Here is a 227,534-nt window from a genome sequence, read left to right as displayed (position 1 = left end):
TGATAGCGTCCTCTTTTTTGCTTATTGGCTGCAATCGCAGTCATATATAGGGAGTCATACCATGTATCAGTTTCTAAAGGCATTGCCATTGGCAATTCTTATTCTATTTGTTTCAGCATGCAGTAGCGTTAAATTAGATGATGCTAATAATGTAGCCACTGTCAACGCTAATAGCTCTTCCTCTTATGATCCGATTAGCGATCCTAAGTCTAGCGTGTATGGCAAGCGTTCAATTTATTTTGAGTTTGATAGCTATACCGTTGATCCGAAGTACGTTTCTACTATCTCTGCTCACGCTTCATATTTAAAGTCTTCGCCCAAGCAAAAAATATCGATGATTATTCAAGGCAATACCGATGATCGCGGGACGGCCGAGTACAACTTGGCTTTAGGTCAGAAACGCTCAGAGGCTGTTAAGAAGGCATTGTTAGCCCAAGGGGTGAGTGAGCTTCAAATTGAGGCAGTCAGCTTTGGGAAAGAAAAGCCAGTCAATTCAGCGCAAACCGAAGCGGCTTTTAAAGAAAATCGCCGCGCTGATTTTGTCTATCAATAAATGAATCGGTTAAAACTATGAAAAATATATTTAAATTAAGCCTATTGTTTATTACCCTCTTGGGTGGTTGTGCCGCAAATAATGCCCCCCTAAACTCCGTACAAGTTGTCAATGGATCTGCGCTAATTTCAAAAGGAGTCCCAGTGCATTCTGCGGATGTAGCAAAGCGACTAAACGACTGTATTATTAAAAGCAACCAAAGTGCAGATGCTTTATTGGTTGATAGTCAGATCATATCTGTTACTAGAAATAATCCCTACGCAAAAGCACTCTTTAGTTCGACTGATAAGTTGACAGATCAGCAGGCCAAGGCATTAGCGAATTATTTGTCTGAAGCTAATGCATGTCGTCCTATTGCGCTAGAGGGGTTAACGCCTGAAATGACATCCCTTTATAACGAATTTTTCAAGAAAATTGACGCCGTCTATGCAGACCTCATTGCTAAAAAGATCTCAATAGGGGTAGCCAATCAAGAAAGGCAGCTACTCATCCAAGATGCTCACATGAGACGTTTAGCCCTTCAGTCTAAAAAGAGCTAAAAGCCATGGCTAGGTATAAATTTCAATGCCGCTCTTGCAAGTTTGAATGCATTAGCGGCATCGGTAGAGAGCTTGGACTACATTCGTCTAGAGTGGCCATGGTCTGTAAATCTTGTGCGACTATCGATACATATACGGTAGCCTACTCAGGCAGTATCAATACTGAAATCAGTATGCCGCCAATTTGCACTTCGTGCCACTCAAGCAGCCACTTGTCAGAATGGGACGGACTTACTTGCCCACATTGCCAAATGAAGATGAGGGCTTTGGGTGGGGATGTTGATGCTGAGAGACCCTTTAAATATTGGTAAAGGAGAATTTAATGACTAGAGATAACAGAACTATAGAAGAGTTATTTGAACAGTTAGGACTCTCGTCTCAAAAAATTCACATTGAGCGATTTATAGAAAGACATCAACTAAAACCTGGGTCTGTTTTATCGGATGCCATCTATTGGGCTCCAGAACAAAAGGCATTTCTAATTGAGGCCAAAGAAGAGGATTCAGAATGGTCTGAGCTTGTTGATCAATTGGCCAATAAGCTTATTAGAAAACCAATCTAACCATCATTTTATTTTCGAACCACTGGACTGGGTTCTGAATAGGTGGGTTCGCCGGAACGATTTTTAGTTAAAACGGCTCTGATGGAAAAAATAAGGGGTATGGAATAGAGAGCCTCCCTTGATGAAATAGTTGTTTCTTTATTTCAAAGTAGTGATTTAGGTGTTTTCCTGGGACTTTTTTTTGCCTCATTCTTTGAGGGCCCATGAAATGTAGATGTTCGTATGATCTAAATCAAATGCATTTTAGTTATTTAGCCTAATAATGATCCTGAGGTAATGGCTTATTTGAGGATCTTTTATACGGGGGTAATGCAAATGAAATGCAATGTCGGCGGGATTGATCGTGTATTACGTATTGCAGTCGGCTTGGTCCTAATAGGATTGGCGGCGAGCAATATTATTGGATTATGGGGCTGGATTGGAATCATTCCATTGGCTACAGGACTATTTAGATTCTGCCCTTTGTATCCCATTCTGGGAATTAATTCCTGCAGTACTGGTTGTAGCGGTGGCGGATGCTGCAAATAAGTTTCTCGTCAATAGGGAGGTACAAATGAAGAAAAAGCCTAGGCCACCTTCTTAAATACTAATTTAAAGCTATTAACTTGCTTCTCTGAATCTTCGTGGGTCATTGATTGGTCTAAGCGGCATAATGTGAATTTTGCCGCTATCAATTTCTAGGTGGGCAATCTCACCTACCTGTAATGACAAGCGCTTTACTTCAGCAGCGGATGCTTCCCAAACCACAGGATGTCGACCCTCAAGGGTGCGCAACTGAATAACGGCAATTTGCCCTAGGGCGCTCATTTGTTCAACTATGACCTCTACCGAGAGTGCGCTCTTATCGGCATGCAGACTCAATCCCTCTGCAGTAATCACCCAGGCTACAGGAGTGTTTGGTGGGATTTTACCTTTATCGACAACATTAAAAATCTGCTGAGAACCATTCCAGGTAAGCTTGCCTGCCGTAAATATGCCTTCAAACTTATTGTTAATGCCAACGAGCTCTGCGACGCGGGAGTTACGAGGACGCTCAAATAAGACTTGTGGCGGTGCAGTTTGTAGACCAACGCCTTGATCGATCACAGTAATTTTGTCGGCCAATAAATCCGCTTCACGCAGATCATGCGTGACTAGCAGAATCGGAATATTTAAATCTTTCCGTAACTCCGCCAGTGTTTTGTAAAGACTTTGACGTGTTGGCGCATCAATCGCCGAGAAGGGTTCATCAAGCAATAGTATTTTCGGGGAGCGTGCCAATGCTCTTGCTAAAGCAACCCGTTGCTGTTGACCACCAGAGAGTTGGTTGGGCATTCGATTGGCGAGTTCGCCGATACCCATGCGCTCCAACCACTGTTGAGCTAGCTTCTTACGCTCAGAAACTTCTAGTAGAGAGTTATACAAAGGAATGCAGACATTCTCAAGTGCAGTTAAGTGTGGAAATAGCGCGTATTGCTGAAATAAAAATCCACAGGAGCGCTCGGCAGGGCTCAGTGATGCGCTAACTCCACCAATCTCGTTTGCTTCAAACCATAACTGTCCATCGCATTCAATTTTGCCAGTATGAGCATTGTTTAAGCCGGCAATCGTACGCAAGGCGGTTGTCTTGCCGCTACCTGAGGGGCCGACTAAAGCGTGCAACTCTCCTGGAGCGCACCCAATATTGAGCTGCAAGGGATTGGGGATCATCTGAGAAATCTTGACCTTAAGCATTAGCCCTCCCATCTCTTGGGGGGTGAAGGATGGCGCCCAAAGACACCATAAGAAAGGGCAATAGCTACTAGCGATGTTCCAAGCAATATTAAGGACAGTAGACCAGCACCAGCAGTATCAAAACTTTGCACCTTGTCATAGATTGCTATCGATACCGTTTTAGTTTCTCCCGGGATGGCACCCCCAACCATGAGAATCACACCGAATTCACCAAGGGTATGTGCAAAGGTGAGAACAGCTGCACTAGTGATGCCGCGCCACGCCAACGGCAATTCAATGAGGCGAAAGATTTGCCAATTAGACAGCCCACTGACTTGTGCTGACTCTAGGATTTCAGGCTGAATTGACTCAAACGCTCTTTGTATTGGCTGAATGGCAAAAGGCAAGTTAACAATGAGGGAGGCTATTAGTATTCCGGTAAAAGAGAATGCTAGTGGAATTCCAAAGAAGCTCTTTCCACCGAAGCCTATTAGAAGGTAGTAACCCAAGACGGTTGGGGGTAGAACCAGGGGAAGTGCAAGCAAGCCCTCAATCCAAGATCTGCCTTTGCGCATCCTTTGAAGTGTGTGGGCTACCCACATCCCAAATGGAATAATGAGGACTAGGGTCCATAGTGCTAGCTTTAGAGATAGAAAAAGGGCATCGATATCAATCACAATTGCATTGTATTGCTATTATTAGATGCCAATATATCCTTAGAGTCCCGCCTAATTAGAAGCGCATGAAAACTATAGAAATCAAAAAAGCCTGGAATGGCAATAGTAATTGCGAAGCATGCTCTATTAGGAGTTCTGCTTTATTTGCCGAGCTCAATGAGGAAGACTTTTCTAAGATTCATAGCCCAATAGATGATTTGAGCTTTGAAGCTCATGCAAATATATATGCTCAAGGAGACTCAGCCCAATCCTTATATACCTTACGTGAGGGATACATTAAATTACTTCACGTTAATTCAGATGGATCAAGTCGAATAATTCGGGTGGTGCTACCTGGAAACTTGTTCGGAATGGAGGCTCTATTGGGTGAGCGTTACGAGCATTCTGCAGTTGCCCTTACGAATGTGCATTTATGCCAAATCCCCAAATCCATCATCTCTTCATTGGGTGAAGAGTCTCCAAGACTTCATCGACAAATAGTTAAGAAATGGGGGGAGGCCTTATCTCAATCTGAGTCATGGTTCTCTGAAATAAATACTGGAAGAATTGAGGTCCGGCTAGCTCGCTTCCTATTGAAGCTTGCTAGAGAGTCTGGGTCCTTTGCTGTTGCTCCCTTATTTAGGCGTGAAGATATGGGACTTATGATGGATGTTAAATTTGAAACGATTAGCAGGGCACTGGCATCCATGTCCGAGCAAGGCCTTATCTCAAATGTTAGCAAGCTTTCTGTCCAAATTCCGAGCATTGATGCGCTGCGTACTTTTTCGGAACGTGGCCTTTAGTTGCCTCTAAAAAGAAAGGCTGCCGAAGCAGCCTTAGCATTTAAAACGAGCTAAATTACGCTTTTTTAGCATAAGCAGAGCACCAACCTTTAGCGGATACTTGCTTGCCAGCAAACAATGGGCAACCACCAGCGGCAGCATCAGATTTGCCCTGGAATAATGCGCAGTTACTGCACTGTTGACCAGCAGCGTACTTGGCATACTTTGCTTTATCTACCTTGGTGGCATCAGACTTATATCCCAATCCAGCAGCTTGTGGATCAGTTTCAGCAACTATTGCTTGAGCTTGTACTTTACCGTTCAAGGCTAAGGTGCAGGCGCCAGCAGCAGACAAAATCATAAATTGACGACGGGTTGGTTTCATATATTTCTCCGGATTAAGTAAAGCATTTATAAATAAGACTGAGTGCAACTAAAAATGTAAAGATAGAAAAAATTTGCTGAATTCTTGGGCCGCTAATCTTTTTTTCAAGAACTTTGCCAATTAACAAACCTACAAGTGAGCCGATAGCAAAGGGGAGTGCAATCGACAAATCTAATATGCCCGTAGCTAAAGATACAAATGCGCCTCCAGCTGAGACTATGGCAAGAACGCCTAATGATGTTGCAACTATCGCCTTCATCGGTAGATCGGTAAATTTTTTAAGCGAAGGAACGATAATGAAGCCTCCCCCGACTCCTAACAATCCAGATAAGAATCCTGCGCATGCGCCAGCAAACATAAGGGATCTAGCGCAGGGGACAGTCCAGATTAATTTACCGATTGACATGTCTAATTGACATGGAGGCGGTTTTCTCAAAAAAGGTGTAGTTCCAGCAATCATTTGCATTGCTTGTATAAACATTCTTGTAGAAACATAAATCAGCACCGCGCTAAACATCAATAGCATTGGCGTATTGGGCGCACGTTGCGCAACCCATAATCCAAGAGGGGAAAGAATCAGGCCAAATACGGCCATAAACATTGCTGCTTTATAGCGCAATACCTTTTCTTTTAAGCCAATCAGGGCTCCGACGCCCGCTGACAGGGCAATCGCACTGAGAGCAATTGGCCCTGCTTCAGAAATTGGCATATGAAAAGCAAATACCAGCAATGGAACAGAAAGTATTCCACCGCCTGCGCCGGTTAACCCCATCAAGACACCAATAAAAATGCCTAAGGCTGGTGCGAGAAAAAAATGCTCCATCACTTAGTTTTCAAATGGTCTTGCTAACCATTCTCTACCCTTGAGCATGGCATTCCAGTAGAGCCAAGGAAGCACATCTTTTTTCAAGATCCACGCAAGCTTGGTCGCCTTTAAAGGATTTATTAACCATGGGAAGGTAGGCAAAAGTTTGCCTCCAAAGCCGAATTCCGCAAGCACAATTTTTCCTCTCTCAACAGTGAGGGGGCAGGAGCCATAACCGTCATATTTGAGAGGCATTGCTAGTTGATTTTTGTGGGCTAATAAGTTTTCGGCAACTACAACAACTTGTTTTCGAGCAGCGGCAGCTGTTTTTGAATTAGGTGATGAGCAGCAATCACCTAGGCCAAATACATTCGGATAGCGAGTGTGTTGTAGTGTAAATTGATCAACCTCAACCCAACCTGATGAGTCGGCTATTGGGCTTCCCTTGACGCAGTCTTGTGGCCCCTGTGGCGGAACTACATGAAGCATATCGAATGATTTTTCTACTTGTGTGGAATTTCCCTCAGCATCTTTTACCGCAAATGTTGCCTTCTTGTTTGGCCCATCAACTGAGATGAGATTGCAATTGAAATTCAATGTGGCGTTATATTTTTTAACGTACTCCATCAGCGGCGGTACAAAATCTACTACACCAAATAAAGCTGCACCAGCATTATTGAGTTCAACTTCTATATTTTTGAGATTGCCTTGTTGTTCCCACTCATAGCAAGATAGATACATTGCTTTTTGTGGTGCACCCGGACATTTAATTGGCATTGGTGGTTGAGTAAAGATTGCTTTGCCAGATTTCATGTTCTTGACTAGCTCCCATGTATAGGGAGAGTAGTCATAACTGTAGTTTGATGTCACACCATTTTTTCCAATAGTGTCTATCAAGCCAGGGATAGCATCCCAATTTGTTTTCAATCCAGTTGCTACAGCGAGATATTTGTATTTGACGGGCTCGCCACGTGCAACATTTACTTCATTAGCATCTGGATTAAAGCCAGTGATTTTGTCCTTAATCCAGGTGACGCCTTTGGGTATAACGTCTTTAGTATTTCTCTTGCTATCTTTGACATTAAATGCGCCCCCACCGACCAAGGTCCAGGACGGCTGATAGTAGTGAACTTCAGATGGCTCTATGACGCCGATTTTTAGCGCTTGATCACGATTTTTCAAGCTTGCAGCAAGCCCTAATCCTGCCGCTCCGCCTCCAGCGATCAGGACATCAAAGACTGCATTCTGTGGCTGATGACTCATCTTTTCTCTCTTTCTATTCAATGGTTATATAGCTGACTTTTCTATATAACTAAAAGTAATACACATATAAGGGTTAGTAATAAGTGTATTTTTACCAGCATTATTAAATAATTGCACCTAGAAAAATTACTTAGGTGAATGAGAGATGAACCCAGTCGTAAAAGGCTTTTTTGATCCAGATACTTGGACGGTTACTTACGTTGTTTACGAGAAAGCGGGTTCTAAATGCATCATCATCGATTCTGTATTGAGCTATGACCCCAAGTCAGGGCGAACCCATACCAAGATGGCGGATCAGGTCGTTGAGTTTGTAAAACAGAATGATCTAAAAACCGAGTGGATTCTAGAAACTCATGCTCATGCAGATCACGTTACTGCGGCGCCTTATCTAAAAACTAATTTAGGTGGCAAAGTTGCCATTGGCGACCACATTTCATTAGTGCAGGGCGTTTTCAAGAGTATTTTCAACTTAGAAAACGCATTTCCAACAGATGGATCTCAATTTGATCATCTTCTCAAAGATGGCGAGGAGGTTCATTTTGGCAATTTGAGTTTCAAGGCGATCTTTGTGCCCGGCCACACCCCAGCCTGTATGGCATATCAAGTCGGCGATGCAATTTTTGTGGGTGACACAATGTTTATGCCAGACGTCGGAACAGCACGCTGTGATTTCCCTGGCGGTGATGCCCATGTCCTCTACCAATCGATGAAGAAAATTTTGAGTTTTCCGTCGCAAACTCGTTTATTCATGTGCCACGACTATCCTCCCAATAATCGTCCCGTTCAATTTGAAACTACCGTTGCGGAACAGAAAAAATCCAACATTCATATGCACGATGGAATTACTGAAGAGCAATTCATCGAAATGCGCACAAAACGTGATGCCACCTTAGAAATGCCCGTTCTGATTCTTCCTGCGATTCAGGTCAATATTCGCGCTGGTGAGTTTCCGCCAAAAGAAGAAAACGGAATTGCATATCTGAAGATCCCGGTGAATGCAGTTTAAGAATTTAAGCAAGAATTCAATTGAAGGAGTGTCGTTGTAATGGCAGATCAAAAACGTAGAGGTCAAATTAAGCAAGCGCCTGAGAACTTTGTTTCTCATGATCTCATTGCTGACCTTAATCAAAATGGTATGGATGATACCCGGCGTGGCTTTATGCGCTCAGGCTTTATGGCTGCAATTGGTGGGGCAGTTGGTTTGGGTTCATCTCTAAATGTATTGGCTGCTGGTGAGGGAGACCCTGCCATTTTAGAGAAGCAAGTATGGCAAACAACACTCGGAAAAAATGTCGCTACGATGCCCTATGGAACGCCATCGATCTATGAGGCAAATTTAATTCGCCGCGAATCTCCTGGTCTCACAAGGGTATCGGCGGCATCTGTTGCGTTCACGCCATTGCAGGGCTTATTCGGAATCATTACACCTAATGGGCTACATTTTGAAAGACAGCATCAGGGCTGGTACAACATTGATCCTGAAAAGCATCGCTTAATGGTGAATGGTTTAGTTAAACACAACCGCGTTTTCACTATGAATGATTTAATGCGCTTGCCATCGGTGTCGCGCATTCACTTTATTGAGTGCGGTGCTAACACAGGTTTGGAGTGGGGTAACGTTGCAGTCCCAACCGTGCAATACACCCATGGCATGCTATCTTGCTGCGAATTTACCGGTGTGCCTTTAGCGGTCCTTTTGGAGGAGTGTGGCGCCGACCTCAAAAAAGGTAAATATCTCTTGGCAGAGGGTGGCGACGGTTCAGGCATGACTCGCACGATTAATCTAGAAGATGTCTTAAATGAAGCGATCGTTGCTTGGGGCATGAACGGTGAGATGTTGCGCCCCGAAAATGGCTTCCCATTACGTTTGGTTGTTCCAGGAGTACAGGGCGTTAGCTGGGTTAAATGGCTCCGTCGCCTAGAGGTCGGTGACATGCCATATGCAACAAAGGATGAGGCTGTGCACTATAACGATTTGATGCCAGATGGTATGGCGCGTCAGTACACATCAATTCAGGAATGCAAATCAGTTATTACAACTCCATCTGGCGGTCAGCAATTACTCGACAAAGGTTTTTATAACGTTAGCGGATTAGCTTGGTCAGGAAGAGGGAAGATTAAGCGAGTTGATGTCTCATTTGATGGGGGCAATAATTGGAAAACTGCTCGTCTTGAAACTCCTGTTTTAAGCAAAGCACTTACTCGATTCAATATGGATTGGGTGTGGGACGGCTCGCCAGCTATTTTGCAGTCGCGTGCTATCGATGACACGGGATATGTTCAGCCGCCTATTAAGATGCTCAGAGATGTTCGTGGCACTCGATCCATTTATCACAATAATGCTATCCAATCATGGAAAGTGGGCGCAAACGGGGAGGTTAGCAATGTTCAAGTTGGCTAAATTTGCAAACTCTGCCTTGTTAGTAGGCGCAACGTTTTTAGTGGTTGGTTCTGTGTGCGCGCAAAATTCAAGCGCACGCTTTCCTGGCATTGGAAGAGATGCAACACCTGCAGAGGTTGCAGCTTGGGATATCGATGTTCGGCCAGACTTTAAAGGTTTGCCTAAAGGCTCTGGTTCGGTAGAAAAAGGTCAGCAAATATGGGAAGCAAAATGTTCAGTTTGTCATGGAACATTTGGTGAGTCTAATGAGATCTTTACTCCGATCATCGGCGGCACAACAGCTGACGATATTAAAACTGGAAGAGTGGCCTCCTTATCGGATAGAAAGCAGCCTCAAAGAACTACTATTATGAAGGTGGCTACGGTATCTTCATTGTGGGATTACATTTACCGAGCAATGCCATGGAATGCTCCTCGTTCGCTCACACCGGACGATACATTTGCGCTGGTAGCTTATTTACTCAGTATGGCTGAGGTCGTGCCTGATGATTTTGTTCTGAGCAATACCAATATTGCGGAAGTACAAAAACGTATGCCAAATCGAAACGGCATGACTTTAAAGCATGGAATGTGGAGTGCAAAGGGCGCCCCAGATGTGCATGCAACCGCTTGTATGAATAATTGCGTCCAATTTGTGCAAATTGGCTCTGAGTTGCCGGACTATGCCCGTAATGCTCACGGGAATATTGCTGAACAAAATCGTCAATATGGCCCATTCCGAGGATCTGACTCCACAAAACCGCCCCTGACTAAGCTGCCCGGTGCTTCTGGTGAAGGCTTAGCCCATGCATCTGAGACGCATGCTGCAAATTCTAAAGGGCCGGAGGCTCTGTTTAAGAATGAAAACTGCTCAGCATGTCACGCACAAAATGCGAAGCTTGTTGGACCATCCATTACCGATATTGCAGCTAAATACCAAGGGCAAAGTGGCGCCTTGGATAAGCTAATGACTAAGGTGAAAAACGGGGGGTCTGGTGTTTGGGGGGCTATACCAATGCCTGCACAAACTCAGTTGTCGGATGAGGACCGTAAGACATTGGTTACTTGGGTGCTTTCCGGAGGTAAATAGGTCTCTCAATTTAAAGTTAATGAGTTATCAGAAAGTAGATAATATATTCACGTAGAAAGCTTAATAAAGGAGTTTTTATGAATCAACAGCGACGTAGTTTATTGAAATATTCAGCCGTCTTTGGATTGATGGCGTCAGCAGGGCTTATTAGCGTTGCGCAAGCGCAAGAGTGGAATAAGGCTGCTTTCGAAGGAAAAGGCTTGGATGATGTATTTAAAATCTTGGGAGCTGGCAGTCCAGATAAGTCAAGCGCTGTTACTTTAAACGCACCTGATATTGCGGAAAATGGTGCTGTGGTTCCCGTTGGAATCACGACGACCTTAAAGGCTGAGCAAATGGCGATCTTAGTCGAAAAGAATCCAAGCTCTCTCGCTGCTCAATTTTTTATTCCCGCCGGAACAGAGCCATTTGTGACTACACGTATCAAGATGGGTCAAACCTCAAATGTTTATGCGCTGGTGAAGGCTGACGGAAAGTGGAGTATGGCCGTCAAAGAAGTTAAAGTCACTTTAGGTGGTTGCGGCGGTTAAGCGCAAATAGCCCGAACGAATCAATTTATTAGTCACTAGATTACAAGAGGAAAATATGTCTGATCCAATGCGCGTTAGAGCAGCTGAAAACGGTGGAATTGTTGATGTAAAAATTTTGATGAAGCACGATATGGAGTCGGGTCAGCGTAAAGACGCCTCAGGGAAAGTTGTTCCTGCATGGCACATTACGACAATCAATGTCAAAGCCAATGGCAAAGATGTTTTGAATGGTCAATTTGGTCCAGCGGTCTCAAAGGATCCGTTTTTGAATTTCAAATACAAAGGTGCAAAGGGTGACAAGATCGTTGTTAGCTGGGTAGATAACAAAGGCGATAAACGCACTGATGAAGCGACCGCTTCTTAATTATCGTTATCAATCAATGCCTTATTGTTCTGAAAGGAAAGCAAATGCAGCGTAAATTCACCTATGGCCTGGCCTTGGGAGTATTGGTGGCAAGTCTGTCAATGTCATCCTCTTTGTTTGCTCAAACAGCAACAGATGAAATTGCAAAATATCGCGAAATGATTGCAGATGGAAACCCTTCAGAGCTTTATGAGGCAGCAGGTGAGGACCTTTGGAAAAAACCAGCGGGCCCAAAAAATGCTACGTTAGAGAAGTGCGATTTAGGTCTTGGTCCAGGGGTGGTGAAGGGCGCAGCAGCCCAATTGCCACGTTACTTTAAGGATACAAACAAGGTTCAGGATCTTGAATCACGCTTAATGACTTGCATGCAAACTTTGCAAGGTCGAAACTCAAAAGAGATGATAGATGCTCCATTTCAGGTTGGGCCAAAGAAAGACATGGAGGCAATTGTTGCTTACGTAGTAACTGCATCCAAGGGTGAGAAGATTAAAGTCAGCACAAATCATCCAAAAGAGAAAGAGATGTATGAGCTTGGTAAGCGGGCGTTTTATTTCCAGGGTGGTCCAATGGATTTCTCATGCGCTTCCTGCCATGGTGAGGATGGCAAGCGTATTCGTTTGCAAGATTTGCCGAACATCACCACTCAAAAGGGTGCCGCATTGGGTTGGGGGTACTGGCCTGCGTATCGTGTTTCTAGCGGTCAATTTTGGACCATGCAGCAACGTCTCAACGATTGTTATCGTCAACAGCGCTTTCCTTTTCCCATATATGCATCTGACTTAACTATTGCTTTATCTATGTATATGGCAAAGAATGCCAATGGCGGCACCGTCGAGACTCCTGGATTAAAGCGCTAATAGATAAGAGACAGAGAAAATGAAAATCAAGAACATTAATTCCCTCTTAGCCTGCACAGGTCTGATGTTGGTATTTGCTCTACCTGTTGGTAGCGCTGTTGCACAACAACAAAATGATCCTAAGTTTAATAAGATGATGAAGGACGGTTTTAGAGCAGAAGGTATTGCTGGTTTAGATCGTATTCAACAAGATGAAACACAAAAGTTTTGCTCGGACCCGGTATTTGCAGGCAGTGTTAAAGGGCAGGCAATGCGTGAAAAGATACAAAAAATCAATATGGATAGCATTAAGCAGCCTTCTGATGGCAAATACATTGGCGACTGGAAGAAGGGTGAAGCAATTGCTCAAAGTGGCCGTGGAGCAACCTGGACCGATAAGGCTGACACCCCAATTGGCGGTGGATGTTACAACTGTCACCAAATTGATAAGAAAGAAATCTCTTATGGAACTATTGGCCCCTCACTATGGAATTACGGAAAGATGCGCGGCAACTCCCAAGAGTTGATTGTGTACACCTGGAACCGAATTAATAACTCTAAGGCTTATAACGCCTGCAGCAATATGCCTCGATTTGCTCACTTCAAACTCTTGAACGAGCAGCAAATTCAAGATCTGATGGCGTTGTTATTAGATCCAGCCTCGCCAGTTAATCAATAAATGAAAGACGGGCCGACAGGCCTGTTTTCACAAGGGGAATCTTTATGTCTTTAAGTCGTCGTGATTTTTTGCAGGCGCTTGCTTTTGCTTCAGCTGGCGGCATGGCTTTACAATCTAATTTTGCAGGCGCACAAGTTGCCGCCCAAAAGTTTTATGATTTACCAAAGTTTGGTAATGTGCATCTCTTGCATTTTACTGACTGTCATGCTCAATTGTTGCCAATTTATTTCCGAGAGCCTAATGTAAATTTGGGTATTGGCGCACAAGAGGGAAAGACTCCTCACTTGGTTGGTGAATATTTCCTCAAGGCAAATGGTATAGCGCCGGGCAGTCGCGATGCTCACGCTTTTACCTATTTAGATTATGTAGCCGCAGCTCAGAACTACGGCAAGATGGGCGGATTTGCTCATATGGCAACGCTAATAAAGCAATTAAAGGCCGGGCGTCCAGGCGCACAACTGCTAGATGGGGGAGACACTTGGCAGGGTTCTGGTACCGCACTATGGACCAATGGTCAAGATATGGTTGATGCAGCATTGACTTTAGGTGTTGATGTCATGACGCCTCACTGGGAGATGACTCTTGGTGAAAAGCGTGTTATGGAAATTGTGAATGGTGACTTTAAGGGCAAGGTTTCATTTATTGCTCAGAATATTAAAACTTCAGATTTCGGGGATATGGTTTTTAACCCCTATGTGATGAAGAATATGAATGGCGTACAAGTTGCCATCATTGGTCAAGCTTTCCCATATACACCGATTGCCAATCCTCGTTACTTCACCCCGGATTGGACCTTTGGAATTCAGGAAGAAAATCTTCAAAAGACCATTGATGAAGTGAAGACTAAGGGTGCCAAAGTGGTGGTACTTTTATCACATAATGGTATGGATGTGGATTTGAAGATGGCATCACGTGTCAGTGGTTTGCATGCTATTTTAGGTGGCCATACCCATGACGGCGTTCCAGTTCCCGTACAAGTGAAGAACCGCGGTGGCATGACCTTGGTAACCAATGCGGGTTCAAACGGCAAATTTTTGGGCGTTTTAGACTTCGATGTAAAAGGCGGAAAGCCAGTCGACTTCCGTTATAAGCTCTTGCCAATTTTCTCGAATATGATTCCCGCTGATCCAACGATGTCAAAGTTGATCGCTAAGGTACGTGCTCCATACGAGGCAAAGTTAAATGAAAAATTAGCCACTACTGATGGCTTGCTTTATCGCCGAGGCAATTTCAACGGTAGCTTTGATCAATTAATTTTAGATGGGCTAATGTCTCAAAAGAATGCTGAGATTGCCTTTTCGCCAGGCTTCCGCTGGGGGACAAGTTTGCTGCCAGGTCAAGCCATTACTCGCGAAAATTTGCTTGATCAGACAGCAATTACCTATCCTTACACTACCGTGACTAGTATGACGGGTGAGACTATCAAAACCATATTAGAAGACGTCGCAGATAATTTATTTAATCCCGATCCTTATTATCAGCAAGGTGGTGACATGGTCCGTGTAGGTGGTATGCAATACACCATTGATCCTGTTCAGGGCGCTGGTAATCGCATTTCTGATATGCGCTTAAATGGTAAATCGATTGAAGCTAGCAAGACTTACAAGGTGGCGGGATGGGCGCCCGTTAGTGAGGAGGCCAAGAATGCTGGTGGTGAACCTATATGGGATGTGATTGAACGTCATCTCAAAGATGTAAAGGTTGTGAAAGCCGTCAAACTAAATGAGCCGGTGATAAAAGGCGTGTCCAATAACCCTGGTATGGCGCCAATCTAAATCTTTAATAGAAAGTGATTGAGATGAAAAGAGTCCTTAGCTTAATATTTGTAACTTTGCTTGCCATCGGCTTTAGTTCGGGTGTTCTTGCGCAAAAATCGGGGGCAACAAAAGTTGTTTATCACATCGATGATGCTGAAACTCAAGGTCTCAAGGGATTGCGTAATATTCGTAATCACTTAGATACCTCGCCCGATACAACGATCATCGTTGTCACTCATGCCAATGGCGTTGATATGCTGATGGAAGGTAGTAGGGATAAAAAAAATAATGTTGAGTATGCTCCATTAATTGGAGCATTAAAGTCTCGTGGCGTAAAGTTTGAGGTATGTGAAATTACTCTGAAGAATCGCAACCTCAAGAAAGATCAATTCATTCTAGATGCGGACTTTACGCCATCAGGCGTAGTTCGGGTGGCTGATCTTCAATATAAAGATGGCTTTGCCTATATCAAGCCATAGCGATTGATTGAAATGATTCGTTTTGTGAGAAATTTTCTGGGGATCCTTATGGGGTCCCTTATCTTTTCGGGCATCAGCTATTCTCAGGCAGCTTCATTACCTGACAATGTTCTTATAAAGCCAGTTCAAGTAGCGCCGCATACTTATTTTGTTCAAGGTCGTCCAGAAATGGGGAGTAGCGCCAACCAAAACTTCATTTCCAATGCAGGTTTTGTCGTTACTTCTGGTGGTGTGGTTCTAGTTGATGCGTTAGGGTCGCCTATTCTTGCGCAAAAACTAATTTCTGAAATTAAGAAAATTACAAATCAAAAGATTGTTGCGGTAATTGTGAGTCACTATCACGCAGATCATGTTTATGGACTGCAAGAGTTTAAGAAGATTGGCGCTAAGATTTACGCACAAGGTGAGGGCAGAAATTACCTATCATCAGAAACTGCTAAACAGCGATTGATAGCCTCCCGTGTAGATTTTGCCCCTTGGGTTAATGAAGAAACCAAGTTGATTCCTGCAGACGTTTGGATTGACCAAAAAAGTAAACTCAATATAGGGGGTGTAGAGTTTTTAATTAATCGCGTAGGCCCTGCCCATGCCCCAGAGGATTTAATGGTTTATGTGCCCTCGGAAAAGGTATTGTTTGCGGGTGATTTAGTTTTTAGGGGGCGCATCCCCTTTGTAGGTAACGCAGACAGTAAGGGGTGGTTGCTTGCCTTGGATGAAATTGAGAAACTCAATCCTAGTGTTGTGATTCCTGGTCATGGAGCATATTCGGCAAAGCCAACTGAAGATATAACCTTTACTAGAGCCTATCTCAAATATTTACGCGAATCCATGTCAGCTGCGGCGCTCAATATGGACCCCTTTGAGGATGCGTATCAGCATACAGACTGGTCTGAATATGAGGGAATGCCTTTATTCAGAGCTGCTAATCGCATGAATGCCTACAATGTCTACCTATCGATTCAGGCTGAATAGGGGCGAAATTAGTAACTTGGCTCTAAAATGGTGGTTTATGTCTTAAAGCACTGATTTGCAATGAAATTCGCCGCATTGATTCGTAAACCTCTTGCCTTGGCCATTTTTGGCTTAAGCGCAAACGTTTTTGCGAGTCTAAATCTCGAAAATGGTAAAGACATTGACCAGACTAAGTGTTATTCCTGCCACGCAAAGAAATCAGGGTTTGGTAATGGCGACATGATTTATACCCGTGGCGATAGCAAGGTGAGGTCAATGGCTAATTTGAAGAAAATGGTTGGGCTTTGCAACACTGAACTGCGTTTAGATCTTTTCCCAGAAGATGAGGTCGATGTTGCAGCCTATCTTAATCATCAGTTTTATAAATTCAAACCTTAATTATTGGATATGGGCCCCATGGAAGTCGTTGATATTCACTCGTTAGGTAGGTCCGTCCTTTGGGCCACTTTTGCCATTACTTTTACTCTTGGCGCGGTGATGCAGAAAACTGGATTTTGTAGCATGGGCGCCATATCTGATGTATTCATTGTTTCCAGCTGGAATCGATTAAGGCAGTGGTTTTTGGCAATTGGAGTGGCTATTTTAGGGTTTACATTCCTGTCTCATTTTGGGTTAATTGATTCTCTTAAGACCATCTATACCAGCAATAAGTTTCTTTGGCTCTCTACTTTGGTTGGTAGCATCATGTTTGGTTTTGGAATGGTGCTGGCATCAGGCTGTGGCAGTAAGACCTTGGTTCGTATTGGTGGTGGAAATTTAAAGTCTGTCATTGTCTTTATGGTCTTGGGTTTAACAGCTTATATGACCTTGCGCGGATTTTTAGGGGTTATTCGCATCAACACTCTAGACACAGTATTTATTACATTTGCTACATCACAAGACCTGCCAAGTTTGCTGGCCACTCCTCTTGGGATTGAAAGGGCAAATCTGCATTTAATCCTTGGTCTGATTATTGGTTGTGCGTTCATCGCTTATGCTGTTTCCAGTAAAACTTTTAGAACTGCAGAAAATCTTTTCGCTGGCATTGCCGTTGGCTTAGCAATTACTGCTGTTTGGTGGGTATCTGGCAGCCTTGGTCATGTGGCGGAGGATCCTAATACGCTTGAAGAAGTATTTCTATTAACAAATTCTGGCAAGATGGAAAGCCTTTCTTTTGTTGCGCCATATGCTTACTCATTAGATTGGTTAATGATGTACAGCGATACTTCTAAGGTTCTGACGATTGGTATTGTTGCGTTAGTGGGAATGATTTTGGGATCCGCAACAGTCTCTCTCCTTACCAAAACTTTTCGTTGGGAGTCATTTCGTAATACCGAAGATACGGCTAACCACTTGTTGGGTGCTGCGCTCATGGGTTTTGGTGGTGTTACTGCCTTGGGTTGCACTGTAGGGCAGGGGCTCAGTGGCATATCCACCCTTGCTCTTGGCTCCATATTGGCTTTGCCTGGTTTTATATTGGGTGGATACCTTGGTGTTCGCTACCTTCAACTGCGCTTAGCTCCTAACCCCTGTGCTTGATAACTCTGGAATAACTCATGCAAATTGACTGGCTCTCATTTACTCCCATTCCTTCTTTATTAGGTGGAATGATTTTAGGTGTTGCAGCCGCTCTTTATGTGCTATTGCATGGACGTATTTTAGGTATCAGCGGAATTGTTTCTGGCTTGCTCAAACCCCAGCAAGGTGATCGAGCTTGGCGAAGTGCTCTTGTCTTAGGTCTTCTCTCTGGGCCAGTCATCGCCGCTTTGTTCTTTGATATCCGCCCCATTATTGAAGTAGATGCTGATTGGTTTGCAATTTTAGTTGCTGGGTTTTTGGTAGGTTTAGGCGCTCAGTATGGATCGGGTTGCACAAGTGGCCATGGAATTTGTGGTTTATCTAGGCTATCACCACGCTCACTGATAGCAACGCTGTCATTTATGGGTGCTGGATTTCTGACTGTATATGTCTTGCGTCATGTGATCGGGGCATAAGATGAGAAAACATTTTGGCCTCTTGAGTCAGTATGCAATTGGCGTACTTTTTGCCTGGGGATTGATTATTTCTGGGATGACAAATCCCCAGAAGATTTTGGGATTCCTTGATCTAGCAGGTCTTTGGGATCCATCCCTGATATTTGTCATGGTCGGCGCGGTCATTGTTGGTCTCGCTGGCTTTTATGTTGTCAGCAAAAGAACAGAGACCTTTTTTGGTGGTGCTTTGCACATACCTAGGCGACGTGACATCACTAAACCTCTGGTGATTGGCAGTCTTATATTCGGTGCTGGCTGGGGTATTGCTGGCTTTTGCCCAGGCCCGGCGATTGTTGCTTTGGGTGCAGGACAGCTCAAGGCGCTGGTATTTCTGATTGCCATGTTGGCTGGCATGGAGTTCTGCGACCGCTTCTTAAGTGCGCATAAAAATACTGCCTAGTTCGGCCTGATTTAGAATCAAACCTAAATTTTGATTAATTCCTAGCTGAAGAGGGTGCAATGAGTCTTCCTATTACTTGTCATAACGATCATTTCGGCACTCTTGGCCAGATTGATCCCAGTCATTTAGCTGAAATTGCTCAGCAGGGCTATAAAAGCGTTATTAATAATCGTCCCGATGGTGAGGGTGGCCCCGATCAACCAAGCAGTGCCAGCATTCAAGCTGAGGCAGAGAAGTTAGGTTTGAACTATGCCTATTTACCAGTTGTGCCTAGTGCTATGACAGTTGAGCAGGTACGAGAAATGGCGCGTTTATTAAAAACGATGCCTGGTCCAGTGCTGGCATTTTGTCGCTCTGGTGCGCGCTCAAGCAATCTGTATCAACTTGCATTGCAAGTGAAATAAAGCACCAGCACTCAATCGTAATGCGCATCACCATTCCTGAAGAACGTAAGCTAGTTCATGAAATGATCATGCCAATTCGTTGGGGTGATATGGATGCATACTGTCATGTCAATAACACCGTGTACTTTCGGTATATGGAGCAAGCGCGTGTTGAATGGATTACCTCTATGGGTTATGACGTAGCTCCCGGTCGTGAATCCATGTTGATGATGAATGGCTTCTGCAATTTCTATAAACAGCTCCCTTATCCTGGAGAGTTGATTCTGAAAACCTCGATTGGTGTTATTGGTAGAACCAGTATGGATGTCTACACCAGCATGGCTTTGGTGGCTACGCCTGATGAAGAGGTGGCAATTGGTGGTGCAACTATGGTGTGGGTAGATCTGACTACCAATAAATCCGCACCTTGGCCCGAGCATATTTTGCAGAAGATTGTCTAACCCTGCGGTATGCAACCTAGCAATCCACACATTCTTAAGCTAGATCAATTTCTATCAGAGTTAGATCGCTTTGATCTCATTATTGATGTGAGGTCTCCTGCTGAGTTCGCTCTAGACCATATACCGGGTGCAGTGAATTTCCCCGTTCTCGATAATGAAGAGCGCGCGAAGATCGGCACACTATACAAACAAGTTTCACCATTTGCTGCAAAGAAATTAGGCGCTGCTTTGGTTTCTCGTAACATTGCGAACCATCTTGAAAATAATTTTCTCGAGCTGCCGCGTGAATGGCGACCTCTCATTTATTGCTGGCGTGGTGGCGAGCGAAGCGGGGCGTTTACACACATCCTCAACCGCATTGGCTGGAAAGCCATGCAACTAGAAGGTGGTTACCAAGGATTCAGGCGCACTGTGATTGATGGTCTTGAGGAGGCTGCTCAGCAGTTTTCCTTCCAGGTAGTTTGCGGCATGACCGGAAGTGGCAAAACCAGAATTCTTCAAGAGGCCCAAAAGCTAGGCGCCCAAGTCTTGGATTTAGAGGCTTTAGCCATTCACCGTGGTTCCGTGTTGGGTAATGAGCCTAACATCGAACAACCTTCGCAAAAAGGTTTTGAGACTGAGCTTTGGAATACTCTGCGCTCTTTGGATCCCTCTAAGCCTGTACTCGTGGAGTCAGAAAGTAAGAAGGTAGGCGGTGTTCATATCCCCGATGCCTTGATGGAAAAGATTCGCAATGGCGCTTGTATTGAGTTGAGGTCAAGCACTCAAACGCGAGTGTCATGGCTCATGCGTGAATATCATCACTTCTTGAGCGATGCTGATAACTTTAAAAGCAAGCTTGCTTTGCTAACAGCGCATTATGGAAAAGTCCAAATTGCCAAATGGAATGATGCCATTGATGCAGGTAGGTTTCCAGAACTAGTGGAAGAGTTATTGGTCAAGCACTATGACCCATCCTACCAGTCTTCGATTGTGCGTAATTTTCCTCAATACAAGATTGAGCACTTTGTCCTGCTAGAGGATGATAGTGACAACGCCTTTGCCAAGGCGGCAAAGGCTATTGTCGATAAGCTAAAAGCTTAATCAGCTAAAAGCCTGTATTCCTGTTTGTGCACGACCCAAAATCAGGGCGTGAATATCATGAGTGCCCTCGTAGGTGTTTACAACCTCTAAGTTCATCATGTGCCGAACGACACCATACTCGTCAGAGATGCCGTTGCCGCCGTGCATATCACGCGCCATACGGGCAATGTCTAAAGATTTTCCGCAAGAATTACGTTTCATGATGGAGGTAATTTCAGGAGCAGCAATGCCTTCATCTTTCATGCGACCTAAGCGCAGGCATCCTTGCAATGCCATGGTGATCTCAGTTTGCATATCAGCTAACTTCTTTTGAATGAGTTGATTGGCGGCTAATGGCCTACCAAACTGTTTACGATCTAAGGTGTATTGACGTGCTGCATGCCAGCACCACTCAGCAGCACCTAATGTGCCCCATGAAATTCCGTAGCGAGCAGAGTTCAAACAAGTGAACGGACCCTTTAAGCCGGAAACTTCGGGGAATTCGTTTTCGGCGGGGACGAATACTTCATCCATCACGATTTCACCGGTGATGGAGGCGCGCAGACCCATCTTGCCACTGATTTTTGGGGCGCTTAAGCCTTTCATACCCTTTTCAAGGATATAGCCACGAATGACTCCTTCATCATTTTTAGCCCACACTACAAATACGTCGGCAATTGGAGAATTTGAGATCCACATCTTTGAACCCGTCAAAGAAAAGCCGCCGGGAACTGTCTTAGCGCGAGTAATCATGCCGCCAGCATCAGAGCCATAGTTTGGCTCAGTCAAGCCAAAGCATCCGATCCACTCGCCACTGGCCAATTTAGGCAGGTACTTTTGTTTTTGCGCTTCTGTGCCAAATTCGTTAATTGGAACCATGACCAATGAGGATTGCACGCTCATCATGGAGCGATAACCGGAATCTACGCGCTCGATTTCACGGGCAACCAATCCATAAGAAACATAATTTAAATTTGAGCCACCGTATTGCTCGGGGATGGTGATGCCTAAAAGGCCAAGCTCACCCATTTCGCGAAAGATGGCTGGGTCGGTAGTTTCATTACGATAGGCATCTTGAATACGCGGCATTAAACGGCCTTGGGCATATTCTGCAGCTGCATCACGAATCATGCGCTCGTCTTCGGTTAACTGTGTATCGAGGAGAAGTGGGTCTTCCCAATTGAAGCTGGCTTTACTCATGGTTTTTGCTCATCCTGTCATAAATTTTGCCTGCATCCTGCGTAATTTCAGGAATGCAGATATTCTTCTTTCTATTATCCATTTTTCTAGACTTATGGACTCACCAAGACGTCACCATCGCTATTACGACCTGATTCTGGCTGCCTTTGTGGTTGTTCTCCTGTGCTCGAACTTTATTGGGGCAGGGAAGGCTGCCGTAGTCGACCTGCCTTATTTTGGACAGGTACCTTTTGGTGGCGGTATCTTGTTCTTTCCCATCTCTTATTTCTTTGGCGACATCCTGACTGAGGTCTATGGCTACGCGTATGACCGTCGAGCCGTATGGGCTGGTTTTGCAGCCTTGGCATTTGCGGCGATCATGGCGCAAATTGTGATTGCCTTACCGGTTGCGCCTGGGGCCTATATGGCGAACTATCAACAAGGCCTAGAGACTGTTTTTGGAAACTCTTGGCGTATTGCCCTGGCCTCAATGTTTTCTTTCTGGTGCGGCAGTTTTGCCAATAGCTTTGTATTGGCGAAGATGAAGATATGGACTCAAGGCCGCTTCTTATGGATGCGCACTATTGGATCAACCGCAGTAGGGGAGTTGGTGGACTCCTCATTCTTTTATATGCTCGCTTTCTACGGTCTATGGCCTACCCATGAGGTTATTCAGGTGGCTTTAGCTCAATACGTCCTGAAAACAGCCTGGGAGATCCTAGCTACGCCCTTGACCTACTGGGTTGTGAATTTCCTCAAGCGTAAAGAAAATGAGGATTATTACGATATTCATACGAATTTCACGCCATTTCGGGTCAAACTCTAATCAGTTCCTGATTTCAGGCTTTCCCCGCCCTAAACCGTTAAAATAACGGTCTTTGCCCCCAGTCTAGGGGGTATCTATTGAATTGAATTTCAGAAAGCTAGAAAACATCCGTGCTGTCCGCATCTAATATCACCATGCAGTTTGGGGCAAAGCCTCTGTTTGAAAATATCTCCGTGAAGTTTGGTGGCGGTAATCGTTATGGCCTCATTGGAGCAAACGGTTGCGGTAAATCTACCTTCATGAAAATTCTGGGTGGCGAATTAGAGCCCACCAGCGGCAACATCAGTCTAGACCCAGGTGTTCGTCTAGGTAAATTACGTCAAGATCAATTCGCATACGAAGATGTGCGTGTTCTGGATGTAGTAATGATGGGTCACGAAGAAATGTGGAAAGCTGCTGCTGAGCGCGATGCGATCTATGCAAATCCAGAAGCGACTGACGAAGACTATATGAAGGCTGCAGAGCTCGAAGGTAAGTATGCCGAGTACGGTGGCTATACCGCAGAAGCAAAAGCAGGCGAGTTGTTATTAGGAATTGGTATTCCAATCGAACAGCACAATGGTCTGATGAGCAATGTTGCCCCTGGTTGGAAGCTCCGCGTATTGCTTGCTCAAGCCTTGTTTTCAGATCCAGATGTTTTGCTCTTAGACGAGCCAACCAATAACTTGGATATTCACTCTATCCATTGGTTAGAAGACATTCTGAATCAGATTAAAAGCACCATCATTATCATTTCCCATGATCGCCACTTCTTGAATGAAGTCTGTACGCATATGGCTGATATGGACTACGGAACACTCAAGGTCTATCCAGGCAACTACGACTCCTACATGCTTGCCTCTGTACAGGCAAGAACGCAACAACTTAGTTCTAACGTGAAGGCCAAAGAAAAAATTGCTGAATTGGCTGCTTTCGTAGCCCGCTTCTCGGCAAATGCTTCTAAGGCGCGTCAAGCAACTTCACGCCAACGTCAGTTAGAGAAGATTGAAATCGTAGAAGTAAAACCTTCATCACGTCAAAACCCATTTATTCGTTTTGATACTGAGAAAAAATTGCATAACATGGCAGTAGAGTGCAATGCGCTTACCAAAGCCTATGACCGTGTGATCTTTAAAAACTTCAAGCTCGGTGTTCGTGCTGGTGAAAAAATTGCCATCATTGGTCAGAACGGTGCTGGTAAGACAACACTTCTTAAAACTATTCTGAGTAAGCGCTTTGACGGTATCGCTGCTGATAGTGGCGATGTGAAGTGGGCTGAGAATGCTAACGTTGGTGTTATGCCACAAGACAATACTGAGATGTTCGCAAAAGACGAATTGCTCATGGATTGGATGAATAACTGGCGCAACACTGGCGATGACGATCAAGTAATCCGTGGTACCTTAGGACGCCTTTTGTTCTCCGGTGATGACATTGGTAAGTCCGTTAAGGTTCTCTCCGGTGGTGAAAAGGGTCGCATGATTTGGGGCAAGTTAATGCTCCAGAAATATAACGTCCTAGCAATGGACGAGCCAACCAATCACATGGATATGGAGTCGATTGAGAGCTTGCAAATCGCTCTTGAAAAGTTCGACGGCACTCTCATCTTTGTTTCTCACGACCGTGAGTTTGTTTCTGCTTTGGCTAATCGCATCTTGGAAGTCAAGATGGATGGCACTATCGTTGATTATTCTGGAACTTATGAGGAATACTTAAGAAGCCAGGCTTTGGCTGGATAAATCAGTTAATGCAGTGAAGTGAGTTAAAAAATAAGCCCATCAAATGGGCTTATTTTCTTTAGCTTGTCGCTGAAAACGGGTTGCCGTTCCATCCTCGCGAATACGCTTCCAAACAGAAGCCTTTTCTTCGTCCGAGAAAAAGACCCAATTGCTCACCTCATTTAAAGTACGGCCACAGCCTTGGCAAACCTCATCGTATAGAGTCGTGCAGACGCCAATACAAGGAGAATCAGATTCGTCATCTCCAGTAGAGAGTGAGAGTGAGCCGTTTTGTGATGCTTGATTGTTATTGCTTCCAGAATTCATGGGAGTACTTTAGTCGATTTCAGCGGACTATGCTCGGCGAGCTCATCAACATAAGCCCCAATGCCTTGGTGCTCACGTTCTAGGAAATGAGCAATCGCCTTTGAAAACCTAGGGTCTTTAATTAAATGGGCAGATCGGATTGTGGTTGGCAAGAATCCTCGCGCCATTTTGTGTTCACCTTGCGCACCGCCTTCAAAGGTTTGAATGCCTTCTTTAATGCAGTATTCAATCGCTTGGTAGTAAGCAGTTTCAAAGTGTAAACAGGGCACATGTTCTAGCGCACCCCAATATCTGCCATAAACCTTAGATGATTGTTTATCCACCAACAGTAGGGAGGCGGCAATAGATATCCCGTTACGCTCAGCAATAATGAGGTGCAAATTGTTTGGAATTCTTTTGGCTAATAGCTTGAAGAATGACGCATTTAGATATGGGCTTGATTGATGCTCTAGGTAAGTATTTTGATAGCAATCGAAAAAGAATTCCCAATCTTGATCTTTGGAGTCTCCTCCGGGAACATGCCTAAATGAAATTGCTTCCCTTGCAACCTGTTCTCGTTCACGACGAATATTCTTGCGACGCTTCATCGTTAATATTGATAGAAACTGTTCAAAGCTCTGAAAATTTTGGTTGTGCCAATGAAACTGCACAGAATCTCTTAGCAAGAGGCCTTGTTCCCTGAGAAATTCCGCTTCATCCGTCATAGGAAACAAAATATGTGCAGAAGAGAGATCGTTATCTGTCATCAAGGATTTCAGTCCGCCGAGGAGTGCTTTCTGAATCTCGAGCGCATTGCATTGTGGTGCGCTCAAAATACGCGAACCCTGTACAGGCGTAAACGGAATGGCGCATAGTATCTTTGGGTAATAATTCATGCCTTGCTGCTCGTAGGCTTGTGCCCAAGACCAGTCAAAGACAAACTCACCATAGGAATGTTGTTTTAAGTACAGAGGCATTGCGCCTACCAACTGCTTGCCTTGCCTCAGAACGAGATGTGCCACTTGCCATCCTGTATTGCCGCCAACACACCCGGTCTCCTCAAGAGAGCTTAAGAACTCATGTGTGAGAAAAGGGCCCGCGTCACAGGTGAGCAGGGTATTCCAATCTGAAGCAGATACATCCGATAGGCTATCGAGAATTTCTAGATGAAACGTATCTGAGCTTGTCACTTTAGCGCTGAATTAATTCAATTTTGTAACCGTCTGGGTCGGTTACAAAGGCAATGATGGTGTCGCCACCCGCAACCGGGCCTGCTTCACGCGTGACATTTCCGCCGGATGCTTTAATTTTGTCGCAGGCCGCATAAGCATCAGAAACACCGATGGCGATATGACCATAGGCGGTACCTAAATCGTAAGAATGAACTCCATGGTTATAGGTCAACTCAATCTCTGCTTGCCCATCGGCATTACCTTTGCCAAAGCCAACAAAGGCTAAGGAATATTTTTGCTCTGGGCGCTCGGTAGTGCGCAAAAGATTCATACCGAGCACTTTGGTGTAAAAATCAATCGAGCGCTGGAGATCTCCAACGCGCAACATTGTGTGTAGCATCATCATGGCTTACATTGCACCATAGTTGGGGCCACCACTGCCTTCAGGCGTCACCCAAACAATATTCTGGCTTGGATCTTTAATGTCACAGGTTTTGCAATGGACGCAGTTTTGTGAATTGATTTGTAAACGTGGCTGACCATCTGCTTCAACGTACTCATAAACACCAGCAGGGCAGTAGCGTTGCTCAGGCCCTGCATAGGTTTTGAGATTCAAGCTAACTGGGATTGCCGCATCTTTTAGAGTGAGATGAATCGGTTGATTCTCGGCATGGTTCGTATTAGAGATAAACACGGAAGACAGGCGATCAAAGCTGATCTTACCGTCGGGTTTGGGATAGTCAATCGGTTTGTGCTGGGCTGCGGGCTCCAGGCACTCGTGATCAGCATGCTTGAGGTGTACTGTCCAAGGCATATTGCCACCCAATACCTTTTGCTCCAATCCAACCATCAGGGTGCCGATATATAAACCTTTAGACATCCACGGCTTGAAATTGCGCGCTTGATTTAGTTCGGTATGTAACCAGCTATTTTGGAAAGCAGTTGGGTAGCCGGCCAAGACATCGGCAGAGCGATTGTCATTGAGGGCCGATACTGCTGCTTCTGCAGCTAGCATGCCAGTTTTAATGGCGGCATGACTGCCTTTAATACGTGAAGCATTTAAGAAGCCAGCATCACAACCAATCAATGCACCTCCTGGAAACGCCATTTTTGGAAGACTATTTAATCCGCCCGCGGTGAGCGCACGTGCGCCATATGCAATACGTTTGCCACCTTCAAAAGTTTCACGAATTTTTGGGTGCAACTTATAGCGTTGGAATTCTTCAAAAGGAGAAAGGTAGGGATTCTTATAAGACAGTCCAACAACCAAGCCCACAGCAACCTTGTTATCGCCAAGGTGATACAAGAATGAGCCGCCATAAGTATCGCTCTCTAAGGGCCAGCCAGCGGTATGAACCACCAGGCCAGGCTTACTCTTAGAGGGCTCTACCTCCCACAACTCTTTGATCCCAATAGCGTAGCTTTGTGGATCGGCATCTTTATCTAAGCCAAACTTAGCAATGAGCTGCTTACCTAGATGTCCGCGAGAGCCTTCGGCAAAGAGGGTGTACTTACCGCGTAACTCCATACCCAATTGAAATTGATCGGTAGGATTCCCCTCTTTATCCAAGCCCATAGACCCAGTGATAACACCGCTAACTGCGCCTTGCTCGTTATACAAAATATCTGCTGCAGGGAAGCCTGGAAAAATTTCTACGCCAAGTGCTTCGGCTTGTTCACCCAACCAACGAGTCACATTGGCCAAGCTCACAATAAAGTTGCCCTCATTCTTAAAACAGTGTGGCAGCATCCAATTAGGAACTTGATAAGAATTATCGGAAGTTAAAAACAGAAATTGATCTTGTGTCACTTCAGTATTCAGTGGGGCGCCCATTTCTTGCCAGTTCGGAAAAAGCTCGGTGAGTGCTTTAGGGTCCATGACAGCGCCAGACAGAATATGGGCGCCGATTTCTGAACCCTTTTCTAAAACACAAACGCTGATTTCTTTGCCTGAATCATGAGCAAGTTGTTTGGCCTTGATGGCAGCAGCGAGGCCAGCAGGTCCACCCCCAACAATGACCAGGTCGTAATCCATGGATTCCCTGGGTCCAAATTGTTCTAGTAGCCGCTCCTGATTCATGCAATTTCTCCGAGATTTCTTAAAAAAGAGGGTATTTCAGCCTTGATAGTTTAGTTCTAACTCCCAAAAACCAATTTAGTGCCGAGACACCCTAGGCTATAGGATCTAAGGCGTTATGATTACTTTTTTACCTTTTTTTGGCAATCTTAGGACAAAAGTTATGAATAAAACTTACCCATCGGCAGTCGATGCCCTGCGGGACATCTTAAAAGACGGACAAAAACTGGCTGTCGGCGGTTTTGGTCTTTGTGGTATTCCTGAGGCGCTCATTCAGGCGGTGAAAGATCTCGGCGCACAGAATTTGACTGCTATTGCGAATAACGCTGGTGTAGATGGATTTGGCTTGGGGCTTTTATTGAATTCCCGTCAAGTCAAAAAGATGATTGCCTCATATGTAGGTGAGAACAAAGAATTTGAGCGCCAGTTTTTAGCAGGTGAGTTGGAATTGGAATTCACACCACAAGGCACCTTGGCTGAAAAATTACGCGCTGGAGGCTGCGGCATTCCAGCGTTCTATACCAAGACTGGTGTTGGAACATTGGTAGCTGAAGGTAAAGAGGTAAAAGAATTCGATGGTGAAAAATACATCATGGAGCGCTCTATTGTTTCCGATATTTCTTTAGTGAAAGCATGGAAAGCAGATAAGTCAGGAAACTTAGTCTATCGCTACACTGCACGTAACTTCAATCCTGTTGTGGCAATGGCTGGCAAGATTACAGTTGCCGAGGTGGAAGAGATTGTGGAAAACGGTCAACTCCATCCAGACGAAATTCATACTCCGGGCATTTATGTACATCGCCTGGTGCTTCACAAAACGCCAGAGAAGCGCATTGAACAGCGCACTATGACTGCAAAAGCTTAATTTAGGAAGATCGATATGCCTTGGACAAGAGATGAGATGGCAGCACGTGCTGCTAAAGAATTAAAAGATGGCTATTACGTCAATCTTGGTATTGGTATGCCTACTCTGGTAGCCAACCATGTACCAAAAGATATGGAAGTGTGGCTTCAATCTGAAAATGGTTTGCTGGGCATTGGCCCATTTCCCACCGAAGAAACCATTGATGCTGACTTAATTAATGCTGGTAAACAAACCATCACGACATTACCTGGCTCTTCTATTTTTTCATCTGCCGATTCTTTTGGAATGATTCGCGGTGGAAAAATCAACATTGCTATTTTGGGCGCAATGCAAGTAAGCGAACATGGCGACCTAGCCAACTGGATGATTCCAGGAAAAATGGTGAAGGGTATGGGCGGAGCAATGGATCTGGTTGCTGGCGTAAAACACGTCGTGGTGTTGATGGAGCATGTAGCCAAGAAAAAGGATGGCACAGAAGAGCTCAAAATTTTGCCCAAGTGCACATTGCCACTCACTGGTGTAGGTGTCATTAGTCAGATCATTACTGATCTTTGCGTTCTTGACATCACTCCTAAGGGCTTGAAGTTGGTCGAATTGGCTCCTGGCGTAAGCAAAGAAGAAGTAGTCGCCAAAACAGGCGCCCCTGTTGATACAACGGGTTTCTAACCAGCGTCATCAATTAATGGAATAATGGGTTCACCATGTCGGGCTCCCATCATTTCCATTCTCATTCAAAGCCATCAAAGCCCCAGAATCACTCTGGAGCAGATCATTCACTGCATGCCCACAAAAAAGGGGATGCAAAGCACTCCCATAGCAAAGAAGTCTCAAATCAGAACTTGCTATTAATTGCATTAGTGCTCACCCTAGGATTTTCTGGGGTTGAAGGTGCGGCAGCCTACTTCGCTAATTCCTTAGCGCTGATCTCCGATGCTGGTCATATGGTCACTGATGCTGCTGCACTTGGATTGGCACTCTTAGCGCAAATTATTTCTCGCCGCCCACCATCACCTAAACATTCATTTGGATTCGGAAGAGCTGAAGCGTTGGCGGCATTTGTCAATAGTATTGCAATGCTTGGGCTGGTGTTGTGGATTGTGATTGAGGCTATTAGCCGCTTTGCTAATCCGCACAAAGTAGATGGCCTCACTGTCACGATCGTAGCGGCGATTGGTCTGTTAATGAACATCGTGGTTGCCTATGTGCTCTCACGCGATAAGAAGAGTGTCAATACCCGTGCAGCCTTAGTGCATGTGATGGGTGATTTATTAGGATCAGTTGCTGCTTTGATTGCGGGTGTGGTGATTCAGCTCACTGGCTGGATGCCAATCGATGCCATCCTTTCTATTTTGGTCTCTTTGCTCATCTTGAAGTCGACTATCTCGATCCTGCATGAGTCCTATCACTTTTTGATGGAAGGCGTCCCACTCCATATTGATTATTTAGAAGTGGGTAAAGATCTCAAAAGCATTCCAGGTGTTTTAGCAGTTCATGATCTGCATGTCTGGGAGATGACACCGAGTTTTCCTGCATTAATCGGCCATATTGAAATTGCGGATATTCAAGAATGGCCAGGAATCATGGCTAAGATCAATAGCATGCTGCTTGATAAGCATGGAATTGATCATGTTACTTTGCAGCCAGAAGAGGTTGGCGACGCACATGAGCATAATGAGTCTTGTGATGATGTAGAGCCTGCCGATGTGATGCATGATGGTGATACGTTTTATGTGCAATGCTCGAGTGGCAAGACTGTTCATCGGATGGCCTATCACGCTTGGGGTAATCCTAATAATGCAAAAGTATTGTTCTGTGTTCATGGTTTAACCCGTCGCGGCAGCGATTTCATGACTCTGGCAAAAGCCTTGTGTAAAGATTATTACGTTGTATGTCCAGACGTAGTGGGTCGGGGAGATTCTGATCGCTTGAGCAATCCAATGCAGTATGCAGTTCCACAATACGTTGCGGATATTGCAGGGCTTGTAAAACAGTTGGGTGTGTCGCAGATCGACTGGTTTGGCACCTCGATGGGTGGATTGATTGGTATGGTCTATGCAGCTATGCCAAATTCTCCCATTCGCAGAATGCTGATTAATGATGTGGGTCCAACAATTGAACCTGAAGCAATCAAGCGCTTAGGCTCTTATGTAGGCCAGCCCTTTACCTTTGCCAATCGAGCTGATGCACTTACTCGCCTTAATCAAATCTGCGCTACCTTTGGCGAACATACGCCCGAGGAGTGGGAAATTTATAACGGTCCCATGTTAGTTCAGCGTGATGGAGCGTGGGTCATGCATTACGACCCGAATATCTCAGTGCCATTTGCTGCTGTTAACCCCATCATGGCTAAGGCCGGTGAGATGGCGATGTGGCATGCCTTTAAACAAATTCATATTCCCATGCTGATTGTGCGCGGAGGTGATTCGGATTTATTGTCTGCAGCAACAGTAGCGGAGATGTGCAAAGTCAATCCTTATGCACGTAGCATTGAAATTCCGAAAGTAGGGCATGCACCTGCTTTTGTGAAACCAGAGCAAATCGCTTTAGCAAAAGAATTCTTTAGTTAATTTCAAAAGTTAATTTTGCCAATGGCAAATACACCCAGCAAATCAGCAGCGTCAGAAAAACCCGCGATCTTTGCGGATGCTTGGTATGGCGAACCAGCCGAATCACATGCTGCCGGGGTTGCTCAGGTTCTGCAATCCCTTAATCTGGATGAAGCCACTCTAGTTGCAGCTAAAAATATTGCTCGAACTCATGGCAAAGAAGCTCTGATTAAACTCATTGGTGAAGAGCCAGCCAAGCTTTTAATTGGTTATCGCGGCCTAAGACAAGCTCAAGCAAAGCTAGTGCGTGAGGATGGAGGTCTGAGCGTATCTGGTCAAGAAGAGATGCTGCGTAAGATGCTCTTAGCGTTTGGTGATGACCTGCGTGTTGTTCTGATTTATCTGGCATCACGTCTGCAAACCTTGCGTTGGGTGACCCAAGAAAAAATGGAGATGCCCGCAGCATGGGCACAAGAGATTCTGGATATCGATGCCTCTTTGGCTAATCGCCTGGGCATCTGGCAGATGAAGTGGGAGATGGAGGATTTAGCTTTTCGAGTGCTGTCACCAGTGCTTTATCGCGATATTGCGCAGATGCTCGATGCCAAGCGTATTGAGCGCCAAGCTTTTATTGAGCGCATCGTTCGAGAGCTCGAAGCAGAATTAAAGACGGCACATATTGGTGGTGACGTATTAGGACGACCAAAGCATATTTATAGCATCTGGAAAAAGATGCAGGGTAAGTCCCTCGACTTTGCTAACTTGTATGACGTAAGAGCATTTCGGGTTTTAGTGGAGGACGTTAAAACTTGTTATGCCGTGTTGGGAATCGTCCACAACGTGTGGCAGCCAGTGCCACGTGAGTTTGATGATTACATTGCAAGACCTAAACCCAACGGCTATCAATCGCTTCATACCGTTGTTATGAATGAAGACGGTACGGCATTTGAAATTCAAGTACGTACCCATGAAATGCATCAACAAGCTGAGTATGGTTTAGCTGCACACTGGCGCTATAAAGAGGGCGCTTATCTTGGCATGGCCACGCCACCCAATCCAGCTAAGTCCAATAAGCCAAGCGTTGGTCATCAGCAGGGTACTCATAGCGCTGAAGTAGCTTACGAGCGCCAGATAGCTTGGGCGAGGCAACTGATCTCCTGGAAAGAGGATGCCTGGGAACAACTCAAGCACCATGAGATTGATGACCACATCTATGTCCTTACCCCCTTGGGGAAAGTGATCTCTTTAGAGAAGGGATCGACACCCATTGATTTTGCTTATGCAGTGCATACCAACCTCGGTCATCGCTGTCGTGGTGCGCGTGTTGATGGCGCCATGGTTCCGCTTGAGACGGCTTTGCAAAATGGGCAAACCGTTGAAATTATCGCTGTCAAACATGGCGGTCCATCACGGGATTGGATTAGTCCCGATAAAAATTATTTGCGCTCACAACGAGCGCGTCAACGAGTGCGCGCTTGGTTTAATGCGCTTGATGATGAAGAGACAGGGCAAGTTGTAAAAGCTCCAGAGGCTAAGCCAGAGATCAGCGCTGAGGCTAAACCAATAAACCCAGAGATCATATTGCGTGACAGTAGTCGCAAAACAGGTCAGGGTGGTGATGTCTTGGTTGTTGGGGTTGATTCTTTATTGACTCAACTAGCGCGTTGTTGCAGACCTGTTCCACCAGATTCGATTGCGGGCTTTGTAACGCAAGGTAGGGGTGTATCGATTCATCGCCGATCCTGTAAAACATTTAGAGGTCTTCTCGATCGCGCGCCTGAGCGTGTGATTCAAACCGCATGGACTGCTTCAGCGGCAAATCCAATAGTCAGTTCTGAGCAAAAAAGGGTATTCCCAGCCGATTTGGTGGTAACCGGCCTTGATCGACCTGAACTCATGAGAGAGTTGTTTGAGATTCTGACTCGCCAAGGGGTGCATGTGACTGATTTGCGCAAATCCGCCAAAAAAGGCCTGACTCAGATCCTTTTAACGGTTGAGGTTAAGGATTCTGAAGTGTTAAGAGTGGTTCAAAACAGCTTGGAAGAGGTCAAAGGGGTCACCCAAGTGCGTCGCCGGTGATAAACTCTATGGCTGTATAGGCTCGTAGCTCAGCTGGTTAGAGCACCACCTTGACATGGTGGGGGTCGTTGGTTCGAGTCCAATCGAGCCTACCAACGAATAATGACCCAAAAAGGGAGGCCCAAAGGCCACCCAAGAGGCGCGGATGCCCTAAAGCTACCGCGCTTTCTTTTTAGGTCAATGAAGTGAAACTGAAGTTCAGTTAATAAGATGGAGTTGTTATGCCAGTAGTTACTCTGCCCGATGGATCAAAACGAGAGTTTGAAGCTCCCGTTCGTGTAGCGGATGTTGCCCAAAGCATCGGCAGTGGTCTCGCTAAAGCTGCCTTAGGTGGCATTGTTGATGGTAAGATGGTCGATACCAGTTTTGTGATTGATAAAGATAGTCAGCTCGCCATCATCACTGATAAAAGTCCCGAGGCTTTAGAGATTGTCCGTCACTCCACAGCGCACTTATTAGCCTACGCTGTGAAAGAATTATTTCCAGAAGCGCAGGTCACGATTGGCCCAGTAATTGATAACGGTTTCTACTACGACTTTTCTTATCATCGTCCATTTACGCCAGACGACTTAGTTGCTTTAGAAAAGAAAATGACTGAGCTCGCTAAGAAAGATGAGCCTGTTACTCGCACTGTAATGGCGCGCGATGATGCGGTTGAGTTTTTCAAGAAGCAGGGCGAAAACTACAAAGCAGAATTGATTGCCAGTATTCCACAGGGCGAAGATGTTTCTTTATATGCTGAAGGTAAGTTCACCGATTTATGCCGTGGACCCCATGTGCCATCCACCGGTAAATTAAAAGTGTTTAAGCTAATGAAGCTTGCTGGTGCTTATTGGCGTGGCGATAGTAAAAATGAGATGTTGCAGCGAATCTACGGTACCGCTTGGCTGCGCAAAGAAGATCAAGATGCGTATCTGCATATGCTTGAAGAGTCTGAGAAGCGAGATCATCGCCGCTTAGGCAAACAACTCGATTTATTTCATTTTCAAGAAGAGGCCCCTGGCCTTATTTTCTGGCATCCAAAAGGCTGGTCAATTTGGCAGGAAGTTGAGCAGTACATGCGTCGCGTGTATCGGCAAGAAGGCTATCAAGAAGTCAAAGCCCCGCAGATTTTGGATCGTGCCCTTTGGGAAAAATCGGGGCACTGGGAAAACTATAAAGAAAATATGTTCACGACTGAGTCAGAGAATCGCGCTTATGCATTAAAGCCGATGAACTGCCCTGGACACGTACAAATTTATAACTCAGGTTTACATAGCTATCGCGAATTGCCATTACGTTTTGGTGAGTTTGGCCAATGTCACCGTAATGAACCATCGGGAGCATTGCATGGTTTGATGCGTGTGCGTGGCTTTACGCAAGATGACGGTCATATTTTCTGCACCGAAGATCAGATTCAATCTGAAGTGGCCCAGTTCGATAAAGCAGTACGCGCTGTGTACCAAGATTTTGGCTTTACTGAGGTTGCGGTGAAGTTGGCTTTGCGTCCTGCTAAGCGTGTTGGCGATGATGCAATTTGGGATAAAGCGGAAGAGGCTCTCCGTGGTGCCCTCAAAGCCTCCGGCCAAGAGTGGGAAGAGTTACCAGGTGAGGGCGCTTTTTATGGCCCCAAGATCGAATATCACCTAAAAGACTCTATTGGGCGGACATGGCAGTGCGGCACGATTCAGGTCGATTTCTCTATGCCAGCCCGTCTCGGGGCGGAATATGTGGCTGAAGATAACAGCCGCAAGACCCCAGTCATGCTCCATAGGGCAATTGTGGGCTCTTTAGAGCGTTTTATCGGCATTTTGATCGAAAACCACGCTGGAAATATGCCTGTTTGGCTTGCTCCAACCCAGGCTGTAGTCCTCAATATTTCCGGAAATTCTGCTGCATATGCACAACAAGTGCAGCAATTGCTGAAAAAACAAGGGTTTAGAGTCGAGGCGGATTTGCGAAACGAGAAGATTACGTATAAAATACGCGAGCACGCATTACAGAAGATCCCATTTTTGCTAGTTGTTGGTGATAAAGAATCAGAAAGTAATACGGTGGCCGTTCGTGCCCGTGGCGGAGTGGATTTAGGTGTAATGCCTCTTGATGCCTTCGTTGCCCGACTCCAGCAGGATATATCCCAGAAAGTCGGACCCGAGCCTAGCTAGGGTTAGAACGGTTTTTATTGTTTTTTTAAAGGAATTAAGAAGATCGCTACTGAAAAATTGCAGCGCATTAACCGGGAAATTACTGCTCCTGAAGTGCGTTTGATTGGAATTGATGGAGAGCCCATCGGTGTAGTTAAGTTGAGTGAAGCCTTGGCTGCGGCAGAAGAGAAAGAGACCGATCTGGTTGAAATTGCTCCAACAGCTGTGCCGCCTGTAGTCCGCATCATGGACTTTGGCAAATTCAAGTACCAAGAAGCGAAGCGGATGCATGAAGCTAAGCTGAAGCAAAAAGTGATTCAGGTGAAGGAAGTTAAATTCCGCCCTGGCACTGATGATGGTGACTACGGTGTGAAGCTACGCAATTTAATCCGCTTTTTGGAAGATGGCGATAAGACAAAGATTACGCTGCGGTTTCGGGGTCGTGAAATGGCCCACCAAGAAATCGGAGTCAGAATGTTGGAACGTTTGAAGTTGGACTTACAAGAGTTTGGCCAAGTTGAGCAGTTTCCAAAGATGGAAGGCCGCCAGATGGTGATGGTATTGGCCCCCATCCGCAAGGCTAAGTAACTAGGTTCTACCTGGTTCTTATGTAGGGAGGTATCTGCAGTGAATCACTGAGGATGCTGGTAGTTTGAAGTGCTTCTGGGTACAGGAAGAGTAACCGTCGGTTACCACCTATGTTGCACAAGTAATTGAAGGGGTGCTTTATGCCCAAGATGAAGAGCAAGAGTAGCGCTAAAAAGCGCTTCACGGTTCGCGCAGGCGGAACGATTAAACGAGGTCAGGCTTTCAAACGCCACATCCTCACCAAGAAGACCACAAAGAATAAGCGTCACTTACGTGGTTCCACAGAAGTTGCGAAAGCTGACGTTAAGTCAATTCGCTCCATGCTTCCATACGCTTAACCTCAGACTAGATTAGGAGAAATAAATGCCAAGAGTCAAACGTGGGGTTACAGCAAGAGCCCGTCATAAGAAAATTACCGATGCCGCAACAGGTTACCGCGGTCGTCGTAAGAACGTATTCCGTATTGCTAAGCAAGCGGTTATGCGTGCTGGTCAATATGCATATCGTGACCGTCGCAATAAGAAACGTGTATTCCGCGCTTTGTGGATTGCTCGTATCAACGCGGCAGTTCGTCAGCATGACATGACCTATAGCGTATTCATGAATGGTATGAAGAAGGCTGCGATCGAACTCGACCGCAAAGTACTTTCTGATATGGCCATTGCTGACAAAGCGGCTTTTGCTGCTTTGGTTACTCGGATCAAATCCGTAGTAAACGCTGCAGCTTAATCTTAGTTTTCTAAACTAAGCTGCAATGGTTTCTCTCGACCAAATTGTCGAGGATGCTAAACGTGATTTCTTGGGAGCTGCCGATTCGGCGGCTCTTGAGGACGCGAAAGCCAAGTATCTCGGTAAATCAGGTGTTCTCACTGAGCGTTTAAAAGCGCTTGGTGGAATGTCGCCTGAGGAGCGCAAGAGTGCTGGCGCCCAAATTAATCAAATCAAAACCCAAGTAGAAGCTGCCTTACAAGAGCGTCGCCAAGCATTGGCTGATGCCGTATTGCTGCAGCGTTTAGCTGCTGAGTCGATTGACGTGTCCTTGCCGGGTCGCGGTCAGGCGGTTGGTAGCTTGCATCCTGTGATGCGTACCTGGGAGCGTGTTGAAGAAATCTTCCGCTCCATTGGTTTTGATGTGGCTGATGGCCCTGAGATTGAAACCGATTGGTTTAATTTCACAGCCCTCAATAGCCCAGAAAATCATCCTGCACGCTCAATGCAGGACACCTTCTATATTGATGGCAAAGATGCTTATGAGAAGCCTTTGCTATTGCGTACCCATACTAGTCCGATTCAAGTCCGCTATGCGAGTGAGCATGTTAAGAAATATGCCAACGCAGATGTGATGCCTCCTATCAAAGTGATTGCACCAGGCAGAACATATCGCGTTGACAGTGATGCAACTCATTCACCGATGTTCCATCAAGTCGAGGGCTTATGGATTGCTGAAAGTGTTTCATTTGCAGATCTCAAAGGAGTCTATACAGACTTCTTGAGAACCTTCTTTGAAACTAATGAATTGCAAGTACGTTTCCGCCCATCCTATTTTCCCTTCACAGAGCCTTCTGCTGAAATCGATATGGCTTTTGGTGGTGGCAAGCTTGCTGGCCGTTGGTTGGAGATTTCAGGAGCGGGACAGGTGCATCCGAATGTATTGCGCAATATGGGTATTGATCCAGAGCGCTATACCGGTTTTGCCTTTGGATCTGGTTTAGAGCGCTTAACGATGTTGCGTTACGGCGTAGATGACTTGCGACTGTTCTTTGAGAATGACTTGCGTTTCTTAGCGCAATTCCCTGCATAACAAAATGATTACTAGAAACCGCTATGCAATTTTCTGAATCTTGGCTCCGTCAGTATGTAAATCCAGCTCTAGATAGCGATGCGCTTGGTCATGCCATGACAATGGCTGGCTTAGAGGTTGAAGAGCAGCACTCTGTAGCGCCAGCATTTACTAAGATTGTGATTGCTCAGATCCTCTCTGCAGAACAACATCCAGATGCAGATCGTTTGCGCGTATGTAAAGTTGATGCTGGAACTGGCCAAGAGTTGCAAATTGTTTGTGGTGCACCAAACGCACGAGCCGGTATTAAGATTCCATGCGCCATGGTTGGTGCTGAATTACCTCCTGCAGAAGTAGGTGGCAAGCCTTTCATGATCAAAGTGGGTAAGCTGCGTGGCGTTGAGAGCCAAGGCATGTTGTGTTCTGGCCGCGAACTGGGTCTTGGTGATGATCACGAGGGTATTCTGGAATTGCCAGCAGATGCCCCTATTGGTGAGGATATTCGCAAGTATCTTGATCTAGATGATCAAGTCTTTGTTATCAAATTAACTCCAAACAAAGCGGACTGCCTCTCCCTGGTTGGTATGGCAAGAGAAGTTTCAGCGATTACTGGCGCTGCTCTTTGTACGCCTAAGTGGAATGCACCTGCGGTATTGGTTGATGAAAAACGCAAGGTAACGGTAGAGAGCAAAGGGCTTTGTGGCCGTTTTGCTGGTCGAGTAATTCGTGGTGTAAATCCACAAGCCAAAACGCCTGATTGGATCGTAAAACGTTTATCGCGCGCTGGTCAAAGAAGTATTTCAGCTTTGGTAGACCTTTCTAACTATGTGATGTTGGAGATGGGGCAGCCAACCCACGTGTTTGATATTGATAAATTAAATGGTGACATCACAGTTCGGTGGGCTAAAGCCGGTGAAACTCTTGAGCTGTTAAATGGACAAACAGTCACTTTGCAAGGCCCTGACTCTGCTGGTAAGTTGCAAGACGCTGGCGTGGTTGCAGATCAATCTGGCCCAGTAGCGCTTGCCGGCATCATGGGCGGCAATCATTGCGCTGTGAGTGATGACACTAAAAATATCTATGTGGAGGCAGCTTATTGGTTGCCTTCAGCTATTCAAGGCCGTGCCCGTCGCTTTAACTTTAGTACTGATGCTGCGCATCGATTTGAGCGTGGTGTAGATCCTCAAAATACCGTCAATTGCCTTGATTACCTGTCTTCACTCATTCTTGAGGTTTGTGGCGGTCAAGCGGGTCCAATAGATGACCAGGTTCTGAATATACCCGAGCGCAAGCCAGTCAAAATGCGTTTGGCTAGAGCGGAAAAAGTGATTGGTATCCCGCTGACTAATGAAGTGGTTACCGATGTCTTTAAGCGTCTGGGTTTTGAAATTAAGCAAGAAGGTGATGTATATGTTGTAACTCCTCCAAGCTATCGTTTCGATATTGAGATCGAAGAGGATTTGATTGAAGAAGTTGCTCGTATGTACGGCTTTGAAAATATTCCTGATCTGCCTCCAGTAGCCTCACTCAAGATGAGCGCCAAAGCGGAAGCAAAGCGTGGCATCCATTTACTTCGTCAGCGTTTAGCTTTGCAAGGCTATCAGGAGGCCGTTAATTTTGGTTTCACCGATTTTGAAAGCGAGCAACGCTTAACTGGTGCAACAGAAAAAGATGTCATTGCAGTTCTCAACCCAATTGCGAGTCAATATGGCGTCATGCGCAGCACTCTTTGGGGCGGCTTACTTTCCAATTTAAAGTCAAACCTGAATCGTGGAGCAGGGCGGGCGCGTCTGTTTGAGACTGGTCGCGTCTTTAGCCGTAATGCGGAAATTCAAGAAGAGGCTGGCAAGGTAGCCGGTTTCCATCAACCTCAAAAGATTGGTGGATTAGCCTACGGTTCTTTTGTTCCCGAGCAATGGGCAAATGCTACAAGAGCAGTTGATTTCTTTGATGTGAAGGGCGACCTAGAGCGTGTCTTGGATCCTTTGCATTTTGTAACTGAGGCAGCACAACATCCTGCTTTGCATCCCGGACGTAGCGCAAAGGTATTCTTGATTGCAGACAAGAATCGAATTGAAGTCGGCATGATAGGTGAATTACATCCAGGATTGCAGCAAGCTTATGAGCTCCCGCAGGCACCGGTACTATTTGAATTAGATTTAGATTCAATTCGTAATATAGGCTTGCCTGTTCCAGAGGAACTGAGTAAGCTACCTGCTGTACAGCGCGATTTAGCGGTGGTTGTTAAGCAAAGCGTATCAGCGCAGGCCTTGCTAGATGCGATGACAGCGTCAAAACAGAATTTTGTTCGCAATATTGAGTTGTTTGATGAATTTAAGCCAAAGGCTGGTTCAAGCAGTATGGCTGATGATGAAAAAAGTTTGGCTTTTAGAGTCACCCTTTTAAATCCTCAAGAAACATTGCAAGATCCCCAAATTGATGCAGTTATGGCAGCATTATTGGGCTCGGTTGAGAAAAAGTGCGCAGCGCGTTTGCGCTAGGTTTAGTATTAGATATAAATCAAATAATTAATTTGTTACCAAAGAGACAAGCAATGACTGAATTGATTTCTAATGACACCGTTACTAAGAACGAGCTATCCGAAGCTCTTTTTGATCAAGTTGGGCTAAATAAGCGTGAAGCGAAAGATATGATCGATGCATTCTTTGATCGTATTGGCCATTCTCTTGAAGCTGGTACTGAAGTAAAAATCTCCGGGTTTGGTAATTTTCAGTTGCGCAATAAATCGGCTCGTCCTGGCCGAAATCCAAAGACAGGTCAAATGATTCCTATAGCAGCTAGACGCGTAGTTACTTTTCATGCAAGTCAGAAGCTTAAAGATGTAGTGGAGTCACATGCTCGAGAAAACCGAGTTTGATGCTAGCTCGGCACTCCCGAGCTCTCAACTCCCGCCTATCCCTGCTAAACGTTACTTCACTATTGGTGAGGTAGCTGATCTTTGTGGCGTTCGTTCGCACGTCCTGCGTTATTGGGAGCAAGAATTCGCCCAGCTCAGCCCTCAGAAACGTCGCGGTAACCGTCGTTATTACCAGCATCACGAAGTTGTGTTGATTCGAAAGATTCGGGCATTACTTTATGAGGAAGGTTTTACCATCAGCGGCGCCAGAAACCGCCTTGACGAAGCGCGCGGTGAGCTCCGTTTGCGCGATGAATTGCAAGCAGTGCTGCAAATTCTCTCTAAATAGATACTGATACAATTTTGTTTCCGTCGGGGCGTAGCGCAGCCTGGTAGCGTACATGCATGGGGTGCATGTGGTCGGAGGTTCAAATCCTCTCGCCCCGACCATATATCTGTAGCTATCGCGGCCTTAATTCGCGATGAAAGTTGAGTTCACAGTTGTAATCACCCTCTGGGTGATAGCTCACAGTTATCTCAAAAGCATTTTTTTGAGCATCAAAGTATCGCCGAATGATTCTTAGGGCGGGTGAATTGACTTCTACATCCAATGCATCAGCTACTTCCTTGCCAAGTCTGCATAAGGTAATTCCAACTGTAGCGCTATCAACCCGCTGACCATAACTTTTTTCAATTTGCTCATGAACTGGGGTTGAAAAATGCTCCTTCAGCTTTACGACTTCCGAGTAACGGGGTAGTAGATAGAAATCGGTCCAGCATAAGGGTTGAGCGTTTTCATTTAGCCTTCTAAGAGCGCCAATTCGAAACCATGGTGTGCCAACAGGACAGTCCAACACATGGGAAAGAATGGCATCACAAGTGACATGCTCCTCAATTAAATTTTTTCTAATAGTATTTTGTGGATAGCTAAATAGATGACGTAGATCGCCTGCAACATTGGCAAATACGGTGGGCTCGGTAGCTGCTATGACTTTAGTTCCAGCGCCAGCGCGTCGAGTAATCAATCCTTTTCCGATTAATATTTTGAGCGCATCACGTACAGAATGGTGACTAGCATCAAATTCCTTGCAGAGAGCTTCTTCTGTTGGTAAATAGGTTCCTAGGGGATACTCACCGCTCAATATACGTTCGGCTAAAGTGCCGCTAATTTTCTGATAAAGCGTTTGCTTCAATGTGATTTATTCCAGTTGAATATTGCTGTCTTTAATTACTTTTGACCACTTGGTAGATTCTATGTTTAAGAAGGCGCCAAACTGAGCTGGAGAACTTGCCACAATCTCATTACCTTGCTCGGCCATTCTTGCCTGCACAGCCGGATTCTTGAGAGCCTGAGTAAACGCGCTGTTGATTTTATCCACAATGCTTGAAGGTGTGCCTGCGGGTACGAGAACGCCCACCCAAGAGCTAACATCAAAATTTATAAGGCCTTGTTCGTTGGCGGTAAGTGTTTGAGGGAGGGCGGGTGTGCGCTTTTTACCCAATACTGCCAATGGTTTCAAATTTCCACCTTTAATCTGGGGTACCGTAATAACGGCACCCAAAATTGTGATGTCAGTCTCCCCGCTAATCGTGGCGGTGAGTGCTGGTCCACCACCTTTATAGGGAATATGCGTCATTTCAATGCCTAGGCTATTTTTCAGTAATTCTGCAGCAAGGTGCCCGGAACTTCCGGGTCCACCGCTGGAGAATGTAATGCCATTGGGCTTGGTCTTTGCTAATTCACTCAATTCTTTGAGATTGTTGGCAGGTAATTTGTTTCCTCCAACAACCACTAGAGGTATTTTGACTAATTCTGTAACTGGAGTGAGGTCCTTAAAGGAGTCAAACGGGAGATTTTTATAGACATGGGGGTTAACTGCAAATGTATCGTAAACCATCAAGATGGTGTATCCATCGGGAGGCGACTTAGCTACAAAATTACTTCCAATAGTGCCGCCTGCGCCTGGTTTGCTTTCAATAATAATTGGCTGCCCCAAAATTTCTTGCAGAGATGGCGCCAAAAGTCTCGCCATAGTATCTACAGCGCCACCTGTTGCTAATGGGTTGATGATGCGAATGGGTTTATTCGGGTAAGCGTTCGCATCTCTGCTTTGCGCAAAACCTGGGCTAATAGTCATAGCTAAAATACAGGTTGCTATAGATGCTTTAAGGAGTTGCTTGTTCATATTAGTCGGCCTTGATGTTTCCGTCTTTCACAATCTTGCTTAAGCGTTGCATTTCTTTTTGAAAATACGCTTGACTGTCTGCTGGTGTATTGATATTCATCACTTCTCCGCCATCACTTGCTACTTTCTCCTTGAAGGCGCTTGAGGCTGTCACTTGGTCGAGCGCTTTCGAAATTTTGTTCAGTATTGGTGTTGGAATCCCAGCTGGAGCCCACACCGCGTAAACAATCGACATTTCATAACCTTTTAAATTGCCTGCTTCTTCAATGGTGGGGACGTCAGGCAATAACTTTGATCTAGTAGGGCCGGTTGTAGCGAGTGCATTGAGCTTGCCTGAACGTACATGCGGCAAGGCGACACCAAATGCAGAAAAACTAAGTGGAGTTTGGCCACTTAAGGTGTCTGTGATAGCGGGGCCACCACCTTTGTAGGGAATGTGAATCATCTTGATGCCAGCCTGATTGGTAAATAGCGCTCCAGCAAGATGGCTTGCGCTTCCATTGCCAAAACTAGCGTATGCAATTGCATCCGGATCTTTTTTCGCTAAGGTAATTAACTCAGCAATATTTTTTGGTGGAAAGTTGGGGTTTTCTACCAACAATAAAGGCACAGATGCAATGACCGCCAATGGAACAATATCCTTCTCAGTTGAGTAAGGCGTCTTTCCGTACATCGTTGGATTAATGGCATGGGAGGTAATTGACTGAAACATGAGCGTATAGCCATCTGGGGCTGCTTTAGCTACTGCATCAGCTCCAATCATCCCATTTGCGCCTCCGCGGTTTTCAACAACTACTTGTTGGCCGAGACTTGTGGTTAATTGGTTAGCAACAGTTCTTCCAAGAGTATCGGCAAATCCGCCTACTGGCCAAGTGATGATTAATCTAATGGGTCTACTAGGGTAGCTATCAGCTTGCGCCCAAAGGTCACCTTGGAAACAGCAAATCAAGTTAATTCCTAAGGCGATATTAATGATGACTCTGGAAATGGAATATTTCACTTTCTGTCTCCCATATGAATTTAGGCAATCACTTTTTTATTTTTTAATTCACTTAAATCTTCTGTATTTAAGTTGAGGTACTCACTGAGAATTTCATCGGTATGTTCTCCAAGCAGTGGAGGTGCATACCGAATAGAGCTTGGCGTACCATGCATCCTGAGTGGTGTGCCCAGAGTCTTGAAAGAGCCAATTTTTTGATGCTGAACATTTAGCACCATATTTTTGGCTTGTGTTTGTTGTGACGCAAGAGCTTGTTTGACGGTATTGACATTGCCAATGGGAATACCCAGTTTTCTTAATTCGTTAATTAACTCATTACTAGAGTAGCGACTGATTTTATTTTTAATGTGCTCATCCAATACGGCACGATTGTTCACTCTCGCAGCGTTTGTTTTGAAGCGCTCATCATTTGCCCATTCAGGGTTACCTAGATACGCTGCGAGTTTTGCAAACTGACCATCATTGCCTACTGCTAAAGCAATCATGCCATCAGAGCAGCGATAGGTTGTATAGGGAACAATGGTGGGGTGACCGTTGCCATATCTACCTGAGTCCTTGCCTGTTGCTAAGTGGCTATTACCAACATTAGCCAATAAAGCGGTTGCTGTATCAAATAGAGAAACTTCTACTAGTTGACCTTTGCCAGTTCGATACCGTGCCAGCAATGCAGCTTGAATCGCATTTGCAGCCATCATGCCTGTAGCCAAGTCTACGATAGCAACGCCGTATTTAGAGGGCTCACCATTTTCAGATCCAGAGATACTCATTAATCCGGACTCTGCTTGCAAGATGAAATCATATCCGGGCAATCCTGCTTGAGGACCTTCACTCCCGTAGCCGGTAATTGAGCAGCGTACAACCATTGGCGCGTGAGTTTCAAACCAGGCTTGATTAAAACCCCATTTTTCTAAGGTCCCCGTTTTAAAGTTCTCAAGTACGACATCAAACTTTGGAATCAATTGCGCTAGCAGAGACTTTCCATCCGCACTTGAAAAATCAATCGTGATACCTCGTTTATTGCGATTGCAACCTAAGAAGTATGCAGATTCACCTTCCAAAAATGGAGGGCCCCAGGCACGCGTATCGTCTCCGCTATTCAAGGACTCGACTTTGATAACCTCTGCGCCGAGGTCTCCGAGCAATTGGCCACACCAAGGGCCTGCCAAGACACGACTTAAATCCAATATTTTTAGACCAGCCAAAGCATCTGCATTGCTTTGCGCTTTGGCTGTCTTGATGTTTTCTGCACTCATCTGGCTGCTGCTTAGTCGCGCATATCTGGTGGAGCATTGAGATTCTTATGGAAGCCATCCAAGTAATCTTCTAATGCCGCCTTATTCTTCATGCGGAATTGCTGGAAGTCTGGCTTGCGTCCCTCCAAGAAGGCATTCATACCTTCGAGACTTTCTTCAGATCCCCAAACATAGGCAAGTAATTCCATGCCATGCTGCCAAGAAGCATAGAGTTGGTCGGATTCAAAGTTCAGACTCTTCTTGGTCATGCGGATAGTTTGCGAACTATTGCTCTTGATGTTTTCGCACCAGGCCAATGTTTCAGTAAGAAGATCTTTTTCTGCAACGCATTTGTTGATGAGGCCAATTCTTTCCGCTTCTTTAGCTTCAAAGCGTTTTGCTAAAAAGATCATTTCGCGGGCGATACGCTCCCCGACAATGCGAGGCAAGTATTGTGTTGCACCAACTGTAGGGCAGGCTCCAACTTTTGCGCCTGTTTGTCCAAATACAGACTTCTCTGACCCAATCACCAGGTCGCACCAAAGGGCTAGCTCATGACCGCCACCAACGCACCATCCATTAACCATCGCGATGACCGGAATAGGCACGCCACGAATGGCCATTGCTAATCCGAGCATGCGATCATTCCACATTGACCCATTTGTGAAAGTGAGTCTCTTCATGGCATAAAAATCACCGCCTGCTGAAAACGCTTTATCGCCAGCCCCGGTAAAAACAATACAAGCTATTGAAGGGTCTTCGCGCGTTAGCTTTACGGCATCAATCATTTCATCTAGGGTTTGCTCTCTAAAGGCGTTCAGGACCCTAGGGCGATTGATCGTAATCCAGGCCACTTGATCTTTCACTTCTAAGATGATGTCCTTATATGGTTTTTCTGGCTTAATGCTCATCTTGTCTCCATCCACGGTTGTTTATTAAAATATCCGAATAAAGTTTAAATTTCTTTACTCATTAGGAATATAATACACACATAAGGCAAAATTATCGCTATACAGTTTTCTAAACATACGGATATTTAAAAAATGAGCATACATCTCGGGTCTGAAAACACCCCCAATGCACAAGCAGTTGATTACTTCGGTCTCAAAATTCCATTTTTGGATGTTTTGGGTGTTGTTCCCGAATACGCAGCAAATGGGAAGGTACGAATTAGCTATACCGTCAAGCCCGAACATACCAATAGCTTTCAGGTTGCACAGGGCGGGGTCATGATGACGCTCTTGGATTTTGCTATGGGTGCAGCCGCCCGAAGTGGTTCCAATCATGACTTAGGCGCTATTACCATCGACATGACTACAAGCTTCTTGCGCCCAGGTTTGGGCAAAATAGTGGTTGAGGGTACTTTATTGAAGGCTGGTAAATCTATTAACTACTGTGAGGCTGTTGCCTTAAATGAGGCTGGAGAAATTACTGCAAAGGCCAGCGGAACCTTTATGTTAAGAAGGTGAGTAGCCCTAGTATTGATATTATTATTTATAATAATTATTAATATTTAATCATTAATTTTTATATAAACCATTGATAAATATAGGTTTATATTAATAAATACCATATTGAATGAATGATTAAATTATCTATATAATAAGACTACGAAATACATCTTTATTAGATATTTCCTATAACTTATTATTCGGAGAAAAAATACGTGTCTTCTTATAAAGAACTATTAGCTCAACGTGAGCAATTAGATAAACAGATTAAAGAGGCAATTGCCCGCGAGAAGTCTGATGGTATCGCTAAAGCAAAATTAATCATTGAACAATATAACTTGCTAGTCTCTGACTTATTTAGTCGTAAAGCAGGCGGTAAAAGTACTGGTGGCAAAGTGGCCCCCAAGTACCGTAACCCATCAACTGGTGAAACTTGGACAGGGCGAGGTAAGGCTCCTAAGTGGATCGAGGGTAAGGATCGTAGTAGCTACCTGATCTAAGTATCTGATTTAACTAAAAAGGCCGCATCTGCGGCCTTTTTATTACTTCTTAGCTCTAAGCGCATTTCCTAGCCAGGGCTTCCAGAAATAGAGGCTCCAAGAGCTCGTGGCGACTACCCTGATCTAGGGAGGCATCAAGCTCAGGATTGGTGGCGGGGTAACCAATAATCAGCGGGTTTAGGTCAATTAACCCATTTTCAAGCTCTTGCTTAATGCACTCCGTTAAGTGAGGGCGATTGCCATGATTCTCATCCGCCAAGGCAACTACGCCAGGGTGAAGCTTAATAAAACCTTCATCTACTAGTATAGGAATGCGCTGCGTGTCCTTGTTTTTGCTAAGATAATGGATTAAATGAACCTGTTCTACTGGGGGTATCAGGGCATCCAAAAAGATCAAATCAGGTGCGATCGATACCGCCTTCATTAAGCCCTCTAGGCTGTCGACAGCAACTTCTAGTTCAACCTTAAGCTGCCAATCTTGAATGGATTGCAATAATTCTTGGCTATTCTCGGTTCTTCTGAAAATGCCCATGGCAATACAATTTTGGGTGGTTTTCTGTCGCATAGCTCGTTTTCTGCGTTGTAGCTGCTGCTCTAAGGAGCTGGCCAATATACGGCGATGGCCGCCGCGAGTCTTCCAAGCGATTAATTCACCCAATTCAACCATTTTCTGCACAGTTCCTAGTGAGACCTGGAGAACTTTGGCGCTTTGGCGGGTACTGAGATATTCCATATCTGGCGTAATTGCTTTCATATTTCCCTTTAATTTTATTAATTCACTTGAAGATTTAGAGAATAAAAATCAAATGGATTTGAATCTGTCCGTCCATATTGAAAGCTGGGTAGGAAAGTTCTTATTCATTTTTGATTAATAGGGAAATACCCCTGAAACCTCTTAAATCAGGGAAAGCCCTTTATGTGTCTGTGGTCACTCGTGTTAAATTACAGAGGTAGTACCAGTATTTGCACAGATCAATTCGTGGAACGGTAGAGCCGAGAAGCGAATGGTTATAACCACAGTTTTTATTCGGGAAACCCGATGAAAGGTGAGCATCATGATGCAGGACCAAAGAGATAACTCCTATCTCTTCGGCGGAAACGCCCCCTATGTAGAAGAACTCTACGAATCCTACTTGCACGATCCAGCTTCAGTAGCTGATCATTGGCGAGATTATTTTGATAACGTGAAACAAGTTCCGGCTGTGGATGGTTCTTCTCGAACCGACATTGCGCATGGACCGATTGTTGCGTCATTTGCTGAGCGCGCTAAGCAGGGTCCTATCAGAACGATTTCTGATTCGGCTGACTCAGAGATGGGGCGCAAACGCGTTGCTGTTCAGCAGTTAATTGCGGCGTATCGTAACGTCGGTAACCGCTGGGCCAATATTGACCCCTTGAAGCGGACAGAGCGCCAGGATATTCCTGAGTTAGATCCCGCTTTCTATGGATTTACTGATGGCGATATGGATATCGTCTTCAATACAAGCAATACCTTCTTCGGTAAAACCGAAATGAGCTTGCGTGATTTGTTGCAAGCCTTACGTGAAACATACTGCGGCACTATCGGTGTTGAGTATATGTTCATTGCCGATCAAAAGATTAAGAAGTGGTGGCAAGAGAAGTTGGAGTCCATTCGCTCAACCCCACGATTTAACGTGGACGAGAAGCGTCAAATTTTGGATCGCTTGACTGCTGCTGAAGGCTTGGAGCGTTACCTTCAAGCGAAGTATGTAGGCCAGAAACGCTTCTCCCTTGAGGGTGGCGAGAGCTTTATTGCTTGCATGGATGAGTTGATCCGCGATGCTGGTAATAAAGGGGTACAAGAGATTGTGATTGGTATGGCCCACCGTGGTCGTCTGAACGTATTGGTCAATACCTTAGGCAAAATGCCAAAGGACTTATTTGCAGAGTTTGAGCATAAGGGTCCTGAGACATTGCCGGCTGGAGATGTGAAGTACCACCAAGGCTTCTCAAGCGATATTTCTACCCCAGGTGGTCCAGTTCACCTCTCCTTAGCATTCAACCCATCCCATTTAGAAATCGTTAACCCAGTAGTAGAGGGTTCTGCACGTGCCCGTATGGAACGTCGTGGCGATATGTTGGGTGAGCAAGTAATGCCAGTTTTAGTTCACGGTGATGCTGCGATTGCAGGTCAGGGCGTGATGCAAGAAACCTTAGCGATGTCTGAAGTGCGCGGCTATTCCACTGGTGGAACGGTTCACATTGTGATTAACAACCAAATTGGTTTCACCACATCTGATCCGCGTGATTTGCGCTCTAGTTTGTACTGTACAGACATCATGAAGATTGTTGATGCTCCTGTATTGCATGTGAATGGGGATGATCCTGAGGCGGTAGTTTTGGCTACCAAGTTGGCGCTTGAGTTCCGTATGAAATTCCATAAGGATGTTGCGATTGATATCGTTTGCTTCCGTAAGCTTGGACACAATGAGCAAGATACTCCTGCGATGACCCAGCCATTGATGTACAAAATCATCGCTGCGCATCCTGGTACTCGTAAGCTGTACGCGGATAAGTTGGAAACCCAAGGCGCATTGCCTGCTGGTAGCGGTGACTTGATGGTCAAAGAGTATCGCGCCGCAATGGACGAGGGTAAGCAAACTTCAGATCCAGTTTTAAGCAACTTTAAAGGGAAGTTTGCGGTAGATTGGTCTCCTTTCTTGAATAAGAAATGGACCGATGAAGCTGACACTGCTATTCCATTAACAGAGTGGAAGCGTTTGGCTGAAAAGATTTCAACCATTCCAGAAAACTTCAAAGCACATCCATTGGTAGCTAAGGTCTATAACGACCGTGCAGCCATGGGGCGTGGTGAGGTGAATATTGACTGGGGTATGGGCGAGCATATGGCTTTCGCATCCTTGGTTGCCAGTGGCTACCCAGTGCGTTTGTCTGGTGAGGATAGCGGGCGCGGTACCTTTACTCATCGCCATGCAGTCTTGCATGAGCAAAATCGTGAGAAATGGGACACCGGTACTTATATTGCTTTACAACACGTCACTAAAGATCAGGCCCCATTTGTCGTCATTGACTCTATTCTTTCAGAAGAGGCAGTTCTTGGTTTTGAGTATGGCTATGCTGCGGCTGAACCCAACACGCTAACAATTTGGGAGGCGCAATTTGGCGACTTTGCCAATGGTGCTCAAGTAGTCATCGACCAGTTCATCGCCTCTGGTGAAGTGAAGTGGGGTCGTGCTAACGGTTTAGTCATGATGTTGCCACACGGCTATGAAGGTCAAGGCCCAGAGCATTCCTCTGCACGTCTTGAGCGCTTTATGCAGTTGTGTGCTGACACCAATATGCAAGTCATTCAGCCAACCACTGCTTCGCAGATATTCCATGTGTTGCGTCGTCAAATGATTCGTCAGTTCCGCAAACCGCTGATCTTGATGACTCCTAAATCATTGTTGCGTAATAAAGAAGCTGCTTCACCTTTATCAGAGTTCACAAAGGGTGGTTTCCAAACTATATTGGGTGAGCGTGATGACACGATTGATGCCAAGAAAGTGACTCGCTTGGTGATCTGCTCTGGTAAGGTTTATTACGACCTAGTTAAGCAACGTGCTGAGAAGAAAATTGATGATGTCGCAATCATTCGTTTGGAGCAGCTCTATCCATTCCCGCACAAAGCATTGACTGCCGAATTGAAGAAATATCCAAAATTGGAAGAGGTAGTTTGGTGTCAAGATGAGCCACAAAACCAAGGCGCATGGTTCTTTGTTCAACACAATATTTTGGAAAACATGTCTGAAGGTATGAAGCTGTCTTATGCAGGTCGCCCTGCATCTGCTTCGCCTGCTTGCGGATATGCGCATCTCCACCAAGAACAGCAGAAATCTCTTCTCAATGCGGCGTTTGCCAAATTAAAAGGTTACGTGATCACGAAATAATCGTCTTCATTACTCAACATACATATAAATAAACAGGATTAATCATGGCTATTTTCGAAGTTAAAGTACCCCAACTCTCTGAGTCAGTTGCTGAAGCAACTTTATTGCAATGGAAAAAGAAAGTCGGCGATGCAGTTGGTCAAGACGAGATCTTGATCGAAATCGAAACCGATAAGGTTGTTCTCGAAGTTCCGGCTCCTTCCGCCGGTGTTTTGACAGAAATCGTTGTTGCAGACGGTGGCACGGTTGTTGCTGAGCAGTTGATTGCAAAAATCGATAGCACTGCTGTTGCAGCTGCCGCTCCTGCGGCTGCAGCAGCTCCAGCACCTGCGGCTACTCCGGCTGCTGCACCTGCGGCCGCAGCAGCTCCTGCCAAGGCTACGAGTGCAGTCGCAGCTCCTTCAGCGGCAAAAATTCTGGCAGAGAAAAATATCGATGCAGGTCAAGTTTCCGGTTCTGGACGTGATGGCCGCATTACCAAAGGTGATGCATTGAATGCTTCAGCCGGCAGCACGAAGTCTGCTGCGTTACCAAGCGCTCCAATTCCAACCGGTGATCGCCCAGAAGAGCGAGTTCCAATGAGTCGTTTGCGTGCTCGTATTGCAGAGCGTTTACTTGAGTCCCAGGCGAATAACGCCATCTTGACCACCTTTAATGAAGTCAATATGGGTCCTGTAATTGCGCTGCGTAATAAATACAAGGACCAGTTTGAAAAGGTCCATGGCGTGAAGTTGGGCTTCATGTCTTTCTTTGTTAAAGCTGCGACACATGCTTTGAAGAAGTTCCCACTCTTGAATGCTTCTGTTGATGGTAATGACATTGTTTATCACGGTTACTTTGATATTGGTATCGCTGTAAGCTCGCCACGCGGTTTGGTAGTTCCAATTCTGCGTGATGTGGACCAAATGAACTTGGCTGATATCGAGAAGAAAATTGCTGAGTTTGGTAACAAAGCTCGTGAGGGTAAGTTGTCAATTGAAGAATTGACTGGTGGCACATTCTCCATCTCTAACGGTGGTGTATTTGGTTCTATGCTCTCAACACCAATCATCAATCCTCCGCAATCAGCCATTTTGGGAATTCATGCAACTAAAGATCGCGCTGTAGTTGAGAATGGTCAAGTAGTTGTTCGCCCAATTAACTACCTTGCCTTGTCATATGATCACCGCATCATTGACGGCCGTGAAGCTGTGCTTGGTCTAGTCGCCATGAAGGATGCTTTGGAAGATCCTTCACGTCTCCTCCTTGATTTGTAAGAAGGAAAGATCATGAGCCAAGTTTTTGATGTAGTTGTAATTGGCGGTGGCCCTGGTGGTTACATTGCCGCAATTCGTGCAGCACAACTCGGTTTTAAAGTTGCCTGCGCTGAATCCAATAGCTATGATGATCCTAAAGGTGAGCCACGCTTAGGCGGAACTTGCTTGAACGTCGGCTGTATTCCATCGAAGGCCTTATTGGCTTCCTCTGAGGAATTCGAGAAGATTGGCCATCATGCTGCTGATCATGGAATTAAGGTTGGCTCTGTCAGCATCGATTCTAAAAAGATGGTTTCACGTAAAGATGACATCGTTACCAAGATGACTGGTGGCATCCAGTATCTGTTTCGTAAGAACAAGATCACTTTATTAAAAGGCCACGCTTCTTTTGAGGGCAAAGGCGCTGACGGCTATCAAGTCAAGATTGATGGCAAAGATAAAGAGACTGTTACTGCTAAGAATGTCATCATTGCAACCGGATCTAAGGCACGTCATTTGCCTGGCCTGACAGTAGATAACGTCTTGATCTGCGATAACGAAGGTGCCTTGAAGTTTGATTCAGTACCCAAGAAATTGGGCGTCATTGGTGCTGGCGTGATCGGTTTAGAGCTCGGTTCTGTATGGCGTCGCCTAGGATCAGAAGTGACTGTGCTTGAGGCCTTACCTTCATTCTTGGCGGCTTGCGATGTGAGTATTGCTAAAGAAGCGCAAAAGCTTTTTGTCAAACAAGGTTTGAACATCAATATGGGTGTCAAGATTGGGGATGTAAAAGCGGACAAGAAAGGTGTAGTTGTAAATTACACCGATAGCGCTGGTAAAGCAGCTCAATTAGAATGCGATCGATTAATCGTTTCAGTTGGCCGCGTACCTAATACGGATAAATTGGGTTTAGACAAAATTGGCCTCAAGGTAGATGAGCGCGGCTTCATTCCGATTGACGACCATACTTGTGCAACTTCAGCTCCTGGTGTTTATGCTGTGGGTGATGTAGTGCGTGGACCAATGTTGGCGCACAAAGCAGAAGACGAAGGTGTTTTGGTTGCCGAAGTGATTGCTGGTCAAAAACCGCATATTGATTACAACTGCATTCCTTGGGTCATCTATACCGATCCAGAAATTGCGTGGGTTGGGAAAACAGAGCAGGCGCTCAAAGAGGCTGGCATTGCTTACAAAGCCGGTCAATTCCCGTTTGCAGCCAATGGTCGCGCCTTAGGCATGGGTCGCTCTGATGGTTTCGTCAAAGTATTGGCTGATGCTAAAACCGATGAAATTCTCGGCGTACATATCATTGGACCAAATGCTTCTGACTTAATTGCTGAAGCTGCTGTAGCAATGGAATTTAAAGCGGCAGCTGAAGATATTGCACGCATCTGTCATCCGCATCCTAGTTTGTCAGAAGTAATGCGCGAAGCGGCTTTAGCGACAGATCAACGTGCATTAAATATGTAATTGAAAACCATTGAGTTTTACCAACAAGAGTTAAAAACGCGCGGGTATCAAAGTGATCCCGCGCAGCTTCGTGCTGTTGAGCGTTTGCAGCAGTGTGAAGACGAATGGATTGCGTATAAAGAAATTCGCAGTAATAGTCTCAAGAAAAAAATATTTAAGCCGAATCTACCCCGTGGCCTTTACCTATGGGGTGGGGTAGGCCGTGGCAAATCCTTTCTGATGGATTGTTTTTATGCTGCCTCACCATTGGAAAAAAAGGTTCGCATTCATTTCCATGAATTCATGCGTGAAGTACATCGTGAATTGCATGAGCTGTCTGGCCTATCCGATCCTTTAGATGAGCTTGCCAAGCGGATATCAAAGCGCTACCGCCTGATTTGTTTTGATGAGTTTCATATTAATGACATCGCTGATGCCATGATCCTGTATCGCTTACTTAGCGCGCTATTTGAGGATCGCGTCCAGTTTGTAATGACATCTAATTACCGTCCTGATCAACTCTATCCAAATGGCTTGCATCGCGATCGCCTCCTTCCAGCAATTAAATTGCTAGAAGAAAAACTGGATGTTCTGAATGTGGATGCTGGTAATGATTACCGTCGGGTGCAGATGGCTCAGGTGGAGGCATACTTAACGCCGCTAAATGAGAAGACCGACCAACGTTTATTAGAAATGTTCTCAGGTCTGATTGGTAACCAGCAGGAGCGGTTCAATCCAGTATTAAATATAGAATCCCGTGAACTTAAACCCTTGCATATGGGTGACGGGGTAGTCTGGTTTGATTTTCAAACGCTATGCTGCGGGCCTCGCTCACAAAATGATTATTTAGAAATTGCCAATCAATTTCATACGGTAATTTTGTCCGGGGTGCCCTATATGCCCCCTAGGATGACCAATGAGGCACGCCGTTTTATATGGCTGATTGACGTTTTATACGACCATAAAATAAAGCTAATCATGTCTGCCGAGGTGCCGGCTCCTGATCTGTATACAGAAGGTCAAATTACTGCCGAATTCTCTAGAACAGTGTCCCGCTTGATTGAGATGCAGTCCCGTGACTACCTTGATGCGCCGCGGCGGGTAATTGATACCAGCTTGACCTAAAATAGGGTCATGAGTAGCTTTCCCACCCTAAATGCCGATTTGCATTGCCACTCCGTGGTCTCTGATGGCACATTGACGCCTGAAGTATTGGCGGAGCGTGCTCAGGCAAATGGCGTACATCTATGGGCATTGACTGATCATGACGAGCTTGGTGGCCAAGAGCGCGCGAGAGCTGCGGCGAACGCTCTCAAAATGGATTATGTATCAGGCGTAGAAATCTCCGTAACCTGGATGGGTCAAACAATTCATATTGTTGGTCTTGGGATTGATGCCAATCATGCTGGAATTATTGAAGGCTTGCGCCAAACTCGTGATGGTCGAGCGAATCGCGCAAAGTTGATGGCTGAGCAACTACTCAAAGTAGGTATTCCCGGAGCCTATGAAGGTGCACTTCATTTTGCCGGTAACCATGATCTTATCTCCAGAACACACTTTGCTCGTTATCTGGTGGAGCAGGGCGTTTGTCGCGACACAGAAGAAGTTTTCAAAAAATATTTGGTTGAAGATAAGCCTGGTTATGTTCCACATCAATGGGCAACGCTGGACAATGCAGTTGCGTGGATTAAGGGGGCTGGTGGCGTGGCGGTAATTGCCCACCCTGGCCGCTATAAGCTCACAGCATTACAGATGGGTGAGCTCTACCAGCACTTCAAAGATATTGGCGGCCTGGGGATTGAAGTTATCACTGGTAGTCACAGCCCGGACCAATACAAAACTTATGGAAAGATTGCCCAGCATTATGGTTTTCTTGCCTCGCGGGGGTCTGATTTTCATGACCCGGATGAGAGTCATGTTGATTTAGGAACGCTTCCCCATTTACCCGATCATCTGACCCCTGTCTGGTCTGCATTTCATTAATACAATTTCACAATAAAGATAAAGAAAAACGATGTTTGCTGAACGTGTTCTCTCTGGTATGCGGCCTACGGGCAATTTACATCTTGGTCATTACCATGGGGTATTAAAGAATTGGGTACGCTTGCAATCGGAATATCCCTGCTTCTTTTTTGTTGCTGATTGGCATGCTTTAACAACTCATTATGAAACTCCCGATGTGATTGAGCAATCCGTCTGGGATATGGTGGTTGATTGGTTGGCGGCTGGTGTAGATCCAAATCAGGCAACTCTATTTATTCAGAGCAAGGTGCCCGAGCATGCAGAACTTTTCCTGCTGCTTTCGATGGGCACTCCTTTAGGATGGCTAGAGCGCGTTCCAACCTACAAAGACCAGATTGAAAAACTCAAGGAAAAAGACCTGCAAACTTATGGTTTCCTGGGTTACCCACTCCTACAGGCTGCCGATATTTTGATTTATCGTGCCCAGCATGTTCCAGTAGGTGAGGATCAGGTTCCTCACATTGAAATGACGCGTGAAGTAGCGCGTCGCTTTAACTATCTTTATGGTCGTGAGCCTGGCTTTGAAGAGAAAGCATTAGAGGCAGTTAAAAAATTAGGTAGCAAACGCGCCAAGATGTATTTGGAATTGCGTGTTGCATTCCAAGAGCGTGGCGATGATGAGGCTTTAGAGCAGGCCAAGGCACTATTGCAAGAGGCGCAAAGTTTATCGATGGCTGATCGTGAACGTCTTTTTGGTTTCTTGGAGGGCGCTCGCAAAATTATTCTTCCTGAGCCACAAGCTCTATTGACATCTGCATCACGTATGCCTGGCATTGACGGTCAAAAAATGTCTAAGTCTTATGGCAACACCATTAGTATTCGTGAACAGCCAGAAGACGTAATCAAGAAAATCAGAACAATGCCAACGGACCCTGCGCGCGTTCGCAGAACTGATGCTGGTGATCCAGCGCGTTGTCCAGTATGGCAATTGCATTCCGTTTACTCCAATGAGGAAACGAAACAGTGGGTAGATAAGGGCTGTAAATCAGCTGGCATTGGATGTTTAGAATGCAAGCAGCCAGTTATTGATGCTATCTTGGCTGAGCAACAGCCCATGTTTGAGCGTGCACAAAAGTATCTTGACGACCCAAGTCTATTGCGCTCAATCATTGCAGATGGTTGCGACAAAGCGCGTAAGGTTGCTCAAGAAACAATGCGTGAGGTCCGTGAAGCAATGGGCTTGGCGTACGATTAAATATTCCCGTTTTTAACTTGACTACTTTGCATAGTTCTCAGCTAGACGCTTCACCTTGGGTGAGGCGTTTTGCTTCTCAGATTCCTAAAGATGGTTTGGTATTAGATCTGGCTTGTGGCGGAGGTCGTCATGCGAATCTTTTAGCAAATTTGGGATATTCGGTTTTGGCAGTGGATCAAGATGTCACTGTGATTGAGCAAAACCGGGGCCCACTGATTCAGAGTCAAGCCCTCAATTTAGAGTTAGATGAATGGCCATTAGAAGGGCAGACATTTGAGGGGATAGTGGTGACAAACTACCTCTTTCGTCCGCATTTAGACCGGTTACCTGGCATGCTCACTAAAGGTGGCGTATTAATCTATGAAACGTTTGCCCAGGGTAACGCCCAATTTGGCAAACCCTCAAGCCCAAATTTCCTCCTAAATGCAGGGGAATTACTGGCTTTAGCGGCTCGACATGGTCTTAAAGTGTTTGCTTATGAGGATATTTACGTAGATGAACCCAAACCAGCTATGGTTCAGCGCCTTTGCGCCCTAAAAGAAGGGTAAAAAGGGCACATTCCGTTACAATTTCAAGGTTAAGACAGCTCACAATCGGTATACATTCGGTGACAAATACAGCTCATTCCCAAGGAAGTAAAAAAGCCATTTCTGGCAGCATGCCAGCTATCGTTACGCCGATGTTCGACGACGGCAGTTTAGATTTTGCTGGCCTTAAATCATTGCTGGATTGGCACGTTGCTGAGGGCACTGATGGAATTGTGATTGTGGGCACCAGTGGAGAGTCTCCAACAGTATCCGTAGAAGAGCATTGTGAACTCATTCGCACTACGGTAGAGCACATAGCAGGGCGCATTCCAGTCATCGCTGGGACTGGTGGAAATTCCACAGCAGAAGCAATTGAGTTAACGCAGTTTGCAAAAAAGGTTGGCGCGGATGCCAGTCTACAAGTAGTGCCTTACTACAACAAGCCGACTCAAGAAGGCATGTACGCACATTTTAAAAAGATTGCTGAGTCTGTAGATTTGCCAGTCATTTTGTATAACGTTCCCGGTCGTACCGTGGCAGATTTGGCTGGCGATACTGTAGTCCGTTTGGCTGCAGTGCCAGGCATCATTGGCATCAAGGATGCAACCGGTAGTTTAGAACGTGGCACTTTATTAATGAATGACCTCAAGCGTGCGGGCCATGCTGATTTCTCGGTGTTCTCGGGTGATGATCTCACTGCTGCAATGTTGATGCTGATGGGTGGCAAAGGTAATATTTCTGTTACCGCCAACGTAGCGCCCCGTCTAATGCATGAGCTCTGTGTTGCAGCCATGGCGGATGATGTCAACAGAACGCGCGAGATTCAGTACCAATTGATTGCTGTTCATAAGGCCATGTTTACGGAGGCCAATCCAATCCCTGTGAAATGGGCTCTTCATGAAATGGGCAAGATTACCGCCGGTATTCGCTTGCCATTAACCCCTTTGAGTAACTCATTAAGAGAGCCTTTGAAGGCAGCACTAAAACAGGCCAACTTACTATGATGAATTTGCTTTTATTATCCCGTCGTTTTGTATCAGCTTTGCTGCTACTCGCAGCTGCATTTGCCCTATCCTCGTGTAAGTCAGTAACCAGCAACGACACGGTTGACTACAAAAGCTCTGGTGCTGTGCGTGGCCCTAACTTATCTTATCCACCTGATCTCATCACATCCCAAGCAGATCGTCGATATATTGTGCAAGATGGCACAGCGACGATGTCTGAGTACAACGCGGCCGTTAAAAAATCAGTACAAATGCGCAGCAATGTCATGACTGGTATTCCGGGTATGCGTATTGCTAGGGATGGTGATCGTAGATGGTTAGTGGTTGAGAAACCAGCGCCTGAACTTTATCCCCAAGTAAAAGATTTCTGGCAAGAAAACGGTTTCTTACTGGTAGTGGATTCACCATCTACTGGCATTATGGAAACTGACTGGGCTGAGAATCGTGCCAAGATTGCACAAGATTGGCTACGATCAACTATCGGAGGCGCATTAGACTCTATTTACGATACTGGCGAACGTGATAAGTATAAAACACGTTTAGAGGTGAGTAAGCCCGGTGAAACGGAGATATACATTACCCAAAAGGGCGCCATTGAAAAATGCGTCACCGACAGCACTACAACTGCATGTAACTCAACTATTTGGACCTCTCGACCTAACGACCCAGAGTTAGAAGCTGCATTCTTGGCGCGCTTGATGGAGCGTCTTGGTATGACACAAGAGCAAGCTAAGGCAATGGTTGCCGCTCCTTTAGGGCCTAAGATACCTAAGGCCAAGTTTGTTCAAGAAGGCAATAACAAAGGTTATATCGAGCTCAGTTCAGGCTTTGACCGTTCTTGGCGCGATGTAGGCCTAGCATTGGATCGCTCAAACTTTACGGTTGAAGATCGTAATCGTACAGAGGGCGTCTACTTTGTGCGCTATGTAAACGCGAAAGATGTTGGCGATACCAAGGGCTTCTTCTCGAATTTATTTAGTAGCAAGGATGATTCAAAGCTTCAGGCTAAAAAGTATCAAGTTATCGTTAAGAGTACCGGTGAGAATTCAGCGAACGTCTATGTTCAAGATGCAGATGGTAAGCCTGAAAACACACCAGCTGGATTCCAGTTATTAACGTTGTTGACTGATCAGCTTACTAAATAAGAGATATTGAATTACGCACTCATTCGCAGAAATTCGAGTGCAATAAAAAAGCCGCTTTGCAGCGGCTTTTTTTCTTCAAGAAGAAGATTACTTCTTAGCGTCAGCAGCAGGAGCAGCTGGAGCAGCAGCAGGAGCTTCAGCAGCAGGAGCAGCTGGAGCAGCAGCAGGAGCTTCAGCAGGTTTTGCTTCTTCTTTTTTACCGCAAGCGGCCAAAGCGATAGCTAACATTGCAACGAATACGAGTGACTTCTTCATTTGTAATTTCCTCTTAAAAAATTAAACACCAATTATCGATAATTGTTGTGGGATCTACCAAGGGCAAATCCCTAGGTAATTTCCTGTATTAATTATATCCATCTCGCTGGCTCTTTCTCAAAAATCAGCCAGCCGGCTAGGTAGGCTTCGTAGAGACTTGATTTGTCGATCTTTTTAAGATTTTTGACCTTTAAATACTTGTTGGCTGAAAGACTTACCCAAGCCTTGGTGATCTCAGAAGGCTGGTCTTTCGTCATCTCATCACCATTGCAAAATACCCTCTGCCCAAGGCTCAAAATACGGGTTTGAGGATGGGCGGAGATGCCTAAAGTCCCAAGCTTACTTAGAAAACTCTTCGGGCTTAATGGCGGCGCTGGAGAATCAAATAAAGCTTGTTGCTTTGGTTCGGATAGGTATGCGGTGATGCCTGGCAAAAAGCGATCAATTTGGTCTAGTTTTAGCCTACTCAATTGCTGTTTTAACTGTTCAATAAGCTCAGCTGGCAATTGCTCGGCAACATTGGTGGCATTTTGTTTGGGGTCAGCAAATTTACGATCCAGTTCTGGGAGATCTTCAAGAGATTCAGCAAGTCGCCACAATCCCTCTTGAAGCAGCTCCTTAAAACTGGGAGAGCGAAAACCGACAGACCAAGTTTGACAGCCTGCATCTAGTGCAATCCCATCATGAGCAATATGCGGGGGAAGATACAACATATCGCCTGGCTCTAATATCCACTCTTGTTCATATTTAAACTTCTGCAAAATTTTCAAGGGTAGATTGGGATTTAGACTCAAGTTCTTTTGTGCGGAGATGCGCCACTTTCTGCGTCCAGACATCTGAATTAAAAAAACGTCATAAGAGTCGAAGTGGGGTCCAACACCACCACCAATCCCAGCCACACTCACCATTAAGTCATCTAAGCGTGCATCTGGAATAAATCGAAACCAGGAGAGAATCTTCTTGGCCGCAGGGTGGTGCGCATCCATGCCTTGTAGCAATAAAGTCCAATTAGGCTTATTAAGTGCTGGGATCACATTTTTCTCAAAGGGCCCCTGATCAAAACGCCAAGGTGAAGATCGGATGAGGCGTGACTCCACCTCCTCTTTGTTGGCAAATCGAACGAGCTCCTCATACGAAATTGGGCTATCCAACGATTCTTGATTTTGAGAACAGAGGGCAAAAGCGGGGATGGCGCCACGTACTAATAGAGGCTTTTTATGCCAGTATTGCTTCATAAATTGGTCAGGGCTAATTCCGCCAAATAAGGCCCAGGGTGTATTTAAAGGCAGGTTTTGGGGTGCTTGCGGTGGTTCATAGGGCTTGCTCAAGTAAAATGAAGTCATAAATAGAGGCTGGCAGTAAATGGCTGATGTTGGCTAGAGTTAACTGATTAAAAACGAATGTACGACAAATTACGCATGAAGATTGAAAAAAATACTATCGTATCCCTTCGATATAAATTAACTGATGCTCAAAATAATGTCATCGAGGAGCCAGACTCTCCGATGGTATACCTGCACGGTGGCTACGACGGTACCTTTCCAAAAATTGAGTCTTTGCTCGATGGTCAAGATATTGGCTATGAAGCCACAATTCAGCTGGAACCAAATGAAGCATTTGGTGAGTACGACCCTGAATTACTCAAGATAGAGCCACGCGCCCGTTTTCCAGAACCACTAGAAGTTGGCATGCAATTTGAGGGTGTACCTGATGCAGATACTTCTTTAGATAATGAGCCAGATAATCCAAGTGCGAGCGCCGATGATTCTGATGATGAGCCACTAATCTATACCGTTACAGATGTTGCCGATAGCCAAGTAGTGCTTGATGGTAATCATCCATTGGCGGGTATGGCCTTGCGTTTTTGGGTTCAAGTGAAAGACGTACGTGCTGCTACTGAAGATGAGATCGAAAATCGCCATCCTGAGGGTGGTGAAAACTTTACCTTCGGCATGCCCAATGACGATGCAGATGATGAAGAAGATTTCCTAGAGCAAGCATTGGGTTTACAAGGTCAGGCGCCGCGTACCCTGCATTAATGGGCTAAAGGAGTATTACTCCTTTAGCCATTCTTTCATGGCGCCAAGATCCCGCTTGGTATCGCTGCTAGCTGTAGCATCGGTTGGTGTGTTGCTGAGTTTTGCTAAGGCTTTTTCAAGCTGAGCAATTTTGGCTTCTTGTTCAATCGTGGCATCTATTAAACCCTTGAGTGCCATTGATACTGGATCATCTACATTGGGTGTGACACCATATGCAGAAAAATATTCTTTAGTTTTGCTGTCTACGCTCTGCGGTAGATCGGGATGCAAAACCCGCGCAGGAATACCTACTGCAGTTGCACCTGCTGGAATTTCTTTGAGAACGACTGCATTAGAGCCAATACGTGCCCCATCTCCAACTGTAAAGCCACCGAGTACTTTTGCACCAGCACTAACAACAACCCCTTTACCCAGGGTGGGGTGACGCTTTACTCCCTTATAAAGAGAAGTACCACCCAGCGTAACACCTTGGTAGATTGTGCAGTCATCACCTATTTCGGTAGTCTCGCCAATCACAATCCCAAGACCGTGATCTAAAAACACACGTTGCCCAATCTTCGCTCCCGGATGAATTTCAATGCCGGTAATGAAGCGTGACACCATTGAGAGAACCCGCGCAATCCACTTGAGACCGATATTCCATAGCGCATGAGAAATACGATGAAACCAAACGGCATGCAAGCCTTGGTAGCAAGTAATCACCTCAAGGCGGTTTCTTGCGGCAGGATCACGAACGATGATGGAGTCGACTTGGTCGAAGAGGGAATTAAACATGTCTAGATTTTAACGGGGCTGGCTTATTTTCTCAGGAGCATCTGTTTTGCGATGCCACGTAGTAGATCAATTTCTTCCTTACGCAGACGACTGCGAGCAAATAAAGCCTCTAAGCGGGGCATCAATTTCTTGGGATTTGCAGGGTCAAGGTAGCCAATAGCCTCCAGACCATCGCGCCAGTGTTCCAGCATGGCGGCTACAGCGGCTGGATCGGCATAATTTGATAATTCTGTATTGCCAGCTAAATCCTTTGAAACAAGCTCTTTAAGGGCCTCTCTGAGGGTGTAGGCGCATACCATGAGGGCTTGAGCCAGATTTAATGAGGGGTAGTCGGGGTTGGCCTCCAGCCAAACGCGATGGGTGCATAAAGACAGGTGGTGGTTCTCGAGCCCCGTTCTCTCTGGACCAAATACCAAGGCAACGCGACCTTGATTGCATACTATTTGAGTGATGAGCTCTCTTGCGGATTCCCAAGCCAAAGCGGGCGGCCCGAATTCACGTTCACGGCTTGTAAGGCCTAAAACTAATGAGCAGCCCTGGACAGCATCATCAAGGGAGCCCAATTCTTCTGCAGACTCAAGAAGGTCAGACGCTCCGCTAGCGAGGGCAATCGCCTCTGGCTGCTGAGCAATTCCTTTGATTTTGGGATCAATCAAGCATAGGTCTTTAAACCCCATGGTTTTGAGAGCTCGCGCTGCTGAGCCCACATTGCCAGGGTGACTTGTTTCTACGAGAACCCAGCGTACTAGCTGAGCTTGGTGCTTATCCATGGGCTTCTTAAATTGGGTACGTTGAGGGTAAAGAATGCAAATCGTTTAGAATCAGGGTATTAGCTTCTTATTGTCATGCACTTTAGGCAATATCACAGGCTCGTTCTTATTTAATTTGTCCATCAAAATACTATGCATCCCATGTTAAATGTGGCCATAAAGGCCGCCCGTCGTGCTGGAACCGTTATAAATCGTGCCTCTCTGAATTTAGAGCGCCTCCAGGTTGATCGCAAGCAGCACAATGATTTTGTGACTGAGGTGGACAAAGCCGCGGAAGCGGCCATCATTGAGACCTTGAGCGAAGCCTATCCGACCCATGGATTTTTGGCTGAAGAGACAGGCGAACACAATGTTGATGCAGAGAATGTATGGATCATTGATCCATTAGATGGCACAACCAACTTTATTCATGGCTTTCCACAGTATGCGGTTTCAATCGCCTTAGCCGTAAATGGCGTTACTCAACAAGCTGTGGTTTACGACCCAACCCGCGATGAATTATTTACCGCCACTCGTGGTGCAGGTGCTTATTTAGATCGTCGGCGTTTACGGGTTGCTTCACAAGACCGTTTAGCAAACTCTTTAATTGGAACTGGCTTTCCGTATCGCGAAGATCAAGACTTAGAAAAGTATCTCAAGATTTTTGCAGAGATGTCTCGTCAGTGCGCTGGCTTACGTCGCCCTGGTGCAGCCTCTTTAGACTTGGCTTATGTGGCAGCCGGCCGCTACGATGGTTTTTTTGAGAGCGATCTCAAGCCATGGGATATGGCAGCAGGCGCTTTACTCATTACTGAGTCTGGTGGCTTGATTGGTAATTATCGCGGTGAAGAGGGTTTTCTAAAGAGTGGCGAAGTGATGGCTGCTAATCCGCGCATATTTGCCCAGATGGTTCAATGCCTCTCTAAATACTCAGTTTCTTAAGCAAAAAACAATCGGCATTGATCTGCTTAGGATTTAACTAGGTCAATAAAGTGCTCGCCTTGGTCATTAATCAGGAGTGTGTTTGCTCTGGGATTGCCTACTTCTGGGTGATCTAGGTCCCAATCTGATAAGACCCAACGTTGCCAAGATTGTTCACCCAACTGCTCTACATGATGCGCAGGTAAGTGGGTATGCCCATGGATTAACTTATCACCTGTATGCGAACGTAATGTCGCTGCACATGCCTCAAGGGTCACATTCATCTTCATTAGATTTTGTGGCTGGGAGGATTTAGTCTTGTGTTGATATTGCGCATGACTATTGCTACGCAAATGATTTGCGATAGAGCGACGCCACCCCAATGGCAAAGACAAAAAAAGCTTTTGAACCCAAGTTTTTCTGACCCAGCGGCGAAACACTTGGTAGCCAAGATCAGCAGTACACAACGCATCCCCATGGGCAAGTAAATACCGCTTTCCAGCAATTTCAACCATGGATGGATCTGGCAACAATGTCATGCCCGTCTTCTTTAAAAAAGCAGGCCCCACTAGGAAGTCACGGTTCCCGTGAAGGTAGTAGGTTTTGGTCTTAGTGGATAAATTAGCGAGGGCGCGCTTTACTTCCTGCTGAAAGGGGGATTGGGATGAAGCATCATCACCAACCCAGTATTCAAAAAGATCGCCCAGAATAAAAACCGCCTCAGCTTGTGAGGCATCTTTTTCACAGAAGTCAAAAAAACGTTGCGCCGTCAAGGGCATTGACGGCGTCAGATGTAAGTCTGAGATGAGCATCGCGCTCGCGTATTGCGGGATCATTCCTCGAGAACGGTGGCCTTCTCAATCACAACATCTTCTGCAGGAACATCCTGATGAAAGCCGGCATTTCCTGTTTTGACCTTGCGAATTGTGTCAACAACATCTAAGCCATCAGTCACTTTGCCAAATACTGCATAGCCCCAGCCTTGAGCGTTAGGAGCAGTGTGATTCAAAAAATCATTGTCATTCACGTTAATGAAAAATTGCGCAGTAGCAGAGTGAGGATCGCTAGTGCGAGCCATTGCAACAGTGCCCCGCTCATTCTTTAGGCCATTATTGGCTTCATTTTCAATTTCAGCGCCAGTAGGCTTTTGTTTCATGCCAGCAGTCATGCCGCCACCTTGAATCATGAAATTATTAATCACACGGTGAAAGATCGTGCCATCGTAATGACCACTTTTGACATATTGTAAAAAGTTAGCAACGCTCTTGGGTGCCTTAATTGCATCAAGGGTGAGGGTGATATCACCCTTATTAGTTTTTAGGAGTACTTTCGCCATTGTTTGATTTACTTTCTGGTGAGTTAGTGGATGGATTGCTTAAGGTGCTGTTAGAGCTATTGTTGCCTCTGGTTTGGGGTTTCAATAGGTTCAATAAATATTTGGCCCGATTGGCGTACAGGCGTTGGTTAAGCTGGGTATTGGCCGCCGCATCTTCATAGGCCTTGGCACCCAGTCTGACGTAGACCTCGCCTAAATTCGCGGCAGCAGTACTGTAGCTGGGGCGAAGCTTTAATGCGAGCTCTAAATAGTCACGAGCCTCAATCCATTTGTCTTGAGTGGCTGCGATTGCTGCAAGGTTGTTATAGGGCTCTGGCAGCTCAGGAAATTGCTGTGTAATCTCAATTAAGGTTTTCTTGGCACCGGCAAAATCGCGCATCTCTAGTTGCAAACGTGCTTTTACATAGCGCAGTTGGACATTGCGGGGTGTCATTTTGAGTTTGACGTTGATTAAATCAATTGCATCTTGATATTTACGTGCTTTCACCAATCTCTCAACATCGGATGGCACGGCGTTCTTAGTAACTGGGTCTGGTTCAATAATTAAGAAAGATAAAAAAGGAACGGCAACAGTTTCAGATAGCTCGGGGTTGAGCGGATCATACGGAGCATCAGTTGAGAGTCTTGGGGGGTCAATTGGTCCATAGCCACCTAAATAAGCTTGGGTTTTAGCCTCAGGCGAATTCGCCTCTAGCTGATTAACGGCTGCAATTTCAGCGTTGGCTTGTTGTTGGGCGGGGGTGCTACACCCAGTTACGAGCAAAAAGCTAGCAAGGACGGCAAAAACCTGAAAAGGGGTGGAAATAGGCGCTTTGAGGGTTGCAAACATAGGGGAAGGGGTGAAAAACTGGCTCATTCGATATACTCAGCGCTCAGTCTAACAAATTGGCGCTACTTGCCTCACCTTTATAGCCCTATGCTGCAAATCTATAACACCCTCAGCCGTTCTAAACAGGTCTTTAAGCCCATCCTACCGGGCAAGGTGAAGATGTATGTCTGCGGCATGACAGTCTACGATTTTTGTCATATTGGCCATGCTAGGGTCATGATCGTATTTGATATGGTGGTTCGCTGGCTCAGGGCTAGTGGTTATGAGGTTCTTTACGTGCGCAATATCACTGATATTGACGACAAAATTATCAACCGCGCCATTGAGAATGGTGAGCCGATTGCTGCGCTAACGAACCGATTTATTGATGCCATGCATGCTGATTCTGATGAGTTAGGTCTCATACATCCCGATCAAGAACCTCGTGCTACGGATTACATCAAGCAGATGCAAGGCATGATTGGCAAGCTGATTGAAAATGAATTGGCTTACCAAGGCGAAGATGGTGATGTCAACTTCGCTGTACGTTTGTTGCCACGTTACGGCCAACTCTCTGGCAAGACTCTTGATGAACTCCATGCGGGTGAACGTGTTGCAGTAGGGGGTGGTAAGCGTGACCCACTCGATTTTGTTTTGTGGAAGAGCGCTAAACCAGAGGAGCCATCAGATACCCGCTGGAGCTCACCTTGGGGTGAAGGTCGTCCAGGTTGGCATATAGAATGCTCAGCGATGGCTTGTGACTTGCTTGGCGAGCACTTTGATATTCATGGTGGTGGCGCAGACCTTCAATTCCCTCATCACGAAAATGAAATCGCTCAAAGCGAGGGTGCTCTGTATGGACAAGGTCGCAAAGAGGATGACGCGCCGTTTGTCAATTATTGGATGCACAACGGACATATTCGCGTTAATGAAGAGAAGATGTCTAAATCCTTGGGTAACTTCTTCTTAATTCGGGACGTCTTAAAAAGTTTTGATCCAGAGGTCTTGCGATTCTTTATGCTTAAAGCGCATTACCGTAGCCCTATAAATTACAGCGATGCTCAGCTTGAAGAAGCTCGCGCTGGTTTAGTTCGTCTATACACCGCCTTAGCCCAAGCGCCAATTGCCCAGAATAGTTCGATTGATCCAAAAAACCCATGGGCTCAACGTTTTGCCGATGCCATGAACGATGACTTTAATACGCCTGAAGCAATTGCAGTGTTGTTTGATTTGGCAAGCGAAGTCAATCGTGCGCAAGGTGATGAAAAACAGATGCTTGCATCTACGATGAAGGCATTAGGTGCCACTCTCAATTTCCTGCAAAGAGATCCAACTGCATTCTTGCAAGGGGGATCTAGAGACGAGAGTGGTTTAAGTCCAGCGCAGATCGAAGAGCAGATCGCTGCCCGGGTTTCAGCTAAACAAGCAAAAGATTTTACATTGGCTGACTTAATACGTAAAACTTTATTAGAGCAGGGCGTTGTTCTAGAAGACAAGCCCGGCGGCATTACTGAATGGCGAAGAGCTTAGTGTCACCAGTAAAAGAGGAATCGATTATCGAAGAAATCGCTCCTGCGTACTGGGAGCAGGCTTGTGCTGAACTTATGAAGCATGACCGCATTATGAAAAAGCTGATCCCTAAGTACGGCTCTGGTTTTTTAGTTACCCGTGGTGACGCATTTACAACTTTAGCAAGAGCGATCGTTGGCCAGCAAATCTCAGTTGCTGCTGCGCAAACAGTTTGGGGTAGAGTGCTCATTGCCAGCAAGAAAAAAGTAAACCCTAAAAATATATTAGCGCTCACAGTTGAAGAATTGCGAGCTGCAGGTTTATCAGGGCGCAAGGTTGAATATATCCGCGATCTGGCCGATCACTTTGATTCTGGGCGTTTACATGCCGATCAATGGAAAGATATGGATGATGAGAGCGTCATCAAAGAATTAAGCTCTATTCGGGGAATTGGGCGCTGGACGGCTGAAATGTTCCTCATTTTTAATATGGTTCGCCCTAATATCCTTCCGCTAGACGATGTTGGTCTAATTAAGGCTATTTCCCTCAATTACTTCAGTGGTGAGCCTGTTAGCCGCCATGAGGCGAGGGAGGTGGCAGCTAATTGGGCCCCATGGCGCACGGTTGCCACCTGGTACATGTGGAGAAGTATCGACCCCATCCCAGTTGAACATTAAAATCAGACTATGAAAACGACTTTCCTGGATTTTGAGCAGCAAATCGCCGAATTAGAGTCAAAGATTGAAGAGCTCCGTTTTGTACAAGACGAGTCATCGGTAGATATTTCCGATGAGATCAAAACTCTCTCTGAAAAGAGCGTTCAGCTCACTAAAGATATTTACGCCAATCTCACACCATGGCAGGTGTCTCAAGTTGCGCGTCACCCACAGCGCCCTTACACATTAGATTATGTTGGTGCCTTATTTACCGATTTTCATGAGCTCCATGGCGATCGCACTTTTGCGGATGATCAATCCATCATCGGTGGCCTAGCCCGTTTTGATGATCAGCCCTGCATGGTGATTGGTCACCAAAAAGGTCGTGACACCAAAGAGCGTGCTCTTCGCAACTTTGGCATGAGTCGTCCAGAGGGTTATCGCAAAGCAATGCGCCTCATGCGCCTTGCCGAGAAATTTGGCATTCCAGTATTTACCTTTGTTGACACTCCGGGTGCATTTCCAGGGATTGATGCGGAAGAGCGTAACCAATCTGAAGCAATCGGCCGCAACCTGTATGTGCAAGCTGAGCTAGAAGTCCCGATCATTGCTACGATTATTGGCGAGGGTGGATCAGGTGGCGCCTTAGCGATTGCGATGGGGGATGTGGTGTTGATGTTGCAGAACTCGACCTATTCCGTGATCTCCCCAGAGGGCTGCGCTTCTATCTTATGGAAAACTGCAGATAAAGCCTCTGAAGCTGCTGAGCAATTGGGTCTAACAGCCCAGCGTATTAAGGCATTAGGTTTAATCGACAAGATTGTTGCCGAACCTATTGGTGGTGCTCACCGCGATTACGATGTCATGATGAGTAACATGCGCAAAGCCCTTGCCGAGTCAATGAAAACTTTTGAGGGTATGAAGACTGATGCATTGCTTGAGCGTCGTCATGAGCGTCTAATGAGTTATGGCAAGTTCAAGGAAATCACAGTCAAGTCCTAAGTCTGCAAAACGAATTGCGGTTGCCTTAAGTGGCGGCCTCGATTCGGTTGTTTTGCTAGATACGATTTGCAAATCGCAAGCAGCAAATCAGAATAGAGAGATTTACGCCTTTCACATTCACCATGGTTTGCAAAAGCCGGCGGATGATTGGTTGATATTTTGTGAGAGGCTTGCTAAAAAATATAAGATCCACTTTGATTTTCGCTTGCTTCATCTGAATACCGGAGAGGGTAACGTTGAGGCCAGGGCAAGAGCAGCCCGCTATGAGGCCTTGGCAGATCTCTGCGAGGAATATGGCATTGAAGATCTACTATTAGCTCACCACCAGAACGATCAAGCAGAAACCGTATTGATCCAGTTGCTCCGCGGGGCTGGTGTGGCAGGCTTATCAGGCATGTCTGTTCACAAACATATTCAGGCAGGCCCTAGCCCCTTAATGCTGAAGCGTCCATTGCTCGATCAAAGTAGGGCTGAGCTAGAGGCTTACGCCAAACAACATAAACTCAAGTGGATTGTTGACCCTAGTAATCAAGACCGCAAATATAGACGCAATGCGATTCGAAAAGATGTCATTCCAAAACTAGAAAAGATTCAGCCTGAAGCAGTTGCCAATTTAGCTCGCAGCGCATCCTTGCTAAGTGATGCACAGGCATTACTAGATCGTTTGGCATTACAAGATGGAAAAGGCATTTTAATAAAAGATTGTCTTCAGTTAAAACCATTGCTAGTACTTTATAAGTCAGACTTGCCTGCGGCGAATAATGTCCTGCGCTATTGGCTCAAGATGAATGAACTCGTGATGCCATCTCAAGAGCGCCTGAACTCTTGGTGGCGCGATCTTGTTGCTGTGAAGGTGGATTCACAGCTAGAGTGGACTCATGATGGCAAGGCTATTCGGCTATGGCGCGATCAATTACAGCTCGCCCCACAGTCAGGCGGCCAGTGGATCTTCAAAACAATTCCCACTGGAAGTAAAAATGCAGGACTGCCAGCTGCTTGGGTAAAAAAGGCTCAGAAAGAAGGCCGCATTACAACTAAAGCAAGGTCGGGGTCTGAAAAACTCCAAATCAAACCAAATAGTCCACGTAAAACCCTCAAAAATCTCTTTCAGGAGGGTGATATTCCTCCGTGGCAGCGCAATGCCCCACTTTTATATATTGATCATGAGCTTATTGCAGTAGCGGGAGTAGGCGTCAGTTACCCGCATCTCGTACTGACCGGATCTAGAGTGTGGCCCGAGTGGCAAGAGAAGGCTTTGTAGGTTTAAAACCCTGTAAAATAAGCCCTTTTTAGATCCTCGGGTAAGTATTTCCCGCTTATAGATAGTTAATAGACAGTTTTTATGGCTCTTATCGTTCATAAATATGGTGGCACCTCAATGGGCTCAGTTGAGCGCATTGCGAATGTCGCTAAACGCGTTGCCAAGTGGATGCGTGCCGGCCATCAAGTGGTGGTAGTTCCTTCTGCCATGTCAGGTGAAACTAACCGCTTGCTTGGCTTGGCAAAAGAAATCAACCCAGATGCAAGCCCACGTGAGCTAGATCAAATCGCCTCTACTGGTGAGCAGGTCAGTTCTGGTTTGCTAGCCTTAGCATTGATGCGTGAAGGTATTGATGCGGTGAGTTACGCTGGTTGGCAGGTAACAGTACATACAGATTCAGCATTCACTAAAGCTCGTATTAAAAGTATTGAGAGCGATAAGATTCTCAAAGACTTGAACGCTGGTCGTGCCGTCGTGGTTACTGGTTTCCAAGGCGTAGATCCAGAAGGAAACATTACCACCTTAGGTCGTGGTGGCTCAGATACTTCTGCAGTTGCAATGGCTGCTGCCTTGAAGGCAGACGAGTGTTTGATCTATACCGATGTGGATGGTGTCTATACAACAGACCCACGCGTTTGTGAGGATGCACGTCGCCTAGACAAAATCACCTTTGAAGAAATGCTGGAAATGGCTAGCTTAGGTTCTAAGGTGTTACAAATTCGTTCTGTCGAGTTTGCAGGTAAGTACAAAGTTAAAACCCGCGTTCTGTCTTCGTTGACAGACCCATTGATGCCTTTAGACCAAGAGATGAAGTCGGGCACATTGATTACATTTGAAGAGGACAGCACTATGGAAGCCGCAGTTATTTCCGGCATCGCCTTTGCGCGTGATGAAGCGAAGATTACCGTTTTAGGAGTTCCTGATCGTCCAGGTATTGCCTATCAAATTCTTGGCCCAATTGCTGATGCCAATATTGATGTGGATATCATCATTCAAAACCAATCAGTAGAAGGCAAGACAGACTTCACCTTTACTGTTCCGCGCGGTGACTATCAAAAGGCTTTAGATATTTTGAAGAACACTGTGCAGGCGCACATTGAAGCAAAAGAAATCTCAGGGGATCCTAAGGTTTCTAAAGTTTCAGTAGTTGGCGTAGGTATGCGTTCACACGTTGGTATCGCCAGCAAAATGTTTCGTACATTGTCAGAAGAGGGCATTAACATCCTCATGATCTCTACTAGTGAAATTAAGATCTCTGTAGTGATCGACGAGAAATATATGGAATTGGCGGTTCGTGCTTTGCATAAGGCATTTGAGCTAGACCAGAAATAATTCTTCAAAAGGGCATTAAAACCCTTCAGGAACGGTTATCCGTTAAACTGTGGGGCGGATTAGTAGTAAGAAGGTAGTAAAAGTACGGAGACGTGGCCGAGCTGGTCGAAGGCACTCCCCTGCTAAGGGAGCATCGGGGCTAAAACTCTGATCGGAGGTTCGAATCCTCTCGTCTCCGCCAGTACTTTCATTAAACCCAGTAAATTCAATGAGTTACTGGGTTTTTTGTTGCCTATTTTATATAAAAACCACAACAGTTTTAGGGTTTATGTTGCATCGCCGCAAATAAATGTTGCAACACAACAAATTCTTTATTAGAATGGTGCATCGCAACAAAATTTGTAACCAACTACTAAATAAAGGATTAACCATGTTCCAGAATCAATTAAACGATCAAATCGCTCAAGCTCAAGCTAAAGCTGTTGAAAACGCTAAACATTTGGCACAAGTTGCAGTTGAAAGTGCTCAAGAATTGGCAGAAATCAACCAAGCTGCTGCTAAAGATGCATTGGCTGCTGCACAAGATGCAAGCTCACAGTTGTTGACAATCAAAGATCCACAACAGTTGGCTAAATTGGCTCAACCTGAAACTGCTCAAGAAGCTGCTAAGTACGCTGCTGCTTATCAAGCTAAAGTAAGCAAAGTTGTTCGTAACGGTAACAAAGAAGTTGCTCAAGTTGTTGACGCTTCTATTGATGACGCACGTGATGACTTGGTTAAGTTTGTTAAAGAAGCTACTAAAACTGCTCCTGCTGGTTCTGAGGCATTTGTATCTGCTTTCAAAACTGCATTTGACGCTTCACTCCAACAGTTTGACCAAGTTCGCGCAACTGCAACTGATGCATTCGCAAACTTTGAGAAGAGTGTTGACGCTGCATTGGCTAACATTCAAGGCCAGTACGCTGTAGCTAAGCCAGCTGCTAAAACACGTAAAGCTGCTTAATCAGCCTTACTTGTTTCAATAAAAAAACCGCCCTCGGGCGGTTTTTTGTTGTCTATTGCTTTAGGCCTAAGGCCTATAGAGAAGGACCTGCAGGGCTTCAGTAAGCAGTACCGTCAACAGCCTTCAGGTAGCCTTTAATGTACTGGGGCGGAACAAACAACACTGTACTGATTCCGGACTTGGATGAAATATCTAGCTGGAAACCATTCTTCATGTGATCTTTCAAAAAGGCATCTGTCAATTTGATTGAGAGTAACTCTTTGAACATGCAGCCTCTTGCTTCACATAAGCCGGCCTCACGAGAGATTACTTTAAATGTGCTCGCAGGCGCATTTTCTAGATTAGCTGCATCGTAGTTACGCATTTGTGAGAAATAAGTCAGATGAACCTGGAGTTCATAAGTCTTGATGCCTTGCGACAATTGCTCGCTACGAAGATTAAACATCTCATAAGTATTGGATTCATCCATCGTATTGATCGATGGGCCAACATAGGTTTTCCCGCCAGAACTATTAGGGGTGGCGATCGTAGATTGATAAACATCGTTTACTTCCCACGAACTGATTTTTTTATCGTTGTTGGCACAGGCGACAAGTCCGAGACTAACAACTAGTAATAACGCAAAACGGTACATATTGGGCTCCTTAGATCACCAAATCATACTATCGTCCGCCCAAATCTTGGCTTTATTCGCAAACGGGGTATTTCTTTCCTTAATTGCTAACCCCGGGATCCCCATTTTTTAAACCTAGGGTTTGTCATTACTAAATTACTATACTTCACAACTTCACAAGTTATGAAGTTGTGATATAGTGTGATGACTGGGAGAAGAAATGAAGAGACAAATACCGAAAACACATCAAGCCTTGGAGTGGATAGGGAAGGGCATGAGCGCAGCTCAGGCCGCTCGAAAGATGGAAATTTCAGAATCCAGTGTGTATGCCGCCCTCAGAAAAACGAAGGCAAAAGATATGGGTTGTTGTCCTACGTGTGGTCACAAAATAAGGAACTAAGATGAAAAAGACTCTATTAGCTGCTGTAACAATTTCTGTTGCTGCATTTGCATATGCGAACACCTCATCAGATTCATCGGCATTGGTAACTCAACAGTGCAAGATTTCTGCTGAAGCTGTATCTACCTTGAAGGGATTGCAATATGGCAATACTTCAATTCGTAAAGACGTAGCTAATCTAATTGACCGCCATCTCAAGACTCAAGAGAACAGAGATGTTGCACATAAGAAATTGAATTTAATGGTCGACGATAAGTCTGCTGATGCTGGGGCTCTAGAGCTTAAGTACTGCTCCTAAGTATTTCTTAGGGCAGTAAAGAAAAAATCCCGCTCAGGGCGGGGTATGAATACTTGACTCTAAAATTGTCAGTAGCAATCAATTCTTTAGTGTTGAGAGAAATGCCTTAATCACCTTATTTTGTAATTCATTCTCCTCTTGGGTGGCGCCTGCTCCAGAGAGGTGGCCCATCGGTAGTCGCTCATTGATGGCAATGTACTTTGCACCCGGTATTAATTTGGCGGAAGACTTGGCATCTGATTCTGGATTTAATAGGTCGCCCGTACCTGCCAGTATTAAAGTCTTCGCCTTGATTGATTTGAGGGCAGCAGATGTGTTGTTATCAAAACCCTTTGTTTGGCCAACATCGTGACGATCATATGCGCGGGATTGCCAGATCCAGTCATTGGCATCCATTCTCTTCCAGCCGCTATCTTGAACTTTCTTGAGGTATTCAATTTCAGCTGTGGGGGTTGGATTTAACTGCTCTTGATATGCTGGAGTTCGAACAATGACCCCGCTTAACCAGCCAGCCCATAGGCGCATGCCTTGTTCCACAGGTTTGTCGTATTTGCCCCCCTGATAGCCTGGATCGGTCATGATGCTTTGGCGCAGCATTTCTAAGACACCCGTGGTCCACGCAGGCGTCTTTGCCAAAGGAATGATGGGGATGATGGCTTGCATTGCGTTAGGGTACGAGACGCCCCATTGAAGGGCTTGCATACCGCCCATAGAAGCACCAATCACGGCAACTAATTTCTTGATGCCAAAGTGATCAACAACAAGTTGATGTTGGGTATTGACCATATCTCGAATATTGAACTCGGGAAAGCTAATATTCGGCTGGGTTTTGCTATTAGATGGTGACGTACTTAGACCGTTACCAATCGCATCGGTACAGATTACAAAATACTTATCAGTATCTAAAGCCTTGCCAGGACCAATTAGATAATCAATGCGATGGTGATTGCCGCCAATGGCCGTAACCATCAAGATGGAATTGCTCTTATCAGCATTCAGAGTGCCTTGAGTTGTATAAGACAGATTAAAGTCTTGTATAACGGAGCCATTTTCAAGCTGAAAGTTGCCTTCAGCATAGGTCTGGTGTGCTGGCTCAGTGGGTTTGTGTGCCAGAGCATTGAATGTGGTCAGCGCAAGTCCTAGCGCTATAACCCTGATAATGGATAAATACATGCTGTCTCCTTTTATTATTCTTTATTTATAGCAGGAAATTTGATGACCCAGGCTTTTGACTGTGCGGAATGTGGTAACCCAAGAGTCTTAATGGGGGGATGCCAATATTGCGGAAGTGTAGAGTTGCCCAATGTATTTGTGGATACGATTGAGCTCAATATCAAGCAGGGCTTTCCAACCGTTGAAGAGGCGCTAGATCATTTGACGGAGTACCTCAGAATGGCTTGCCAGCTTGGTCTAAAGGCAATCGTTTTAATTCATGGATATGGATCGTCCGGCGAGGGTGGTCGTATTAAATGGGCCATTCATGACGCCCTAGAAAATAACCGCTATGCCGATCGGGTAGAGGAGTATTTCTTTGGTGAAGATGTCCCATTTGCCAGCACAACTTACTATGATTTATTAAAGCAGCGCCCAGGTCTAAAGGACTATTTGAAGCACTTTAAGGCTGGTAATGCGGGGATGACTGTTTTATTGCTGGGCTCAGGCCGGAGAAGTGCTTAGAATAGACAGGTACACAAGGGGCTTTCATGACAACTAAGAAATCAGATCACACAGTGACACAAGAGGCAGCCGCTTCCAGTGCTGATCAGTTGATTGGTGAGTTCAAATCTCTGATGGCAGATGCTGAGGCATTGATCAAGGCAACAGAAGATCATCCTGGCGATGTGGTTCATTCCATTCGTAATAAAGCTCTGGAAACTATTTCTGGTGCTAAAGAAAGTCTTTCCAACCTTGAGGGCACCTTGACAGAAAAGGCTAAAGTGCTTGCTGAGGGTGCTGATGATTTTGTACATCGTAATCCTTGGGAAGCAGTTGGTGTTGCCGCAGGCTTAGGTCTATTAATTGGCCTTTTTATTCGTCGTCGTTAAGAATATATGTCTCAAGAAAATTTACTTTCCTCAATTAAACATTTAGCTGCTAATGGTGCCTCTATTGCCCAAACGCGCTTAGAGCTTTTATCAGTTGACGTCCAAATTGCGCGCAGCAAATTAATCAGTCTCATAGTGATGATTGTTAGTGCTCTGTTCTTTTTATTCTTTGGCTTGGTAATGCTTGCATTACTTATTGTGATCTACAGCTGGGAATCAGATCGCATGCTCGCATTAAGTCTACTAACAGGCACATTTCTTTCGATTGGCTTGATATTGGCCTTATTGATTATCCAATCCTTGCGCAAGATGCCTCAGTTATTTGAAGCATCTATAGCGGAATTGGCGAAGGATAAAGAAGCGCTCTCACGCTAGATTTCTATGAATGAGAAATTAAAGTCTTTAGAACTTCGTCGTCTCAAGCTTCAAGAAAAAGCAAAACAAGAGCGCAATGATTTTGCTGCCAACTTTGAGCCCTGGGAGAAGCCCCTGTCATGGGCTGATAAAGGAATTGATACTTTTCATTTTCTAAAAAATAATCCCCTGTTATGGACGAGCGCCTTTGCAGCGCTGGCACATTACAAGCCAAAATTAGCTAGCAAGGTCCTAGCGGTAGGTTGGGGTGCTATGAAGCTACTGAAGAGCGCCAAGAAGCTCGTTTAAAGAATTTAGCTAACTAAAACGGATTTATTGGGGATGCCGTTTTGATTCAGAATAGTGCTGCCATTGAGTGCGCCTATTTCCAGCAATGTAATTGCACCGCAAACTGCAAATCCCGCATTACGCAGTAATTTATCGGCCGCAATGAGAGTTCCCCCGGTTGCTAGAACATCATCCATTAGCAGCACCCTGGCGTCTTTTGGGAGCGTCGATTGCTGAATTTCCAGTGAATCCGAGCCGTATTCCAGTCCATAGAACTCACGATGGGTGGCCAGAGGCAGCTTATTTGGCTTTCTGGCGAGGGCTAAGCCTTTGTGGGCATGGTAAGCAAGTGCAGAGCCAAAGATAAAGCCTCGAGATTCAATGCCTAAAATATGGGTGTAATCAAAAGTTCGAGCCAATTCTTCTAGTAAGACAATCGCCTCTTTGAAGGCCGCTGGATTAGCTAGTAAAGGGGAGATATCTCTGAATAAGATTCCAGGCTTGGGAAAATCAGGAACACAGGGTAGATAATCTAATAAATTCATTTATGGCAGGCATGAAAACTAATTACCTCATTATCACCGCATTGGAAAGTGAGCTCAAGCGAGCTGTGCTGCCAGCTGGCGTGGAGATTGTTTATTCGGGTATCGGTAAAATTAATGCAGTCAGCGCTAGCCTTAAGGCAATACATCAATATGCACCGCAAATGATAATTAACTTTGGGACTGCTGGCAAAGTCAATCCACAGCTAAATGGTTTATTGAAAATAGGCAAAGTGATTCAGCGCGATATGTCTACAGAGCCTCTTGCCCCACGTGGTAAAACTCCCTTTTGTAATAAACCTTTTGAATACCTATCATCAGGAGAATTTACCTGCGGGACTGGCGATAGCTTTGTCACTGCACATGACCCTTGGTTGCACGCTCAAAGTGTGGATGTGGTGGATATGGAGTTATTTGCTATTGCGGCTGCTGCTTATGAACATCAAATTTCTTGGCAATCCTATAAATACATCACGGATGACGCTAATGAAAACTCTGGTAGTGATTGGCAAGCAAAAGTACATCATGGCCAAGATCTATTTTTAGACAAACTTAAGCAGTTGCTAAGTTAGTTGATAAGCCTTTAAGTATGAACCTCTCCAAGCCTTGGCTAAAAAATTATCCTGAGGGCGTTCCGCATGATATTGGTGAGCCTGCATATTCCTCGCTCACGGAATTTTTAGAGGAGTGCTTTTCCCTATTTGCAAGTCGTAAGGCAGTAGAGTCCATGGGTAAGTTTTTTACCTATCGCGAAATTGGTCGTCTATCTTTAAACTTTGCATCCTATCTTCAAACCTTGCATTTAGAGCCGGGTGCGCGCATTGCATTAATGTACCCAAATGTTATTGAATATGTAATTGCGATGTTAGGAACATTAAGAGCGGGGTATGTAGTCGTTAATATCAATCCTCTCTATACCTCTCGTGAGCTTGAGGCACAGTTAAAAGATAGCGGCGCTTGTGTATTGGTGATGATGGAAAATTTTGCCAGCACCTATCAACAGATCGTTGCCGAAGTCCCGGTCCAAAAGGTAATTGTGAGTAGCCCTGGAGAGTTGTTGGGTCTGAAGGGGCATCTCGTAAACTGGGTGGCACGCAATATCAAAAAGCTCATACCTGCTTGGGATGTAAAGCATATTTCATTTAAACAGGCCTTAGTAATTGGCGGCAATCATCATTTTCATAAGCCAATCATCAGCCTAGATGACATTGCTTTTCTTCAATACACAGGCGGCACCACAGGTATCTCTAAAGGTGCTGTATTGCTTCATCGGAATATCCTTGCTAATGTGATGCAAATTGAGGCATGGCTAAGCCCGGGCATAAAACACAAATCTGATCAGCAACTTCAATTCTTGTGCGCCTTACCCATGACGCATATATTTGCTCTAACGGCTTGCGCTCTTTTGGGTATTGCTAAAGGAGGGCTATTAATTTTGGTAGCTAACCCACGAGATATCGATGGCTTTATTAAACTATTAAAGAAGCATTCTCAGATCAATATCTTTCCGGGTGTGAATACCCTGTTTCATGCGCTTATCCATCGTCCTGAATTCAAAGCTGTAAAACTTCCTAATCTATTGGTAACGATTGGTGGCGGAATGGCGGTCCATAAGAAAACCGCTGATCACTGGCAGGCACTCACAGCTTGTCCTATTGCCCAAGGATATGGCTTATCGGAAACTTCACCTGTTGTTTGCGTTAATAGTCCACTAGAGAAACATTTCACAGGCCATATCGGCATGCCAATGCCAAGTACTGACGTGGTGATTCTGGATGATGATGAAGTTCAATTGCCTCAAGGCACACCTGGAGAAATATGCATTAAAGGCCCCCAGGTCATGCCGGGATATTGGAATAAGCCAGAAGAAACCGCCCATTGCATGACGGCCGATGGTTACTTTAAATCAGGTGATATCGGCTTTATTACTGAAGATGGCAATATTCATATCGTAGATCGTAAAAAAGACATGATTGTGGTTGCCGGCTTTAAGGTCTTCCCAAATGATGTTGAAGACGTTTTATCCCAAATGCCAGGCGTCAAGGAGTGCGCAGTAATAGGGGTTCCACATCGCAAGCTAGGCGAGATCGTGAAGGCTTATATTGTTAAGTCTAACCACCATACATCCGAAGCAGATGTTCTTAAGTATTGCAAAGAACATCTGACTAGTTATAAGCGCCCACGTAAGGTAGTTTTTATTCACGAGCTTCCTAAATCTAACGTTGGGAAGATATTGCGTCGTGAACTCAGAAACAACTAAGCACTATTTTATTTACTAGGCGTCTTGCCTACCATCTTGGCCGCACGCAAGAAATCAAAGTCAACACCCTTATCTGCCTGAGTAACCGTATCTAGAAACAACTTCTTATAGCCACGCTCAGCTGTCGGGGGAGTGATAGGATTATCTTTTGCTCTCTTTGACAACTCTTCATCAGAAATAAGTAAGCTGATTTCACGATTCTTTACACTCAAGCGAATGCGATCACCATTGCGTACATGAGCTAAGGGGCCGCCGATAGCGGATTCAGGGGTCACGTGCAACACAATTGTGCCAAAAGCAGTTCCACTCATACGGCCATCGGAGATGCGGACGATATCCTTAACACCAGCACGAGCTAGCTTCATAGGAATGGGGATATAGCCTGCCTCTGGCATGCCTGGCGCACCCTTGGGACCAATATTTTTAAGCACAATGATGTCCTGGGGCGTGACATCTAAGTCGGGACTATCAATTCTGTTGGCTAAGTCTTCGGAGTTTTCAAATACAACGGCGCGGCCTTCATGTTCCATGAGTTTTTCATCGGCAGCAGACTGCTTGATGATGGCTCCACCAGGGGCAAGATTACCGTGGAGAACGGCAATGCTGCCACGTGGATAAATAGGGTTATCGATCTTGCGCACTACATCTTGTTTAAAGCTTGGTGGACCCGCATCAATTTCTTCACCAAGTGTTCTACCGGAGACAGTCATTGTGTTGAGTTTGAGGAGTGGTTTAAGCTCTCTCAAAAGCGTGGTCATGCCACCAGCATCATGAAAATTTTCCATGTAATGATCGCCTGATGGCTTTAGGTCAACCAATACAGGTGTTTCATTTCCCATTTTGTCTAAGGCATCTAAATCAATCTCTAGACCCATTCGTCCAGCAATAGCAGCCAGGTGAACAATGCCATTAGTTGAGCCGCCAATCGCAAGCAATACCCGCATTGCATTCTCAAATGCATCAGCAGTCAGAATCTTGTCTATGGTTAAGCCATCTTTGGCCATTTGTACTGCACATGCCCCAGTTTCTTCGGCTACGCGAATGCGATCTGCTGTAACGGCGGGCGGAGTTGCGCCACCTGGCACTGTCATGCCCAATGCTTCAGAGATACACGCCATGGTGCTAGCGGTACCCATTACAGAGCAGGTACCTACGCTGGCAACGAGTTGATCATTAACCTCATCCTTTTCAACTTCATCAATTTCTCCAGCGCGAAATTTACCCCAGTAACGACGACAGTCGGTGCAGGCCCCAACACGTTCACTGCGATGTGATCCAGTAAGCATAGAACCCGTAATCAGTTGAATAGCAGGTAAACCAGCAGAAGCGGCGCCCATCATTTGGGCGGGAACTGTTTTATCGCAACCCCCGATCATCACCACTGCATCCATAGGCTGAGCGCGCAGCATCTCTTCGGTGTCCATCGACATGAGGTTGCGTAGATACATGCTGGTTGGGGCAGCGAAGCTTTCATGAATTGAGATTGTCGGAAATTCCATAGGTAGGCCGCCAGCCAACATCACACCTCGTTTAACCGCCTCTAGCAGTTGTGGCATGTTGCCGTGGCAGGGGTTGTATGCACTTCCTGTATTGATGATGCCAATCACTGGGCGATCTAATGCGCTGTTGGTATAGCCAGCGCCTTTAATAAAAGCTTTACGCAAAAATAAAGAAAAACCTTTGTCACCATAACTCGTTAGACCTTTGCGAAGGCCGGTCTCGGGCGGGTTATTCGAATCTTTTGGCTTTGTACTCATGTTTGTCTCTACGTTATGTTTATTAATAGGCTGTTGCAATCATTGTAGCTATATGACTTAGGGGTTGCCGCCCCAGCGGTATTGCCAGGAGATTCCAACGGCGTTGTAGCTTGTATCTGTTCTGGAATAAACTCCCTTGCTTCCTGAGAGGCGAATTGAGTTCTGCTTGTCTATGGGATATGAAAGGGTTGTTCCAAAGCGCCAATTTTCTTGAGTACCATTGGCCGGTATGCCATTTACATAGGTTTGTCCTCCAGTGAAATAAGTGGCATCGGCTGATATCCAGGCGGTACTAGGGAAGTAATAAATGACATGGGTTTCACCAGAGTAGACTGGGTTTTGAGAAAGAGTATTACTACCCATGTAGCTTGTATTGCTGGTATAAATCGTAGCCATACCAGCAAGCTCTAATCTCCAGGGGCCTGCCGCTTGAGACAAGCCCATGGCTGGCTGGATTAGAGAGCGATTTCCGCCGACATTCACGATTTGATTGCTGTTGTACTCACCCCAGGGAATGGTGGCGGCAATACTCGCACCTATAATGAGATCTTGTTGATAGTTTTTGAATTCGCTATTCGATAGAGCCGGTGCCCCATATAAATTAAAGGAAGCTTTAATCATGGGATCGGAGAGACCTTCGGCGGATGCATTAATTGTTTGACCACCAACATGACCTGTGCCAGAGAGTTCTGAATAGGGCATTGTTAAAGTCAGACGCCCAGATTGACCGGCGACATCAATAACATGAGTAAGGCTCACTGCTTGGGTATTGAGGGTGTAAGAGCCGCTTTTAGCTTGAGCAATTCCACCGGTGACAAAGCTCATTCCAATGGGCGCATTCGAGTACGCACGCGCCTCAATCTCTTGGGCGTGGAGTGAGCCAGAAAAAATAGAAATGAGGCCTATAAACCCATATAGCCAAATTGGTTTAGACGCAAACAGTCTAGGAATCCTAGCTGTCATGACATTTGCTGTCACTCTTATTTTTTTGTGCCAAATAAAATGACTGCAGTCGTTGGTGCACCAAGAGTCATTCGCATTCCTTTAATCACTAAGTAAGGCCAAACAATGAGCCAGTAAACCATCGACATGGCGATGACATGTATGGGGTTACGTTGCCCAAAACTGGTCATGGAGATAAAGAATTCTTTTCCATGTATTAAGCCATCGACTCCAGCTTCAAGATAATTTAAAGCAATCACAATTGCGAGGTATAGCAGTGATTCAACAAACACGGATTTAATAATTCCATGATTTTTATCCAGCTTAATGGGAAAAATAGCCTCGGCAATCAGCATGAATTTCGCGCATAGTGCTGCTTTAATCAAAGCCATTCCAAATGGCGTCAAAGGAATGGGGCGCTCATCGAGTATTGCCATAGCCAGAAAAGTCAGGGAGCAGAACCAAAGTCCAAAGTAAATTGTCAGTACTAGGGCCGCCTTAGCCTCTTCAATTACCTTTGCCTCAAAGTTCTTCGGTCCGTGATTTGAGGTTGAGCCGCTATTAATGGACATAGTTTAGTTTCTGTATGAAGCTGTTTAGGCGTTGCAACAAGATTCGCCACTAGAGCATGAAGAGTTTGCCTCTACCGGCGCAGGCTCCTTGGTATAGCGGGCGATATAAGCTTTCTTGCTCTTCAAGGCTAGCTTGATCCAGACAAAATGTCCGGAGCCTGGTGCAACCGTTATAGGTTCGCCACTCATATTCCACATCGCATCTAAAACAATATCTTGATTACCCTGCGGTTCGATGATCTCGAGTTTGTCGCCCACTGAAAAACGGTTTTTGACATCTACCTTGATGCGCCCATTGACTTGATCTACATCTAAAGTTTCGCCAACATAAAGACTTCTGCCAGAGAGTGAATGACCTCTCATATAGAGTTGATATTCTTTGTCGTGATGACGTTCATAAAAACCATCGGTATAACCGCGATTGGCTAGGCCCTCAAGATTGCCAAGTAACTTGGTATCAAATGGTTTACCAGCCACCGCATCATTAATTGCAGTGCGATAGGATTGAACAGTACGAGAAACGTAGTAGGGTGACTTGGTGCGACCCTCAATTTTGAAAGAGTCAACACCCATTTTGGTCAGTCTTTCAATATGCTCTACAGCACGCAAGTCTTTAGAGTTCATGATGTATGTGCCGTGTTCATCTTCTTCCATCGGCATTAGTTCATCAGGCCTTCTGGCCTCCTGAAGTAATACCACATCACCGCTTTGGTTCTGCTGCCCAGGCTTCACCTTGTAATCCCAGCGACAGGCATTGGTACAGGCGCCTTGGTTTGAGTCCCGGTGAGACATGTATCCCGAAAGCAGGCAACGGCCAGAGTAGGCGATACATAAAGCACCATGAACAAAAACCTCAAGCTCCATCTCCGGACAGTCTTGACGTACTTCTTCGATTTCATCAAAAGAAAGTTCACGCGAGAGAATAACGCGACTAATACCTACCGAGCGCCAAAATTTGGCTGAAGCGCCGTTTACGGTATTGGCTTGCACTGACAAATGAATAGGCATATCAGGCCAAGCCTCTCTAGCCATCATGATCAAACCAGGATCGGACATGATTAAAGCATCAGGCTTTAATGCAATCACAGGGTTCATATCTTTGACATAGGTTCGTGTCTTACCGCCATGAGGCAGCAAGTTCGAAACCAAATAAAACTTCTTGCCTAAATCATGCGCAGTATCAATCCCTTGTTTAAGAACTTCGATCTTGCCAAAGTCATTGTTACGAACGCGTAGGGAATATCGCGGTTGACCTGCATAGATGGCATCCGCTCCAAAATCAAAAGCGGTCTCAAGCATTTGGAGGCTGCCCGCAGGGGCAAGGAGTTCAGGAGTTTTATTCATAGGCCTATTTTAGTGTGGCAAGGCATATTCTGGGTGGCCGTTCGGCACTTAGGATGCTGGAATGAAAAAACCACCTAAAAAGGTGGTTTTTCGTATTTGGCTCCTCGACCTGGGCTCGAACCAGGGACCTACGGATTAACAGTCCGGCGCTCTACCGACTGAGCTATCGAGGAATAAGCCGATATTATAGCAAGATGCAATCACTCCTTCCCACTTCTGTGCAGATCCCCAAAGTACTGACTATTGCTGGCTCGGATAGTGGAGGTGGGGCTGGGCTTCAGGCTGATCTCAAGGTGATCACAGCCCTTGGGGCTTATGGCATGTCTGTGATTACGGCAATCACCGCCCAAAATACCTTGGGCGTCACACGCATTCAAGATATTGATCTTGATGTGGTTGAGGCTCAAATTGATGCCGTTTTGTTGGATATTGGCGCGGATATCGTCAAGATTGGCATGTTAGCGAGTCCAGAAATAGTTCGCGTTGTCGCTAAATCATTGCGTAAGCACGGCGTGCAGAGAATAGTTTTGGATCCAGTGCTACGCGCGACTTCTGGCGCAAGTTTGGGTGGCGACGACACTGCACAAGCTATGATCACAGAGCTATTTCCAATAGCAACACTCATCACGCCAAATATGGACGAGGCATCTTTATTGCTTGGTCGAGATATTGCAGGCCCAAACGATTTCAAACTGGCAGCACAAGAATTGCTTGATATGGGTCCTCAGGCTGTACTGATTAAAGGCGGCCATTTAGATTCCACGCATACCCAAATTACCGACTACCTCATGTGGCGCACGCTTGAAGATGGCCTAGAAGTTGTCCAAACAAAAGAATTCAAACACTATCGCGTTAAAACTATCAATACTCATGGCACAGGCTGTTCACTCGCCTCAGCAATTGCCGTCTATCTAGCAGGTGGCCACGATTTATCGCATGCTGTTGCTAAGGCGATCGCTTATGTTGAGGCTGGGCTTGAGGCTGGACGGTTCTTGAGTATTGGTGAGGGCCCTGGACCTCTATGGCATATGCATGACTTTTACCCGACTGCCTTAACAAAGGAAGAGGATATTTAAACCTATCCGCAACACTTTTATCAATTTTTATAAAAATTAGATATAAAAGTTACTTTCGATATTACTCGTCTAATAGCCGTAAGGAGAATAGGATTAGAGGATGTCCCAAATCCTTTCTAATTACATCCATTTTTCTAAGTCGGCTCAACGAGTAAACAAGCGCTATAAGATCAATGATTGCAAGGAGCTGTTAGTTCTCGAGGCGGTATTTGGTGCTTACCTTGATAAAGTCGAATTTGCAGTGCTAGATCTCATTTTGCTCAATGAAATTGCCTCGCAAGCTACCCTTCATTCAATTATGAAGGGTTTAATCTCAAAGAAGATGATTAAGACTGAAGTCTGTAAGAGGGATGCAAGACGCAAATTTGTGTTGCCTACAAAACATGGCCTGACTTGGCTTAAAGATACTGCTGAGTTATTGCACGGCTTTCAAGGAAAGTAGTTAGCCAGATTTCTATCAATCCTGCGTGCCATAAAGATGACATGATTTGCCGTCAGCAGGCAAATTGATCATTGTCCCAAAGACTAAGCCTGCATTAAATCTTGTAAGTGCCTTACTGCTAGCTTTGGGTCCTTGGCTTGTGTAATTGCCCGTACTACCGCAATCGAACCAACACCACTTTTGGCTACCGCATGAATGCTATCTTGATCAATCCCACCGATAGCAACCAGAGGGTAGTGGCTCATCAATTTCGCATATTGATAAAGTCGTCCTAGGCCCTGAGGTGCGGTAGGCATTTTTTTGAGGTTAGTGGGAAAGACTGCGCCCATCGCAATATAGCTAGGGCAAAAACGATCGGCATAAGCAAGCTCTGCATATCCATGTGTGCTTAAACCAAGACGTAAGCCTGCTTCCCTAATCTTTTCTAAATTAGCAGTCTCCATATCTTCTTGACCTAGATGGACGCCATAAGCCTCTGCATCAATCGCTTCTTCCCAATAGTCATTGATAAAAAGCAAAGTCTTACTGCCTTCGACCGCCTTTACAGACTCTTTTATCTGTTTGCGAATTTTGTATCGGTCTTCAGACTTAAAGCGTAATTGCACTGTCGGAATTTCAGCCTCAACCATTCGCTTTACCCAATCGGCGTCCGGCATAACACCATACAAACCAAGGCGTTTAGGGCACTCCTTAAATGCATTGGGGTTCATATTACGAGTCCACGGCAGTAGATCGAATTGCTCTGGTCTATTTGGCCATTTAAAGGGATTAAAGCCGCCATCATGCAGGGTCATGCGAGACCACGCTTTGCCTAGAACCTTGGCATCAGATTCAATAAAGCCCATCTCGATTGCCGCTAAAGCGCCAGCAAGTTCGTAATGATCGGCAGCCGCTTCATTATCAATTCGGGGGGGAGGTGAGCTGATTGAAAAGGATGGAATCGCAATACATAGATCATCATTGCGATGGGCGGCAATAATTTGGTCGGCAAGATCACGTATCAGGCTCATATAGCTCTATCTAAACACACATTCGTACAACTTAGGCTTGATGCCAAAAAGGAGTGCCCACAAGGGGTGTGCTCGCTTGCGCAGATTCTTGGGGTTTCATGGCTCCAGATAAGTAGGCGGTACGACCAGCATCGACTGCCATAGCAAAAGAGTTAGCCATAGCAACTGGATCATTCGAGAGGGCGACGGCGGTATTGAGTAGTACAGCATCAAAACCCCATTCCATCACAGTGCAGGCATGGGAGGGTAAGCCAAGCCCGGCATCCACAATCATGGGCACCTTGATGCGGTCTCGCAACAACTTCATGGCATATGGGTTGAGGGGACCTTGGCCAGTGCCAATTGGAGCAGCCCATGGCATGATTGCCTGGCAGCCAACATCTACTAAACGTTGGCACAAGATTAAATCTTCCGTGCAATACGGCAGTACTTTAAAACCTTCTTTAATCAAGGACTCTGCCGTTTGGACTAGACGCAAAGTGTCGGGCTGTAAAGTGTAATCATCGCCAATCAGTTCCAACTTAATCCAGTCACTCTCAAAGACTTCACGTGCCATCTGTGCTGTAGTAATCACTTCTTGAGGGCTGTGGCAACCAGCAGTGTTTGGCAACACAGGCACTGCCATCTTCTTCAGGAGATCCCAGAAGCCACTGTGTGCCTCAGTTGTACTAGATCCCTGGCGACGCAAGCTGACCGTGATCATCGCTGGGTTAGATGCATTAACAGCATTTTCCAATACTTGCGGTGATGGATAGCGAGAGGTTCCTAATAGCAAACGACTAGCAAAGCTCTCGCCATAGAGAAATAGTGCATCTGCGCTATTGAGATTGTTTGGTAACGGTGCAGTCATAAGTAAATTAGTCAAAATCAGCCGCCGGTTACTGGGGCTATCACTTCAATTTGATCATTCTCATTTAATGTAAATTGTTCGTATTGAGTTTTGGGTACAAAGTTCAAATTAACAGCTACAGCAAAAGGCGGCTTGGCATTGATCAAAGAAAGCGCATCTGAAATCATGCTTTGATTTGGCAGTTCATATTCAACCTGATTAACAATTACGCGCATAGACTTGCCTCGTGATTGTTGGTGGTTCCAAGATTGCTAGTGATGCTTAGCCCTAATTCCAAGGCGGTATTGCTTTGGCCAAACTCTAAAACCTCTAGGGAGGAATCCAGAATCGCTGGTGAAATCATAAAACCATGGCGATATAGACCGTTGACCATAATCAAATCCGATAAACCTTTATCTTTTTGGATGCGTATTTCAGGTAGATTATTTTTGAGAGTAGGGCGGCACTGGGTTGCCATCTCCAAAATGCGGGCTTCTGCAAATCCGCTGTGTACGGTATAGACGGCACTGAGCAATTCCATTGCAGAGCGCAGACTCATCTCCGAAAGATCATCTGACTCGATTTCAGTTGCACCCACGACATAGATGTCGTTCTCCTTGGGGGCAATGTAGATCGGATAACGAGGATGAATTAAGCGAGTAGGTCTACGGAGCTTCACTTCTGGAGCATATAAACGCACAACCTCGCCGCGCACTCCCCGTAGCTTATTGGAAGTAGACAACCAAGCCTCCTTCGCACCATGACCCCGGCAATCAATCACGCTCTGATAAGGGCCATTCTTGCGCAGTTGTTCTGGCTCTGCTGCAGTATTCCAATGGCAATTCACTTTTAGGGTAATTAACTCATGGAGAAGTGCATCGAGTAGCTGACGATTATCGAGCTGACCTTCATTTGGTAAATACAAAGCCTGCATGAAGCGATCGGCAACTCCTGGTTCAATTTGTGCTAAATCAGAAGCGTTCAGTTTTATTGGGGCAGTTAGCTGAGGGTTATGGCGACAATTCTTTTCCAAGTGATTGGAAAAGCGTTCAGCCTCGCTTGCATCTTGTCTATGCCACAAAATGAGAGTGCCATCTTGCTGAAAAAAAACAGGCTTGGATAGTGCGCTAATTAAATCTTTCCAACGAGGCAAACTATGGATGCCCATTCGCACTACAGAGTCTTCGGTGATCGCAGACTCTGCCAGAGGCGCAAGCATAGCGGCAGCGATACGTGCAGCAGCGCCGCTTGCAGCAGAATCGCCTTTATCAAATAAATCAACCTGAGCCCCACGCTGAGCAAGTGCTACCGCTAGGAGACGACCCATTAGGCCGGCACCGACGATCGCGTATTTACTGTTCGTGAAGATGGGTTGATTCATTGCTATTGCTTATTGATAGATCTCGCTACCGCGCTTACGGAACTCAGCAGACATTTCTTCCATGCCTTTTGTTGCATCAGCAACCTCAGTAATCGGAATTACTTTCTTGCCATCTTTTGGATTACCGTCAGCATCCAGGGTTGCAGCATAGTCTCGCACTTCTTGAGTGATTTTCATGGAGCAGAACTTAGGACCACACATTGAGCAGAAGTGGGCAATCTTGGCACCTTCAGCAGGCAACGTTGCATCATGATATTCACGAGCGCGCTCAGGATCTAAGCCCAAATTGAACTGATCTTCCCAGCGGAACTCAAAGCGAGCCTTAGAGAGTGCGTTATCGCGTACCTGAGCACCAGGCAAACCTTTAGCTAAGTCAGCGCCATGAGCGGCGATCTTGTACGTGATGATTCCTTCGCGAACATCTTCTTTGTCTGGCAAGCCTAAATGCTCTTTAGGTGTCACATAGCAAAGCATCGCAGTGCCGTACCAACCAATTTGAGCTGCACCAATACCGCTGGTGATGTGGTCATAGCCAGGCGCAATATCTGTAATCAAAGGTCCAAGAGTGTAGAAGGGTGCTTCTAAGCAATGCTTGAGCTCTTCAGTCATGTTTTCTTCAATGCGCTGCATTGGAACATGGCCAGGCCCTTCGATCATTACTTGCACATCATGCTTCCAAGCTTTGGCGGTGAGTTCGCCGAGTGTGTGGAGTTCGCCAAATTGCGCTGCATCATTAGAGTCAGCAATACAACCAGGACGCAAACCGTCGCCTAAGCTAAAAGAAACGTCATACGCCTTCATGATTTCGCAAATCTCATCAAACTTGGTGTAGAGGAAGTTTTCTTTATGATGAGCTAAGCACCATTTAGCCATGATTGAGCCGCCACGTGACACGATGCCGGTAATGCGATCTGCCGTCAGCGGTACATAACGTAGCAATACGCCAGCATGAATTGTGAAGTAATCAACACCTTGCTCGGCCTGCTCAACTAGGGTATCGCGGAACATTTCCCAAGTGAGATCTTCTGCAATGCCACCAGTTTTATCGAGTGCTTGATAAATTGGAACGGTACCAATAGGAACTGGTGAATTACGAATAATCCATTCACGAGTTTCATGAATATGTTTGCCTGTGGAAAGATCCATGATGGTGTCGGCACCCCAACGAATGGACCAAACCATTTTCTCTACCTCTTCATTGATTGAAGAAGTCACAGCAGAATTTCCGAGGTTGCCATTAATCTTCACGCGGAAGTTACGGCCAATAATCATCGGCTCAAGCTCAGGGTGATTAATGTTTGCTGGAATAATTGCGCGGCCAGCGGCAATCTCAGAGCGCACGAATTCACCAGTAACGATGTCAGGAAGATTGGCGCCATAGCCTTTGCCTGGATGCTGCTTGAGTAATTGCTTGTAAGCAGGATCTTTACGCAGTTGCTCTAAACCCATTGATTCACGTAAAGCCACGTATTCCATTTCAGGCGTAACGATGCCTTTGCGAGCATAGTACATTTGACTGACGTTGTTGCCTGCCTTTGCAACTCGTGGTGCGCTAATATGCGCAAAACGTAAACTCTGGGTAGCTTCATCTTGAGAGCGAGCAACGCCATACTCAGAACTTGGACCAGAGAGTTGCTCAGTGTCATTGCGCTCTTTAATCCACTCTTCACGTAATCTTGGTAAACCTTTTTCAAGATTAATTACGATTTCTGGATCGCTGTATGGACCAGAGGTGTCGTATACAGGAACGGGGGGATTGGCAACTAACTCTTCACCAACGCGTGTTGGTAATTGTTCAATCATCCGAATCGGCGCTTTGATATCTGCGCGAGAACCTTGTAAGTAAGTTTTTGTCGATGCTGGATAAGCGAACTTTTGTCCGAAGTCGCGTTCCAAGCTTTTTAAACTTGGGATTTCATGTTTGGTTTTTTGGTTATCTTTACTCACGTCCATCTCCTAGCTGTTTTAGATGGACGAAACCGGGTGTCGGTCTGATGTAACTCCCCACGCCAGCATTACCTGGATCGGGTTCTAGGGTCTTTCTCAGCGCCTCTAAGCAAACTCTGCTTTCAAGGGCACCCCTGTTTCATCCTTAAGATAGATTTAACCACGAATTGGGGCTACTAGGCATGATGAACGTCAATTTCTGCTCCAGGAGCAAAAATTGAGCAGGAAGCACCAGCAAACCTTATCTATTGCGGCGCAATAGGAAATCTGCGGTTACAAAAGCGGCATCACTCGTAAATTCATCTGCAAGGATTCGGGCGGCAGCTTCTGCATAAGAAACTTCAATAAAACCACTCACTTCCCCATCATGATTTGTGGGGATGAAGTTGTCTAATAACTCCAAGTCGTAGACATAAAGCTGCTCATCATGAAATCCACGCCCGGAAATGGGGCGACGCATATGGATGCGACCAATTGGTTCAATTTCATCAGCGATTTGTGGAGGCACTCCAGCTTCTTCCCAAAGCTCGCGTTTTGCGCAGACCCAGGGAGTTTCGTCGGCAGCGATACCACCAGCAGCAATGTTATCCAATCTTCCGGGATCGGTTGCCTTATTTTCACTTCTTCGACCCAACCATATTGTTTTTTGTTTGGTGTAGCCATTGATATGCGTAGCCATGCTGCGAAATCCAAAGGTGCGAAACGCGGCACGCTCCAAGTGAAAGGATTTATGCCCGTGTTGATCTACCCATGCAAAGTCTTCATTCCGCCAGCCGGGAATAAAGCCGCCTAAGCGCATGCGATTTGCTAGCTGATGAAGACTTACTGAGACATCTTTTGGTCGACCCATTTGAATGTTCAGACGATCATTTCCCATCGATACCAGTGCGATAGGTTCCTTAACTAATGATTCTTGTAGGTATGGAATGAAATCGGGATTAAGGTGACCAATCATTTCTTGATCAGTACCGCCGCGCAACAAATAGATGGGCATGTAATCGGCGGGAGCCGAACGCGCTGTATTTTGGAGCATCTCCTCAAGGGCGGCGATAGTGCTGGTAGATAGGACTGTCATTTTGGCAAGTGTAAGGGAACTTCACATAAGGTGCAGCCTCTTGTCAATGATCTAAAGCACAAGGTTTAGACCCAATATTCATATGCACTTGCAAAAAATAGATAAGCTGGGACTGCTAATTATTTAAGCAGGCTAGGTCGCTCTATACAAATCTGTGACTTACGAAAACTTTTGTAGATTTATCCACAATCCCTGTGGATAAGTTTATTTTGTTTGCTGGTCCCGCCGACAGGAATCGAACCTGTATCCCACGCTTAGGAGGCATGTGCACTATCCATTGTGCTACGGCGAGTAAGAACATTTTTAAAAGTATGTTAGGTATGTTTGTGACACCGATAAATTACCACCCACATAAAGCCCAGACTTGATTGGTAACGGCGATCATCATATCGGGTGCGTAATAGGCGGAAAACACAAACAATAAAGCAAATAAAGCGAAGCCGTAAAAAATAAGCTTCCAAAATCCAAGCTTGCGATGCTTAAGCATTGACTGCTCGGTGAATAGCACGTTCTTGTACGGGTAGGTTCACTAAAAACGCAAACATGCCCAGTGCAATAGCAATTTGCCAAACAATCAGGTACGAGCCTGTCCGATCAAATAAATAGCCGCCTAAAAATGCGCCACAAAAACTACCAAGCTGATGCGAGAAGAAAACCAAACCAGAAAGCATCGTGAGATATTTCACACCAAAAATTTGGGCAACAATGCCATTAGTTAATGGAATGGTCGATAACCACAGGAAGCCCATGACCGCTGCAAAAATATAAGTAGATGTTGGACTCAATGGCAGTAATACAAAAGCAGCGATGGCGATAGAGCGACCTAGGTAAATACTAGATAAAAGATAGCGTTTCGGAAAGCGTTGCCCAAGGATACCGGCGCTATAGGTGCCAAAGATATTAAAGAGTCCAATCAAGGCCAATGCCGTGGTAGCAACAACAGGGGTTCCCACTGATGGATAGATCGAAGAAAGGTCTTTCAGATAGGGGGCTAAATGTACTGCAATAAATACTACCTGAAACCCACAAACAAAATATCCCAAGGTTAGCAAACGAAAGCTTGGATTATTAATAGCTTCTTTAAGTGCCTCTTTAATTGTTTGATCACCAAGGCTGTGTTGGTGTACAAAATTTTTCTCACGCAACATGAATGCCGTTGGAATCATTAAGCTGGCCATAAGGCCGAGCAGTAACAATGCATCTTGTGCGCCAAATGCACTTAATAATCCTTGCTCAGCTGGAATCATGAGGAACTGTCCAAACGAGCCTGCAGCAGCAGCAATGCCCATCGCCCAAACACGCTTATCAGCAGGAACGTTACGCCCTAAGATTCCGTAAACCACGCTATACGTAGTGGCAGTTTGTGCAAGACCGATGAATAAGCCGCCAGCAATGGTGAAATTGAGAGCGTCTGTGGAGATGGCCATGCCAGCTAAACCCAGTGCGTATAAAACGCCACCAGCAATCATGATCTTGAATGCGCCATATCGATCTGCAAGGGCACCAGTAATGGGTTGTACAGCGCCCCAAATGAGGTTTTGCAATGCAATCGTCAGGGCAAAGGTTTCACGACCCCAGCCGTTGGCCATGGTGATTGGCAAATTGAACAAGCCAAAACCATGGCGTATACCCATGGATAGGGTCACCATTAAGCCACCATAAATCAACACTTCCTTCATCGTTAGGGAAGCCTTTGATTGAGCTTGGCTCATTAGATAATTCCCTTTTGACGCAAGTCCGCAATCGCTTGGTCGCTTAACTGTAATTGCTCATGAAGCACTTCATTGGTGTGTTGTCCTAGCGTGGGTGGCGCCATACGGACTTCAGTCGGCGTCTTAGAAAGTTTCATCGGGCTAGCAACCAGTTTCATATTGCCAGTGCTTGGGTGAGGGACATTAATTTGCACATTTCTGGCAAGCACTTGCTCATTTTCAAAAACTTCCTTGAAGTTATTGATAGGGCCGCAGGGGACATTTGCCTGCTCTAAAAGCGCAATCCATTCACCTTTAGTCTTCTTGCGAGTCATCACCTCTAAAAGTGGAATGAGTTTTTTGCGATTCTGCACGCGCAAAGGATTGGTCAAAAATAATGGGTTATCGGCCAAGTGAGCTTCACCACCAGCAGTAACAAAGTGGCGATATTGGCCATCATTGCCGGCTGCCACAATCATCCAGCCATCCGATGTGGGGAAGGTTTGGTACGGAACAATGATCGGTGAGGCATTTCCCCAGCGCCCTGGAATTTCTCCAGAACTGAGGTAAGCGCTTGATACATTAGCCATGACAGCGATCTGTGTATCGAGTAAAGACATATCGATGTATTGGCCCTCGCCAGTATGGTCGCGATGGACTACCGCGGCTAAGATAGCTGTAGAGGCATACATCCCAGTGAAAATATCGGCGATTGCAACCCCTGATTTTTGTGGGCTAGCGCCCTCAAACTCATCGGCTTCGCCAGTCACACTCATGAAGCCACCCATGCCTTGAATGATGAAGTCATAGCCTGGGCGATGAGCATAAGGACCAGTTTGCCCAAATCCAGTAATGGAGCAGTAGATCAAATCTGCTTTCACCTTTTTTAAGCTTTCGTAATCCAAGCCGTATTTAGCAAGATCACCAACTTTGTAGTTTTCAATAACTACATCGGATTGAGCCGCCAATTGGCGAATAATCTCTTGACCTTCGGGTTTGCTGATATCAACAGTAATGGAACGCTTATTACGATTGATGCAAATAAAATAGGCAGTTTCTTCCGTATCCTTGCCATTCGCATCCTTAACGAAGGGAGGGCCCCAATGGCGGGTATCGTCCCCAGCGCCTGGACGCTCGACTTTAATAACATCAGCACCCAAATCCGCTAGGTTTTGAGCGCACCAAGGACCTGCCAGCACGCGGCTGAGGTCTAAAACGCGAATATGACTTAAGGCTCCCATGCCCTAATTTTGGCATGGATGACAGGGGATTTCCTGAAAAGTTCCGCCTTAGCCTCAGACATGACTACAATTTGCGCGCATGGCTACCCGTAAAACTTCTGAATACAGCGAATCGTCGATTCAGGTCCTAAAAGGACTGGAACCAGTCCGTCAACGGCCTGGTATGTACACCCGCACTGATAATCCCTTACATATCATCCAAGAAGTCTTGGACAACGCTTCTGATGAAGCATTGGGCGGTTTTGGTAAGCAAATTATTGTGACTTTGCATGCTGATGGCAGCGTGAGCGTTGAGGATGATGGACGCGGTATTCCGGTGGGTATGCATCCAACTGAGAAATTGCCCGTAGTGGAGATTGTGTTTACGCAACTTCATGCTGGTGGCAAATTTGAAAAGGGTACCGGTGGTGCCTATGCATTCTCAGGCGGTTTGCATGGTGTGGGCGTTTCAGTTACCAATGCACTTTCTAAGCGACTGGAAGTAACGGTCTGGCGTGAAGGACAGGTTTCAACTTTAACCTTTGCTGATGGCAAGGTAATTGAAAAGCTGAAATCGAAACCGTCTTTAAAAGAGGATAAGTCCCATGGCACCCGTGTAAGGGCATGGCCAGACGGTAAGTATTTTGATAGCTCAGCCATTCCGATGGCCGATCTCATTCGTCTTCTACGCTCCAAAGCAGTTTTGCTGCCTGGCGTCAAAGTAACACTCATCCAAGAGAAATCAGGCGATAGTCAAACTTGGCAATATGCCCAAGGCTTGCGTGGCTACCTGAATGAGGCTATCGCCCAGGCAGGACATGGTCCAGAAGTGATTCCACCATTTGAGGGCGAGCAATACGCTACAGGCACTGGCGAAGATGATTCCTTTGCTGAAGGCGAAGGTGCTGCATGGGTAGTGAGTTGGACCGAAGACGGTGCTCCAGTGCGTGAGAGTTATGTGAACTTGATTCCGACTCCTGCTGGCGGTACACACGAAAGCGGTTTACGTGAAGGACTATTTAATGCTGTAAAAGGCTTTATTGAGATGCATGCATTGCAACCTAAAGGCGTGAAGCTGATGCCTGAAGACGTATTTGCGCGGGCCTCTTTTATTTTGTCAGCCAAAGTATTGGACCCTCAGTTCCAGGGACAGATCAAAGAGCGTTTAAATTCACGTGATGCCGTGCGTTTAGTTTCTGGCTATGCAAAATCTGCGCTGGAACTTTGGCTGAACCAGCATGTTGATTACGGTCGTAAATTAGCTGACTTAGTGATCAAGCAGGCACAAGCAAGAACACGCGCTGGGCAAAAAGTTGAGAAGAAAAAATCTTCGGGTGTTGCGGTTTTACCTGGTAAGTTGACCGATTGCGAGAGTGAAGACATCGCTCAGAATGAAATTTTCTTGGTTGAGGGTGATTCTGCTGGTGGCTCGGCCAAAATGGGTCGCAACAAGGAATATCAAGCGATTTTGCCCCTACGCGGCAAGGTCTTAAATACCTGGGAGGCGGAGCGCGACCGCTTATTTGCCAACAATGAAGTGCATGATATTGCGGTGGCAATTGGGGTTGATCCTCATGGAGCTAATGACAATCCAGATTTATCTAATCTTCGCTACGGCAAGGTTTGCATCTTGTCAGATGCGGACGTGGATGGGGCACATATACAAGTATTGCTCCTCACGCTGTTCTATAAGCATTTCCCTAAACTGATTGAGTTGGGGCATGTCCATATTTCTAGGCCACCATTGTTTAGAGTTGATGCTCCTGCGCGTGGTAAAAAACCAGCACAAAAAATTTACGCCTTGGATGCAAATGAATTGCAAGCAATTGAGGATAAGTTGCGTAAAGATGGTGTTAAAGAAACCGCTTGGCAAATCTCTCGATTTAAAGGCTTGGGAGAGATGAGTGCAGAGCAGCTCTGGGATACAACCCTAAATCCAGATACACGTCGTTTACTACCAGTGACGCTTGGTACTTGGACTGAAGATGAAACATTTAAAACCATGGACATGTTGATGGGTAAATCAGAGTCCGGCGCTCGTCGTGATTGGTTAGAAGAGCGCGGCAATGAAGTTGAGGCGGATATCTAATGGCTAGTAAAAAGACACCCGGTAATAAAACCGCTGCTGAGCAAGCAGATTTATTTGCATCTCCAGTCGATGAGATCGAAATTGTTGAGGTAGATGAGGTGCCTGCCCAAGCAAAACAGGGTTCCTCAATCTCCCCCCAAGGTCCAAATGATCCCCATGATCCTAAGACGATGGAGTTGAATGAAGACAATAAAGATAGCTTGACCCTCGCTGTTTATGCAGAGCGCGCTTATCTAGATTACGCCATCAGCGTAGTGAAGGGTCGTGCATTGCCTGAAGTAGCTGATGGTCAAAAACCAGTTCAACGCCGAATTTTATATTCCATGAGTGAAATGGGTTTACGTGCAGATGCTAAACCAGTAAAAAGTGCTCGTGTTGTTGGTGACGTTTTAGGTAAATTTCATCCCCATGGCGACCAATCTGCTTATGACGCCTTGGTGCGCTTGGCACAAAGTTTCTCACTACGCTACCCCTTAATTGACGGGCAAGGAAACTTCGGTTCCCGTGATGGTGATGGTGCAGCTGCAATGCGTTATACCGAAGCACGCTTAACAAAGATCGCTGGATTACTTCTCAGCGAAATTGATGAAGGTACGGTCGATTTTGCTCCGAACTATGACGGCTCATTTCAAGAGCCAAAGTTATTACCGGCTCGCTTGCCCTTTGTGCTGCTCAACGGCGCTTCAGGTATTGCTGTCGGAATGGCTACCGAGATTCCTTCACATAACTTGCGTGAAGTAGCTTCTGCTGCAATCGCTTTGATGAAATCGCCAAAGCTATCCACGGCAGATTTACTGGAAATCATGCCCGGTCCTGACTATCCGGGTGGCGGCCAAATTATTTCCTCTTCAGCGGAAATTGCCCAAATTTATGAAACAGGGCGAGGTAGCCTCAAAGTTCGTGCCCGTTGGTCTGTAGAGGAATTAGCACGTGGTCAATGGCAAATTGTTGTCAATGAGCTGCCACCAGCAACCTCATCACAACGGGTTTTACAAGAGATCGAAGAGATCACCAATCCTAAGGTAAGAGTTGGTAAGAAGACCTTAACCCCAGAGCAAAATAATCTCAAATCGACTATCTTGAATGTGCTCGATGGTGTGCGTGATGAATCCAGTAAGGATGCTGCTGTACGGTTGGTGTTTGAGCCAAAGAGTAAGAACATTGATGTCAATGAGTTTGTAAATCTCTTGTTGGCTCATACCTCGCTTGAGTCAAATGCGCCAATGAATTTGGTGATGATTGGTAATGACGGTCGTCCGCGTCAAAAGGGCTTAAAGGAAATTATTTCTGAGTGGGTTGAGTTCAGAGTTGCTACGGTGACACGTCGTACCCAGTTCCGCCTCGGCAAAGTAAAAGACCGGATGCATATTTTGGAGGGGCGTTTAACCGTTCTTCTCAATATTGATAAGGTAATTAAGATTATTCGCAATAGCGATGAGCCCAAAGTCGATTTGATCAAAGAGTTTAAGCTCACAGATCGTCAGGCTGAAGACATTCTGGATATTCGCTTGCGCCAATTGGCTCGTTTAGAAGGTATCAAGATTGAGCAAGAGCTTAAATCGCTCCAGACGGAGCGTGATGATCTTGAAGGCTTACTGCAAAGTGACGCCGTTTTACGTAAACGCATCATTAAAGAAATTGAATCCGACATCAAGGATTTTGGCGATGATCGTCGCACCTTGATTCAGGAAGATAAGCGTGCTGTTGCAGAAACTAAAGTCATTGATGAACCAGTGACTGTCATCGTTTCACAAAAGGGTTGGGTACGTGTTCGTCAAGGTCATGAGCACGATGCAACTCAATTTAGCTTCAAAGCGGGTGATGCGATGTATGCAACCTTTGAGGTTCGCACCGTTGACGTTATTCAGGGCTTTGGAAGTGATGGACGTGTTTATACGGTACCTGTCAGCGAGCTACCTGGCGCCCGCGGTGATGGCTCACCATTAACTAGCTTTGTCAATTTAGCTGCTGGATCGCAAATGGTGGCGTATTACGCTGGCCAACCAGATGATCTGGTCTTGCTATCTACTAAAGCAGGTTATGGCTTCTTAGCGAATGTATCGGACATGAGCACTCGCAATAAAGCTGGTAAATCGTTTATCAGTGTTGATGCAAAACATCCTGGTGATGCACCTTTAGGTGCAAGCAAGGTGCAGGTTGGTATGAAGCAAGTAGCTTGTCTGTCTGAAGCCTCTAAATTACTTGTTTTCCCATTAGATGAGCTTAAGCGTTTGCCTACTGGCGGCAAAGGCGTGATTTTAATGGGCTTAGATGAGAAGGAGTCCTTAGCCTCCGCTATCGCTGTAGGCCCTAATGGCGCCACCTATTCAGGGGCGGGTCGCGCAGGGAAGCCAACGGAATTGAGTTTGGATGCAAAAACATTGAAGTCATTTGCGGGTAATCGAGCACGCAAAGGCCACTTTGTAGAGCCACGCCTAAAAGACGGCAAGCTCAAAGCAAACTAATTAGATTTTCTTTGCTACAGCAACACCATATTTAACGGCAATCACTTCCGCCAGAATCGATACTGCGATTTCTGGTGGAGTGAGTGCGCCGATAGAGAGTCCAACTGGGCCATGCAGTTTTTCCACTTCGTCTCTGCTGACATCAAACTCTAGTAGTCGTTCTTTACGCTTTTGGGTATTTTTTCGGCTCCCCAGGGCGCCAACATAAAAGGCAGAAGACTTTAGTGCCTCCATGAGGGCCATATCATCCAACTTTGGATCATGGGTGAGGGCTACCACCGCTGTATGAGGATCAACACCAATCTCAAGTAATACGTCATCAGGCATGCCTTTGATGAAGGTCACATCAGTGCGGTTTAGTCCTTCTGCATACTCATCACGCGGATCGATCACGATCACTTCAAAGTCGGAGGCCAGGGCAAAGTCGGCGGTATACAAAGAAAGTTGACCTGCACCGATGATGACCATGCGCCAACGTGGGCCATAAGTTGTTTGCATCTCGGTATCTGAGCAGGAAAACTCGTCACTGCGATTACCGGCTCTTAAACTCGATTTGCCATTCGCAATGGTGACGGTACGCCTCATCACTTGATGGGAGCTAATAGAGTCCAGTAATTTTTCCAGTATGGCTAATTCAGGTTTAGGCTCTACCAGCAAACGCAAAGTTCCGCCGCAGGGAAGGCCGAAGCGAGCTGCTTCTTCTTGGCTCACACCATAAACCACCATCTCAGGATTGCTGCGAGTCAGAATTTCAGCTTGTACGCGATTAATTAGGTCGTCCTCAACACACCCGCCAGATACGGATCCCGCTACTTGACCATCTTGACGGATTGCAAGCCATGAACCAATGGGGCGAGGAGCTGAACCCCAAGTTTGTACTACGGTAGCAATGGCTACTTGATGGCCGGATTTAAGCCAGCTCACTGCGGATTTGAGGACGCTGAGGTCGGTGCTATTCATGCTAAGTCTTTTATTTGTTCTCTTTTGAATTTCTTATTTATTATCACCTTAATGAGCAATATAGGTGCATCCCCGAAATCAGATCTTCGTCTAGCCATTATTCTTTTGGCGGCAGGCGAGGGAAGTCGTATGGGGTCTATACCTAAAGCCCTGCTAAAAATGGATGGAAAAACGCTTTTAGAAAACTTTTTTTCTGAAGTAAGAGATTTAAATCCGATTGAGTTAGTGGTTGTGACTGGTTTTCATAATCAGGCTATTAATGCTGAGTTAGCCAAACAAAGCGCGCTGTTAAGTCAGTCAATACGTGTGATTCACAATCCAAATCCGGATAGAGGTCAAGGATCCTCGGTGCGACTTGGTCTTGAGTCATTGCAAAGTCACTTTGATGTTTTAGCAGTATGTCTTTGCGATCAACCGAATATCCGCTCTAGAGAGCTCATGCTTTTACTTGAGCGCTTTACTAATCGAAAGACCGGCTATGAAATGGTCATGCCACAAGTGGGTGGGCAGCGGGGCAATCCGGTCTTGTTCTCAAGAAATGTAGTTGAGGCAATACTATCGAAGCCGGGGATGACGTGTCGCACGTTTATGGATCAAAATCCCAACTTGATTCATATCTTCGAGACAACACATGATGCATTTATTCTGGATGTTGATACGGAGGTGGACATCCAGAAGCTTGGGATAAGCAAATAATTAATGGCTTAAATCTCAGCAATCAATTCAATTTCTACACATGCTCCCAAAGGGATCTGAGCTACGCCAAAGGCACTACGAGCATGTTTGCCGGCATCACCAAAGACTTCAAATAACAATTCAGAGCAACCATTCACTACAAGATGTTGTTCTGTGTATTCGCCAGTAGAGTTCACCAGCCCCATCACTTTGACAATGCGCTTTACATTTTCCAAAGAGCCTAAATGATTTTGTAGTGTTGAGAGCAAATCAATCGCGATAGCGCGCGCAGCTGCTTTACCAGTGTCGGTATCCATATCCTTGCCGAGCTTTCCCACCCAGGGCTTACCATCACGTTTAGCAATGTGGCCTGACAAAAAAACGGTATTACCAGTAGTTGCTGCCATGACATAGGCTGCCGCAGGAGGTCCGGGTGGCGGTAAATCAATGCCAAGGGTCTTAAGGCGCTCGCTAATATTGCTCATAGTGTTGTTTCAATCAATAGAAAAATGTGAATATTAGAATCTTACTGGCAAATTATTTCGATAGTTGACGCATGGCACCCTCAAGACCACTTAGAGTCACAGGATACATGCGGTCTTTCATGAGGTTTTTCATAATGTCGATAGATTGACGGTATTCCCAAATAGACTCTGGCTCTGGATTGAGCCATGCAAAATGAGGAAAGTGGTCTAGCAGTCGGTTTATCCAAACGGCACCAGCTTCCTGGTTGTTATATTCAACTGAGCCATTGGGGCTCAGAATTTCATAGGGCGACATCGTGGCATCCCCTACGAAGATCAGCTTGTAGTCGGGACCATATTTATGAATGATGTCTTGAGTTGCAGTTACCTGATCTCTGCGGCGGCGATTGCTTTGCCATAAATTCTCGTACACGCAGTTATGGAAATAGTAAGACTCAAGATGTTTAAATTCTGCCTTGGCAGCGGAGAACAATTCGCCAATCTGCTTGATATGGTCATCCATCGATCCACCAACATCCATTAGAAGCAGAACTTTGACTTGATTATGGCGTTCAGGTCGCATCTTGATATCTAGCATTCCTGCATTGGCGGCAGTAGAGTGAATTGTTTTATCTAAATCCAGCTCTAAAACAGATCCTTCTCGCGCAAAGCGACGTAAACGACGTAAGGCTACTTTGATATTGCGCGTGCCTAGTGCAAGATCGCTGTCGTAATCTTTAAATTCTCGGGCTTGCCAGACTTTAATGGCGGTCCGATTGCCGGCGCTTTCACCGCCAATCCGAATTCCTTCAGGGTGATAGCCACTATGGCCAAATGCTGAGGAGCCTCCAGCACCAATCCATTTATTCCCACCCCCATGCCATTCTTTTTGCTCTTTTAACAACTCCTCAAGACGTTTCTGAAGTGCTTCTGGGCCACCCAGTTTTTGGAGTGCTGCCTTTTCTTCATCCGTTAGCACTCGCTGTAATTTCTTTTCTAGCCAGTCCATTGGAATATCGGGAGAGAGGGCGATGACTTTTTCTACGCCATTAAAGTAGCTGCCAAATACCTGATCAAAGCGATCAAAGTGTTGCTCATCTTTAACTAAGGTCATTCTGGAGAGTTGATAAAACTCATCTATGGAGGGATTGATCACTCCAGACTTTAATGCTTCTAAGAGCGTTAAAAACTCCCTCACCGAAACAGGCACTTTGGCCTCTTTCAGATTCAGGAAAAATGGAATTAACATCGAGTGCGCTTAGGAGTCTGTATTAGCGGTGATTGCGATTCATCATCACTAAGCGCTCAAACAAATGGATATCCTGCTCATTTTTTAGCAAAGCACCATGCAATGGTGGAACCACGATCTTTTCATCTTGGCTATAAAGCGCCTCTGGGGGAATATCCTCTGCGAGCAATAGCTTGAGCCAGTCTATTAATTCAGAAGTAGAGGGTTTTTTCTTGATCCCTGGCAGAGAGCGTATTTGATAAAAAGCTTTCAGCGCAGCTTCCAACAGATCTTGTTTGATGTTGGGATGATGAACATCAACGATGCTTTGCATGGTGTTGGCATCGGGAAAGGTGATGTAATGAAAGAAGCAACGACGCAAAAAGGCATCTGGCAATTCTTTTTCATTATTGGAGGTGATGATAACGAGGGGACGATGCTTTGCCTTAATTAACTCACGAGTTTCGTAGACATAAAACTCCATCCGGTCAATTTCACGTAAGAGGTCATTTGGAAACTCGATATCTGCTTTATCGATCTCATCAATTAGTAGGACAGTGGGCTCATCCGCTTCAAAGGCTTGCCATAAGACGCCTTTGACAATGTAGTTGCGAATATCTTTGACTTTTTCATCGCCAAGCTGGGAGTCACGTAAGCGACTCACCGCATCGTATTCATATAACCCTTGTTGTGCTTTGGTAGTCGATTTAATGTGCCACTGCAAAAGGGGCATTTGGAGAGCTGCAGCCACCTCTTCAGCCAACATCGTTTTGCCTGTTCCTGGCTCCCCTTTAATGAGTAGTGGCCGCTGGAGTGCAATGGCAGCATTGACAGCCAGTTTTAAGTCATCTGTAGCGACATAGCTTTGACTGCCGTCAAAGCGGCTTGAAGGATTGGGTGAAGGTCTTGTCATTTAGTGGCAATCAAAAGGTCAATTAATGGATGTTCAAGTATAGGTAAATAGCCCCTATTTTTCAGTATTTCTGCTGTTTTTGGGGTCCGGAATGGGCAAATACTGCTTAAGGGGGCAGCTCTCCGCTATACTCTCCGGGATTGATTCAAATCAAACTTATTAAACTGATTTCTATGAAAAAACTCTCAATTATTTCTAAATTGCTCATCTGCGCCGGTTTGGTGTTTGCTGGATTTGCCGCACAGGCTGACGAGGTTAAAGGTAGCGCTGCTGCTGGAAATGGCAAAGTTTGGCTTTGTACTGGTTGCCACTCCATTCCTGACTACCGTGCTGACTATCCCTTGGTTTATCGAGTTCCGATGCTAGGCGGCCAAAATGCTGCTTACATTGCTACAGCTTTGGCTGAATATAAAAAGGGCGAAAGAAAGCATCCTACGATGCGTTCTATTGCCGCTAGCCTTTCTGACCAAGATATGGCAGACATCGGCGAATACTATGCTGCGCAAACTGCCAGCTCACCTAGCAACCCATTGAAGTGATAGAGGCACGTTTATGAAATTTGCACTAGTTACAGCAGTTTTACTCTCAAGCATTGGACTCGTTAACGTGGCCAGTGCATCCAGCGTTGATAAAGGTCAGGCATTGGTTGAAAAGGCCAATTGCGCAGCATGTCATGGTGCTGGTTTAAATGCACCCATCATGCCCGTTTACCCTAAATTAGCTGGTCAATATCCTGATTACATCTACTACGCCTTAAAGGCATACAAAGTAGGTGACGGTAACGCTAAATATGGCCGCAACAATGCCGTAATGGGCGCACAAGTTCAAGCATTCTCTGATGCGGACTTACACGATATTGCAGCTTATGTTGCTTCCTTGCCAGGAAACTTTGTTATCAAAAAGTAATTTCGGTTAAGTAGTACATAAAATAAAGGCTTAGAATAATCTTCTAAGCCTTTATTATTTATAGAGTTTTTATTTTAGCGAAGTGCTTCAAGACCTCTAGCTAGATGATTTCGCATAGCCTTTTCAGCTACCACTTGATCTCGTTTTAATAGGGCATTCAGAATTTCACGATGCTCGATAAGAGAATTTTGCAGTCTTCCGGTACTGGTGAGAGAATCCCTGCGATGCAGTTTTAGTACTTTTCGCAAATCGGCAATAACGCCATTCATCCATCGATTTCCAGCAATTTCTTGTATTAATTCATGAAATTTGCCATTAATTTCAAAGAATTGCTCTATATCTCTATCTGCCGCTGCTTTTTCAAGGCGGTGATGCCAATAGTCGAGCTGGTTTAACTCTTCCTCTGTAGCTTTAGTCGCCGTTTCCCTAGCTGCTTCACCTTCAAGCAGGGAGAGGATTGTAAAAATCTGCTCTAAATCTTTTCTGGCTACTTCGGTTACATATGCACCGCGGCGCATTTTGATCGTTACCAGACCTTCCGATGCCAATACTTTGATTGCCTCACGCATGGGTGTGCGACTAATCCCGAATTGTTCAGCCAGGCCTTGTTCATCTAGCCAGCTTCCAGGAGCTATTTGCTTGCTAAATATCTGCTCACGAAGTCGATCGGCTACATCTTCGTAAAGCGGTCGATTATTCAGTTTTGTATTCATAATTATGTATACATGATAGCTAGACAAATTACAAATAGTCAAGCAGAATTAGCAAATCTTATATGCAATGCAACAAATCTATTCAGGGGGTGCTTAGTGAGTTCGGAAAAGAAAAATTCATCTAGTAAGGCGTGGCCATCATTTCCAGAGTCCAATTTGGATGCGTGGAAAAAATCAGCGCAGAAATCAGCTCCCAATGGGGATGTAGACAAACTAGGTTGGAATACGCCAGATGGTATTCATTTAAAAGCCCTATACACATCTTCAGATACTGAAGGACTCAATTACAAAGATACTCTTCCTGGTTTTGAACCTTTTGTGCGCGGTCCTCAGGCAACAATGTATTCCGTTCGCCCTTGGACGATTCGTCAATACGCAGGCTTTTCAACTGCTGAAGAATCCAATGCCTTTTATCGCAAAGCATTGGATGCGGGCGGTCAAGGAGTTTCTGTAGCTTTTGACTTAGCAACGCATCGCGGCTATGACTCCGATCATCCGCGCGTCACTGGTGACGTTGGTAAGGCAGGGGTAGCGATTGATTCAGTAGAGGATATGAAGATATTGTTTGATGGCATTCCGCTCGATAAAGTATCCGTATCCATGACTATGAACGGCGCTGTATTACCTGTCTTAGCAGGTTATATCGTAGCTGGCGAAGAGCAGGGCGTTAAGCAAGAGCTCTTATCGGGAACAATTCAGAACGATATTCTGAAAGAGTTTATGGTGCGTAATACGTATATTTATCCACCAGAACCCTCAATGCGCATTATTGGCGACATTATTGAGTACACCGCAAAGCATATGCCGAAATTTAACTCGATTTCGATTTCGGGTTATCACATGCAAGAAGCGGGTGCGAATCAGGTATTAGAACTAGCCTTTACGTTGGCCGACGGTAAAGAGTATGTCAAAACAGCCCTAGCAAAAGGTCTAGATGTGGATGGCTTTGCGGGGCGACTCTCGTTCTTCTTTGCGATTGGCATGAACTTTTACTTAGAAGTTGCTAAGCTGCGCGCAGCGCGATTGCTGTGGTGGCGGATTATGAAATCATTTGAGCCAAAAAATCCAAAGTCATTGATGTTGCGTACGCACTGTCAAACTTCTGGTTGGTCATTGACTGAACAAGACCCATACAACAACGTGGTCAGAACTACCGTAGAGGCGATGGCTGCTGTATTTGGTGGCACACAATCTCTGCACACCAATTCGTTAGATGAAGCAATTGCATTGCCTTCAGAATTTTCAAGCCGCATTGCTCGCAATACCCAGTTAATCCTGCAAGAGGAAACACATATCACTAGCGTGATTGATCCATGGGCTGGTTCTTACATGATGGAAAACTTGACTCAAGAGATGGCAGATAAAGCCTGGGAAATCATTCAAGAAGTTGATGCCATGGGTGGCATGACTAAGGCGGTGGAAAGTGGCTGGGCCAAGTTAAAGATCGAAGCTGCAGCTGCTGAAAAGCAAGCCAAAATTGATTCTGGCTCTGACGTCATCGTTGGTGTGAACAAGTACAAGTTGGGCAAAGAAGATCTGGTCGATGTCTTGATGATCGATAACGATAAAGTTCGTGAAGGTCAGGTGGCTCGCTTAAAAGATATAAAACAGAAACGCGATAGTAAAAATGTAGAAGCTGCATTAGAAGCGCTGACAAAAGCTGCGGAAGAGAACACTGGTAACTTATTGGAATTATCTGTAAATGCGATTCGTTTACGCGCCACTGTTGGTGAAGTCTCAGATGCATTGGAAAAAGTTTACGGGCGCCATCGCGCCGATACTCAAAAGGTGACCGGAGTGTATGCAGCTGCTTATGACTCAGCGGATGGCTGGGCAAAATTACAAACTGAAATCGCTGACTTTGCTAAAGATTTTGGACGTCGCCCACGTGTGATGATTGCTAAGTTAGGTCAAGATGGTCACGATCGCGGCGCTAAGGTCGTTGCTACCGCCTATGCAGACTTGGGCTTTGACGTTGACATTGGTCCCTTGTTTCAAACGCCCGAAGAGTGTGCCCGTCAGGCGATTGAGAATGACGTACATGCGCTTGGTGTATCCACTCTAGCTGCTGGTCACAAGACTTTGGTGCCGGCAATCATTGCTGAGCTGAAGAAACAGGGCTCTGATGACATCATCGTTTTCGTTGGTGGAGTCATTCCAAGGCAAGACTATGAGTTCCTTTATGAAGCAGGCGTAAAGGGTATTTATGGACCAGGTACCCCGATCCCGGCTTCCGCTAAGGATGTGTTGGAGCAAATTCGTAAATCAGTCAAACCGGTTTAATAAAACCTAAGGGACTGCTGCGTATGCTCGAATCTGCTGATCTTGCTTTGGTGAGTGATCTCACTGGTGCGCCATCGCTTAAACAGCGACGTGCATTAGCGAAGGTCATCACGCTACTTGAATCAACACGCCTGGATCATCGCAAACGAGCTGATGACGTCCTCAATACGCTGCTGCCGAAAACTGGAAAGTCTTTTCGTTTGGGCATCTCTGGAGTTCCAGGGGTTGGTAAATCTACTCTAATAGAAACGCTCGGACTCTATTTAATTGAAAAGGGCCATCGCGTTGCAGTGCTGGCAATAGATCCATCATCTAGTTTGTCAGGTGGATCGATCTTGGGTGATAAAACCCGCATGGAGCGCCTATCAGTTCTGGAGAATGCTTTTATTAGGCCTAGCCCATCCTCCCTCACTTTGGGTGGCGTAGCTGAAAAAACACGAGAAGCTATGCTGGTAGCTGAGGCAGCAGGCTTTGACATCATCATCGTAGAAACCGTTGGCGTTGGCCAAAGTGAAATTGCGGTAGCAGGCATGACTGATCTATTTTTACTTCTTCAGCTACCTAATGCGGGCGACGATCTCCAAGCCATTAAAAAAGGTGTGATGGAAATTGCCGATCTGATCGTGATCAATAAAGTGGATCTTGATCCAGATGCTGCAATGCGCGCCCAGCTATTTATCACAAGCTCTCTGCGCTTATTAGGCTTTCAGGGCAATCCTGATCACGCTTCGCATAACGAAGCATTTTGGCATCCAACGGTGATGACCTTGAGTGCGCTTGAGGGTAAAGGTATTCCCGAGCTATGGGACAAGATTGCCCATTTTCAACGCCTCCAAAGAGCGAATGGAAAATTTGATTCACGTCGCAAGCAACAAGCGGGCGCTTGGATGTGGGATCGCATTGATGCAGGACTTAAAAACGCATTTCGTAGTAATGAGGCGGTTCAAGCGCTTCTACCAAGCTTAGTGGCACAAGTAAATCAGGGAACCATGGCGCCATCAGTAGCGGCTAGACGTCTATTGGAGTCCATGGGACATGAATTTTTCTAAGGAGTCGGTAATGAAGGAAATCATTCAACAACTGGAGGCGAAGCGTGAGCTGGCCCGTCTAGGTGGTGGGCAAAAACGTATTCAAGCTCAGCATGCTAAAGGGAAGTTAACTGCTCGTGAGCGTATTGAGCTCTTGCTTGATGCGGGTACATTTGAAGAGTGGGATATGTTCGTTGAGCATCGTTGCTACGACTTTGGAATGGTCGATCAAACCGTGCCAGGTGATGGTGTAGTAACTGGCTATGGAATGATCAACGGCCGTCTGGTATTTGTATTTTCACAAGACTTCACCGTGCTTGGCGGTTCATTGTCTGAAGCCCATGCTGAAAAGATTTGCAAGATCATGGATCAGGCTCTCAAGGTTGGCGCTCCAGTAATTGGTTTGAATGATTCTGGGGGTGCTCGAATTCAGGAAGGCGTAGCTTCATTAGGGGGCTATGCGGAAATTTTCCAGCGTAATGTCACCGCTTCTGGCGTAATTCCTCAAATTTCCCTGATTATGGGTCCATCAGCCGGTGGTGCTGTGTATTCACCAGCATTGACCGACTTTATCTTTATGGTCAAAGATAGCTCTTACATGTTTGTTACTGGTCCCGAGGTGGTTAAGACCGTAACCCATGAAGATGTTACTGCCGAAGAGTTAGGTGGTGCGGTAACGCATTCAACAGTTTCGGGTGTTTGCGACTTAGCGTTTGAGAATGATGTTGATGCGATCATGATGTTGCGCCGCTTCTTTAACTACTTGCCACTATCAAACCGTGAAAAAACACCGCTAATCAAAGGCGCTAATCGTAATGAAGAGCCAGATTTCTCGTTAGATACTCTTGTTCCATCTAATCCAAATCAACCTTACGATATGAAAGAGTTGATTGAAAAGATTGTGGATGATGGTGAGTTCTTTGAGCTTCAACCTGATTACGCTAAGAATATTGTGATTGGTTTTGCCCGTATGGAAGGTCGCTCTATCGGAATCGTAGCCAACCAACCATTGGTGCTGGCAGGTTGCTTGGATATTAAAGCTTCAATTAAGGCAGCTCGCTTCGTGCGCTTCTGTGACGCATTCAATATTCCAGTCGTGACCCTAGTGGATGTTCCAGGCTTTATGCCAGGTACAGCACAAGAATACGGCGGCATTATCAAGCATGGTGCCAAGTTACTTTACGCTTATGCAGACTGCACAGTTCCTAAAGTAACTTTGATTACTCGCAAAGCCTATGGCGGTGCTTATGACGTGATGGCTTCAAAGCATTTACGTGGTGACGTGAACTTTGCATGGCCTTCGGCTGAAATTGCTGTGATGGGCCCTAAAGGTGCTGTAGAAATTATTTTCCGCGAAGAGAAATCAGACCCAGCAAAAATTTCTGCTCGAGAAGCAGAGTACAAGGCAAAGTTTGCGAACCCATTCGTGGCTGGGCGTCGTGGTTATATTGATGACGTCATCCTCCCTCATGAAACCCGCAAGCGGATTGCGCGTTCACTAGCAATGCTCAAAGACAAAGACTTGAAGAACCCCGCGCGTAAACACGGCAATATTCCTCTGTAAAGGCGCCGACATAATATGACTACGAAAATGTTTAAGAAAATTTTGATTGCGAATCGCGGCGAAATTGCATGCCGTGTGATGAACACTGCCAAAAAGATGGGCATCAAGACTGTAGCTGTCTACTCTGAGGCGGATAAAGAGGCGCGTCACGTCCAACTGGCTGATGAGGCTATCTGCATCGGGCCTGCACCTTCTCGAGAGTCCTACCTCGTGATGGATCGAATCATTCAGGCCTGCAAAGATACCGGTGCTGAGGCTGTTCATCCGGGCTATGGCTTCTTATCTGAGAATGAACAATTTGCTAAGCGCTGTGAAGAAGAGGGTATTGTCTTTATTGGACCCAAACATCAATCCATTGCGGCAATGGGTGACAAGATTGCATCCAAGAAACTCGCGCTGGATGCAAAAGTCAACACCATTCCAGGTTACAACGAAGCTATTGATACCACAGAAGAGGCTGTCAAGATTGCACAAGGGATTGGTTATCCGGTGATGATTAAGGCTTCAGCTGGTGGAGGCGGCAAAGGCTTGCGCGTTGCATTTAATGATAAGGAAGCTGCCGAAGGATTTGCTGCTTGTAAGACCGAGGCAATGAATAGCTTTGGTGATGACCGCATCTTTATTGAGAAGTTCGTTGAAGGTCCTCGCCACATTGAGATTCAGGTGCTAGGAGACTCTCATGGCAATGTAGTGTATTTAAATGAGCGGGATTGCTCTATCCAACGTCGTCATCAAAAGGTTATAGAGGAGGCACCCTCACCATTTATCGATCCGGCCACCCGTAAAGCCATGGGCGAGCAAGCAGTGGCCTTGGCCAAAGCGGTGGACTATCAATCAGCTGGAACAGTGGAGTTTGTGGTTGGCAAGGACAAATCTTTCTATTTCTTGGAGATGAATACTCGTTTACAAGTTGAGCATCCAGTAACAGAAAGTATCACTGGACTTGACTTAGTCGAACAGATGATTCGTGTTGCTGCAGGTGAAAAACTGGCATTTAAACAAGAAGACGTCAAACTGGATGGCTGGTCTATGGAGTGCCGTATTAATGCGGATGATCCGTTCCGAAATTTCTTGCCTTCTACAGGCCGCCTTGTGAAATATCGTCCACCAGAATCTATTAATGGTGTCCGTGTTGATACCGGCGTCTATGAAGGGGGTGAGATCCCGATGTATTACGACTCCATGATCGCAAAATTAATTGTTCATGGTAAAGATCGTACAGAGGCAATTGAGAAGATGCGCGCTGCATTGAATGATTTTGTTATACGCGGCATTCATTCCAATATCCCATTTCAAGCTGCTTTATTGCAGCACCCACGCTTTGTTAATGGTGACTTCACAACTGGCTTTATTGCTGAAGAATATCCAGAGGGCTTCAAAAAGGACTCCGTACAGCCGGCAGACCCCAAACGCCTTGCAGCATTGGCTGCCTTTATGCGTTATCGCTATCTCGAGCACATTAAGATGATTGACGGTCAGTTGGCCGGTCATGAGATGGTAATTGCGAAGAAATTTGTCGTAGTAACCGGTAAAAAAACAGGTTCGATGCTTGATCCTCATGAAGAGCCGGTCCGTATTGAGCTCAAAGATGGTATTTATTCTGTTTACATTGATGATGAAGATGGTGTTAGTCGTTATGACATCGAGAGCAGTTGGCGTCCTGGGCAAATTACTTTGCACGCAACCATTAATCGCACCAGTAAAGTCACTGCTCAAGTGGAAAGAAAGGGCGTTAAGTTTTACCTCGTACTAGATGGTGCACATTACGAGTGTATGGTCTTAAGTCCACTAGGCGCTGAGCTACAAAGCCGTATGCCGGTAAAGCTTCCACCAGACACTTCCAAGCTAGTAATGTCTCCAATGCCTGGGCTACTCACAAAAATTGCCGTCAAAGTCGGTGAAGCGGTTACCGCAGGTCAGAAATTAGCCTCTATTGAAGCGATGAAAATGGAGAACACACTTTCAGCGATTCAAGATGGTGTGGTTGCTGAAATCTGTGCCAAAGAGGGCGAAAGTTTGGCGGTTGATCAACTTATCATTCGCTTTGAATAAGAGAGGTAAATAGATTCATGACAACTAAGCCATTTAAAATTTTGGGTATTCAGCAAATTGCTATTGGTGGTGAAAATAAAGATCGCCTCAAAAAGCTTTGGGTTGATTTATTGGGTTTTGAGTACAAGAGCACATTTGTCTCTGAACGTGAAAACGTTGATGAAGATATTTGCGCGATTGGGTCGGGCATTCATGAGATTGAAGTTGATCTCATGCAACCATTGGATATTGAGAAAAAACCTGCGGTACATCAAACACCGTTAAATCACATCGGCCTTTGGGTTGATGACCTACCAAAGGCTGTGGAGTGGCTATCGGCCAATGGCTTGCGTTTTGCACCAGGTGGAATACGCATGGGGGCTGGTGGTCATGAAATTACTTTTGTTCATCCCAAGAGCAATGACGAGTTTCCCTTTAGTGGTGAAGGCGTACTTATTGAGCTTGTGCAAGCTCCTCCTGAAGTGATAGCAGGATTGCGTTCATAATTTAGGTTTACATCCTAATGAATCGAGCTTGAATTGACGCGCTTATTAGCTATCGACACCTCATCAGCATGGTGCTCGGTGGCTTTATCCTTAGGTGACTCTACTCCTGAACTCCGACACGAATTGGTATCGGCTGGGGCCAGTCAGCTTTTGCTTCCATGGATAGAAGATCTTTTGAGTCAGGCGAACGAGCGCTTATCTAACTTGGATGCTATTGCTATTGGGGTAGGGCCAGGCGCCTTTACGGGTGTTCGCTTGGGCGTCGCTGTCGTTCAGGGACTTGCCACATCTGCTAACTTACTCGTTCTCCCGGTAGCCAGTTTGGATGCTATAGCAGCAGAAGTTGTGAAGACAACACAATATAAAAACATCGCTCCAAAATACTTTGCTATTGCGATTGATGCACGCATGGATGAGATCTATTGGGCGAAGTACGAACAGAAGGACTTGCAGAGTTTGCCTAAAAGAATCGGCGAAATTCACCTGTCAAAGCCTGAGGAGATTGATCTCAGAGATATTTCCTATCTTGCGGGTAGCGCAATTGAAGCCTACGGCGATCGCTTGTTTTCCGAGCATTCTCTCTCCTCAAGCGCACTAGATTCAGAAATAATGATTTCAGCATTAGGTGTAATGGAGGTTGCCAAGAGCATGCTCCAGCTTGGCTTGCAAATAAACGTCCATGATTTGGAGCCACTCTATATCCGCAATAAGGTTGCCTTAACAACTGAAGAGCGTGAAGTAGTCTTCAAGAAGGGTCGTCCGTAATGGCAGCGCAAGAGAGTGCTGCTGAGCTTTCATTCATGCCAATGCAGATGGCTGATCTAGATGAAGTTCTTGCTATCGAATCTGTCTCCCATATCCATCCATGGACAAAAGGAAATTTCACAGATTCCTTAAATGCAGGTCATTGGGCTTACTGTATTCGACCTCAGGCAGATCAAGCTAGTGGAGTTGAGGGCACTTTTTTAGATCCAAGTGTTTTATGGGCCTACTGCATCTTATTTCCTGCTGTAGATGAATTGCACCTTTTGAACATTACGGTATCACCCAAACTAAGGCAATTAGGCCTTGGTTCGCGGATGATGGCAGCCATTGAGGGTGTCGCATTACAGCAAAAAATGCCGCGAATCATCTTAGAGGTCAGGCCTACCAATTCATCTGCAGTAGCCTTGTATCAAAAGTTGGGGTACGAGCAAATCGGTATTCGTAAAAACTATTATCCAACTAGTGAACAGACTGGAAATCGCGAGGATGCCATCGTGATGGCTAAATCGATTAAGCTACAGGAATGAGCAACTTAAATTCAGGCTTTCTGAAGGAAATGGGAATAACTGAGTGGACTTCACGAGAGGGTTCACCTCAGGGTTTAGAGGTCACAAAAGAAGCCGCCATAACCCATGCTCCCGCTCAAGCCCATCATGAGGCTATTCAAGCTGAGCCAAGGGCATATTGGTGGTTCTTTGGCAGCAAGCCTCAAGGTGATGCACAAATCCTATTTCAAAATGTTATTCGTGTCTTAGGTCTTGATAGTAATGAGTGGTCCTGGAAGAGTCCCAGCGACAGTCTTTCACAGATCCATTTACCAGATAATGGGATGCCAGTAGTTGCTTTTGCCTTTGGCGGACCTGCGGCTCAAAAAATTACTGGTGAACGAGATCCATTGCCGCAGTTGCGTGAAACTATCTTAGCCTTAAATACCGGTAGCGATGAAGAGATTCCCGTTATTGCTTCCTTTGATTTGGCACAATTGGCTGCCCAACCAAAAGATAAGTCACTCCTGTGGCAAGATCTCTTGCTGGCTAAATCAGTACTCCAAAATATTTGAGCCCAATCGGCTTTTAGTGCTTGTGCTCGCCGATGAGGTGCATAGAATCATATTCTGCTTGATTACGGGCGTGTCTCTTAATCACCATCCACATAATCAAGCTGACCACTACGCCAAAACCGATGATCACGTATTGCACTGGCAAATCCAGCCAAATCAGTAGTGAGTACATTGCAAGCATCGCCAAAACAGAAATATTTTCGTTAAAGTTTTGCACGGCGATAGAGTGACCTGCTGACATTAATACGTGACCGCGATGCTGGAGTAGCGCATTCATGGGCACCACAAAATAACCGGCTAGCCAACCAACCAAAATCAGCAATAAATAAGCAGGTAACAAATTCAGGGTGACTTGTAATTTGCCAAAACTTAATAAGGGCGTATTTGGCAACATGTCAGAGTTGTAGATCGCCATGACGCAGACCACTAGCCCCATTGCAATTCCATATGGTAGGACGTTTAGTGACTTACGCAATGGTACTCGCCATGCCGCCCATACGGCACCGCCAGCTACGCCTACAGCAGAGATTGCCTGCAGAATCGCCCCTTGTGAGAGATTCATATGTAGTGCAACCTGCGCCCACTTAATCACAATAAATTGCAAGGTAGCACCAGCACCCCAAAACAAAGTGGTTACTGCCAAGGAGATTTGCCCTAGACGATCATCCCAGAGGGTTTTAAAGCAAATTGCAAAGTCTTTAATCAAGGCGACGGGGTTAGTCTTTTGGGATACATAGCGTGCGCCTGTATCTGGAATCTTGAGGTTGATTAAAGCGGCCACGATATAAATCATCATGATGATGAGAATCGCTGATTCAGCTGGGGTATCAACACCGGTATCAAAGCTTGGCATGTCGAAAGCCAGCAGGCTCTGAGAGACCGTGCTGCTGATTAAAACGCCACCCAATACGGTGCCCAAAATAATCGAGCCGACGGTAAGTCCCTCGATCCAACCATTGGCAGCTACTAATTTCTCAGGGGGTAGCAATTCGGTCAAAATTCCGTATTTTGCAGGGGAGTATGCGGCAGCACCAAGACCGACTATCGCATAGGCGAATAGTGGATGACTGCCTAAAAGCATCACTACGCAACCAGCAAACTTGATTGTGTTGGTAATGAACATGACATTGCCTTTGGGACGGGAATCTGCAAAAGCACCCACAAAGGCAGCGAGCAGAACATAGGACAATACGAAGAATAATTTGAGTAAAGGGGTCATCCAGGCCGGAGCATTGAGCTGGGCCAAGAGGGCAATTGCTGCTATGAGCAGGGCATTATCAGCAAGCGACGAAAAAAATTGCGCCGCCATAATGATGTAAAAACTGCGGTTCATTCGTACAATCTAGTCATTGATGCAATTAAAACATGAAAGGAGGGGTGGATATGGGTGCTTCAGCTAATAGCCTGATTAATAGACCAATTTTGGCATCTATTCATACTCAGGCCTTTCAGCATAACTTAAACCGTGTTCGGGAGCTTGCTCCTAGCTCCAAGATCTGGTCGGTCATTAAAGCCCGTTCTTATGGTCATGGATTTGAGGCCGCCCTCAAAGGTCTTGGTTCGACCGATGGGTTTGCCTTGTTGGATGTTCAGGATGCTGTTTGGTTGAGGGAGCATGGCTGGCAGGGGCGAATTTTGCTCTTAGAGGGCTTATTTCATGAAAATGAATTAGATCTTGCTCAAGAACTGCATTGCGACTTAGTGGTGCATTGTGAAGGCCAGGTTGAGTGGCTTGAACATTACGCAGATAAAGTCCACAAGCCTATTAGTGTTTTTCTCAAAATGAATACCGGGATGAATCGCTTGGGGCTCAAGCCTGCTGCCTATAGAACGGCATTTCATCGCCTCCATTCTGCTGGCTTTCGGATGCATCACATGACCCATTTTGCTAATGCGGATCAAATTGATCGGCAGCCTACAGTTGATGATCAGCAAGAGATATTTAATCGGTCTATTGAAGGCTTAGAGGGTCCTACATCTTTAGCTAATTCAGCGGCGATCCTTTGGCATCGGAACTCCTTGGGAGACTGGGTTCGTCCCGGCATCATGCTGTATGGCGCATCACCAACTGGTTTATATCAAGATATTGAGCATGCACACCTGAAAGCGGTGATGCAGCTGCATAGTGAAATCATTGATATTCAAGAACTTCAGTCAGGTGATCGAATTGGATATGGTGGTCGTTATCAGGCTCCAGAGGCAATGCGTGTTGGTATTGTTGCCTGTGGATATGCGGATGGCTACCCACGTCACGCCAAAGACGGTACCCCCGTTTGGGTTGGCAATGATGGGAATGATATTCATGGAGCAATCTGTCCGCTCGTAGGTCGCGTTTCAATGGACATGTTGGCAGTAGACCTGCGGAATATTCCTCACGCAAAGATTGGTAGTGTTGTTGAATTATGGGGTGATCGAGTGCCGGTAGATGAGGTTGCCAGAATGAGCGACACCATAGGCTATGAGTTGCTTTGCGCTGTTGCACCGAGGGTGCCTGTGGCAATTAAGTAATTCCAATTCACTTCACCAAATAAAAAATCCTCTACGAAAGAGGATTTTTTATTTGGTGTTTGTAATTTCACCCCGTAATTACTTATTCCAGATCTGCCACCACTTACGTTCCTTTTGAACGCGCTGACCAGTTTCTAGCATTTGACTATCGGGGAAATTCAGCTTGAATACGCGGGCAGTATCGTTACTTAATTGAGTCATACCCAATTTTTCATAAGACTTTGTCAGGATATAGAGCGCTTCTTCAACCGCTGGTGCGCGATCGTAATCACGAATCACGAGCTGAGCCCTATTGGCCGATGCAAGGTAGGCACCACGCTGGTAGTAGAAGCGGGCAACAATGACATCAGCCTCAGCCAATGAGTTGACGATATATCGCATCCGATCCAGCGAGTCTGGTGCGTACTTGCTGTCTGGGAATCGCTCTACGACTGTCTTGAAGGATTCAAAAGCTTCCTTGGCTGCTTTTGGATCTCGCTCGCTTAAGTCTTGTCCAGTAAATTTACCGAGCCAACCTAAGTCATCGTTAAAGGTAATCAGACCTTTGAGGTAGTACGCGTAATCTAAAGTTGGACTACCCTGATGTAACTTAATGAAGCGATCAATTGCAACCAGAGCTTGAGCTTGTTCTTGTGCTTTCCAGTAACAATAGGCCGCATTGATTTGCGCCTGCTGCGAATAAGGTCCGAATGGGAAACGGGCCTCTAACTTATCAAAGTATTTACCGCACTTAGCAAAATCACCATCATTTAATTTATCCGTTGCCTCTGAATACAACTTTGATTCAGACCAGATATCGGTGTCATCTTTTTGACCATCGCTACCTGCACATCCGCCCAGCAGGAGTAAGGTGCAAATAAATGCAAGCAGTAGGGCAGCTGGAGCAATGCCAAGGCGAGAAAAGTGTTTTTGAGGAGCTGAAGACCCAGCAAGCCTTAAACTGGCGTCTGATATTACGTCGGACATAACTGAAAGGCTCTTTAAGCGTGGCATTGCCGCAAACTCCTGATTCGAATCCCATTGATTATATCGATGAAGAGGATTTCATCTCCCTGGATATTCCCATGGAGATGGCTGGTGAACGCCTAGACAAGGTGCTAGCAGGCTCCTTGCCTGATTATTCCCGAAACCGGCTTAAGACATGGGTAGAGGCGGGGGCTGTCATGGTCGATGGCAAGGTCACTAAAGCCCGTTATTTACTCAGAGGCGGGGAGAGTATTAGGGTATTTCCCCAAGAAATGCCTGAGCAGTACGCCTTTAGTCCTGAAGATATTTCTTTGGATGTCGTTTACGAGGACGATGCGATCATTGTGATCAATAAACCCCCTGGTCTGGTGGTGCATCCGGCGGCCGGGAATTGGTCGGGCACCTTATTAAATGGCCTCTTATTTAAATATCCGGAGCTGAAGTCTTTACCGCGGGCAGGTATTGTCCATAGATTGGATAAAGATACCTCGGGATTAATGGTGGTTGCTAGAACATCCCAAGCCCAAACTTCACTTGTGAGGCAACTACAGGAAAGAACGGTTGGCCGTAGATATTTAGCTTTGGTTTGGGGTGAAGCACCCAGTCAAGGTAAGGTCCTTGCCTCGGTTGGCCGGGATCAACGTGATCGACTCAAAATGGCTGCAGGTAGCCCACAAGGTAAGCCTGCTGCAACATTATTTCGTCGCTTAGCCAAAGGAACGTTTAGGGAAATGTCTGTTGCCTTACTCGAGTGCCGATTGGAAACTGGACGCACCCATCAAATTCGGGTGCATCTAGAGTCTCTTGGGTTTCCATTATTAGGTGATCCTGTTTATCGCAAAAAGACACCAGGTGTTGCCAAGTTATTGCCTTTTGAGCGCCAAGCTTTGCATGCATTTGCTTTAAGCCTGCAGCACCCTGTAAGCCACGACCTAATAAGCTGCTTCCGTCTACCGCCTCCTGATTTAATGGGCCTGCTGACTGAGGTTAATTTATCTGAATCTGACCTTCCGCAAGAATCCCTTGTGTTGGCCTCTATTCAAAACGAGTCTCGCTCATAACAATGGGTTTAGAGTTTCTAAGGCCGCAATGGCCATGTCCAGAGCAAGTTCAGTCTTTAGTTACAACCCGATTCGGTGGCGTTAGTGAATCTCCTTATAGCTCGCTCAACCTTGGAGATCATGTCGGTGATTTATTGGATCACGTTAAAGCCAACAGGGCATTATTAAAAGAGCATCTCCCGACGGAACCCATTTGGTTAAAGCAAGTGCACGGAACTATAGTCAGCACACCCAAGGATCGTGTTTTGGTGGCGGATGCCATTGTCACCAATATTCCAAATGAAGTTTTGGCCATCATGACTGCGGATTGCTTACCCGTTTTATTTTCAAATAATGCTGGCTCTGTCATTGGCGCTGCCCATGCTGGCTGGAGAGGGCTTAGCGCCGGAGTGCTTGAAAACACTGTCAAAGAAATGAAGAAACTGACTAAGGATGATGATGACAACATCGTTGCTTGGCTTGGGCCCTCCATAGGACCCAATGCTTTTGAGGTAGGTCAAGATGTAGTGGATGCATTTCAAGCCACTGGAATCGTTTATTCAGAGGATGTGTTTAAGGCCATTGCTAGCAAGCCTGGAAAGTATTTAGCAGATCTTTACGAATTAGCCCGCGGTCATCTCAAGTCAGTCGGTGTTGATGAGGTTTATGGCGGCAACCATTGCACGGTTACCCAAGCAGATCAATTTTTTTCTTATCGTCGCGATGGTGTAACGGGTAGATTTACTAATCTGATTTGGATTTCCTAATTCAATTAATTGTCATCTGATCGTTTTAAGATGAGGGTAATTACTAGCTTATTCATAAGGCTAGGGTTATTGCGTATAACTCTATGTCTCTTATGGATGGAGAATGTCCTTACTTAATACGCGAGACTACTATGTTTGCAGGTATGAATACTGGTGCAACGCCTTCTTTGGCACCGCACCATATGGCACTAATCCCCCAAGAGCGTTTAGCTGAAATTCAAAAAGAATATTTCACTGAACTTGCACACATTGCTACCAACCCAGAAGCGATTGAAGTCAAAGATCGTCGCTTTGCCGGTAAGGCTTGGCATTCCTCTTGGAGTAAGGTTATTGCAGCAACCTACCTACTGAATTCAAAACATCTGCTGTCTCTTGCTAAGGCTGTAGACACAGATGAGAAAACGCGTCAGAAGATATTGTTCACAACTGAACAAATGATTGATGCGCTCTCGCCATCGAATTTCATCGCAACGAATCCAGAAGTTCTTGAAAATATTATTAGCACCCAAGGACAGTCCATTCAAAAGGGTATTGTCAACTTGCTCGGCGATATGAAAAAGGGCAAAGTATCGATTACTGATGAGACCGCTTTTGAAGTTGGAAAAAATATTGCTACCACTGAAGGTCATGTGGTGTTTCGTAATGAGTTATTTGAACTGATTCAATACGCACCATTAACTGAAACGGTATTTGAGCGCCCGTACTTAATGGTGCCCCCGTGTATTAATAAGTACTACATCCTTGATCTGCAGCCAGATAATTCCGTGGTGCGTCATATGGTGGCGCAAGGCCATACGGTCTTTTTAGTATCCTGGAAAAATCCTGATGCCTCTATGGCCGAAGTCAGTTGGGAAGACTACGTAGGCAAGGGCGTTATGAAAGCGATAGAAGTTGCCCAGGATATCGGCGCATCTAAGCAAATCAATATTTTGGGATTCTGTGTTGGTGGAACACTTACTTCATCGGCGCTTGCAGTCTTGGCGGCCCGCAATCAACATCCTGCGGCAAGTCTTACGCTCTTCACCACCTTGCTTGATTTCACCAATACCGGCATCTTAGATGTCTTTATTGATGAGGGCATGGTAGAGCTCCGCGAAAAATCTATTGGCGGTAAGGGCGGTAAGTACGGAATGATGTCGGGATTAGACCTAGGCAACACATTTTCATTTTTGCGCCCGAATGATTTAGTTTGGAATTACGTTGTCGAGAATTACCTTAAGGGTAATTCTCCGCCTCCATTTGATCTGTTGTACTGGAATGGCGATTCCACCAATCTACCGGGCAATATGTATTGCTGGTATTTGCGTCATACCTATTTGCAAAATGATTTGATTAAGCCAGGCAAAGTCACGATTTGTGGTGAGAAGATAGATTTGGGCAAAATTAACTGCCCAGCTTATTTATATGCATCCCAAGAAGATCATATTGTCCCTTGGCAGTCGGCCTATGAATCGACTCATATTCTGAAGGGAAAGAATCGTTTTGTTCTAGGGGCATCTGGACATATTGCAGGCGTGATTAATCCGCCGGCGAAGAACAAGCGTTATTACTTTGAAAACAATAAGATTGCCCCAACTGCAGCGGAATGGCTTGAAGGAGCTAAGCAGATTCCTGGAAGTTGGTGGCCTAACTATACAAAATGGCTTGAGCAATTTGGAGGGGAACAAAAACCAGCAAGCAAAACATTTGGTAATGCCAAATATAAAAAGCTGGAAGCTGCACCGGGTGTTTATGTAAAAGAAAAAGCAGCTTAATAAATTGAATTATTAATGAAAATTTTTACAAGGGGAAAGTAATGTCACAAAAAGTCGCATATGTAACTGGTGGTATGGGTGGAATCGGTACCGCTATTTGCCAACGCTTGGCAAAAGATGGTTTTAAAGTTATTGCCGGCTGTGGCCCAAATTCACCACGTAAAGATCGTTGGATTGGCGAGCAAAAAGCCCTAGGCTATGACTTCATTGCCTCAGAAGGCAATGTTTCTGACTGGGATAGTACGGTCGCTGCGTTTGAAAAGGTGAAAGCGGAAGTAGGTCGTGTAGATGTCCTGGTCAATAACGCCGGAATTACCCGAGACAGCGTGTTCCGCAAAATGACTCCTGATGCCTGGAAAGCGGTTATTGATACGAACCTCAATTCATTATTCAATGTAACCAAGCAAGTAATTGATGGCATGGTTGATAATAATTGGGGCCGGATTATTAATATCTCCTCTGTGAATGGTCAAAAGGGTCAATTTGGTCAATGCAACTATTCCACTGCTAAAGCCGGTCTTCATGGTTTTACTATGGCTTTGGCTCAAGAGGTTGCTACTAAGGGTGTAACGGTCAATACAGTATCTCCAGGCTATATTGGTACGGATATGGTCAAGGCCATCCGTGAGGATGTATTGGAAAAAATTGTTTCGGGTATTCCGGTCAAGCGTTTAGGGACGCCCGATGAGATTGCTTCAATTTGCTGTTGGATTGCATCTGAAGATGGTGGTTACGCTACTGGAGCAGACTTCTCCCTTAATGGTGGTATTCATACCGGCTAATTTAGCCAATAGTGCAGTATTGCTGCGCTGCAACACGGCTAATTTACCTTTTGGTCAAACTTATGGATAAACTATGCTGATGTTGCGTTGCAGTAATTAGTTAGGATAAAAATGGCTACCCGAAATAAAAGAGCTGGTGAAGATCGCCTCATCAAGAAGTACCCCAATCGTCGTCTCTATGACACACAAACAAGCACCTATGTCACTTTGTCTGATATCAAAGGTCTTGTGATGACCAGTGAAAACTTTAAAGTGGTTGATGCCAAGACGGACGAAGATCTCACGCGCAATATCCTGCTACAAATTATTTTGGAAGAAGAGGCTGGTGGTGCACCAGTATTTTCAACCCAGATGCTTTCTCAAATCATTCGCTTCTATGGAAACTCGATGCAAGGTTTGATGGGTAATTATCTCGAGAAGACAATGCAGTCTTTCGTAGACATCCACAATAAATTAGGCGACCAAACCAAAGGTCTTGGCGCTGGCAGCACTCCAGAGGCCTGGTCTCAAATGCTGAATCTCCAGAACCCTTTGATGCAAGGGTTAATGGGAAATTATATGGAGCAAAGCAAAGACTTATTTGTCAAAATGCAAGAACAAATGCAAGGCTCTCACAATATGTTTGGTAGCTTTCCATTTACGCCCCAGCCAAATAAAGCAGAAAAAGAATAGTTGTGGCGGGGAAAATTGGATTTGTTTCCTTGGGCTGCCCCAAGGCATTGGTAGATTCTGAGTTAATTCTTACTCAATTGAGTGCTGAGGGTTATGAGACTGCAAAAGATTATTCTGGTGCAGATCTTGTAGTGGTGAATACCTGCGGCTTTATCGATTCTGCTGTTGAAGAAAGTCTCTCGGCAATTGGCGAAGCCCTGGCAGAAAACGGCAAGGTTATCGTGACGGGTTGCTTAGGCGCCAGAAAGAATGCTGATGGGAGTGATCTCATTCAAAGCATTCACCCTAAAGTTCTGGCTGTTACTGGCCCACACGCTACCGACGAGGTAATGCAGGCCATTCATTTGCACTTGCCTAAACCGCATGACCCGTTTACCGATTTAGTTCCGCCTGCTGGTGTCAAACTAACGCCTAAGCATTACGCCTATTTAAAGATTTCTGAAGGTTGTAATCATCGCTGCACGTTTTGCATTATTCCTAGTATGCGTGGCGACTTAGTATCGCGTCCTATTGGTGAGGTGTTGCTTGAAGCAAAGCGCCTCTTTGAATCTGGCGTAAAAGAATTATTGGTAGTTTCTCAAGATACCAGTGCTTATGGTGTTGATGTTCAATATCGCACAGGTTTTTGGGATGGCAAGCCAGTCAAAACTAGGATGTTTGATTTAGTTAACGCATTGAATCAAATTGCTAGAGAGCATCAAGCGTGGGTTCGCTTACATTATGTTTACCCATATCCCCATGTTGACGACATCTTGCCTTTGATGGCGGAGTTCTCCGAGCATGGTTGTGGTGTTTTACCTTATTTAGACATTCCGCTGCAACATGCACATCCAGATGTTTTAAAACGAATGAAACGCCCAGCCAGTGGTGAGAAGAATTTGGAGCGTATTTTGGCATGGCGTGAGGCCTGCCCAGATCTCGTGATTCGAAGCACTTTTATTGCCGGCTTTCCGGGTGAGACTGAATCAGAGTTTGAGTATTTACTGAACTTCTTAGATGAGGCTCAAATTGATCGTGCGGGTTGCTTCGCTTATTCTCCGGTAGATGGTGCAACAGCTAACCAATTGGATAATCCCGTACCGGATGCCATTCGTGAAGAACGTAGAGCTAGGTTTATGGCTAAGGCAGAGGAAATCTCTATCAAACGCCTTTCTAAAAAAGTTGGCAAGCGAATTCAAGTCCTGATAGACCGGGTTGATGAGTCAGGCGGCATAGGAAGAACAATCGGAGATGCCCCTGAAATTGATGGTTTAGTGAGGGTTTTGCCTCCAAGCAAGCCTTCCAAGCGCTACCGTGCCGGTGAAATTATTCGTGCCACTGTCATTAGCTCCCAAGGGCATGACCTAATTGCCGAAACTTGACGATTGTTATAAAAATACTGTTTGTGTCATTAAGTCAGTACAAATTCAGCCCATTCATTGGGTATAGCTAAGGGGATTGATATGAGTCGTGATGTCGTTGTCTTAAGTGCAGTTCGTTCTGCAATTGGTGCCTTCAATGGTTCTTTAAGCAGCTTTGAACCTTCAGAGCTCGGCGGAATCGTCATGAAAGAAGCGGTATCTCGCTCTGGTGTTGATCCTGCGCTGATTAACTACGTAACCGTTGGCAATACGATTCCGACAGATAGTCGTTATGCCTATGTTGCACGTGTTGCAGCCATTCAGGCAGGTTTGCCAATGGAGTCTGTTGCCATGGCGCTGAACCGCTTATGTAGTTCGGGTTTGCAAGCGATTGTGACTACTGCTCAGCAAATTATGTTGGGCGATTGTGATTACGGTGTTGGTGGTGGTGTCGAGGTGATGTCACGCGGCATGTATGGTTCACCGGCGATGCGCAGTGGTGCTCGCATGGGTGACACCAAGATGATTGACTTAATGGTAGCTGTATTGACAGACCCATTTGGCGTTGGTCATATGGGCGTTACTGCAGAAAACCTGGTTGAAAAATGGAAGCTAACCCGCGAAGAGCAGGATGCATTGGCTGTTGAATCTCATCGCCGTGCTGCAAATGCGATTAAAGAGGGTCGCTTCAAATCCCAAATTGTTCCAATCACGATTAAAACTCGCAAGGGTGACGTCGTGTTTGATACAGATGAGCATTGCAAGCCAGATACCACCATGGAAACTCTGGGCAAGATGAAAGCGGTTTTCAAAAAAGAGGGTGGGTCGGTAACAGCCGGTAATGCTTCTGGAATTAACGATGGTGCAGCATTCTTCGTCTTAGCCGATGCAGAAACTGCTAAGAAGGCTGGTCATAAGCCAATCGCTCGCTTGGTTTCTTATGCCGTTGCTGGTGTTCCAAACCACATCATGGGAGAAGGCCCGATTCCTGCCACTAAGCTGGCGCTAGAGCGCGCTGGTCTCAAGTTGGATCAAATAGATGTGATTGAGTCTAACGAAGCATTTGCTGCTCAAGCCTTAGCTGTTACTAAAGGCCTGGGCTTGGACCCTGCTAAAACAAACGTCAACGGCGGTGCAATTGCATTAGGTCACCCCATTGGCTGTTCAGGTGCAGCGATTGCGACAAAGGCGATCCATGAGTTGCAACGTGTTCAAGGCAAATATGCTTTGGTGACTATGTGTATCGGTGGCGGTCAAGGTATTGCAACTATTTTCGAACGCTTATAAGCAAGCAATTTACTGCTGATGGCTTAAGCTATTAGCAGTAATGCAGCATCCAAGCCGACGTGGTCAAAAGCCGCGTCGGCTTTTTCTTTAACGACAGGCTTAGCCTGATAGGCAACACTAATGCCAGAACCATTCATCATGATGAGATCATTGGCGCCATCGCCCATGGTGATGGCGCGTGCCTTAGTACAGCCAAGTACACGGCATGCTTCATCTAAATAGGCCGCTTTAGCGGAGCCATCGACGATGTTGCCTAACACCCTCCCGGTAAGCTTGCCGTCGATAATTTCTAGTGTATTGGCCTGTGTCTGCTTAAATCCTAATTGCTGATGCAATTTCTCGGTAAAAAAGGTAAAGCCACCCGAAACCAGAAGAGTATAAAGACCGCGCTGATTGGCGCCAGCCAGTAATTCAATTGCACCTGGGTTAGGCTTCAGACGTTCACGGTAGACAGATTCCAGTGCATCAGCATGAACGCCTTCTAAAAGCGCAACCCGTCTTCGCAAACTCTCTTTGAAATCTTTAATTTCGCCCCGCATAGTAGCTTCTGTAATTTCCGCAACAGCGGATTTCTTGCCTGTGAAATCGGCAATCTCATCGATACATTCAATATTGATCAGCGTGGAATCCATATCCATCGCCAAAACGCATATATCTTGAGGAATCAAATCTGATCTCAGAAAGCAGAGATCTGTTTTATACCCAGTAGCAATAGATCGCAAAGATTCTCTTTGAGCTATATCGAGATGTTGATTGCTACTCCAGCGCTCTAAATGATATGAGCCATTGGCAGTTTGGTTACCAACGCTATGCAAGCTAACACCGAATTGTAAAGCGCGATCTTTCAGCTCGAAGACAAGCTTTTCGGAGATGGGATCTCTAGAAAGAGCTACTAGCGTTTGATGGTTCAGCATATCTAAATAATAGTGGATATAAAAAGACTTGTTTAGCTGGCTTTGGCGGGGCTAAGCACAGCAGATTCATTTAAACGGCGCAAAACTTGGCGAATGGCATCAAGACGCTGTTCTAACTTCTCAAATTCACGGTCTTTTTGAGGCAATACTTTGAGCTTGTCTTGCCCATTAAGTTGGATATGCTTTGATGATTGAATTAGCTGAATGATCTTCAATGGATCGATTGGCGGGTTGGGGATAAATTGAATTTGAATAGATGCTGGTGTCGCATCAATTTTTTTAATGCCAAAGCCAGTCATTTCTAGTCTTAAGCGGTGTGTTTCATAGAAAGATTTAGCTTGATCAGGTAAGTCGCCAAAACGATCTACTAGCTCTTCTCTTAAGCCCATGAGTTCAGAGAAGTCGTTACAGCCTGCAAAGCGTTTATACAGAGATAAACGTTCATGGACATCAGGACAGTAGTCATCGGGAAGTAAGGCGGGCACGCCTAAGTTAACATCAGTAGTTGCTTGTAATGGAGATAGCAAGTCTGGCTCTTTGCCACTACGCAGAGATTTCACCGCGCGATTGAGCATCTCGGTATATAGCTGAAAGCCTATCTCATGAATCTCACCAGATTGTTTGTCTCCCAAAACTTCACCAGCACCCCGAATCTCTAGGTCATGCATAGCTAAGTAGAAGCCTGAACCTAACTCTTCCATCGCCTGAATGGCATTTAATCGCAATTGCGCTTGTTTGCTGAGGGCTTCAGGATCGGGAACTAGTAAATAAGCATAGGCTTGATGGTGGGATCGGCCCACGCGACCTCTTAACTGGTGCAATTGTGCCAAGCCAAATTTGTCAGCGCGATGCATGATGATGGTATTAGCAGTTGGTACATCAATACCAGTTTCAATAATGGTGGTACACAGCAAAATATTGGTTCGCTGTGTAACAAATTCACGCATGACTGATTCTAGTTCTCGTTCATGCATTTGGCCGTGGGCTACGCTAATACGTGCCTCAGGTATTAGCTCTTGTAATGCGTGCTTTCGGTTTTCAATAGTTTCTACTTCGTTATGGAGGAAATAGACTTGACCACCTCGTTTAATTTCTCGCAATACAGCTTCCCGAATTACCCCATCGCCTTCGCGTCTCACAAAGGTTTTGATAGCCAAACGCTTTTGTGGTGCAGTCGCAATAATTGAAAACTCACGCAAGCCTTCCATTGCCATCCCTAATGTTCTGGGAATGGGGGTCGCTGTCAATGTCAATATATCTACTTCAGCACGCAAAGCCTTCAAAGCATCTTTTTGGCGAACACCAAAGCGATGCTCCTCGTCCACAATGACTAGTCCTAAGTTTGCAAATTGCGTTTCCTTAGAAAGTAGCTTGTGAGTTCCAATAATGATGTCAGCGTCGCCCTTAGCAATCGCTTCTAAAGCAGCATTAATTTCTTTAGTGGTTTTAAACCGGGATAACTCCACAATGCGAACCGGCCAATCTGCGAAGCGATCCTTCCAGGTGGCTACATGCTGCTCTGCTAGTAGGGTAGTCGGGGCCAAGATGGCAACTTGCTTACCTCCCATTACAGCAACAAAGCTTGCTCGTAGTGCAACTTCAGTTTTACCAAAACCAACATCCCCACAAACTAAGCGATCCATCGGGGTGCCGCTGGTCATGTCACCAATGACAGCTGCAATTGCATTGGCTTGATCGGGCGTTTCCTCAAAGCCAAAACTTTCTGCAAATGCTGCATAGTCATGTGCTGAAAATTCAAATGCATGGCCTTTCCGTATTGCTCTGGCAGCATAGAGCCCCAGAAGTTCGGCTGCAGTATCTCGTATTTGTTGCGCAGCTTTGCGTTTAGCCTTATCCCATTGACCCGATCCTAACTGATGTAGCGGTGCCGAGTCTGGATCTGAGCCTGCATAGCGAGTCACCATCTGTAGTTGTTGAACAGGCACATACAAGGTGGCTTGCCCAGCATATTGAAGGTGCAAAAACTCTTCAAAGATGGGGGCCTCTTTGGATGGCGCAAGATTCAGTAGCACTAGACCTTGATAGCGTCCTATGCCATGCTCTGCATGAACTACTGGATCGCCGATCTTTAGCTCAGATAAATCCTTGAAGAGCATATCTGGATCGGCACTTTCAGATCCTTTGCTCTTACGTCTTTGTCTTGCGGTAGAGGTGAATAGCTCCGCCTCTGTAAGAACCAATAGATTTTCAGCTTGCCAGAGAAAACCATTAAATAGCGGGGCGGTGACAAGTCCAAAGAGAGAGTCGCTCTTTACAAAATCAGCAATTCCCTCGAAGCTTTCAGGTCTCAATGGATAGAGCGCCTTGCCATCCTGCCCAGTGACGGAATTACTCTCTTCTAATAGTTGACGGATTGATTCCTTACGGCCGGCACTATCGCTACAGATTAGTACGCGAAGCTTCTCTTTTTTAACCACTTCTCGTAAACGAGAAATTGGATCTGCATCGCGGCGGTGTACTGCGATATCGGGAACGGGAAGAAACTGATTCGCATTATTTTCTTCATTGTCTAAAACCAAGCGTGCGAAGGATTTGGAGGTAGTAAAGAATTCATCCACGTCTAGAAAAAGTTCCTTGGGCTGAAGAATAGGGCGATCTAAATCATGCTTGAGGAATTCATACCTTGAAAGGGTGTCTTTCCAGAAACTGCGTATCGCTTCTTCTACATTACCAATACTCACCAGCCAAACTGGATCACCCGATCTTGGAAAGTAATCAAATAGATTGGACTGTTCTTCAAAAAATAGTGGTAGGTAGGATTCGATGCCCGCACTTGGGATGCCTAAATTAGCATCTTTATAAATTGAGCAGCGGGTTGGATCACCCTCAAAAACTTCTCGCCAGCGGCCCCTGAAGGACGTCCGGGCTGCATCATTAAAGGGAAACTCATGCCCCGGAAGCAAGCGAACTTCTTTAACTGGATACAGGCTGCGTTGGGTATCAGGGTCAAAAGATCGAATTTGTTCAATTTCATCGCCAAACAAATCTAAGCGGTAAGGTAGGGTGGACCCCATTGGAAATAAATCAATTAAACCGCCGCGAATACTATATTCCCCTGGGCGCATCACGGCACTGACAGGATCGTAGCCAGCCTGCTGTAACTGCAGTTTTAATGCCGCTTCATTGAGTTTGTCGCCCTGTCTAAAGAAGAAGGTATGACCAGATAAAAACTGTGGAGGGCCTAAGCGTTGCAGTGCTGTGGTTACAGGCACCAAAACAACATCACAGCTACCGTTTAGTAACTCATATAGGGTGGCTAGGCGCTCTGAGACTAAATCTTGGTGTGGTGAGAAATGATCATATGGAAGAATTTCCCAGTCTGGCAGTAGGCGAACTCTAAGTTGGGGCGCAAAACTAGGGATTTCTTCTAGGAGTCTTTGGGCTTCCTGTGCCTGCGCACAAAAAACCACCATGACAGAGAAATCATTGCGGTAGCGCAGGGCAGCTTGAGCCAAAAGAGCTGCATCTGCCGATCCAACTAGGCCTGAAAAGGTAAAGCGCTGCCCAGCCCGTGGCGCGGGTATGGGGGGTGCTGGATTTAATGCGTCAGACATCTACGCTCATTATAGAATCAGGTATGAGTTCAGGAATCCCAACCCTCCCGAAATGTCACGCACTCTTGCCTACAGCAGGTACAGGCTCGCGCTTAGGCGGAGAGCTTCCTAAGCAGTTTCAGCAACTCGCTGGTAAACCGATGTTGGCTCATGCCCTTGAGGCATTTATGCAATGCCCTCATATTGAATCCATCTGGATCGGGGTATCTCCAGCGTTTATTGATAACCCGAGCCTCAAAAATCTTGCCAAAGGGAATAAACCAATTCATTTCTTGCCAACGGGTGGTCCTACTCGACAAGAGACTGTTCGCAATACCTTGGCTGCTTTACTAAAGTCTGGCCTAGCGGAGCAGGATTGGGTAATGGTTCATGATGCTGCTAGGCCTGGCATTACCCCCGAGTTAATTGAGAAACTAATCACTGCTGTACAACAGTCTGAATCAGGAGGGCTGCTGGCAGTTCCTCTGGCGGACACTTTAAAGCAAGCAGATTTAGATTCAGTGGTCGCAGGCAATCTACCTCATGTTGAAAAAACAATTCCTCGAGAGCATCTTTGGCAAGCTCAAACTCCGCAAATGTTTGGCTTGAAGAAATTACACTCTGCGATTGAAGAGGCCATACGTCTAGAGGCTGATATTACTGATGAGGCAAGTGCCATGGAATTGGCCGGCATCAAACCGCTATTGATTGAAGGTGCATCCCGCAACTTCAAGGTAACAAATCCTGCGGATTGGGATTTGATGGAGCGCTTATTAAGTTCACACAAAAAAATAATATGACCCAAAGCAATTCTCACATCCCGCAATTCCGTATTGGTCAAGGTTATGACGTGCATGCCCTGGTGGCTGATCGTCAATTAATTCTTGGTGGTGTTCATGTCCCTTATGAGAAGGGCTTGCTAGGACACTCTGATGCGGATGCTTTATTACATGCATTAACAGATGCGCTCTTGGGAGCAGCAGGCTTAAATGACATTGGCCAATTATTTCCAGATACGGATCCTCAATTTAAGGATATGGATAGCCGCATTTTGCTCAGAGCGGCCTTACAAAAGGTTCAAGCAGCTGGCTACCATGTTGGAAACGTGGATGCCACAATTATTTGTCAGAGGCCTAAGTTAGCTAATTACTTGCCCGAGATGGTGCGTAATATTGCTGCAGATCTGGCTGTCACATCGAGCCATGTAAACCTGAAAGCAAAGACAAATGAATCCCTTGGGCATCTCGGTAGAGGAGAGGGCATTGCTGTTCATGCTGTTGCCTTGCTCTATAAAGCCTAATTACTAATTTAAATATTTATTGGAGTCATGCATGGGTAATTCCATTGATCAAGTTGCGCTTAAACAATTATTTATAGATGCTCGCACGCACAATGCGTGGCAACAAAAATCCGTAAGCGATGATCAGCTGAAGCAGATATACGATCTGTTTAAATACGCTCCAACCTCAGTCAATTGCAATCCGGCCCGTATTGTCTTCGTAAAGAGTTCGGCAGAAAAAGAGCGCTTAGTTGCTTGCGTTAACCCTGGTAATGTCGATAAAACGAGAAATGCCCCGGTGACAGCGATTGTTGGTATGGATCTCGATTTTTATGAGGCTCTGCCTACATTGTTTCCCCATGCAGATGCGAAGAGCTGGTTTGTGGGAAAAGAGGACTTCATTCAAATAACTGCCTTTAGAAATTCAAGCCTTCAAGGTGCCTACTTGATCTTAGCAATAAGAGCTTTGGGGCTAGATTGTGGTGCTATGAGTGGTTTTGATGCAGAAAAGGTAAATGCTGAGTTTTTCCCCAATGGCAGGGTAAAAGTGAACTTTTTACTCAATATTGGATACGGGGACAGCTCTAGCTTGTTGCCACGTCAACCCCGCCCATCCTTTGATGAGGCCTGCAAGATCCTCTAGAGCCCTAAGCATTGTAGAATTATGGTCTTTAGAGTGAAGTTTAAGCGTGGCAGTGTTTGCGGATATTCGCGAGGATGGCGAAATTGGTAGACGCACCAGGTTTAGGTCCTGACGCCAGAAATGGTGTGGGGGTTCGAGTCCCCCTCCTCGCACCACAAGATTGCTACTTGGCTTGGACTTCACATTTCCAGATCTTCAATTAAGAGACGAGAATGGCTGTGCAGATAGAAAATTTAGGTTCGTTAGACCGCAAAATGACTTTGGAATTCGCTCGTGCCGATTTGGCAAAAGCGCGTGAAGCTCGTTTGGCCAAAATTGGCAAGACTATGAAGGTGGCTGGCTTTCGTCCAGGTAAAGTGCCTAAGAACATGGTTGAAAAACAATACGGCATGCAAGTCGATTTCGAACTGCAATTTGACAAAGCCTCTGAGCTCTTTTATGAGCAAAGCCAAAAAGAAGGAATTGCTCTTGCTGGTCAACCACGTCTTGAGCCTAAAAGTGAACTCGATGCAGACAACATTGTTTTCGATGCATTTTTTGAGGTGTTGCCTGAAGTAAAGATTGGAGATTTCAGCAAAGCTGAGGTAACTAAACACACTACAGAAATTGGCGAAGCTGAGATTGATCGTGCGCTTGACGTTTTACGCAAACAGCAAGTTCACTACCATCCACGCGGCGAAGCGGGTCCGCATGGTGATGGCGGTGCAAACACAGCGGCACAAAATGGGGATCAAGTAGTAATCGATTTTGTGGGCAAGATTGATGGCGTTGAGTTTGCTGGCGGCAAAGCAGAAAACTTTGAATACGTTCTAGGCGAAGGTCGCATGCTTCCTGAATTTGAAGCGGCTACATTGGGTCTAAAAGCAGGTGAAAGCAAATCCTTCCCATTAAGCTTTCCAGCTGATTACCATGGTAAAGATGTTGCGGGCAAAACTGCTGAGTTCACTATCACTGTAAAGTCGGTGAACTGGGCACACTTGCCAGCAGTTGATGATGCATTTGCGCTCTCCTTAGGTGTCACTGAAGGCGGCGTTGCAAAGATGCGTGAAGAAGTTAAACAAAATTTAGATCGCGAAGTTAAGCGTCGTATTACTTCATTGTTGAAAAACGAAGTAATGGATAAGATCAATGACTTATGTGAGTTGGATGTTCCAAAATCTCTGGTTGCATCTGAGCAAGAGCGTTTAGTTGAAGGGGCTCGTCAAGACCTCATGCAGCGCGGCGTTCCTAATGCTAAAGATGCTCCAATTCCCCCAGAGATTTTTGCTGAGCAAGCCCAAAAACGCGTTCGTCTTGGTTTGATCTTGGGTGACTTGGTCAAGAAAAATAACCTTGCTGCTACAGCTGATCAAATTAAAGCTGAGATCGACGAGCAGGCTGCAACTTACGAAGATCCAAAAGAAGTGGTTCGTTGGTTCTATAGCAATCCAAGCCGCCTCAAAGATATCGAAAACTTGGTCTTAGAAGACAACGTAATTAAGCATTTCACCTCACAGGCCAAAGTGAACGATAAAGCGATCAGCTTTGAAGAATTAAGCAAGCTAAACTAAGTCCATCCATCTATCTTAAAGGGCGTACACATGAATCAGAACCATTTTCAATCTGAAAATTTAGAACCAAAAGGATTGGGTCTGGTTCCGATGGTGATTGAAACCTCTGGACGAGGTGAGCGCGCTTACGACATTTACTCTCGCTTATTAAGAGAGCGTGTTGTTTTCTTGGTGGGAGAAGTGAATGATCAAACAGCGAATCTAGTCATTGCTCAGCTGTTATTCCTTGAGAGTGAAAATCCAGACAAAGATATCTCCCTTTATATTAATTCTCCTGGTGGTTCTGTCTCTGCAGGTTTGGCAATCTACGACACCATGCAATTCATTAAACCCCACGTAAGCACTCTTTGCATGGGTATGGCAGCTAGTATGGGTGCATTTTTGTTATGCGCTGGCGAGAAGGGTAAGCGGTATGCGCTGCCAAATTCTCGCGTAATGATCCATCAACCATTGGGCGGTGCCCGTGGTCAAGCCTCTGATATTGAAATTCAGGCTCGTGAGATTTTGTACTTGCGTGAGCGATTAAATAAGATTTTGGCTGATCGCACAGGTCAATCAATTGAAACCATTGCAAAAGACACTGATCGTGACAACTTTATGTCTGCCGAGCAGGCACGTGAATATGGCTTGATCGATAAAGTCATTGAAAAACGCCCCTAAGCCTTAGACCCCACTTTACTAATTGAGCGAATATTTTGAGCGACACCACTTCCAATTCAGCTGACAAAATTTTGTATTGCTCTTTCTGCGGCAAGAGTCAGCATGAGGTGAAGAAGTTAATCGCTGGCCCATCGGTATTTATTTGCGATGAGTGTATTGATCTTTGTACAGACATCATTCAAGAAGAAATCGCAAAACTTCCTAAGGAAGAGGGCGGTGATTCGCTGCCTACGCCGCATCAGATTCGTGAGAACCTCGATCAGTATGTGATTGGTCAAGACCATGCTAAGAAAACCTTGGCAGTTGCCGTATACAACCATTACAAGCGCTTGCAGTATTTGCCAAAACCTAAGAAGGAAAAGTTGGATAAGGATGGCAAGCCTGTTGAAGCGTTAGATAAAAAAGAAACTAAAGCGCCAGCCAAGGCGATAGTGGATGGAGTTGAATTAGCAAAAAGTAATATTTTGCTCATTGGCCCAACAGGCTCTGGCAAGACTTTGCTTGCTCAAACTCTTGCGCGGATGCTTGATGTGCCCTTTGTCATGGCTGATGCAACCACCTTGACTGAAGCTGGCTATGTTGGTGAAGACGTAGAGAATATTATCCAAAAGCTTCTACAGGCTTGTGATTACAACGTAGAAAAAGCCCAACGTGGCATTGTCTATATTGATGAGATCGATAAGATTTCTCGTAAGTCTGATAACCCATCAATTACTCGTGACGTATCGGGTGAGGGTGTCCAACAGGCCTTACTCAAGCTAGTTGAAGGCACCATGGCTTCCGTGCCACCTCAAGGTGGTCGCAAACATCCTAACCAAGATTTCCTGCAGGTTGATACGACTAATATTTTGTTCATCTGCGGCGGCGCATTTGATGGCTTGGAGAAAGTCATTCAGCAACGCACAGCAAAAACAGGTATTGGCTTTAATGCTGCTGTTCCAGGTAAGGATGATCGCGGTGTCAGTGATCTACTCATTGAAGTTGAGCCAGAAGACCTCATTAAGTTTGGTTTGATCCCAGAATTGATTGGCCGCTTACCTGTTGTGGCGACTTTGGCGCAGTTAGATGAAGAGGCTCTAATCCAGATTTTGACTGAGCCTAAAAATGCTCTCGTTAAGCAATACCAAGCACTTCTCACAATGGAGGGCTCTGAGCTTGAAGTACGCCGAGAAGCTCTTTCAGCGATTGCTAAGAAGGCAATTGCTCGCAAAACAGGTGCTCGCGGCCTTAGATCTATCCTCGAGGGCTCTTTGATGGATGTGATGTATGACCTGCCTTCACTTAAGAATGTCCAGAAGGTGGTGATCGATGAATCAAGCATTGCTGAGGGTGGAAAGCCCTTGCTGGTTTACAAACAAGATCTCGATCAAGCGGATTTAAGCAAAAAAGCCTGATTTATCAGGGTTTTCGCTATTTTGGGGGCATTTTTGCCCCCTTTTCGCACTTTTCCCCCTTGAATTTCTCAGAGTGCTACCCATATAGGTAGTATGCTACTCAAGAATAATGTCTGTATTTAGTGGTGATTTAATTAAATCACCCTAGAAAAAGACTATTGAGGATTGACTACTTTGGAGGAATTGCCCTATGCCTGGCCACTTATTACTACCCTCTGAACCGATTCAACTACCTTTGCTCCCTTTAAGGGACGTAGTTGTGTTTCCTCATATGGTGATCCCCTTGTTTGTGGGTCGCCCCAAATCCATCAAAGCGCTTGAAGCAGCCATGGAAACCGGTAAAAACGTTCTTTTAGTGGCTCAAAAGACAGCTGCTAAGGATGAGCCTGGCATAGAAGATCTCTATGAGGTGGGCTGTATTGCCAATATTCTCCAGATGCTAAAACTGCCCGATGGCACGGTGAAGGTGCTTGTTGAGGGTATTCAGCGTGCTGAAGTGAGTCAAATTGAAGACAGTCTTGGCTATTTCAATTGTGAGGCAACACCTACTGCAATGAATGTAATTGACGCTCATGAGACGGAAGCACTTCGTCGCGCGATCATGGCGCAGTTTGATCAGTACGTAAAACTAAATAAAAAAGTCCCACAAGAAATTCTTTCATCGCTTGGCGGTATCGATGATCCAAGCCGTTTAGCCGATACTATCTGTGCACACTTACCAGTTAAGCTCGAACAAAAGCAGCGCTTACTCGAGATGACTGATGTTGTTCAGCGTCTTGAAAGTTTATTAGCTGATCTCGAAAGCGAAATCGATATTCTTCAAGTAGAAAAACGTATCCGTGGTCGCGTTAAGCGTCAGATGGAAAAGAGTCAGCGCGAGTATTACTTGAACGAACAAGTCAAAGCGATTCAAAAAGAATTAGGAGAGGGCGAAGAGGGTGCCGATCTCGAGGAGCTCGAAAAGCGCATTAAAGCCGCTCGCATGCCTAAGGAAGCTTTGAAAAAGGCTGAGTCAGAGTTGAAGAAACTCAAGTTGATGTCACCGATGTCAGCTGAGGCTACTGTCATACGTAACTTCATTGATACCTTGGTTAATCTCCCTTGGAAGAAAAAAACCAAGATCAATAATGATCTGTCTAATGCTGAGAAAGTATTGGATGAAGATCACTATGGCTTAGATAAAGTCAAAGAACGTATTTTGGAGTACCTCGCAGTTCAACAGCGTGTTGATCGAGTGAAGGCCCCGATTCTTTGCTTGGTTGGCCCTCCTGGTGTTGGCAAAACCTCTCTCGGTCAATCGATTGCCCGCGCTACGAATAGAAAATTTGTTCGTATGGCTTTGGGCGGCGTTCGTGATGAATCTGAAATTCGTGGCCATCGTCGTACTTATATTGGCTCTATGCCAGGCAAGATCCTCTCAAGCCTCACTAAAGTAGGCGTTCGCAATCCATTATTCCTGTTGGATGAGGTGGATAAGATGGGTATGGACTTCCGTGGCGATCCTGCCAGCGCCTTACTTGAGGTATTGGATCCAGAGCAGAATCACACCTTTCAGGATCACTATGTCGAAGTAGATTTTGATCTATCTGATGTCATGTTCGTGGCAACCTCGAACTCTTTGAATATTCCTGGACCATTACTTGATCGCCTAGAGATCATTCGCTTGGCTGGATACACAGAGGATGAGAAGACTAGTATTGCTGTCAATTATCTGATCCCAAAACAAATCAAAAATAATGGTTTGAAAAAGGATGAATTAAAGATTGAAGAAAGCGCTGTGCGTAACATGATTCGTTACTACACCCGTGAGGCTGGCGTACGCTCTCTAGAACGAGAAATTAGCAAGATTTGCCGCAAGGTAGTTAAGCTCTTGCTCTTGAAAAAAGAGGCTGCACCAGTTGTTGTCAATGCAGATAATTTAGAGAAGTTTTTATCTGTGCGTATGTATGACTTCGGTTTAGCTGGTAAGGAGAATCAAGTAGGGCAAGTTACAGGCCTAGCGTGGACTGAAGTTGGCGGCGATCTGTTGACCATTGAGGCTGCAACAATGCCCGGCAAAGGCGTTATCACTCGTACTGGCTCTATTGGTGATGTAATGAAAGAATCAGTTGAGGCAGCTCGTACAGTTGTTAGATCTAGGGCGAAGCGTCTTGGTATTGCTGATGAAGCTTTTGAGAAGAAAGATATTCATATTCACTTCCCTGATGGCGCAACTCCAAAAGATGGTCCATCTGCTGGCATTGCGATCACTACCGCTTTGGTTTCGGTGTTTACCGGAATTCCTATTCGCTCAGATGTTGCGATGACTGGTGAAATTACCCTACGCGGTGAAGTTCTGCCAATTGGCGGCTTGAAAGAGAAGTTATTGGCAGCACATCGTGGTGGCATTAAGTTGGCATTAATTCCGGAAGAGAATGTAAAGGATTTGATCGAGATTCCGGATAACGTCAAGAATGCGATAGAGATTGTTCCTGTACGCTGGATAGATAAAGTGCTTGAACTTGCTCTAGAGCGGATGCCAGAGGCCTTGCCTGAGCCTACCCCTGAGGAGTTGGCAAAGAAGGCGTCAGAAGCCAGTAAAGCAAGCGGAAATGTTCCTTCCGGGGATGTTCTCAAGCACTGAGCTAATTAGAGGGCGGATCTAAACCCGCCAAATGAATCCTCTAATCCAGGGTCCGTTTGGCGGTATTTCATCCAGAAATCTTTGCTTGGGTTACAATCTCACCTGTAATATTTTGGGGCGCTTAGCTCAGTTGGTAGAGCGTCTGCCTTACACGCAGAATGTCGGGAGTTCGAGCCTCTCAGCGCCCACCAAAGTATTTATCTTGAGGCCTTTTCTTGGCTTTCTGGCAGTAAATACCCTCCGCCTAGTAAACTCATGCTGTTCCGCGCTTTTTACTGCGCCATTACTAATATTTACTAGCGAATTTATTCATGTTCGATACCGTCCGTAAGCATCAAAAATTACTCCAGCTTGTGCTGATGTTATTCATCGTTCCATCCTTTGTAATGTTTGGGATTTCAAGCTACTCAGGCTTCATGGATAAAGAAACCGACTTAGTTAAGGTGAACGGTAAACCTATTACCGCCCAAGAAGTAGATAACGCTGCTAAGCGCCAAGCTGAAAGAGTTGGCGGCAATATGCAGATTGCTCAAAGCCTCCAATTTAGACAGGCCATCCTGAATGAATTACTTCAGCAACGTATTTTGGGTTTTGCTGTAATTAATCTTCGCCTTCAGGTTGGTAAAGAAGCTTTGATTAAGAGTTTGCAGGGTATCCCACAAATTCGTGCTTTGTATCGCCAAGATGGCAGTTTTGATGACGCCCGTTTTAAACAATTACTTGCAAGCAATGGTTTAAATGAAGAGCAGTTCTATGCAAGTCAGGCTTTTGATCTCAAGATCGGTCAGTTTGTGAATTCTGTTGCCCGTACTGAATTGGCTACACCAAAGCTCTCGGAAATTGTTTCCACTCTTTATGAAACTGAGCGTCAGGTTCAATCTTTGGCATTTGATGCCAAAGACTACCTCAATAAGGTCAATCCAAGTCAGGACGAGCTGCAAGCCTTTTATAACGCAAATGCCAAGTTGTTCGAAAGCCCGGAGTATGTCGACGTTGAGTACATCGTTCTCAAAGCCGACCCTAGAGAGGACGCTAAGGTATTTAGCGATAAGGCTGACCAGTTTGCCAACATTACTTATGACCAGTCTGACAGTCTGAAGCCTGCTGCTGATAAATTAAGACTCAGCATTCAGTCTCAAAAAGGCTTAACACGCGGTGGTGTAACAGGCGTAGCCAAAGATCATCCGCTCTCCAACCCAAAGGTTATGCAATCCTTGTTTAGTGATGAGGCTATTAAAAACAAACGAAATACCGAGGCAGTGCAAACAGCACCAGGCGTTTTTGTTTCTGCACGTGTGATTACTTTCCATCCTGCTCAGATCATGCCTTACAAAGATGTTGCTGCTGAAGTAAAACGTCAAGTTAGTCAACGAGCCGCCGAGAAATTAGCGGTTGCTGCTGCAGCTGAACGTTACAACGTATTGGAAAAGGATCCCAAAAGTTCCGCGGGCTTTGGTAATCCAATTTGGGTATCACGCAATAAGCCTGCGAATTTGATTGGCCCCGCATTAGATGATGTGATGTCTATCAATACGGAGAAATTCCCTGCGGTGGTTTCTGTAAATAACCCAGGGGTAGGGACCACCTTGTATCGAGTTGATCAAGTGCGTCAGCCTACTGGTGTAGACGCCAAGATCCATAAGGCTCAGGCCCAGCAAATTCAAGCATTAGGGGCTCAATCAGAGTTTGCAAGTTTTATGGCCTACTGGCGAGATGCTGCGGGCGTTAAGGTAATTAATCCCTTAAAGCCACTTTCCAGTGGTTCCGGAAGTTAACTAGGGTTATTTACTGCACTTGAAGTAGTTTTTGATATGGGGCCAGAGCGCCCCATACGTTTTTAAAGAGAATGCTTTGTGCTGCTGTGTTTGGGTGAATATTGTCTGCCTGAAACAATTCTGCATTTGAAGCAACGCCTGCAAGAAAAAAAGGCAGTAGCGCAACTCCCTCTTTACTGGCTAGAGCAGGGTACAACTCCTTAAATTGCTTTGTATATTGTTGTCCGTAATTAGGCGGTATTTGCATGCCGAACAATAGAACCTTAGCCCCAGAGTCCTTGCTTAATTCAATCATTCTGCGCAGATTCATGGTGGTTTGCCCCAGAGATAAGCCTCGTAAAGCATCATTTGCTCCTAGCTCTAATAAAACAATGCCAGGCTTTTTGGATTCCAATAAAGCAGGTAGTCGGTTGAGGCCGCCTGAACTAGTTTCACCGCTAATACTGGCATTAAAGACGCTCCATGGGCTAGCTTGCTTTTGCAGCTGTACTTCTAACAATTTGACCCAACCAGCGCCTCTCGGGAGTCCGTATTCTGCCGAAAGGCTATCACCCATCACTAGGATGACAGGATTGGCATGGACTACAGGAGTAAATGGAATTAACAGGCAAAATAAGCCTGTAAGTAGCAATTCCTTAATTAAAAGGGTCAAGCGGTAACAATTCATTTATGAGTATTCCAGCAAGCGTATTAAGTGCGAATCATCTTGGCCAACAAGTTCTATCAAGCGATGGTGCTTTAACTATTTTGCACGACATTGGTTTTGATATTGCACAAGGCGAGAGCGTTGCCATTACTGGTGCCTCTGGGTCGGGAAAAAGCACCTTACTCGGCCTATTGGCTGGTTTAGATTTGCCAAGCTCTGGCAATGTCATATTGATGGGGCATGATCTAAATCAACTAGACGAGGATGGTCGGGCAAAGCTACGCGCAGCCCATGTGAGTTTTGTATTTCAATCCTTCCAACTGCTATCCCATTTAACAGCGCTTGAAAATGTCATGCTCCCAGCTCAACTGCTTGGTCGAAAAGACGTAAAAGAGGATGCTAGAGTCTGGCTGGAGCGTGTTGGGCTACTGGGGCGTCTCAATCATTTCCCCAAAACCCTTTCTGGAGGAGAGCAGCAACGCGTTGCCTTGGCAAGAGCCTTTATTACTAAACCTCAAATCCTTTTTGCTGATGAGCCGACGGGTAGCCTAGATGAGGCTAGTGGTGAGCGGGTTATTAAGCTCCTTTTTGAGTTAAATCAGGCCAGTCAATCCACTTTAGTCTTGGTCACCCACGATTCTGCCTTGGCCAGTCGGTGTCAACGGCAATTACATCTTCAGGGTGGGCGGCTGCTGTAGGCAAAACCTTATAATCTAGGGATGTCTTTTTTCCATTTTTTGCCCGGCGCAGATGCGCTTTCCTCCTTTCGTCAACAGCGACTTTTAGCCTCTTTAGCGTCGCAAGGCGTGGCTCTAGAGTCTATCGAGGCTCAGTACTTACATTTCATTTGGTCTGAGCAGCAGCTGAGCACACAAAATCAAGAGGTGCTTGAAAGCCTTTTGACTTATGGCCAAGCTTTTGCCTCTAATATAAGCCAAGGTAGATCTTGGTTTGGCAAAGGTTCTGGCGATATACAGGGAGCAATTGTTATTCCTCGCCTTGGAACCGTATCTCCATGGGCAAGTAAAGCAACAGATATTGCCCAGCAGTGCGGATTAAATGTATTGAGGGTTGAGCGCGGCGTTCAATTTTCATGGAAGAGTAAAAAAGCGTTAAGCCCAGCCCAAACTCAATTGGTATTAAGTGCGATTCATGATCGAATGACAGAAGCTGTTATCGACTCAGTGGATGCTGCCAATGCGCTCTATCAGACTTTAGATGATCGTCCATTAACGCGCATACCCGTCTTAACAGAGGGTAGGGGTGCTTTAGACAAAGCCAATCAAGAATTAGGTCTCGCACTCTCTGATGATGAAGTTGCCTACCTTACTGAGAACTTCATTCGCTTGAAACGCAACCCCAGTGATGTAGAGCTGATCATGTTTGCGCAAGCTAATAGCGAACATTGTCGCCATAAGATTTTTAATTCCAGCTGGACCATTGATGGAGATGATCAAGAGCGTTCTTTATTTGCCATGATTCGAAATACCCATCAACTGCAGCCAGAAGGTACGATTGTTGCCTATTCCGATAACTCAGCGGTGATGGTGGGTTGCGAATCAGAAACTTGGGTTCCCCAGGGAGCTGATCATCGCTATGAAAAAGATACGCGTTTAGTCCATACCTTGATGAAGGTTGAAACTCATAATCACCCAACAGCGATAGCCCCTTTTCCAGGCGCCTCTACTGGAGCGGGTGGAGAAATTCGAGATGAGGGTGCCACTGGTATTGGCGGGCGTCCTAAGGCGGGTTTAACAGGCTTCTCAGTTTCAAACCTCAATATTCCTGGCACTGATCTTCCATGGGAGAGTGAGCAGTATGGTAAGCCTGAGCGAATTGCCACACCTTTGCAAATCATGATTGATGGCCCGCTTGGTGGTGCTGCATTTAATAACGAATTCGGGCGCCCAATTTTGGGTGGTTACTTCCGTGTCTTTGAGCAAACATTAGAAGGCACACGGCGCGGTTATCACAAACCCATCATGATTGCGGGCGGTATCGGTAGTATTGACTCTATTCATACTGAGAAAAAGGCAATTCAATCCGGCCACCTCTTAATTCAATTGGGCGGTCCTGGTATGCGTATTGGCATGGGTGGTGCAACAGGTAGTTCTGTTGCCACTGGTACCAACACTGCTGACTTAGATTTTGATTCTGTTCAACGTGGTAATCCAGAGATGGAGCGTCGAGCACAAGAGGTCATCAATGCTTGCCGAGCACTAGGAGACAATAATCCAATCGTATCAATCCATGATGTTGGTGCGGGCGGTCTGTCTAATGCATTCCCGGAGTTGGCTGATGGAGCGGGTTTGGGTGCTAAGTTCAAGCTGCGCAGCATTCCTCTTGAAGAGAGTGGCATGAGCCCCGCAGAGATTTGGTGTAACGAATCTCAAGAACGTTATGTGCTGGCTATTGAGTCTAAGCATTTAGATTTATTCAAGTCTTTCTGTGAGCGTGAGCGTTGTCCGTTCGCAGTAGTTGGAGAGGCGACAACAGAGCGTCAGTTACAACTAGCCGACTCAAAGCAAGATGCTGGAACAGACGCTGCATTACCTATCGATATGCCGATGGAGGTATTGCTGGGTAAGCCGCCGCGGATGCATCGTGATGTAAAACGTGTGTCACAAGAATTTACTGAACTAGATGTTACCGATGCTGATTTAGCGCAATCAATTGCCTGGGTATTGCAACAGCCAACTGTTGCCAGCAAATCATTCTTGATCACGATTGGGGATAGAACGGTTGGGGGGCTGAATGCTCGCGATCAGTTCGTTGGCCCTTGGCAAGTGCCTGTCGCAGATTGTGCAGTAACGCTAATGGATTACAAAGGCTATCGCGGTGAAGTGATGACTATGGGTGAGCGTACCCCAGTTGCCGTGATTGATGCCCCTGCAGCAGCGCGAATGGCGGTTGGTGAAGCCATTACGAACTTGCTTGCTGCCGATATACGCCGCCTTGAAGATGTAAAACTCTCAGCAAACTGGATGGCTGCCTGCGGCGCTCCAGGTGAAGATGCTAAGTTATACGATTCTGTGAAAGCAGTTGGTATGGAATTGTGTCCAGCCCTAGGAATTTCGATTCCGGTAGGAAAAGACTCTTTATCGATGGCAACTGAATGGCGCGATGGTAGTCAAGCTAAGAAGGTTGTTTCACCAGTCTCTTTAATTATTTCCGCCTTTGCATCCGTGCAAGATGTGCGTAAAACAGCCACTCCATTATTGAAGCTAAAAAATAATGATGGCTCAGCCTTAGAAACTGAATTGATCTTAATTGACCTGGGTCGAGGCAAAAATCGTATGGCTGGCAGTATCTTGGCCCAAGTTTTAAACCAATCAGGAAAAACAGCCCCCAATCTCGATAATCCAGAGGATCTCAAGGCACTAGCTGCTGCCATTATCGAATTACGAAAAGAAAATAAATTGCTGGCTTACCATGATCGTTCTGATGGTGGCTTATTCGCTTGCGTTTCAGAAATGGCATTTGCTTCACATACCGGCGTATCTATCAATGTAGATATGATCGCGGCTGATGTTGGCCAAGAGGCTGACTATGGAGATGCAAAGAACTGGGCTCAGCAAGTTTCTGGTCGACGCCATGAGCAAACAATGCGCGCTCTCTTTAGCGAAGAGCTTGGAGCGGTAATACAAGTTCGCAGAGAGGACCGCGATGCCGTATTTGCGATCTTGCGTAAATTAGGTCTTAGCGCATTTAGCCATGTGATTGGTAAGCCTAATACGAATGGTCGCATCGAAATTTGGCGCGATGCGAAAAGCATTTTTGCAGAACCTCGTGAACTATTGCAAAAGATGTGGACTAATACGAGTTATCAAATTGCCCGTTTACGCGATAACCCGGCATGTGCTGACTCTGAATTCGGTCTTTTGGATAATTTATCTGATGCAGGAATGTCGCCTAAGTTGACCTTTGATCCTGCAGAAGATGTAGCGGCCCCATTTATATCAAAAAATGTTCGGCCCAAAGTGGCTATTTTGCGAGAGCAAGGCGTTAACTCTCATGTTGAGATGGCCTATGCTGTTAATTGGGCTGGATTTGACAGCTACGACGTTCATATGTCCGACTTGTTAAGCGGTAAAGCTAAGCTTGATGACTTCCGTGGCTTGATTGCGTGTGGTGGCTTTAGTTATGGTGATGTTCTCGGAGCCGGGGAGGGTTGGGCTAAGACAATTTTGTTTAATCAACAATTGCGCGATCAATTCTCTAGCTTCTTCAATCGTCTAGACAGCTTTGCATTAGGTGTTTGCAATGGTTGCCAGATGATGAGCAATCTCTCAGGAATTATTCCTGGCGCTGATGCATGGCCTAAATTTACCCGCAATCAATCAGAGCAATACGAGGCACGCTTAGTAATGGCTGAGGTTCTTGCTTCACCATCGATCTTTACTCAAGGCATGGAAGGCAGCCAGTTACCAATTGCCATTGCGCATGGTGAAGGCTTTGCAAACTTCAGTCAACAAGGTAATTTGGCGCAGATCGAGCAGCAAGGTTTATCTGCTTTGCGCTTTGTTGATCATCAGGGCAACCCGACTGAGATCTATCCATTAAATCCTAATGGCTCTCCAGGCGGTTTAACTGGGGTTACAACACCCGATGGCCGTTTTACGGTCATGATGCCGCATCCAGAGCGCGTTTTCCGGGCGACTCAGATGAGCTGGTGTCCACCGGAATGGTTAGATACGCCAGATGGTGCAAGTCCTTGGTTGCGCTTATTCCGTAATGCGCGTCGCTGGGCTAAATAATGCTGTTTGCAATTGAACCAGTAACGTTTTCTGAAAGCGGTGGTATTCGATATCTTCACTTCGGTAGTGAATTAATCCAAGGGGCAATGCGCATTCGTGACCCTGATGAAATCTACCTCGAATATAACCAGCAAATGATGGCTTGGCTTTTGTTCCTTGAAACGAAGCCCGGCATGAAAATCGCCCAGCTGGGTCTGGGCACTGGCGCGCTAACAAAATTTCAGCATCGCTATTGCCCGGCTGTAAAAACAACGGTTGTTGAGCTAAATCCCGCAGTAATAGTTGCTGCTAGATCGATGTTCTTCACCCCTGATGATGATCGTAGGCTCGAAACCTTGCAGATCGATGCAAAAACTTTTGTGAAGTCAGTCAAAAATAAGAACCAATATGATGCTGTACAAGTCGACTTGTATGATGCGATTTGTGATGGCCCAGTTGCCAGTTCTTTAGAATTTTATAAGGGCTGCTATGACATTCTGAAGGGTCCAGGCGTCATGACGGTAAACCTATTTTCACGTCACAAGAGCTTTGATATCAATCTTCAGAATATCTGCGAAGCCTTTGGCAATCGTGTACTGCTATTTCCAGAATCTCATGACTGTAACGTTGTTGCAATTGCTTTCAAGGGCCCTAAATTAGAGGCTGAATGGAAAGATGTAGTTAAGCGTGCTAAATTGATTTCCGATAAGACTGGCCTGCCAACTAATAAATGGGTATCGGGCATTAGTCGTGAAAATGCCCGACAAGAAAATAAACTCTCTATTTAGTTCTTCGAACAAGCAGATAAAGAAAAAGGCGACCAATTGATCGCCTTTTTTGTTGCCCACTCCGCTGATGAAATGGTAAATCTTTTGCTTTACACCGTTACAGTATCGGCAACATCGCTAAATGACTTGAGTTTGTCAAAGCTCATGTATTTATAAACTTCACCAGACTTAGCATCGAGCGCTTTCACTTGCTCCAAGTATTCAGCAGGGGTTGGTAGACGGCCCAAAAGAGCTGCTACAGAGGCCAATTCAGCAGAAGCTAGATATACGCGTGTATCAATTCCTAAGCGATTAGGGAAGTTACGTGTTGAGGTAGATACAGCTGTTGAACCTTTGCGGATCTGCGCTTGGTTACCCATGCAGAGTGAGCAACCTGGACTCTCCATACGAGCACCAGCTGCGCCCAACATGCCGTAGTAGCCTTCTTCCATCAAGACCATAGCATCCATCTTGGTTGGAGGAGCCACCCATAGACGGGTTGGCATATCTTTTTTGCCTTGCAACACCTGACCGGCAGCACGGAAGTGACCGATATTTGTCATGCAAGAGCCGATAAACACCTCATCAATCTTGTCCCCAGCAACTTCAGACAATACTTTCACATCATCTGGATCGTTAGGGCAGGCCAGAATAGGTTCTTTGATTTCATCGATATTGATTTCAATGATTTCCGCATAGTCAGCATTTGCATCTGGCTGGAGCAATTGTGGGTTTGCAATCCAAGCTTCCATGGCTTTGATACGACGACCAAGGGTGCGCTTATCTTCATAGCCATTAGCAATCATCCACTTCATCAAAGTGATATTGGATTGCATGTACTCAATAATTGGCTCTTTATTCAGGTGAACTGTACAGCCACCAGCAGAACGCTCAGCAGATGCATCAGATAATTCAAATGCTTGCTCAACTTTGAGATCAGGCAAGCCTTCGATTTCAAGAATGCGGCCTGAGAAAATATTCTTCTTGCCTTGTTTCTCAACAGTTAACAAGCCGCGCTTGATGGCATACAGCGGAATGGCATTGACTAAGTCACGCAAAGTGATGCCAGGTTGCATTTTGCCTTTAAAGCGAATCAATACTGACTCAGGCATATCTAGTGGCATAACGCCAGTAGCTGCTGCAAAGGCAACTAGACCTGAACCAGCAGGGAAAGAGATGCCAATAGGGAAGCGTGTATGACTATCGCCACCTGTACCACAAGTATCTGGGAGGAGTAAGCGATTTAGCCAGCTATGGATAACACCATCACCCGGACGCAATGCCACACCACCACGATTAGTCATGAATGGTGGTAATTCATGTTGGGTGCGGATATCTACAGGCTTTGGATAAGCAGAGGTGTGACAGAAAGACTGCATTACTAGATCAGAAGAGAAGCCCAAGCAAGCGAGGTCTTTCAATTCATCACGAGTCATAGGACCGGTAGTATCTTGTGAACCAACGGTAGTCATGCGTGGTTCGCAGTAAGTTCCCGGACGAACACCTTGACCCTCTGGTAATCCACAGGCGCGACCAACAATCTTTTGCGCCAAGCTGAAACCTTTTTTGTTATCTGGAGGGCTAACCGGTAGGCGGAACTCTGTAGAAGCAGGTAAGCCTAGTGCTGCACGAGCCTTTGCAGTTAAGCCGCGACCCACGATCAAAGGAATGCGACCACCGGCACGCACTTCATCCAAAATTACAGGAGATTTCAGTGAGAAGGTGGTGATCTCTTGACCATTCTTAAATACTTTACCTTCGTATGGACGTAGCTCAATTTCATCGCCCATATTCATTTGGGATACATCTAATTCAATTGGCAATGCGCCCGAATCTTCCATGGTATTAAAGAAGATTGGTGCAATGTTTCCGCCAAGACAGACGCCACCAAAGCGCTTGTTAGGAACAAAGGGAATATCTTGACCAGTCCACCAAAGCACAGAGTTAGTAGCAGACTTACGTGAAGAGCCTGTGCCAACAACATCACCGACGTAAGCAATTTGATTGCCTTTTTTCTGTAGTGCAGCAATTTGTTTCATGGGACCACGAACACCAGATTCATCTGGTTCGATACCAGGACGTGGGTTCTTGAGCATGATCGTTGCATGCAATGGAATATCAGGACGACTCCATGCATCTGGTGCAGGTGAGAGGTCATCAGTATTGGTTTCGCCTGTCACCTTAAATACAGTGAGCTTCATGCTCTCAGGGACAGCAGGGCGGCTTGTAAACCACTCTGCGTCAGCCCAGCTCTTCATTACAGCTTTAGCATTGGCATTGCCTTTTTCTGCCAACTCATGAACATCATTGAAATAATCAAACATCAGAAGAGTTTTCTTGAGTGCTTCTGCTGCAACTGAGCCGCACTCGGCATCAGTTAATAACTCAACTAACGGTTTGATGTTGTATCCACCGAGCATAGTGCCCAGTAATTCGGTTGCTTTAATGCGGGAAATTAAAGGAGACTTTTCTGTTCCTTTTGCAACCGCATCTAAAAATTCTGCTTTTACCTTGGCCGCTTCATCTACGCCGGCTGGAACGCGATTGGTGATGAGTTCAACCAATTCAGCCTCTTTGCCTGCAGGCGGGCTTTTTAGTAACTTTACTAATTCAGCGGTTTGATCCTTGGTTAAAGGAAGGGCTGGGATGCCGAGAGCTGCACGTTCTGCAACTTGGGCGTTATAGGCTTCTAACATGGTGTTTCCTATGAGGTAAAAGTGATCAATAAAAAGGCCAAAAGGGCATTTTCACCCGATTTGCTCAATTATAGTTACTAAATTAAGTCTTATATAAGAGTTTAAACCCTAAGGGTAATTTATACAAATAACTTGCCTATAAATTAGGCAAGTTCAATCAACGGGGGGATAAAAGGGGGCATTGTTGACCTAGATGACTTGTTCTTCCTTGAGCGCCCAAACAAGCGCAACAACCCAGCCAATGAGAGACCAGCCCAAAAAGAGGTTTAACGCGAATATAGCCCCGGTATTACTACGCTTCTTGTTATAGGCAATGGCAAATGGGAGAAAGTAAAAAAGGGACAGCATGGTGATGAGGACAGAAAAAAACAGACGCATTTACTTACCTTTCACGAATCCAGGTTTGAGTCCTGCCCAGCAAGGGTATGCCGATATAGGCCCTTAGATCTAATTTACTGCCCTGATCTTTCAATTTCATCTCGGCTCGATAGATTTCGCCGTCATCGGGATCCAATATTTGGCCGCCAGCGTAACTGTCACCAGTCTTTTTAAGTCCTGTAAGGATCTCCATGCCAAGAACGGACTTTCCCTTGCGGGAATCGGTGCACTTTTCACAGGTTTCCAGAGCGTTTGGATCCAATAATTTGGTAATAACACCTGAAAAAAGACCATTTTTTTCTGTTATCAGAATAATTGCCGCTGGTTGATTGGTATCGTCATCAAATGTCTTCCATGTACCCGCAATGGAGTCCATGCTTTGAGATGAGGCTACTTGTGAAGCTAGGCTTAAAAAGCTGGCGGTAAATAGGAAAAGTAGCGGTTTTTTCATATATTTAAACAATATTACCCTTTTTGTTTTGCTTTGCTAGCTATGGCTATCGTTATAATTACTTTTTCCAACAGAGCTTAAGCGATGACCAAATACGTTTTTGTCACTGGCGGTGTGGTTTCTTCTTTAGGGAAAGGAATCGCAGCTGCCTCGCTTGCCGCGATTCTTGAATCCCGCGGCCTGAAAGTCACCCTCCTAAAATTAGACCCCTATATCAACGTTGACCCGGGCACAATGAGCCCCCTTCAGCACGGCGAAGTATTTGTTACTGAAGATGGAGCCGAGACCGATTTGGATTTGGGTCACTATGAGCGCTTCGTTTCTGCGAAGATGCGCAAAAGTAATAACTTCACTACTGGACAGATTTATGAATCTGTTATCAGCAAAGAGCGTCGCGGGGAATACCTTGGAAAAACTGTGCAAGTCATCCCGCACATCACGAATGAAATCCAGGCGTTTGTTGAACGTGGCGCAAAAGCCAGTCACGATGGTGATGCTGACATTGCTATTTGTGAAATTGGTGGAACAGTGGGTGATATCGAGTCCCTCCCATTTTTAGAGGCTGCGCGCCAGATGAGTTTGCGCCTTCCTCAGCACAGTTGTGCCTTCGTGCACCTGACTTTGGTGCCATTTATCAGTAGCGCCGGTGAGCTGAAGACAAAGCCAACACAACACTCAGTTCAAAAGTTACGCGAGATCGGTATCATGCCGACCGTATTGCTATGCCGTGCTGATCGCCCAATACCGGATGATGAACGTGCGAAGATTTCTCTCTTTTCTAATGTTCGCGAAGAAGCAGTTATTTCTGTTTGGGATGTTGACACTATCTATAAGATTCCAGAAATGCTCCAAGCGCAAGGCATGGATGATTTGATTTGCCGTGAATTGCAAATTAATGCCAAGCCCGCTGATCTTTCTGTATGGGCTAAGTTAGTTTATGAGTTAGCCAACCCAAAACATGAAGTCACGATAGGAATGGTTGGCAAGTATGTTGAGCTAACTGAGTCTTATAAATCATTAATTGAAGCATTGCGTCATGCGGGTATTCATACGCATACTCGCGTTAACATTAATTACATCGATTCAGAAGTAATCGAAAAAGACGGCGTAGCTTGCCTTGAAAAGCTCGATGCTATTTTGGTTCCTGGTGGTTTTGGTAAACGCGGTACTGAGGGTAAGATTGCCGCCATTCGATATGCTCGCGAAAATCAAGTGCCTTACTTAGGTATTTGCTTAGGCATGCAGCTTGCTGTCATTGAATTTGCACGCCATGTAGCGAATATTGCACAAGCTAACAGTACTGAATTTGATCCTGAAACTGAAAGTCCAGTCGTTGCGTTGATTACGGAGTGGCTAGATAGAGAAGGTCGCGTTGAGAAACGTAGCAATGACTCTGATATGGGTGGAACGATGCGCTTGGGATCACAGCGCTGCCCAGTAAAGGCAAATACCTTGGCTCACCGAATTTATGGTGCAGATGTAAATGAACGCCATCGTCATCGCTATGAAGTAAACAATCTTTATGTGCCAAAGCTTGAGCAGTCCGGCCTAATTATTTCCGCAAGAACGCCCAATGAATCTTTGCCGGAGATGATGGAGCTTCCTGAGTCAATGCATCCTTGGTTTTTTGGAGTGCAATTTCACCCAGAGTTCACATCTACACCGCGTGACGGTCATCCATTGTTCTCCGCCTTTATCAGCGCGGCACTTGCCCATCAAGATGCAGCGTTAAAGCAGGTTGCTTAAGGAGAGGTTATGAGCACGTTTAAGCTATGTGGTTTTGATGTTGGCCTAGAACATCGCTTTTTTCTGATAGCAGGTCCTTGCGTTATCGAATCTGAGCAGTCCGCAATTGATATTGCGGGTGAATTAAAGGAAATTACCGCCGCATTGAAGATCCCTTTTATCTACAAATCTTCCTTTGATAAGGCCAATCGCTCATCTGGAACGTCATTTCGTGGGCTCGGAATAGAAAAGGGTCTTGAGATTTTGGCTAAGGTTAGAAGACAAGTGGGTGTTTCGGTTTTAACGGATGTGCATGACATTAGTGAAATTTCTGCAGTATCTGAAGTTGTTGATGTCTTACAAACACCAGCGTTCTTATGCAGGCAAACTGACTTTATTCGCGCTTGCGCCCAAAGTGGCAAGCCAGTGAATTTCAAAAAAGGACAGTTTCTGTCGCCACATGAAATGCTTAACGTTATCGATAAGGCAAGAGCCGCTGCAGTAGAAAAAAATTTGCCAGACCAGTTTATGGTTTGTGAGCGTGGAGCTTCATTTGGTTATAACAATTTAGTTTCTGATATGCGTAGCCTAGCTATCCTGCGTGAGTCTAATGCTCCAGTGGTATTTGATGCGACCCATTCCGTTCAATTGCCTGGTGGTCAAGGCACTGCTAGCGGAGGCCAACGTGAGTTTGTTCCTGTTTTAGCCAGAGCGGCAGTGGCAGTTGGTATTAGCGGCTTATTTATGGAAACGCATCCCGATCCAGCGAAAGCATTGTCCGATGGGCCTAATGCTGTACCCCTGAATCGGATGAAGGAGTTGTTGGAATCTCTCGCAGCAATTGATTCAGTCGTTAAGTCGAGCGGTTCTTTTCTGGAAAATAGTTTTAAATAATTCAGTTTTGAGTTAGACCCCATTTCATATTGTTTTAAGGAGAAGGTGCATGAGCGCCATTGTTGACATCATCGGTAGAGAAGTTTTAGATTCACGCGGAAATCCAACTGTAGAGTGCGACGTATTGCTCGAATCAGGCGTAATGGGTCGTGCCGCAGTTCCATCCGGTGCCTCGACGGGTTCACGCGAAGCCATTGAATTACGTGACGGGGATAAATCTCGCTACTTAGGTAAAGGTGTTTTGAAGGCCGTTCAAAACATCAATGTAGAGATTGCTGAAACAATTCTGGGTTTAGATGCTAGTGAACAAGCTTTCTTAGATCACACCTTAATTGAGCTCGATGGCACACATAACAAGGCAAGATTAGGTGCGAACGCTACCTTGGCAGTGTCTATGGCCGTTGCGAGGGCTGCAGCTGAAGAGGCGGGTTTGCCTTTGTATCGCTACTTTGGCGGCTCTGGTGGTATGCAGCTACCAGTCCCAATGATGAACATCGTCAATGGTGGTGCTCATGCCAATAACAGCTTAGACATTCAAGAATTTATGGTGATGCCGGTTGGCGCTCAAAACTTCCGCGATGCCTTGCGTTGCGGCGCTGAAATCTTTCATGAACTCAAAAAGATTCTTGGAGCGCAAGGAATGCCAACGACTGTTGGTGATGAAGGGGGCTTTGCGCCAAACTTCAAGAGTAATCACGAGTGTTTACAAACGATCATGAAGGCGATTGAAGGCGCTGGATATCAAGCTGGCGAGGACGTTATCTTAGCTCTTGATTGCGCTGCTAGCGAGTTCTATAAAGACGGCAAATACCATCTTTCTGGCGAAGGCTTACAACTATCCTCAAGTGAATTCTCAGACTATCTTGGCAATTTAGCCGATCAATTCCCGATCGTCTCTATTGAAGACGGTATGCACGAAAGTGATTGGGATGGTTGGGCTGACATTACTCAGAAGTTAGGCAAGAAGATCCAATTGGTAGGCGATGATCTATTTGTGACCAACACTCGCATTCTTAAAGAGGGCATTGAAAAAGGTATTGCCAATTCCATCTTGATTAAGATTAATCAGATCGGCACCTTGACCGAAACCTTTGCTGCTATTGAGATGGCAAAGCGCGCTAATTACACAGCGGTAATTTCCCATCGCTCTGGTGAAACAGAAGACAGCACTATTGCTGATATCGCTGTTGGTACAAATGCAGGTCAAATTAAGACTGGATCACTTTCACGCTCTGATCGAATTGCTAAATACAATCAATTATTACGAATTGAGGAAGATTTGGGTGATGTTGCTACCTATCCAGGTAAATCTGTCTTTTACAACCTCAAGCGTTAAGTAAGCATCTTAAAGAGCTATGCGCATTGTCATTTACTCCATGCTGGTATTGCTGATTGCAATCCAGTACCCACTTTGGTTGGGTAAGGGTGGGTGGCTTAAGGTCTATGAAATGGAGAAGCAGGTAGAGCTCCAAGAGGCAAAGAATAGCCTCTTGGCGCTTCGAAATGCCAAGCTAGAGGGTGATGTAAAAGATTTAAAGGACGGTACGCGAGCAATTGAGGAGCGTGCTCGTGTTGAGCACGGCCTAATCAAGGAGGGGGAATTCTTTGTGCAAATATTGCCCGCAGAAAAATCTACTACAACGCCTGCTACAAAGCAGTAAATTGCTCAGTGGCCACTAGATGGGGGTCTGGTAGCGTCACTTAATAAATCCGTTTTAAATACTTGCAGACAATCAACCGCATCAAATCGATAAGGTTTGGCGCAGAAATCACAGATCGTTTCAACGGCACCTTGCTCTGCCAAGATACTTTGAACCTCTTCTTCACCTAACATTCTGAGAACATCGGCAACTTTTTTGCGTGAGCAACTGCAGGCAAAGCGAATAGGGCGTGCCGGAAAGCTACGAACACCATTCTGAGTAGATTCTTCCAGAAATAAGCGACGCAGAATGGTATCTGGCGGCAAGGTTAATAACTCATCATCAGTAATCGTTTCGCCAAGGGTTCGAATTCGCGACCAGCCTTCAGCGGCAACTTGAGGGTCCAACTGAGAATGCCCGCCGGAATTTGGAAGGCGCTGAAGCAATAAACCGCCAACGTTTTTATCGTTCGATGCAAGCCAAATCCGGGTATCAAGTTGCTCTGAATTTTGCATATAAAGTGCAATGGCTTCGGCAGCACTGGATACGGGTTTAATAAGCCCCCCTTGGTGATCTTGAAGGGCAACTATCCCCTGGTAGGGCGGTTGCCCTGGTTCGCGATCTGCTGGGTCTAAGGTGATTACGAGCCTGCCCGAGTTACTGGCATCCAGAAGCTCGCCTAAAGAGGCGTTATCAGCGATTTCAGATTGATCTACAGAGAGCTTTACCGTAGCTCGCATCGATAAATCGGATTTGCATTCCACGACGAGTAGTTGGATTGGGCCTTTGCTTTGAGCTTGAATGATTAAAGTCCCATCAAACTTAAGGCTGGCACTTAAAAGGGTCGCTGCACCGACAAAATCACCCAGGATCTTCCTCACAGCAGGGGGGTCATTGCGACGCTCCAAAACAGCCTGCCAGGCGGAACCAATGGAGACAATTTCCCCGCGAACCGGGGCGCCATCACACACAAATACAAGTAATTCATTCATAGTTGAAAGTATCCACTTTTTTTGAATTTACTGTCGATTTGCCTGACCTGAGATAATAGTTTCTATGCATATTCGTACACGTTTCGCCCCAAGTCCCACGGGCTTTATACATCTGGGAAATCTACGCAGCGCTCTTTATCCCTGGGCTTTTGCTCGGCATAATCAAGGCGACTTTATCTTGCGTATTGAGGATACCGATGTGGAGAGATCCACTCAAGAGGCTGTTGATGTCATTATTGAAGGCATGGCTTGGTTGGGTATGGATATTGATGAAGGCCCAATCTACCAAATGCAGCGGATTGATCGTTATCGCGAGGTAATCAAGCAAATGCTAGATTCCGGTCTCGCATACCCATGCTACATGAGCGAGGATGAACTGAATAAGCTCCGCGATCAACAGATGGCTAATAAAGAAAAGCCGCGATATAACGGACTATGGAGACCCGAGCCAGGCAAAGCATTGCCACCCGTTCCCGAGGGAGTATTGCCGGTGATTCGTTTTAAGAATCCAATTGGTGGCTCAGTTGTGTGGGAGGATGCTGTTAAAGGTCGTATAGAAATTTCAAATGATGAGTTGGATGACTTGGTTATTGCAAGGCCAGACGGCACTCCAACCTATAACTTTTGCGTTGTCGTAGATGATGTAGACATGCAAATCAGCCATGTAATTCGTGGGGATGATCATGTGAACAATACTCCTCGACAAATTAATATTATGAAGGCCTTAGGCGGTACGCCGCCTATATACGCCCATCTTCCTACAGTTCTCAATGATGCTGGTGAAAAGATGAGTAAGCGCAATGGCGCAATGAGTGTGCGCGACTATCAAAAATCAGGTTACCTACCAGAAGCCATCTTGAATTATTTAGCTCGTCTCGGTTGGTCACATGGTGATGCGGAAGTATTTACCAAAGAGCAGTTTGTAGACTGGTTTGATTTAGACAGCCTAGGAAGATCACCAGCTCAACATAATCCCGAAAAGCTGCTTTGGCTAAATCACCAATACATTCAGAATGCAGACCCTGTCAAATTAGCTGAAGCTACAAAGCCATTCGCTCATGAGTTAGGCATTGACACTGAGAATGGCCCAAACTTTACTCAAGTAGTAGCCTTGCTAAAAGATCGTGCGAATACCTTGATTGAGATTGCAGAGGGAGCCAAGCTATTTTATTTGCCTGCACCCACATTAAACGCGGAACAGATTGCTGCAAATATTCCGCAGACAATCATTCCTGCATTAAAAGATTTAATTGAAGCCATTCGTAACGCTGAACCCACTAAAGAAGCTTATGCGGCATCATTTAAGCAAGTTTTAGCTGCCCATCAAATCAAAATGCCAGCGCTAGCCATGCCAGTTCGCTATGCATTATTTGCAACAACACAGACCCCAGCCATTGATTCTGTATTGGTAGTGATAGGTAAAGAGGAGGCCGTAAACAGGCTTTCTAAGGTGGTCGCATAGCCAATTTGCTTAGTTGTACAAAAATAGGATAAAATCTTGGATTGTTTTGAGTGTCTTGTAGTTTTATTGCGAGATTTCGGGGGTATAGCTCAGCTGGGAGAGCGCTTGCATGGCATGCAAGAGGTCAGCGGTTCGATCCCGCTTATCTCCACCAAGCATTTAAAATAAAGCAGTTTTGTAGTATCCAGGTCCCCATCGTCTAGAGGCCTAGGACATCACCCTTTCACGGTGAGTACGGGGGTTCGAATCCCCCTGGGGACGCCAATAATTTTGGTTGCAGTAAAAGTGTTTTACTCGATGTAATTTGGAGCGGTAGTTCAGTTGGTTAGAATATCTGCCTGTCACGCAGAGGGTCGCGGGTTCGAGTCCCGTCCGTTCCGCCAAATATCAAAAAGCCTCCCAACAGGGAGGCTTTTCTTTACCTGAGATTAAAGCAATCTTTCACGAAGGGCTTTTGGATTTAGATCGTTGTAATAGCTATCAATGCCTCGGTTACCTCCAGCACCTCTAGCAAAAAAGCGCAAAACTTCATTCAAAACTATTTCACGCTCATTATCAATCGTAACAATATGGTAGCTATTGCCGAGCCAAATCGCCCTTCGTAGATCAGACTTAACATTAGACAATATCTGTTCTGCAGACCAAACAGAGCATGTATCGTCCTCCACAGACTGAATAATTAACAACCTAGATGTAATGGTATCGAGATTTTTCCTGACATAGGCCATGAGACCTTTTGCCTCATAAAGATGTTGCGCAGTGATCAGCGGGGCACCAACCTCTGAAAGTTCATGGGCTTTAAATTTATCCCTTACTCTTCTGCGCAAATCGGGATTTTTGATGCCAAAAGGTTCGCGTTCAGAGTATTCCCAGCTTCTAATCCCTAGATTACAGGCGATATCCAATAAGAATCTATACCATGGAACAGTCCATCCATCGTAACGGAGTACTGGTGAAAGCAGTGCAATGGAAGAGATGTCCGTTCTTTGAGAAGCAACTGCAAGTGCTAGAGTGGATCCCATGCTAATACCAGCTAAATTGATGGTCTTGTACTGTTTTCTTAGTGGGTCAATTACATTATGAACTTGGCTAATCCAGCTTTCGAAGTCACCAGCAGGGGATCCATGCAAATAGCCCTGAATATCTGGAATAACAGTATTGAATCCATTCGAGTTCAGAAATGTAGGTAGTTGCCCAAGCTCCAATCCGCCACCATTTAGGCCCGGTAGTAGAATGGTCACGCTTTCTTTAAGGTCTTCATTTGTATTTCTAAATGGCATCTCTTAAACTGTCTCAAATATAGTATTTATCTCTAAAGCATACACTGACTAGGGAATCAATGAAACATAATCTTAATGCCTATAGATGGTGCTCCAACAAACCGGCAGGCTACTTAAATGCTGTTATTGGAGTCTTTTTTGCTTTTGGTGTTCGGTTTGCGTTACACCCCCAATTCGATGAGGCTTTGCCCCTGTTCTTTTTTCAAATTAATACGATTGTGATTGCCTTTTTCTTTGGCACTGGTCCTGCCTTATTGTCGGTAGCCCTTAGCATCCCTCTAATCTCGTATTTCTTCTTAGCCCCCTTTGGTGAATTTACTGTGATTGATACCAGGGATATTTCGGTTCTTTTTGTATATGCAACTTACACATTATTGGTATGTTTTTTAGTTGAATGGTTACGTCGAGAACAATATAGTGCAAAGATGGCTTTTTTGGTCAGCGAATCACGCTTTAAGTTAATGGTAGAGGGTGACAATAAAATTCGTGAATTAGTTAATAATGCCCCCAATAAATTGAATCAATCAAATAGTTAGTAGCCTGTATTTGATTGAATGAGATTATCAATCTTATTTAGCTTTTGTTTTTTGGGCTACCTGATAAAGCGGTTCAACAGCTGGCATAAGTTCCGTCAACTGCTCAATTCTGGTTTCACCAGAAGGGTGAGTAGATAGAAATTCTGGCGGGCCTTTACCTTGATTGGTTTTTATCATTTTTTGCCATACGCTGATGGCAGCCTGTGGGTTGTAACCAGCCCTAGCTGCGAGTTCTAACCCGATTGCATCTGCCTCTGACTCGTTTTGCCTTGAATTAGGTAAGACCAAAACGTATTGAGCTGCCTGATTGGCTGCGCTGATTGCAAAGCCGTATCCGCCAACTGCCATCATTGCAATATTGGTAATGGCGCTTTGAGCCATAGATTGAGAGAGTCTCTCTCGACCATGTTCACGAAGGGCATGCGCAATCTCATGGCCCATGATGGCAGCAATTTCATCGTCAGTCAGGTCTAACTGTTCAATTAGCCCCGAGTAGAAAGTGATCTTCCCTCCAGGAGCGCATGTGGCATTAAGGGTTTTGGCATTAATCAAAACCAATTGCCAATTCCATTGACGAGTATCGTCTCGAAATATGCCAGTTTGTGAAATCAATCGATTAGAAATGATCTTCAATCGATCGTATGTAGGTCCTGAGGTGATTAGTGCATTCTTCTCTTTAGCTTTTTGATTCTGCTCGTTAAAGCTTATGTCAGCAAGGCGGTCAACCTCTGAAGAGGAAGCCAACATGAATTGCGATCTATTAACGCCTACTGCTCCTGATCTGGTGGTATTAGCGCAGGCCAAGAGCAGTGTTAAGAGCGAAAGACTAATGAATACCTTAAGGCAAGCTACTGTAAAACCCATCAAATACGCTTATTTTTTTGGTGATGTAATAGAGGCTGCCATAGCATCGTAATAAATCACCTTTACCTGCTCACCCACTTTGACATCAGATAATAGTGCAGGGTTTTTTACCACTACAGTTGTGATCTTGCCACTAGGTCCCTTAACAGAAACCAATTTCTTATCTAGATTTACTTCTACGATATCTGCGGTAATAGTTGTTTTATTAGCAATGGTTTCAGATGGCTTTTCGCTAGATTTTGATTTCGTTACCGTATTAGTTTCAACTTTAGAGCGGATACCATCACTCTTTGTTTTAACCAATTCAATTGCAACGGCCAACTGGTAAGTCACGCTAAGGTGGTCACCTTTTTTAATATGATCGAAATTAGTGATTTCGGCACCCGCAACAAATTTGGATTCACCTTCTTTATTCTTAAAAGTAATGGTACGAGTCTTTTTATCAACCTTCACAACATCACCCTCATAAAGCAGGTAACTATTGTCTACGGCCGCTGCATCAATCACCATCGGCTTATTTGTTGCGGGAGTTGGGTTTACTTGAGCAAACACTGCAGATGCGCATACGATGCTGGCTGCAAAAGCCAAGGTGAGTTTGGTAAATTGGATGGTCATCATGGTCCTTATTTATAAAAGTAGCTATTTCTTATATTAGCCTACTTTTATTGATTTTTGACCATCATCGGCTCAATGATCAAACAAGGAGAGGATTGGCATATTTGTTAACATTCTCCTTAATTCTTTGAGTTTATAGAGGTTTCTAATGCCGCAATTTGCCGCTAACTTAACAATGCTGTTTAATGAAGTTCCATTTATGGAGCGTTTTGAACGGGCAGGTAAAGCTGGATTCAAAGCAGTTGAATTTTTGTTTCCTTATCCTTTTTCTTCCGCCGAGATCAAGCAGGCGCTTGATCAAAATCAACTCAAGCTCGTGCTTCATAATCTTCCCGCTGGAGATTGGGATGCCGGGGAACGCGGCATAGCTTCCCACCCTGACCGTGTTGATGAGTTTCGTCAGGGAGTCAGTAAGGCTATTGAGTACGCCAAAGTACTGGGCGTTCATCAGCTCAATTGTTTGGCCGGTAAAGCCCCAACAGGCGTTGAGAGCAAAATATTGCATACCACTTTTGTTGAGAATCTTCGCTATGCAGCGTCAGAGCTCAAAAAAGCAAACTTACGACTTCTGATCGAACCAATTAATACGTTTGATATTCCCGGCTTCTACTTGAACACCACCAAACAGGCAGTTGATATTTTGTCAGAGGTAGGGGCTGATAATCTTCTTGTGCAATATGACATTTATCACGCCCAACGTATGGAGGGTGAGCTTGCTAATACGATAGAAAAGAATTTGTCGAAGATTGGCCATATTCAATTAGCAGACAACCCTGGACGTAATGAGCCAGGCACAGGTGAAATTAACTACCACTTTCTTTTCAAGTTTTTAGATCGTATTGGCTACCATGGTTGGATTGGTTGCGAATACAAACCTACCGAAAATACTGAAGCAGGCCTTGGCTGGATCAAGCAACTTAATTCATAAATCATTTATATATTGGAGACAACATGAGTAGCAACTTAAAACTGGGATTTATTGGATTGGGAATCATGGGCGCACCCATGGCCACCCATTTAATCAATGCCGGACATCAGGTTTTTATTAATACTCGTAGCAAAGTGCCAGCTGACCTGGCGAGCTCTAAAGCCGTTCAGTGTGTAACATCTAGTGAGGTTGCAAAAAATGCTGACATCATTTTTATGATGGTACCGGATACACCTGATGTTGAAAAAGTCTTGTTTGGTGAGAATGGGGTTGCAGCGGGGCTTATCAAGGGAAAAGTAGTGGTGGATATGAGCTCGATCTCTCCAATAGCTACAAAAGAATTTGCTAAAAAAATTAATGCTTTAGGCTGCGATTACTTAGACGCTCCGGTGTCTGGTGGTGAAGTCGGCGCCAAAAATGCCACACTCTCGATCATGGTTGGTGGAGATGAGGCTATATTTAATAAAGTAAAGCCAGTACTTGATTTAATGGGTAAAAACATTAATTTAGTTGGCGGTAACGGTGACGGGCAAACGGCTAAGGTGGCCAATCAAATTATTGTTGCTTTAAATATTGAAGCTGTAGCTGAAGCGCTCCTTTTTGCATCAAAAGCAGGAGCTGATCCAGCAAAAGTGCGTCAAGCACTCATGGGTGGTTTTGCAGGCTCCAAAATACTAGAGGTTCATGGGGAGCGTATGGTCAAGCGCACATTCGACCCAGGCTTTCGGATTGAGTTACATCAGAAGGATTTGAATTTAGCTCTGAATAGCGCCAAAGCCTTGGGTGTATCACTTCCTAACACGGCAACTGCTCAAGAATTATTCAACTCCTGTTCTGCTCATGGCGGCAAATCCTGGGATCACTCTGCCATGGTCAAGGCTCTAGAAATGATGGCAAATTTTGAGGTAGGTCAGAAGTCCTAAGGGCACTTATTGATCATGTCCAAAACGCTTCTCGTTTATCTGCATGGCTTTCGTTCATCTCCTCGCTCAAGCAAGGCAGTGATGACAGGTGAGGCTATTAAACTGCTATCCACACCTGAAAACCCAATCGAATGGTTTTGCCCTCAGCTGCTAGCATCTCCAAAAGAAAGTATGGATATGGTGACAGCTCACATTGATCGCTCCAAGGCTGATCGAATGATCATCATCGGCTCTTCATTGGGTGGTTTTTATACAAACTACCTAGTTGAAAAATATGGCTGCAAAGGCGTTGTATTGAATCCAGCAGTTCGCGCTGCGAGAGAGCTTGCCCCGCATGTTGGCATAATGACATCCTACGATAGCGATGAACCGTTTGATTTCAAGCCAGAATATATCGATGAACTGAAGGAGCTTCAAATAGAGAAAATATCGCAGCCAAACCGATATTTTTTGATAGCAGCTAAAGGTGATGAACTTTTAGACTGGCGTGAAATGGTTGAATTCTATTTAGGTGGAGCCCAACTAGTGCTCGAGGGAAGCGATCATGGAATTGCCGACTATGCAGATCATTTGCCTAAGGTGATTGAGTTTATTTCCACTCCCTAATGCCTGATTGATTGCTTCAAGCTTCTTCTGTAAGATGATCCAAACGATCGATATCAGTTGATAACGATCTAGAAAGGAGAGTTTGTGCTGAGCATCTTGAAATTAGACGCAGGTGGAATCCCTCAGGGCTGGGTTAACGCTGAAGAGGCGACTAAACAGTATGCCGATAGAAGTGTTCTATGGACGTTGGGCGATCCCATCATGAAAATGCGCGGTGGCATTTCTCGTGCAAGCGGTATGCAATCCCTGATTGAGTTGCATTCGATTATTGCTGTTAAAGGTACATCTAGAATTAATCTCTTTGATGTCGTTCCAGTAATTACAAAGCACAAACTGTTCAAACGTGATCGAGGACTTTGCGCTTACTGTGGAGATAGCATTCATGAAAATCATGCGGAAGCAGAACACATCATTCCCAATAGCCGTGGCGGTCAATATTCTTGGATGAACTTGGTTATTTCATGTAGGCCTTGTAATCAACGCAAGGGAAATCGCACCCCTGAACAAGCAGGTATGGGTCTTTTATATGCTCCTTACATGCCTAGTCTTTATGAAGACATGATTTTGCGGGGCCGCAATATCTTGGCAGATCAGATGGATTTTTTGGCGGCCAATCTTCCCAAGAATAGTCGCTTACTTGAGGTGTATACCTGAAGACCTCTTTGAAGCCGCATACCTTTGCCCCAATAATCCGCATGCATTCATTGCGGATTATTTTCTTCGCCTTGCTACTATCGGTGCTGGGGCATTTAATACTTTTTTTTGGCATCCCCTTTTTTTCATTTGGCAGTAATCCAGAATTACCTGAGGATCTGATCATTAGGACCGAGCTCAAGATTGACCCGCCAAAGAAGATTCAAATGGCAAATACACGCAAGAAAAAAATCCTCATTGAAAGTGAATCTCACAACGCATCAAAAACTAAAGATCAAGATGCGGGAGCGGAGCAGGGCACCCCAGGAAATCAACAGGGTGCTCCATTTAGGCTTCCTCAATCAGGAATTTTGTATTACGACTCTTATGTAGATGGTCAAAAGTATCAAACCGGAGAGATTGATTGGATTGTTGAAGGCAATAACTATCGACTCTATGTGAACATTCCATATGCATTTGTTGGTCCTTTTGTTTTTGAATCCAGGGGAACGGTTGATGCCTACGGAATGGCACCCGCTATTTATTGGTCGCAACGCGGTACCAAAGCACCACGTTATTCACGATTTGATCGTGATGGAAGTGGAGCAGGGCAGATGTTTTTTTCCGAAAAGCCGGACTTTACTCCTAACATCATTCCCGGGACTCAAGATCGCTTTAGCCTCATGTTTCAGCTAGCTTCCTTATTGAATGGCGACAGCAAGATTGATGAGGCTGGCAGCATACGTGCCATCCCAGTAGTTGATTACAACACCTTAGAAATGTGGCAATTTAAAAGTTATGGTGAAGCCCTTAATGAAGACGTGCCTAGTCTTGGGGTGGCTATAAATCGACATTACGCTTTAATGCAGCGAGAAAACGATCCATATAAGCGCCAGGTTGATATTTGGCTTTCCAAGGATCTCGAATGGCTCCCTGGCAGAATTCGGTCTCTAGAATCGAATGGACGAGTGCTGGAGTTGGTTTTTAAGCAAAAGAACCCATTGCCAATAGAGTCTAAATCCTAGAAACCTGTCCCTGATTTAGGGTTTTGGTTTGGGTGGTTCAATAAAGCTCCCATCATTGTATAAAGCGCTGCTCCAGACATTGAGACTGCAAAAATACCTGAAAAAGAAATAATGATTGGCAATATTCGCCATTGTTCAGATAGCTTGTAATCACCATAACCAACCGTGGTGTACATTTCGCCAGCAAAGTAAAAAGTCTGTGGGTTTGTTGGGAATACCTTAAGGGCAACACAAATATAGGCCCAAACTACAATTTCGGATAAGTGGATAGCAATTACCAATAGGATTGCAATGAAATAAGACAGGAAGCTACCACCAATGATGCGGCGTCTTGTCATTGCGCCGTCAATGACGTGAAATGCTCCAGCAATAGCCAATACCGCTACAGCGTGGATCGCCAACATTAGGCAAGCAGAAACAACCATGACCCAAATCTGTCCATTTCCCATATCGGCATTAATCTCACCAACTAGTGTTGAGAAGCTGGGTAGGTCAGCATTACGGAATAGATCAAATAGAGGCATGAGGGTATCTTATGAAATGAATAAGGATTGGATCAATATCTTATTTGACATAATAATGATTATACGCAAATAGTATTTATGAGGCTTTTGTAGGAATGGGACCTTTAGCCCCTGGATACGGTTCTTTATATAGCTTTTGCCAGCGTGATTTCAAGGCGGTTGCTATCCATGGCTTTTCATAGATAAGTGCTACATCAATGGCCGATAAACCATTTGAATTACGAATACGTAGGTCTGCGCCTTTATCTAAAAGAAACTTAATTAACTCTTCGTTTCCTGACTGAACTGCCATCATTAATGGTGTTGTGCCGTTTAGGCTTGCGGAATCAACGGATGCACCATTGGCAACCAGAAACTGAGCCACCTCTAAATGACCTTTTGTACAGGCGTAATGCAACGGAGTCCATGCAATGTGGTCTACACGAGCATTTTTTTCAAGAACTAAGGCCTTTACTATAGGTAAATCGCCATTGATTGAGGCAATCATTAGAGGCGTTTCACCATATTTATTGGATAAATCAACGTCAATATTTTTACTATTCAGGAGATATTCAGTAACTCTCATTGATTTATCCCTAATAGCCACTACCAACATAGGATCACCTGTGGGATCAACTGTATTGGGGCTAACACCCTTAGAAACCAGGTTCTTAACCTCAGATAAGTCATCAAACTTTGCCGCTTTTGTGAAACCAGCAATCTGAGCTGCTGTTTGGGCAAATACAGGTATTGAAACAGAGGCCACAAGGACCAAAATACAATGTTTTATATTCATATATTGCATTATGAATACTTTCTATCTAATTGAAAACATTGATGAAAATTGCTTGTTGTTATAGAGGCTAATTCCTCAACTGAAACATCCTTTAGATTGGAAATGAATTCTCCAACCTTGGAAACCCAGGCTGGTTCATTGGTTTTGCCGCGATACGGAATGGGGGCTAAATAGGGTGAATCCGTCTCAATTAACATTCGATCAAGTGGGACTTGCTTACAGGTTTCCTGAAGATCTTTAGCGCTCTTGAAGGTTACGATTCCTGAGAAAGAGATGTAAAAGCCCAAATCCATCGCTTTACGAGCGACATCCAAACTTTCGGTAAAGCAATGCATCACCCCACCAATGGCAGCAGCGCCCTCCTCTTGGAGAATTTTGATGGTGTCTTCTGATGCTGACCGAGTATGAATAATGAGTGGCTTTTTACTCGCAAGCGCAGCGCGAATATGTACCCTGAAGCGCTCTCTTTGCCATTCCATGGATTCATAGCTGCGCTCACCCATGCGGAAGTAATCCAAGCCAGTCTCGCCGATCGCAATGATCTTAGGGTGCTTAGTTGCGGTATCAACCAAGAATTCGAGGCTTGGTTCGGGGGTGTCTTCGTAATCTGGATGTACGCCCACGGATGCGTAAAGATGATCGTAGTCTTGGGCTAATTTAAGAACATTAGGAAAGTCTGGAAGATCTACGGAAACACAAAGTGCATGACTTACTTTGCAGGATTTCATATTTGCCAAAACTTCAGGGAGACGTGATTGAAATTCTGGGAAATCAAGGTGGCAGTGTGAGTCAATAAACATGGCTAGCTTTCAAAAACCTGCTGATACTGAGCAAGTAATGCCTCTAGCTGTATGCGGCTAGCTAAGGGATGATTTTCAGTTCGTCGCGCCTGGATAAGGGACGTCCAAAATTGCAGAAGTTTTTGAATCCGAGCTGTTTGTGAGAGACCTTTGAGTGTTGAAATATGCTTAGGGTAATAACGAGGGCTACCACCTTGAGATACAACTTGAAGGTCTGAAGTCCAGCGTTGCATTGTGGCCAACAGGAATGAATATTGCGCTTTATGAATTTTCTCGGCCGCATCTAACCAAGAGATGCGACCACCCTGAGCCATAGATTGAAGCAAGTAACGTGAGGCAGCAATAGAGATTGTTAATTCGTCTTTATCGTCCTTGTTGTGCCTGGCGATTAAAGAATCTAATACGGAATACGGGGCCCCACCCTGCTCGTCATAAATTGTTTCAACATCAGCATCGGTAACCTTAATACCTGCTATGGAGTGTAATTGTGATTTCAGCCAAGCTAAACCTTGCTCACGGTCTGGGCGCGGTGCTGTCAATAATCGGCAGCGTGAACGAATAGTAGGTAAAACACGATCAACACGATCTGCTAAAAGAATGAAAATGGTATTTGCAGGAGGCTCTTCTAGTGATTTAAGCAATGTATTTGCTGAATCTGAGCGCAGCATCTCCAGTGGGTAAATCAAGATCACACGATTTCCACCTCGATGAGACCCTATTGAGAGACTTTCAATGGCATTGCGTGTTTCTTCGATGGAGATATTTTTCTTTTCTTTTCTCTCGCTGGCTTCCCCTTCGGAGTCATCTCGCGCAGTCTTGCCTTTTTTTGGTACTTCATCTGCCTCGTAATCAGCCTGTGGCAAGAATTTACGATGGGTTTCGGGGATGAGAGCTATGAAGTCTGGATGATTTGCGGTGTTAAACCAATGACAAGCTTCGCAGCGGTTGCATGGCTTTGCTGAACCAGGGGTTGTCTCGCAAACCAAGGCCTTGGCCAGTTCAAGAGCAAAGGCAAATTTACCAATCCCAGATTGACCATGCAGCAAAATTGCATTGGGGATCTGATCAAAGTCCAAGCTATCCCATAAGGGTTTAAGCCAAGGCGCAACAGGACTTTTTTGTTCAGGAGTTAGCGTCAAATCCATCATTTAGAGTTTGATATCGATGTCTTGTAGGCCGCCCCAAATCTCATCGGGAGTTTTGGTTGCGTCAACTAAATAAAAGCGATTTGGATCAGCTTTGGCACGGCGCAAATACTCTTGACGCACCTTTTCAAAAAAATTCAAATCCATTTTTTCAAATTTATCCGGGGTGCGAACTTTAGATCTCCGCGCTTCTGCAATTTCACTGGGTAAGTCAAACAGAATCGTCAAATTCGGCTGCAGTAACGTTCCATCCGTTCGCCCTTGTACCCATTTTTCTAGTTCATTTAATTTGGAAATACTTAATCCCCGCCCGCCCCCTTGGTAAGCAAAGCTCGCGTCAGTAAAGCGGTCAGAGATAACGATCTTTCCTGTTTGCAATGCAGGATCTATCACTTGCGCTATATGTTCGCGCCGAGCAGCAAACATGAGTAAGGCTTCTGTTTCTAAATTCATGGGGGCGTCTAATAACAAACCACGCAATTGCTCACCTAATGGTGTGCCACCAGGTTCGCGCGTCATAACTACCCCACGCTCTGGAAAACGAGATTGCATCAATTTGCAAAAGGAGTCGATATGAGTGCTCTTACCTGCACCATCAATACCTTCAAAGCTAATGAAATAACCTGGAGTTGAGCTCATATTAGTTGGATTTCGGTGCTAATTTACGTTGATATCGATCCACTGCGGATTCATGCTCGCTTAAGGTTGCAGAAAAGTGACTACTGCCATCACCTCTTGCTACAAAAAATAAAGCATTGCTTTGTGCTGGATGAATAGCTGCCTGAATTGATTCTTTGCCAGGCATTGATATTGGGGTCGGTGGCAATCCTTTGTGCATATAGGTATTGTAGGGACTATCTTTGCGAAGATCTGCCTTGCGTAAATTACCGTCAAATTTAGGTCCTAAGCCATAAATAACGGTTGGATCTGTCTGCAGCATCATGCCTTTAGCTATACGGTTTAAAAAGACGGCAGCTATAAGGGGGCGGTCACTTGGGTGCCCGGTCTCTTTTTCAATAACGGAAGCCAAAATAAGCAATTCGTACGGGGATTTGAGGGGTAATGAGGCTTGTCTCTCCCCCCATGCCTGAGATAGCTGCTTTTGCATTGCCTGGGATGCTCGACGGTAGATATTGATATCGGGCTCATCGGGATCAAATACATAGGTATCTGGGAGGAAAATTCCCTCATCGCTTGGATAATTGAGATTCAAACTTTGCAGGAGTGCTCTAGAACTCATCCCCCTTGTTTGGTGAACTAACGCAGGATGAGAGTCAACCACAGCTCTCAGTTGCCAAATCGTCATTCCAGGAATAATGGCAATATTTTCTCGTACGCGATCACCGCGGGCAATTTGGAGCAAAATTTTTCCTAGGCTTGAACCTGTAGGAAGTAAATATGTTCCTGGCTTTAATTTCGAACCCACAAATAGAATTCGGGCGCTGATCTGAAATGGAATCATATAAGTAGACAAGCCCTGCTCTTGCAGTTGTTGGGCAATACTTGCCAGACCAGATTGGGCGGCAATCTTCACTTTATAAGTAGTTAAATCTTGTGTATTCGATTTAATCGGTACTACTGGCAACAGAAAAATCGCTGCATAAAAGACCAGCAAAAAGACAATGGCCCCCAATAAGTAGGAAAACAGTCCAAGGCCCTTAGCTTTTTTCTTTGTGAAAAGGGATCTCCCCTGAATTTTTCTGCGCATCAGGCTATGATAAAAGGGACATGACACAGACTAAGCAAAATACGCCAATTCAAGGGGCAATCCCCTCTTCTGGACTCAGCCTTTTACCCCAGTGGGGCTTGATCCTTGTGGAGGGTCCTGATGCAGCAAGTTTTCTGCAAAATCAACTGACTAATTCAGTCCAGGGCTTGAAGCGAACCTTTTCACCTCAGATTGCACAAGGAAGCACTTCAGTTAGGCTCGTTGGCTATTGCAGCCCTAAAGGCAGATTGCTTGCAAGCGCTTGGCTGGCTCTGGTGCCTACGGAACAGTCTGCCGATGATCGTTTTGCATTATTTATTTCTAAGGATATTGCCGCTAGCACTGCAAAACGGCTATCCATGTATGTCTTGCGATCTAAGGTCAAGGTTATTGATGTAACTGAGCAGTGGGAAATATCATCCTTTTATGGCGCTGATGTTGAAATTGATACCTTAGCTGTACATGACCAACAGATTGCTTTGCGTTTACCCAATGTTCTCGTTCATGATCTCTCCTATGGTCGTGTACTAATCGCCCAACAGAAAACTACTGAATTGGTAGCTCATGAAAATTCAGCCTTCGATATGTTCAATGACCTTGAGGTACTAAGCGGAATTCCCCGCATCGTTTTAGCAACTCAAGAACAATTTGTGCCGCAAATGATTAACTTTGAATCTGTAGCTGGTGTAGATTTCAAAAAAGGTTGTTACCCTGGACAAGAAATTGTGGCTCGTAGTCAATATCGTGGGGCCATAAAAAGACGTCTATTTTTAGCGCACACCTCTGATGTTGATCTAGATCCGTTATTAGCTCAGCCTGGCACAGAAATTTTCCATAGCGCTGACGCTGCTCAACCGGCGGGGATGGTTGTTTTATCAGCCTCAAACCCAAGCCAGCCCAATAGAGTTGACCTTCAAATTGAATGCAAATTAGAGGCTATTGAAAGTGGAGAGGTTCATTTGGGGAGCGCTCAAGGACCTGTGTTAAAAATAGATTCATTGCCTTATCCATTGATCGAAATTTAAGCAAATCCCTATTTATGTGCCTCATTCTTTTCGCATGGAACTCACACCCCGACTACTCTTTAGTAGTAGCAGCTAATCGTGACGAGTTTTATGAGCGTGATACTGAAGGTGTTGCCTATTGGCCAGAACACCCGCATGTGCTTGCCGGTAGAGATCGCGCAGATGTATTAGGCAGTCCCGGCACTTGGTTAGGTTTTACTAAGACCGGAAAGTTTGCTGCTTTGACCAATGTTCGTGCGCCCAGCGAAAAAAATCCGGATGCCAGAACCCGTGGCGAGCTTTCCTTAATGTACCTAACTAGTAAAGATAAACCTGCTGAATTTGTCCAAGAAAATTCAAAACGGTTTGGCCTTTATAACGGTTTCAATATGTTGATGGCTGATCTAAGTGATCCTGCAAATGCGGAAATGCATTGGATCAGTAATCGCATGTTGATGGGGCAAAACATTCGCCCTCGTAAAATTTACCCACCCGCACCTTTAGCCGCTGGTGTCTATGGATTATCTAATGCAATGCTTGATACACCATGGCCTAAGGTGAATCATCGAGTGGCAGCTTTTGCACAAGTATTGGCCATGGATCATGGCCAGCTGAAAAGTGCAGACCAATATCTTAAGGTGTTAGCGGATACACATCATGCTAGCGATCATGAGCTACCGAGCACTGGCGTGAGCAAGGAATGGGAAAAGGCTTTATCGCCTGCTTTTATTAAAACTCCATCCTATGGAACACGCTCAAGTACAGTGCTGCGGGTTCGTAAAGATGGCCATTTTGAAATGGTTGAGCGGCGCTTTGATGCAAATGGTGCTGTTGGCCATGATGTAATCACGGGCGCCCTCAGTGCTGCTTCAGGCTCAAATCTCTCGGTTTAATAAGCTGCTCAGTTTATTTAGAGCGAAGATCCTCGTTCACAACCCGCTCACCACTAGCATCACGTGTTGGTAAGCGCTTAATGAACTGGAAGGTTCCCGTTGCCATACAACAGATCTCACCTTGGTCGTTATAGAGCTTTGCCTCACAAAATGCCATAGTTGCTGTTCTACGTACAGTATCAGCCTTCACTCGCAAAACGCCATTGGCCGCTTGCATAAAATTATTCTTTAATTCAATCGTTACTACGCTGCGATCGCTTGGGTCTCCCGAACGAGCCGCTACTGCCATTGCTACATCCATCAATGTCAATAAAACACCGCCATGCGCCACCGCCCAGGTATTGGTATGCTCCGGTTTGAGCGCAAGAAGAATTTCTCCTTTACCCATCTCAGCACTTAAGAAGCGAACGCCTAAAAGCTTCAGAAATGGAACATTTAATTCCTCACCTAAATTAGCGAGTTGTGTCTGTGGATTGATTTGGACATGTTTATTCATTACTCGATTTTAGAGGCTAGTACGCCATTTTGGAAATACACCTAGAATACCTATATGGCCTTTACCTTAAGCGGCGATGACGCCTGTCAGATAACCCACCCCAGCCCTATTCCGCATCCTTATTGGGTGGCCTTTTCTCCCTCTGCAGCCAAACTGATTCAACTCAATCTTGCTCCTTCTGGATTGCCATCAGACCCCGCCTGGCTAGAACTTCTTGCCGGCAATTCCCTTGCTACGTCTACTCACAACTTTTCAAATCCCATTGCAACTGCCTATAGCGGTCATCAATTTGGGGTTTGGGCTGGTCAATTGGGGGATGGCAGGGCAATCCTTTTAGGCGAGATTAATGGGCAGGAACTACAACTCAAGGGCGCAGGCAAAACCATTTATTCCCGTATGGGCGATGGACGTGCAGTTCTGCGCTCCTCTATTCGAGAATTTTTATGTAGTGAAGCAATGTTTTCCTTGGGGATTCCAACTACAAGAGCATTGGCCATTGTCGGTTCGGAGTTAGCTGTGCGGCGTGAAACGTTGGAGACTGCTGCTGTGTGTAGTCGGATAGCCCCTAGCTTTATTCGTATTGGTCATTTCGAGCACTTTGCTTCTTTGCAAAATATTGCTCGCCTAAAGGAATTGGCCGACCTACTGATTCGAGACCATTACTACGACTGTCTTCAGCATCCAGACCCTTACTTGGAGCTATTCAAGCAAATTTGCGTTCGCAATGCAAAGCTAGTAGCGCAATGGCAAGCTGTTGGCTTTTGTCATGGAGTGCTTAACAGCGACAACATTAGCGCCCTTGGTTTAACAATGGACTACGGACCATTTGGCTTCTTGGATCAATTTGAGATTGATCACATTTGCAACCATAGCGATCAAGGCGGTCGCTATGCCTATCATCGACAACCGCAGATCATGCACTGGAATATGGCTTGTCTTGCTAGTGGATTTTTACCGCTAATTGAGATGACTCATGGTGAAAGCAAAGCCCAGACTATGTTGCGTCAAGCTCTGGAAGAATTTCCAGTTGCCTACGCCCAATCTTGGCAGGCTTTGTTTAGGCAAAAACTCGGATTGCAAACACAGGATGAGCAGGATGTAGCTCTCATTGAGCGGCTCTTGCAAGCTATGCACGACTCTAAGGTTGATTTCACCAGCTTCTTTAGGCAGCTCAGTCAGATTGAACAAGGACAGGCTATTGATTCAATCTCCCTTAGAGATCACTTCATTGATCGATCTCTTATTGATCAATGGTTTGCGGATTATCTAGCTCGCCTTAAAGCCGAATCTAGCAATGATTTCACAAGAGCTCAGTTGATGAATGGTATTAATCCTAAATACATCTTACGTAATCATTTGGCGCAAGCTGCTATTGATAAAGCGCAGCAGCACGATTTTTCGGAGATCAAGGTTTTACTGAATTTATTAAGTAAGCCTTATGACGAGCAGGCAGAATTCGATACCTATGCCCTACCCCCACCCGCTGATTTGGATAAGGTGGAAGTGAGCTGCTCGTCTTAAATGCCTTAAATGAGTAATGCAAAATTTAGAGGAATATATGAAAAAAACAGATCAAGAGTACAAAGAAACACTAAGCGAGATTGAGTATCGTGTGACACGAGAAGCGGCAACCGAGCATCCATTTACTGGGAAGTATTGGGATCACTGGGATCAGGGTAAATACACGTGTATCTGTTGCGGTACCCCCCTCTTTTTATCTGATACCAAGTTTGATGCCGGGTGCGGCTGGCCAAGCTATAACGCCCCCGAAGAAGCATCCGCCATCACAGAAATTAAAGATACTAGCCATGGCATGATTCGCACTGAAGTTCGCTGCGCCAATTGTGATGCACATTTGGGGCATGTATTTGAGGATGGCCCCATGCCGACTGGACTGCGGTATTGCATTAATTCTGCGTCCTTAAATTTTGAACCCAGTAACAATGCCCAGCCTTCCTTAAAGGATTGAGATCCCTAAAGCCAAATAGCGGGATAATTCTGATATGAAATTCTTATTCGACCTCTTCCCCATCATCCTCTTCTTTATTGCCTTTAAATTTGGCGATATCTATACGGCAACCATAGTCGCTATGGTTGCAACCATCGGGCAGATTCTTTGGGTGTATTACCGTCATCGCAAGATCGATGCAATGCAATGGGTAAGTCTGGCGATGATCTTGGTCTTCGGTAGTTTGACCATCTTCTTGCATAACAAAACTTTTATCCAATTAAAGCCCACTGCGCTCTATTGGCTCTTTTGTGGCGCCTTATTGATCAGCGCCCAATTTTTCAATAAAAATTGGATACAAGTATTGATGGGCAAACAAATTACACTAAAACCCAAGAGCTCTCATAAGGTATGGCAGCATTTGAACTTGGCGTGGTCAGCCTTCTTTTTCTTTATGGGTGCTCTCAATCTGTATATTGCCTTTGAATATTCCGAGGAGACCTGGGTTAATTTCAAACTCTTCGGTAGTACTGGCTTGTTAGTGGGCTTTGTAATTATTCAAGGCGTTTGGTTATCTCGTCACATGGAGCATCCTGAGCAATGAGCATTAACCAAGCACGAATTGCACGCTTCAAAGAGGATCTGGCAAAGGCATTTGATATTCAAAAGCTGGTGATCGAGGATGAGAGCCATTTACATGCAGGTCATGCTGGTGCTGCTACAGGTGGCGGTCACTTTAAGGTCATCATTGTTGCCCCTCAATTTCAGGGGCTTAGCCGAATTGCACGTCACCGGGCGGTATACGAAGCCCTAAATAACCATATACCGACTGAAATACATGCCTTAACAATATCTGCCTCAAGCCCCGAAGAGCAGACCTTTTAAGCTGATTTACACTCTCTCTATTCCAATTTTTTACTAGATTAATAACATGCTAAATTCTCGCAATTTAATTTCCTTTGCTATTGCAACGACTCTATTTTCTGGATATGCCTTTGCACAAAATGCTGTGATCGTGAACGGCAAAGCTATTCCAAAGGCGCAGCTTGATAAGTTGGTGCAAAAATCAGGTCAACCTGATAATCCCCAAGTTCGAGACCAAGCTCGCGAAATGTTGGTCACTAAAGAATTGATTCTCCAGGAGGCTGATAAACGTGGCGTTATCCAAAATGAATCTGTGCGCGAACAGCTCGAGCAATCTCGTGTTGGCATTCTAGTTGCGGCAGTATTCGAAGATTATGTGCAAAAAGAAGGTGTTACAGAGGCCGAGCTTAAGACCGCTTATGAGTCAGTAAAAGCCCAATACACAGGCAAGGAATACCATGTTGAACATATTTTGGTTGAAAAAGAATCCGATGCCAAAGCCATCATTTTGCAAGTAAAGGCTGGCGCTAATTTTGAGGATATTGCTAAAGCCAAATCAAAAGATCCCGGCTCCGCGCCTAACGGCGGCGATTTGGCTTGGGTCACCGAAAAATCACTAGTTCCAGAATTTTCTAAGGCAATGGTTCAAATCAAGCCTGGACAGATTAGCGATAAGCCTGTGAAATCACAATATGGCTGGCACATCATTAAAGTTGTAGACACTCGCGATATGAAAGCGCCTAGCTTTGATGAACTCAAAGATCAACTGAAACAAATGATTTCATCAGACCAAAATTGGCAGAAAGCAAAGTTTTCAGAAATGATGCAAAAACTACGCGCTAAAGCCAAGATTCAATAAGTACCCAAAGGCTGTATCAGTCTTTTCTGACCGGGTAGTGGCGAGGCCTCATCTTTTGTATCGCCATACCCGCCAGGCCGCAGGCAAATGCGGACATGACAAAAACATCTCTGGGCTGAGAGAGATCCCAAATCCATCCGGCACATAAGCCGCCAATCGTTCCACCCAAACCGTAAGAGACCGTCGCCATAATGGCTTGACCTCTTGCCTGCAGCGGCCCCGTGAACCAGCGTTGTAAGAGTTTAGTAGCCGCACTATGATGGGCAGCAAATGTTGCTGCATGCATTAATTGCGCCAAAATTAAAACTGAAGTGATTGGTAAAAAAGCAATCAGAATAAAGCGAACTACTCCTATGCCGAATGCACCCTGTAAAACTACTTCCGCGTCTAAGCGACTCAATACTTTATTTTGGAAGTAAAAGAAAATAACTTCTGCAGCAACGCCCAAAGCCCAAAATAGGCCAATTTGTAATTTATCGTAGCCTAAGTTTGCCAGGTACAGGGAATAGAAAACATATAAAGCAGCATGTGCAAAGACCATGAAGAAGCCGGAGATTAAGAACCAGCGTACATCGGGATTAAACAGCACCACCAGTAGCTCACCCTTAACCATTCTGCGCCGCTCCATCTTTGGTTCATGCAGGCAGAAAGTCACTAAAGCTAATGCAAAGAGCACGATGGCACCCACGATTGGGTAAAGCTCAATACCCTTACGCTGGAATAGTTCTCCAGCCACCAATACCATTGCTATAAAACCGATTGAACCCCAAAGACGTAAACGACCGTAGCGTTTATCAAATGAATTGTCTTTATACAAAGCATGGATAGTTGCCGTCTCACCTAATGGCATTTGACTGCTAAGGATGGTGTGAAGAACAAACATCCAAATAAAGAAGCTGTAATAACTGTGTAGAAAAAAGATGCATAAGAAAACCACTGCAGCCAAGCATGCGCATACGCGGATAATCCCAATGCGATTAGATAAATAATCAGAGAGCCAGCCCCAACTAAAAGGTCCAACTATGCGAGTGATTTGCAGCATCGACATCAAGACTGCAATCTCGATGACATTAAAGCCGCGATCTAAAAAGAAAAGGCTGGCATAGGGGGAAACCAAGCCAACGTAGGCAAAATATAAAAAGAAAAAGGACCCGAAGGCCCAACGAAGCACAGGCGTCATCTTAGAAAAATTAGCTAATCGATTTTTGAGCCAGGTCGAGCAGCCGGTATAGGTGTGACAGCAAGCTTCACGTCAGCGCATTGTGCGCGGTGGCGCAAGGCATGATCCATGATCACCAATGCCAACATCGCCTCAGCAATTGGGGTTGCCCTGATACCAACACAAGGATCATGACGTCCCTTAGTTTGCACGGTAATAGGCTTACCGTCGAGATCGATTGATTGTTTTGGGCTCATGATGCTAGAGGTCGGCTTAATGGCAATAGAAACACGCAGATCTTGACCGGTACTAATGCCGCCTAAAGTGCCACCTGCATTATTTGAGGCAAAGCCATCAGGATGTAGTTCATCGCCATGTTCGCTTCCACGCTGAGCAACGGATTTAAATCCGGCACCAATCTCAACGCCCTTAACGGCATTGATGCCCATCATGGCATGCGCAATGTCAGCATCGAGCTTATCGAATAGAGGCTCGCCCAGCCCAATGGGCACATTGCGAGCGCGAACCTCAATGCGGGCTCCACAAGAATCACCTGCTTTGCGCAGATCATCCATGTAGCCTTCTAGTTGCGGAATAATCTGTGCGTTAGCAGCAAAGAATGGATTTTGGTCAATCTGCTGTGCGTCTTGAAATGGAATCTCAATTTCACCAAGCTGACTCATATAGCCATAAAACTCTGTTCCGTACTGCTGATTCAACCATTTTTTGGCAATCGCAGCAGCAGCTACTACAGGCGCCGTTAAACGTGCTGATGAACGGCCACCACCGCGAGGGTCGCGTAGACCATATTTATGATGGTAAGCGTAATCGGCGTGACCTGGACGGAAGGTTTGCAAAATATCACCGTAGTCTTGGCTACGTTGATCAGTATTACGAATCAGTAAAGCGATTGGAGCGCCTGTTGTCTTCCCTTCGAAGATACCGGACAGAATTTCAACCCGATCTTCTTCTTTGCGCTGAGTTACATGACGTGAGGTTCCTGGTTTCCGGCGGTCAAGATCGATTTGGAGGTCAGCTTCAGTGAGCGACATGCCTGGAGGGCAGCCATCAACTACAGCTCCGATAGCTGGACCATGGGATTCACCAAAAGTGGTAACAGTAAAAAGAAGGCCTAAAGTATTTCCTGACATATCGACATTATGTCATTTGTCATGAATATTAGGCTAAAACAGCTTAATTAGCGGTCTTTTCTGCGTCTTCTGGCCAGTCACGAATATAGGCCTTGAGCATCGTATTTTCAAAGTCTTGAGCTTCAACCACCGATTTGGCAACATCATAAAAGGAGATCACTCCCATGAGCATTTTTTGATCAACCACAGGCAAGTAGCGAGCATGATCCACCAACATCATGCGACGGACTTCATCGATCTCAGTTTCCATATTGCAAGTTAGGGGGTTTTGGTTCATGACGGAGAGAACTTGTAACCCATCTAATTTGCCATGGTGTTTTGCTAAAGCGGCAATCACCTCGCGGAAAGTCAGAATGCCTACAAGCTTGTCATACTCCATCACCACTAAAGAGCCGATGTCATGTTCGCTCATAACCAATACAGCAGTTTGTAGTGCAGTCTCAGGAGCAACCGTAAATAAGGTGCTTCCTTTTACACGCAATATGTCGCGAACTTTCATGTAGTCTCCAAATGCAATGAATTTATTGCTTCAATATAGCCCCAAGCCCCCCTTCAATCAAGGGCTTAAAGCACCCTTTTAGTAACGAATAACCCTAATAACCCCACTGCGGATGTTGGGTAGATTAGCTACAAGCACTGCCCCAGCCAAGGTTATCCACCACGTTAAGTAGATCCACAAAAGCGCCAAAGGGAAGATAGAAAACGCACCATAGACGGTTTTGTAGAAGTGAGTGTGGGTCAAAAAGATGGCAAACCCAAACTTCATCAGCTCAAAACTGAGTGCAGCAAAAAAGGCGCCAAAGAGAGCGTCCGACCATTGGATCTGTGAATAAGGAAGGATTTTGTAAACCACCGTATAGACCATCGCAGCTAAAAAGATAGGCGCTACAGTGGCTATAAATCTAAACCCAGAGGATATGCCATCTGTCCAGCCTTGTGCAGCACTAAAAAGCACCCCGCTGAGGTAAATTCCAATACCCAGGAGTATTGGTCCTAAGATAGTTGCTGCAGCATAGATAACTATCTTTTTATGAAGAGGTCTACGCTTTTCAACTTTAAAAATTTGATTAAAGGCACCTTCAATCACCGAAAGCGTCATGATGGCGGTGACAAATAAACCAGCAATACCCACAAGCGTTAATCCACGGGCCTGGACGGAAAATTGCTCTAAATAAATAAAGACCTGCTGGTTAATCCCCCCTGGCATGTAGGTATCTAGTAGCCAGTTCCTAAAGGCGTTTCTGATCTGAATCACACTAGGGAGGTATGCAATCAAGATGGTTGCAATGGTCACCATAGGCACTAAAGAAAGTGTCGTGGTGTAGGCCAGGCTTGCAGCAATTTGATTGAGTTTTTGGTCGCGATTGCCCTCCCAGATCTCTTTTGCAAGAGAGAGCCATAATTGGGGGTTACGAAATAAGCGCATCGCCGTATCATAAGAGAATATGAGCCAACACGATATATTAGTTCTGTACTACTCACGCCATGGGGCAACAAGGGAATTGGCGCGCCTGATTGTCGAGGGAATTGAAAGCGTTCCTGGCGTCAACGCACGTCTTCGAACCGTCCCTGCTATATCTACTGTTTGTGAGGCATCGGAGCCTAGCGTACCGTCAGAAGGTGCCCCATATGTAGAGTATTCAGATCTACAAGAATGTATAGGTTTGGCCTTAGGTTCCCCTACTCGTTTTGGCAATATGGCCGCCCCCATGAAATATTTCTGGGATGGCAGCTCCTCTCAATGGCTCAATGGTGCCCTGATTGGCAAGCCAGCTTGCGTGTTTACTAGCACCGGAAGTCTTCATGGCGGTCAAGAAAGCACATTGCTCACCATGATGATTCCCTTGCTGCACCACGGCATGATGATTGTGGGTTTACCTTACAGCGAACCAGATCTCATGTCATCAGCAACAGGTGGAAGCCCATACGGCGTAACGCACCTTGCTCACGCCGATGGCAGAGCTCCGATTAGCGCTGAAGAACAACGTTTAGCAAAAGCTCAGGGAAAGCGTCTTGCACAAGCAGCGCTTAAGCTCATTGGCGACTAAGAATATGCTAAAAATTCTCGCAAAGAATCCTTATCAGCTATTGGCTACCGCAGCATTCATTGATCTATTTATCCTATGCATCGCTTGGGAATGGTTCATCTCCCCCCTGCGTCCAGGCGGCTCTTGGCTCATCCTAAAAGGCGTTCCCTTGCTATTTGCAATTCCGGGCTTATGGAAAGGTAATGTCTACACAATGCAGTGGGCATCGATGCTAATACTGCTCTACATCACAGAGGGTTTGGTTCGTATTTTGGAAACAGGTACTAATTTTTGGATGGCTTTACTAGAAATCATTTTGGCTACAACTGGGTTTGTCTGTCTATTAATAGTCTTAAAGCCAATCAAGCAAGAGGCTAAGAGCTTAGCAAAGCAAAAATTACAAGCTGATCAGTGATGGAAAGTTTTCTTCAAGAATTGAGCAAGGTCCTCGAGAAAAAATATATTCTGACCGAGGATAAAGATAAAGCTCCCTACCTAACTGATTGGCGTAAGCGTTTCACCGGCAAGGCCTTAGCAATCGTTTTGCCTCGCACCACACAAGAGATTTCTGAGATTGTGAAACTCTGTGCCGCAAATGAGGTTGCCCTAGTGCCTCAAGGTGGACATACTGGATTTTGTGGCGGCGCTACACCGGATGACAGTGGTAAGCAGATTGTGCTTAATCTCAAGCGAATGAATACCATTCGTGAGATTGATGTGGCGAATCAAACTATTACCGTTGAGGCAGGCTGCATTCTGCAAACCATTCAAGAGAAAGCGGCTGAGCAAGATTTTTTATTTCCCTTGAGTCTTGGTGCCGAAGGTAGTTGCATGATTGGTGGTAATTTGGCAACCAATGCCGGTGGCACCAATGTTCTGCGCTATGGTAATACTCGTGATCTTTGCTTAGGTCTAGAAGTGGTAACTGCCAAAGGTGAAATTTGGAATGGCCTCAAAGGATTGCGCAAGGACAACACTGGCTATGACTTGCGCGACTTATTTATTGGTTCAGAAGGAACCCTGGGAATCATCACTGCGGCTGTCATGAAGCTTTATCCGCTCCCTATATCTCAATGGACAACATTGGTCGCCGTCGACACCGTTGCCGCCACTATTAAACTCTTAAATCTCTTTCAGAAGCGTGCAACTTCTCTGCTCACTGGTTTCGAAATGATGACGCAGGAATCATTAGCTCTCAATGAAAAACATTTTCCGCAAATGGCAAACCCTTTAAAAGGAAACCCCGCCTATACGGTCTTGATAGAACTATCCGACCATGAAAGTGAAGCTCATGTCAGGGAGTTACTTGAGACGATTCTTGAAGAGGCCTTTGAGGCTGGCTTAATTACTGATGCCGTAATTGCCAATAATCTCTCCCAAGCCAATGCTTTTTGGCATATGCGTGAGCACATTACTCTGGCTCAAGCCGAAGAAGGGGCTAATCTCAAGCACGACATCACCATCCCCCTATCTTCCCTAGAAAGCTTTATCCAAAAAACTGACGCTTTAATGAGGGCCAATTACCCTGGCGTCCGAATTATCAACTTTGGGCACCTTGGCGACGGTAATCTCCACTACAACATCGCTCCCCCACTTGGTACGGACCCCAGAGCCTTCAATTTGACCAATGAGAAGCCAATTCATGAGCTGATTTATGCTCAGGTTGAGCGTTGCCAGGGCTCTATCTCTGCAGAACATGGTGTTGGACAGCTTAAATTAGGTGATTTAAGGTCTCACAAGGGAGATGTAGCTCATGACCTTATGAAGACCCTGAAACTGGCCCTAGACCCTCAAAACATCCTGAATCCCCATAAAGTCGTCTCGATTTAGAAGTTTTCGGGTTTTCTTGGAACTTTTTTGAAATATTTTGTATTTTTTGTCATCTCACCCCCTTTATGAGGCGTTGTATGCCCATGGAGGTGACAAATATGTCAACAAGACTCAAACGTTGGGCCCGCGCTATTCAAGAAATCGACCTGTCAAAGAGTACGCCAGAAGTGGCTATTGGCTACCTAGATAGCAAATACCGTGATATTGCCTGGCGCTATATCCGCATCCTAGGCTTTGAACGCACCATTAGCTTCATGGCCAGCAATAACTTTCATCCAGAGTAAAAGCAAATTCCCTTAAAAAACCTAAATATCTGAATTATTTAGGTTTTTTTATGCCCGCCTGAATTATCCTAGGCCACATCCTACGATATTGCGTTAATAGGCATTTAAATCCCCTAGCTTAGAGAAAAGTATCGCTGCACAACTTAAAAATAGTCTGCAGTGTGTCATAAAGCCTTGTAACTGGGCCTCTTACAACGTAGGATCAAAAGATCCATAACTACTTAATGAATCAATAGGAACATCATGAGTCAAAAGAAATTAGTAAAGCAGTTGATGAAAAAGCTTGATCGCCTTGAATCGGAGCGTGAAAAAATTATCGATAAGCTTGCTAAAGCATTAGATAAGCTTGAAAAGAAAGAGATAGCTAAGGTTGCAAGCAAGAAAACTGCTACCAAGAAAGTTCCAGCCAAGAAAACAGCTGTTAAGAAATCAGTAGCAAAGAAGGTTGTTAAAAAGCGTGCACCTACAAAAAAGGTTGCCGCAACCAAAACTACTAGCTCTGAAGCGACTAGCTAAGCATGGGTAAATTGAAGAAGCTTGAGGGAAATGATGTCAGCTATGATGCTGAGCTCAGGCTTTTACAGATTGAGTTGGTAAAGGTTCAACGGCAAATTATTTCTAGTAATAGTAAGCTTTTGATCATCCTCGAGGGGCGCGACACCGCTGGCAAAGACGGAACCATCAAGTGCATTACTGAACATCTTAGCCCTCGTGAAACACATGTCGTAGCGCTGGGCATCCCTACATCACGTGAATCTGGTGAGTGGTACTTTCAACGCTACGTAGCAGAACTCCCATCTGCAGGAGAAATTATTCTTTTTAACCGTAGCTGGTACAACCGAGCTGGAGTAGAAAAAGCGATGGGATTTTGTACCGATATTCAGTATCAGAAATTTATGGATACGGTAAATGAATTCGAGAGTCTATTGGTTGGGTCGGGCATTCAACTGATTAAATACTATCTTGATATAGACAAGAAAGAACAAGCACGTCGCATGGAGAGTCGCAAGACCGATCCCCTGAAGCAATGGAAAGTGAGTCCAATTGATCAGCAGGCTCAAAAGAAATGGAAGGCCTATAGCATTGCTCGAGATCTGATGCTCAAAAAGACTAGCTCGGCAGACGCACCCTGGACCGTGATTGATGCGAATAATAAAAAATTGACCCATCTCAATTTGATCAGGGATCTACTTTCTAGAATTAACTACCCAGGCAAAGATAAGACAATTCTGAAGTTAGACCCAAATATTGTGAGCCCCTGCCCGCCTTTAGGCAAAAAACCTCCTAAGGTTGCACCGTAGAAGGTTTAAATAAAGAAGTTGCGTGCTTCAGTGATGACTTCTTGAGGTAACTCCTCTGGAATGTAATGTCCGCAGGGAACGGGTCTGCCCGAAACCTCGCTGGAGCTAACTTTCTTCCAGTCATCCAAGGGTTTAAAACATTTATTTACCAAGCCATGCTCACCCCAAAGAACCTTGAGAGGCATTTGCAATTTCTTACCATGCTCACGGTCTGCGCGATCATGAACTAAATCAATAGTTGCTGCGGCCCGATAGTCTTCACACATGGCATGCATACTTTGTGAATTGCTTGCTCCCGCTAGATACTCTGCCCAACGCTCGGGGCTGAAGATGCCAGTACCGGCATGACGACCCATATGATTTTTTAGCCAATACTCTGGATTAGCTCCAATCATGGTTTCAGGCACCGGTTCAGCTTGAATCAAAAAGAACCAATGCCAATAACCCTTAGCAAATTCCATGGTGGTGTTTTCATACATGGTCAAGGTTGGAGAGATATCCAAGACCATGAACTTTTTAACACTCTCTGGAAAATCCATAGCTAGACGGTGAGAAACTCTGCCTCCGCGATCATGCCCAAGCAAGAAAAAATGATCATGGCCCAAGGCTTTCATCAGGGAATATTGATCAGTCGCCATAGATCGCTTTGAATAAGACGAATGATCCGGTTTCCCATGGGGCTTAGATGAGGCGCCGTAACCCCGTAGATCCGAAGCAACTACCGTGTAGTGTTTTGCTAACTCGGGAGCAACCTGATGCCAAATCGCTTTAGTTTGTGGAAATCCATGCAGCAATAAAAGTGCTGGGCCGCTTCCGCCAATTTGGCAAGCAATCTCTATCGGCCCATCCTCAGATGAAACAGTAATAGACTTTTGTTCGAAACCTGGAAATGCTAAGGACATAAATTCAATAACTCTTGAGGTGTTTTAACGATCAGCAACTGCCTGTATTTCGGCAACAGTAAGATAGCCTTTGTTACCGGAATCCAGATAGCTGAAGTGATCGTAAATACGTGGCATACAACCTTTTGCCTCTGCTTTAGTTAGCTTTCCATCATGATTCACATCGCACTTTGCAAAGCGTTCTGCAATTTCACGATTTTTTGATGCATCGTCTGCATAACTTAATACTGGAGTGATGGCCAAGATGCTTATGCAAAGCAATGTAGAGGTAAAAGATCTTGTCATAACTTATTGACCTGTTGGAGTTGGATTGGCAGAAGTTTCCATTGCAACGCGAACTACTTTTTTAGCCATTTCAATAAATGAACTTACAGAGCCTGAGCCTGTTCTGAATGATTCGCCTTGAATGGTTACTAAGCCTTCCCCAAGTAACTGCTTGGATTGGCTATCCGTAATTTTGCTCTCTACCAATAAAGCAGGAGTCTTTGAGTTCACGCCACCAGCATAAGCTGCGGCATTCGCAGCCAATCCGATTGGGGTGAAATTCCAAGGCTGGAGACTATCGGCCATACTTTCTGCGCCAGTGATACCAACGGTAATTCGGGCTACGCCAGGACCAGGGCTAGTAACAATACGAATATTGCCACGTGAATTTACGGCATCAATCATTGAATCCTGCAGGGTAATTTGTGCTTGAGAGATTGCCTCTGCACTCACTTCTTTAGTGGCGCTTTGATTTAAATAGATTGGGTCCAAAATCACAGCAGTGTAGCTAGAGGGATTAACACCAGAAACTCGGTATCTCCATATCCGAACATCAGATTGACTAGTTGCCATGGGCACTAATACGGAGTAATTGGGTAAGAAGCCTGATCTAGGCATTGGCTCTGAAGCCAATTTTGGAGTATTGCTACAGGCTGCTAGAAGAATGGCAACTGAAAATGAAGCAACAACTACATTGAATTTACGCATCTTGATTCCTTAAAATTGATATCAGAAGACCTGTTTAGTCTGCTGCCGGGCAAGGCAAAATGCCACCCGTTTTTTTGTGAATCTGCGGCTTGCAATGAGCCTGCGGTGCAACCACCGTTGCAGATGGTTTTACAGTGTTAACGCTTGGTCCGGCTGCTGTCGCTGTGTCTGTTGTTACTGGAGCAGCAGCGCTTACTGCAGCAACTGGTAACACGACTTTTGCAGACTCTAATCCAACCGATCTATAGAAGGCTTTGTCCGTTCCCGGGCAAGGCATGACTGCACCAGTCTTTGGGTTAATTACATCCTTGCACTGTGGATTTGCCTCAATTCGGGCCTCGATCTTGGCCACAGAGCATGCTGCAAGCACACAGACACTAATCGCAGAGAGAATAAAAAGTTTGGTTAATGAATGAGGAGTCAAATTCATTCGGAGCTTAATGAGCCAAAATTTTAGATAAAAAATCTTTAGCACGAAGAGATCTTGCTTCTGGATTATTAAAGAACTCATCTTTGGTGCAATCTTCAATGATGCGTCCTTGGTCCATAAAAATCACACGATTACTGACCTTGCGGGCAAAACCCATCTCATGGGTAACGCAGCACATTGTCATACCTTCATTTGCTAATTTCACCATCACGTCCAATACTTCACCAACCATTTCTGGGTCTAGTGCAGAGGTAGGTTCATCAAACAACATAATGATGGGGTCCATACTCAAGGCGCGTGCTATCGCCACCCGTTGCTGTTGGCCGCCAGATAGTTGGCCAGGGAACTTATCCTTTTGTGCAATCAAGCCAACCCGTTCTAAGTATTTCAAGCCATGAGCTTTAGCCTCATCAGCAGAACGACCAAGCACTTTCATTTGGGCAAGGGTGAGGTTTTCAGTAATGCTCAGATGGGGAAACAGCTCAAACGACTGAAATACCATACCCACTCTAGATCTCAGCTTAGGCAAATTTGTTTTGGAATCATGCAAGCTCACGCCATCAACGGTGATTTCGCCAGCCTGAAACGGCTCTAACGCATTAATGGTTTTGATCAGGGTTGACTTTCCGGAGCCAGATGGACCGCAGATAACTACTACTTCGCCCTTTTGGATCGCAGTACTGCAATCAGTTAAGACCTGAAAGTCGCCGTACCACTTCGATACATTTTGAAGTTCAATCATGATGATTTAGAAATAGTGAGCATTAAGAATAAATTAGCGAATGATCGCTACTTTGGCTTGAATTCTACGAACCACTTTAGAAAGCGTGAAACAAATAATGAAATAGGTAAATGCAGCCAAGATATAAGTTTCAATTGGGCGGCCATAATTTTTACCGGCAATTTCAAAACCTTTTAACAAGTCATAGGCACCAATGGCATAGACCAATGAAGTATCTTGAAACAAAATAATAGTTTGAGTCATGAAGACCGGAATCATGTTTCTAAAAGCCTGTGGCAACACAATAAAACGCATATTTTGACCGTAGGTCATACCTAATGCTTGCGCTGCAAAACCTTGGCCTTTTGGAACCGATTGAATGCCTGCGCGCACAATCTCAGAAAAGAACGCACCCTCAAAAGCAATGAAAGTAATCGTTGCCGATAAGTCAGCGCCAATAGGACGCCCAATCAACATTGGAATCAACAAGAAGAACCATAAGATCACCATCACCAAAGGAATGGAGCGCATTGTGTTGACATAGATAGTTGCTGGATAAACTAGACTTGCTCTACCAGAAAGACGCATCAGAGCTAAAAAGGTGCCAAACACAATTCCACCAACGGTAGCTATAACTGTTAGCTGTAAGCTAAATAGCAAGCCTTTCAGTATGTAGTTCGTGAAGAGTTCCCAGTTATAAAAACTGAGGTCTATGCTAAACATGTGTTCACCAATATATTGCTAGGTTGAGTATTCGTCATGATTAATGGGCTGCCACTTCTGTATTGGCGACAATAAACCCAGGAATACGGGAGCGCTTCTCAATATGCGCCATCGCCCTATTGACAGCGAACGCAGATAAGGCATACAAAATCGTTACTGCTAGGTAGATCTCAACACCATGTGATGTTTCTTCCTGAGCTTGCATTGCAAACAAGGTAAGTTCAGGGACAGAGACCGCAAAAGCAACTGATGAGTTTTTAATCAGATTCATGCTCTCAGACGTAAGCGGTGGGATCACGATGCGCAACGCCATGGGCAAAATAATATAGCGATAACTCTGATAAGTCGTTAAGCCCAGCGCTATTGCGGCTGCTTTCTGACCAGAAGGTAATGACTGAATACCCGCCCTAACCTGCTCAGCAATACGAGCTGAGGTAAAGAATCCCAATGCGAGGCTAACTAGCAAATAAGATGGGAAAGCTTTTAAAGGGGGTATGAATGCAGGGATGACGTGGTACCAAAGAAATACTTGCACCAAGATTGGAATATTCCTAAACAACTCCACCCACGCAGTAGATAGTCTGACTAAAAAACGGTTAGCTGGATTTTCTGGGGGCAAGGTTCTTAAGGTGCCCATGATGGCGCCCAAGGAAAGCGCAATCAATAAACCAAGCCCAGCTACTGCTAAGGTCCAGCCCCAAGCCCTCATCAGCCAATCTAAATAGCTGGGGTCTGCATTTTTGCCAATACCCAACAAGGCGGAGAAGCAGTGGTCAACCACCTCTCCATCTAGAGTACTTTTACAAAAGATTCCTAAATCCATAAAACCGATCGCGTAGGCATTAACTTATTCAAGTATTTATGAGCGATTTGAATTATTTCTTGTTGTAGTCTTCTGCAGGCTTGTCATTCAAGTTGGCCCAAGCATTTTTAGTTGCTGGGGATAACTGAAGACCAACGACAATATTTTTCGGTGGAATTGGTGCCAAGAACCATTTGTTCCATAAACCAGGCATTTTGCCGTTGGCAACAATCTTGGCGATTGCCGCATCTACGGCAGCTTTAAATTCTGGATCATCTTTGCGGACCATAATTGCAATCGGCTCTGTACTCAAAACCTCACCAACAATTTTGTAGTCCTTAGGATTCTTGGAGTTGGCGATATTACCCGCCAAGATAGAACCATCCATTACAAATGCGTCTGCTCGGCCAGACTCAAGCAGCAGAAAGCTATCTGCATGGTCTTTTCCATAAACTTCATCAAAGTTCACGCCGTTGGCTTTTTCATGCTTACGGAGCAATTGGACGGAGGTAGTGCCGGTTGTCGTGGCAACCTTCTTACCAGCTAATTGAGAGATTGAAGTGATACCTGAATTGGCTTTAACAGCAATACGAACTTCCTCAACGTATAAGGTGTTAGCAAAACCTACATCTTTTGCGCGATTGACATTATTCGTCGTTGTGCCGCACTCAATATCGACTGTTCCATTTTGTACTAAAGGTACGCGGTTTTGCGATGTCACGGGTTGATAGTTAATGCGCAAAGTACTCATGCCTAACTTATCCTTGATATCACCCAGGATCATGCGGCAGATTTCAACATGGTACCCATCAAAACGACTATCACCAGTGGTGTATGACATAGGGATGGAGGATTCACGAACACCCATGGTGACAGCACCGGTTGATTTAATTTTATCCATTGTTTGGCTGGCAGCTTGTGCGTTAAAAGTGCCTATCAATAGACCTGCTGCAACCAAGCCTGCTTTAATTAAAGAAATGCTTTTCATGGGGTTTCTCCTGTTTTTACTTCTATTTATTCATTGATAAATAGTTACATCTGTATTTATAGCAAATTTATAGGTCTAACTTGCTTAAAAAAGCCTATATTTGGGGTTAATACCCAGATAAATGATTAACAAATTAATGAAAAGAGAAGAAGAGAGAAAGAAGCTGGCCTGCCCAGCACGATTCGAACGTGCGACCTACGCCTTAGAAGGGCGTTGCTCTATCCAGCTGAGCTATGGGCAGTTATGTGCTGGGTATCTCTAGAACAATAAGGGAAAGTGGTCGGAGTACAAGGATTCGAACCTTGGACCCCCTGCTCCCAAAGCAGGTGCGCTACCAGGCTGCGCTACACTCCGACGGAATCGATATTCTACACCGACAGCGCCATTAGAGGCAAATCCTGTAAGATTCAGTGCATGGTTGCCTATTTTTCTAGCAAATTATCTAAGCATGTGCGAGCACTGATAGCCATAACTTTGCTCTTGATTTGCATGGTAGGTACGAACTGGTTCGGCTTTGCCCACAGCATTTCACATGGGATTGTTCAACAGCAAACCATTGATCAGGCTTCAGCAAGCGATCACGCCCCCACTTTTAGCCATAGCTCAGATGCGTGTCATCTATTTGATGCGCTCACCTTGGCTGGTTTTATACCCAATGCATATCAGCATACATCTGCAGCTCAACCCGCCTCCCTTAATCTAACTACTGCACTCGATCTTGCGTTTTCTCAAGCTGCAGTATTTGGATACCATTCTCGAGCACCCCCTACTTTCATTCTTTAAAACTCTGTGCCCGCCCTCTGCGGTTGGCAATTCTTCGTTTTAATTAATCACCAATCTCTTTGGTGAGCTCGGATGAAATATGAATTACTGGCATTACCCATTCTTGAAGTCTGCTCCTTTATTGTTAGTCATCATGCTTACTAGCAGCCATTCTTTGGCCCAAAGCGATGTTGATTCTTCTTTACAAATTAATGTAAGTGGATCACGAGATGATGGCCAAGGTTTTTTATCTCCCAGTAAATCTCTTTCCGGTGATGAACTTCAAAATAAACTGAGCGGGACGCTTGGGGCAACACTGGCTAATGAGCTAGGAGTATCGGCAACGGGTTTTGGAGCCGGCGCCTCTAGACCTGTTATTCGGGGGCTAGAAGGCGCACGTGTACAGATATTACAAAACGGTTTATCGGTGGGCGATGTCTCTAGTATTTCTGCAGATCATGCTGTTGCCAATCCGATGCAAAATACCCATCAAATTGAGATCCTGCGGGGTGCTTCTGCCTTGATGTACGGTTCAGGCTCGAGTGGTGGCTTAGTCAATGTAGTGAATGACCGCATTGTGACTTCAATGCCAGACGCATTATCAGGCGCCATCAATACCAGCTACGAAACAGTAAACCAAGGTAAGACTGGGAATATTGAGCTTGATGCACCAGCTGGACCATTGGCACTGCACGTTGACTCCAGTATTAGCAATTCAAATAACTATCAGATCCCTGGGTATGCAGAACAAGGTGGGCCAAATGCCAATTGGTCCATCAATCCTGGCAACCCAATCAATATTCCCTATAGCGGCAAACTACCCTTCTCGTATAGCAATCAAAATAGCTTGGGGCTTGGCGCATCGTATTTACATTCCGATGGCTATACCGGAATTTCTCTAGAACGCATGAATCATAACTACGGCATACCAACTTATGAAGGCGGGTTTATTCAACAGTCACAAAATCGTTATGACTTTGCGCACCAAACCAATGATCCATTTGATGGATTCTCTTCTGTAAAAATTAGCGCTGCCAATAGCAATTATCAACATACTGAATTTACAAATAATGGGCTTGCATCAACCCAATGGAACAATACTTCTTCGGAAGCACGCTTAGATTTAACGCATAAAGAAGTTCTTGGCTCAAAAGGCGTCATTGGCGCCCAAATTACTGGCTCCACATTGAATGCAGTTGATTTGACGACCAATAGTTATGCAATAGTTCCGCAAACCAAATCGAACTCTACAGCTCTATTTTGGGTTGAAGAGGGTCGATACGGTCCTTTGAAAACCAACTTGGGTGCGCGTTATAACTATGCAGCCCAAAACCCAAACTCTGCTACACAATTTCCAAGTCAAGGCGCGCAGGGGTTTACGCCCAATACGTATGGTCCTCCCACAATTCAGAATCGAGAGTTCAATTTGATGTCGTATTCTGCTGGTGGAGTATTTGATGTTGCACGTGGTTACGGTCTTGGACTTGCATACACAGTGTCGCAAAGAGCGCCTACACCACAGGAACTCTATTCTTATGGTCCACACGACTCTACTGCTACATTTGATATTGGTAACTCAAATCTTGCTACCGAAACCTCACATAACCTCGAGCTTAGCTTTCAGAAAACTTTAGGTTTAGTTCGCAGCAAAGTAAGTGTCTATCGAAATCAATTTAGCAATTACATCTATGGCTTTTATACAGGTTCTTACAGCACTGCTAATGAGAACTTCTCTGTAGTTCAGGCATCACAAGCCAATGCAAATATACGTGGCGCAGAAGGTGAACTTACCTATAACTGGAACCAAACCGGCATAGGGGGTCGCCTCTTTGGGGATATTTCGCAAGGAAGTTTTAATGCTGGAGGAAATCTCCCCTTGCAACCTGCCCCGCGCTTAGGAACTGAGCTGGCCTATCAACGTGAAGGTTGGCTTACTAGTGCCACCTACATCTATAGCTACCAACAAAATAGATTAGCTAGTTGGGAAACCGGCCCAACGCCAAGCTATATGCTCTTAAACGCCAACCTTTCCTATACAGAGCGAATAGGGAAAATTAATTGGACTGGGTATATGTCCCTGAAGAACTTATTGAATGAAGATATTCGCTACTCCACTACACCAATGGCGGTCAGACTCTACGCGCCTCAGCCAGGGAGGAGTCTCATGGTTGGTGTGAGAGCAGCGTTTTAGGGCTACTAGAAAAATCGAAGATAAATGAATCCGATGAGTCCTGATGCCAAAATGATGTAAACCGGATTAATCTTTGTTCTGAGAATCAAGAATAGCGTGACTAAGGCCAGCAACAATGTAATAGGACTAATGATGGAGGCTTTGGCAACAGCATAGACCCCGGAAGCCATTAATCCGATAGAAATTGGCTCTAGAGCATTCTGAATAGATCGGCGCCAAGGGTTTTCGCCAAAATAATTCCACAAACGCCCTGCATAAAAACAGAGCACGCTTGAGGGAATAAAAAAAGCAAGTAGTACGACTAAGGCCCCCAATAAACCCGCCACCTGAAAGCCAATGATTAAGACCATCAGCATATTGGGCCCTGGAGCAACTTGTCCAATACTATAAATATGGACAAATTGAGTATGGCCAATATCAAACTGGTGCGCCAATAGAGTTTGCATCTCAGGAAGAACAGCGGTTCCTCCACCTACAGCCAGGATGGATAGGAGCCCAAAACTAAGCGCTAGCTGAATAAGCAAATTCATATTTTTGAATTTGGCCTGTAAAGATAAATAGATATCGGCGCCATGATCAAAAGCACTAAAGGCAATGATAATTTGGCAATGCTCATCAAAGCAAAAGTGCATGCAATGATGATGAGGGATTTGAAATGCTTCCAGTGTTGGCCGCCAATGCGATAGGTAATAGCTGCCAACAATCCGCAAGCACCTGCGGCAATCCCGGTCAAAATGAGATTGGCCAATGGATGATCATTGTTATTGGTATAGGCGACACCAATAATTAATACAAATAGAGATCCAGGAATGATTAGCCCCAAAGTGGCTGCAACTGAACCCCAAAAGCCCCTAAGGTGATCGCCAGCAAGAACCGCTAAGTTGACTGAATTGAGACCTGGCATTGTTTGACTAATTGCAAGGTAACCCATGAATTCATCTGCGGTAAGCCATTGTTTCTTCTCAATCAGCAAGATTCGCTCATAAGCAATGATTCCTCCGCCAAAGCTCACCGCACCAATTATGAGAAATTGAGTGAAAAGCTCTTTTAGGGAAACTCGACCCTCTTTTAAGCAGAGGTCTTGAGAGGTCATTCTGGCTTACCGTATACCAATGCTGTTTTAGTGCTTCCAATCTCTAACCAGTCAGTCAGCTCTATCTGCAGTTTTTTGAAAAACTTATCAGCTCGTTTGTGGGCTTTCGCCTGAGCTCTATTCTCATCATTCACGCGATAGGAGAAGGCCAATTCGCCTACCATCGGATCGCCCACGCTTTTCATCCAAATGGCAATTTCACAATGGGCTTGGACTCCATCCCCAAATACCAAGTTACCTATTGGTAAGCAGGCTTCTAAAATTTTATTGGTATTACCACCAACAATACGCAAAGGCGCATCTTTATCAATTGAAAGCTTTGCAAGGCCAGGGAAGAATTGGGCAACACTTTCCAAGGACCTATCAAATAAATCATCAATAGGTACCGCATCGAGGATTGCGTTATTTGAATAAATTTGACGCTGAGATCCTAGCTCATCACCACGCAATATTTCTTCTTTAAAACGAATGCGAGATTTAATCTTCTTTTTGGGACTAGGATTAAAGCTTGATGCTTGGTCCAAATCATGGGCACGACACTTTAAGGTGACTTCAGCATAGTCATCAACCCAGACATTTTGTCTTGATTCCCTAACGCGCAAAATAATATTGTTTTGGCGAAAATCTTGACCAGGTGTGTCGTAAAAGTAAATGTTACGCAAACCAGTAGTGGCATTATCCAGATGAAAGAAGTCCACATTATTGGTTTTGCAGAACTTCAGAATTTGATCACTCAATGCGGTGATTTTGCTATGGCGATCTAAACCTTGCGGCTTAATCAGCAGCTTGAATTCTCTATTGGTAATGAGCGGATGAATCTTTTTCAAAATAACCTCTTCTATTTATTAAGAGATTATCACCATACCGGCCAAATTAGTAAACTTCAGGTACGTACATCTCAGGTGGAACAGGGCCACGCAAATAATCCGGGTTATGTACTCGTTCTGGAAGGCTGATCACAGGATGATCAATTTCCTGGTACGGAATTTGATTTAAAAGGTGGGTGATGCAATTGAGGCGAGCCTTTTTCTTGTCGTTAGCAGCCACTACCCACCATGGCGCCTCAGGAATATGAGTGCGCTCTAGCATTGTTTCTTTCGCCTTGGTATAGGCTTCCCACATACGACGGGCCTCTAAGTCCATAGGACTTAATTTCCATTGTTTTAATGGATCATGAATACGCATCATGAAGCGGTTGTACTGCTCATCATCGGAGATTGAGAACCAATACTTGATGAGAATCACTCCTGAGCGAATCATCATGCGCTCTAAATCTGGAACTGTTCTGAGAAATTCCTCATACTCATCATCAGTACAAAACCCCATGACTTTTTCAACACCAGCACGGTTGTACCAACTACGGTCAAACAACACAATTTCACCGCCAGCAGGTAAATGTGAGATGTAGCGTTGGAAGTACCATTGGGTTTTTTCACGTTCGTTTGGTGCAGGTAATGCAACAACTTTACATACCCGCGGATTCAATCGTTGAGTAATACGCTTAATCGCGCCACCCTTACCCGCTGAATCACGACCTTCAAAAAGAACCGCAACCTTGACCTTATTAGCCACTACCCAGTCTTGGAGCTTTACTAATTCACCCTGAAGTCTAAAGAGCTCTTTAAAGTACACATTACGCGGAACCTGAGAGCCAGCATCACCATCTAGCGAAAGGCGATCATCGTCGAGCTCCATTTCGAGCTCTTCATCCATGCTGTCAAGTATTTCTTCTTGAGCGCGCTGATACCACTCCGCCATCTCTTTATGCTTAGAGGTCATAGGTTTTCCACTGATATTTCTCTTAGTTTACGCCCGAACTGATGACACTTTCGTTACAAGCTATAGGCTATTGGTTTTCGCTAAATATTGGCTAATCTGCTCGTAGCTATGAAGTGCTAGCCACTTCCGATCGGATGGCTGCTCAGGCGCTGATCCTGCAGGAGGAAAGAAGGTCAATTCAACCTCTAAATTACGGTTTTTAAGCATATTGCTTATAGACTCCAGAAGGCCCATATCTCCGATAAATGCAGCTACATCAGACCGTAAGCCGGTTGCTCTCGATATATAACGTATTGCCAGGGTATAGACCGGAACCTTTGCAATGACAGCCGCTTCAAATAAATTAGGCTTAAAGGGACGTACGGATTCCCCATTGGTTGAGGTGCCTTCTGGAAAGATGCAAATAGAATCTAACTTAAGCGCCCCACTCATCTCCCCCACAACAAAATGAGCATGCCTAGAACTATCCCTCTTAATAAAGACAGTTCCAAGTTGTTTTGCCATCCATCCAAAAATAGGCCATTTCTCTACCTCTGACTTAGCCACAAAACGAATCGGTTGGAATGCATTGATAGCGTGAATATCCATCCAGGAGATGTGATTTGAAGAAAGTAGATAGGAATTTAGCGGAAGAATATGTGCATTCTTTACTGACAGATGAATTCCAAAAATGGTCAATAAGCGCACGGACCACTGTTGAATGTGACGATGCTTTGTCATAGTAGTGGCAAATGGGAATACAACAATCAGGGTTGCCACGCCACAAAGAACATGAATCCATATTGCTGCCCACAGAAAAAAGCGGGTAATAAATGGAGTTTGGGTTTGGTTGGATGAGTCTTTATTCATATTTGATATCAATATAATGCAACATCCATATTTTAATGACCGTCATGAAACTGACTTAAAAATGTCATGATGCTTTCATACTGTATTGGCTTAATACAGTCTCATGATGCATTACAGAGCCATCTGGATTTCAGACGTACACCTAGGAACATCAGGGTGTCAGGCAAACTACCTCCTCGATTTCCTCAAACATAATGAAGCCGATAAGTTTTACCTTGTTGGTGACATCATTGATGGTTGGCGTCTAAAGAAATCATTCTACTGGCCGCAAGCGCATAACGACGTAGTTCAAAAGCTCTTGCGTAAGGCTCGTAAAGGTGCTGAAGTAATCTACGTTCCAGGAAACCATGATGAAAGTGCCCGTCAATTCTTCGGTCTCTCTTTTGGTGATGTCAAAGTAGTCGAAGAAGTGATTCACACTACATTAGATGGCAAGAAACTCTGGGTTACCCACGGAGATCTTTTTGACGGAGTAATGCAATACGCAAAATGGTTGGCATATGTAGGGGACACGCTTTACTCCTTCATCCTGTATATCAATCGATATTTCAATATGCTGCGGGTCAAAATGGGCCTTCAGTACTGGTCTCTCTCTCAATATCTCAAGCATCAAGTTAAAAACGCAGTGAGTTATATCGCTGACTTTGAACACATCATGGCTAGGGAAGCACGCCTTCGTGGTTGTGACGGCGTGGTCTGTGGCCATATTCATAAAGCTGAAATACGTGAAATTGACGGTTTACTGTATTGCAATGATGGTGATTGGGTAGAAAGCTTGACTGCTCTCGTTGAAACCCATACAGGCGAACTCAAAATTGTTCATTGGCCGCACATCCTTGGTGAGCCTATTGAAACTCCTGAAGTAACTTTCCAACCTGCTGTTGAATCACTCCTAAAAGAGGCTGTGTTATGAAAATTATGATCATTACCGACGCATGGGACCCACAAGTCAATGGTGTGGTGCGTACATTGAAGCAAACCCGTGCGGAACTGACAGCAATGGGACATCAAGTTGAAATGATTACACCACAAGGGTTTAAGTCAATCCCATGTCCTACCTACCCAGATATTGCTCTTTCACTATTTCCGGGAAAAGAAGTAGCTCGCCGTATTAAGGAATTTGCTCCAGATGCGATGCATATAGCAACAGAAGGACCTTTAGGGCTTTCCGCAAGAGCCTATGCGGTTAAAAACGATTTACCCTTTTCTACCGCGTATCACACTCGCTTCCCTGAATACGTTAAAGCTAGAACTGGTATTCCACTTGCCATTACTTATGCCTTTATTCGTTGGTTTCATGGTCCTTCAATGGCCGTTATGGCGCCTACGATTGTGGTTAAAGATGATCTTGAGAAATATGGCCTAAACAATGTAGTGCTGTGGTCGCGTGGTGTTGATTTGGATATCTTTAAGATGCAAGAATCCAAAGCACTAAATACTGCTCACCCCATCTTCTTGTATGTTGGCCGCGTTGCTGTTGAAAAGAATATCAATGCCTTTTTAGAGATTGACTTACCAGGCTCAAAATGGGTGGTAGGAGACGGTCCAGCTATGGCTGGCATTAAAGAAAAATACCCAGATATCAACTATCTAGGCGTATTACAGCAACATGAGCTCGCCAAGGTATATGCAGCAGCAGATGTGTTTGTATTTCCTAGCAAAACGGATACCTTTGGCTTGGTATTGCTTGAGGCAATGGCCTGTGGCACACCGGTAGCCGCCTATCCTGTTACTGGACCGATTGATGTGTTGGGAAGCTCTAAAGCTGGCGCTATGAATGAAGATCTTCGTGTCGCTTGTATTGAGGCTCTCAAGATACCTCGTGAAGTAGCCCGTGCCCATGCAGAAAAGTTCTCTTGGAGAGCCGCTTCTGAAGAGTTTGCCAGACATCTCAAGCCCGTTCCTACCCCCGATGTACATGTCACCGCAATTGCATAAGAAGGGTTAGCTTTGTCTTCTCCATATCACATCGATCAAAATCCGCACAAAGGTAATCGCGGTCTTGCTCGTGCATGGCACGCTGCCAAGAACTCTTGGTGCGGATTGGTTTATGCATTTCAGGAAGAAAGTGCTTTTAGACAAGAGCTCACATTATTTGTACTACTTACGCCTGTAGCCTTTCTATTACCCATTAGCCATCTTGAAAAGGCGCTTTTAATTAGCTCCCTAATTATGGTGCTGGTTGTTGAGTTACTCAATTCTAGTGTTGAGGCCGCTATCGATCGTATCTCGTTTGAGCATCACGATCTTTCCAAAAGGGCCAAGGATTTTGGCTCTGCTGCTGTCATGCTTGCCCTGTTTATTGCTGTTTTGATGTGGTCTGCAGTCTGCATTCCGCTTGTCTTGAAGCCGTAATAAATGGACTCTACGATTACAAAAACATTGCACAAGGCTAACTATGTCTGATATTCCAAACCCAATTGGCGCCTTTGAATTCTTTGCTCCCAAAAAGAAGAAGGATCCGAGCGCTTCGAAACTGAACCCTATTAAGAAGCTTTCAAAGAAATTGGCTAAAAAGCTTTTTGGTAAGAAATTTGCTACAAAAACCCGCAAACAGTTAGTAGAGTCTGTTGAAGTAGCGGTTGTCCCACAGGCGACAAAAGCAAAAAGGCCTGCCTTCAATATTGAGTGGGCCACTAGCCCTAGCGAAGTTAAAGAAGCTCAACGTTTACGCTATAAAGTCTTTGCAGAAGAGATGGGTGCAAATCTCTCTCAAAATGCTGAAGGTCTAGATATTGATGATTTTGATGCTTATTGCGATCACCTTTTGATTCGTGATCAAGATACCTTAAAGGTTGTCGGCACTTATCGTGTTCTACCTCCGCATAAAGCACAAGAAATTGGACGTTTGTATTCAGACTCTGAATTCGACCTTACCCGCCTTAATCACTTGCGCCCTAAGTTAGTAGAGCTCGGTAGATCATGTGTTCACCAAGACTATCGCTCTGGTGCTGTCATTATGGCTTTGTGGAGTGGCCTGGCTCAATACATGCTCAAGAATGGCTATGAAATCATGCTCGGTTGCGCAAGTATTCCAATGGCTGATGGTGGCCACTTTGCAGCAAGTCTCTATAACTCATTGGGGAATGATCAAATGGCTCCAACGGAGTTTCATGCATTCCCTCGCCTACCCTTGCCATTAGATAAACTGAATGGCGGCCTTGATGTAGACGCACCTCCGTTGATTAAAGGTTATTTGAAGTTAGGTGCAAAAATTTGTAGCGCTCCTGCATGGGATCCAGATTTCAACACCGCAGACCTGCTCACCATGTTGCGCTTATCTGATATCAACCCACGTTACGCAAAGCATTTCCTGGGGATGTAAATTCTAGCTAGATCATCAAACAAATAAAAAGCCGCTTGAATTCAAGCGGCTTTTTTAGTTCAGTGATGGCGACTTACTTCAGACTTACCTGATAGGAGCGCCCTACGCGATCCCATTCTGCAGCTTCTTTTAGGAGGCTAAATTCTGTGAGCGGATGTTCAGCTGCCCACTCCTTGGAAAGGCTCACAAGATAGGAGCCGGCATGCTCCGAAACCTTGACCTTTGGAAGGCTTGTGTCATTTCGCCCCCTACAGAGAACCTGGGCAAGTCGAAGGCAAAAGAGCATACGCCAGTCTTCGAAGCTATGGTTATTGGCTAATTTTCCCAACTTACCAGCATGCCCTATCAATAAAGCAGCCAGCCTTGCCTGATCATTTTTTGAGAAACCCGGCATGTCTGCATTGCCAGCAATATAGGCCGAATGCTTATGGTATCCATTATGTGAAATGGAGAGACCAATTTCATGTAAATTAGCCGCCCACTGTAAGAGCGCTACATTATCCGCTCTATTTTCTGCTTCTGGCTTGGGTAGTTGCTGCAAAAAATCAGCGGCTAATTTGCCAACTCTATCTGCCTGTTCTCGATCAACAGAATACCGCTGCATAAATTGCTCAACCGTCACATAACGCATATCGTGATGTTGAGAACGTCCTAGCAGGTCGTATAAAACACCACTACGCAAGGCTGCATCCGTTACTTCCATTTCTTCAATGCCAAGCTCATCAAATACTGCCAACATAATGGCTAAACCACCAGGCCATACAGAGCGCCTATCGTCTTTCAGACCAATCAATTCAACTTGACTGACGTGCTCGTATTTCAATAAATGTTTTTTTAGGGCTCTCAAACCATCACGCGTAATTAAGCCGCTAGTAGCATTTACGCGACCCATGGTAAGCCCGTCACCCTGGCCATTAAAATCATTAGCAGCAATTAAGTCAGCTAGAGCTCTAGCTGTACCAGATGAGCCAATAGCCTGCTTCCAGCCGCTTTTGAGATATGCGCCAGCGATCACCTGAATCTCACGTCTTGCTGCTAGCTCAGCCTCTTTAAAAGCATGGGCATCAATATTCCCTTTGGGGAAGAATCGCATGCTGTGGGAGACACACCCAATATAGAGACTCTCCATGAGCTTAGGCTCATACCCTTTGCCGATGATGAATTCAGTAGAACCACCACCAATATCCACAACCAAGCGGTTGCCTTGAACGGCCTGAACTTCGTGTGCTGCGCCAATATAAATGAGACGTGCTTCTTCTACCCCTGCAATCACATCAATTGGAAATCCCAAAGCCTGTTGAGCATCATCTACAAACTGCTGAGCATTCTTAGCAACTCGTAGAGTATTGGTGGCAACAGCACGTACATTTGATGGATCAAATCCTCTTATACGTTCACCAAAACGCCTTATCGCAGTAAGTCCGCGCTGATAGGCGTCATTACCCAATAATTTATTGTCAGTTAGACCGGCAGCTAAACGAACGGACTCACGTAATGTGTCAATGGGACGTAATTGCGTGCCAGAAGGCGTATTTACAGCCTGAGCAACAAGCATCCGAAAGCTATTGGATCCCAAATCTACGGCAGCAACTAAGTTTTCCGAATGAGATGAAAGATCTACGGGATTGCTGGCCAATATATTCCCCAAAAATGGATTGCTGTATCAATTATGTCTATTTTATGTAAAAACCATGACACATTGATGAAAAACACAGCAGCCCTTTGTGGCTGGGACTGGCAGACTAAATTAGGCCGCTAAATTTTGCTCGGAACTAGAGCAATCTCGATTACCAAAGCTGCACAAAATACAGCAATCACCTGATTTAGGCTTCAGTATTGCGCTACAAGCTTTACAACGATAAAAGTGGTGGGTTGACCCAGACTCAAGAATTAAGGTCGCTGATGCTTGGCAATGAGGGCAAGTAACAGTTGATTCTAGGTAGTTGGTATTCGAATTCACATCCGGATATTGCACTACAAATATTTCATTTATAAGTCAAAGGATGAATACTTAATCCGTGGTGCTTGGGCTCCAGAAAGCCTGATTGACAAATTCTTGATCAGCAATCTTGGCAATCAATTGATCCATCTCGTCCCCATCAACGGCAGATGCAGTTAATACAGCCTGGATTTCAACATCATCACTACCAAATTGATGAACCTCAATATCTTGAGTCTGATAACCGGCAGCCTCTAAGGTTTTGATGAACTGCTTAAGGGCATGCTTCTGAGCATGTTTAGGAGTAATAATGTAGACGGAATTGGTTACCTCTACTGAAACTGTATCCAAGGGCTGTCTATTGATAAAGCTCACCACTGGTCTAAGCAAAGTGTTGGCGGCAAGTACAAATGCGGTAGCTAAACCTGCTTCCAGTATCAGATCGGCACCAGCGCAAGCACCAACTGCACCGGACGCCCATAAGGTTGCAGCCGTATTAATTCCCCGGACATTGCCCTCTTCGCGCATGATCACGCCGGCACCTAAAAAACCAATACCTGAGACGACATAAGCCATGACATGGACAGCGCCATCATGTCCAGTTAAACGATTGCCAGCATCAACGAAAATTGCAGCACCAATAGCGACGAGGATATTAGTTCTTAATCCTGCTGTGCGTTGACGATATTGACGCTCTAAACCGATTAATCCACCGAATAGGAAGGCAGCACCAAGGCTAACGGATGTATCGATTAATGAGGCATAGTTAATGTTGTTAATGAACTCCATGACAACCCACCTATTTAGATCCCAATCCTAAGGACTCTACCATCACTTTAAATACCTCAGTGTTATCCATGAATCCCTTGAACTTTTCTGATCCAGGGCCTTGGGCGTTAAGAACGGCATCATCTGCCGTATGAACTCCGGACTCTTGATGAGAGGGTAAATTACCCCCTACATGAATCGCATCCTCTTGTAATTGAAGGTATTGTGGGTTTGCTACATACTTGCCATCCTCAGACTTAATCGCCGGAACAAAAGTACCATCCAACTTTGGATGAAGGGTCTCGTAATGATCGGGGTAATTTCCATAGAAGAAAGCGATGCGTTTGGATACATCAATCTTATTTGGATAACCCTGAATATCGGCTTTTGGATAATTTGGATACCCTGCATCCGCATAAATGCCAACCTTCTCACGAAGTGGCCCAGGTTTATCGTCATGCACCACCCCGCTGATTGAGCCGCTATGGGTATGATCAGGCGTGACAATAATCAAGGTATCCGGGTGGGTTTTAGCAAAGTCTCTAGCAATTTGCACTGCATTGCTAAGCATGATGGTATCGAACGCTGCTCGCTCCCAATCTAAGGGATGGTTGAACTTATCAATCAGAGCAGCTTCCACCATAAGGAAGAAGCCGTTAGGATTTCTAGATAAAACATCAATAGCCGATTGCGTCATCTCTGTGAGATCAGGTTGGTTAGGATATTGCTCTACCGTATTCTTTTTGAGATAAAGGCGGTCTAAAGAGCCATCCATATTGTCTGGATGAAATACGCCAAATAATTTTTTTGTATTTTTGCTCTGAGCGGCAGAAATGAGCTCTTGTTTGGTAAATGCTACTTGATAGCCATTTGACTTAAAACTTTCCACCAAATTTTTCTCATCTTTACGCTTTGAGCCTTTGGCTGACTGAGGATAAAAATAAGCAGAGCCCCCACCCAAGATAACTTCCGCACCACTAGCTAGAAGTTGGTCCGCAATGTATTGTTTATCTGCTCTACGTCTTGTATGTGAAACCATTGCCCCAGGAGTAGCATCCTCAAGCTCGGCATCAGACACAATTCCGACGGACATTTTGGTATTGCGTTTTACTAGTTCAGCTATGGTTTCAACTTTAGGATGCGAAAGATTATCACTGGCACGAGATACATAGACGCCCATGGCGTTAACCGCTGTTTTATGACCTGTTGTGTAGGCGCTCATAGAATTAGCAGAGTCTGTAATTAAAGAGTCTGACCCTGAAGTACCTATCATCGCAGTACTAGGCATATCGTCAAACGCCAATCTTCCCTGATACTTGCCCTCCTGAATTCCCTTAGATAAGACTCTGGCAGTGGTACGGTTAGCGATGGTCATGCCATCACCAATAAAGAGAATCACATTCTTTACGCGACGTGGTCCGCTTGCATATACATCCCATGACACTTGTAACTGCTCTTGTTGTGCTTTGGCTGTAACTTGATATTTTCCCGCTTTGGGTAATTGCACATCCCGAATGTAAACTGAGCTACCTTTGCCGTTTTCATTGGCAATAAATTCTGGCTTGTTCTTGGTGAAGGTATTCAGTGATGCGCCATTGAGCTCGATAATCACATCAGCTGGATTGACCACAGAATTAAATTCAACCTTAATGTCGAACTTGGAGCCAGCCAATATAGTAGCCTGATTAATTGGATAGATAGCAGCTGCTTGCAATAATCCAGCGCAAGATGCTAACAAAGCCAGCGCTAAAGCTTGGAGGTAACGAGAAATTTTCATGGGTTCATTGGGTGCAAAAATAGGGTCAAACTACAATATCTACCAAGAAGATGACATCGTCATGACGCTAAAAATGCGCCCTTAGAGAGCCGTTTTCTTTGAAGCAGTCTTTAATTTCTTACTTTTTACTGCCTTCTTGAAGAGTTCAAAATCCTGTTCATTTTGCTTTGCATAGGATCGCGCGAATGCATAAAAGGCCACAGAAAAATCATCTGACTCACCGCAATACCCTGAAATCATGGCTGCATCACCTGAGCGCGCATGACCAAGAGCTAAAGCCCAACCAAATAATCTAGCGTAGTCAGGAAAGTTTTTTAAAGAAACCCCGCCAGGGCCAACTTCCATGCCACCCTTCATATCACGTAATTGACGGAGATAAAAACCCTGGCTTCGATCAATATCAAATTGTACGGATCCGTAGTTTAAAAAGATATCAGGAGCCCCCTGCAGTAAGCGTTGACCAGCAACAACGCGCTGCCCCATATCTCGGTAAATAGATTCGCCGATATAAGGGCTCAAGACTGATTTTTGCGCTTCCTTATATTGCAAAAAGAGCGGGTCATTTTCACTATCACCCTCAAAATAGAGAACCAAGCAATTTGTACCAACACTGCCAACACCCACAACTTTGCGGGCATAGTCTTTTAAACCATAGCGCTGAAAAAGAATTTTGCGATCCGCTAGCAAGGTACTCGCATAATTTAATAAAGCCTTATCAATTAATTTCTCTAAAGGAACTCCATACGCCTTCTTTTTAAAATGCTCAATTAATGGTGGCTTATTAATGATCTTCCGATCTTTACCAACCAAGGTTGTTAATTTCTGAAGGACCTGAATGTTTCCCTGCCCCTTAGTTGCTTTAAGGGTTGCATCAATTTTCTTCTGATGTTCTTTACAAAAGTGCTTACGAATATCCTCCTCACCAATAAATTCTTGGGCGAGGTCAAGATAAGGCATTTTTGCGTATTGGTTCATGCGCTTTTGATACTCAGAACAGATTCTGTAAACCAACTTTTTACTTAAAGACTTATCTCCGCCAATACTTTCACAGGCTATTAGAGCGCTAGCGACAAGGCGCTTCAGATCCCATTCCCAGCTACCTGGCAAGGTCTCATCAAAGTCGTTGATTCCAAAAACTAAACGATGCTCAGCAGTTCCAAACAAGCCGAAGTTGGAAACATGCATATCGCCACATAACTGAACAGTAATATTCGTGCTTGGCTGGTTTGCTAAATCCTGTGCCATGATTGCTGCTCCACCCCGATAAAAGGCAAAGGGGGATTGCAACATACGTTCATATCGAATTGGTATCAGTGATTCAATCCGGGACTTTGCTTGATTTTCAAGAATGGTAATCGGATCCACTCTGTGTTTAGGAGGGGTATAAACACCCTGCTGCGCAATGCTGACGGATTTACGAAGAGCCTTACCATCGGCCATCCGCTTTTTGATGCTAGGCCGTGGATTGGCGAAGGACTCCACCGATCTCAGGGTGGCAAAGTTTGACTTCTTTGCTGTAGACATTGACTTCCTTAAGGGCGATCAGCTTTAATCTTACCCCTTTAATCAAGGAGATTGTCTATCTGAATTTAATGCGGTGATGAATTGACTGTAACTCATCCCTGATTTGAGCATGCTCTAATTTATCCATGGGCAAATCCATTAAAAGCTCAATGCGATTACGTAGGCCCATTTCCACTTGTTTAAAGGCATCAAGCATCGCTGAGTCACCCGAATCAACAGCTGCTGGGTCAGCGAACCCCCAGTGGGCACTAGCAGGATGCCCTGGCCAATATGGACACTCTTCTCCTGCCGCAGAATCACACACGGTAATAATAAAATCCATGCGAGGAGCACCCTCTTGTCCATACTCATCCCAACTCTTGCTGCGCAAAAGGTCAAGGGGATAATCTAGCTCCTTAGCAATCCTTAAGGCGATTGGGTGAACAAATCCTGCGGGTCTTGAGCCTGCTGAATAGCCGATCAACTTTCCATGGCTTAAAGTGGTTGCTAAGACTTCACCTAGAATGGATCTGGCGGAGTTTCCAGTACACAAAAAAAGAATATTGTATTTTTTATCCATAATTCAAAGTCTATTTCGATTAAACCACTTCGTCTAGTCTTAGAGAATATCGCGTATCGACTAAAAACGGATTCTTGCTCGAATCAAGCAAACTACTATGGTTCTTCGACTTTTCATCGAAACCAATAGGGGCTGGCTCAATGCTGGATTCGTTTCTCAATACGGAAGAAAGATAATCCGTTAGGGCCTTATTCATGAATTATTAGATCCTATTAATAACAATAATCCTGATCATACGTTTTGTATATGGCAGTTTTGTTAAGGCCCCTGATGAATCTAACTTCCAAGTCTATGGGAAACGTAGCGTTTAGCGTAGGCAAGCCGAGCTTCGTACCATGCCTGCCATACCAATATGAATAATTTTTTCATTGCGCCATCCTTATGGTTAAAGATTTGTTGAATGACACCCTTTTGAGGTGTAAATAAGAAATTCAAATTGATTGTGCTCGGGCATGATGTCAATGTGATGGCTTATTTATGACGAAATAAAGTGACTGATATACACTTAGTCGAGAAAAAGCTTACTTACCAAAGGAATCTAGATGACTCAATGGGATCTGTACGGGACTATTGCCCTGAGGCTGGGTTTAGCCCTTCTTGTTGGGGCCATATTAGGCTTAAACCGCTGGTTACATCACAAATCGGCCGGAATACGAACCCACGCTTTGGTCTCGATTGGTTCCGCTACCGCAGTTTTACTCATCTCAGACTTTGTGCGGGATGATGCGCAATCAGTAAGCCGTGTCCTGCAAGGCTTAATTACCGGTCTTGGGTTTTTGGGTGCAGGTGTAATTATTCGCGAGCAACGATCCCAAAAGATCTTCGGTCTAACTACGGCTGCGAGTATTTGGTCTTGCGCCTTAATAGGCGCCGCTTTTGGGGCAGGTCAATTTGCATTGGGAGGACTTAGTCTTGGGGCTATATTGCTGACCCTAATTATTGGAGGCCCTCTAGAGAAGCTGGTTGCCAGCTGTACTGGGGTCAAAAGGACCTCGGAGGTATCTGGGGAGCCTGAATAAACCCACTTTAAGGCTCTAAAAAGCCACTTTTGTCATATTAGTTTGCTAGGATTGCGTCTAACTTAATAAATGGGTTGAATCAAGATGAGCAAATATCAATATGAAGATGCCGTAAAACAGCTGCAAGAATCAGGCAGTATTGGGCTTGTTGATCTTAAAAATCTACCCCACGAGGATCTCGTAGAGCTATTTGAAGAAATTAAAGTCTGGTGTCTCTACGCCAGCGGCAAAACCGAGAAGCTGCCTAAAGAATCCAAAAAGAAGAAAAAGAAGAAAAAGGAATAAGGGTCAGGCCTCAACCCTGTCTTTTGGGAAGCGTAGCAAAAATTTGCTCCCCCTTCCTGGAGTGCTTTCTATCACCAATTGAGCCTGATGTCTGCTAGCAATATGCTTCACAATTGCCAAGCCCAATCCTGTTCCACCCGTATCCCTTGATCGACTTCTATCCACTCGATAGAAACGCTCCGTCAACCTCGACAAATGTTCTGATGCAATTCCGGGGCCGGTATCGGTAACGGAGAACTCGCCTTGCCCCAAGACATTTACATCCCAAGAAACCTGAATTGACCCAGCATCAGGGGTGTAGCGGATCGCATTGGAGACCAAATTACTAAATGCTGAGAGAACCTCACGTTCATCACCAAGAATATTCAAAGGCGATTGAACATCAAACTTAAACGTATGCTTTCCACTAGAAAGAGCTTCTGCATCATTTTTCAGAAGAGCCATGAGGGTTTCAACCTTAATGACTGTGTTTGTGGCTGGTAATGCGTTGGACTCTAGATTGGCTAAGGTGAGCAAATCTTCAACTAAGCTCTTCATTCTCTGGGCCTGAGACATCATCATGTCAAAGTATTGATCTTGTTGATCCTTTTTCAGGTCAAGAGACTGAACTGTTTCTAAAAAGCCCATTAATACGGTAATTGGTGTACGCATTTCATGGGATACATTGGCCACGAAATCGCGACGCATTGCATCTGCTTTTTGTAAATCTGTGACATCTTGTATTAGCAAAAGATGTCTATTCTGACCAAATGGAAATGCTTGTAACATCAAGCTCAAATTACCATCTGGGCCCATACGCTCAAGCAACAAGGGCTCTTCAAATAAGCGTTTATGAAGATACTGAATAAATTCTGGGCGCCTTATTAAGAAATTGATACGTTGCATTACATCACGCTTAAATATCAATCCAAAGAAGCGCTCTGCGATGCTATTGCACCACTCAATTTGATCGCTTTCATCCAGCATGACAATTCCATTTGGAGAGGCTTGAAATGCCTCAATAAAATGATCATGCTGTTGTTCAATGCTGCGAATGCGTTGCTTTAGATTTCTGACAAGGCGCTGTAAGCGAAAAAATACCTCCTCCCAAAACCCGCTCGGCAGAGGCATATTTTCAACGGTATCAGCAAGGATATATTTACGAAGCCTAGCTAAGTTAATGTAAGCATAGACCAGGGGAATAGCGAGAACGAAGATTCCTGCTGCAATAGCCCACTGAGATCCCCAAAGGGACAAGACCGAAAACGCCGCTATAAATGCAACGGAGATGATGGTAAAAAAACGGCTTAGTGCAGAGAACATGATGCAATATTAGAACATCTCCACCATTCCCTGGAGGAAATGCTACGAAACGTCAAATATAGACTTAGGTCTCTGTAGGAGTTTTGGTAACGCGGTAGCCGCTACCACGTACTGTCTCAATATAACGATCACAATCAAAAGGAGCCAAAGCAGCTCTTAAGCGCTTGATGTGAACGTCCACAGTTCTCTCTTCAATGTAGACCTCGTTACCCCAAACCTTATCCAATAGACTACTACGAGAATGGACGCGCTCAGGGTTGGCCATAAAGAACTGTAACAATCTAAATTCAGTTGGGCCAAGAGCAATCGATTTTGGCTCGAGATTAGGCCATGTAGCTAAGACTCGATGTGAGCTTGGATCCAGCTTTAAGGGACCAACTGTTAGAAGGCCGGTATCTTCAATAGGCGCCAGCCTACGTAAAATCGCCCTGACCCTAGCAACTAGTTCCTTTGGTGAAAAAGGCTTAGTCACATAATCGTCTGCACCTGAATCAAGCCCCAGAACCTTATCGGATTCCTCGCTCTTTGCAGTGAGCATCAAAATAGGCAATGTCTTGGTGCGCTCATTTTGACGAAGCTCTTTTGCAAATTGAACACCTGATTTACCAGGTAACATCCAATCGAGGATAACTAGATTAGGCAACTGATCTTTCATCATCGTTAATGCAAGATCAGTTTGCATCGCCTTTTCTACTTCAAAGCCAGCGTGGGATAGGTTAATCGCAATCAATTCTGCAATTGATGGCTCATCCTCAACTATGAGTATGCGGTGAGTCATTTTGAAATGCCCTATTTATTCTCTATTAGCTTCGCGGACTAAATCTTCGTGCGGGATATGACGAACATCAGACCCCTTCGCAATGTAAATGACGAACTCAGCAATATTTTTTGCGTGATCACCAATACGTTCAATCGCTTTTGCAATAGTTAACATATCCAGACCCGTACTAATCATATGCGGATCTTCAGACATATAGGTGATGAGCTTACGAACAAAGCCTCTAAATTCCTCATCAATCTGACGATCTTCTTCAACAACCTCAGCAGCTGCAATCGTATCCAACCGGGCAAAGGCATCTAGGCTGCGACGCAGCAATGAAATCGCCATTTGACCCGACAAACGGATTTCAGCCACATTAATATTGTGTGGCATGCCAGCTTCAATCAAACGTTTAGTGCGCTTAGCTACACGCTCAGCTTCATCTCCAGCACGTTCTAAATTGGTAATCGCCTTAGAAACTGCCATCACGAGACGAAGGTCACGAGCAGTAGGTTGACGACGTGCAATCAATTCTGTGCAGGCTAAGTCAATCTGAATCTCAAGATCATTAACCGATTTTTCATTCTCTATCACAACATTGCAGGTTTCGATATCCATCTGTGTGAAAGCACGCATTGCAGTGGCAATCTGTGACTCTACAAGACCGCCCATTTCGAGCAAGCGACTAGAAAGGGAGTTAAGATCCGCATCAAATTGCGAGGATAAGTGTTTATCTGGCATGTAATTCTCCATTTAACCGAAACGACCGGTAATGTAATCTTCTGTTTCTTTACGCTTAGGCTTAATAAATATTTCGTCGGTTTTTCCGTACTCAATCAAGCTACCCAAATACATATAAGCCGTATAGTCCGAAACACGAGCTGCTTGCTGCATATTATGAGTCACGATTGCAATCGTATAGTCATTTTTGAGTTCATGAATCAATTCCTCTACTTTGCCGGTAGAAATAGGATCCAAAGCAGATGTAGGTTCATCCAACAAGATCACGGATGGCTTTACTGCCACTCCACGAGCAATACAAAGGCGTTGTTGCTGTCCTCCAGAGAGGGATAGACCACTCTGGTTTAGCTTATCTTTTACCTCATTCCACAAGGCTGCTTTATTCAAGGCCCACTCAACACGTTCATCCATTTCGGAACGAGAGAGCTTTTCATATAAACGCACACCAAAAGCAATGTTCTCGTAAATTGACATTGGAAATGGGGTTGGCTTCTGAAAAACCATACCAATACGTGAGCGCAGCAAGTTTAAATCTTGTCCTTGCTCGAGGATGTTTTGGCCATAGAAATTAATCTCGCCCTCAGCACGCTGTCCTGGATAGAGGTCATACATGCGATTTAAGGTTCTTAGTAAGGTCGACTTACCGCAACCTGAAGGTCCAATAAAGGCAGTGACCTTGCCTTGCTCAATATCTAAATTGATATTCTTTAAGCCCTGAAATGCACCGTAATAAAAATTAAGATCGCGCACTTCAATGGCATTGACTGCCGACTTCTGCGGCTCTTGATTTGCTGTATCCACTCTACCCCCTTGACTATCAATCTGATTTAAGTCAAACATTGTTTTCATATTAGTCATCATGCCTGCACCTTATCTCGGAATACCACTCGAGCAAGGATATTCAATCCAAGTACTGCAAAGGTAATCAATAAAGCGCCGCCCCAAGCAAGGTCAACCCAGTTATCGTATGGACTCATTGCAAACTGGAAAATGACAACCGGTAAATTCGCCATCGGCGCATTCATATTGGTTGAAAAGAACTGATTATTTAGTGCGGTAAATAACAAAGGCGCTGTCTCGCCACTTACACGGGCAAGTGCTAACAAAATACCTGTCATCACACCACTCTGTGCTGCACGAAGCGTGATCATGAAAGCCACTTTCCATTTTGGAGTGCCTAAGGCATAAGCAGCCTCACGCAAACTTCCAGGAACCAATCTGAGCATATTCTCCGTTGTTCTCACAACTACTGGGATAGCAATCAAAGCCAGAGCGATCGTGCCAGCCCAACCAGAAAAATGTCTTACCTGCGCGACTACAAATGCATAGACAAACAAACCAATCACAATAGATGGGGCTGACAACATAATGTCTGTTACAAATCGAGTAATAGCAGCAACCTTACTTCTATCGCCATATTCAGATAGATAAAGACCAGACAACACACCAATAGGGGTGCTGATTAAGGTACAGCAGCCAATTAGCATCAAGCTACCCACTATGGCATTAGCAAGACCGCCGCCATCCGATCCAGGCGCCGGAGTACTGTGAGTAAAGAGATCCAAGCTTATAGAGGAAAAACCCTTGATGACTAGAACACTCAGAATCCAGAGTAAGAAAATCATTCCCAGTGCCATAGCACACATGGAAAGAGTCAAGCCGATCTTGTTAGCACGCTTGCGGCGGGCAAAAACATCAGGATTAATGTTACTGGTACCGTTCATGATTTCAAGCCTTGCTTCTTCTCCATATTGTTTAGCATCCATTTAGCGCATGCGAGAACAATAAAGGTAATAATAAAAAGAGTTAAGCCAAGAGCAAATAGAGAAGATAAATGGTTGCCAGCCTCTGCTTCACCAAATTCGTTAGCCAAAGTTGAGGCTATAGATGTGCCGGGGGCAAATAAAGAGGCTGATAAACGATGGGCATTGCCAATCACAAAGGTAACGGCCATGGTTTCACCAAGCGCTCTACCAAGTCCAAGCATTACGCCTCCAATAACTCCTGCCTTGGTATAAGGCAGCACTACATTCTTCACTACTTCCCAGGTTGTGCATCTGATACCATATGCGGACTCTTTGAGGACCGGGGGAACAATAGCAAAAACGTCGCGCATGACTGATGCAATAAATGGAAGAATCATCATGGCAAGAATTAGGCCTGCACACAATACACCTACACCGTTAAAGGCGCCAGAAAACAATATTCCAAATCCCGGTATTTTTCCTAAGCTAGCTGCAAGTGCTGGCTCAACATATTCTGCAAATAGTGGCGCAAAAATAAATAGGCCAAACATGCCATAGATGATTGATGGAACTGCAGCAAGTAATTCGACAGCAGTTCCTAGAGGGCGTCGCAAAGAACCTGGGCACAGTTCAGTAAGAAATACTGCGATTCCAAAGCTTAAAGGAACGGCAATCAATAAAGCAATAATTGAAGTAACAAGAGTTCCGTAGATAGCAATCAAGCCACCAAACTCACCATTCACAATATCCCATTCTTGGGTAAAAAAGAAGCCGACACCAAAAGTACTCAATGCAGGCCATGCATTAATAAATAAAGAAATAATGATGCCAAGTAATGCAAATAAAACAATTAATGAAAAGAATTGCGTTACAGCCTGAAATAAAAAATCCTGTACCCGCTGTATGCGAGCAACTTTAATAGCTCTGGGATTACTTAGATCGGAAGGGTTTTGAAAAGTCATTGTTATTTCAGTCTAGGTAAATAAAAGAAAAAATAGCCCTAAGCAATCTTAGGGCCAATTTTCTGAATATTTATTTGATTACTTCGTTTGAACTTGTGACCAAACACTTTTACGGATATAGCTTGTTGTTGCATCCGGCATTGGCACATAGTCTAAATCTGATGCCATTTGCTTACCATTAACAAATCCATAATCGAAGAACTTCAGAACTTCTGCTGCATTGGCTTTGTTTTCAGGTTTTTTGTATACAACCACAAAAGTTGCTCCAGTGATCGGCCATGCGGCTGCACCAGGTGCGTTTGTGATAAAGGTATTCATACCTGGAAATTTAGACCAATCTGTGCCAGCAGATGCCGCCGCAAATGATGCACCAGTAGGCTCTACAAATTTGTCGCTAGAGTTTCTCATTTGGGTATAGCTAAGGTTATTCTTCTTTGCATATGCATACTCAACATAGCCGATTGAGTTCTTAACACGGCTAACGTTGGCGGCTACGCCTTCATTACCCTTACCGCTGACGGTAGATGCAGCAGGCCACTTAACCGAAGCGCCAAATCCTACTGTGTCTTTAAAGTTCTTGTTCACTTTAGAGAGGTAGTTGGTAAAAATAGCTGTTGTACCAGAGCCATCCGCACGAGTGACAACAGTAATGTCACCTGCAGGGATCTTTAAACCTGGGTTCATCAAAGCAATGCGCTTGTCACCCCAGTTAGTTACCTGGCCAATAAAAATATCAGAAAGCAAGTCACCAGAAAGTTTTAACTCACCTGGCTTAACACCTTCAATGTTCACTACTGGAACAACACCACCAATGATTGCCGGAAATTGCACCATGCCACCAGCTTCTAAATCTTCAAAGCTCATTGGCGCATCGGTAGCACCAAAATCTACAGTCTTTGCTTTAATTTGTTTAATACCACCACCAGAGCCAATTGACTGATAGTTCAAGCTATTGCCAGTCTTTGTCTTGTAAGCTTCCGCCCATTTAGCAAGAACTGGGTAAATAAAAGAAGAGCCTGCGCCAGTCATTTCAGCCGCAAAAGCAGTTGTACTAAGTGAGGCCACAACCGCGCCAGCAACTAGAGCTTTTTTAAATACTGTATTCATTTAAGGAGTCCTCATGAGTAGTGAATTTGATGCAATATGAGGACGATACGATTTGACTATGACGCTTTTATGACATGTATGTCATAATTAATTTTATTTATATAAATCAATAACTTAAGGAAACAGAAAAATCCTAATTAAGCCGTTGGAATTAAGTCAGCAATACTCTTAGCTGCCCTCATAGCTAGGTCTGCATCTTTGGTTTCTACCATTACCCGCAACAACGGTTCAGTGCCAGATGCACGAATAAGCACCCTTCCAATGGCTTGGAGATCATTCTCTACTTTGGCGATTTGATTACTGAGTATTTGGTCGGACTTCCAGTCATATCCTTGCTTGAATTTCACATTCAAGAGCACTTGGGGGAAGATTTTGACCGATTCTAATAATTGGGCAAGGCTCTTGTTTTGCTTACGCATGGCTGCCAGAACTTGTAGTGCCGCTATTGTGCCATCTCCAGTTGAATGCTCATCTAGGCAAAGCAAGTGGCCCGATCCCTCACCACCAAGTAACCACCCTTTTTCTTTTAATAGCTCAAGTACATAGCGATCACCCACCTGAGAGCGCTCAAAAGAAATACCTAAGCCTTTTATAGCATTCTCTACTGCCAAGTTTGTCATTAAAGTGCCAACCACCCCACCTAAGTCATGACCACGCTCTAAGCGATCTTTTGCAAGTACATAGAGCAACTCATCACCATTAAATAAGCGCCCTGTGCCATCGACCATTTGGAGGCGATCTGCATCACCATCCAAAGCAATGCCAATATCAGCGTTAAGCTCTTTGACCTTAGCAATCAATGCTGCTGGTGCAGTAGCACCGCATCCATCATTAATATTTCGTCCATCTGGGTTAACACCAATGGAAATGACATCTGCGCCAAGCTCATGAAACACATGAGGGGCAGTGTGGTAAGCCGCCCCATTAGCGCAGTCAACCACCAGTTTGATTCCTTTGAGATTTAAGTCTCCGGGAAAAGTCGATTTACAAAATTCTATATACCGTCCTGCCGCATCATCCAAACGGAAGGCCTTGCCCAGTTCTTTCGAATTGACGCACCCCATCGGCTTGTCGAGTTCAGCTTCAATAGCTAACTCAAAATCATCAGATAACTTATCTCCATTAGCGGAGAAAAATTTAATGCCATTGTCTTGGTACGGATTGTGCGATGCCGAAATCACTATGCCAGCAGTTAAACGTAATGCCTTAGTAAGATAAGCAACCCCTGGAGTGGGGATTGGACCGCACAACATGACATCTACACCTGCCGCCGCAAATCCCGCCTCTAAAGCAGCCTCCAAAAGGTACCCTGAAACGCGCGTATCTTTTCCAATCAATATTTTGCAGCGCTCGCCTGGCTTTACATCCCGACTCAATACTTTGCCGGCAGCGTAACCCAAGCGTGTCATAAATTCCGGAACTATCGGGAATTGACCCACTTCACCGCGAATGCCATCGGTACCAAAGTATTGTTTTTTCATGAATGTCATTATAAAACTTAGAAATAGGGCTTTTAGCATCCAAGTCTAAGTATTTACTGCCTCCCAAAGCTTTAAGGCATCAATAGTCTCTGGTACATCATGCACCCTCACAATCATGGCGCCACGATCTGCTGCCATGATTGCAGCGGCAACACTTGGAGCGACACGTTCATTGGTGTCTTTGCCAGTAATTTTGCCAATCATTGACTTACGAGATATCCCGGCCAATACAGGGAAAGCTAATTCAGAGAAACTGTGAAAGTGTCTGAGCATATTCAGGTTGTGTTCGAGACTCTTACCAAAACCAAAGCCAGGATCAATTGCAATTCGATCATGTTCAATGCCTTGAGCAATAAGGAGATCGGCGCGCTCTTTTAGAAACTGCTTCACTTCAGCAATCACATCTTGGTATTCTGGATTAAATTGCATTGTGACAGGGTCACGCTGCATATGCATTAATACAACGCCGCAGTTAATATTCTCCAGGACTGCGTTCACGGCACCCTCTTGTCTGAGCGCCCAAATATCGTTTACACAATCTACGCCTGCCATGAGCGCTTGGCGCATGGTTTCTGCCTTATAGGTATCGATCGATAGCGGTACTCCACAATCCTTTAATCCCTCAATCACTGGCAGTACACGATCAAGCTCTTCTTGTAGTGAAACAGGTTCTGCTCCAGGCCTTGTAGACTCTCCGCCGATGTCGATCAGATCAACACCATTTGCAATCATGTGCTCTGCTTGGGTAATAGCATCCTTTGCCACTTGAAATTGGCCACCATCTGAAAAGGAATCAGGAGTAGCGTTCAAAATGCCCATGACAATTGGGCGCTTACGTTTGCTAAAGTCAAAAAGAAAACGCCCACAACGCCAAGTTGTGGGCATCTCTTGAATCTCTGTCTTAATCATCCAGACGGAGTCCGTTGGTTTTAAGCCGTTGCTGGAGCACTACCAGCCGCTGGACCAGGAGTACCAGCGGAGTTACCAAACTGCGTAGCTGGAGGTGGTGCTGGCGGACGTGGTGATCGACCTTCCATGATGTCGGTAATTTGCTCAGCATCAATAGTTTCCCATTCAAGCAAGGCAGCAACCATCGCCTCTACCTTGTCACGATTTTGCTCCAAGATTGATCTTGCTAATGCATATTGACTATCAATCAAAGTGCGAATCTCTGCATCGACCTTTTGCTGAGTAAGCTCTGAGACAGTCTTGGTGCTGTTACGACCAAAAATACTTTCAGATTCAGTATCAACATAAACCATTGTGCCCAGACTATCGCTCATGCCATAACGAGTAACCATGTCACGCGCCATCTTAGTAGCACGTTCAAAATCATTGGAAGCGCCAGTACTCATGGAGTGCAAAAACACCTCTTCAGCAGCACGACCACCAAATAGAATTGCCAACTCTTCCAACATGCGATCTTTATAAAGATTGACACGATCAAATTCCGGAAGCTGCCAAGTAACGCCTAATGCCATACCGCGCGGCATGATGGTTACTTTGTGAACAGGATCGGCTTTAGGTAGAACCTTAGCTACAACAGCATGGCCAGACTCGTGATACGCCGTATTACGACGCTCTTCTTCGCGCATAACAGCAGACTTACGCTCAGGACCCATGTAGATCTTATCTTTAGCGTCTTCGAAGTCTTTCATGTCAACTGAGCGCTTATTACGGCGTGCGGCAAATAAAGCTGCTTCATTAACTAAGTTCGCTAAATCAGCTCCTGAGAATCCAGGTGTACCGCGTGCCAATACGGCAGCATTCACGTCTGGATCGATAGGAACTTTGCGCATATGCACTTGTAAGATTTGCTCGCGACCACGAATATCCGGCAATCCAACGTGCACTTGACGGTCAAAGCGACCTGGGCGTAATAGCGCTTTGTCTAGAACGTCCGAACGGTTGGTTGCTGCAACAACGATTACACCGCTATTGCTTTCAAAACCATCCATCTCAACCAACATTTGGTTCAAGGTTTGTTCGCGCTCATCATTACCACCACCCATACCAGCACCACGATGACGACCAACCGCATCAATCTCGTCAATAAAAATGATGCAAGGAGAGTTCTTCTTGGCGTTCTCAAACATATCGCGCACACGAGATGCACCGACACCAACAAACATTTCAACGAAATCTGAGCCAGAAATGGAGAAGAAAGGGACTTTAGCTTCGCCTGCAATGGCTCGTGCCAAGAGGGTCTTACCTGTACCTGGGGGGCCAACTAGCAAGACACCATGCGGAATACGCCCTCCAAGCTTCTGAAACTTCTGTGGATCTTTTAAGAAGTCAACTAGTTCAGATACTTCTTCTTTAGCTTCATCGCAACCAGCAACATCTGCAAAAGTTACGGTATTGCTGTTCTCGTCAATCAAGCGTGCTTTTGATTTGCCAAAGGAGAATGCGCCACCTTTGCCGCCACCCTGCATCTGTCGCATCATGAAGAACCAAAAACCAATAATCAATAAAGTCGGTCCAAGGTAATACAGAGCAGAAACCAACATATTGGGCTCATCTTCTGCTTTGCCAGTTACTTGAACACCGTACTTAATTAAATCACCAACCATCCAGATATCGCCTGGGGAGATGATTGAATACTTATTGCCGTCTGAAGGGGTAACCTGCAAGGTGCGGCCTTGCACATCTACACGTTTTACTTTGCCAGCCTTGGCATCGTCCATGAATTGGGAGTACGTAACCTGGTTCTGTTCTTTAGGCTTATCAAACTGTTTGAAAACAGTAAAAAGCACTAATCCAACAATGAGCCACACACCGATTTTTTGGAACATATTGCTGTTCAAAATTGAGTCCTTTTCTGGAGTGAACCAGGAGTTAAAGCGAATCGCTACCTAAGTATTTGATTCTACTACCACCCCTTTTCAAGGGCTAATGGCATATTTATTTCATAAACCCCCTATAAATCGGGGGTTATTAGGCTTAATTAATGCTTTTTAGATGATTATTTTGGAGGCTTCAGGTTTCTTCCCAAAAGGAAGATCTCTGAAGATTTTGCTCTGGATGCTTTTGGTTTGCGGGAGGCAACCGTTTTAAAGACCTTTTTAAAGGATTCCACGATTTGGCTATAGCCACTACCGTTAAAGCACTTAATCAAAAGTGCGCCCTCTGGCTTTAGATGAGCACTTGCAAAGTCTAAAGCTATCTCTGCCAAAAAAGCCATTCTGGCAGCGTCAGCCACACCAACCCCAGAAAGATTTGGCGCCATATCCGAGAGCACTAAGTCAACCTTACCTTCAGCACTTTTTGGCAGCAGCGCCTCTAAGGCAGCAAGACCCTCATCCTCCCTAAAGTCGCCTTGAATAAAGCTTACATCCGCAATGTCTTCCATTGGCAAGATATCAATAGCAATAATTTGACCGTCCGGCTTACCAGATTCGATCTTAGGATTGCTTTTGCCTAGTTCAGTCAGGCGATTGCGAACGTACTGAGACCAGCTACCTGGAGCGCTTCCCAAGTCAACAATGGTCATACCCGCTTTGATGAGGTGATCCTGCTCGTCAATTTCACTAAGCTTATAAACCGCCCTAGCGCGATAACCCTCTTTTTGAGCCATCTTCACATAGGGATCGGTCAGATGATCCTGCAACCAACTTTTATTAAATTTATTCTTTGCCACAACTTACCCACTTTCGACCTACATTTTCCTAGTTTCTGCCCCCTAAAGCAAAAGGAATCGTCGTAAAACCAATCAAATACTCTCTAAATGGGCTCATTTAGGCCTCAATGCTCTATCATCGAGGCCATGACTGCACTAACCATTACCCCCGCCCAACGCAAATCCCTCAAAGCTGATGCCCATGACCTAAGTCCTGTGGTGATGGTTGGTGGGGATGGTTTAACGCCTGCCGTAATTAAAGAAGCAAAACTGGCAATCAATCATCATGGTCTGATTAAGATTCGCGTTTTTGGTGATGACCGTGAAGCCCGCATCGCTATCTATGAAGAACTTTGCGACAAATTAAATGCCGCCCCGGTTCAGCATATTGGCAAGTTGCTTGTTCTTTGGAAACCAAAAGATATTGTTGATGAGGCGTATGCAAACTTAGGCCGCTCCAGCAAACAAACCAAGAAATCATTGCAAGCGCCTCGCACCAAACGACAACCAAATCGCGCACCTACCAAAACGGGGGTTCGTACCAGTACATCCGAAAGATCTGATCGTCGCTCCGCTTCTAACAAATCACCATTTGAACGAGCCGCTGCCGTTAAATCAGCAACCCCTAAGAAGCGTGTTTTACGCTCCGAAGCTGCTGAGTCAAAGATTGGCTGGTCGTCACCTGGCTACCGCAAGGCTGCTGCTGCACCTGCGCCAATTAAGAGACGTAAGGTACGTATGAGTAGCACCAAGAAAAAATCACTTGGTTCTTAATTAATCTGGATTGAAATAAATAAGAAACGCCGCTAGTCGGCGTTTTTTGTTGCCCGCCAAACTAGCAGCAAACCAAGCACTGACTGAATCATGAACAAGGTACTTGAAACCCCATGCAGACGATTAAATAAGATGGCATTAGTCGATTCGCTAACTGAGAGTCCAGCAAACAGCGCTTGATCTCGGAGAGAATTCATCCAAGGGATGATGATGAAGGCGGCTGTAATAGTACAAGACAACATTGCTAACAAGATCCAGCGTATGAAGCGGAATTGTTGATGGTCCAATCTGACAAGATGATTTGCCATTAACATCAAAAGAATACTGAGCGCCACACCGATCAGTGCCGTTGTTTTAAATAGATTCGCTGCAACCATGCCGGCGACCTGACGATCACCTAGGGTAGAAAATAAAACAGGGACAACTAAAAATCCAACGGTAATGAAACTACCAACCCAAAGCCCAGATACGACAGTAAAAGCTCTCTGGGTTCGGGTATTGCTCATTAGATATATTTGACTGCGAGAATTTCTACTTCACGATTACCACCAGGGGCCTGGACAGCAACCACGTCACCCTCTTCTTTGCTAATTAAAGCGCGAGCAATTGGTGAGCTAATTGAAATCTTATTAGAGGCAATGTCCGCTTCATCGTCCCCCACGATTTGATAAGTGAACTTAGTGCCATCTTCTAAATCTTCAAGATCTACAGTTGCACCAAACACAACTCGACCAGATACATCGAGTGATGCTGGATCAATAATTTGTGCTGCAGATAGTTTGCCTTCGAGCTCCTGAATACGGCCTTCAATGAAGCCTTGCTTCTCTTTAGCAGCATCGTACTCAGCATTCTCAGAAAGATCACCTTGAGCGCGAGCTTCTGAGATAGCGTTGATAACGGATGGACGCTCAACATGCTTAAGACGGTGCAGCTCCTCTTTCAGAAGTTCTGCACCGCGCTTGGTAATTGGAATTGTGCTCATGCTACTAACCTAACTTAAAAACAGGCGCAAAACGCACCTACAAAAGTTAATTTTAGATTAAATGAGTGTCCGATGTAAGTTTTGTAGAGAATAAACTTCCAGCGACTCCTTGCTGCCATTTTGAGATGCCAGTAAGCCATCCATCACCGCGCGAGCAGCACTAATTGTGGTGTAGTAAGTCACACCATTTGCTTGTGCGCTGGTACGAATTGACCTGGAATCTGCAATCGCAGTTCGAGTCTCATCCACAGTAGTAAACACCAAGGAAATCTCGCCATTCTTGATGAAATCAACAATATGAGGACGACCATCCTTAACCTTGTTCACGACTTTAACCGGGAAGCCAGCAGCCTCAATTGCTGCAGCCGTTCCTTTGGTGGCAACCATCGGGAAACCAAGCTGATGCAATAACTTAGCTACCTCAATCGCTTTTGGCTTATCGCTATCTTTAACAGTCAGGAGCACTGTGCCACTCTTAGGCAATTTAATGCCAGCGCCAAGCTGAGACTTAAACAAAGCTTCGCCAAAGGTTTTACCCACACCCATTACTTCACCGGTCGAGCGCATTTCTGGCCCCAGAATCGGATCAATGCCTGGGAATTTATTAAATGGGAAAACAGCCTCTTTAACCGAGAAGTATGGGGGCTTCACTTCAGACTTAATGCCTTGTTGCTCCAATGTTTGACCAACCATGCAACGGGCAGCAATCTTTGCTAATTGCAAACCAGTGGCCTTGGAAACAAATGGGACAGTACGGGAAGCGCGTGGATTAACTTCCAGAACATAGATAACATCCTTGCCGTCCACATTCTGAATCGCAAACTGTACGTTCATTAATCCAATGACATTTAGCCCCTTAGCCATGGCTGCGGTTTGACGCTTAATTTCTTCAACCGTTTCATCCGATAAAGAATATGGAGGCAATGAACAAGCGGAGTCTCCAGAGTGAACTCCGGCTTGCTCAATGTGCTCCATAACGCCACCGATAAATACCTTATTGCCATCGCTGATGCAATCTACATCACACTCAATCGCATCGTTTAAGAAGCGATCTAGCAATACTGGAGAGTCATGAGAAACCTTGACCGCTTCACGCATATAGCGCTCTAAGTCGCGACCATCATGAACGATTTCCATTGCACGGCCACCCAGAACATATGATGGACGAACCACTAATGGATAACCAATTTCTTCGGCTAGCTTGAGCGCCTCTTCTTCAGTACGGGCAGTACGGTTAGGCGGCTGACGTAAACCTAAGTCTTGTAAAAGTTTTTGAAAGCGTTCACGATCCTCTGCAGCATCGATCATGTCTGGAGAAGTACCAATGATCGGAACGCCGTTACGCTCAAGATCCAAAGCTAGCTTCAAAGGAGTTTGACCACCATACTGAACGATCACGCCTTTAGGCTTTTCTTTAGCAACAATTTCTAAGACATCTTCAAGGGTCAAAGGCTCAAAATACAAACGGTCTGAAGTATCGTAGTCCGTTGATACGGTTTCTGGATTGCAGTTAACCATGATGGTTTCATAGCCATCATCACGCATCGCTAAGGCTGCGTGGACACAGCAATAGTCAAACTCAATACCCTGACCAATACGGTTTGGACCACCACCCAAAACCATGATCTTCTCTTTGCTTGTTGGACGAGATTCACATTCACCGTGCTCAGCCTCATAAGTGGAATACATATAAGCGGTATTCGTTGAGAACTCGGCAGCACAAGTATCTACACGCTTGTAGACCGGAACTACTTTTAGGCGATGTCGCGCAGCACGCACAGAGGTGGCATCTACACTAAGTAATTTGGCAAGACGGCGATCCGAGAATCCCTTCTGCTTCACAAAACGCAGTTCAGCTGCAGAAAGGCTATCAATCTTGCGTTGCTTAAGCTCCGTCTCCATGGTGATGAGCTCTTCGATCTGCTCTAAGAACCAAGGATCTACCTTCGTCTCGTTATAGATTTCATCTAAACCCATGCCCATACGGAAAGCATCTGCAAGGTACCAAATGCGGTCTGGGCCTGGCTCATTGATTTCATTAATGATGTCATCTAGGTCAGTGGAAACTTCATCTAAACCATCAACACCAACCTCTAAACCGCGTAAGGCTTTTTGGAAAGACTCTTGGAAAGTGCGGCCAATCGCCATTACCTCACCAACTGACTTCATCTGGGTCGTTAAACGTGAGTCTGCTTGCGGGAATTTCTCAAACGCAAAGCGTGGAATCTTTGTAACAACATAATCAATTGAGGGCTCAAAGGATGCTGGTGTTGCGCCACCAGTAATGTCGTTTTTTAACTCGTCAAGGGTATAGCCAACTGCTAACTTCGCAGCAATCTTGGCGATTGGGAAACCAGTTGCTTTTGACGCTAATGCCGATGAGCGAGATACACGTGGGTTCATCTCAATCACGATCATGCGACCGTCAACCGGGTTAATGGAAAACTGCACGTTTGAACCACCGGTATCCACACCGATTTCACGGAGCACTGCAATCGATGCATTCCGCATGATTTGGTACTCTTTATCGGTCAAGGTCTGTGCTGGGGCAACAGTAATCGAGTCACCAGTATGAACACCCATTGGGTCCAAGTTTTCAATCGAGCAAACGATGATGCAGTTGTCGTTACGATCACGCACCACTTCCATCTCAAATTCTTTCCAACCAAGGAGAGACTCTTCAATTAAGAGCTCACGTGTTGGTGATAAATCGAGTCCTCGCTTGCAAATCTCTTCAAACTCTTCACGGTTATAGGCAATACCGCCACCTGATCCACCCATGGTGAATGAGGGACGAATAACTACTGGAAAACCAGAGCTACCTGTCTCACCTTGAATGCGTTGCTGCACCTCATGGGCCTCATCCATAGAATGCGCAATACCAGATTTAGCAGAGCCCAAACCAATTTTGGTCATGGCATCTTTGAATTTCTGACGATCTTCTGCTTTATCGATTGCTTCAGGTGAAGCTCCAATTAATTCACAGCCATATTTCTCCAATACGCCATGACGATGTAAATCGAGTGCGCAATTTAAGGCTGTTTGACCACCCATCGTTGGCAGGATCGCATCTGGCTTCTCAGTTGCAATAATGCGTTCAACCACTTCCCAGGTAATTGGCTCGATATAAGTGACATCAGCCATTTCTGGGTCAGTCATGATGGTTGCTGGATTGCTGTTTACCAAAATGACTTTGTAACCTTCGTCACGCAATGCTTTACAAGCTTGTGCGCCTGAATAATCAAATTCACAGGCCTGTCCAATGACAATCGGACCAGCACCAATAATGAGGATGCTCTTAATGTCGCTACGCTTAGGCATTATTTGCCTCCTTGATTGGCAGCATTCATTAGCTCCACAAAACGATCAAATAAATAGGCTATGTCATGAGGCCCGGGCGATGCTTCCGGGTGACCCTGGAAGCACAATGCTGGCTTATCTTTCCAAGCTAAACCCTGCAGGGATCCATCAAATAAAGAGACATGGGTGACGCGAATATTGTCTGGCAGCGTATTAGCATCGACTGCAAAACCGTGGTTCTGAGAAGTAATGGCAACACGACCAGTATCCAAATCCTTCACCGGATGGTTGGCACCATGATGACCAAACTTCATCTTGAGAGTTTTAGCTCCTGCAGCCAAGCCCATAATTTGGTGACCCAAGCAGATGCCAAAAGTAGGCACACCCTTTTCGATAATTACTTTAGCAGCAGTAATGGCGTAATCACAAGGACCAGGATCTCCTGGCCCATTTGAGAAAAACACACCATCTGGTTTCATCGCCAATACTTCTGCTGCGCTGGTTTGCGCAGGAACTACTGTGAGTTCACAACCGCGCTCTGTGAGCATGCGCAAAATATTACGCTTTACGCCAAAGTCGTAGGCAACTACTTTTTTTGTCGGCTTTGATTTATTGAGAGATCTATAAGCAGGTTTGCCATCAGGACCATGCAAATCCCATTCAGCCTCACGCCATTCATAGGACTTCTTGGTGCTAACAACCTTGGCCAAATCTAAACCTGACATGCCTGGGAAAGCTTTTGCTAATTCAAGAGCCTGCTTACCGAGGGATTCATAACTATCGCCCAAGTTACCTGCAACGATAGCGCCGGATTGAGCCCCTTGATCGCGAAGGATGCGAGTGAGCTTACGGGTGTCGATTCCAGCAATACTCACAACACCTGCTTTGGTGAGATAGGAATCTAAACTTTCCTCTGAACGGAAATTGGACACGCGTTTTGGTAAATCTTTGATCACCAGGCCAGCAGAATGAATTTGGTCTGACTCTGCATCTTGGGAGTTCACTCCGACATTTCCAATGTGCGGATAAGTCAAAGTAACAATTTGACGTGAATAGCTAGGATCAGTAATGATCTCTTGGTATCCAGTTAATGCAGTATTAAAGACAACTTCACCGGTAGTATCGCCAGGGGCGCCAATGCTAAATCCGGGAAATAGTGTGCCGTCAGCTAAAGCCAACACGGCGGGGGGAAAAGAAGGAAGCAAGGGTGACAAACCATCTCCAGTCCCTGCTCCATCCGACGCTCAAAACCCCCAAAAAGACCAACCCGGGGTGTATTTATGCGGGAGGTGAGTGTCTTTAAGCGCTAGGGTAATTTAATAAGTTTCGAACCTTGCAATGATACCAGTTTTGGTCCTTAAACCTTTGAATTCCCGGCCAAACAGGCTTAGAAAGGGGTTGCCTTCCTCAAACTGAAAGCCTGAGGAAGTTTTTCTGACTTAAAGATTAGGTTTGAGCGCCCTGCTCGATGATGGTCTTGATTTGGGCTAAAACTGTCTGATCTTCCATCGTACTGATATCACCAGGATCGCGCCCTTCAGCAACCGCCTGTAATGCACGGCGGACGATCTTGCCGGAACGAGTCTTGGGCAAAGCATTAACCACATAGACACGACCTGGACGAGCAATGGCACCCAATTGGCTATCGACTGTCTTCATACACTCTTTTTCAAGATTGTCTGCTCTTGACGGATCCTTTGGAATCACAAAAGCAATTGCAGCCTGACCCTTGAGTTTGTCTTCAATACCCACTACTGCTACTTCAGAAATATTGGGGTGACTAGAAATACTCTCTTCAATCTCACGAGTGCCAAGGCGATGACCGGCAACGTTGATTACATCGTCTGTACGTCCCAAGATGAAGAAGTAACCATCTTTGTCTTTGATACCCCAGTCAAAAGTAGAGTAGATTAATTTGCCCGGAATCGTTTCCCAGTAGGTGCTCACAAAACGCTTGTCATCACCCCAAACCGTTTGCATGCAACCTGGAGGTAATGGTCCTTCGATCGCAATGACGCCCTTTTGATCAGGGCCCAACTCTTCCGAGGTGGCATCGTCCAGTAGCTTCATGTTGTAACCAAACGAAGGTACGCCAGGTGAACCAAACTTATGTGGCATTACTTCAACACCACGTTGAATAGCCAACATCGGCCAGCCAGTTTCTGTCTGCCAGTAGTTATCCACAATCGGTTTTTTTATCGCGTCATGAATCCAGCTTGCAGTTGGCTCATCTAAGGGTTCGCCCGCTAAAAACAAAGCCCGCAATTTAGAGAGATCATGTTTCGTTAGGAATGCAGGATCCTGTTTCTTGAGAACGCGGACAGCGGTAGGAGCTGAGAACATCACTGACACGTTGTACTTTGCAACGAGTTCCCACCAAATGCCAGCGTCAGGACGTAGCGGCGTGCCTTCATACATGATCGTCGCCATTCCACTGATCAAAGGCGCATAAATGATGTAGCTATGACCAACTACCCAACCAATATCTGAGGTACAAAACATTGTCTCGCCAGCATTGCCGGTAAAAATATGTTTCATCGAGGCGGCTAAGGCTACGGCATAGCCGCCCGTATCGCGCTGTACGCCTTTTGGTTTTCCAGTAGTACCAGAGGTATACAAAATATAAGAAGGATGAGTTGCATCAACCCATTCAATGGGAACAATATCGTTTAGATGTTTTTGACGTTCAGTAGCGTAATCCAAGTCACGCCCAGCGACAGTAGTGAACTCTGTCAAGCCACGATTCACAATCAATACTTTTTCCGGCTTATATGCTGCCAATGTAATTGCCTCATCAAGCAATGGCTTATAAGGAACGGCCTTGCCTCCACGCGCACCCGCTTCAGCAGTCACAATCATTTTGGGTTGGGCATCATCAATACGGGAAGCCAAGCTGTGTGAAGCAAAGCCACCGAATACGACTGAATGGATTGCACCAATACGAGTACAAGCCAGCATGGCAAAACAAGCTTCTGCAATCATCGGCATGTAAATTAGAACACGATCGCCCTTTTTGATTCCATTGGCTTTGTAGATGGCGGCCATGCGATTCACTTCTTCATATAGCTCTTTATAGGTATAGGCTTTTTCTAGATTGGTCTCAGTGGAAACCGCGACTAGCGCTATTTGATCAGGCCGCTCTTTTGCATGACGATCTACTGCGTTGTAGCAAAGATTGGTAAGGCCACCCTCAAACCATTTTGCAAATGGTGGGTTGTCGTAATTCAGAACTGTATCGAATGGTTTTTCCCAATGTATTAATTTCGCCTGCTCACCCCAAAATCCATCCGGGTCTTTAATTGAGCGTTCATGATGTGCTTTATAGGACATGGTCAACCTAATCGAAAAGTTACTGAAATTACTGGTTTTTCTATCCCTCTAATTAGCTGCTTTGTTGGCTGAGGGCGTCGAACTACCATTTTTCGCAGATTTTGCAAGCCCTGTCGATGCGGATTTATGCTGAGATGCAGCATTTTTTCCAGAAGAATTACCCTTAGTTGAAGCCCCTTCAACCACTTTGAGTGTTTTAGGAGGAGCACATTTCACGGTCTTAGCGCCTTTGCTGCCTTTTGTCGGTTTAGGACACTTCGGTTGTGGTGGAGGTGGTTTTTCCAGACTTAAACTCGCGTTATCTGCCATTGCCGACGAAACATCACCCGAGCGATTGCCAGTTTTAGGAATTAATACAGTAGAGCCGGCCTTAATTCGCATCCCTTTAGGTATGCCGTTAACTTGTCTTAGAGCATCAGCATCTACGGCTAATGTTTTTGCTGTTTGATCAACGCTTTCTGTTTTGGTGACCTTTACTGCAGTCCATGAAGAAAGCGGTTTGGTGTATTTCTTTAGATTCTCTTGAAAAATTTCGGCATGGCCAAAGGGCAACAAGATCTGTTGATTTGCATTACTCAGAATCACTGGCTTATTAAATGATGGATTGAGACTATGAAACTCATCCGGAGGAATTTCTGCTAACTTAATAGCCAAGGCCACATCAATATCGTTACCCACATCCACTGCGACAAAGTATGGGTGATTTTCTAGCTCAGGCAAAACAATTCCATAGGCCTGTGGATCAAGCACAATTTGACGATAAGCCATGAGTTTTGGTACATACATCCGCGTCTCACGCGGCATCGTTAAGCTTTCATAATCCGTTGGCAAGCCTGCCGCTATATTTCGCTTCTGGGCCTTAGATACATTGCCAGCACCCCAGTTATAGGCAGCTAGCGCAAGCTCCCAACTGCCAAACTGATTATTGAGTCGTTGCAAATAATCCAAGGCTGCATCCGTTGATTGCAACACATCGCGTCGCTCATCTCTAAAGACATTTTGAGTAAGCTGAAAGTCTTTGCCTGTAGCTGGCAT

231 protein-coding genes, 12 tRNA genes and 1 riboswitch (1 of these 244 cut by a window edge) are annotated in these 227,534 nt (G+C 45.2%); of the genes, 137 read left to right on the top strand and 106 right to left on the bottom strand.

Going from position 1 to position 227,534, the window contains the following annotated elements; all coding sequences use genetic code 11:
- Nucleotides 1–61: 61 nt before the first annotated feature.
- The 4 genes from pal (at nt 62) to FD961_RS05400 (ending at nt 2,182) form a co-directional block, all read left to right on the top strand.
- Nucleotides 62–553 carry a peptidoglycan-associated lipoprotein Pal gene (gene pal / locus FD961_RS05415; RefSeq protein ID WP_083393493.1) on the top strand — a complete coding sequence of 164 codons (492 nt, stop codon included), beginning with the start codon at nt 62–64 and terminating at the stop codon, nt 551–553.
- Between the two features lie 17 nt (nt 554–570).
- Entirely contained in the window at nt 571–1,092 is a 522-nt protein-coding gene (locus FD961_RS05410) for a hypothetical protein (protein ID WP_215392990.1), read from the top strand.
- A gap of 322 nt (nt 1,093–1,414) precedes the next feature.
- Nucleotides 1,415–1,654 (top strand): DUF2789 family protein, encoded by a 240-nt coding sequence (locus tag FD961_RS05405; protein ID WP_215392989.1) that lies wholly within the window; start codon nt 1,415–1,417, stop codon nt 1,652–1,654.
- Nucleotides 1,655–1,969: 315 nt separating this feature from the next.
- On the top strand, nt 1,970–2,182 hold the full coding sequence (locus FD961_RS05400; RefSeq protein ID WP_215392988.1) for a DUF2892 domain-containing protein: 213 nt from the start codon (nt 1,970–1,972) through the stop codon (nt 2,180–2,182).
- 72 nt (nt 2,183–2,254) lie between these two features.
- Here the strand turns inward: FD961_RS05400 and FD961_RS05395 are convergent, their stop codons facing one another.
- On the bottom strand, nt 2,255–3,367 hold the full coding sequence (locus FD961_RS05395; RefSeq protein ID WP_215392987.1) for an ABC transporter ATP-binding protein: 1,113 nt from the start codon (nt 3,365–3,367) through the stop codon (nt 2,255–2,257).
- Nucleotides 3,367–4,023 (bottom strand): molybdate ABC transporter permease subunit, encoded by a 657-nt coding sequence (modB, locus tag FD961_RS05390; RefSeq protein WP_251371222.1) that lies wholly within the window; start codon nt 4,021–4,023, stop codon nt 3,367–3,369. The genes FD961_RS05395 and modB overlap by 1 nt, the downstream gene beginning before the upstream one ends.
- 65 nt (nt 4,024–4,088) lie before the next feature.
- Between modB and FD961_RS05385 the strand changes: the two genes are divergently transcribed.
- Nucleotides 4,089–4,805: a Crp/Fnr family transcriptional regulator gene (locus FD961_RS05385; protein WP_215392986.1), complete on the top strand. Its 717-nt coding sequence runs from the start codon at nt 4,089–4,091 to the stop codon at nt 4,803–4,805.
- A 55-nt stretch (nt 4,806–4,860) separates the two neighbouring features.
- Here the strand turns inward: FD961_RS05385 and FD961_RS05380 are convergent, their stop codons facing one another.
- The 3 genes from FD961_RS05380 to FD961_RS05370 are packed head-to-tail and all read right to left on the bottom strand — an operon-like array spanning nt 4,861 to nt 7,237.
- A complete protein-coding gene (locus FD961_RS05380; protein ID WP_215392985.1) occupies nt 4,861–5,169 on the bottom strand; it encodes a high-potential iron-sulfur protein in 309 nt (102 codons plus the stop codon).
- 13 nt (nt 5,170–5,182) lie between these two features.
- The gene (locus FD961_RS05375) at nt 5,183–5,992 is read right to left on the bottom strand and encodes a sulfite exporter TauE/SafE family protein (protein WP_215392984.1); all 810 of its coding nucleotides are present in this window, start codon (nt 5,990–5,992) and stop codon (nt 5,183–5,185) included.
- 3 nt (nt 5,993–5,995) lie between these two features.
- The gene (locus tag FD961_RS05370) at nt 5,996–7,237 is read right to left on the bottom strand and encodes an FAD/NAD(P)-binding oxidoreductase (protein WP_215392983.1); all 1,242 of its coding nucleotides are present in this window, start codon (nt 7,235–7,237) and stop codon (nt 5,996–5,998) included.
- Nucleotides 7,238–7,382: 145 nt separating this feature from the next.
- Here FD961_RS05370 and FD961_RS05365 point away from each other — a divergent pair, with 145 nt between their 5' ends.
- From FD961_RS05365 to mnmH, 17 genes are all read left to right on the top strand, one after another.
- Nucleotides 7,383–8,243, top strand: a complete 861-nt coding sequence (locus tag FD961_RS05365) for an MBL fold metallo-hydrolase (RefSeq protein WP_215392982.1) — start codon at nt 7,383–7,385, stop codon at nt 8,241–8,243.
- 39 nt (nt 8,244–8,282) lie between these two features.
- On the top strand, nt 8,283–9,638 hold the full coding sequence (gene soxC / locus FD961_RS05360; protein ID WP_215392981.1) for a sulfite dehydrogenase: 1,356 nt from the start codon (nt 8,283–8,285) through the stop codon (nt 9,636–9,638).
- Nucleotides 9,622–10,707, top strand: coding sequence for a c-type cytochrome (locus FD961_RS05355; protein WP_215392980.1), 1,086 nt, complete (start codon nt 9,622–9,624; stop codon nt 10,705–10,707). Before soxC ends, FD961_RS05355 begins: the two co-directional genes overlap by 17 nt.
- Before the next feature lie 77 nt (nt 10,708–10,784).
- Nucleotides 10,785–11,237 (top strand): thiosulfate oxidation carrier protein SoxY, encoded by a 453-nt coding sequence (soxY, locus tag FD961_RS05350; protein ID WP_215392979.1) that lies wholly within the window; start codon nt 10,785–10,787, stop codon nt 11,235–11,237.
- Between the two features lie 55 nt (nt 11,238–11,292).
- A complete protein-coding gene (soxZ, locus tag FD961_RS05345) occupies nt 11,293–11,601 on the top strand; it encodes a thiosulfate oxidation carrier complex protein SoxZ (RefSeq protein ID WP_215392978.1) in 309 nt (102 codons plus the stop codon).
- 44 nt (nt 11,602–11,645) lie between these two features.
- The gene (soxA, locus tag FD961_RS05340; RefSeq protein WP_215392977.1) at nt 11,646–12,458 is read left to right on the top strand and encodes a sulfur oxidation c-type cytochrome SoxA; all 813 of its coding nucleotides are present in this window, start codon (nt 11,646–11,648) and stop codon (nt 12,456–12,458) included.
- 19 nt (nt 12,459–12,477) lie between these two features.
- Nucleotides 12,478–13,116 (top strand): sulfur oxidation c-type cytochrome SoxX, encoded by a 639-nt coding sequence (gene soxX / locus FD961_RS05335; protein WP_215392976.1) that lies wholly within the window; start codon nt 12,478–12,480, stop codon nt 13,114–13,116.
- A gap of 44 nt (nt 13,117–13,160) precedes the next feature.
- Nucleotides 13,161–14,891 (top strand): thiosulfohydrolase SoxB, encoded by a 1,731-nt coding sequence (gene soxB, locus FD961_RS05330; protein ID WP_215392975.1) that lies wholly within the window; start codon nt 13,161–13,163, stop codon nt 14,889–14,891.
- Between the two features lie 23 nt (nt 14,892–14,914).
- Nucleotides 14,915–15,352, top strand: coding sequence for a DsrE family protein (locus tag FD961_RS05325; protein ID WP_215392974.1), 438 nt, complete (start codon nt 14,915–14,917; stop codon nt 15,350–15,352).
- Nucleotides 15,353–15,400: 48 nt separating this feature from the next.
- Complete coding sequence (locus FD961_RS05320; protein WP_251371221.1) at nt 15,401–16,324, top strand: MBL fold metallo-hydrolase; 924 nt, start codon at nt 15,401–15,403, stop codon at nt 16,322–16,324.
- 60 nt (nt 16,325–16,384) lie between these two features.
- A complete protein-coding gene (locus tag FD961_RS05315) occupies nt 16,385–16,702 on the top strand; it encodes a hypothetical protein (protein ID WP_215392972.1) in 318 nt (105 codons plus the stop codon).
- An 18-nt stretch (nt 16,703–16,720) separates the two neighbouring features.
- Nucleotides 16,721–17,842: a YeeE/YedE family protein gene (locus FD961_RS05310; RefSeq protein WP_215392971.1), complete on the top strand. Its 1,122-nt coding sequence runs from the start codon at nt 16,721–16,723 to the stop codon at nt 17,840–17,842.
- A 17-nt stretch (nt 17,843–17,859) separates the two neighbouring features.
- Nucleotides 17,860–18,297 (top strand): YeeE/YedE family protein, encoded by a 438-nt coding sequence (locus tag FD961_RS05305; RefSeq protein ID WP_215392970.1) that lies wholly within the window; start codon nt 17,860–17,862, stop codon nt 18,295–18,297.
- Nucleotide 18,298: 1 nt separating this feature from the next.
- The gene (locus FD961_RS05300) at nt 18,299–18,736 is read left to right on the top strand and encodes a DUF6691 family protein (RefSeq protein ID WP_215392969.1); all 438 of its coding nucleotides are present in this window, start codon (nt 18,299–18,301) and stop codon (nt 18,734–18,736) included.
- A 59-nt stretch (nt 18,737–18,795) separates the two neighbouring features.
- Nucleotides 18,796–19,140, top strand: a complete 345-nt coding sequence (locus FD961_RS05295) for a TIGR01244 family sulfur transferase (RefSeq protein ID WP_215392968.1) — start codon at nt 18,796–18,798, stop codon at nt 19,138–19,140.
- 20 nt (nt 19,141–19,160) lie between these two features.
- Entirely contained in the window at nt 19,161–19,580 is a 420-nt protein-coding gene (locus tag FD961_RS05290; protein ID WP_215392967.1) for a thioesterase family protein, read from the top strand.
- A gap of 9 nt (nt 19,581–19,589) precedes the next feature.
- Nucleotides 19,590–20,663, top strand: a complete 1,074-nt coding sequence (mnmH, locus tag FD961_RS05285; RefSeq protein ID WP_215392966.1) for a tRNA 2-selenouridine(34) synthase MnmH — start codon at nt 19,590–19,592, stop codon at nt 20,661–20,663.
- On the opposite strand, the gene FD961_RS05280 is transcribed toward mnmH, so the two are convergent.
- A complete protein-coding gene (locus FD961_RS05280) occupies nt 20,664–21,842 on the bottom strand; it encodes an acyl-CoA dehydrogenase (RefSeq protein ID WP_215392965.1) in 1,179 nt (392 codons plus the stop codon).
- A 94-nt stretch (nt 21,843–21,936) separates the two neighbouring features.
- Here FD961_RS05280 and FD961_RS05275 point away from each other — a divergent pair, with 94 nt between their 5' ends.
- Nucleotides 21,937–22,647 carry a queuosine precursor transporter gene (locus FD961_RS05275; RefSeq protein ID WP_215392964.1) on the top strand — a complete coding sequence of 237 codons (711 nt, stop codon included), beginning with the start codon at nt 21,937–21,939 and terminating at the stop codon, nt 22,645–22,647.
- 110 nt (nt 22,648–22,757) lie between these two features.
- Nucleotides 22,758–24,365 (top strand): ABC-F family ATPase, encoded by a 1,608-nt coding sequence (locus FD961_RS05270; RefSeq protein WP_072582273.1) that lies wholly within the window; start codon nt 22,758–22,760, stop codon nt 24,363–24,365.
- A gap of 39 nt (nt 24,366–24,404) precedes the next feature.
- Here FD961_RS05270 and FD961_RS05265 read toward each other — a convergent pair whose 3' ends face one another.
- Genes FD961_RS05265 through FD961_RS05250 form a run of 4 tightly spaced genes read right to left on the bottom strand, consistent with a single transcriptional unit; the run spans nt 24,405 to nt 27,902 of the window.
- Entirely contained in the window at nt 24,405–24,671 is a 267-nt protein-coding gene (locus FD961_RS05265; protein ID WP_215392963.1) for a DUF1289 domain-containing protein, read from the bottom strand.
- Nucleotides 24,668–25,840, bottom strand: coding sequence for a GNAT family N-acetyltransferase (locus FD961_RS05260; protein ID WP_215392962.1), 1,173 nt, complete (start codon nt 25,838–25,840; stop codon nt 24,668–24,670). Before FD961_RS05260 ends, FD961_RS05265 begins: the two co-directional genes overlap by 4 nt.
- 1 nt (nt 25,841) lies before the next feature.
- Nucleotides 25,842–26,228 carry a lactoylglutathione lyase gene (gene gloA / locus FD961_RS05255; protein WP_083393494.1) on the bottom strand — a complete coding sequence of 129 codons (387 nt, stop codon included), beginning with the start codon at nt 26,226–26,228 and terminating at the stop codon, nt 25,842–25,844.
- 3 nt (nt 26,229–26,231) lie between these two features.
- Nucleotides 26,232–27,902: an electron transfer flavoprotein-ubiquinone oxidoreductase gene (locus FD961_RS05250; RefSeq protein WP_215392961.1), complete on the bottom strand. Its 1,671-nt coding sequence runs from the start codon at nt 27,900–27,902 to the stop codon at nt 26,232–26,234.
- A 160-nt stretch (nt 27,903–28,062) separates the two neighbouring features.
- Here FD961_RS05250 and FD961_RS05245 point away from each other — a divergent pair, with 160 nt between their 5' ends.
- The 14 genes from FD961_RS05245 (at nt 28,063) to FD961_RS05180 (ending at nt 41,187) form a co-directional block, all read left to right on the top strand.
- Nucleotides 28,063–28,764: a CoA transferase subunit A gene (locus FD961_RS05245; protein ID WP_215392960.1), complete on the top strand. Its 702-nt coding sequence runs from the start codon at nt 28,063–28,065 to the stop codon at nt 28,762–28,764.
- A gap of 15 nt (nt 28,765–28,779) precedes the next feature.
- Entirely contained in the window at nt 28,780–29,430 is a 651-nt protein-coding gene (locus FD961_RS05240) for a CoA transferase subunit B (RefSeq protein WP_215392959.1), read from the top strand.
- A 35-nt stretch (nt 29,431–29,465) separates the two neighbouring features.
- The gene (locus FD961_RS09550) at nt 29,466–31,331 is read left to right on the top strand and encodes an alpha/beta fold hydrolase (protein ID WP_215392958.1); all 1,866 of its coding nucleotides are present in this window, start codon (nt 29,466–29,468) and stop codon (nt 31,329–31,331) included.
- Between the two features lie 21 nt (nt 31,332–31,352).
- Nucleotides 31,353–33,389, top strand: coding sequence for a bifunctional (p)ppGpp synthetase/guanosine-3',5'-bis(diphosphate) 3'-pyrophosphohydrolase (locus tag FD961_RS05230; protein WP_215392957.1), 2,037 nt, complete (start codon nt 31,353–31,355; stop codon nt 33,387–33,389).
- 18 nt (nt 33,390–33,407) lie between these two features.
- Nucleotides 33,408–33,484: transfer RNA gene (locus tag FD961_RS05225), tRNA-Val, on the top strand.
- A gap of 126 nt (nt 33,485–33,610) precedes the next feature.
- A complete protein-coding gene (gene thrS / locus FD961_RS05220; RefSeq protein ID WP_215392956.1) occupies nt 33,611–35,533 on the top strand; it encodes a threonine--tRNA ligase in 1,923 nt (640 codons plus the stop codon).
- Between the two features lie 42 nt (nt 35,534–35,575).
- Nucleotides 35,576–36,100 carry a translation initiation factor IF-3 gene (infC, locus tag FD961_RS05215; RefSeq protein WP_215394367.1) on the top strand — a complete coding sequence of 175 codons (525 nt, stop codon included), beginning with the start codon at nt 35,576–35,578 and terminating at the stop codon, nt 36,098–36,100.
- A gap of 140 nt (nt 36,101–36,240) precedes the next feature.
- On the top strand, nt 36,241–36,438 hold the full coding sequence (gene rpmI / locus FD961_RS05210; protein ID WP_011902674.1) for a 50S ribosomal protein L35: 198 nt from the start codon (nt 36,241–36,243) through the stop codon (nt 36,436–36,438).
- A gap of 25 nt (nt 36,439–36,463) precedes the next feature.
- Entirely contained in the window at nt 36,464–36,829 is a 366-nt protein-coding gene (gene rplT / locus FD961_RS05205; RefSeq protein WP_011902675.1) for a 50S ribosomal protein L20, read from the top strand.
- Between the two features lie 25 nt (nt 36,830–36,854).
- Nucleotides 36,855–37,901: a phenylalanine--tRNA ligase subunit alpha gene (pheS, locus tag FD961_RS05200; RefSeq protein WP_071465620.1), complete on the top strand. Its 1,047-nt coding sequence runs from the start codon at nt 36,855–36,857 to the stop codon at nt 37,899–37,901.
- 23 nt (nt 37,902–37,924) lie between these two features.
- Nucleotides 37,925–40,381: a phenylalanine--tRNA ligase subunit beta gene (gene pheT / locus FD961_RS05195; protein ID WP_215392955.1), complete on the top strand. Its 2,457-nt coding sequence runs from the start codon at nt 37,925–37,927 to the stop codon at nt 40,379–40,381.
- Between the two features lie 53 nt (nt 40,382–40,434).
- Nucleotides 40,435–40,758: an integration host factor subunit alpha gene (locus FD961_RS05190; RefSeq protein ID WP_071465622.1), complete on the top strand. Its 324-nt coding sequence runs from the start codon at nt 40,435–40,437 to the stop codon at nt 40,756–40,758.
- Nucleotides 40,736–41,086: a MerR family transcriptional regulator gene (locus tag FD961_RS05185; RefSeq protein WP_215392954.1), complete on the top strand. Its 351-nt coding sequence runs from the start codon at nt 40,736–40,738 to the stop codon at nt 41,084–41,086. Before FD961_RS05190 ends, FD961_RS05185 begins: the two co-directional genes overlap by 23 nt.
- Nucleotides 41,087–41,110: 24 nt before the next feature.
- Nucleotides 41,111–41,187, top strand: a tRNA-Pro gene (locus tag FD961_RS05180).
- A gap of 11 nt (nt 41,188–41,198) precedes the next feature.
- Here FD961_RS05180 and FD961_RS05175 read toward each other — a convergent pair.
- The 5 genes from FD961_RS05175 to FD961_RS05155 are packed head-to-tail and all read right to left on the bottom strand — an operon-like array spanning nt 41,199 to nt 46,066.
- Nucleotides 41,199–41,930 carry a GntR family transcriptional regulator gene (locus FD961_RS05175; RefSeq protein ID WP_215392953.1) on the bottom strand — a complete coding sequence of 244 codons (732 nt, stop codon included), beginning with the start codon at nt 41,928–41,930 and terminating at the stop codon, nt 41,199–41,201.
- A gap of 6 nt (nt 41,931–41,936) precedes the next feature.
- A complete protein-coding gene (locus FD961_RS05170; protein WP_215392952.1) occupies nt 41,937–42,923 on the bottom strand; it encodes a tripartite tricarboxylate transporter substrate binding protein in 987 nt (328 codons plus the stop codon).
- Between the two features lies 1 nt (nt 42,924).
- The gene (locus tag FD961_RS05165) at nt 42,925–43,923 is read right to left on the bottom strand and encodes a tripartite tricarboxylate transporter substrate binding protein (RefSeq protein WP_215392951.1); all 999 of its coding nucleotides are present in this window, start codon (nt 43,921–43,923) and stop codon (nt 42,925–42,927) included.
- Nucleotides 43,924–43,943: 20 nt separating this feature from the next.
- A complete protein-coding gene (locus tag FD961_RS05160) occupies nt 43,944–45,176 on the bottom strand; it encodes a CaiB/BaiF CoA-transferase family protein (protein WP_215392950.1) in 1,233 nt (410 codons plus the stop codon).
- Nucleotides 45,177–45,187: 11 nt separating this feature from the next.
- Nucleotides 45,188–46,066, bottom strand: a complete 879-nt coding sequence (locus tag FD961_RS05155; RefSeq protein ID WP_071465627.1) for an enoyl-CoA hydratase-related protein — start codon at nt 46,064–46,066, stop codon at nt 45,188–45,190.
- Between the two features lie 132 nt (nt 46,067–46,198).
- Between FD961_RS05155 and FD961_RS05150 the strand changes: the two genes are divergently transcribed.
- Complete coding sequence (locus tag FD961_RS05150) at nt 46,199–46,624, top strand: PaaI family thioesterase (RefSeq protein WP_215392949.1); 426 nt, start codon at nt 46,199–46,201, stop codon at nt 46,622–46,624.
- Nucleotides 46,625–46,821: 197 nt separating this feature from the next.
- Nucleotides 46,822–47,106, top strand: a complete 285-nt coding sequence (locus FD961_RS05145) for an H-NS family nucleoid-associated regulatory protein (RefSeq protein ID WP_215392948.1) — start codon at nt 46,822–46,824, stop codon at nt 47,104–47,106.
- 55 nt (nt 47,107–47,161) lie between these two features.
- On the opposite strand, the gene FD961_RS05140 is transcribed toward FD961_RS05145, so the two are convergent.
- Nucleotides 47,162–47,860, bottom strand: a complete 699-nt coding sequence (locus FD961_RS05140; protein WP_215392947.1) for an excisionase family DNA-binding protein — start codon at nt 47,858–47,860, stop codon at nt 47,162–47,164.
- Between the two features lie 301 nt (nt 47,861–48,161).
- Here FD961_RS05140 and FD961_RS05135 point away from each other — a divergent pair, with 301 nt between their 5' ends.
- From FD961_RS05135 to bamC, 9 genes are all read left to right on the top strand, one after another.
- Nucleotides 48,162–51,017 (top strand): 2-oxoglutarate dehydrogenase E1 component, encoded by a 2,856-nt coding sequence (locus FD961_RS05135; protein WP_215392946.1) that lies wholly within the window; start codon nt 48,162–48,164, stop codon nt 51,015–51,017.
- A gap of 44 nt (nt 51,018–51,061) precedes the next feature.
- Complete coding sequence (gene odhB, locus FD961_RS05130) at nt 51,062–52,273, top strand: 2-oxoglutarate dehydrogenase complex dihydrolipoyllysine-residue succinyltransferase (RefSeq protein WP_215392945.1); 1,212 nt, start codon at nt 51,062–51,064, stop codon at nt 52,271–52,273.
- 12 nt (nt 52,274–52,285) lie between these two features.
- Nucleotides 52,286–53,722 (top strand): dihydrolipoyl dehydrogenase, encoded by a 1,437-nt coding sequence (lpdA, locus tag FD961_RS05125; protein WP_215392944.1) that lies wholly within the window; start codon nt 52,286–52,288, stop codon nt 53,720–53,722.
- Nucleotides 53,723–54,826 (top strand): cell division protein ZapE, encoded by a 1,104-nt coding sequence (gene zapE, locus FD961_RS05120; RefSeq protein ID WP_215392943.1) that lies wholly within the window; start codon nt 53,723–53,725, stop codon nt 54,824–54,826.
- Nucleotides 54,827–54,835: 9 nt separating this feature from the next.
- Nucleotides 54,836–55,684 (top strand): 3',5'-nucleoside bisphosphate phosphatase, encoded by an 849-nt coding sequence (locus tag FD961_RS05115; protein WP_215392942.1) that lies wholly within the window; start codon nt 54,836–54,838, stop codon nt 55,682–55,684.
- 31 nt (nt 55,685–55,715) lie between these two features.
- A complete protein-coding gene (locus FD961_RS05110) occupies nt 55,716–56,918 on the top strand; it encodes a tryptophan--tRNA ligase (protein WP_215392941.1) in 1,203 nt (400 codons plus the stop codon).
- Nucleotides 56,919–56,920: 2 nt separating this feature from the next.
- A complete protein-coding gene (locus tag FD961_RS05105) occupies nt 56,921–57,466 on the top strand; it encodes a bifunctional 2-polyprenyl-6-hydroxyphenol methylase/3-demethylubiquinol 3-O-methyltransferase UbiG (protein ID WP_256438059.1) in 546 nt (181 codons plus the stop codon).
- 110 nt (nt 57,467–57,576) lie between these two features.
- On the top strand, nt 57,577–58,449 hold the full coding sequence (gene dapA / locus FD961_RS05100) for a 4-hydroxy-tetrahydrodipicolinate synthase (protein ID WP_215394366.1): 873 nt from the start codon (nt 57,577–57,579) through the stop codon (nt 58,447–58,449).
- Nucleotides 58,446–59,594: an outer membrane protein assembly factor BamC gene (gene bamC / locus FD961_RS05095; protein WP_215392939.1), complete on the top strand. Its 1,149-nt coding sequence runs from the start codon at nt 58,446–58,448 to the stop codon at nt 59,592–59,594. The genes dapA and bamC overlap by 4 nt, the downstream gene beginning before the upstream one ends.
- Before the next feature lie 87 nt (nt 59,595–59,681).
- On the opposite strand, the gene FD961_RS05090 is transcribed toward bamC, so the two are convergent.
- Together FD961_RS05090 and FD961_RS05085 are read right to left on the bottom strand one after the other, a co-directional pair.
- Nucleotides 59,682–59,849 carry a hypothetical protein gene (locus FD961_RS05090; protein ID WP_169709854.1) on the bottom strand — a complete coding sequence of 56 codons (168 nt, stop codon included), beginning with the start codon at nt 59,847–59,849 and terminating at the stop codon, nt 59,682–59,684.
- A gap of 92 nt (nt 59,850–59,941) precedes the next feature.
- Nucleotides 59,942–61,192 (bottom strand): JmjC domain-containing protein, encoded by a 1,251-nt coding sequence (locus tag FD961_RS05085; protein ID WP_215392938.1) that lies wholly within the window; start codon nt 61,190–61,192, stop codon nt 59,942–59,944.
- A 75-nt stretch (nt 61,193–61,267) separates the two neighbouring features.
- Between FD961_RS05085 and FD961_RS05080 the strand changes: the two genes are divergently transcribed.
- On the top strand, nt 61,268–61,888 hold the full coding sequence (locus tag FD961_RS05080; RefSeq protein WP_215394365.1) for a peptidylprolyl isomerase: 621 nt from the start codon (nt 61,268–61,270) through the stop codon (nt 61,886–61,888).
- 15 nt (nt 61,889–61,903) lie between these two features.
- Here the strand turns inward: FD961_RS05080 and cysE are convergent, their stop codons facing one another.
- Both cysE and FD961_RS05070 read right to left on the bottom strand, forming a co-directional pair.
- The gene (gene cysE / locus FD961_RS05075) at nt 61,904–62,662 is read right to left on the bottom strand and encodes a serine O-acetyltransferase (protein ID WP_215392937.1); all 759 of its coding nucleotides are present in this window, start codon (nt 62,660–62,662) and stop codon (nt 61,904–61,906) included.
- A 23-nt stretch (nt 62,663–62,685) separates the two neighbouring features.
- Nucleotides 62,686–63,432 carry an RNA methyltransferase gene (locus tag FD961_RS05070; protein WP_215392936.1) on the bottom strand — a complete coding sequence of 249 codons (747 nt, stop codon included), beginning with the start codon at nt 63,430–63,432 and terminating at the stop codon, nt 62,686–62,688.
- A 132-nt stretch (nt 63,433–63,564) separates the two neighbouring features.
- Between FD961_RS05070 and FD961_RS05065 the strand changes: the two genes are divergently transcribed.
- Nucleotides 63,565–64,353, top strand: a complete 789-nt coding sequence (locus FD961_RS05065; RefSeq protein WP_071465641.1) for an inositol monophosphatase family protein — start codon at nt 63,565–63,567, stop codon at nt 64,351–64,353.
- A gap of 26 nt (nt 64,354–64,379) precedes the next feature.
- On the opposite strand, the gene FD961_RS05060 is transcribed toward FD961_RS05065, so the two are convergent.
- From FD961_RS05060 to FD961_RS05050, 3 genes are read right to left on the bottom strand one after another with little or no spacing between them, the layout of a single operon-like run.
- Nucleotides 64,380–65,168, bottom strand: a complete 789-nt coding sequence (locus tag FD961_RS05060; protein WP_215392935.1) for a UDP-2,3-diacylglucosamine diphosphatase — start codon at nt 65,166–65,168, stop codon at nt 64,380–64,382.
- The gene (locus FD961_RS05055; protein WP_215392934.1) at nt 65,165–65,668 is read right to left on the bottom strand and encodes a peptidylprolyl isomerase; all 504 of its coding nucleotides are present in this window, start codon (nt 65,666–65,668) and stop codon (nt 65,165–65,167) included. The genes FD961_RS05060 and FD961_RS05055 overlap by 4 nt, the downstream gene beginning before the upstream one ends.
- A complete protein-coding gene (locus FD961_RS05050) occupies nt 65,643–66,524 on the bottom strand; it encodes a tetratricopeptide repeat protein (RefSeq protein ID WP_251371220.1) in 882 nt (293 codons plus the stop codon). Before FD961_RS05050 ends, FD961_RS05055 begins: the two co-directional genes overlap by 26 nt.
- A 60-nt stretch (nt 66,525–66,584) precedes the next feature.
- Here FD961_RS05050 and cysS point away from each other — a divergent pair, with 60 nt between their 5' ends.
- The 7 genes from cysS to FD961_RS05015 all read left to right on the top strand — a co-directional run bounded on the left by cysS (nt 66,585) and on the right by FD961_RS05015 (nt 73,179).
- Nucleotides 66,585–68,006 (top strand): cysteine--tRNA ligase, encoded by a 1,422-nt coding sequence (gene cysS, locus FD961_RS05045; protein WP_215392933.1) that lies wholly within the window; start codon nt 66,585–66,587, stop codon nt 68,004–68,006.
- Nucleotides 67,991–68,662 carry a DNA-3-methyladenine glycosylase gene (locus tag FD961_RS05040; RefSeq protein ID WP_251371219.1) on the top strand — a complete coding sequence of 224 codons (672 nt, stop codon included), beginning with the start codon at nt 67,991–67,993 and terminating at the stop codon, nt 68,660–68,662. Before cysS ends, FD961_RS05040 begins: the two co-directional genes overlap by 16 nt.
- A gap of 9 nt (nt 68,663–68,671) precedes the next feature.
- Nucleotides 68,672–69,643, top strand: coding sequence for an acetyl-CoA carboxylase carboxyltransferase subunit alpha (locus tag FD961_RS05035; protein ID WP_071465647.1), 972 nt, complete (start codon nt 68,672–68,674; stop codon nt 69,641–69,643).
- Nucleotides 69,609–70,904: a tRNA lysidine(34) synthetase TilS gene (tilS, locus tag FD961_RS05030; RefSeq protein ID WP_215392932.1), complete on the top strand. Its 1,296-nt coding sequence runs from the start codon at nt 69,609–69,611 to the stop codon at nt 70,902–70,904. Before FD961_RS05035 ends, tilS begins: the two co-directional genes overlap by 35 nt.
- An 81-nt stretch (nt 70,905–70,985) precedes the next feature.
- Complete coding sequence (locus FD961_RS05025; protein ID WP_071465649.1) at nt 70,986–72,236, top strand: aspartate kinase; 1,251 nt, start codon at nt 70,986–70,988, stop codon at nt 72,234–72,236.
- Nucleotides 72,237–72,322: 86 nt separating this feature from the next.
- Nucleotides 72,323–72,417, top strand: a tRNA-Ser gene (locus FD961_RS05020).
- 189 nt (nt 72,418–72,606) lie between these two features.
- Nucleotides 72,607–73,179, top strand: coding sequence for a phasin family protein (locus FD961_RS05015; RefSeq protein WP_215392931.1), 573 nt, complete (start codon nt 72,607–72,609; stop codon nt 73,177–73,179).
- Between the two features lie 97 nt (nt 73,180–73,276).
- Here the strand turns inward: FD961_RS05015 and FD961_RS05010 are convergent, their stop codons facing one another.
- Nucleotides 73,277–73,813 carry a hypothetical protein gene (locus tag FD961_RS05010; protein WP_215392930.1) on the bottom strand — a complete coding sequence of 179 codons (537 nt, stop codon included), beginning with the start codon at nt 73,811–73,813 and terminating at the stop codon, nt 73,277–73,279.
- Nucleotides 73,814–74,193: 380 nt separating this feature from the next.
- On the opposite strand from FD961_RS05010, the gene FD961_RS05005 reads away from it, so the two are divergent.
- Entirely contained in the window at nt 74,194–74,490 is a 297-nt protein-coding gene (locus FD961_RS05005) for a hypothetical protein (protein ID WP_215392929.1), read from the top strand.
- 78 nt (nt 74,491–74,568) lie between these two features.
- On the opposite strand, the gene FD961_RS05000 is transcribed toward FD961_RS05005, so the two are convergent.
- Nucleotides 74,569–75,663, bottom strand: a complete 1,095-nt coding sequence (locus FD961_RS05000) for an alpha/beta fold hydrolase (protein WP_215392928.1) — start codon at nt 75,661–75,663, stop codon at nt 74,569–74,571.
- Between the two features lie 42 nt (nt 75,664–75,705).
- Between FD961_RS05000 and FD961_RS04995 the strand changes: the two genes are divergently transcribed.
- From FD961_RS04995 to FD961_RS04980, 4 genes are read left to right on the top strand one after another with little or no spacing between them, the layout of a single operon-like run.
- Nucleotides 75,706–76,167: a Smr/MutS family protein gene (locus tag FD961_RS04995; RefSeq protein WP_215392927.1), complete on the top strand. Its 462-nt coding sequence runs from the start codon at nt 75,706–75,708 to the stop codon at nt 76,165–76,167.
- A gap of 26 nt (nt 76,168–76,193) precedes the next feature.
- Complete coding sequence (locus FD961_RS04990) at nt 76,194–76,535, top strand: YqjD family protein (RefSeq protein WP_215392926.1); 342 nt, start codon at nt 76,194–76,196, stop codon at nt 76,533–76,535.
- Between the two features lie 6 nt (nt 76,536–76,541).
- Nucleotides 76,542–76,910: a phage holin family protein gene (locus FD961_RS04985; protein WP_215392925.1), complete on the top strand. Its 369-nt coding sequence runs from the start codon at nt 76,542–76,544 to the stop codon at nt 76,908–76,910.
- Between the two features lie 6 nt (nt 76,911–76,916).
- Nucleotides 76,917–77,198, top strand: coding sequence for a YqjK-like family protein (locus FD961_RS04980; protein ID WP_215392924.1), 282 nt, complete (start codon nt 76,917–76,919; stop codon nt 77,196–77,198).
- Between the two features lie 5 nt (nt 77,199–77,203).
- Here FD961_RS04980 and FD961_RS04975 read toward each other — a convergent pair whose 3' ends face one another.
- Entirely contained in the window at nt 77,204–77,722 is a 519-nt protein-coding gene (locus FD961_RS04975; RefSeq protein ID WP_215392923.1) for an adenine phosphoribosyltransferase, read from the bottom strand.
- A 2-nt stretch (nt 77,723–77,724) separates the two neighbouring features.
- Here FD961_RS04975 and FD961_RS04970 point away from each other — a divergent pair, with 2 nt between their 5' ends.
- Together FD961_RS04970 and FD961_RS04965 are read left to right on the top strand one after the other, a co-directional pair.
- Nucleotides 77,725–78,291 (top strand): 5'-methylthioadenosine nucleosidase, encoded by a 567-nt coding sequence (locus FD961_RS04970; RefSeq protein ID WP_371817142.1) that lies wholly within the window; start codon nt 77,725–77,727, stop codon nt 78,289–78,291.
- A 17-nt stretch (nt 78,292–78,308) separates the two neighbouring features.
- Nucleotides 78,309–79,979, top strand: coding sequence for an AMP-binding protein (locus FD961_RS04965; RefSeq protein WP_215392922.1), 1,671 nt, complete (start codon nt 78,309–78,311; stop codon nt 79,977–79,979).
- Between the two features lie 8 nt (nt 79,980–79,987).
- On the opposite strand, the gene FD961_RS04960 is transcribed toward FD961_RS04965, so the two are convergent.
- The 5 genes from FD961_RS04960 to FD961_RS04940 form a co-directional block, all read right to left on the bottom strand.
- Complete coding sequence (locus tag FD961_RS04960; RefSeq protein WP_215392921.1) at nt 79,988–81,736, bottom strand: IlvD/Edd family dehydratase; 1,749 nt, start codon at nt 81,734–81,736, stop codon at nt 79,988–79,990.
- Nucleotides 81,737–81,793: 57 nt separating this feature from the next.
- Entirely contained in the window at nt 81,794–82,561 is a 768-nt protein-coding gene (locus FD961_RS04955; RefSeq protein ID WP_251371218.1) for a transporter, read from the bottom strand.
- A 155-nt stretch (nt 82,562–82,716) separates the two neighbouring features.
- A complete protein-coding gene (locus FD961_RS04950) occupies nt 82,717–83,250 on the bottom strand; it encodes a hypothetical protein (protein WP_083393502.1) in 534 nt (177 codons plus the stop codon).
- A 24-nt stretch (nt 83,251–83,274) separates the two neighbouring features.
- On the bottom strand, nt 83,275–84,594 hold the full coding sequence (locus tag FD961_RS04945; protein WP_215392920.1) for a U32 family peptidase: 1,320 nt from the start codon (nt 84,592–84,594) through the stop codon (nt 83,275–83,277).
- A 97-nt stretch (nt 84,595–84,691) separates the two neighbouring features.
- Nucleotides 84,692–84,767: transfer RNA gene (locus tag FD961_RS04940), tRNA-Asn, on the bottom strand.
- A 21-nt stretch (nt 84,768–84,788) separates the two neighbouring features.
- On the opposite strand from FD961_RS04940, the gene thiD reads away from it, so the two are divergent.
- Both thiD and FD961_RS04930 read left to right on the top strand, forming a co-directional pair.
- The gene (gene thiD / locus FD961_RS04935; protein ID WP_215392919.1) at nt 84,789–85,670 is read left to right on the top strand and encodes a bifunctional hydroxymethylpyrimidine kinase/phosphomethylpyrimidine kinase; all 882 of its coding nucleotides are present in this window, start codon (nt 84,789–84,791) and stop codon (nt 85,668–85,670) included.
- Between the two features lie 100 nt (nt 85,671–85,770).
- A complete protein-coding gene (locus FD961_RS04930; protein WP_215392918.1) occupies nt 85,771–86,112 on the top strand; it encodes a hypothetical protein in 342 nt (113 codons plus the stop codon).
- Nucleotides 86,113–86,195: 83 nt separating this feature from the next.
- Here FD961_RS04930 and thiE read toward each other — a convergent pair whose 3' ends face one another.
- The 9 genes from thiE to FD961_RS04885 form a co-directional block, all read right to left on the bottom strand.
- The gene (gene thiE / locus FD961_RS04925; protein WP_215392917.1) at nt 86,196–87,122 is read right to left on the bottom strand and encodes a thiamine phosphate synthase; all 927 of its coding nucleotides are present in this window, start codon (nt 87,120–87,122) and stop codon (nt 86,196–86,198) included.
- 31 nt (nt 87,123–87,153) lie between these two features.
- The gene (locus tag FD961_RS04920; RefSeq protein ID WP_215392916.1) at nt 87,154–87,972 is read right to left on the bottom strand and encodes a thiazole synthase; all 819 of its coding nucleotides are present in this window, start codon (nt 87,970–87,972) and stop codon (nt 87,154–87,156) included.
- A gap of 17 nt (nt 87,973–87,989) precedes the next feature.
- Nucleotides 87,990–88,187, bottom strand: a complete 198-nt coding sequence (gene thiS, locus FD961_RS04915; protein WP_215392915.1) for a sulfur carrier protein ThiS — start codon at nt 88,185–88,187, stop codon at nt 87,990–87,992.
- On the bottom strand, nt 88,178–89,332 hold the full coding sequence (locus FD961_RS04910; protein WP_215392914.1) for an FAD-dependent oxidoreductase: 1,155 nt from the start codon (nt 89,330–89,332) through the stop codon (nt 88,178–88,180). Before FD961_RS04910 ends, thiS begins: the two co-directional genes overlap by 10 nt.
- 9 nt (nt 89,333–89,341) lie before the next feature.
- On the bottom strand, nt 89,342–91,285 hold the full coding sequence (gene thiC, locus FD961_RS04905; RefSeq protein ID WP_251371217.1) for a phosphomethylpyrimidine synthase ThiC: 1,944 nt from the start codon (nt 91,283–91,285) through the stop codon (nt 89,342–89,344).
- Between the two features lie 31 nt (nt 91,286–91,316).
- A riboswitch (TPP riboswitch) is annotated at nt 91,317–91,425 on the bottom strand.
- Nucleotides 91,426–91,520: 95 nt separating this feature from the next.
- Complete coding sequence (locus FD961_RS04900; protein WP_215392913.1) at nt 91,521–92,354, bottom strand: NUDIX hydrolase family protein; 834 nt, start codon at nt 92,352–92,354, stop codon at nt 91,521–91,523.
- 217 nt (nt 92,355–92,571) lie between these two features.
- Nucleotides 92,572–92,646, bottom strand: a tRNA-Arg gene (locus FD961_RS04895).
- A 187-nt stretch (nt 92,647–92,833) separates the two neighbouring features.
- Nucleotides 92,834–94,066, bottom strand: a complete 1,233-nt coding sequence (locus FD961_RS04890) for an MFS transporter (protein ID WP_215392912.1) — start codon at nt 94,064–94,066, stop codon at nt 92,834–92,836.
- Complete coding sequence (locus FD961_RS04885; RefSeq protein WP_071465730.1) at nt 94,066–95,286, bottom strand: CaiB/BaiF CoA-transferase family protein; 1,221 nt, start codon at nt 95,284–95,286, stop codon at nt 94,066–94,068. The genes FD961_RS04890 and FD961_RS04885 overlap by 1 nt, the downstream gene beginning before the upstream one ends.
- A 79-nt stretch (nt 95,287–95,365) precedes the next feature.
- On the opposite strand from FD961_RS04885, the gene FD961_RS04880 reads away from it, so the two are divergent.
- Together FD961_RS04880 and parC are read left to right on the top strand one after the other, a co-directional pair.
- Nucleotides 95,366–97,354: a DNA topoisomerase IV subunit B gene (locus FD961_RS04880; protein ID WP_215392911.1), complete on the top strand. Its 1,989-nt coding sequence runs from the start codon at nt 95,366–95,368 to the stop codon at nt 97,352–97,354.
- A gap of 170 nt (nt 97,355–97,524) precedes the next feature.
- Nucleotides 97,525–99,819 (top strand): DNA topoisomerase IV subunit A, encoded by a 2,295-nt coding sequence (gene parC / locus FD961_RS04875; RefSeq protein ID WP_215394359.1) that lies wholly within the window; start codon nt 97,525–97,527, stop codon nt 99,817–99,819.
- Here the strand turns inward: parC and FD961_RS04870 are convergent, their stop codons facing one another.
- A complete protein-coding gene (locus FD961_RS04870) occupies nt 99,820–100,779 on the bottom strand; it encodes an XdhC family protein (protein ID WP_215392910.1) in 960 nt (319 codons plus the stop codon). It abuts the gene before it with no gap.
- Between the two features lie 51 nt (nt 100,780–100,830).
- On the opposite strand from FD961_RS04870, the gene FD961_RS04865 reads away from it, so the two are divergent.
- Nucleotides 100,831–101,475 (top strand): NTP transferase domain-containing protein, encoded by a 645-nt coding sequence (locus FD961_RS04865; protein ID WP_251371215.1) that lies wholly within the window; start codon nt 100,831–100,833, stop codon nt 101,473–101,475.
- A gap of 8 nt (nt 101,476–101,483) precedes the next feature.
- On the opposite strand, the gene FD961_RS04860 is transcribed toward FD961_RS04865, so the two are convergent.
- From FD961_RS04860 to FD961_RS04850, 3 genes are read right to left on the bottom strand one after another with little or no spacing between them, the layout of a single operon-like run.
- A complete protein-coding gene (locus FD961_RS04860; RefSeq protein ID WP_215392909.1) occupies nt 101,484–101,939 on the bottom strand; it encodes a RidA family protein in 456 nt (151 codons plus the stop codon).
- A gap of 52 nt (nt 101,940–101,991) precedes the next feature.
- Nucleotides 101,992–103,167, bottom strand: coding sequence for a VWA domain-containing protein (locus tag FD961_RS04855; protein WP_215392908.1), 1,176 nt, complete (start codon nt 103,165–103,167; stop codon nt 101,992–101,994).
- 22 nt (nt 103,168–103,189) lie between these two features.
- A complete protein-coding gene (locus tag FD961_RS04850; RefSeq protein ID WP_071465735.1) occupies nt 103,190–104,059 on the bottom strand; it encodes a MoxR family ATPase in 870 nt (289 codons plus the stop codon).
- Between the two features lie 173 nt (nt 104,060–104,232).
- Here FD961_RS04850 and FD961_RS04845 point away from each other — a divergent pair, with 173 nt between their 5' ends.
- Together FD961_RS04845 and FD961_RS04840 are read left to right on the top strand one after the other, a co-directional pair.
- Nucleotides 104,233–104,598 carry a cytochrome c gene (locus tag FD961_RS04845; RefSeq protein WP_236638701.1) on the top strand — a complete coding sequence of 122 codons (366 nt, stop codon included), beginning with the start codon at nt 104,233–104,235 and terminating at the stop codon, nt 104,596–104,598.
- A gap of 13 nt (nt 104,599–104,611) precedes the next feature.
- Nucleotides 104,612–104,965 (top strand): cytochrome c, encoded by a 354-nt coding sequence (locus FD961_RS04840; RefSeq protein WP_215392907.1) that lies wholly within the window; start codon nt 104,612–104,614, stop codon nt 104,963–104,965.
- A 74-nt stretch (nt 104,966–105,039) separates the two neighbouring features.
- On the opposite strand, the gene FD961_RS04835 is transcribed toward FD961_RS04840, so the two are convergent.
- Nucleotides 105,040–105,678, bottom strand: a complete 639-nt coding sequence (locus FD961_RS04835; protein WP_215392906.1) for a GntR family transcriptional regulator — start codon at nt 105,676–105,678, stop codon at nt 105,040–105,042.
- 96 nt (nt 105,679–105,774) lie between these two features.
- On the opposite strand from FD961_RS04835, the gene scpA reads away from it, so the two are divergent.
- The 8 genes from scpA to FD961_RS04795 are packed head-to-tail and all read left to right on the top strand — an operon-like array spanning nt 105,775 to nt 114,915.
- Complete coding sequence (gene scpA, locus FD961_RS04830) at nt 105,775–107,961, top strand: methylmalonyl-CoA mutase (RefSeq protein ID WP_215392905.1); 2,187 nt, start codon at nt 105,775–105,777, stop codon at nt 107,959–107,961.
- A gap of 23 nt (nt 107,962–107,984) precedes the next feature.
- Nucleotides 107,985–109,010, top strand: coding sequence for a methylmalonyl Co-A mutase-associated GTPase MeaB (gene meaB, locus FD961_RS04825; protein WP_215392904.1), 1,026 nt, complete (start codon nt 107,985–107,987; stop codon nt 109,008–109,010).
- A gap of 10 nt (nt 109,011–109,020) precedes the next feature.
- Complete coding sequence (locus tag FD961_RS04820) at nt 109,021–110,553, top strand: acyl-CoA carboxylase subunit beta (RefSeq protein ID WP_215392903.1); 1,533 nt, start codon at nt 109,021–109,023, stop codon at nt 110,551–110,553.
- Nucleotides 110,554–110,568: 15 nt separating this feature from the next.
- Nucleotides 110,569–112,605, top strand: coding sequence for an acetyl-CoA carboxylase biotin carboxylase subunit (gene accC, locus FD961_RS04815; protein WP_251371214.1), 2,037 nt, complete (start codon nt 110,569–110,571; stop codon nt 112,603–112,605).
- A gap of 17 nt (nt 112,606–112,622) precedes the next feature.
- On the top strand, nt 112,623–113,090 hold the full coding sequence (locus tag FD961_RS04810) for a VOC family protein (protein WP_215392902.1): 468 nt from the start codon (nt 112,623–112,625) through the stop codon (nt 113,088–113,090).
- A 33-nt stretch (nt 113,091–113,123) separates the two neighbouring features.
- Nucleotides 113,124–113,855, top strand: a complete 732-nt coding sequence (tsaB, locus tag FD961_RS04805; RefSeq protein WP_251371213.1) for a tRNA (adenosine(37)-N6)-threonylcarbamoyltransferase complex dimerization subunit type 1 TsaB — start codon at nt 113,124–113,126, stop codon at nt 113,853–113,855.
- A complete protein-coding gene (rimI, locus tag FD961_RS04800) occupies nt 113,855–114,382 on the top strand; it encodes a ribosomal protein S18-alanine N-acetyltransferase (RefSeq protein WP_215392901.1) in 528 nt (175 codons plus the stop codon). The genes tsaB and rimI overlap by 1 nt, the downstream gene beginning before the upstream one ends.
- Nucleotides 114,379–114,915: a DNA polymerase III subunit psi gene (locus FD961_RS04795; RefSeq protein ID WP_215392900.1), complete on the top strand. Its 537-nt coding sequence runs from the start codon at nt 114,379–114,381 to the stop codon at nt 114,913–114,915. Before rimI ends, FD961_RS04795 begins: the two co-directional genes overlap by 4 nt.
- 13 nt (nt 114,916–114,928) lie before the next feature.
- Here FD961_RS04795 and lplT read toward each other — a convergent pair whose 3' ends face one another.
- A complete protein-coding gene (gene lplT, locus FD961_RS04790) occupies nt 114,929–116,248 on the bottom strand; it encodes a lysophospholipid transporter LplT (protein ID WP_215392899.1) in 1,320 nt (439 codons plus the stop codon).
- 74 nt (nt 116,249–116,322) lie between these two features.
- On the opposite strand from lplT, the gene alr reads away from it, so the two are divergent.
- Nucleotides 116,323–117,423 (top strand): alanine racemase, encoded by a 1,101-nt coding sequence (gene alr, locus FD961_RS04785; RefSeq protein ID WP_215394355.1) that lies wholly within the window; start codon nt 116,323–116,325, stop codon nt 117,421–117,423.
- A gap of 78 nt (nt 117,424–117,501) precedes the next feature.
- Here the strand turns inward: alr and FD961_RS04780 are convergent, their stop codons facing one another.
- Nucleotides 117,502–118,389, bottom strand: a complete 888-nt coding sequence (locus FD961_RS04780; RefSeq protein ID WP_215392898.1) for an outer membrane protein assembly factor BamD — start codon at nt 118,387–118,389, stop codon at nt 117,502–117,504.
- 20 nt (nt 118,390–118,409) lie between these two features.
- On the opposite strand from FD961_RS04780, the gene FD961_RS04775 reads away from it, so the two are divergent.
- From FD961_RS04775 to FD961_RS04745, 7 genes are all read left to right on the top strand, one after another.
- Nucleotides 118,410–119,450, top strand: coding sequence for an RluA family pseudouridine synthase (locus FD961_RS04775; RefSeq protein WP_251371211.1), 1,041 nt, complete (start codon nt 118,410–118,412; stop codon nt 119,448–119,450).
- Between the two features lie 2 nt (nt 119,451–119,452).
- The gene (gene pgeF / locus FD961_RS04770; RefSeq protein WP_215392897.1) at nt 119,453–120,196 is read left to right on the top strand and encodes a peptidoglycan editing factor PgeF; all 744 of its coding nucleotides are present in this window, start codon (nt 119,453–119,455) and stop codon (nt 120,194–120,196) included.
- Nucleotides 120,197–120,327: 131 nt separating this feature from the next.
- A complete protein-coding gene (phaC, locus tag FD961_RS04765; protein WP_215392896.1) occupies nt 120,328–121,950 on the top strand; it encodes a class I poly(R)-hydroxyalkanoic acid synthase in 1,623 nt (540 codons plus the stop codon).
- Between the two features lie 41 nt (nt 121,951–121,991).
- The gene (locus FD961_RS04760; RefSeq protein ID WP_071465748.1) at nt 121,992–122,732 is read left to right on the top strand and encodes a 3-ketoacyl-ACP reductase; all 741 of its coding nucleotides are present in this window, start codon (nt 121,992–121,994) and stop codon (nt 122,730–122,732) included.
- Between the two features lie 111 nt (nt 122,733–122,843).
- Nucleotides 122,844–123,404, top strand: coding sequence for a polyhydroxyalkanoate synthesis repressor PhaR (phaR, locus tag FD961_RS04755; protein ID WP_071465749.1), 561 nt, complete (start codon nt 122,844–122,846; stop codon nt 123,402–123,404).
- A gap of 2 nt (nt 123,405–123,406) precedes the next feature.
- A complete protein-coding gene (gene rimO, locus FD961_RS04750) occupies nt 123,407–124,765 on the top strand; it encodes a 30S ribosomal protein S12 methylthiotransferase RimO (RefSeq protein WP_215392895.1) in 1,359 nt (452 codons plus the stop codon).
- A gap of 81 nt (nt 124,766–124,846) precedes the next feature.
- Nucleotides 124,847–126,031 carry an acetyl-CoA C-acyltransferase family protein gene (locus FD961_RS04745; RefSeq protein WP_215392894.1) on the top strand — a complete coding sequence of 395 codons (1,185 nt, stop codon included), beginning with the start codon at nt 124,847–124,849 and terminating at the stop codon, nt 126,029–126,031.
- 23 nt (nt 126,032–126,054) lie between these two features.
- Here FD961_RS04745 and serB read toward each other — a convergent pair whose 3' ends face one another.
- On the bottom strand, nt 126,055–126,945 hold the full coding sequence (serB, locus tag FD961_RS04740; RefSeq protein WP_215392893.1) for a phosphoserine phosphatase SerB: 891 nt from the start codon (nt 126,943–126,945) through the stop codon (nt 126,055–126,057).
- Between the two features lie 32 nt (nt 126,946–126,977).
- Nucleotides 126,978–130,520, bottom strand: coding sequence for a transcription-repair coupling factor (gene mfd / locus FD961_RS04735; RefSeq protein ID WP_215392892.1), 3,543 nt, complete (start codon nt 130,518–130,520; stop codon nt 126,978–126,980).
- 23 nt (nt 130,521–130,543) lie between these two features.
- Between mfd and ispD the strand changes: the two genes are divergently transcribed.
- From ispD to FD961_RS04685, 10 genes are all read left to right on the top strand, one after another.
- Nucleotides 130,544–131,299 (top strand): 2-C-methyl-D-erythritol 4-phosphate cytidylyltransferase, encoded by a 756-nt coding sequence (gene ispD / locus FD961_RS04730; protein WP_215392891.1) that lies wholly within the window; start codon nt 130,544–130,546, stop codon nt 131,297–131,299.
- The gene (gene ispF / locus FD961_RS04725) at nt 131,296–131,799 is read left to right on the top strand and encodes a 2-C-methyl-D-erythritol 2,4-cyclodiphosphate synthase (protein WP_215392890.1); all 504 of its coding nucleotides are present in this window, start codon (nt 131,296–131,298) and stop codon (nt 131,797–131,799) included. Before ispD ends, ispF begins: the two co-directional genes overlap by 4 nt.
- A 31-nt stretch (nt 131,800–131,830) precedes the next feature.
- Complete coding sequence (locus tag FD961_RS04720) at nt 131,831–132,421, top strand: malonic semialdehyde reductase (protein WP_215392889.1); 591 nt, start codon at nt 131,831–131,833, stop codon at nt 132,419–132,421.
- Nucleotides 132,422–132,489: 68 nt separating this feature from the next.
- Nucleotides 132,490–132,576, top strand: a tRNA-Leu gene (locus FD961_RS04715).
- 57 nt (nt 132,577–132,633) lie between these two features.
- On the top strand, nt 132,634–133,971 hold the full coding sequence (tig, locus tag FD961_RS04710) for a trigger factor (RefSeq protein WP_215392888.1): 1,338 nt from the start codon (nt 132,634–132,636) through the stop codon (nt 133,969–133,971).
- A 30-nt stretch (nt 133,972–134,001) separates the two neighbouring features.
- A complete protein-coding gene (gene clpP / locus FD961_RS04705) occupies nt 134,002–134,631 on the top strand; it encodes an ATP-dependent Clp endopeptidase proteolytic subunit ClpP (RefSeq protein WP_071539158.1) in 630 nt (209 codons plus the stop codon).
- Between the two features lie 35 nt (nt 134,632–134,666).
- A complete protein-coding gene (gene clpX / locus FD961_RS04700; RefSeq protein WP_215392887.1) occupies nt 134,667–136,025 on the top strand; it encodes an ATP-dependent Clp protease ATP-binding subunit ClpX in 1,359 nt (452 codons plus the stop codon).
- A 190-nt stretch (nt 136,026–136,215) separates the two neighbouring features.
- Nucleotides 136,216–138,648, top strand: coding sequence for an endopeptidase La (gene lon / locus FD961_RS04695; protein ID WP_215392886.1), 2,433 nt, complete (start codon nt 136,216–136,218; stop codon nt 138,646–138,648).
- A 115-nt stretch (nt 138,649–138,763) separates the two neighbouring features.
- Nucleotides 138,764–138,839, top strand: a tRNA-Val gene (locus FD961_RS04690).
- A gap of 120 nt (nt 138,840–138,959) precedes the next feature.
- The gene (locus FD961_RS04685; RefSeq protein WP_215392885.1) at nt 138,960–140,423 is read left to right on the top strand and encodes a peptidylprolyl isomerase; all 1,464 of its coding nucleotides are present in this window, start codon (nt 138,960–138,962) and stop codon (nt 140,421–140,423) included.
- Between the two features lie 10 nt (nt 140,424–140,433).
- Here FD961_RS04685 and FD961_RS04680 read toward each other — a convergent pair whose 3' ends face one another.
- Entirely contained in the window at nt 140,434–141,090 is a 657-nt protein-coding gene (locus tag FD961_RS04680; protein WP_215392884.1) for an arylesterase, read from the bottom strand.
- A gap of 2 nt (nt 141,091–141,092) precedes the next feature.
- Here FD961_RS04680 and FD961_RS04675 point away from each other — a divergent pair, with 2 nt between their 5' ends.
- Genes FD961_RS04675 through FD961_RS04665 form a run of 3 tightly spaced genes read left to right on the top strand, consistent with a single transcriptional unit; the run spans nt 141,093 to nt 146,593 of the window.
- Complete coding sequence (locus FD961_RS04675; RefSeq protein WP_215392883.1) at nt 141,093–141,767, top strand: ABC transporter ATP-binding protein; 675 nt, start codon at nt 141,093–141,095, stop codon at nt 141,765–141,767.
- A gap of 21 nt (nt 141,768–141,788) precedes the next feature.
- Nucleotides 141,789–145,826 carry a phosphoribosylformylglycinamidine synthase gene (gene purL, locus FD961_RS04670; protein ID WP_215392882.1) on the top strand — a complete coding sequence of 1,346 codons (4,038 nt, stop codon included), beginning with the start codon at nt 141,789–141,791 and terminating at the stop codon, nt 145,824–145,826.
- Nucleotides 145,826–146,593 carry a spermidine synthase gene (locus FD961_RS04665; protein ID WP_251371335.1) on the top strand — a complete coding sequence of 256 codons (768 nt, stop codon included), beginning with the start codon at nt 145,826–145,828 and terminating at the stop codon, nt 146,591–146,593. Before purL ends, FD961_RS04665 begins: the two co-directional genes overlap by 1 nt.
- 89 nt (nt 146,594–146,682) lie before the next feature.
- On the opposite strand, the gene FD961_RS04660 is transcribed toward FD961_RS04665, so the two are convergent.
- The 3 genes from FD961_RS04660 to FD961_RS04650 all read right to left on the bottom strand — a co-directional run bounded on the left by FD961_RS04660 (nt 146,683) and on the right by FD961_RS04650 (nt 150,097).
- A complete protein-coding gene (locus FD961_RS04660) occupies nt 146,683–149,268 on the bottom strand; it encodes a bifunctional aconitate hydratase 2/2-methylisocitrate dehydratase (protein ID WP_215394287.1) in 2,586 nt (861 codons plus the stop codon).
- A 189-nt stretch (nt 149,269–149,457) separates the two neighbouring features.
- On the bottom strand, nt 149,458–149,646 hold the full coding sequence (locus FD961_RS04655) for a superinfection immunity protein (protein WP_215394286.1): 189 nt from the start codon (nt 149,644–149,646) through the stop codon (nt 149,458–149,460).
- A gap of 4 nt (nt 149,647–149,650) precedes the next feature.
- Nucleotides 149,651–150,097, bottom strand: a complete 447-nt coding sequence (locus tag FD961_RS04650) for a DUF2147 domain-containing protein (RefSeq protein WP_215394285.1) — start codon at nt 150,095–150,097, stop codon at nt 149,651–149,653.
- 84 nt (nt 150,098–150,181) lie between these two features.
- Here FD961_RS04650 and FD961_RS04645 point away from each other — a divergent pair, with 84 nt between their 5' ends.
- Genes FD961_RS04645 through ftsB form a run of 4 tightly spaced genes read left to right on the top strand, consistent with a single transcriptional unit; the run spans nt 150,182 to nt 154,377 of the window.
- Nucleotides 150,182–151,843 carry a CTP synthase gene (locus tag FD961_RS04645; RefSeq protein WP_215394284.1) on the top strand — a complete coding sequence of 554 codons (1,662 nt, stop codon included), beginning with the start codon at nt 150,182–150,184 and terminating at the stop codon, nt 151,841–151,843.
- A 9-nt stretch (nt 151,844–151,852) separates the two neighbouring features.
- A complete protein-coding gene (gene kdsA, locus FD961_RS04640) occupies nt 151,853–152,716 on the top strand; it encodes a 3-deoxy-8-phosphooctulonate synthase (protein ID WP_215394283.1) in 864 nt (287 codons plus the stop codon).
- A 49-nt stretch (nt 152,717–152,765) separates the two neighbouring features.
- Nucleotides 152,766–154,052 (top strand): phosphopyruvate hydratase, encoded by a 1,287-nt coding sequence (gene eno, locus FD961_RS04635; protein ID WP_215394282.1) that lies wholly within the window; start codon nt 152,766–152,768, stop codon nt 154,050–154,052.
- A gap of 19 nt (nt 154,053–154,071) precedes the next feature.
- On the top strand, nt 154,072–154,377 hold the full coding sequence (gene ftsB / locus FD961_RS04630) for a cell division protein FtsB (protein WP_071465770.1): 306 nt from the start codon (nt 154,072–154,074) through the stop codon (nt 154,375–154,377).
- A gap of 5 nt (nt 154,378–154,382) precedes the next feature.
- On the opposite strand, the gene FD961_RS04625 is transcribed toward ftsB, so the two are convergent.
- Entirely contained in the window at nt 154,383–155,348 is a 966-nt protein-coding gene (locus FD961_RS04625; protein WP_215394281.1) for an Hsp33 family molecular chaperone HslO, read from the bottom strand.
- Between the two features lie 64 nt (nt 155,349–155,412).
- On the opposite strand from FD961_RS04625, the gene gltX reads away from it, so the two are divergent.
- The 4 genes from gltX to FD961_RS04605 all read left to right on the top strand — a co-directional run bounded on the left by gltX (nt 155,413) and on the right by FD961_RS04605 (nt 157,193).
- Complete coding sequence (gene gltX / locus FD961_RS04620; RefSeq protein ID WP_215394280.1) at nt 155,413–156,810, top strand: glutamate--tRNA ligase; 1,398 nt, start codon at nt 155,413–155,415, stop codon at nt 156,808–156,810.
- Nucleotides 156,811–156,888: 78 nt separating this feature from the next.
- Nucleotides 156,889–156,964, top strand: a tRNA-Ala gene (locus FD961_RS04615).
- Between the two features lie 34 nt (nt 156,965–156,998).
- Nucleotides 156,999–157,074: transfer RNA gene (locus tag FD961_RS04610), tRNA-Glu, on the top strand.
- A gap of 42 nt (nt 157,075–157,116) precedes the next feature.
- Nucleotides 157,117–157,193 (top strand) — tRNA-Asp (locus FD961_RS04605).
- Between the two features lie 45 nt (nt 157,194–157,238).
- Here the strand turns inward: FD961_RS04605 and FD961_RS04600 are convergent.
- Nucleotides 157,239–158,051, bottom strand: coding sequence for a carboxylesterase (locus FD961_RS04600; RefSeq protein WP_215394279.1), 813 nt, complete (start codon nt 158,049–158,051; stop codon nt 157,239–157,241).
- A gap of 98 nt (nt 158,052–158,149) precedes the next feature.
- Between FD961_RS04600 and FD961_RS04595 the strand changes: the two genes are divergently transcribed.
- Complete coding sequence (locus tag FD961_RS04595; RefSeq protein ID WP_215394278.1) at nt 158,150–158,626, top strand: DUF4118 domain-containing protein; 477 nt, start codon at nt 158,150–158,152, stop codon at nt 158,624–158,626.
- A 33-nt stretch (nt 158,627–158,659) separates the two neighbouring features.
- On the opposite strand, the gene FD961_RS04590 is transcribed toward FD961_RS04595, so the two are convergent.
- Complete coding sequence (locus FD961_RS04590) at nt 158,660–159,490, bottom strand: M48 family metallopeptidase (RefSeq protein WP_215394277.1); 831 nt, start codon at nt 159,488–159,490, stop codon at nt 158,660–158,662.
- A gap of 9 nt (nt 159,491–159,499) precedes the next feature.
- Nucleotides 159,500–160,108, bottom strand: a complete 609-nt coding sequence (locus FD961_RS04585; RefSeq protein ID WP_251371334.1) for a hypothetical protein — start codon at nt 160,106–160,108, stop codon at nt 159,500–159,502.
- A 145-nt stretch (nt 160,109–160,253) separates the two neighbouring features.
- On the opposite strand from FD961_RS04585, the gene hyi reads away from it, so the two are divergent.
- The 5 genes from hyi (at nt 160,254) to FD961_RS04560 (ending at nt 164,220) form a co-directional block, all read left to right on the top strand.
- Complete coding sequence (hyi, locus tag FD961_RS04580) at nt 160,254–161,033, top strand: hydroxypyruvate isomerase (protein ID WP_215394276.1); 780 nt, start codon at nt 160,254–160,256, stop codon at nt 161,031–161,033.
- A 23-nt stretch (nt 161,034–161,056) separates the two neighbouring features.
- A complete protein-coding gene (gene glxR / locus FD961_RS04575; protein WP_215394275.1) occupies nt 161,057–161,956 on the top strand; it encodes a 2-hydroxy-3-oxopropionate reductase in 900 nt (299 codons plus the stop codon).
- A 15-nt stretch (nt 161,957–161,971) separates the two neighbouring features.
- Nucleotides 161,972–162,562, top strand: a complete 591-nt coding sequence (locus tag FD961_RS04570) for a YqiA/YcfP family alpha/beta fold hydrolase (RefSeq protein WP_215394274.1) — start codon at nt 161,972–161,974, stop codon at nt 162,560–162,562.
- 84 nt (nt 162,563–162,646) lie between these two features.
- On the top strand, nt 162,647–163,216 hold the full coding sequence (locus FD961_RS04565) for an HNH endonuclease (protein WP_371817162.1): 570 nt from the start codon (nt 162,647–162,649) through the stop codon (nt 163,214–163,216).
- A gap of 206 nt (nt 163,217–163,422) precedes the next feature.
- Nucleotides 163,423–164,220, top strand: coding sequence for a DUF3108 domain-containing protein (locus tag FD961_RS04560; protein ID WP_251371333.1), 798 nt, complete (start codon nt 163,423–163,425; stop codon nt 164,218–164,220).
- Here the strand turns inward: FD961_RS04560 and FD961_RS04555 are convergent.
- The 6 genes from FD961_RS04555 to mltG form a co-directional block, all read right to left on the bottom strand.
- Nucleotides 164,217–164,744 carry an ion channel gene (locus FD961_RS04555; RefSeq protein ID WP_071465783.1) on the bottom strand — a complete coding sequence of 176 codons (528 nt, stop codon included), beginning with the start codon at nt 164,742–164,744 and terminating at the stop codon, nt 164,217–164,219. The two genes, FD961_RS04560 and FD961_RS04555, sit on opposite strands and share 4 nt — an antisense overlap.
- Before the next feature lie 76 nt (nt 164,745–164,820).
- Nucleotides 164,821–165,528, bottom strand: a complete 708-nt coding sequence (locus tag FD961_RS04550; RefSeq protein WP_215394273.1) for an ankyrin repeat domain-containing protein — start codon at nt 165,526–165,528, stop codon at nt 164,821–164,823.
- Nucleotides 165,528–166,319, bottom strand: coding sequence for a TatD family hydrolase (locus FD961_RS04545; RefSeq protein ID WP_215394272.1), 792 nt, complete (start codon nt 166,317–166,319; stop codon nt 165,528–165,530). The genes FD961_RS04550 and FD961_RS04545 overlap by 1 nt, the downstream gene beginning before the upstream one ends.
- Before the next feature lie 2 nt (nt 166,320–166,321).
- Nucleotides 166,322–167,467: a DNA polymerase III subunit delta' gene (locus tag FD961_RS04540; RefSeq protein ID WP_251371332.1), complete on the bottom strand. Its 1,146-nt coding sequence runs from the start codon at nt 167,465–167,467 to the stop codon at nt 166,322–166,324.
- Entirely contained in the window at nt 167,468–168,103 is a 636-nt protein-coding gene (tmk, locus tag FD961_RS04535) for a dTMP kinase (protein ID WP_215394271.1), read from the bottom strand.
- 1 nt (nt 168,104) lies between these two features.
- Nucleotides 168,105–169,172, bottom strand: coding sequence for an endolytic transglycosylase MltG (gene mltG / locus FD961_RS04530; RefSeq protein WP_215394270.1), 1,068 nt, complete (start codon nt 169,170–169,172; stop codon nt 168,105–168,107).
- A 20-nt stretch (nt 169,173–169,192) separates the two neighbouring features.
- On the opposite strand from mltG, the gene FD961_RS04525 reads away from it, so the two are divergent.
- Together FD961_RS04525 and FD961_RS04520 are read left to right on the top strand one after the other, a co-directional pair.
- Nucleotides 169,193–170,197: a folate-binding protein YgfZ gene (locus FD961_RS04525; protein WP_215394269.1), complete on the top strand. Its 1,005-nt coding sequence runs from the start codon at nt 169,193–169,195 to the stop codon at nt 170,195–170,197.
- Between the two features lie 14 nt (nt 170,198–170,211).
- Nucleotides 170,212–171,069, top strand: a complete 858-nt coding sequence (locus FD961_RS04520) for an NRDE family protein (RefSeq protein WP_071465789.1) — start codon at nt 170,212–170,214, stop codon at nt 171,067–171,069.
- A gap of 13 nt (nt 171,070–171,082) precedes the next feature.
- On the opposite strand, the gene FD961_RS04515 is transcribed toward FD961_RS04520, so the two are convergent.
- On the bottom strand, nt 171,083–171,565 hold the full coding sequence (locus tag FD961_RS04515) for a PaaI family thioesterase (RefSeq protein WP_071465790.1): 483 nt from the start codon (nt 171,563–171,565) through the stop codon (nt 171,083–171,085).
- A gap of 54 nt (nt 171,566–171,619) precedes the next feature.
- On the opposite strand from FD961_RS04515, the gene FD961_RS04510 reads away from it, so the two are divergent.
- The 5 genes from FD961_RS04510 to FD961_RS04490 are packed head-to-tail and all read left to right on the top strand — an operon-like array spanning nt 171,620 to nt 175,236.
- The gene (locus FD961_RS04510) at nt 171,620–173,086 is read left to right on the top strand and encodes a YdiU family protein (RefSeq protein WP_215394268.1); all 1,467 of its coding nucleotides are present in this window, start codon (nt 171,620–171,622) and stop codon (nt 173,084–173,086) included.
- Between the two features lie 37 nt (nt 173,087–173,123).
- A complete protein-coding gene (msrB, locus tag FD961_RS04505) occupies nt 173,124–173,534 on the top strand; it encodes a peptide-methionine (R)-S-oxide reductase MsrB (protein ID WP_215394267.1) in 411 nt (136 codons plus the stop codon).
- Between the two features lie 34 nt (nt 173,535–173,568).
- Nucleotides 173,569–174,117 (top strand): septation protein A, encoded by a 549-nt coding sequence (locus tag FD961_RS04500; protein ID WP_215394266.1) that lies wholly within the window; start codon nt 173,569–173,571, stop codon nt 174,115–174,117.
- Nucleotides 174,114–174,398: a BolA family transcriptional regulator gene (locus tag FD961_RS04495; protein WP_215394265.1), complete on the top strand. Its 285-nt coding sequence runs from the start codon at nt 174,114–174,116 to the stop codon at nt 174,396–174,398. Before FD961_RS04500 ends, FD961_RS04495 begins: the two co-directional genes overlap by 4 nt.
- Before the next feature lie 46 nt (nt 174,399–174,444).
- Nucleotides 174,445–175,236, top strand: coding sequence for a peptidylprolyl isomerase (locus FD961_RS04490; RefSeq protein WP_215394264.1), 792 nt, complete (start codon nt 174,445–174,447; stop codon nt 175,234–175,236).
- 16 nt (nt 175,237–175,252) lie between these two features.
- Here FD961_RS04490 and FD961_RS04485 read toward each other — a convergent pair whose 3' ends face one another.
- The 4 genes from FD961_RS04485 to FD961_RS04470 form a co-directional block, all read right to left on the bottom strand.
- On the bottom strand, nt 175,253–176,416 hold the full coding sequence (locus FD961_RS04485; protein WP_215394263.1) for an MFS transporter: 1,164 nt from the start codon (nt 176,414–176,416) through the stop codon (nt 175,253–175,255).
- A 14-nt stretch (nt 176,417–176,430) separates the two neighbouring features.
- Nucleotides 176,431–177,546, bottom strand: coding sequence for a chorismate synthase (gene aroC / locus FD961_RS04480; protein ID WP_215394262.1), 1,116 nt, complete (start codon nt 177,544–177,546; stop codon nt 176,431–176,433).
- A gap of 43 nt (nt 177,547–177,589) precedes the next feature.
- On the bottom strand, nt 177,590–178,045 hold the full coding sequence (locus FD961_RS04475) for a CBS domain-containing protein (protein WP_071465798.1): 456 nt from the start codon (nt 178,043–178,045) through the stop codon (nt 177,590–177,592).
- A gap of 78 nt (nt 178,046–178,123) precedes the next feature.
- Nucleotides 178,124–178,972, bottom strand: coding sequence for a YhjD/YihY/BrkB family envelope integrity protein (locus tag FD961_RS04470; RefSeq protein WP_215394261.1), 849 nt, complete (start codon nt 178,970–178,972; stop codon nt 178,124–178,126).
- A 19-nt stretch (nt 178,973–178,991) separates the two neighbouring features.
- On the opposite strand from FD961_RS04470, the gene wrbA reads away from it, so the two are divergent.
- From wrbA to ppk2 (FD961_RS04440), 6 genes are all read left to right on the top strand, one after another.
- Nucleotides 178,992–179,594, top strand: coding sequence for an NAD(P)H:quinone oxidoreductase (gene wrbA, locus FD961_RS04465; protein WP_215394260.1), 603 nt, complete (start codon nt 178,992–178,994; stop codon nt 179,592–179,594).
- A 4-nt stretch (nt 179,595–179,598) separates the two neighbouring features.
- On the top strand, nt 179,599–179,988 hold the full coding sequence (locus FD961_RS04460) for a DUF2069 domain-containing protein (RefSeq protein WP_215394259.1): 390 nt from the start codon (nt 179,599–179,601) through the stop codon (nt 179,986–179,988).
- Nucleotides 179,988–181,403, top strand: a complete 1,416-nt coding sequence (locus FD961_RS04455; RefSeq protein ID WP_215394258.1) for an FAD-binding oxidoreductase — start codon at nt 179,988–179,990, stop codon at nt 181,401–181,403. Before FD961_RS04460 ends, FD961_RS04455 begins: the two co-directional genes overlap by 1 nt.
- 98 nt (nt 181,404–181,501) lie before the next feature.
- Entirely contained in the window at nt 181,502–181,687 is a 186-nt protein-coding gene (locus FD961_RS04450) for a hypothetical protein (RefSeq protein ID WP_048812093.1), read from the top strand.
- Nucleotides 181,688–181,930: 243 nt separating this feature from the next.
- Nucleotides 181,931–182,203: a serine/threonine protein kinase gene (locus FD961_RS04445; protein ID WP_071465804.1), complete on the top strand. Its 273-nt coding sequence runs from the start codon at nt 181,931–181,933 to the stop codon at nt 182,201–182,203.
- Between the two features lie 2 nt (nt 182,204–182,205).
- Nucleotides 182,206–182,988: a polyphosphate kinase 2 gene (ppk2, locus tag FD961_RS04440; RefSeq protein WP_215394257.1), complete on the top strand. Its 783-nt coding sequence runs from the start codon at nt 182,206–182,208 to the stop codon at nt 182,986–182,988.
- Between the two features lie 5 nt (nt 182,989–182,993).
- Here the strand turns inward: ppk2 (FD961_RS04440) and FD961_RS04435 are convergent, their stop codons facing one another.
- From FD961_RS04435 to FD961_RS04390, 10 genes are all read right to left on the bottom strand, one after another.
- Nucleotides 182,994–183,890 carry an alpha/beta fold hydrolase gene (locus tag FD961_RS04435; protein ID WP_215394256.1) on the bottom strand — a complete coding sequence of 299 codons (897 nt, stop codon included), beginning with the start codon at nt 183,888–183,890 and terminating at the stop codon, nt 182,994–182,996.
- Nucleotides 183,891–183,914: 24 nt separating this feature from the next.
- Nucleotides 183,915–184,175 carry a hypothetical protein gene (locus FD961_RS04430; protein ID WP_215394255.1) on the bottom strand — a complete coding sequence of 87 codons (261 nt, stop codon included), beginning with the start codon at nt 184,173–184,175 and terminating at the stop codon, nt 183,915–183,917.
- 3 nt (nt 184,176–184,178) lie between these two features.
- A complete protein-coding gene (locus FD961_RS04425; protein ID WP_215394254.1) occupies nt 184,179–184,862 on the bottom strand; it encodes a DUF3313 family protein in 684 nt (227 codons plus the stop codon).
- 34 nt (nt 184,863–184,896) lie between these two features.
- The gene (locus tag FD961_RS04420; protein WP_215394253.1) at nt 184,897–185,292 is read right to left on the bottom strand and encodes a hypothetical protein; all 396 of its coding nucleotides are present in this window, start codon (nt 185,290–185,292) and stop codon (nt 184,897–184,899) included.
- A gap of 7 nt (nt 185,293–185,299) precedes the next feature.
- A complete protein-coding gene (locus tag FD961_RS04415; protein WP_215394252.1) occupies nt 185,300–186,034 on the bottom strand; it encodes an amino acid ABC transporter ATP-binding protein in 735 nt (244 codons plus the stop codon).
- Between the two features lie 33 nt (nt 186,035–186,067).
- Complete coding sequence (locus tag FD961_RS04410) at nt 186,068–186,736, bottom strand: amino acid ABC transporter permease (protein ID WP_215394251.1); 669 nt, start codon at nt 186,734–186,736, stop codon at nt 186,068–186,070.
- Nucleotides 186,737–186,776: 40 nt separating this feature from the next.
- Entirely contained in the window at nt 186,777–187,559 is a 783-nt protein-coding gene (locus FD961_RS04405; RefSeq protein WP_215394250.1) for an amino acid ABC transporter permease, read from the bottom strand.
- Between the two features lie 52 nt (nt 187,560–187,611).
- Nucleotides 187,612–188,508, bottom strand: a complete 897-nt coding sequence (locus FD961_RS04400) for an amino acid ABC transporter substrate-binding protein (protein WP_371817167.1) — start codon at nt 188,506–188,508, stop codon at nt 187,612–187,614.
- A 182-nt stretch (nt 188,509–188,690) separates the two neighbouring features.
- A tRNA-Arg gene (locus FD961_RS04395) sits at nt 188,691–188,767 on the bottom strand.
- Nucleotides 188,768–188,803: 36 nt separating this feature from the next.
- Nucleotides 188,804–188,880 (bottom strand) — tRNA-Pro (locus tag FD961_RS04390).
- Between the two features lie 60 nt (nt 188,881–188,940).
- Here FD961_RS04390 and FD961_RS04385 point away from each other — a divergent pair.
- Both FD961_RS04385 and FD961_RS04380 read left to right on the top strand, forming a co-directional pair.
- The gene (locus FD961_RS04385) at nt 188,941–189,309 is read left to right on the top strand and encodes a hypothetical protein (protein WP_215394248.1); all 369 of its coding nucleotides are present in this window, start codon (nt 188,941–188,943) and stop codon (nt 189,307–189,309) included.
- Between the two features lie 79 nt (nt 189,310–189,388).
- The gene (locus FD961_RS04380; RefSeq protein ID WP_215394247.1) at nt 189,389–191,479 is read left to right on the top strand and encodes a TonB-dependent receptor; all 2,091 of its coding nucleotides are present in this window, start codon (nt 189,389–189,391) and stop codon (nt 191,477–191,479) included.
- Nucleotides 191,480–191,484: 5 nt separating this feature from the next.
- On the opposite strand, the gene FD961_RS04375 is transcribed toward FD961_RS04380, so the two are convergent.
- The 5 genes from FD961_RS04375 to FD961_RS04355 are packed head-to-tail and all read right to left on the bottom strand — an operon-like array spanning nt 191,485 to nt 195,200.
- Nucleotides 191,485–192,009 (bottom strand): chromate transporter, encoded by a 525-nt coding sequence (locus FD961_RS04375; protein ID WP_215394246.1) that lies wholly within the window; start codon nt 192,007–192,009, stop codon nt 191,485–191,487.
- Nucleotides 192,006–192,572, bottom strand: a complete 567-nt coding sequence (locus FD961_RS04370) for a chromate transporter (protein WP_215394245.1) — start codon at nt 192,570–192,572, stop codon at nt 192,006–192,008. Before FD961_RS04370 ends, FD961_RS04375 begins: the two co-directional genes overlap by 4 nt.
- The gene (locus FD961_RS04365) at nt 192,569–193,399 is read right to left on the bottom strand and encodes a hypothetical protein (RefSeq protein WP_215394244.1); all 831 of its coding nucleotides are present in this window, start codon (nt 193,397–193,399) and stop codon (nt 192,569–192,571) included. Before FD961_RS04365 ends, FD961_RS04370 begins: the two co-directional genes overlap by 4 nt.
- 46 nt (nt 193,400–193,445) lie before the next feature.
- Entirely contained in the window at nt 193,446–194,351 is a 906-nt protein-coding gene (gene ppk2, locus FD961_RS04360; RefSeq protein ID WP_071465818.1) for a polyphosphate kinase 2, read from the bottom strand.
- 60 nt (nt 194,352–194,411) lie between these two features.
- A complete protein-coding gene (locus tag FD961_RS04355; protein ID WP_215394243.1) occupies nt 194,412–195,200 on the bottom strand; it encodes a 1-acyl-sn-glycerol-3-phosphate acyltransferase in 789 nt (262 codons plus the stop codon).
- Nucleotides 195,201–195,303: 103 nt separating this feature from the next.
- On the opposite strand from FD961_RS04355, the gene FD961_RS04350 reads away from it, so the two are divergent.
- The 4 genes from FD961_RS04350 to FD961_RS04335 are packed head-to-tail and all read left to right on the top strand — an operon-like array spanning nt 195,304 to nt 198,525.
- Nucleotides 195,304–196,113, top strand: coding sequence for a UDP-2,3-diacylglucosamine diphosphatase (locus tag FD961_RS04350; RefSeq protein ID WP_071465820.1), 810 nt, complete (start codon nt 195,304–195,306; stop codon nt 196,111–196,113).
- Entirely contained in the window at nt 196,110–197,138 is a 1,029-nt protein-coding gene (locus tag FD961_RS04345) for a glycosyltransferase family 1 protein (protein WP_215394242.1), read from the top strand. The genes FD961_RS04350 and FD961_RS04345 overlap by 4 nt, the downstream gene beginning before the upstream one ends.
- A 12-nt stretch (nt 197,139–197,150) precedes the next feature.
- The gene (locus FD961_RS04340; RefSeq protein WP_071465822.1) at nt 197,151–197,555 is read left to right on the top strand and encodes a diacylglycerol kinase; all 405 of its coding nucleotides are present in this window, start codon (nt 197,151–197,153) and stop codon (nt 197,553–197,555) included.
- A 43-nt stretch (nt 197,556–197,598) separates the two neighbouring features.
- Nucleotides 197,599–198,525, top strand: a complete 927-nt coding sequence (locus FD961_RS04335; RefSeq protein WP_371817161.1) for a GNAT family N-acetyltransferase — start codon at nt 197,599–197,601, stop codon at nt 198,523–198,525.
- Between the two features lie 73 nt (nt 198,526–198,598).
- On the opposite strand, the gene ppx is transcribed toward FD961_RS04335, so the two are convergent.
- The 6 genes from ppx to FD961_RS04310 all read right to left on the bottom strand — a co-directional run bounded on the left by ppx (nt 198,599) and on the right by FD961_RS04310 (nt 205,092).
- Nucleotides 198,599–200,161 carry an exopolyphosphatase gene (gene ppx, locus FD961_RS04330; RefSeq protein WP_215394241.1) on the bottom strand — a complete coding sequence of 521 codons (1,563 nt, stop codon included), beginning with the start codon at nt 200,159–200,161 and terminating at the stop codon, nt 198,599–198,601.
- A 111-nt stretch (nt 200,162–200,272) separates the two neighbouring features.
- Nucleotides 200,273–200,485, bottom strand: a complete 213-nt coding sequence (locus FD961_RS09540; RefSeq protein ID WP_305848934.1) for a GDCCVxC domain-containing (seleno)protein — start codon at nt 200,483–200,485, stop codon at nt 200,273–200,275.
- Between the two features lie 51 nt (nt 200,486–200,536).
- A complete protein-coding gene (locus FD961_RS04325) occupies nt 200,537–201,253 on the bottom strand; it encodes an MgtC/SapB family protein (protein ID WP_215394240.1) in 717 nt (238 codons plus the stop codon).
- Between the two features lie 10 nt (nt 201,254–201,263).
- Nucleotides 201,264–203,009: an alkaline phosphatase gene (locus FD961_RS04320; RefSeq protein WP_215394239.1), complete on the bottom strand. Its 1,746-nt coding sequence runs from the start codon at nt 203,007–203,009 to the stop codon at nt 201,264–201,266.
- An 81-nt stretch (nt 203,010–203,090) separates the two neighbouring features.
- Nucleotides 203,091–204,533, bottom strand: coding sequence for a DUF2252 domain-containing protein (locus tag FD961_RS04315; RefSeq protein WP_215394238.1), 1,443 nt, complete (start codon nt 204,531–204,533; stop codon nt 203,091–203,093).
- A 55-nt stretch (nt 204,534–204,588) separates the two neighbouring features.
- Entirely contained in the window at nt 204,589–205,092 is a 504-nt protein-coding gene (locus FD961_RS04310; protein ID WP_201721721.1) for an arsenate reductase ArsC, read from the bottom strand.
- Nucleotides 205,093–205,634: 542 nt separating this feature from the next.
- Between FD961_RS04310 and FD961_RS04305 the strand changes: the two genes are divergently transcribed.
- Together FD961_RS04305 and FD961_RS04300 are read left to right on the top strand one after the other, a co-directional pair.
- Nucleotides 205,635–206,111 (top strand): MgtC/SapB family protein, encoded by a 477-nt coding sequence (locus tag FD961_RS04305; RefSeq protein WP_071465828.1) that lies wholly within the window; start codon nt 205,635–205,637, stop codon nt 206,109–206,111.
- Nucleotides 206,112–206,195: 84 nt separating this feature from the next.
- The gene (locus tag FD961_RS04300) at nt 206,196–206,396 is read left to right on the top strand and encodes a hypothetical protein (protein ID WP_071465829.1); all 201 of its coding nucleotides are present in this window, start codon (nt 206,196–206,198) and stop codon (nt 206,394–206,396) included.
- Nucleotides 206,397–206,399: 3 nt separating this feature from the next.
- Here FD961_RS04300 and phoR read toward each other — a convergent pair whose 3' ends face one another.
- The 11 genes from phoR to FD961_RS04245 form a co-directional block, all read right to left on the bottom strand.
- Nucleotides 206,400–207,698, bottom strand: coding sequence for a phosphate regulon sensor histidine kinase PhoR (gene phoR / locus FD961_RS04295; RefSeq protein WP_071465830.1), 1,299 nt, complete (start codon nt 207,696–207,698; stop codon nt 206,400–206,402).
- A gap of 64 nt (nt 207,699–207,762) precedes the next feature.
- Nucleotides 207,763–208,476, bottom strand: coding sequence for a phosphate regulon transcriptional regulator PhoB (phoB, locus tag FD961_RS04290; RefSeq protein ID WP_215394237.1), 714 nt, complete (start codon nt 208,474–208,476; stop codon nt 207,763–207,765).
- A 15-nt stretch (nt 208,477–208,491) separates the two neighbouring features.
- Complete coding sequence (gene phoU / locus FD961_RS04285) at nt 208,492–209,199, bottom strand: phosphate signaling complex protein PhoU (RefSeq protein ID WP_071465967.1); 708 nt, start codon at nt 209,197–209,199, stop codon at nt 208,492–208,494.
- A gap of 12 nt (nt 209,200–209,211) precedes the next feature.
- Nucleotides 209,212–210,060 carry a phosphate ABC transporter ATP-binding protein PstB gene (pstB, locus tag FD961_RS04280; protein WP_305848933.1) on the bottom strand — a complete coding sequence of 283 codons (849 nt, stop codon included), beginning with the start codon at nt 210,058–210,060 and terminating at the stop codon, nt 209,212–209,214.
- The gene (gene pstA / locus FD961_RS04275; RefSeq protein ID WP_071465832.1) at nt 210,057–210,923 is read right to left on the bottom strand and encodes a phosphate ABC transporter permease PstA; all 867 of its coding nucleotides are present in this window, start codon (nt 210,921–210,923) and stop codon (nt 210,057–210,059) included. The genes pstB and pstA overlap by 4 nt, the downstream gene beginning before the upstream one ends.
- Nucleotides 210,920–211,906: a phosphate ABC transporter permease subunit PstC gene (gene pstC, locus FD961_RS04270; protein ID WP_215394236.1), complete on the bottom strand. Its 987-nt coding sequence runs from the start codon at nt 211,904–211,906 to the stop codon at nt 210,920–210,922. The genes pstA and pstC overlap by 4 nt, the downstream gene beginning before the upstream one ends.
- A 78-nt stretch (nt 211,907–211,984) precedes the next feature.
- Complete coding sequence (gene pstS, locus FD961_RS04265) at nt 211,985–213,013, bottom strand: phosphate ABC transporter substrate-binding protein PstS (RefSeq protein WP_071465834.1); 1,029 nt, start codon at nt 213,011–213,013, stop codon at nt 211,985–211,987.
- A gap of 137 nt (nt 213,014–213,150) precedes the next feature.
- Nucleotides 213,151–214,494: a phosphoglucosamine mutase gene (gene glmM, locus FD961_RS04260; protein WP_071465969.1), complete on the bottom strand. Its 1,344-nt coding sequence runs from the start codon at nt 214,492–214,494 to the stop codon at nt 213,151–213,153.
- A 45-nt stretch (nt 214,495–214,539) separates the two neighbouring features.
- Nucleotides 214,540–215,403 carry a dihydropteroate synthase gene (gene folP / locus FD961_RS04255; protein ID WP_251371331.1) on the bottom strand — a complete coding sequence of 288 codons (864 nt, stop codon included), beginning with the start codon at nt 215,401–215,403 and terminating at the stop codon, nt 214,540–214,542.
- A 20-nt stretch (nt 215,404–215,423) separates the two neighbouring features.
- Entirely contained in the window at nt 215,424–217,301 is a 1,878-nt protein-coding gene (ftsH, locus tag FD961_RS04250) for an ATP-dependent zinc metalloprotease FtsH (protein WP_215394235.1), read from the bottom strand.
- Between the two features lie 158 nt (nt 217,302–217,459).
- Nucleotides 217,460–218,134 carry an RlmE family RNA methyltransferase gene (locus FD961_RS04245; RefSeq protein WP_071465836.1) on the bottom strand — a complete coding sequence of 225 codons (675 nt, stop codon included), beginning with the start codon at nt 218,132–218,134 and terminating at the stop codon, nt 217,460–217,462.
- Nucleotides 218,135–218,260: 126 nt separating this feature from the next.
- Here FD961_RS04245 and FD961_RS04240 point away from each other — a divergent pair, with 126 nt between their 5' ends.
- The gene (locus FD961_RS04240; RefSeq protein ID WP_071465837.1) at nt 218,261–218,887 is read left to right on the top strand and encodes a YhbY family RNA-binding protein; all 627 of its coding nucleotides are present in this window, start codon (nt 218,261–218,263) and stop codon (nt 218,885–218,887) included.
- A gap of 32 nt (nt 218,888–218,919) precedes the next feature.
- Here FD961_RS04240 and FD961_RS04235 read toward each other — a convergent pair whose 3' ends face one another.
- The 6 genes from FD961_RS04235 to FD961_RS04210 all read right to left on the bottom strand — a co-directional run.
- On the bottom strand, nt 218,920–219,393 hold the full coding sequence (locus FD961_RS04235; RefSeq protein WP_215394234.1) for a DUF4149 domain-containing protein: 474 nt from the start codon (nt 219,391–219,393) through the stop codon (nt 218,920–218,922).
- The gene (greA, locus tag FD961_RS04230) at nt 219,393–219,869 is read right to left on the bottom strand and encodes a transcription elongation factor GreA (RefSeq protein WP_071465839.1); all 477 of its coding nucleotides are present in this window, start codon (nt 219,867–219,869) and stop codon (nt 219,393–219,395) included. The genes FD961_RS04235 and greA overlap by 1 nt, the downstream gene beginning before the upstream one ends.
- Before the next feature lie 57 nt (nt 219,870–219,926).
- Complete coding sequence (carB, locus tag FD961_RS04225; RefSeq protein ID WP_071465840.1) at nt 219,927–223,190, bottom strand: carbamoyl-phosphate synthase large subunit; 3,264 nt, start codon at nt 223,188–223,190, stop codon at nt 219,927–219,929.
- Nucleotides 223,190–224,374 carry a glutamine-hydrolyzing carbamoyl-phosphate synthase small subunit gene (carA, locus tag FD961_RS04220; protein WP_215394346.1) on the bottom strand — a complete coding sequence of 395 codons (1,185 nt, stop codon included), beginning with the start codon at nt 224,372–224,374 and terminating at the stop codon, nt 223,190–223,192. Before carA ends, carB begins: the two co-directional genes overlap by 1 nt.
- Before the next feature lie 241 nt (nt 224,375–224,615).
- Entirely contained in the window at nt 224,616–226,499 is a 1,884-nt protein-coding gene (locus tag FD961_RS04215) for a propionate--CoA ligase (RefSeq protein ID WP_215394233.1), read from the bottom strand.
- A 48-nt stretch (nt 226,500–226,547) separates the two neighbouring features.
- Nucleotides 226,548–227,534, bottom strand: partial view of a transglycosylase SLT domain-containing protein gene (locus tag FD961_RS04210; RefSeq protein ID WP_215394232.1) — the 3' portion only. Its footprint extends 429 nt past the window's final position; 987 of the gene's 1,416 nt are visible here — the last part of the coding sequence; its start codon lies off the right edge, out of view; the stop codon is at nt 226,548–226,550.

Source organism: Polynucleobacter sp. TSB-Sco08W16 (assembly GCF_018687455.1).
In the GTDB taxonomy this organism is placed as follows: domain Bacteria; phylum Pseudomonadota; class Gammaproteobacteria; order Burkholderiales; family Burkholderiaceae; genus Polynucleobacter.
The sequence above is the reverse complement of the archived record's forward strand: the minus strand, read 5'-3'. Positions and strand labels throughout refer to the sequence as shown.

What these genes read in the sequence shown, in the direction of transcription:
- FD961_RS04890 (WP_215392912.1), bottom strand. Translation starts at nt 94,066, where the DNA reads ATGAGCCAAGCTCAATCAAAGGCTTCCCTAACGATGAAGGAAGTGTTG.
- FD961_RS04720 (WP_215392889.1), top strand. Translation starts at nt 131,831, where the DNA reads ATGGGTAATTCCATTGATCAAGTTGCGCTTAAACAATTATTTATAGAT.
- FD961_RS05365 (WP_215392982.1), top strand. Translation starts at nt 7,383, where the DNA reads ATGAACCCAGTCGTAAAAGGCTTTTTTGATCCAGATACTTGGACGGTT.
- ppk2 (WP_071465818.1), bottom strand. Translation starts at nt 194,351, where the DNA reads ATGACCTCTAAGCATAAAGAGATGGCGGAGTGGTATCAGCGCGCTCAA.
- FD961_RS04955 (WP_251371218.1), bottom strand. Translation starts at nt 82,561, where the DNA reads ATGAGCTTTGTCACCGGTGGAATTGCTCAAGCTAAAAGCGGCTCTTAC.
- FD961_RS04300 (WP_071465829.1), top strand. Translation starts at nt 206,196, where the DNA reads ATGAGCAAATATCAATATGAAGATGCCGTAAAACAGCTGCAAGAATCA.
- ispD (WP_215392891.1), top strand. Translation starts at nt 130,544, where the DNA reads ATGAGTTCAGGAATCCCAACCCTCCCGAAATGTCACGCACTCTTGCCT.
- tig (WP_215392888.1), top strand. Translation starts at nt 132,634, where the DNA reads ATGGCTGTGCAGATAGAAAATTTAGGTTCGTTAGACCGCAAAATGACT.
- folP (WP_251371331.1), bottom strand. Translation starts at nt 215,403, where the DNA reads ATGATTAAGACAGAGATTCAAGAGATGCCCACAACTTGGCGTTGTGGG.
- FD961_RS04350 (WP_071465820.1), top strand. Translation starts at nt 195,304, where the DNA reads ATGATGCATTACAGAGCCATCTGGATTTCAGACGTACACCTAGGAACA.
- FD961_RS04380 (WP_215394247.1), top strand. Translation starts at nt 189,389, where the DNA reads ATGAATTACTGGCATTACCCATTCTTGAAGTCTGCTCCTTTATTGTTA.
- FD961_RS05190 (WP_071465622.1), top strand. Translation starts at nt 40,435, where the DNA reads ATGACTGAATTGATTTCTAATGACACCGTTACTAAGAACGAGCTATCC.
- eno (WP_215394282.1), top strand. Translation starts at nt 152,766, where the DNA reads ATGAGCGCCATTGTTGACATCATCGGTAGAGAAGTTTTAGATTCACGC.
- FD961_RS05250 (WP_215392961.1), bottom strand. Translation starts at nt 27,902, where the DNA reads ATGAATCAGGAGCGGCTACTAGAACAATTTGGACCCAGGGAATCCATG.
- FD961_RS04625 (WP_215394281.1), bottom strand. Translation starts at nt 155,348, where the DNA reads ATGAATGAATTACTTGTATTTGTGTGTGATGGCGCCCCGGTTCGCGGG.
- odhB (WP_215392945.1), top strand. Translation starts at nt 51,062, where the DNA reads ATGGCTATTTTCGAAGTTAAAGTACCCCAACTCTCTGAGTCAGTTGCT.
- FD961_RS04860 (WP_215392909.1), bottom strand. Translation starts at nt 101,939, where the DNA reads ATGAGCAATATTAGCGAGCGCCTTAAGACCCTTGGCATTGATTTACCG.
- FD961_RS05385 (WP_215392986.1), top strand. Translation starts at nt 4,089, where the DNA reads ATGAAAACTATAGAAATCAAAAAAGCCTGGAATGGCAATAGTAATTGC.
- FD961_RS05355 (WP_215392980.1), top strand. Translation starts at nt 9,622, where the DNA reads ATGTTCAAGTTGGCTAAATTTGCAAACTCTGCCTTGTTAGTAGGCGCA.
- FD961_RS05160 (WP_215392950.1), bottom strand. Translation starts at nt 45,176, where the DNA reads ATGAGTGCAGAAAACATCAAGACAGCCAAAGCGCAAAGCAATGCAGAT.
- FD961_RS04900 (WP_215392913.1), bottom strand. Translation starts at nt 92,354, where the DNA reads ATGACAGTCCTATCTACCAGCACTATCGCCGCCCTTGAGGAGATGCTC.
- FD961_RS04305 (WP_071465828.1), top strand. Translation starts at nt 205,635, where the DNA reads ATGACTCAATGGGATCTGTACGGGACTATTGCCCTGAGGCTGGGTTTA.
- FD961_RS05395 (WP_215392987.1), bottom strand. Translation starts at nt 3,367, where the DNA reads ATGCTTAAGGTCAAGATTTCTCAGATGATCCCCAATCCCTTGCAGCTC.
- FD961_RS05310 (WP_215392971.1), top strand. Translation starts at nt 16,721, where the DNA reads ATGGAAGTCGTTGATATTCACTCGTTAGGTAGGTCCGTCCTTTGGGCC.
- FD961_RS04645 (WP_215394284.1), top strand. Translation starts at nt 150,182, where the DNA reads ATGACCAAATACGTTTTTGTCACTGGCGGTGTGGTTTCTTCTTTAGGG.
- FD961_RS05185 (WP_215392954.1), top strand. Translation starts at nt 40,736, where the DNA reads ATGCTCGAGAAAACCGAGTTTGATGCTAGCTCGGCACTCCCGAGCTCT.
- FD961_RS04865 (WP_251371215.1), top strand. Translation starts at nt 100,831, where the DNA reads ATGAGCAATATAGGTGCATCCCCGAAATCAGATCTTCGTCTAGCCATT.
- FD961_RS04660 (WP_215394287.1), bottom strand. Translation starts at nt 149,268, where the DNA reads ATGTTAGAAGCCTATAACGCCCAAGTTGCAGAACGTGCAGCTCTCGGC.
- msrB (WP_215394267.1), top strand. Translation starts at nt 173,124, where the DNA reads ATGAAAAAAACAGATCAAGAGTACAAAGAAACACTAAGCGAGATTGAG.
- FD961_RS04355 (WP_215394243.1), bottom strand. Translation starts at nt 195,200, where the DNA reads ATGAATAAAGACTCATCCAACCAAACCCAAACTCCATTTATTACCCGC.
- gltX (WP_215394280.1), top strand. Translation starts at nt 155,413, where the DNA reads ATGCATATTCGTACACGTTTCGCCCCAAGTCCCACGGGCTTTATACAT.
- phoB (WP_215394237.1), bottom strand. Translation starts at nt 208,476, where the DNA reads ATGACTCACCGCATACTCATAGTTGAGGATGAGCCATCAATTGCAGAA.
- FD961_RS04375 (WP_215394246.1), bottom strand. Translation starts at nt 192,009, where the DNA reads ATGAATTTGCTTATTCAGCTAGCGCTTAGTTTTGGGCTCCTATCCATC.
- pgeF (WP_215392897.1), top strand. Translation starts at nt 119,453, where the DNA reads ATGGGTTTAGAGTTTCTAAGGCCGCAATGGCCATGTCCAGAGCAAGTT.
- FD961_RS05410 (WP_215392990.1), top strand. Translation starts at nt 571, where the DNA reads ATGAAAAATATATTTAAATTAAGCCTATTGTTTATTACCCTCTTGGGT.
- FD961_RS04560 (WP_251371333.1), top strand. Translation starts at nt 163,423, where the DNA reads ATGGCAAATACACGCAAGAAAAAAATCCTCATTGAAAGTGAATCTCAC.
- pstS (WP_071465834.1), bottom strand. Translation starts at nt 213,013, where the DNA reads ATGAATACAGTATTTAAAAAAGCTCTAGTTGCTGGCGCGGTTGTGGCC.
- FD961_RS05290 (WP_215392967.1), top strand. Translation starts at nt 19,161, where the DNA reads ATGCGCATCACCATTCCTGAAGAACGTAAGCTAGTTCATGAAATGATC.
- FD961_RS04665 (WP_251371335.1), top strand. Translation starts at nt 145,826, where the DNA reads ATGCTGTTTGCAATTGAACCAGTAACGTTTTCTGAAAGCGGTGGTATT.
- FD961_RS04810 (WP_215392902.1), top strand. Translation starts at nt 112,623, where the DNA reads ATGACAACTAAGCCATTTAAAATTTTGGGTATTCAGCAAATTGCTATT.
- FD961_RS04780 (WP_215392898.1), bottom strand. Translation starts at nt 118,389, where the DNA reads ATGTCCGACGTAATATCAGACGCCAGTTTAAGGCTTGCTGGGTCTTCA.
- soxX (WP_215392976.1), top strand. Translation starts at nt 12,478, where the DNA reads ATGAAAATCAAGAACATTAATTCCCTCTTAGCCTGCACAGGTCTGATG.
- soxB (WP_215392975.1), top strand. Translation starts at nt 13,161, where the DNA reads ATGTCTTTAAGTCGTCGTGATTTTTTGCAGGCGCTTGCTTTTGCTTCA.
- FD961_RS05015 (WP_215392931.1), top strand. Translation starts at nt 72,607, where the DNA reads ATGTTCCAGAATCAATTAAACGATCAAATCGCTCAAGCTCAAGCTAAA.
- FD961_RS04650 (WP_215394285.1), bottom strand. Translation starts at nt 150,097, where the DNA reads ATGAAAAAACCGCTACTTTTCCTATTTACCGCCAGCTTTTTAAGCCTA.
- FD961_RS04870 (WP_215392910.1), bottom strand. Translation starts at nt 100,779, where the DNA reads ATGAATAGCACCGACCTCAGCGTCCTCAAATCCGCAGTGAGCTGGCTT.
- rpmI (WP_011902674.1), top strand. Translation starts at nt 36,241, where the DNA reads ATGCCCAAGATGAAGAGCAAGAGTAGCGCTAAAAAGCGCTTCACGGTT.
- lpdA (WP_215392944.1), top strand. Translation starts at nt 52,286, where the DNA reads ATGAGCCAAGTTTTTGATGTAGTTGTAATTGGCGGTGGCCCTGGTGGT.
- FD961_RS04420 (WP_215394253.1), bottom strand. Translation starts at nt 185,292, where the DNA reads ATGAATTTGACTCCTCATTCATTAACCAAACTTTTTATTCTCTCTGCG.
- FD961_RS04675 (WP_215392883.1), top strand. Translation starts at nt 141,093, where the DNA reads ATGAGTATTCCAGCAAGCGTATTAAGTGCGAATCATCTTGGCCAACAA.
- FD961_RS04850 (WP_071465735.1), bottom strand. Translation starts at nt 104,059, where the DNA reads ATGACAAGACCTTCACCCAATCCTTCAAGCCGCTTTGACGGCAGTCAA.
- FD961_RS05135 (WP_215392946.1), top strand. Translation starts at nt 48,162, where the DNA reads ATGATGCAGGACCAAAGAGATAACTCCTATCTCTTCGGCGGAAACGCC.
- hyi (WP_215394276.1), top strand. Translation starts at nt 160,254, where the DNA reads ATGCCGCAATTTGCCGCTAACTTAACAATGCTGTTTAATGAAGTTCCA.
- FD961_RS04760 (WP_071465748.1), top strand. Translation starts at nt 121,992, where the DNA reads ATGTCACAAAAAGTCGCATATGTAACTGGTGGTATGGGTGGAATCGGT.
- FD961_RS05065 (WP_071465641.1), top strand. Translation starts at nt 63,565, where the DNA reads ATGCATCCCATGTTAAATGTGGCCATAAAGGCCGCCCGTCGTGCTGGA.
- FD961_RS05070 (WP_215392936.1), bottom strand. Translation starts at nt 63,432, where the DNA reads ATGGATAAGCACCAAGCTCAGCTAGTACGCTGGGTTCTCGTAGAAACA.
- FD961_RS04585 (WP_251371334.1), bottom strand. Translation starts at nt 160,108, where the DNA reads ATGATGACCATCCAATTTACCAAACTCACCTTGGCTTTTGCAGCCAGC.
- FD961_RS05325 (WP_215392974.1), top strand. Translation starts at nt 14,915, where the DNA reads ATGAAAAGAGTCCTTAGCTTAATATTTGTAACTTTGCTTGCCATCGGC.
- ispF (WP_215392890.1), top strand. Translation starts at nt 131,296, where the DNA reads ATGACCCAAAGCAATTCTCACATCCCGCAATTCCGTATTGGTCAAGGT.
- FD961_RS05055 (WP_215392934.1), bottom strand. Translation starts at nt 65,668, where the DNA reads ATGGCGAAAGTACTCCTAAAAACTAATAAGGGTGATATCACCCTCACC.
- FD961_RS05305 (WP_215392970.1), top strand. Translation starts at nt 17,860, where the DNA reads ATGCAAATTGACTGGCTCTCATTTACTCCCATTCCTTCTTTATTAGGT.
- accC (WP_251371214.1), top strand. Translation starts at nt 110,569, where the DNA reads ATGACTACGAAAATGTTTAAGAAAATTTTGATTGCGAATCGCGGCGAA.
- FD961_RS04320 (WP_215394239.1), bottom strand. Translation starts at nt 203,009, where the DNA reads ATGAAAATTTCTCGTTACCTCCAAGCTTTAGCGCTGGCTTTGTTAGCA.
- meaB (WP_215392904.1), top strand. Translation starts at nt 107,985, where the DNA reads ATGCTCGAATCTGCTGATCTTGCTTTGGTGAGTGATCTCACTGGTGCG.
- FD961_RS04595 (WP_215394278.1), top strand. Translation starts at nt 158,150, where the DNA reads ATGAAACATAATCTTAATGCCTATAGATGGTGCTCCAACAAACCGGCA.
- FD961_RS04515 (WP_071465790.1), bottom strand. Translation starts at nt 171,565, where the DNA reads ATGAATAAACATGTCCAAATCAATCCACAGACACAACTCGCTAATTTA.
- FD961_RS04495 (WP_215394265.1), top strand. Translation starts at nt 174,114, where the DNA reads ATGAGCATTAACCAAGCACGAATTGCACGCTTCAAAGAGGATCTGGCA.
- FD961_RS05400 (WP_215392988.1), top strand. Translation starts at nt 1,970, where the DNA reads ATGAAATGCAATGTCGGCGGGATTGATCGTGTATTACGTATTGCAGTC.
- FD961_RS04415 (WP_215394252.1), bottom strand. Translation starts at nt 186,034, where the DNA reads ATGATTGAACTTCAAAATGTATCGAAGTGGTACGGCGACTTTCAGGTC.
- FD961_RS05040 (WP_251371219.1), top strand. Translation starts at nt 67,991, where the DNA reads ATGGCGAAGAGCTTAGTGTCACCAGTAAAAGAGGAATCGATTATCGAA.
- FD961_RS05060 (WP_215392935.1), bottom strand. Translation starts at nt 65,168, where the DNA reads ATGATCCCGCAATACGCGAGCGCGATGCTCATCTCAGACTTACATCTG.
- FD961_RS05050 (WP_251371220.1), bottom strand. Translation starts at nt 66,524, where the DNA reads ATGAGCCAGTTTTTCACCCCTTCCCCTATGTTTGCAACCCTCAAAGCG.
- FD961_RS05155 (WP_071465627.1), bottom strand. Translation starts at nt 46,066, where the DNA reads ATGAGCATTAAGCCAGAAAAACCATATAAGGACATCATCTTAGAAGTG.
- cysS (WP_215392933.1), top strand. Translation starts at nt 66,585, where the DNA reads ATGCTGCAAATCTATAACACCCTCAGCCGTTCTAAACAGGTCTTTAAG.
- FD961_RS05115 (WP_215392942.1), top strand. Translation starts at nt 54,836, where the DNA reads ATGAGTAGCTTTCCCACCCTAAATGCCGATTTGCATTGCCACTCCGTG.
- purL (WP_215392882.1), top strand. Translation starts at nt 141,789, where the DNA reads ATGTCTTTTTTCCATTTTTTGCCCGGCGCAGATGCGCTTTCCTCCTTT.
- gloA (WP_083393494.1), bottom strand. Translation starts at nt 26,228, where the DNA reads ATGATGATGCTACACACAATGTTGCGCGTTGGAGATCTCCAGCGCTCG.
- FD961_RS05005 (WP_215392929.1), top strand. Translation starts at nt 74,194, where the DNA reads ATGAAAAAGACTCTATTAGCTGCTGTAACAATTTCTGTTGCTGCATTT.
- FD961_RS04345 (WP_215394242.1), top strand. Translation starts at nt 196,110, where the DNA reads ATGAAAATTATGATCATTACCGACGCATGGGACCCACAAGTCAATGGT.
- FD961_RS05085 (WP_215392938.1), bottom strand. Translation starts at nt 61,192, where the DNA reads ATGACTTCATTTTACTTGAGCAAGCCCTATGAACCACCGCAAGCACCC.
- FD961_RS04910 (WP_215392914.1), bottom strand. Translation starts at nt 89,332, where the DNA reads ATGAATCAACCCATCTTCACGAACAGTAAATACGCGATCGTCGGTGCC.
- FD961_RS04555 (WP_071465783.1), bottom strand. Translation starts at nt 164,744, where the DNA reads ATGCCTCTATTTGATCTATTCCGTAATGCTGACCTACCCAGCTTCTCA.
- FD961_RS04425 (WP_215394254.1), bottom strand. Translation starts at nt 184,862, where the DNA reads ATGCGTAAATTCAATGTAGTTGTTGCTTCATTTTCAGTTGCCATTCTT.
- thiE (WP_215392917.1), bottom strand. Translation starts at nt 87,122, where the DNA reads ATGAGCCTGATACGTGATCTTGCCGACCAAATTATTGCCGCCCATCGC.
- FD961_RS05275 (WP_215392964.1), top strand. Translation starts at nt 21,937, where the DNA reads ATGGACTCACCAAGACGTCACCATCGCTATTACGACCTGATTCTGGCT.
- rimI (WP_215392901.1), top strand. Translation starts at nt 113,855, where the DNA reads ATGGCAGCGCAAGAGAGTGCTGCTGAGCTTTCATTCATGCCAATGCAG.
- phoR (WP_071465830.1), bottom strand. Translation starts at nt 207,698, where the DNA reads ATGTTCTCTGCACTAAGCCGTTTTTTTACCATCATCTCCGTTGCATTT.
- FD961_RS04450 (WP_048812093.1), top strand. Translation starts at nt 181,502, where the DNA reads ATGTCAACAAGACTCAAACGTTGGGCCCGCGCTATTCAAGAAATCGAC.
- FD961_RS04550 (WP_215394273.1), bottom strand. Translation starts at nt 165,528, where the DNA reads ATGCAATATATGAATATAAAACATTGTATTTTGGTCCTTGTGGCCTCT.
- mnmH (WP_215392966.1), top strand. Translation starts at nt 19,590, where the DNA reads ATGCAACCTAGCAATCCACACATTCTTAAGCTAGATCAATTTCTATCA.
- FD961_RS05240 (WP_215392959.1), top strand. Translation starts at nt 28,780, where the DNA reads ATGCCTTGGACAAGAGATGAGATGGCAGCACGTGCTGCTAAAGAATTA.
- FD961_RS04385 (WP_215394248.1), top strand. Translation starts at nt 188,941, where the DNA reads ATGGTTGCCTATTTTTCTAGCAAATTATCTAAGCATGTGCGAGCACTG.
- phoU (WP_071465967.1), bottom strand. Translation starts at nt 209,199, where the DNA reads ATGCCAGATAAACACTTATCCTCGCAATTTGATGCGGATCTTAACTCC.
- clpP (WP_071539158.1), top strand. Translation starts at nt 134,002, where the DNA reads ATGAATCAGAACCATTTTCAATCTGAAAATTTAGAACCAAAAGGATTG.
- FD961_RS05110 (WP_215392941.1), top strand. Translation starts at nt 55,716, where the DNA reads ATGTTTGCTGAACGTGTTCTCTCTGGTATGCGGCCTACGGGCAATTTA.
- FD961_RS04970 (WP_371817142.1), top strand. Translation starts at nt 77,725, where the DNA reads ATGGCAGGCATGAAAACTAATTACCTCATTATCACCGCATTGGAAAGT.
- FD961_RS04315 (WP_215394238.1), bottom strand. Translation starts at nt 204,533, where the DNA reads ATGTCTACAGCAAAGAAGTCAAACTTTGCCACCCTGAGATCGGTGGAG.
- FD961_RS04470 (WP_215394261.1), bottom strand. Translation starts at nt 178,972, where the DNA reads ATGCGCTTATTTCGTAACCCCCAATTATGGCTCTCTCTTGCAAAAGAG.
- FD961_RS04880 (WP_215392911.1), top strand. Translation starts at nt 95,366, where the DNA reads ATGGCTACCCGTAAAACTTCTGAATACAGCGAATCGTCGATTCAGGTC.
- tmk (WP_215394271.1), bottom strand. Translation starts at nt 168,103, where the DNA reads ATGAGCTCAACTCCAGGTTATTTCATTAGCTTTGAAGGTATTGATGGT.
- FD961_RS04655 (WP_215394286.1), bottom strand. Translation starts at nt 149,646, where the DNA reads ATGCGTCTGTTTTTTTCTGTCCTCATCACCATGCTGTCCCTTTTTTAC.
- FD961_RS04680 (WP_215392884.1), bottom strand. Translation starts at nt 141,090, where the DNA reads ATGAATTGTTACCGCTTGACCCTTTTAATTAAGGAATTGCTACTTACA.
- FD961_RS04510 (WP_215394268.1), top strand. Translation starts at nt 171,620, where the DNA reads ATGGCCTTTACCTTAAGCGGCGATGACGCCTGTCAGATAACCCACCCC.
- FD961_RS04995 (WP_215392927.1), top strand. Translation starts at nt 75,706, where the DNA reads ATGACCCAGGCTTTTGACTGTGCGGAATGTGGTAACCCAAGAGTCTTA.
- FD961_RS05000 (WP_215392928.1), bottom strand. Translation starts at nt 75,663, where the DNA reads ATGTATTTATCCATTATCAGGGTTATAGCGCTAGGACTTGCGCTGACC.
- FD961_RS04540 (WP_251371332.1), bottom strand. Translation starts at nt 167,467, where the DNA reads ATGATGGATTTGACGCTAACTCCTGAACAAAAAAGTCCTGTTGCGCCT.
- FD961_RS04525 (WP_215394269.1), top strand. Translation starts at nt 169,193, where the DNA reads ATGACACAGACTAAGCAAAATACGCCAATTCAAGGGGCAATCCCCTCT.
- FD961_RS04960 (WP_215392921.1), bottom strand. Translation starts at nt 81,736, where the DNA reads ATGAGTACAAAGCCAAAAGATTCGAATAACCCGCCCGAGACCGGCCTT.
- FD961_RS04335 (WP_371817161.1), top strand. Translation starts at nt 197,599, where the DNA reads ATGTCTGATATTCCAAACCCAATTGGCGCCTTTGAATTCTTTGCTCCC.
- FD961_RS04855 (WP_215392908.1), bottom strand. Translation starts at nt 103,167, where the DNA reads ATGTTAATTCCATTTTTCCTGAATCTGAAAGAGGCCAAAGTGCCTGTT.
- FD961_RS05150 (WP_215392949.1), top strand. Translation starts at nt 46,199, where the DNA reads ATGAGCATACATCTCGGGTCTGAAAACACCCCCAATGCACAAGCAGTT.
- FD961_RS04370 (WP_215394245.1), bottom strand. Translation starts at nt 192,572, where the DNA reads ATGACCTCTCAAGACCTCTGCTTAAAAGAGGGTCGAGTTTCCCTAAAA.
- lon (WP_215392886.1), top strand. Translation starts at nt 136,216, where the DNA reads ATGCCTGGCCACTTATTACTACCCTCTGAACCGATTCAACTACCTTTG.
- pal (WP_083393493.1), top strand. Translation starts at nt 62, where the DNA reads ATGTATCAGTTTCTAAAGGCATTGCCATTGGCAATTCTTATTCTATTT.
- FD961_RS04570 (WP_215394274.1), top strand. Translation starts at nt 161,972, where the DNA reads ATGTCCAAAACGCTTCTCGTTTATCTGCATGGCTTTCGTTCATCTCCT.
- phaC (WP_215392896.1), top strand. Translation starts at nt 120,328, where the DNA reads ATGTTTGCAGGTATGAATACTGGTGCAACGCCTTCTTTGGCACCGCAC.
- serB (WP_215392893.1), bottom strand. Translation starts at nt 126,945, where the DNA reads ATGCTGAACCATCAAACGCTAGTAGCTCTTTCTAGAGATCCCATCTCC.
- FD961_RS05315 (WP_215392972.1), top strand. Translation starts at nt 16,385, where the DNA reads ATGAAATTCGCCGCATTGATTCGTAAACCTCTTGCCTTGGCCATTTTT.
- ppk2 (WP_215394257.1), top strand. Translation starts at nt 182,206, where the DNA reads ATGGGTAAATTGAAGAAGCTTGAGGGAAATGATGTCAGCTATGATGCT.
- FD961_RS04240 (WP_071465837.1), top strand. Translation starts at nt 218,261, where the DNA reads ATGACTGCACTAACCATTACCCCCGCCCAACGCAAATCCCTCAAAGCT.
- FD961_RS04405 (WP_215394250.1), bottom strand. Translation starts at nt 187,559, where the DNA reads ATGGATTTAGGAATCTTTTGTAAAAGTACTCTAGATGGAGAGGTGGTT.
- FD961_RS04965 (WP_215392922.1), top strand. Translation starts at nt 78,309, where the DNA reads ATGAACCTCTCCAAGCCTTGGCTAAAAAATTATCCTGAGGGCGTTCCG.
- FD961_RS04310 (WP_201721721.1), bottom strand. Translation starts at nt 205,092, where the DNA reads ATGGATAAAAAATACAATATTCTTTTTTTGTGTACTGGAAACTCCGCC.
- FD961_RS04835 (WP_215392906.1), bottom strand. Translation starts at nt 105,678, where the DNA reads ATGAATACAAAACTGAATAATCGACCGCTTTACGAAGATGTAGCCGAT.
- FD961_RS04500 (WP_215394266.1), top strand. Translation starts at nt 173,569, where the DNA reads ATGAAATTCTTATTCGACCTCTTCCCCATCATCCTCTTCTTTATTGCC.
- FD961_RS05090 (WP_169709854.1), bottom strand. Translation starts at nt 59,849, where the DNA reads ATGAAGAAGTCACTCGTATTCGTTGCAATGTTAGCTATCGCTTTGGCC.
- pheS (WP_071465620.1), top strand. Translation starts at nt 36,855, where the DNA reads ATGGTTTCTCTCGACCAAATTGTCGAGGATGCTAAACGTGATTTCTTG.
- cysE (WP_215392937.1), bottom strand. Translation starts at nt 62,662, where the DNA reads ATGTTTAATTCCCTCTTCGACCAAGTCGACTCCATCATCGTTCGTGAT.
- lplT (WP_215392899.1), bottom strand. Translation starts at nt 116,248, where the DNA reads ATGAACCGCAGTTTTTACATCATTATGGCGGCGCAATTTTTTTCGTCG.
- pstA (WP_071465832.1), bottom strand. Translation starts at nt 210,923, where the DNA reads ATGAACGGTACCAGTAACATTAATCCTGATGTTTTTGCCCGCCGCAAG.
- mfd (WP_215392892.1), bottom strand. Translation starts at nt 130,520, where the DNA reads ATGTCTGACGCATTAAATCCAGCACCCCCCATACCCGCGCCACGGGCT.
- FD961_RS04885 (WP_071465730.1), bottom strand. Translation starts at nt 95,286, where the DNA reads ATGGGAGCCTTAAGTCATATTCGCGTTTTAGACCTCAGCCGCGTGCTG.
- FD961_RS04845 (WP_236638701.1), top strand. Translation starts at nt 104,233, where the DNA reads ATGAAAAAACTCTCAATTATTTCTAAATTGCTCATCTGCGCCGGTTTG.
- bamC (WP_215392939.1), top strand. Translation starts at nt 58,446, where the DNA reads ATGATGAATTTGCTTTTATTATCCCGTCGTTTTGTATCAGCTTTGCTG.
- FD961_RS04795 (WP_215392900.1), top strand. Translation starts at nt 114,379, where the DNA reads ATGAGCAACTTAAATTCAGGCTTTCTGAAGGAAATGGGAATAACTGAG.
- FD961_RS04215 (WP_215394233.1), bottom strand. Translation starts at nt 226,499, where the DNA reads ATGTCCTATAAAGCACATCATGAACGCTCAATTAAAGACCCGGATGGA.
- FD961_RS04985 (WP_215392925.1), top strand. Translation starts at nt 76,542, where the DNA reads ATGTCTCAAGAAAATTTACTTTCCTCAATTAAACATTTAGCTGCTAAT.
- FD961_RS05300 (WP_215392969.1), top strand. Translation starts at nt 18,299, where the DNA reads ATGAGAAAACATTTTGGCCTCTTGAGTCAGTATGCAATTGGCGTACTT.
- FD961_RS04520 (WP_071465789.1), top strand. Translation starts at nt 170,212, where the DNA reads ATGTGCCTCATTCTTTTCGCATGGAACTCACACCCCGACTACTCTTTA.
- FD961_RS05405 (WP_215392989.1), top strand. Translation starts at nt 1,415, where the DNA reads ATGACTAGAGATAACAGAACTATAGAAGAGTTATTTGAACAGTTAGGA.
- wrbA (WP_215394260.1), top strand. Translation starts at nt 178,992, where the DNA reads ATGAGCCAACACGATATATTAGTTCTGTACTACTCACGCCATGGGGCA.
- FD961_RS05080 (WP_215394365.1), top strand. Translation starts at nt 61,268, where the DNA reads ATGAAGATTGAAAAAAATACTATCGTATCCCTTCGATATAAATTAACT.
- FD961_RS05245 (WP_215392960.1), top strand. Translation starts at nt 28,063, where the DNA reads ATGAATAAAACTTACCCATCGGCAGTCGATGCCCTGCGGGACATCTTA.
- carB (WP_071465840.1), bottom strand. Translation starts at nt 223,190, where the DNA reads ATGCCTAAGCGTAGCGACATTAAGAGCATCCTCATTATTGGTGCTGGT.
- FD961_RS05265 (WP_215392963.1), bottom strand. Translation starts at nt 24,671, where the DNA reads ATGAATTCTGGAAGCAATAACAATCAAGCATCACAAAACGGCTCACTC.
- thiD (WP_215392919.1), top strand. Translation starts at nt 84,789, where the DNA reads ATGCAATCACTCCTTCCCACTTCTGTGCAGATCCCCAAAGTACTGACT.
- soxA (WP_215392977.1), top strand. Translation starts at nt 11,646, where the DNA reads ATGCAGCGTAAATTCACCTATGGCCTGGCCTTGGGAGTATTGGTGGCA.
- aroC (WP_215394262.1), bottom strand. Translation starts at nt 177,546, where the DNA reads ATGTCAGGAAATACTTTAGGCCTTCTTTTTACTGTTACCACTTTTGGT.
- FD961_RS04235 (WP_215394234.1), bottom strand. Translation starts at nt 219,393, where the DNA reads ATGAGCAATACCCGAACCCAGAGAGCTTTTACTGTCGTATCTGGGCTT.
- FD961_RS04325 (WP_215394240.1), bottom strand. Translation starts at nt 201,253, where the DNA reads ATGGAGTTCATTAACAACATTAACTATGCCTCATTAATCGATACATCC.
- soxY (WP_215392979.1), top strand. Translation starts at nt 10,785, where the DNA reads ATGAATCAACAGCGACGTAGTTTATTGAAATATTCAGCCGTCTTTGGA.
- FD961_RS04950 (WP_083393502.1), bottom strand. Translation starts at nt 83,250, where the DNA reads ATGTCCATTAATAGCGGCTCAACCTCAAATCACGGACCGAAGAACTTT.
- FD961_RS05010 (WP_215392930.1), bottom strand. Translation starts at nt 73,813, where the DNA reads ATGTACCGTTTTGCGTTATTACTAGTTGTTAGTCTCGGACTTGTCGCC.
- FD961_RS04745 (WP_215392894.1), top strand. Translation starts at nt 124,847, where the DNA reads ATGAGTCGTGATGTCGTTGTCTTAAGTGCAGTTCGTTCTGCAATTGGT.
- FD961_RS05230 (WP_215392957.1), top strand. Translation starts at nt 31,353, where the DNA reads ATGGCAAATACACCCAGCAAATCAGCAGCGTCAGAAAAACCCGCGATC.
- FD961_RS05035 (WP_071465647.1), top strand. Translation starts at nt 68,672, where the DNA reads ATGAAAACGACTTTCCTGGATTTTGAGCAGCAAATCGCCGAATTAGAG.
- FD961_RS09550 (WP_215392958.1), top strand. Translation starts at nt 29,466, where the DNA reads ATGTCGGGCTCCCATCATTTCCATTCTCATTCAAAGCCATCAAAGCCC.
- FD961_RS05380 (WP_215392985.1), bottom strand. Translation starts at nt 5,169, where the DNA reads ATGAAACCAACCCGTCGTCAATTTATGATTTTGTCTGCTGCTGGCGCC.
- FD961_RS05025 (WP_071465649.1), top strand. Translation starts at nt 70,986, where the DNA reads ATGGCTCTTATCGTTCATAAATATGGTGGCACCTCAATGGGCTCAGTT.
- FD961_RS04410 (WP_215394251.1), bottom strand. Translation starts at nt 186,736, where the DNA reads ATGTTTAGCATAGACCTCAGTTTTTATAACTGGGAACTCTTCACGAAC.
- FD961_RS04920 (WP_215392916.1), bottom strand. Translation starts at nt 87,972, where the DNA reads ATGACTGCACCGTTACCAAACAATCTCAATAGCGCAGATGCACTATTT.
- thiS (WP_215392915.1), bottom strand. Translation starts at nt 88,187, where the DNA reads ATGCGCGTAATTGTTAATCAGGTTGAATATGAACTGCCAAATCAAAGC.
- FD961_RS04685 (WP_215392885.1), top strand. Translation starts at nt 138,960, where the DNA reads ATGTTCGATACCGTCCGTAAGCATCAAAAATTACTCCAGCTTGTGCTG.
- soxZ (WP_215392978.1), top strand. Translation starts at nt 11,293, where the DNA reads ATGTCTGATCCAATGCGCGTTAGAGCAGCTGAAAACGGTGGAATTGTT.
- FD961_RS04990 (WP_215392926.1), top strand. Translation starts at nt 76,194, where the DNA reads ATGACAACTAAGAAATCAGATCACACAGTGACACAAGAGGCAGCCGCT.
- rplT (WP_011902675.1), top strand. Translation starts at nt 36,464, where the DNA reads ATGCCAAGAGTCAAACGTGGGGTTACAGCAAGAGCCCGTCATAAGAAA.
- thiC (WP_251371217.1), bottom strand. Translation starts at nt 91,285, where the DNA reads ATGGACGTGAGTAAAGATAACCAAAAAACCAAACATGAAATCCCAAGT.
- glmM (WP_071465969.1), bottom strand. Translation starts at nt 214,494, where the DNA reads ATGAAAAAACAATACTTTGGTACCGATGGCATTCGCGGTGAAGTGGGT.
- FD961_RS04435 (WP_215394256.1), bottom strand. Translation starts at nt 183,890, where the DNA reads ATGTCCTTAGCATTTCCAGGTTTCGAACAAAAGTCTATTACTGTTTCA.
- kdsA (WP_215394283.1), top strand. Translation starts at nt 151,853, where the DNA reads ATGAGCACGTTTAAGCTATGTGGTTTTGATGTTGGCCTAGAACATCGC.
- phaR (WP_071465749.1), top strand. Translation starts at nt 122,844, where the DNA reads ATGGCTACCCGAAATAAAAGAGCTGGTGAAGATCGCCTCATCAAGAAG.
- FD961_RS05320 (WP_251371221.1), top strand. Translation starts at nt 15,401, where the DNA reads ATGGGGTCCCTTATCTTTTCGGGCATCAGCTATTCTCAGGCAGCTTCA.
- glxR (WP_215394275.1), top strand. Translation starts at nt 161,057, where the DNA reads ATGAGTAGCAACTTAAAACTGGGATTTATTGGATTGGGAATCATGGGC.
- pstB (WP_305848933.1), bottom strand. Translation starts at nt 210,060, where the DNA reads ATGATGACTAATATGAAAACAATGTTTGACTTAAATCAGATTGATAGT.
- FD961_RS05295 (WP_215392968.1), top strand. Translation starts at nt 18,796, where the DNA reads ATGAGTCTTCCTATTACTTGTCATAACGATCATTTCGGCACTCTTGGC.
- FD961_RS04460 (WP_215394259.1), top strand. Translation starts at nt 179,599, where the DNA reads ATGCTAAAAATTCTCGCAAAGAATCCTTATCAGCTATTGGCTACCGCA.
- FD961_RS04475 (WP_071465798.1), bottom strand. Translation starts at nt 178,045, where the DNA reads ATGAAAGTTCGCGACATATTGCGTGTAAAAGGAAGCACCTTATTTACG.
- FD961_RS04820 (WP_215392903.1), top strand. Translation starts at nt 109,021, where the DNA reads ATGAAGGAAATCATTCAACAACTGGAGGCGAAGCGTGAGCTGGCCCGT.
- soxC (WP_215392981.1), top strand. Translation starts at nt 8,283, where the DNA reads ATGGCAGATCAAAAACGTAGAGGTCAAATTAAGCAAGCGCCTGAGAAC.
- ftsB (WP_071465770.1), top strand. Translation starts at nt 154,072, where the DNA reads ATGCGCATTGTCATTTACTCCATGCTGGTATTGCTGATTGCAATCCAG.
- pstC (WP_215394236.1), bottom strand. Translation starts at nt 211,906, where the DNA reads ATGACTTTTCAAAACCCTTCCGATCTAAGTAATCCCAGAGCTATTAAA.
- FD961_RS04590 (WP_215394277.1), bottom strand. Translation starts at nt 159,490, where the DNA reads ATGGGTTTTACAGTAGCTTGCCTTAAGGTATTCATTAGTCTTTCGCTC.
- FD961_RS05280 (WP_215392965.1), bottom strand. Translation starts at nt 21,842, where the DNA reads ATGAGTAAAGCCAGCTTCAATTGGGAAGACCCACTTCTCCTCGATACA.
- FD961_RS04930 (WP_215392918.1), top strand. Translation starts at nt 85,771, where the DNA reads ATGTCCCAAATCCTTTCTAATTACATCCATTTTTCTAAGTCGGCTCAA.
- FD961_RS04980 (WP_215392924.1), top strand. Translation starts at nt 76,917, where the DNA reads ATGAATGAGAAATTAAAGTCTTTAGAACTTCGTCGTCTCAAGCTTCAA.
- FD961_RS05170 (WP_215392952.1), bottom strand. Translation starts at nt 42,923, where the DNA reads ATGAACAAGCAACTCCTTAAAGCATCTATAGCAACCTGTATTTTAGCT.
- FD961_RS04840 (WP_215392907.1), top strand. Translation starts at nt 104,612, where the DNA reads ATGAAATTTGCACTAGTTACAGCAGTTTTACTCTCAAGCATTGGACTC.
- greA (WP_071465839.1), bottom strand. Translation starts at nt 219,869, where the DNA reads ATGAGCACAATTCCAATTACCAAGCGCGGTGCAGAACTTCTGAAAGAG.
- dapA (WP_215394366.1), top strand. Translation starts at nt 57,577, where the DNA reads ATGCCAGCTATCGTTACGCCGATGTTCGACGACGGCAGTTTAGATTTT.
- FD961_RS04545 (WP_215394272.1), bottom strand. Translation starts at nt 166,319, where the DNA reads ATGTTTATTGACTCACACTGCCACCTTGATTTCCCAGAATTTCAATCA.
- FD961_RS04430 (WP_215394255.1), bottom strand. Translation starts at nt 184,175, where the DNA reads ATGACAAGATCTTTTACCTCTACATTGCTTTGCATAAGCATCTTGGCC.
- FD961_RS05375 (WP_215392984.1), bottom strand. Translation starts at nt 5,992, where the DNA reads ATGGAGCATTTTTTTCTCGCACCAGCCTTAGGCATTTTTATTGGTGTC.
- tilS (WP_215392932.1), top strand. Translation starts at nt 69,609, where the DNA reads ATGGCAAGTTCAAGGAAATCACAGTCAAGTCCTAAGTCTGCAAAACGA.
- FD961_RS05370 (WP_215392983.1), bottom strand. Translation starts at nt 7,237, where the DNA reads ATGAGTCATCAGCCACAGAATGCAGTCTTTGATGTCCTGATCGCTGGA.
- thrS (WP_215392956.1), top strand. Translation starts at nt 33,611, where the DNA reads ATGCCAGTAGTTACTCTGCCCGATGGATCAAAACGAGAGTTTGAAGCT.
- FD961_RS04445 (WP_071465804.1), top strand. Translation starts at nt 181,931, where the DNA reads ATGAGTCAAAAGAAATTAGTAAAGCAGTTGATGAAAAAGCTTGATCGC.
- pheT (WP_215392955.1), top strand. Translation starts at nt 37,925, where the DNA reads ATGCAATTTTCTGAATCTTGGCTCCGTCAGTATGTAAATCCAGCTCTA.
- parC (WP_215394359.1), top strand. Translation starts at nt 97,525, where the DNA reads ATGGAGTTGAATGAAGACAATAAAGATAGCTTGACCCTCGCTGTTTAT.
- FD961_RS04945 (WP_215392920.1), bottom strand. Translation starts at nt 84,594, where the DNA reads ATGAATAAAACTCCTGAACTCCTTGCCCCTGCGGGCAGCCTCCAAATG.
- FD961_RS04485 (WP_215394263.1), bottom strand. Translation starts at nt 176,416, where the DNA reads ATGACGCCTGTGCTTCGTTGGGCCTTCGGGTCCTTTTTCTTTTTATAT.
- mltG (WP_215394270.1), bottom strand. Translation starts at nt 169,172, where the DNA reads ATGCGCAGAAAAATTCAGGGGAGATCCCTTTTCACAAAGAAAAAAGCT.
- FD961_RS05140 (WP_215392947.1), bottom strand. Translation starts at nt 47,860, where the DNA reads ATGAAAGCAATTACGCCAGATATGGAATATCTCAGTACCCGCCAAAGC.
- FD961_RS04975 (WP_215392923.1), bottom strand. Translation starts at nt 77,722, where the DNA reads ATGAATTTATTAGATTATCTACCCTGTGTTCCTGATTTTCCCAAGCCT.
- FD961_RS04490 (WP_215394264.1), top strand. Translation starts at nt 174,445, where the DNA reads ATGCTAAATTCTCGCAATTTAATTTCCTTTGCTATTGCAACGACTCTA.
- FD961_RS04455 (WP_215394258.1), top strand. Translation starts at nt 179,988, where the DNA reads ATGGAAAGTTTTCTTCAAGAATTGAGCAAGGTCCTCGAGAAAAAATAT.